Here is a 221,706-nt window from a genome sequence, read left to right on the forward strand (position 1 = left end):
TGAGCATCCCCACCGGCATCAGCGTACCCGGTGCCGAGTTGGTGTTGCGCGCGCGCGAACTGGCGCCCGACCCGGCCACCCGCATCATCGTCAACTGCGCCGGGCGTACCCGCAGCATTATCGGCACCCAGTCGCTGATCAATGCCGGCGTGGCCAACCCGGTGTCTGCACTGCGCAATGGCACCATCGGCTGGACCCTGGCCGGGCAGAAGCTCGCCCACGGCCAGTCGCGGCGCTTTGCCCCGACGTCGGAAGAACACCGCCAGATCGCCGCCGTCGATGCCCGCCGTGTCGCCGACAAGGCCCGCGTCGGCCGCGCCACCCTGGCCGACCTGCAAGCCTGGCAGCAGGACACCACCCGCACCACCTACCTGTTCGATGTGCGCACCCCGGAAGAATTCGAAGCCGGCCACCTGCCCGGCGCACGCTCCACACCGGGCGGCCAGCTGGTACAGGAAACCGACCATGTCGCCAGCGTGCGCGGGGCACGCCTGGTCCTGGTGGACGACGATGGCGTGCGGGCGAATATGTCCGCGTCCTGGCTGGCCCAACTGGGCTGGGAGGTGCATGTGCTGGATGACCTGCAGGCAGCGCATTTCAGCGCGAAAGGCGCCTGGGTCGCCCCGGTGCCCGCGCCGCCCCAGGCCGAACTGATCAGCCCGCACACCCTTGCCGAATGGCTCACCCATGGCGACACCGTGGTGCTGGATTTCACCGCCAGCGCCAACTACGTCAAGCGCCATATACCCGGTGCCTGGTGGGTGTTGCGCGCGCAACTGCCCGAGGCCCTGGCCAAGGTACCCGCCGCCCAGCGTTATGTGCTGACCTGCGGCAGCAGCCAACTGGCGCGCCTGGCGGTGGCTGAAGTCGAAGCGATCACCGGCAAGCAAGTGTTCCTGCTGCAAGACGGCACCGCCGCCTGGATCAACGCGCAACTGCCGCTGGAAGAAGGCGAAACCCACCTGGCCTCGCCACGCATCGACCGCTACCGCCGGCCGTACGAAGGCACCGACAACCCCAGGGAGGCCATGCAGGCTTATCTGGATTGGGAGTTCGGTCTGGTGGAGCAACTGGCCCGCGATGGGACCCATGGGTTCTATGTGATCTGATCACTTTTTTGCAGGTCCAGCACAGATCTCTGTGGGAGGGGGCTTGCCCCCGATTGAGGTGTGTCAGTCAGTACATCTGATACTGATAGACCGCAATCGGGGGCAAGCCCCCTCCCACATGGGCCGCATCTACTTCAACACCAATAAATGAAATTAAAGAATAATTAATTCGAAAATAATCAATTATTTTAATAATTACCATATAACCAAAAAGACCTTCACAGCAGGTTTTTATGGGCATAACGTGAACTCCTCACCGACCCCTTCTCCAGGCGGAGGTAGCCGAACCCTTTATCGATCTGCCTGGAGCCTGCATCCCATGGTCTTTTCCACTCCGTTCAAACGCCTGCTCCTGGGCACCGCCCTGGCCCTTGGCCTGGCCACCGGCGCCCACGCCGCCGACCTGCAACCGCTGCGGGTGGCCAATCAGAAATCGACGATCAAGACGCTGCTGGAAGTCTCCGGCGAAACGAAAAACGTGCCCTATGAAATCCAGTGGTCGGAATTCCCGTCCGCCTCGCCCCTGGGCGAAGCCTTGAATGCCGGTGCCGTGGATATCGGTGCCCTGGGCGATGCGCCCTACGTGTTTGCCCTTGGCGCCGGCGCTTCGCTCAAGGTGGTCAGCATCATCCACGCCGAAGGGCGTAACACCACCGCCCTGCTGGTGCCCAAGGATTCGCCGATCAAGACGGTGGCCGACCTCAAGGGCAAGAAAATCGTCACCGGCCGCGGCTCCATCGGCCACTACCTGGCGATCAAGGCCCTGGCCACGGCCGGCCTGACCACTAAGGATGTGCAGTTCATTTTCCTGCTGCCCAGCGAGTCGCGCCTGGTGCTGGATAACGGTACCGTCGACGCCTGGTCGACCTGGGACCCCTACACCACCGTCGTCACGTCCCAAAGCCAGGCGCGGATCCTGGCCAGCGGCAACACGCTGTTGAGCAACCACCTGTACCTCGCTGCCACGCGCCAGGCAATCGCCGACAAGCGCACGCAGCTGGACGACTTTGTCGCCCGCGTCGACCGCGCCTACGCCTGGGCCAATACCCACCCCGACGAGTACGCCGCCGCCCAGGCCAAAATCACCGGGCTGCCGCTGGCCGTGCATCTGGCCGTGGCCAAGGAAACCCGCCTGAGCCCGGTACTGATTGACGACAGCGTGATCAGTGGCCTTCAGGCCACCGCCGACACCTACCAGCAAGAAGGCCTGCTGCCCCGGCACATCGACGTGTCCCAGGGCTTCGACCAGAGCTTTAACGCCAAGCGCGCCCCCAACAACCAAGCATCACGCTGAAGGAGCAGAACATGAGCACGCCACATCCACTGAAACCCCGCCATTTGAAATTGGGCGCCATGGTCCATGGTGTCGGCCACGGCTGGGGCGAATGGCGCCATCCCCAGGCGCAACCGAATGCCAGCACGAATTTCGGCTTCTACAAGCAGCAGACCGAACTCGCCGAAGCGGCCAAGTTCGACTTCGTGTTCATCGCCGACAGCCTGCACATCCACGCCAAGTCCAGCCCGCATTACCTCAACCGCTTCGAGCCGCTGACCATCCTCTCGGCCCTGGCCGCACTGACCACGCATATCGGCCTGGTGGCCACCGTGACCGTCAGCTACACCGAGCCCTACCAGGTGGCGCGCCAGTTCGCGTCCCTGGACCACATCAGCGGCGGGCGCGCCGGCTGGAACGTGGTGACCTCGTGGCTCAGCGGCACCGCCGACAACTTCGGTAAAGCCGAACACCCACCCCACGCCGTGCGCTACCGCATCGCCAAGGAACACCTGAACACGGTCAAGGGCCTGTGGGATTCCTGGGAAGACGACGCCTTTGCCTACAACAAGCAAAGCGGCGAATTCTTTACCCCGGGCAAGCTGCATGCGCTGAACCACAAAGGCGAGTTTTTCTCGGTCAAAGGCCCGCTGAACATTGCACGCTCGCGCCAGGGCCAGCCGGTGATTTTTCAGGCGGGCACCTCCGAAGACGGGCGTAACTTTGCGGCGCAGAACGCTGACGCCATCTTCGTGCATGTGGAAAGCATCGAAGAAGGCCTGGCTTATACCCAGGACCTCAAGCGCCGCGCCAAGGGCTTTGGCCGCGACGCCGACAGCCTGTCGATCCTGCCGGGCATCCGCCCGATTGTCGGCCGCGACGAGGCCGAAGTGGAAAGCCGCTATCAGCAGGCGGTGGAGCTGGTCACCGTGGAAGACGCCATCGTCGCCCTCGGCCGCCCGTTCAACGACCATGACTTCAGCCAGTACCCGCTGGACGCGCCCTTCCCGGAACTCGGCGACCTGGGCGCCAACAGCCAGAAAGGCGGCTCCGACCGTATCAAGCAACTGGCCAGGGACGAAGGCCTGACCCTGCGCGAAGTGGCGCTGCGTTTCTCGCGGCCCAAGCGTGATTTTGTCGGCACCCCGGAGCAAGTCGCCGACGCGATCCAGACCTGGTTCGAACGCGGTGCCAGCGATGGTTTCATCATCAACTCGGTGCTGCCGGACGGCTTGCAGTACTTCACCGAACTGGTGGTGCCGGTGCTGCAACAGCGTGGCCTGTTCCGTAGCGAATACACGGGGCACACCCTGCGCGACAACCTTGGCCTGGACGTGCCGGCCAACCGTTACAGCGTGATCGAAGCCCGCGAAAAGGCCCAGGCCTGAACACTATCCCCTGTGGGAGGGGGCTTGCTCCCGATTGCGGTAGGCCTGTCACAGATGGATTGACTGACACACCGCAATCGGGAGCAAGCCCCCTCCCACATTCCTGACCGAGCACATACTGATGACTCAATCGTCTCTACGCACTGTGAACGTTGTCGATTTCGACGCCCTGCTCGAATACTTGAGCGCCGAGCTGGCCGGCACCGCGCACCTGTATGACGAGAGCGGCGCCTTCCCCCATGCCAACTTCCAGCGGCTGCACGACCACGGCCTGGTCGCCCTCACCGTGCCCAAGGCCCTCGGCGGCGGTGGAGCCAGCCTGCCCCAGGCGCGCAAGGCGATCAGTGCGATTGCCAAGGGCGAACCGTCCACCGCACTGATCCTGGTGATGCAATACCTGCAACATAACCGCCTGCAAGACAGCAAGACCTGGCCGCCCCACCTGCGTACCCGAGTGGCCGAGGACGCGGTGCGCGACGGTGCATTGATCAATGCCCTGCGCGTCGAACCCGACCTCGGCACCCCGGCCCGTGGCGGGCTGCCGGCGACGACTGCCGTGCGCACTGCCGAGGGCTGGCGCATCAGCGGGCGTAAGATCTACTCCACCGGCAGCCATGGTCTGAGCTGGTTCAGCGTATGGGCGCGCAGCGATGACGCCGACCCGCTGGTGGGCGCCTGGCTGGTGCCCAAGGACAGCCCCGGCGTAAGCATCATCGACACCTGGGACCACCTCGGTATGCGCGCCACCTGCAGCCATGAAGTGGTGCTCGACAATGTGCTGGTGCCACTGGACCACGCCGTCAGCGTCAGCCCCTGGAGCGCGCCGCAACCGGAACTGGATGCCGAGGGTTTCCTGTGGATGTCGGTGCTGCTGTCCTCGGTGTATGACGCTGTGGCCCAGGCTGCGCGGGACTGGCTGGTGAACTGGCTGGAAGAGCGCCAGCCATCCAATCTCGGTGCGGCGTTGTCGACATTACCGCGTTTCCAGGAAACCGTCGGCCATATCGACACCCTGCTCTTCGCCAACCGCAGCCTGCTCGACGCCGCCGCCGACGGCCACACTCCGGCCGCCAACGCCGCGCAGTTGAAGTACCTGGTCACCCACAACGCCATCCGCGCCGTGGAGCTGGCCATCGAGGCCTCCGGCAACCCTGGCCTGTCGCGCCATAGCCCGCTGCAACGCCACTACCGCGATGTGCTGTGCAGTCGCGTGCATACTCCGCAGAACGATGCGGTGCTGCAGGGCGTCGGTAAAGCCGTGTTCGCCCAACGCCAGAAGGAGCGCACATGAGCCAGGTGATCATTGCCAGCCAACTGGGCGAAGACTACAACGAGGTGATCCGAGCGCGCGTCACCGCGATCCACCCCGGAGCACAGGTGATCGGCGTGCCGGAGGGCGTACCCAGCGACCTGCCGCCCCAGGCGAATATCCTGCTGCTGCGCCCGATCAACGTGCGCGGCTACACCGCCCCGGACACCCCGCCACCGGGCTGGCCCTACGGCGCGCAATGGGTGCACCTGGTCTCATCGGGCATCGACTTCTACCCGCAATGGCTGTTCAACGGCCCGCCGGTGACCACCTCCCGAGGCAGCGCCGCCGACAACCTGGCCGAATTCGCCCTGGCAGCGATCTTTGCCGCCTCCAAGCATTTGCCGGACATCTGGGTGAAGGACTCGCAATGGAATTTCACCGCCCTGCGCCCCCTCAAGGGCACCACCCTGGGCATTCTGGGCTTTGGCGCGATTGGTGAAAGCCTGGCGCAAAAAGCCCTGGGCCTGGGCATCAAGGTGGTCGCGCTGCGTCAGAGCCAGGCACCGTTCGGCGCCGGCGTGGACGCCGCCCAGGACATCCACGACCTGTTCGCCCGCGCCGACCACCTGGTGGTGGCCGCGCCACTGACCGACGCCACGCGGCATATCATCAACCGCGATGTTCTGGGCAGCGCCAGGCCGGGCCTGCACCTGATCAACATCGCACGTGGGGGCCTGCTCGATCAGGAGGCGTTGCTGGAGGCCCTGGACAACGGTCAGATCGGCCTGGCATCGCTCGACGTGACCGAACCGGAGCCCTTGCCGGACGGGCACCCGTTGTACAGCCACCCACGGGTACGGTTGTCGCCCCATACGTCGGCGATTTCGACCAATAGCCGCAACGAGATTGCCGATACGTTCTTGGCGAATCTGGAGCGCTACGTTTCAGGGGTTGAACTGGCGAATCTGGCTAACGCCTGACGCTGTTCAAAAATGTCGGAGGGGCGGTGCGACGATTCGACTTGCTCCCGTGGCGGCCTTCGGGCCGACCATGTCGTTGGAGTTGAGCGAGTACATATCCGTTGCTGCGGTAACGGCGGCTTAGGGTTCCGCCCTTACGGCGGGTCACTTTGGAAAAGCCCCAAAGTAACCATGGACTTGTTCCCTCGCAGCGGACGCCAAGAAGCGATATTTTAATCGCAACCTTGGAGGCACCTATGTCACAGCAAACCCGCCGCAGCTACACCGATGACTTCAAAGCTCAAGCAGTGACACTTGCTGAAAGTATTGGTCGAGGAGAAGCTGCCCGACAGTTGGATATCTCGGTCAAAACCCTAGGGAATTGGCTGGACGCCGCACGCAACGGGCGTCCTCTCAGTTCTCCCTCCCGGCATCCGGTTTCTGACCTGGAAAGCGAGCTGGCCCGGCTTCGAGCTGAAAATGCCACGCTTAAAATGGAACGAGAAATCCTAAAAAAAGCGACGGCGTTCTTTGCCAGAGAGTCCAACTGAGATACGCCTTCGTCGCCCGTGAACGGACTCACTTTCCAGTCAGGCTGTTATGTCGAGTGATGGAGGTCTCGGTGTCGGGCTTTCACGACTATTTGAAGCGCCAGGAACGTCCTGATCCAGATGCGGCGATTCGCTTGGAAATTCGTGCGATTCATCGGGCAAGCCGCGGCACTTATGGGCGACCACGTATGGTTAAGGCGCTTCATAACCGGTCGTACGCGATAGGACACAAGCGAGTAGCTCGTCTGATGAGAGAGGAGATGCTGCGAGGAAAAATCAAAGCACGGTTCAAACACTCGACGGATAACCGGTATATCCAACCCATTTCTGAGAACGTGTTGAAACGACGCTTTTCTGTGACAAGCCCGGCGCCCGCCTGGGTGGGGGATATCACGTATATTTCGACTCGCCAGGGTTGGTTGTACCTGGCTGTGGTGTTAAGTGTCCAAACCCGGCAGGTACTGGGTTACAGCCTGTCGGACCGTATGCCCGAGGGCTTGGTACAACAGGCGTTCATGAACGCCTGGACTAAAGCGCCAGTTGATCACGGTGTGATTTTTCACTCTGATCGAGGCCGGCAATACACCGGTAGCGGTTTTCGCAGCATGATCGCGGAAAGAGGCTTCGTGCAAAGCATGAGCCGTAAAGGAAATTGCTGGGATAACGCCGTGGCAGAGAGCTTTTTTGCCACACTCAAGAAGGAAGAAGCCACCGGTGTGTATCCCAGCAAAGCGCAGGCCCATACATCAATCGCAAGCTACATCCATGGGTTTTACAACGCGGCACGGCTGCACTCGGCGCTGGGATACAGCTCACCTAATGACTACGCAAAGCAACTGAAGCAAACTGCTTAACACTCGCTTCATGGCGTACGTTTTGAGGGAACAAGTCCATGCTTACTTTTGGGTCCCTCCAAAAGTGAGCCGCTGTAAGAGCGGAACCATAGGCAGCCGTTACCGCAGCAACGGATATGTACTCGGTCAAAGCCAACGACATGGTCGGCCCGAAGGCCGCCACGGGGGCAAGCCCCACATCTGGTTATGCGGCCAGGCAAGAAATATCATCAGATATGCGCATTATAAATAACTATTAACTGCATATTTTTAATAATTAACATATAACAAAACGGACTTTTACGAACGTCTTTCCTATCCATATTGTTATGTCCAGCACCGACCCCTGACCAGGTGGAGGCCTTGCCTGAACCACCACTTTCTCAGGGACCTACCATGAGCCACATCGCCGCGCCCAATCGCCTCACCCTTGCTGTCTCCCTCGCCCTGTTCGGCGCGTACGCCCACGCCGATGACACCGCGCTGCCGGTGGTCAATGTTACGGCCGAGCACCGCAGTGAAGACTTGCAGAAAACCCCGCTGGCGATTTCCGCCTTCGACGAGAAGAGCCTCGACGACAAGCAGATCCGCAGCGTGCGCGATCTGTCGGGCCAGGTGCCGAACCTGACCCTCAGCCGCCAGTCGATCTCCTACAGCGCCCAGACCTATGGCATTCGCGGCATCGGTGAAACCGACCCGATCCAGGAAGCCGCGGTGGCGGTGTACGCCGACGACTTGTACATCCCACGGGCGATTTCCTCGATGCTCGACTTCAATGACGTCGAGCGCGTCGAAGTGCTGCGCGGCCCCCAGGGCACCCTGTACGGGCGCAACAGCAGCGCCGGGGCGATCCGCGTGATCACCCGCGACCCCAACCAGGAAACCCGTGGTTTCGTCGAGCTCGGTGCGGGCAATTACAATGCGCAGAACGGCCGTTTCCTGATCAGCGGCCCGCTGGTGGACAACGCGTTGTTCGGCAGCTTTTCGGCGATCCGCCTGAGCCGCGACGGCACGGTGTCCAACCCGACCCGGGGCAAGGATGTCAACAACGTCGATATCCAGTCCTACCGCGGCAAGCTGCGCTACAAGCCCGAGGACTCACCCTGGGATGTGCAGTTGACCCTGGCCGGCACCTTTGACCGTGGCGACACCACCAGCTACTCGCCGTTCGACGCCAACGGCCGTTTCGACAAGTTTAAGAGCTACAGCAGCCTCGACCCGAAAAACCGCCTTGACCAGGGCAGTTCGGTGTTGCGCGCGATCTATGCGATCAACGATCACTTGAATGTCAAATCGGTCACGGCCTGGTCGTCCTTCAACCAGCCGGTGGACTACGACAACTCTGGCCAGGCCGCGCTGATCCAGAACAACCTGATCCTCTACAAGCAAAACTACGCCACCCAGGAATTCCAGCTCAACGGTGACTATGACGACTTCAGCTTCAGCACCGGCCTGTACCTGTACCGCGAACGCTTCGATGCCGACCGCGACAACCTCACCTACTCCATCGCACGCAACCGGGTGATCGGCCAGGGCCAGTACAGCACCACCAACACCGAAAGCTACGCGCTGTATGGCCAGGGCACCTACAAGATCACCCCGCAGCTGTCGCTGATCGCCGGCCTGCGCTTTACCCGCGAACACAAGAACTTCGAGTTCACCAATTACGCGATCAATACCGACCGGCAGATTACCGGCACCAACTTCGCGGCCGAGTCGAGCAAATCCTGGCAGTCCACCAGCCCGAAAATCGGCTTCGAATATGCCTGGACGCCGCACCTCAACCAGTACGCCTATGTCGCCAAGGGCTTCAAGGCCGGCGGATACGACAACCGTGCGCCGACTCGCGCCGCCGCCGAGCAGGCGTTTTCGCCGGAAGACGTGACCACCTGGGAAACCGGCTTCAAGGGCGACTTCTTCGACCAGCGCCTGCGGGCCAACGTCGCGCTGTTCTACAACGACTACAAAGACCTGCAGACCAACGCCTACGACCCGGCGCTGGGGGTGAGCCTGCGCACCAACGTCGGCCAGGCCCACACCTACGGCGTCGAGCTGGAAACCCTCACCGCCCTGAGCCGCGACCTGCAACTGAGCGCCAACCTCGGCTACCTGGAGAGCCAGTACGACGACTTCCAGAACGCCAGCGGTGCCGGGGTCGATGCCAATGGCAAGCAACTGGTGTTCTCGCCGCGCTGGAACGCCAGTGTCGGCCTGAACTACACCATTCCCGCAGGCCTGCCGGGCACCTGGCTGGCGGGCACGGATGCGCAGTTCCAGACCAAGTCCTACGCCAACGCGCTGAACGACGACATCCAGGAAGTGCCGCAGCAAACCTTCTGGAACGCCAACACTCGCTACATCAGCGGCGACGGCCACTGGACCACCACCCTGGCGGTGAAAAACCTGCTGGACCGCGCTTACCCGCAATCGGTGGGCTATGTGCCGTCCAGCGGCGCCCGTTATTACTCGGTCAACGATCCGCGCACGCTGTTGCTGTCGGTGCGCTATGACCTCTGAGTGCGTTACTTGATGCGGTAGTGGAAGGTATTGCGCACCGCCGGTACGGCCACGGCCTTGCCGTCAACGATCCTCGGCTGGTAGCGAAAGGTGTTCGCCGCCGCCAGTGAAGGCCGGATAAACAACGGGTGGCAGCCGTCCAGCACCTTGGGATTTTCCACGCGGCCTTGGGTGTTGACGCTGTACTCCAAGGTGCAGTCGCCCTCGATGTTCTTGTCCAGGGCGCGCTCGGGATAGTCCGGTGCCTCCTTGCTCAGGGGTTGGTATTGGCGGCTGTCGAAGGCCGGCGCCGGGGCTGGCGCGGGGGTGGCTGCCCGGGCTTTTTCAGCGGCCAGGCGTTGCTGATCGAGGCGTTGTTGTTCCAGCTCGCGGTGGCGTTGTTCGCTGGCCAGGCGTTCCTGCTGCTGCTCGATCTTCTTGTCTTCGACGCGTTTACGCGCCAAGGCGGCTTTCTCGAGTTTTTGCGCCTGGACCTGCGGGTCGACCGTGGGCTTTGCCGGCACCGGCACTGGTATCACCACCGGCTCCGGCGGTGCGGGGGCAGCCACCACCGGTTCAGGCTCGGGCGCTGGCGCCGGTGGCAGCATGACCAACTGCGTGTGCATCACCCGAGGGGCATCCGCCACGGGCTTCTCCGTCGACCAGCCCAGCATCAACGCGGCCAGCACGCCGACGTGCAGCGCCACCGCCAGGCTGGCGGCGAGGCTGTTTCTCCAAAACCCGAAAGCATCCCGGGGCGCCATCGTCAGGGTGGGACTGTGCATGATCATCGCCGTCATTGCGGGGCCTCGGTCACCAGCCCCAGGTTGCTGACTCCACCCTTCTGTAACACCGCCATGGCCGCGACCACACGGCCGTAACCGGCGTTGTCGTCGGCGCGGATATAGACCTGGGTGTCGCTGCGCGCCGCCACCACCTGCATGACCTTGGCGCCCATTTCATCCAGGCTCACGGCGCTGTCGGTCTGGTGTTGGGTATCGAGTTCGCCGCCGAGGTTCCAGTAGTAGCCGCCGTCGGCCTTTACCGACAGCGTGAGGATCTGCTGGCGGGTGTCGGTGGCCAACGCCTCGGCGGCGACTTTGGGCAGGTCGATCTTCACACCCTGGGTCAGCATCGGCGCGGTGACCATGAAGATCACCAGCAGCACCAGCATCACATCGATATACGGCACCACGTTCATCTCGGCCTTGGGCCCGTGCTTGCGTTGCGGCCTGACTAACATGGGAGTTGCTCCTTTCAGGCGGCGACGGCCAGGTTGATCGACGTACCGCGCAGGGTGCGGTGCAGGCGTACCTGCAACTCATTGCCAAACGCGTAGTAACGGGTGAGCAGGGTCTGGCCGCGCGCCGCGAAGCGGTTATAGGCGATCACCGCCGGGATCGCCGCAAACAGGCCGATGGCCGTGGCGATCAAGGCTTCGGCAATGCCCGGCGCTACGGTGGACAACGTCGCCTGTTGCACCTGGGACAAGCCGATAAAGGAATTCATGATGCCCCACACCGTGCCGAACAGGCCGATGTACGGGCTGACCGAACCCACGGTCGCGAGAAATTGCAGGCCCTTTTCCAGTTCGATTTCCTGCTCGGTGATCGCCACCTGCAAGGCCCGCTCCACGCCTTCGAGCACCGCCGGATCATGGCTGTGCAGGTGCTGGTATTCCTGGACCCCGGCGATAAAGATCGGCGCAATGCCGCCCTCGCCCGCCTGCTGGAGCTCACGGGACAGTGCCTGCAAATCCGACGCGGCGCGAAAGCGCTGCACAAAAGCGTTCAACTGACGCTCCAGGCGGCGCAGCACACTGCCGCGCTGGATAATCAGGTACCAGCTGAGCAAGGACGCCAACAGCAAGGTGACCATGACAGCCTTGACCAACAGGCTGGCGTCGCTGATCAAACCCCAGATCGTCATATGTTCCATCGTCGCGTGCATGGTGAATCTCCCATTCGATTAAAAAGTGATGACCGGTTGATGACGGTTCACGGCAATTTCAATGCGCGGGTGACCTCGGCCCAGGGCACGAACTTGAAGTTCTGGGTCTGCTCGGGCATGCGCTTGCGCCCGTCCTGCACCACCAGCATGCCTTGGCTCCATGGCCCGCCGAGGTTGATGGCGGTGACTTCCAGGCCATCGGTTTCCGATGCGCCATCGATACCGGCAGCGGCGTTCAAGCCGACGCGAAAGCCGCCGTGCACGGCAAACGGCGGTTCGGCATCCACCACCAGGTAGCTGTCATTGCCCTGGCTGGAGATCACCAGGTAGTCATGTTTATCGCTCTGGTACAGCGCCAGGCCCTCGACATCCGCATGCAATTGCGCGCCGACCTTGATCACGCTGGTCAACGTCGCCGGTTGATCGGCGCGCGCATCCACCGCCCACACGCCGACGTCCTCCTCACCGATAAACAGGCGCTGGCGCTGGTCGTCGGCCACACAGCCTTCGGGTTGGCTGTCGACCTTGAACTGACGCACCAGCTCGCCGTGCACACGGCCGTCCGGCGCGCTGAGGCGGTATTGCAGGAAGGTGCCGTCCTTGCCGTTGGCAATCGCGTAGATCTCGCCGCTGACAGGCTGGAACAGGCAGATGCCATAGATTTCCTTGAGCGGCGTGGGCACTTCACCGGCCTCACGCAGCTCGCCGCTCTGACGGTCGATGCTGAACAGGCTCAGGCTGTTGTGATCGCGATTGCTCGCCACGGCCAGGTCCACCGTTTGCGCGCCGAGCTTGAAGTTGGGACGTACATCGACGTTATTCAGGCGGCCCACCGCCAGTTCCTGCAACAGCTTGCCGTCGAGGTCGTAGGCGAGCAGGCCCTGTTTCTTGTTGGTGCCGAGCACACGGCTGTTGGCCGGGGTTTGCGGGTGAATCCAGATCGCTGGATCATCCGCCGCGTCGCCCTGGCGGCCGACCGGGTCGCTCTGGCGCAAGGCCGCGACTTCCGGCAGCACCGCAGCCGCCGCGACGGGCGTGGCCTGCCAGTCGAGCCTGGCCTGGTAGAGCGTGCCGCTGTCATCATCGCGCACCAGCAACTGGCGGCCATTGATCGCCAATTGTTCCGGCTCTTTCAGGCCCGGCAGGCCCAGGCTCGATTGCTCCACCCAGCGCTCGTCGGTGTGCTGGAACAGGTGTAACCGGGCGGTCTTCGGGTCCAGGGCAACCAGGCCACCGGGTACCAGCGCCATGGCCCCGGCTTCGCGCTTGGGAGTGTCGAACAGCGCCACCGGCGTGCGTTTCACCTCGGCTTCCGGGTGAGCCGGGTAGGCCCACCAGCCGACATTCTCTTCATTCACCAGCAACTGCTGGGTGGCATCGTCCACCTGGCAGAACTGTGCCGACGGCGGCAGCGGCAGACCTCGTACACGCTGGGGGTCGGTGAGCAGCGTCGCGCCGTTGCCCACCAGCCATTGCTCGCCCTTGCCCTCTTCGCCCACCAGGAACACAAACAGGTTGGCCGCGGCGTCGCGGTACAGGCACAGGCCATTTACCGGGTAGTCGCGGGTCGGCAGGTACAGCGGTTTGCCCCAGCTTTTGCTGGCGCTGTCCAGGCTGATCAGCAACGCCTGCTGGCGCTCGTTGTCGAGGCTGGCGACCAGCACCTGGGCACCTGCGGCGCGGGTGTCGAGGCTGCTGAAGTTACCCTTGAAACGCGCCAGCTCGGCGCCCTGGCTGTCGAGCAGTTGCAGGCCGTCGCGGCTGCTGGCGGCCACGCGCTCGGTGCCATTGGGCAGGAAGGCCACGGCTTCGGCCTTCAGGCTGGGTGCCCACGGGGTCAGCGCCAGGTCGGCGGCGAACGCATGGCCGCTGGTGACCAGGGCAATCAGCAGGTACAGCTTGGAAATTCTCATGAACAAGCAAATCCTTCAAAAACAATGGAGATCAAATGTGTTGAATTCAAAAATGAGTGAAGGTCAGGCCCACTTTGTAGGTGGGGCCGTACTCTTCGTACTGGCCGTTGTAGCTGCGGTGGCCGGTGTAGACGAAGTACGACTCATCGGTGAGGTTCTGGGCTTCGAAGCTGACTTGCAGGTTCTTGGTCAGCGAGTAGCGCGCGCTGAAGTCGACGAAGGTCTGCGCGTCGACGTGCAGGTCGTGGGCCTTGTCGTTGATCGAGGCCAGTTCATACAGGTAGGCCGACTTGTAGTTGGCCGACAGGCGCAGGCTGAGCTTGTCGTCCTCCCAGCCGAGCATCAGGTTGCCGACGGTGTCCGACTGGTTGGGCAGGCTGATGTTGCGCTTGCGATTCGTGCCGCTGGCGGCGTCGAAGCCTTCGATATCGGCGCTGGAGCGGCTGAAGGTGCTGTTGGCGCCGATCAGCAAACCGTTCCACGGTGCGGGCAGCCAGTCGAACTTCTGTGAGTAGGCCAGTTCCAGGCCGTAGAGCTTGGCGCTGTCGCCGTTGGCGTAGGTGTGGGCCTCGGAGAAATTGGTCCAGGCGCCGGTGCCGGCGAGGTCGGTGTTGTAGACGAAGTTCTTGATGTCCTTGTAGAACACGAATGCCGATACGGTCCCGGCGCGGCCCATGAAGTGCTCGATACCCAGGTCAAGGTTGCTCGACTCCAGGGGCTTGAGGTCCGGGTTGCCGAAGGTGGCTTCGTCATCGTCGATCACAAAACCCGGCGCCAGCTGGCCGAACGTCGGGCGCACCACCGACTTAGTCCAGGCCGCGCGCACCTGGGTGTTCTTGTCGATCTGGTAGCGCGCATGCAGCCCCGGCAACCAATGGTGATAGCGGCGCTTGGTCTCGGTGGGGGTGAACACGCCATCGGTGGCACCGGTGCCTTTGGCTTCGAACTCGGTGCCTTCGTAGCGCAGGCCGGCGATAAAGCGCCAGTCGTCGATATCGAGGGTGTTCATCAGGTAGCCGGCGTTGATGTCCTCGCGAATGGTGAAGTCGTTGACCCGCGATTCGGTCTCGTCATAGAAATCCGCCGGGTTGAGGCTGCCGATCAGCTGCTTGATGGCGCTGGGGCTGATGCCGGGGCCGTAGTTGCCCAGGCGATAGTCGACGCTACCCTTCTGGAAGCGGCTGAGGTTGAGTTGGTCGGCACTGAAGCCGAGGGTGTCGAAGTCTTCGTAGACCCAGGCCTCCAGGTCGTTGTCCTTGTTGCGGCGGCTGACCTTGCCGCCGAACTTGACCTGGGACGCATAGCCGCTCAGGTCATAGTCGCGGGCCAGGTCCAGGCGCAGGTTTTTCTCGGTGTCCGTGGTGTTCTGTTTTTCCCAGTCGACCTTGTCGAGACTGAAGTTGCTGGCGTCGTAGAAGCCGCTGCCGATGATCGGGCGGGGTTTGTCCTTGTCGTAGAAACCGCTGTTGGCAAAGTCACCGCCGTCGAAGGTGGCGCCGGCGATATGCGCCGGGCTGTCTTCGCTGGACTGGCTGTAGCCGGCCTGGCCGCTTAAGGTCCACAGGCCGAGCATGCGTTCGCCGCCGAATACATAGGATTGGATTTCCTGGGTTTCCTCACGGTTTTTCAGCTTGCGCTTGCCCTCGGCATCGCCCAGTTGGCCCGGGGCCTGGGGGTCGGCAAACTCGATGCTGGTGGAGTTGCGGGTTTCGGTGTCGGTGTAGCGGCTGTAGAGGGTGCGCAGGTAGTAGCTGCTGAGGTCGTCGGGCTTGTAGTCGAAGTTCAGGCCACCGCCGGCGCGTTCGCGGCTGATGTCGTAGTCGCGCTGTTCGAACTCGTTGAGCCGGGCGCCGTCGGTGAAGTCCCAGGCGCCGCCGGTTTCGACGTTGTCCGAGCCGAAGTCGCGTTTCTGCCAACTCAGCGCTGCGGCGACGCCGAAGTTGTCGATGCCGTCGCCGAGGCTGAACCGGTTACTGGCGGCGCCGGAGAATTTCGGGCTGGTCTGGCGGGTGTTCTTGTCGTAGCTGGCTTCGCTGCTGCCGGTGTAGAACAAACCTTTATGGTCGAAGGCCGAGAGGCTTTGCACATCGACGGTGCCACCGAGGGAGTTGGCGTCCATGTCCGGGGTGAGGGTCTTGATCACCGACAGCGACTGCACCAGCTCCGAGGGCAGCACATCGAGGGCCACGGCGCGGCGCGCGCTTTCCGGGGCGGGCACCAGGGTGCCGTTGATGGTTACGCTGTTGAGGTCCGGGCCCAGGCCGCGCACGCTGACAAAACGCCCTTCGCCCTGGTCGCGCTCCACACTGATGCCCGGCAGGCGCTGCGCCGCTTCGGCGACGTTCTGATCCGGCAACTGGGCCACACCGTCGGCATGCACCACGCTCTTGATGCTGTCGGCGCTGCGTTGCTCCTTGAGCGCCTGGTCGATGGCGACGGCCTGGCCAACCACCTCAACGTGCTCGGTGGCGCTCGCTTCGGCGGCGCTCAACCGTTCACTGGCCATCGCCAGGGCCAAGGCGGTAAGCGTAAAGCTGACGAGCCCGGTGCGCTTGTACATGCAATCCTCCCCAAGAATCCGTTGGCGCCAGGCAAGGGGCCCGGCAACTGGGAGGGCACGCTAGGGGTGGGGGATGACGGTTCTGTGACAGGGGTCGGCGCGAAGGCCTGTAAACCGGGGTTTAGAGCAGTCCTGCAGGTGCAAATGAGCTGATATGACCTGTATAGGTCCCCTGTGGGAGGGGGCTTGCTGTGGTGAGGGGGCTTGTCCCCCCGACGGGTTCACTGAGGATACGGGGGGCCTGCTTCGCAGACCGGCGCGGGGCAAGCCCGCTCACCACATCAAGCCCGCTCACCACAGCAAGCTCCTCCCACATTTTTTGATCGCCCGTGTGTTTGAGCTGAGCTGATTCGACCCTCATCCACCGTCATCCAACGGTCACATCCATCTGCTGTGCTGGCGCCCACCACTCATTTGCCCAAGGACCTGCGGCCATGTTTTCCGTGCTCAAGCCCCACCGCTGGAAACTCTCGTTGCTGCTGATCGCGGCCAACCTCGGGCTGATCCTGCACCTGGCCTGCGGCGAGTTGAAAAGCGTCAGCGAGTGGGTGTGGCTGGATATCTTTGGCGAAGGCGGTTCCGCCCTGCTCGCCCTGGTGTGGCTGGGCCTGGTGCTCAAGAGCCGCCCCGCCGGGCGCGTCACCAATTACCTGGCGCTGGGCCTGTCGTGCATCTTTTTCTCCTGGTGGATCGACAGCCTCGACGAATTTATCCGCCTGCCCGACAGCATTACCTGGGACCATTGGCTCGAGTCCGGGCCGATGCCGGTGGGCATGATCCTGCTGACCATCGGCATCTACCACTGGCACCGCGAACAACTGGCGATCAGCGCGCAGATGGAAAAGCGCGAGCGCTTGTTCCGTGAACATCGACTGTTCGACAAACTCACACCGCTGGCCGGCGCCGACTACCTCAAGCGCCAACTGGCCGACAGCCTGCAGGACAGCCGCGAGCAGCAACAACCGCTGTCGCTGCTGGCCCTGGACCTGGACAACTTCGCCGCCATCAACCAGGCCTACGGGCATGCTGAGGGCGACGCAGTGTTGCAGGCCCTCAGCCATTTGCTGCTGCTCAACCTGCGCCGCCAGGACCTGGTGTGCCGCCTGGCCGGCGACCGTTTTGTGGTGCTGCTGCCCAACACCGGCGAACGCCAGGCCAAGGAGCTGGCGCTGGAGTTGCAGCAAGCGGTGCGCGGCCTGGCCCACAAGACCCGGCAACAGGGCGAACGCCTGCAACTGGCGGCGACCACCGCCGTGGTCATGGCCCTTGAAGAACCGCCCCAGGATTTGCTCAAGCGCCTGAACCTGGCCTTGGCCAGGGCCAAGCAACCCCTTGCGAAAAGTGCCTGAGATGGCCGTCAAAACCAGCTGGTATGAAGCCGACAGCCGCTTCATTCCAGGGCATTACCAACCCGCCACGCTGATCGACCTGGCCTTGTCCCGGGACATCGACAGCCATCGCCTGCTGCGCGGCACCGGGCTGTTTCACGAGGACATCCTGGCCGGCACCGCGCACTTGAGCCCGCAGCAGTTTTTCGGCTTGATCGGCAACAGCCGTAAGTTACTGGACGCCGACGACAGCAGCTTCCTGTTTGGCCAGCGCCTGCTACCGGGCTATTACGGCGCCGCCAGCCACGCCCTTGGCCATGCGCAGAACCTGCACCAGGCCCTGGAGATCCTGATCCAGCAACAGGTGCTGCTCAGCCCGTTGGCCACCCTGCAACTGGAGCTGGATGAGCACCACGCCTACCTGTACTGGCTGGACAGTTGCGGCGCCGGCGAGCACTGGCGTTTCCTGCTGGAAGCCAGCATGACCTCGCTGGTTGCCATGAGCCAATGGCTCAGCGGCGAGCGCCTGCCGTGGGCGTGCAGTTTCAGCCATGCCGAACCGCGTTATATCGAGCAGTACTGGGTGCACCTGGGCGAGGACACGCGCTTCGAGCGCCCGCTGGACATGATGACGATCCCGCGCGAATACCTCACCAGCACCTGGCCAGGCGCCTCGGCCACCGCCGGCCAGGTGGCGCGCCGCCAAGCCCGCGAGCAGATCGAGCAACTGGGCTTTGCCGGCAGTTTTCTCGACTGCCTCTACGAGTACCTGCGCGACCAGGTGCGCCAGCCGCCCAGCCTGGAACAAGCGGCCCAGGCCTTCGCCATGAGCCCGGCGACCCTCAAGCGCAAGTTGCACAAGCACGACACCGGTTTTCAACAGCAGGTGGACCGGGTGCGCAAGCAGGTGGCGTTGCACCTGTACCAGGTCAAGGGCTACAGCAATGATGAGGTGGCGGCGTACCTGAATTTCAACGATGCGGCGAATTTTCGGCGCTCATTCAAGCGCTGGACCGGCAGCACCCCGAACCTGATCCGCCAGCTGTTCAACAGCCGCTAGCCAGGCGTTCGCGCAGAAACTCCACCAGCGCCTGCACCGGCCGTGAGCTTTGCCGGTGCTGGGGGTACACCGCCGACAGGGTCAGGGCTTCGGGGGCAAAATCATCGAGGAGCGTGACCAGCCGGCCGTCCTTCAAGGCGTCGCCGACGATGAAGGTCGGCAGGTAGGTGACGCCCAGGCCGGCGACGGCGGTATCGCGCAGCAACTCGCCGTTATTCACGCGCATACGGCCGGTGACATTCAGTGCTTGCAGCTTGCCTTTGAAGCGCCATTGCACCTGGCGGCCATGGCCGTAGGGCAGGCAGTCGTGTTCGGCGAGGTCTTCGGGTTTAAGCGGCGTACCGCGCAGTGCCAGGTACTCGGGGCTGGCGCAATACACGCGCTCGATGCTGGCGATACGCCGAGCGATGAGGGTGGAATCTTCCAGGGTGCCGATGCGCAGCACCAGGTCGTAGCCCTCACCGATGAGGTCCACCGGGCGGTCGCTGAGGTCAACTTCCACCGACACCTGGGGATGGCGCTGCAGGAACACCGGCAACAGGCAACCCAGGTGCGCCATGGCGAACGACAACGGCGCACTCAGGCGAATGGTGCCGCGCGGTTCACTGTTCTGGCCGGCGATGCCCTGCTCCACTTGCTCGACTTCGCCGAGCAGGCGCAAGGCGGACTCGTAGTAACTCTGGCCCAGGGGCGTGACATCCAGGCGGCGCGTGGAGCGATTGAGCAGGCGCACGCCGAGGCGATCTTCCAGCTGGATCAGGCGGCGGCTGACGAATTGCTTGGACAGGCCCAGCTGTTCGGCGGCGGCGGTGAAGCTGCCGGATTCCATGACCTGGCAGAACAGGCGCATGTCTTCAAAGGGGTTCATTGTCGCTTCTCGGTGGACGATGGGCTGTTTTATAACTGGAAGGTCGCCACACCACAAATCAAATGTGGGAGGGGGCTTACTGTGGTTCACCACAGCAAGCCCCCTCCCACAGGGAATTACCGACAGCCTTGAAAACAGCTTACTTGGCCGTGAACGCCGAGTAGCTGTTCATCAGGTTGCGGTAGTTGGGAATGCGCGGCGACAGCAGGTTGGCCAGGCCTTCCATGTCGTTGCGCCAGTCCACCTGCAGCTCGCAGGCCACGGCGAACCAGTTCACCAGTTGGGCACCGGCGGCGGTCATACGGGCCCAGGCGGCCTGCTGCACGGTTTCGTTGAAGGTGCCGGAGGCGTCGGTGACCACGAACACCTCGAAGCCTTCGTCGAGGGCGCACAGGGTCGGGAACGCCACGCACACGTCCGTCACCACGCCGGCAATGATGATCTGCTTGCGGCCGGTGGCCTTGACCGCCTTGACGAAATCTTCGTTGTCCCAGGCGTTGATCTGGCCAGGACGGGCGATGTACGGCGCGTCCGGGAACAGCTCCTTGAGTTCCGGCACCAGTGGGCCGTTGGGACCGCCTTCAAAACTGGTGGTGAGGATGGTCGGCAGGTTGAAGAACTTCGCCACGTCGGCCAGGGCCAGTACGTTGTTCTTGAATTCGTTGGGGGAGAAATCCTGCACCAGGGAGATCAGGCCGGTCTGGTGATCCACCAACAGCACCACGGCGTCATCTTTGTTCAAGCGCTTGTAAGTCATGGGTTAACTCCTTTGTGGGTTTAGGTATCAGAACGCAAAGCACGAGCAGCCAAACGCCCCCCAGAAACCCTGGAAGTCGCTGACCGGCACGCTGGAAAGACGCGCCTTTTCGTGGCTGTGGGAATGCACGCCGCACGGGCCGCTGCATTGGTGTACTTGAGCCTGCACAGGCGAACTCGGGCGCCAGTGCCCCGGCACCTTGACCACCGGCGACCAGTCCGGCAGCACCGGTACGCGTGGCGGTGCAAAGTCTTCGAAGTCGCCGGCGCCGTAGACCACCTTGCCGCCGACCACGGTGAGCACCGATTCGATCCACTTGATGGCTTCTTCATCGACGCTGAAAAAATCCGCCGACAGTGCCGCCACGTCCGCCAGTTGGCCGACCTTGATCTGGCCTTTCTTGCCCTGCTCGGACGAGAACCAGGCGCTGCCATGGGTGAACAGTTCCAGCGCGGTCAGGCGCGGCAGGCCTTCGGCGTGCAGCTCCAGGCCACCGACGGTGCGGCCGCTGACCATCCAGTACAGCGAAGTCCACGGGTTGTAGCTCGACACCCGCGTGGCATCGGTGCCCGCCCCCACCGGCACGCCTTCGGCCAGCATGCGCTTGATCGGTGGCGTGGCTTCGGCGGCCTTGGCGCCGTAGCGCTCGACAAAATATTCGCCCTGGAACGCCATGCGGTCCTGGATCGCGATACCGCCACCGAGGGCGCGGACCCGCTCGATATTCTTCGGGGTGATGGTTTCGGCATGGTCGAAGAACCACGGCAAGCCATTGAACGGGATGTCGCGGTTGACCTTCTCGAACACGTCAAGCATGCGCGAGATGGACTCGTCATAGGTGGCATGCAGGCGGAACGGCCAGCGCTGTTCCACCAGGTGACGCACCACCGGTTCCAGCTCCTGCTCCATGGTCAGCGGCAGGTCGGGACGGGGTTCGAGGAAGTCTTCAAAGTCCGCCGCCGAGAACACCAGCATTTCACCGGCACCGTTGTGGCGCAGGTAGTCATCGCCCTGGTGCAGGGTGACGCTGCCGGTCCAGTTCTTGAAGTCGCTGAGTTCTTCCTTGGGCTTCTGGGTGAACAGGTTGTAGGCGATGCGCACCGTCAACTGTTCATCCTTGGCCAGTTGTTCGATCACCGCGTAGTCATCGGGGTAGTTCTGGAAACCACCGCCGGCATCGATGGCGCTGGTCAGGCCGAGACGATTGAGTTCACGCATGAACTGGCGGGTGGAGTTGACCTGGTATTCCAGCGGCAGTTTCGGGCCTTTGGCCAGGGTCGAATAGAGGATCATCGCGTTAGGTCGCGCCACCAGCATGCCGGTGGGGTTGCCGTGGCTGTCGCGCACGATCTCGCCGCCCGGCGGGTTCGGCGTGTCCTTGGTGTAGCCGGCCACGCGCAGGGCGGCGCGGTTGAGCAAGGCACGGTCATACAGGTGCAGCACGAACACCGGGGTGTCCGGTGCGGCCTGGTTGAGTTCTTCCAGGGTCGGCATGCGTTTTTCGGCGAACTGGAATTCGTTCCAGCCACCCACCACCCGCACCCATTGCGGCGTCGGGGTACGGTCGGCCTGCTCCTTGAGCATGCGCAGGGCATCGGCCAGGGACGGCACGCCTTCCCAGCGCAGCTCGAGGTTGTAGTTCAACCCGCCACGGATCAGGTGCAGGTGCGAGTCATTGAGGCCGGGGATCACGGTGCGGCCCTTGAGGTCGATGACCTGGGTGCCGCTGCCACGCAGGGCCATGGCCTCGCCATCGGTGCCGACGGCAACGAAGCGCCCCTCGCGAATGGCGACGGCGGTTGCCCGCGGGTTTTCTCGGTCCACGGTGTGGAACTGGCCATTGAACAGAATCAGATCGGCGTTCATAGGGTTTCCTTTACAGAGGCTTCAAGCCAGGGAGCGAACAGGCGGGTGGCGGCCGGCATCAGCAGGTAGACCACCAGCAGGACGATGGTCACGGTGACCAGGAAGGTCGCGACCACGTAGTTGGAGAGAAACGGGTGCAGGCCGAGGATCGGGGCCCATACGATCGGCACCAGCAGGGTCAGCGGCAGGATCACGCACAGGGTCACCACCGCCTGCTTCCAGCGCGGTGGCTTGGCGGCGCTGTCGGCCAGGGGCGTGAACCAGAATTCGTTGAGCGCACCGATTTCGGTCTTGTCGCCGTCGGCCAGCATCGGCGTGGCTTCGGCGATCAGGGTGTTGCGCTCGGGGGAATTGAGCCAGGTGTCCAGGTCATCGGTGGAGCGGTAGCGCAATACGCAGGTGAACAGCGCCAGGCCGTTCTGTTTGCTGCGCACCACATCGACACCCAGGTGGCCGGGACGCTCGCCGGCGATACGCACGGTGCGGCGCAGCCAGGCTTCGTAGTCGGCTTCGCGGCCTGGCTTGATCAGGTGTTTGACGACCAGGGTGACGACTTCGTCGGGCCCTGTCTGTGGTGCTGGGTCCATGGTATGCCCCTCTGCCTTGAAATGTCAGCGATGAGGGGAGTTTGCCGAGGACAGCGTCAGGAAAATTGCATGTACGTGCTGTTTGAGGGAGATGGCTGGAAAGGGCTCACCAGCCTTCTTTCAGCATGCGCAACTCCAGGTGCTGCAACAGCATGATGGTCTTGCCGTCGGCGATCTCGCCGTTCTGCACCATGGCCAGTGCCTGCTCGAAACCCAGCTCCAGCACCTCGATGTCCTCGCCCTCCTCTTCCAGGCCGCCGCCATGGCCGACCCGGTCCCCCGGCTGGTACTCGCCGAGGAAAAAGTGAATCCGCTCGGTGACCGACCCCGGGCTCATGAACGCCGCATAGATCTTCTCTACATGGCCGACGCGGTAGCCGGTCTCTTCCTCGGCCTCCAGGCGAATGCGCTCTTCGGGGCTGGCGTTGTCCAGCAGCCCCGCCGCCGCTTCAATCAGATAGCCGTGGTAGTCATTGACGAAGGTGGGCATGCGGAACTGGCGAATCAGCAACACCGTGCGTTGCTCGCGGTTGTACAACAGGATGGTCGCGCCATTGCCGCGGTCATACACCTCGCGGGTCTGGGCTTGCCAACTGCCGTCGCGGCGACGCAGGTCGAAGCTGTATTTTTTCAGCAGGTACCAGTTGTCCGAGAGGGTCTCTTCGGCGGTGATGCGAACGGGGCTGTTGTCCATGGTCAGGCCTTTGTTCAAAAGAACACGAGCATGTCGCGCCGGCATCGATGGCGTCAAATGCTGTAACACTTTGCAAGCAATCCCCCTGCGCGGCCGTCGAATTTATACCTGCCTGTGCAGGCCATCTGGTAAAACCCCAGCTTCACCTTTGCCCTGGAATCTCCATGCCCTCTCGTTTTCTATCGCGCCTGAGCCTGCGCTGGTTTCCCCTGCTGTGCATGGCACTGTTGATCGTCGGCCTGCCCGTGGGCTGCGCGGTGCTGCAACACAAGGAGCGCGAGCTGGTGTTTCGCATCGAACCCGGCACCGCCAGTTGGTACAGCGGCTTGCCCAAGGCGGTGCAGGAATTCGAGCTCAAGCCCGCCAGTTTCAAATCGGGGCAGAACATTCATGGCTGGTGGTACCCGGCCGCCAACAAGGACGCACCGGCGATCCTCTACCTGCATGGCGTACGCTGGAACCTCACCGGGCAGCTGTTTCGCATCGAGCAGTTGCACGCCCTGGGTTACTCGGTGCTGGCCATCGACTATCGCGGTTTTGGCCAGAGCCACGGCGAGCTGCCCTCGGAAACCACGGTCTACGAAGACGCGCGCATCGCCTGGGAACGCTTCCAGGTGCTGCAGCCGGACCCCGGCAAGCGCCTGATCTACGGGCACTCCCTCGGCGGCGCGGTAGCCATCGACCTGGCCGCCGAACTGGGCAAGCAAACGCCACCGCCGGTACGTGGGCTGGTCATAGAATCCACCTTCACCTCCCTGGCCGATGTAGCCGCGGCGGTGGCCAATACCTCACTGCCGGTGCGTTGGTTGCTGTCGCAGAAGTTCGACTCCATCGACAAGATCGCCGATATCCATATGCCATTGCTGGTGGTCCATGGACTGGATGATCGCTATGTGCCGCCCCGTTTCAGCGAGCAACTATTTGAAGCGGCCCGGCAACCCAAGCGCCTCTTGTTGGTGCCGGGTGCCAGCCACAACAACAGCATGAGCCTGGCCGGTCGCAGCTATCGCCAGGCACTCGACAACCTGATGCAAGCGAAGATGCCCGCCCAGGTTGTCACCCACGCAACAGGCCGTGACAACGAGTCATAAATCCGTTTTTCGGCACTGGGTTCGCGCTTGGCTGTCAAGCGCAAACCCTGCCCATACTGGCCCTCGCCGGCAGTTGATCAAATATTAACCTTTGGTTAAATCGCCAACCCTGCCGGGCGTTCGCAAAGTTATCCACAGAGATACCCACGGTTTTCGTGGACAACTCTTTTTATTTTTTTACGATTTTTTTGCTGATTAAACGGTTTCTGGAAATGTACCCGGCAGCAGAATCTCGCGATTCACATCGCGTATATCGTTATAGCCACACAGCGCCATCGTCACGTCCAATTCACGGGCGATGATCTCGAGTGCCTTGGTCACCCCCGCTTCGCCCATCGCGCCCAGCCCATATAAATGCGGGCGACCGATCATGGTGCCCTTGGCGCCGAGTGCCATCGCCTTGAGCACGTCCTGGCCGGAGCGAATGCCGCCATCCAGCCACACCTCAATGCGCTCGCCCACCGCGTCGACAATCGCCGGCAACTGGCTGATGCTCGACGGTGCACCATCCAACTGGCGGCCTCCGTGGTTGCTCACCACCAGTGCATCCGCCCCGGAATCGGCAGCCAGGCGCGCGTCTTCCACATCGAGGATGCCCTTGATGATCAGCTTGCCGCCCCAGCACTGCTTGATCCATTCCACATCGTCCCAGCTCAGGCGCGGGTCGAATTGCTGAGCGGTCCACGACGACAGCGACCGCATGTCCGCCACCCCCTTCACATGCCCGACGATATTGCCGAAGCCACGCCGCCGGGTACCGAGCATGCCCATCACCCAGCGCGGCCTGGTGGCCATGTTGAGGAGGTTCGGCAAGGTCAACCTGGGCGGTGCCGACAGGCCGTTGATCAAATCCTTGTGACGCTGCCCGAGGATCTGCAGGTCCAGGGTCAGCACCAGTGCGTCCACGCCGGCCGCCTTGGCACGTTCGATCAATTGCTCGACAAAGCCACGGTCGCGCATCACATACAGCTGGAACCAGAACGGCTTGCCCACGTGTTCGGCGATGTCCTCCAACGAACAGATACTCATGGTCGACAAGGTATAGCGCAGGCCAAACGCGGCGGCGGCGCGGGCGGTAAGAATTTCGCCATCGGCATGCTGCATGCCCGCCAGACCGGTGGGGGCCAAGGCAACGGGCATGGCCATGTCCTGGCCGAGCATGGTGGCGCGGATCGAACGTTCATCGATATTGCGCGCCACGCGCTGGCGGAATTTGATCCGGGCAAAATCGCTTTCATTGGCGCGGTAGGTGCTTTCAGTCCAGGACCCGGAATCGGCGTAATCGTAGAACATCCGTGGCACCCGCTTTTGCGCCAGCTTGCGTAAATCTTCGATGGTTGTAATCAACGACATCTAGGTCACCTCTCCCTGAACTGAGCACAGAGAGTAACCGCCCCACAAGTGGGCAACCAGCCATTGCGTTTATATCGACTGCAGACTAATCTCGCACAAACCCGCAAAAAAGCGCACAAACATGCATAACACCCATCACGCCATGGACCTGCCGTCCCTGCGCAAACAAAAGATCCTGTTACTGCTGGAACGCGACGGCAAAGTCACTGCCTCGGAGCTGGTGGACCACTTCGCCGTGTCCCAGGACACCATCCGCCGCGACCTCGGCGAACTCGCCGCCGCCGGCCTGTTGCAGCGCGTGCACGGTGGCGCCCTGCCCCGGCCCAAGGACACCGGCAAGGACTTCTTCACCCGCGTCGGCGAGACCAATGAAGCCAAGCGTCAACTCGCGCAACTCGCCGCCGACCAGGTGCAAGACGGCCAGATCGTGCTGTTCGATTCCGGCTCCACCACCTTGCAGATCGCCCAATCATTACCGCATTCGATCCGCCTGACGGTGGTCACGCCGTCACCGATGATCGCCATCGCCCTGGCCGACCATCGCGATGTGAAGGTGATACTTGCCGGTGGCCAACTCAACCCGGCCACCTTGTCCACCAGCGGTCACGAGGCTGTGCGCCTGATCCAGGGCATCAAGGCCGACCTGCTGTTTACCGGGGTGTGCGCACTGCATCCGCAAGTGGGCATCAGCTCGCTGCATTTTGATGAAGTCGCGGTCAAGCAGGCCCTGCTCGACAGCGCCTCCCATGTGGTGGCGGTGACCATGGCCGACAAACTCGGTGCGGTGGAACCGTTTGTGGTGGCGCCATGCAACCGTATTCACACGTTGATCACCGAGTGGCATGTGCCCAGTGTGGAGGCGTATGAGCAGTTAGGGTTGGAGGTGTTGCGAGTGGAGGTCGAGTAGGTACAGGGCATCAAATGGCGGTGTGGCTGGCAGGCTTTGTTGTGGCCCGCGGGCTTTTTGTAGTGGGCAAGCTTTTTTTTATGGTGAGCAGGCTTTTTGTGGTGAGCGGGCTTGCTGTGGTGAGCGGGCTTGCCCCGCGCTGGGCTGCGAAGCGGCCCTAAAACCAGTCACCGCGTTCAGCCAGGCAGGATAATGGCGGTGGCCTTATTAGGGGCCGCTACGCGCCCCAGCGCGGGGCAAGCCCGCTCACCACAACAAGCTCACTCACCACAAAAAAAGCCCGCTCACCACAGCAAGCTCACTCACCACAGCAGGCCCGCTCACCACAACAAGCTCACTCACCCCAAAAAAGCTTGCTCACCACAGCAAGCTCACTAGCCACAACAAGCCCGCTCACCACGACAGCACCTTGGCCGCATCGCGCATGAAAATCTCGATGGTCTTGGGCCCCACACCGTCAAATTCACCCAGGCGCTTTTCGAACGCCTGGCGGTTTTCGCTGGCACTGCGAATGTGGCTGATCTTGCCGGCGTACTCGGCGTTCAGCTTGGCACTCAGGTCCAGCAGGCGCTGCGCGGTGCTTTCGTCGTACCGCACGTAATGGGCACGCCCCAACATCACCACCAATTCCTTGGAGGTGCAATGTTGCAGCTTGCGCGCCGTATCGCGCCCCTCTTCTTCAACGATCACCTTGTAGGCCTGGGCCGCAATTGGCGCCTGGATGCGCTTGCCCATCAGGAAGCTGGCGACAAGCCACTTGAACAGGCTGGCGTCATCCCCAGGCTTGAGATCGATGCCCAGTTCAGCCGCTGAAATAGCCTTGGCCATGCTCAGTGCCCCAGCTTGCGCTCGGCCTCATCGGCCCGTTCGTTGATGGCGTCGGCCTGGCGTTCGGTGTCCTTGATCGAGGTGGGTGTCAGCACTTTGTCGACGGTTTCGGTGCTGGGATTCGGGCGTTCCAGCGTCTGGCCCTTGGCGGCTTTATCAGTACCTTTTTGCGCCTGTTCGGAACTGATCGGGTCTGGGGTTTTATCGGCAGTCACAGTGAAATCTCCTGGCAGTTGAAGGCCCGCGAAAGCGGCGGGCACTTACGCAGCAGAGGCCTGTGAATGTCGATAGTTCAAGGAAATTGCCGCGGACAAACAGGAACAAAAAAATTTAAACCTTTTGCCCCGGCCTCGGCTCAACAGTCAGGTAACGGCATCCCGCCACTTTCAAGGAGCTCCATCATGACCACTCTGCTGATGAAACAAATGGGCCTGACTTTCGTACTGGTTGCCGGCGCAATATCCAACGCCATGGCCGCCACCTCCAACAGCTTCGTCGATGACGCAGCCCAAGGCGGTATCACCGAGGTGGAAGCCGGCAAACTGGCCCTCGAGAAAAGCAGCTCGGCCGACGTGAAGACGTTTGCCCAGCACATGGTCACCGACCATACCAAGGCCAATCAGGAACTGATGGCCCTGGCAAAAAAACTCGACATCGAAGTGCCGGATGACGCGGCCCTGACTGACAAGGCCAAGAAAGCCATCCTGGAACTACGCGACGAATCATTTGACAAGGCCTACGCCAACAACCAGGTCGACGCCCATGAAAAAACCGTCGAGCTGTTCAAGAAGGAAGCTGCTTCCTCGGACAATGCCGAGCTGAAAGCCTTCGCCACCAAGACGCTGCCAACCCTTGAAGCCCATTTGAAAATGGCCAAGGAGCTGCAAGCCAAGCACGACCATTAATTCATTCCTGACTCAAGGAGACATTCGATCATGAGTTCGCAACTCAACGGCAAGAAGATTCTGGTCATCACCTCCAACACCGGCATCGAGCGCGACGAATTGCTCAAGCCCCTGGAAGCACTGCGCGGCTATGGCGCCACGGTGACCCACGCCTCCAGCAAAGGCGGCTCCACCCAGACCTTTGTCGGCGACACTGAAAAGGACAAAACCGTGGAATCCGACGTGCAGCTGTCAGACGTAGCCAGCAGCGACTTTGACGCCCTTGTGATCCCTGGCGGTACCGTCAATGCCGATACCCTGCGCCAGGACGCGGCGGCGCTGCGCCTGATCAAGGACTTTGCCCAAGCCGGTAAAACCATCGCGGCGATCTGCCACGGCCCATGGACGCTGATCGACGCCGGCGTGATCAAGGGCAAGACCCTGACCTCGTACAAAAGCGTGCGCATCGACCTGGAAAACGCCGGCGCGGCCGGGTGGGTCGATACCGAAGTCAAGCAATGCCAGGCCAACGGCTGGACCTTGATCACCTCGCGTACACCGGACGATCTGCCTGCTTTCAACGAGGCGATTGCCCAGGCTGTCGCTGGTTGAACCGCCCACGTTGAACGCAAACAGGCGCCTTTCGGCGCCTGTTTTGCGTTACCCCTGCCACTCAGCTTTTACGCTGTTCCGGCATCTCCCGCTTGGGCCCGAACATGGCCCATGCAATCAAGCCCACCAGCGGTACGAAGATCAGGATCACCAGCCATAAGCCCTTGGTCTCCCAGCCACTGGTGCTGCGCAATACGATATTGATCGCCCACAACTCCAACAGCAGCAGAACTACCGCCAACGCAATCCAGACATATTGAATTTCCATGCTTCACCTCCTAGGTCGTATGCGTTAGTTCAAGCATCGGCCGCGAGGGTTCATTTAAATTTTCCTGGGTGGTGGAATGCAACGTGCCCCCAGGCCGACCATGCAACCTGCACGACAGGCGCTCTCTGCAATCCTCTTCAACCAATTGAATTGAAAGGCCAATTTAAAATCCCTCAAGTTGGTACGCCTGATGCACCCCTGTACGGGACGAGGCGTGCATATCGACGCGCCCTGAGTTTCCCGTGAGGTGTCACCGATGAATGCCATTGATCTGCTCAAAGCCGACCACGAACGCGTAAAGGCCCTGTTGACTCAATTGAGTGAGTCCACCGAACGCGGGGTGAAAAAGCGCACGGAGCTGCTGGCCAAGCTGGAAGCGGAAATCAGCCTGCACACCAGGCTGGAAGAAGAAATCCTCTACCCGGCGTTCAGAAAGGCCGGCGGCAAGGAACAGGACATCATGTACCACGAGGCCAAGGAAGAGCACCGCACCGTTGACGCCTTGGTGCTGCCCGACCTGAAGCAGACCGAACCGTCGACCACCGAGTTTTCCGGCCGCGTCAAAGTGGTCAAGGAACTGCTCGAGCACCATATCGAAGAAGAGGAAACCGAGATGTTCCCCCAGGCCAAAAAGCTGCTGGGCAAGGCATTGCTTGAAGAGTTGGGCGCCGAAATGGAAGCCATGAAAGCGGCGCATAAAAAGTCGCAATCGAGCAAGCCGATGGCGGCTTGATCGAGGCAGGACCGGAGCCTGGAATTCATCCAGGCTCCTGATACATCTACACGATAGGGGATAGCGTCATGAAGACCAGATCGTCCCAACGGATTGTGCTTATCGTCGGCCTGTCAGCCCTGCTCACCGGCCCCGCCCTCGCCGCCTTTGGCGATAACCCGGAGCCTGCCGCCAACGCCTTGAGTGGCGACAGCGCCGCCGGTTCCGCCCTGCCACCGGGCACCTATCCGAGCAGCCCTTCCGACAGCGACAAAAAAACCAAGGACACCGCCAAACCGCCGAGCAAACCCGCCAGGCCGGCTGACACTAATAAAGACGGCAAGGAAAAACCCCGCTCAGGCAGCTGACGGCTCATCCGCCACCGGCGGCTCGGGCGCAAGCCCCCAGTCGCCATGCTCGTACCAGTCATCCCCGAGCATCTCGGCCGGGTGCATGGTGCGGTCGGCGCCATTGCCGCAAGCCAGGTCGGCGGCCGCGCAGTAGCGGTCACAGCCCCAACAGATACGTTCTGGATGCTTGGGGTGCAGCGGAAAAGGCTTGGCCATGAGTCGACTCCCTGGCGACGAACACTCCCTGCAACCTACCCCCATCCAGCCTGTACAACCTTGACCGGCATCAAGCCTGGCCAAGATGAAATATTCTCGGAACTTGACAAGAATCATTATTATTTACTGCTGACCTTCCTAGACTCGGGTTCTCTCTCCCCCCTCAGGAAGCCTCCATGCGTACCCCTTATTTGCTGTGCCTTGCCCTGCTGCTGAGCACCTCCGTGGCAGTTGCCAAGGAGTATCCCATCGGCGAACCGCAACACTGCCCCGGCCTGGAAATCGGCGCGGTGTACCTGCAACCGATCGAGATGGCACCCGCCGGCATGATGCGCGCCACGGCCGATTCCGATGTGCACCTGGAAGCCGACGTACGCGCCACGGCGGACAACGCCCAAGGGTTTCAGGAAGGCAGTTTCGTGCCCTACCTCAACCTGTCTTTCACCCTGAAGAAAACAGGCAGCGACACCCCCATCAGCGGCGACTTCCACGCCATGGTCGCCAACGACGGGCCGCACTACGGCGATAACGTCAAGCTGCAAGGCCCCGGCAAATACACCCTCACCTTCAGCGTATTGCCGCCCACCGGCCATCACTCCCTGGGCCGTCATACCGACAAGGAAACCGGGGTCGCCCCGTGGTTTGAACGCTGTGAAGTGCACTACGAATTCGTCTACGCCGGCATCGGCAAAAAAGGCGGCTATTGATGCGCCGCGCCCTGTTGCTGGGCGGCCTGCTGCTGAGCATCGCGGCGGTGGCGGCGCCATTGCCCACCTACGAGCTGAGCCTGGAGGACGGCCATTTCGACCCGCCACAACTGGTGGTCAAGGCCGATGAGCGCTTCAAGATCGTGCTCAAGAACATCGGCCAAGGCCCGGCCGAATTCGAAAGCACACCGTTGCGGGTCGAGAAGGTGTTGTCTGCGGGGGTGACCACCTTTGTGGTGATCCACCCGCTCAAGCCGGGGTTGTACCCGTTCTTCGACGAGTTCAACCCGCAATTGCCCGAAGGCAGCATCCTCGCCCAATAGGAGCCGTTGATGAATCAATCGATGTTTATTGTCTGGCGTGAAAGCGTCGAGGCCCTGCTGGTGATCGGTATCCTGCAGACCTGGATCAGCCGCCAGGCCGGCCATGTGCAACTGGCCCGTTTCCTCTGGGCCGGGGTGTTGCTGGGGTTGCTGTGTTCGGCCGGGCTGGCCGGTTTGATGCTGTGGGCCGGCGACGCCATGACCGGCCCACAGGGCGAGTGGCTGCAAGCGGCGCTGACCCTGTTGGCCAGCGGCTTGATGGTGCAGATGGTGTTCTGGATGCACCGCAACGCGGCCACGCTCAAACACAGCCTGGTACGCGAGGCCGACGCGCGCCTGGCGCGCCAGGGCGGCTGGGGCGTGTTGTTACTGGCGCTGCTGGCGGTCAGTCGCGAAGGCAGTGAAACCGTGGTGTTTTTGTATGGCGCCGGGGCGCGCCTGCACGATGAGGCGCAAGGCCTGTTCGCCGTCGGCGGTGTGCTCGGCCTGGCACTCGCGGGGCTCACCGTGCTGCTGTTGCGCGGCAGTCGGCGCTTTATCTCCTGGTCACTGTTTTTCGCCCTCAGCGAGGCGCTGCTGTTGCTGCTTGGTGGGGCCTTGCTGATCGCGGCCGTGGACCGTATCAGTGGGCAACTGCTGGGCATGGACATGCCCGAGTGGGTCTACGCCGCCTTCGGTGACAGCCGTTGGGACAGCAGCGCACTGCTCAGTGACAGCCATGGCCTCGGCGCACTGCTGGCCGACTTTGCCGGCTACCGCGCGGCCCCCAGCCTTATCACCGTTCTGGTGTTGCTCGGCTACTGGCTATGGGTGGGCAATGGCCTGCGTCGCGCCCGGCACGCGGCATGAGCTGGTTGCAGCAACTGGGCGATGGCATGCGCCGCCATGCCCGGCTGATCCGTGCCATGCAATGGGCGGTGGTGCTGGCGTATGCCATGCTGCTGGTACTGCCCGCCGCGCTGCCGTTGCCGGATAGCCAGGCGCGCATGGTGAACAACCTGACGCTGCTGGCGCAATTTATCTTCTGGGGGATCTGGTGGCCGTTCGTGTTGCTGTCGATGGTGCTGTTCGGGCGCCTGTGGTGTGGCGTGCTGTGCCCGGAGGGTTCGCTGAGCGAGTGGGCCAGCCAGCACGGGCGTGGCCTGGGCATACCGCGCTGGCTGCGTTGGGGCGGCTGGCCGACCCTGGGCTTTTGCCTCACCACGCTCTACGGCCAGTTGATCAGCGTGTACGACTATGCCCAGGCAGCGTTGCTGATCCTGGGCGGCTCGACATTGGCGGCGGTGCTGGTCGGCCTGCTGTTCGTGCGCGGCAAGCGCGTGTGGTGCCGTTACCTGTGCCCGGTCAGCGGCGTGTTCGCCCTGCTCGCCCGCCTGGCGCCGGTGCATTTCGCCGTGGATGAACAACGCTGGAAAGCCAACCACGCCCCGCACCTGCCCCTGCCCAACTGCGCGCCACTCCTGGACATCCGCCGCCTGCAAGGCGCCAGCGACTGCCACGCCTGTGGCCGTTGCAGCGGGCAACGCGGCGCGGTGCAACTGATCGCCCGCTCGAGCAATAAAGAGATTCTCCAGGCGCCGCGTCAACCCGGCTCGGCGTGGGATGCGCGCCTGCTGCTGTTTGGCGTGATCGGCCTGGCCATGGGCGCCTTCCAGTGGACCTTGAGCCCGTGGTTTATCGCGCTCAAACAGACACTCGCCGAGTGGCTGGTAAGCCGCGACTGGCTCTGGCTGCTGCAAGACAACGCGCCCTGGTGGCTGCTCACCCACTACCCGCCACTCAACGACAGCTTCAGCTGGCTCGATGGCCTGTGCATCGTGCTGTACCTGGGGGGCAGCGCACTGCTGCTCGGCGGTGGCTGCTGGCTGCTGCTGCGCCTGGCCGCGTCTGTGGCCGGCGACCGCGCACTGTTTCGGCCCTTGGCACTGACACTCACGCCCCTGGGTGGTGCGGGGTTGTTCCTGGGGCTGTCGGCGACGACGGTGAAGTTATTGCGCTATGAAGGGTTGGCATTGGCATGGGTGCAACCGGCGCGCGCACTGATGCTGAGCGCCGCGATTGGCTGGTGCTTGTGGTTGGGTTGGCGGCAGCTCAAGGGGCTTGGAACCCGACCGCGCTGCCTGGGGTGGTTGTGCGTACTGCTGAGTAATGGGCTGGTGGGGTGTGGCTGGTGGTTGCAGTTCTGGGGGTGGGCTGGCTGATGTGCAGCGATGCACATGGGAGGGGGCAGTGTCAGTTAATGCAGCTGTTACTGACACACCGCCATCGGGAGCAAGCCCCCTCCCACACTTAACCGAGTACACCAGTCACAACTCCGGTCGGCTCCAAGACTGCAAAAGCCAGAGCAAAAGCAGACCGAGGTCTACCTGATATATGCAGATCCAAATGTGGGAGGGGGCTTGCTCCCGATGAGGCAGTATCAGTTAATACATCTGCCACTGCCCCACCGTCATCGGGCGCAAGTCGAATCGTCGCACCGCCCCTCCCACAGGCAAAGTTACACCTTGAACCGCGCCACCGTCTGATGCAGCGTCCCCGCCATTCCGGCCAGGTCATGCCCGGCAGTCTCGGTGTGTATCGCACCCTGCAACACCTGCTGCGACAGGTTGCGAATGCCCACCAGGTTGCGATCCACTTCCCGCGCCACCAGCGCCTGTTCTTCGGTGGCGCTGGCAATCATCATATTGCGTTCGTTGATCTGCGAGATCGACCGGGTGATCTCGTCCAGCGCTTCTCCCGAGCGTTGCGCCACGCTCAAGGTCGCCTGTACCCGCTCGCTGCTGCTGTGCATGGCGGCCACGGCGTGTTCGGTGTCCTGGCGGATATTGCCGATCATCTGCTCGATCTCCTGGGTCGAGACCTGTGTGCGGTGGGCCAACGCGCGCACTTCATCGGCGACCACCGCAAACCCGCGTCCGGCTTCCCCGGCGCGGGCCGCTTCGATGGCCGCGTTCAACGCCAGCAGGTTGGTCTGGTCGGCAATGCTGCGGATCACTTCGAGCACGCTGCTGATGTCTTGCACACGGCCGGCCAGCTGCTGGATACGCTCCGAGGTTTCCACCACACCGGTGGCCAAGGTGTTGATCGACGCCACGGTTTCCTGCACCTGCGCCTGTCCACGCTGGGCGGTCTGCTCCGACAGGCGCGAGGCTTCGCTGGTGCTCACGGCATTGCGTGCCACCTCGTCGACGGCGGCGGTCATTTCATTCACCGCCGTGGCGGCCTGTTCGATTTCCTGGCCCTGCAACTGCAGGCTGCTGCTGGTCTGGCCGCTGACCGCGCTCAACTCTTCCGACGAGCTGGCCACGCCGTCCACCGACGTGGCGATATGGCGGACCATCTCGTTAAGGTTCTGCTGCATCTGGTGCAGGTTGCGCATCACACTGCCGTCGATACTGTTGCCCAACGGCACCTCGAGGGTCAGGTCGCCCTCGGCGATATGACTCAACACCCGCGCCACCTCATCCGGCTCGCCGCCCAGCGGGCGGGTGACGCTGCGCGTGACAATCACCGCCGCCGCCACCACCAGGGCCAGGCACAGCAGGAACAACCCGAGCATGGTGCGTCGCGCCTCGTCATACAGGGTTTGCGCCGCCTGCTGACGCTCGGCGAACAGCCGCCCCTGCATGGCCATCAACGCATCCAGGCTCTTGAACACCTCAAGCTCGGCCGGGATCACCTGCTGTTTGAGCTGGGCCAGGCCCTGCTCGCGCGCCCCTTGCCGGATCAGCGCCTGCACCTGGGTGAAGGCCGCCACGTAGGCTTCGCGGTGGGTTTTCAAGGTGGCATAGGCGGCCTTGCCTTCGGCGGTGTCGAGCAGCGGCTCAAGGGTGGCGAACGCCTGGGTGATGCGCTCGCGCGTGGTGCCGATGGAGGCCTGGGCCTGCTGGTTGTCCTGGTCGATCAGCAGGTCGCGGGTATTGCGCCCGTTATCGCGTACCCCGGTGGCGATCACCATGATCGGCGCAATTCTGGGCCAGTCCTGCTGCACGATCTGCTCGGACTGCTGCTTGAGGGTCGCCAGGTCGTGAAGGGCATAAAACACCAAGCCGACCAGCGCCAGCGGCGCAATCGCGAAACCGATGACAATGCGTTGTGCCGTGGTTAATTGCTTCATTGTGATAGTCCCTGATGAAAACCTGCCCGTCATGGGCAGCATCTATAAAAATCCGCTTGAGGGCGCCGATCACCCTCGCAATACAAAAGCAGGAAACAACTCGCGCAATCGGCTCCATAACTCCGGCAAGGCCGCCTGTGCCGGAGAACTCGACAATTGCGCATCGAGCATGCTGGCCGTGCGCACCATTTGCACCGCAAAGCGTTGCACGCCGTTGGCTTGCAAACGCTGGGCCAGCAACAGCAACCGAGGGGGGTCGATCAAATGCCAATGCACCGTGGTGCGGCACTCGTATTCCACGCCGCTGGCCAACAGGGTGTCGAGGCTGCGCCAGTTGGCGGCACCGCTGTGCTTGACCTGGGTAATCAACTGGCAATCCTCGGCCAGCGCCTTGACGTCAAAGCCGACCCAATCGGCATGCCGCAACGCATTGGCAAACCCTGCCGGCTTGATCCCGGCGCTGTGCAGGCCGACGCGAAAACCCATCGCCCGCACTTCATCCATGGCGGCCGGCAAGCCTTCCTGCAAGGTCGGCTCGCCACCACTGAACACCACGGCGTCGAGCAAGTCCTTGCGCCGCTGCAAAAACAGCAACACCCGGCGCCAATCCACCTCCGTGCTACCGCGCGGCGGGATCAGGTCCGGGTTGTGGCAGTAACGACAGCGCCAGGCACAGCCTTGGCAAAACAGCACACAGGCGAGCATGCCGGGGTAGTCGAGGGTGGTCAGGGGCACCAGGCCCCCGACCCGTAGCGCTCGACTCATTGGCGCCCGGCCACGGCGGCCGTTTCAGTGAAATGCACCCGCTCCTTGTGCTCGGATTGTTTGCCGGGATTGAACGCCGACACGGGCCGGTGATAGCCCATCACCCGGGTCCAGACTTCGCAGCGCTGACGTTTTGGCTGGGATGCTTGCATGGTGAATCTCCTTGCGGGTTGGAAGATCGGTTCAGTGCGCAGCGGCCAGTGCCAGCACTTCATCGCACTTGGGACAGAACTCATGCTCACCGGCGAGGTAACCGTGCACCGGGCAGATCGAGAACGTCGGGGTGATCGTCAGGTACGGCAGGCGGAAACGTCCCAACGCCTTGCGCACCAGCTGCTTGCAGGCCTGGGCCGAGGAAATCTGCTCGGCCATGTACAGGTGCAACACGGTGCCGCCGGTGTACTTGCATTGCAGTTCGTCTTGCAGCTCCAGGGCTTCGAAGGGGTCCTGGGTAAAGCCCACCGGCAGTTGCGAGGAGTTGGTGTAGTACGGCGCGACGTCGCTGCCGGCCTGCAGGATGTCCGGGTAGCGCTTGCGGTCTTCCTTGGCGAAACGGTAGGTAGTGCCTTCCGCCGGCGTGGCTTCGAGGTTGTAGAGGTGGCCGGTGTCTTCCTGGAAGCGCAGCAAGGTGGCGCGCACATGGTCGAGCAGCTTGAGGGCAAATGCGCGGCCTTCCTCGGTATGCATGCCCTGCTCGTCGCCGGTGAAATTGCGCAGCATCTCGTGCATGCCGTTGAGGCCGATGGTGGAGAAGTGATTGCGCAAGGTGCCGAGGTAACGCTTGGTGTAGGGGTACAAGCCGGCGTCCATATGGTGCTGGATCACCTTGCGCTTGACCTCCAGGCTTTCCATGGCCATGTCCATCAGGCTGTCCAGGCGTTGCAACAGGCCCGAGGTGTCGCCCTTGAACAGGTAACCGAGGCGCGCGCAGTTGATCGTCACCACGCCGAGGCTGCCGGTCTGCTCCGCCGAACCGAACAACCCACCGCCGCGCTTGAGCAGCTCGCGCACGTCCAGTTGCAGGCGACAGCACATCGAGCGCACCTGGTTGGGTTGCATATCGGAATTGAGGAAGTTCTGGAAATACGGCAGGCCGTAGCGCGCAGTCATCTCGAACAGGCGGTCGGCGTTCTCGCTGTCCCAGGGGAAATCGTGGGTGATGTTGTAGGTGGGAATCGGGAAGGTGAAGACCCGGCCCTTGGCATCGCCGGCCTGCATCACTTCGATATAGGCGCGGTTGATCAGCGCCATTTCCGCTTGCAGGTCGCCATAGGCAAACGGCATTTCCTCACCGCCGATCACTGGCACCTGCTCGCGCAGATCCTCCGGGCACACCCAGTCGAAGGTCAGGTTGGTAAACGGCGTCTGGGTGCCCCAGCGCGACGGCACGTTGAGGTTGTAGATGAACTCCTGCACCGCCTGGCGCACCTCGGCGTAACTCAGTTGATCCTTGCGCACATAGGGCGCCAGGTAGGTATCGAACGAGCTGAACGCCTGGGCGCCGGCCCATTCGTTTTGCAGGGTGCCGAGGAAATTGACCATCTGCCCCAGGGCGCTGCTCAAGTGCTTGGGCGGCCCGGCTTCGACACGGCCCGGCACGCCATTGAGGCCTTCGTGCAACAGCGAACGCAGCGACCAGCCGGCGCAATACCCGGCGAGCATGTCCAGGTCATGGATATGCAGATCCGCCTCACGGTGCGCACGGCCGATCTGCTGGCTGTAGACCTCGTCGAGCCAATAGTTGGCGGTGACCTTGCCCGACACGTTCAACACCAGCCCACCCAGGGAATAGCCCTGGTTGGCATTGGCTTGCACACGCCAGTCTTCGCGGTCGAGGTATTCGTTCATCGAGGTGGCGACTTCCACCAGGGTCTTGCGGTCGCGACGCAGGCGGCCGTGTTGTTCGCGGTAGACGATATAGGCGCGCATGGAGAGGAAGTAGCCGGCGTCCATCAGCACACGTTCGACGCTGTCCTGGATTTGTTCGACGTCCAGGTGTTCGATGCCCCTCAGGCGAGCCAGGACAGCGCCCAGTAACAGGTCGACGTCGACCTCCTGGTACTCGCCGGTTGCGGTGCCGGCGGCGGTCAGAGCGTGGTGGATTTTTTCGGCGTTGAAGGGGACCAGGCTGCCGTCGCGTTTGTGTAGGCGGGTGCTGACCAACGGGGTGAGCGTGTTTTGCATTTTCCGGGCTCCAGGCACTACATATAGGTGTTTTTAGGCTTCAAGACACAAGATGCAGTGAGGTTACGGAGAATGGGGTGGGGTTCCCTTGATCGGGGTCAAGGTTTTTTGATTGGGTACATATCCGTTATTTAGGTAACGGCGGCCTATGGTTCCGCTCTTACAGCGGGTCACTTTGGAAAAGCCCCAAAGTAACCAAAGGGCTCTTGCCCCAACACTCGGCACCTCGCCTAGGCTCGGTGCCGAGTGTTGGGGCGAGGACCTTTTGGTTACTTTTGGGTCCCTCCAAAAGTGACCCGCTGTAAGAGCGGAACCCTAAGCCGCCGTTACCGAAGAAACGGATATGTACTCAGTACCACACCACCCCACACCGCCCCTCACCCCCCACTCATATTCATAAACCGCACCACCTGCACCTCCCCCTCCCCACTGAAATCATGCCGCAACGGCTTGCCCTTCAACCCCCTGTGCAACGCCTCGACCAACGGCCCATCCTCCAACGGATAGCGCCGTAACAACGCGCGAAAATCCAGCGCATCCTCCTGCCCCAGGCACAACAGCAACTGCCCTTCCACCGTCATCCGTACCCGATTACAACTGCCACAAAAATTATGCGAATTAGGCGAAATAAACCCGACCCGCGTCCCAGGATGCCCCGCCAACCGCACATACCGCGCCGGCCCGCCGCTGTTCTCGCTGCTATCGATCAACCCATATTCACGGGCAATCACCGCGCGTACTTCATCGCTGGAGCAGAACGTCTCGCCCCGCGATCGCCCCACGTCCCCCAGGGGCATTTCCTCGATAAAACTGATGTCGACACCCTGGTCGATGGCGTACCGCACCAACGCCGGGACCTCGTCGAAGTTGCGCCCCTTCATCACCACGCAGTTGAGCTTGACCCGCTCGAACCCCGCCTCCCGCGCGGCCTCGATACCGTCCAGCACCTGGCGCAGATCACCGTTGCGAGTGATCCCGCAAAAGCGTTGCGCATCCAGGCTGTCGAGGCTGATGTTCATGCGCTTGACCCCCGCCTCCACCAACGGCCGCGCCAGTCGCGCCAACTGCGAGCCATTGCTGGTCATCACCAGTTCACGCAAGCCCGGCAGTGCCGCGATGTTACGGCACAGCCCGACAATGCCCGGGCGAATCAGCGGCTCGCCTCCGGTGAGGCGGATCTTGCGCACGCCCTGCCCCACGAAGAGCGCGGCCAGGCGTTGCAGTTCTTCCAGGGTCAACACCTGCTGGCGCGGCAGGAATGTCATGTTTTTCGCCATGCAGTACACACAGCGAAAATCGCAACGGTCGGTCACCGACAAGCGCAGGTAATCGATCGAACGGCCCACCCCATCCACCAGGCTCATGTCACTGCACCAACGGTGAGTCGGCACCCTGCAGCGCGATGCCGCGGATGTCCGCCGCGCCGATCAGGGTTTGCAGGTACTGCACCAATGCCTTCTGCCACACCCCTTGCTGCAACTGGGTGCGAATCGCCACGGCCACCGCTTCGTAGGGCAGCGGCTGGCCTTCGATACGCTGGTCGACGCTGATCACATGCCAGCCGTAACGGCTCTCCAGCGGCTTGGCGGCCAGGCCCGGAGCCAGGGTGAACAACTGGCGCTCCAGCTCGGGCACGGTCTGGCCCTTGCTCACCTGGCCCAGCGAACCGCCCTGGGCCTTGGATGGACAGGCCGAGTATTTGAGCGCCAGTTCGGCAAACTGGCCGGGCTGTTCTTCCAGGCTCAGCAGCAGGACTTCGGCCTGGGTGCGCGCCAGGTGGCGCGCCTCGGCGTCGTCCGGCGCGCACTCAAGCAGAATGTGCCGCGCCGCCAGCAACGGCGCGCTGTGAAAGCGCCCACTGTTGTTCTCGAAGTAGCGCACGCAGGTGGCTTCGTCGCAGTCGGGCACCGTCACCTCACGCTCCAGCAGCAGGCGCGTGGCGGCTTCTTCTTCGTTTTCGCCGGCGGCGATTTCCACCGCCAGGCCCAGCTCGGCGATCCGCTGTTGCAACAGCTCGCGGATCACCAGCGCGCGGGCGGCCAGGTACACCGCCTCCTCGCGGCTGGCGGCCGGGTGGTATTGCAACTCCAGGGCCATGGCCTCGGGCGTGACCGCCACGCCGTTGACGCTGATGATCGGCCATTCCTGTTCACTGCTGGCGATCAACTCCGGCGCCTTGATCTCTTCGAAAGAAGCCTGGGCCACAGCCTCGGCCATCATCGGTTCCTTGGCCGACGAGCCGCACCCACCGCTGCCGCCGTTACCGCCACCACATCCGCATCCTGTAGTCATGACGTTCTCCTCAATACTTCTGCCGCACGATTTGATAACGACGCCCCAGGTACCAGATCGGCGCGCTGACCATGTGCACCAGGCGGGTAAACGGGAACAGCACAAACAGGGTCAAGCCCAGCGCCACGTGGGCCTTGTAGATCAGCGACACCGGTGCAATCGACTCGGCCGCTTCCACCGGCCGCAACAGCACCACGTTCTGCGCCCAGTCGGCGAGCATCACCATCACCGAGCCGTCCATATGCCCGGTGGAGGCGACGATGGTCAGCAGGCCCAGCAGCAACTGCGCCAGCAGCACCAACAGGATCAGGATGTCCGACGGGCTCGAGGTCGCCCGCACGCGCGGGTCCCCCAGGCGACGCTTGACCAGCATCAGCAGGCCCACCAGGCACAGCAGGCCGAAGAAGCCACCCGAGACCATCGCCAGCAACTGCTTGTGCTCAGTGCTGATCACATGGTGGTAGACCGACGCAGGGGTCAGCAGACCGACAAAATGCCCGGCCAGCACGAACAGCACGCCGATGTGGAAAAAGTTGCTCGCCACGCGCATGCCACGGTTGTTGAGCATCTGGCTGGAACCGGCCTTCCAGGTGTACTGCGACAGGTCGAACCGCGCCCAACTGCCCAACAGGCAGATCGCCAGGGCCACATAGGGGTACACCCCGAATACCAGCAAATTCCACTTAGACATTACCCACCTCCCCGGCGGGCGCTGCGGCCCGGCCTTCTTGCTGAAAATCCACCCAGTGCAAAGGCACCGCGCTTTCTTCGCGGGCCTTGCCCGGACTGCTCGGCATCGAGCTGCAGCGGTCCTGTTGCTCAGCCTGCATAAAGTCCACCGCTTCCTCTTCCCAGATTTTGTCCAGGGCTTCGAGGGAGTCGTCCCGCGGTTCGGCGGCGACCTGGGCGCGCAGTTCGGCCACGGCCTGGTGCGGCTCGGCGCCGGCAATCTGCAAAAGCGCACGGAAACAACTGGCATAGCCGCTCTCACGCTCGTCGAGACGCGCAGCGAGCAAGGCCAACAGGTGCGCCACATCCGCCAGGCCCTCGCGGGCCTCGATGTCTTCGCGGGTGGACAGGAACTCCAGGTACAACGGGATGTAGTCCGGCAGCTCCTTGACGCCGATGGCAAACCCGGCTTCTTCGTACTGGGCCATCATGTCGACCATGGCCTGGCCGCGGTCGCGGGACTCGCCGTGCACGTGTTCGAACAACAACAGCGACAGCGAACGGCCCCGACCAAACAGCGCGCCGTAGTGTTCCTGGCCGTCCATCAGGTCATTGGCACAGATCAGTTCCAGCAGCTCGAACAACGCGCCGCGCTGCTTGGGGCTGATTTCCCGGGATTCGAGAATTGCCTGCTCCAGTTCGTCGCGACCGTTCACCAAGGTTTCAGTGGGGTAGTCCAGCAGCAACGAAATCACTTTAAGAATGCGCATGGCTCAGTCCTCCCAGATCTGGACGGTTTTCAGCACGTCACGGCGGTTGGCTTTCTTGGCGCCGAACATGTTGGTGTCGGAGCTGCCGCTGCAACCGCTGCCGAAGCTGAAACCACAGCCGGAGCGTTCGGCGAACGCGTCACTCATGGCGTCTTCACGGTGGGCGCTCGGTACCACGAAGCGATCTTCGTAGTTGGCGATGGCCAGGTAGCGGTACATCTCTTCCACCTGTTCAACGCTCAGGCCGACGTCTTCGAGCACTTGCAGGTCCTGTACGCCATCGACTTGCTGGGAGCGTTTGTAGGCGCGCATCGCCAACAGGCGCTTGAGCGCACGCTTGACCGGTTTTTCATCGCCGGCGGTGAGCATGTTCGCCAGGTAACGCAGCGGAATACGCAGGCTGTCCACATCCGGGATCACCCCGTTCATGCCCACGGTGCCGGCCGCGGCGGCGTTCTGGATCGGCGACAGCGGCGGCACGTACCAGACCATCGGCAAGGTGCGGTATTCCGGGTGCAGCGGCAGGGCCAGCTTCCAGTCGACGGCCATTTTGTACACCGGCGAACGCTGGGCCGAGTCGATCACCGACTGCGGCACGCCATCGGCCAGGGCCTGGCGAATCACCGCCGGGTCATTCGGGTCGAGGAAGATTTCCAGTTGCTTCTCGTACAGGTCCTGCTCGTTAGCGGTGCTGGCCACTTCGCTGATGCGGTCGGCGTCGTACAGCAACACACCGAGGTAACGAATCCGACCCACGCAGGTTTCGGCGCACACGGTCGGCATACCGGCTTCGATACGCGGGTAGCAGAAGATGCACTTCTCGGACTTGCCGCTCTTCCAGTTGAAGTAGATTTTCTTGTACGGGCAGCCGCTGATGCACATGCGCCAGCCCCGGCACTTCTCCTGGTCGATCAGCACGATGCCGTCTTCTTCACGCTTGTAGATCGCACCGCTCGGGCACGATGCCGCGCACGCCGGGTTGAGGCAGTGCTCGCACAGCCGCGGCAGGTACATCATGAAGGTGTTTTCGTACTCGCCATAAATGTCGGCCTGGATCTGGTCGAAGTTCTTGTCCTTGCGGCGCTTGGCGAATTCGGTGCCGAGGATTTCCTCCCAGTTCGGGCCCCACTCGATCTTTTCCATGCGCTTGCCGGACACCAGCGAACGCGGGCGTGCGGTCGGCTGGTGCTCGCCCAATGGTGCGGTGTGCAAGTGCTGATAGTCGAAGTCGAACGGCTCGTAGTAGTCGTCCAGGCTCGGCAGGTCGGGGTTGGCGAAGATGTTCGCCAACACGCGGAACTTGCCGCCGATGCGCGGGTTGATCGAGCCGTTGGCGTTGCGCACCCAGCCGCCCTTCCACTTGTCCTGGTTCTCCCACTCCTTGGGGTAGCCGACGCCGGGCTTGGACTCGACGTTGTTGAACCAGGCGTATTCCATGCCTTCACGGCTGGTCCACACGTTCTTGCAGGTGATGGAACAGGTGTGGCAGCCGATGCATTTGTCCAGGTTGAGGACCATGCCGATCTGTGAGCGAATTTTCATCTCAGTTCTCCTCGATGTCAGTCGGCAATGGGCGCGGCAAATCATCACCGCTGGAGCCATCGAGCCAGTCGACCTTGGCCATCTTGCGCACCACGACAAACTCATCGCGGTTGCAACCGACCGTGCCGTAGTAGTTGAAACCGTAGGCCTGCTGGGCATAGCCGCCGATCATGTGGGTCGGCTTGAGCACCACGCGGGTCACCGAGTTGTGGTGGCCGCCACGGGTCTTGGTGGTCTCCGAACCCGGCACGTTCACGATGCGTTCCTGGGCGTGGTACATCATCACCATGCCTTCCTTGACGCGCTGGCTGACCACCGCACGGGCGGTCAATGCGCCGTTGACGTTGAAGCATTCGATCCAGTCGTTGTCTTCGATGCCGGCGCGCTTGGCGTCGATTTCCGAGAGCCACACGATCGGTCCGCCACGGCTCAGGGTGAGCATCAGCAGGTTGTCGCTGTAGGTGCTGTGGATGCCCCACTTCTGGTGCGGGGTGATCCAGTTCAGCACGATCTCGGTCTCGCCATTGCTGCGCTTGCCCTTCACCCCTTCGATGGTGCGGGTGTTGACCGGTGGCCGGTAGCTCATCAGCTGCTCGCCGAACGCCTGCATCCACGGGTGATCCTGGTAGAACTGCTGGCGGCCGGTGATGGTGCGCCATGGGATGTTTTCATGCACGTTGGTGTAGCCGGCGTTGTAGCTCACGTGCTCGTCTTCCAGGCCGGACCAGGTCGGGCTGGAGATGATCTTGCGCGGCTGCGCCTGGATGTCGCGGAAGCGAATCGCTTCGTGGGCCTTGGAGATCGCCAGGTGGCTATGGTCGATGCCAGTGAATTCCGACAGCGCGGCCCAGGCTTTCAAGGCGACCTTGCCGTTGGTTTCCGGGGCCAGGGACAGGATCACTTCGGCGGCGTCGATGGCCGTGTCGATTTTCGGCCGGCCGTGGCTGATGCCTGCATCGCTTTCGTGATGGTTCAGCTCGCCGAGGAACTCGACTTCTTCATCGGTGTTCCAGTTGATGCCCTTGCCGCCGTTGCCGAGTTTTTCCAGCATCGGGCCCAGGGACGAGAACTGCTTGTAGATGTTCGGGTAGTCGCGTTCCACCACCGCCATGTTCGGCGCGTTCTTGCCCGGAACCGGCGCCACACCGGCGCTTTTCCAGTCGGTGCCGCCAAACGGCTGGGCCAGTTCGCCGACGCTGTCGTGCATCAACGGGACTGTAACCAGGTCTTGCTCCACGCCCAGGTGGCCGACCGACATGGCCGAGAACGCCTTGGCGATGCCCTTGTAGATTTCCCAGTCGGAACGCGACTCCCACGCGGGGTCGATGGCCGCCGACAACGGGTGAATGAACGGGTGCATGTCCGAGGTGTTCATGTCGTCTTTTTCGTACCAGGTGGCAGTCGGCAAGACGATGTCGGAATACACGCAGGTGGAGGACATGCGGAAGTCGAGGGTGGTCACCAGGTCGAGCTTGCCGATGGCGCCGTCTTCGACCCATTCGGCCTCGGTGGGCTTGCATTCGGTGCTGTGGCCGATGTCTTCGTTCATCACGCCGTTCTTGGTGCCCAACAGGTACTTGAGCATGTACTCATGGCCCTTGCCCGAGGAACCGAGCAGGTTGGAGCGCCAGATAAACATGTTGCGCGGGAAGTTCACCGGGCTGTCCGGCTGTTCGCAGGCGAAGCGCAGGCTGCCGTCCTGCCAGGACTTGACCACGTAGTCTTTCGGCGTCATGCCGGCTGCAGCGGCGTCACGGCAAATGTGCAGCGGGTTGGTGTTGAGCTGTGGCGCACTCGGCAACCAGCCGGCGCGTTCGGCGCGGATGTTGTAGTCCAGGGCGTGTTCCGGGAATTGCGACTTGTCGGCCAGGGGCGAGAGCACGTCGTGCATGCTCATCTTCTCGTGGCGCCATTGCGAGCTGTGGCCGTAGAAGAAGCTGGTGCCGTTCATCTGGCGTGGCGGGCGGTTCCAGTCGAGGCCGAAGGCCAGGGGCAGCCAGCCGCATTGGGGGCGCAGTTTTTCCTGGCCGACGTAGTGGGCCCAACCGCCGCCGGTCTGGCCGACGCAACCGCAGAGCATGAGCATATTGATCAGCCCGCGGTAGTTCATGTCCATGTGGTACCAGTGGTTCATCGCCGCGCCGACGATGATCATCGAGCGGCCCTTGGTCTTGTCGGCGTTGTCGGCGAACTCACGGGCGATCTGGATGGCTTTCTCGCGGCTGACGCCGGTGATCGCTTCCTGCCACGCCGGGGTGCCTGGCACGCTGGCGTCGTCGTAGTCCCTGGCCACGTTCTGGCCGCCCAGGCCACGGTCGATGGCCAGGTTGGCGGCGGACAAGTCGAACACCGTCGCCACCTTGGCCACGCTGCCGTCGGCCAGGGTCACGCTGTGCACCGGCACGCGGCGGAACTGCACGGCATCGCCGGCCACGTGCTGGAAGTGCTCGTGGGCTTCGCCGGCAAAATACGGGAAGGCCACTTCGGCGATGTCGTCACCGATCAGGCTGAGTTTCAGGTCGATGGCGCGGCCTTCACCGCCCTCCTTGGCGAGGATGTTCCACTTGCCCTTCTCACCCCAGCGGTAGCCGATGGACCCTTGTGGCGACACCAGTTCACCGCTTTCGTCGAGGGCGATGGTTTTCCATTCCGGGTTGTTGTCCTGGCCGAGGTTGCCGGTGAGGTCCGAGGCACGCAGGAAGCGATCGGGCTGGAAGCCGGCGCCGGGCGCGAACCCGGTCATCGGCTTGAGCATCACCAGCACCGGCAAGTCGGTAAAGCGCTTGGCGTAGTCGGTGAAGTAGGCGCTCGGTTTATCCAGGTGAAATTCCTTGAAGATCACATGGTTGAAGGCCTGGGCCAACGCGGCGTCGGTGCCCTGCTTGGGGTTGAGCCACAGGTCGGTGAGCTTGGCCACTTCCGAATAGTCCGGGGTGATGGCCACGGTCTTGGTGCCCTTGTAGCGCACCTCGGTGAAGAAGTGCGCGTCCGGGGTACGGGTCTGCGGGACGTTGGAACCCCAGGCGATGATGTAGTTGGAGTTGTACCAGTCGGCCGATTCGGGCACGTCGGTCTGCTCGCCCCACACCATCGGCGAGGCCGGTGGCAGGTCGCAGTACCAGTCGTAGAAGCTCAGGCACACGCCGCCGATCAGCGACAGGTAACGCGAACCCGCCGCGTAGCTGACCATGGACATGGCCGGGATCGGCGAGAAGCCGACGATGCGGTCCGGGCCGTATTGCTTGATGGTGTAGACGTTGGAGGCGGCGATGATCTCGTTGACCTCCTCCCAGTTCGAGCGAATGAAACCGCCCATGCCGCGTTTGCTCTTGTAGGAGTCGGCCTTGACCTTGTCCTCGACGATGCTCGCCCACGCCTCCACCGGCGACAGGGTCTGGCGCGCCTCACGCCACAACTTGAGCAGCGGCTTGCGGATCTTCGGGTACTTGAGGCGATTGGCGCTGTAGATGTACCAGCTGTAGCTGGCACCCCGCGGGCAGCCGCGCGGCTCATGGTTGGGCAGGTCGTTGCGGGTGCGCGGGTAGTCGGTCTGCTGGGTTTCCCAGGTGATCAGGCCGTTCTTCACGTAGATCTTCCACGAGCACGAGCCGGTGCAGTTCACGCCGTGGGTGGAGCGCACGATCTTGTCGTACTGCCAGCGCGAGCGGTAGACGTTTTCCCAGTCGCGGGACTCCTTGCGGGTCTCGCCGTGACCGTCGGAGAATTCGTTTTGCTTGCGGTTGAAGAACCGCAGTTGATCCAATAGGTGACTCATGATGCTTTCCTCATCAGGCGTGCCGTGGGGTGCGTTGCCCCGCGAATTCGTGGTCGATCAGCAGGGTGTGGCGCAGCCTTTGCGGGCGTACCACCACCAGGTCACGACGATGCAGCTCAGGTAGAAACCGACAAACATGTAGAAGGCCATCGCCGGGCTGCCAGTGGCGGCCATGGACGTGCCGAAGGACTTGGGAATGAAGAACGCACCGAAGGCGCCCATGGCCGAGCTGAAGCCCAGCACGGCGGCGGATTCCTTGCCGGCATTCTTGATCGCCTGCTCGCGCTCGGCGGCGGATTTACCGGCACTGGCCTTCTCGTGCAGGGTGCGGAAGATCACCGGGATCATGCGGAAGGTGGAGCCGTTGCCGACGCCGGTGGTGATGAACAGCAGCATGAACATGCCGAGGAAACCGTAGAAGCTACCGCCCTGCCCGTTCTGCGGCAAAAAGTGCAGCACGCCGAACACCATCACGATCATCAGCACGAAGTTCCACAAGGTCACCCGTGCGCCGCCCAGCTTGTCCGCCAGCCAGCCGCCGAGTGGGCGTACCAGGGCACCGACCAGCGGGCCGAGGAAGGCGAATTTCAGCGCCACCACATCGGGGAACGAGGTCTTGATCAGCAGCGGGAACGCCGCCGAAAAGCCGATGAATGAGCCGAAAGTCGCCAGGTACAACCAGCACATCAGCCAGTTGTGCTTGCGCTTGAAGATCACCGCCTGCTCGCTGAACGAAGCGCGGGCGCTGGACAGGTCATTCATGCCGAACCAGGCCGCCACGGTGACGGTGAGGATAAACGGCACCCAGATGAAACCGGCGTTCTGCAACCAGAGTTGACTGCCATCCGCCAAGGTCTGCGGTTGGCCGCCCACCAGGCCGAACACGCCGAACGTGATCACCAGCGGCACGCAGAACTGCATCACCGACACCCCCAGGTTGCCGAGGCCGGCGTTCAGGCCCAGGGCCGTGCCTTGCTGCGACTTGGGGTAGAAGAAGCTGATATTGGACATGCTCGAGGCGAAGTTGCCGCCACCGAAACCGCACAGCAGCGCGATCAGTACAAACACGCTGTAGGGGGTGCTGGGGTCTTGCACCGCAAAGCCCATCCACAGCGACGGCAGCAGCAGCGACGCGGTGCTCAGGGCGGTCCAGCGGCGGCCGCCGAAGATCGGCACCATGAACGAGTAGAACACCCGCAAGGTGGCACCGGACAGACCCGGCAACGCCGCCAGCCAGAACAACTGGTCGGTGGTGAACGTAAAGCCGATGGCGTTCAGGCGCACGATCACCGTGCTCCACACCATCCACACGGCGAAGGCCAGCAACAGCGCAGGGATCGAGATCCACAGGTTGCGGGTCGCGGTCTTCTTGCCGCTGGCGCCCCAGAACGCCGGGTCTTCAGGGCGCCAGTCGTGGATCACCGGCCCCGAGCCGGGCTTTTGCGCGATGGACATGTTCATTCTCCTTGGAGAGGTTGGGCGGTTTTGCCCAACAGCGGTTGCTTGCGCATTTCGCTGAAGTACATCCAGGTCAGGGACACCCAGACCACGCCGTACATCAACATGAAGCAGGACGAGCGCACGCCGGTGAGGTCCACCAGGGCGCCAAACAGGATCGGCAGCACAAAGCCGCCCAGGCCACCGGCCAGGCCGACGATGCCGGACACCGCGCCCATGTTCTGTGGGTAGTCATTGGCGATGTACTTGAACACCGAGGCCTTGCCGAACGCGAAGGCGATGCCCATCACGAACAGCAGCACGGTGAACAGGGTGGCGTTGAGGCCGATATGGAAATCCAGGGGACCGTTGACGGTCTGCACCTGCAATTGGGTCTGCGGGTAGCTGAGCAGGAACAGGCAGATCCAGCTCACCCACAGCACCCACCAGGTCACGCTCTGGGCGCTCCAGCGGTCGGACATCCAGCCGCCCACCGCACGCAGCACGCCGCCGGGCAGGGAGAAACACGCGGCCAGCAACGCGGCGCTTTGCAGGCTGAAGCCGTATTCCTGCACGTAGTACTTGGTCATCCACAGCGCCAGGGCCACATAGCCGCCGAACACAATCGAGTAGTACTGGCAGTAGCGCCACACGGCCGGGTCTTTCAGGCACAGCAACTGCTGGCGCAGGGTGGCGCCGCCGGCACTGCGGTGGGCCTTGTTCTCGCTGGTGAGGAACCAGAACAGCAGCGCGGTGATAAACAGGATCGCGCCGAACACCTTGGGCACCAGGTGCCAGGTGCCGAGGGCGATCAGCGCCGGGGCCAGGAACTTGGTGACGGCGGCGCCCGCGTTGCCGGCGCCGAACACGCCCATGGCAAAGCCCTGGTTGTCTTTGTCGAACCACTTGGCCACGTAGGCGATGCCCACCGAAAACGAACCGCCGGCCAGGCCGACGAACAGGCCCAGCACCAGGAACTGCCAATAGGCGGTGGCGTAGGTGATCAGGTACAGCGGCAGCACGCAGGCGAGCATCAACAGGAAGAACACGATGCGCCCGCCGAAGCGGTCAGTCAGCAGGCCCAGGGGCAGGCGCACCAGGGAACCGGTCAACACCGGCGTGGCGGCCAGCAGGCCGAACTGGGTTTCGTTGAGTTGCAACAGCTCTTTGATGGGTACGCCCAGCACGGCGAACATCATCCACACCATAAAGCAGACGGTGAAGGCCAGGGTGCTCATGCCCAGCACCAGGCCTTGTCTCATACGGGGTTGAGTCACGGTATGCGCTCCAGAAAGTGATTCCATGGGCGCAGGTTAGGGGCGACACCCCCGTGGAACTTGACCCAGGTCAACGTCCGCCTGGAGGGTATGGGGCTATGCTGGCCCCACATACCTCTAAGGAGGTAGTCCTAACAACAAGATAAAGTCTTTATTTATCAATGGATTGGTCTCTTGTGCCGGCGTTTTCCCGTGGGAGGGTTTGCCGGCAACTCTTTAGAGGTAGTGCGCCAGGGATTGCGGTTTCTCAGCCCTTTTCCCTTTGCAGGTGCCGCCATGCAGGCTCTCAACCCCCTTCGATCACGCCGCCATGTTTAACTGGCTGCGCAGCTCCCTGCCCGCTCGCGCCGGGCTGGCGGTGATCCTGATCGCCATCCTCGCCCTCGCCAGTTCCTTGAGCGCCGGCCTGATCGCCTGGTTCAGCCAGGGCGACGCGGCCGCCATCAACACCGCCGGCTCGGTGCGCATGGAGACCTACCACCTGAGCTGGAAACTGGCGGCCGGTGCGCCTGCCGACGAGATCGACGCCATCACCCACAGCCTGCAAGGGCGCCTCGACAGCCAATCGCTCAAGGCGGTGCTCGAGGACGGCCCGCGCAGCGCCCTGCTGCAGAGCTACCAACAGATCCAGCAGCGCTGGGACACCGATCTGCGCCCGGCGCTGGCACGCGGCGACGCGGTGCTGTTCCAGGCCAGCGCACCGGGGTTCGTCGAGCAACTGAACCAATTCGTCAGCCTCCTGCAACAACACAGCGAACAGAAACAGGGCTGGCAGCAAGGCATCCAGGGCCTGGCACTGTTCAGCACGCTGATCATCCTGCTGATCGGCCTGTATGAATTGCAGTACGGGGTGGTCAACCCGCTGGAAGAACTGGTGCACGCGACCCGGCGCTTTCGTGACGGCGACTTCAAGACTCGGGTCAATCACCGCTCCGAAGACGAGTTGGGGCAACTCGCCCTGAGCTTCAACACCATGGCCGAAACCATTGAACACTCCCACCGCACCCTCGAGAGCCAGGTGCGGCAGAAAACCCTCAACCTGCAACAAGCCAACGCTGCCCTGGAGCTGCTTTACCAGAGCAGCCGCAGCCTGGCCACGCGCCTGGCGAACGCCGAGGGCCTGGATGAACTGATCCGGCGCTTCCAGAAACGCCTGCCGGGGCTGCGCCTGTCGCTGTGCCTGCAAGGGCACTTCCTGGCGCCGGCCCAGCAGATGCTCTCCTTGAATGGAGGGGATAGCCGCAACGTCTGCGCCATCGGTGATTGCGCAACGTGCCAAAAACAGAAAGTGGCGCTCCCCCAGGTATTCAGCATCAGCAACCAGGGCTCGGAACTGGGCGAACTCAAGGCGCACTTCCTCGACGGCCATGCGCCCCAGGACTGGGAGAAACAGTTGATCCAGGCCCTGGCCAACCTGATCGGCACCTCGCTGTCGCTCAAGCGCCAGCGCGAACAGGACCACCGCCTGCTGCTGCTCGACGAACGCACCATCATCGCCCGGGAACTGCACGATTCCCTGGCCCAGGCGCTGTCCTACATGAAGCTGCAGGTCAGCCGCATGCAAACCCTGATCCGCCGTGGCGAACCGGTGGAAACCCTGGCCACCGTCACCGCCGAACTGCGCGACGGGCTGAACAACGCCTACCGCCAACTGCGCGAATTGCTCACCACCTTCCGCCTGCAAATCCACGATGCCGGGCTGGTGCAGGAGCTGCAGGACACCGCCGAGGAGTTCTCGCGGCGTGGGGAGTTCCAGGTGCATCTGCATGTGGACGCCCTGGCCTTCCAGCTGTCGGCCAGCGAACAGATCCACTTGTTGCAGGTCACCCGCGAGGCCCTGTCCAATTGCCTGCGCCATGCCCATGCGCAAAACGCCTGGCTGCAACTGCGCCAGGAAGGCGAGACCGTGAGCCTGAGCATCGAGGACGACGGCCGGGGCTTCTGCGGTGAGGTCGACACCCGCGAACACCACGGCCTGACCATCATGGACGAGCGCGCCCGCAGTCTGCATGGCCGCCTCGACATCAGCCCCCGCGAGCCCCAGGGCACCCGCGTGCAATTGCGTTTCCAACCGGAATTTCTCGGCCACTCCCTACAAGGCACCGCCTCATGAACACCCTCACCCGCCACCGTATCCTGCTGGTCGACGATCACCCGATGATGCGCCACGGCATGCGCCAGATGCTTGAGCTGGAAGACGACCTGCAAGTGGTCGGCGAAGCCGGCAACGGCCAGGAAGCCCTGGACCAGATCGACGGGCTGCAACCGGACCTGGTGCTGCTGGACAACAACATGCCGCACATGAACGGCCTGGAAACCCTGCGCCGCCTGCGGGCCATGAACTATGCCGGCAAGGTGCTGCTGTTTACCGTGTCCGACGCCGAGGACGACATCCGCGATGCGCTGCGCCTGGATGCCAATGGCTATCTGCTCAAGGACATGGAGCCGGAGTTGTTGATCCAGTACATCCGCGATGCGTTGCATGGCGCGCTGGTCATCAGCCCCGGCCTGACCCGCGTCCTGGCCCAGGCCCTGCGCTCGCCGCAGCCCCATGCAGCGGTGGAGTTGACCGAGCGCGAACGCCAGGTGCTGAGGACGATTGCCAGTGGGCACAGCAACAAGGTAATCGGGCACAAATTGGGGATTACCGAGGGCACGGTGAAGGTGCATGTGAAGAATCTGCTGCATAAGCTGGGGTTGCGGTCGCGGGTGGAGGCGGCGGTCTGGGCGATGGAGCATTTGCGGCAAGCGGGGTGAGGCTGTTTGATGCATATCCCAATGTGGGAGGGGCGGTGCGACGATTCGACTTGCTCCCGATTGAAGAGGGTCAGCCACGGATGCGTCAACTGGCACACCCTTATCGGGGCATGGCTATCTACACAACGCTGGCTCAACGCTGAACGCGCGGCAGATAGGGCTTTTGTGGTGAGCGGGCTTGTCCCGCGCTGGGCTGCGTAGCAGCCCCAAAACCAGTGTCTACAGAGTGTCTGATACACCGCATTGTTCTGGACTGGGGCTGCTACGCAGCCCAGCGCGGGGCAAGCCCGCTCACCACAGGGAGATTTGTCAGGGTCTGAAAAAGTTGTGTAGATACCCTTGCTCATCGGGGGCAAGCCCCCCCACATTGTTTACACAAACCCCGCAAGAGGTACCCCCACAGAGGCATATCAACCCCGCCCCAAGCCCTCTACGCTAGCCCATTGCGGAGGCCCAACCATGCTCACCCATCCCCACATCGTGCTCACCCTGCGTCGCCATCACCTGTTCAGCCAGCTCCCGGAAAAAACCTTCCAGGACGTCTGCACCCTGGCCAACCTCAAGCACCTGCCCGGCCATGCGCCGTTGATGCACCAGGGTGACGCGGCCGAGCGTTTCTTCCTGCTGGTCAGCGGCCAGATCAAGCTGCATCGGGTTACGGGCGAAGGCCAGGAACACCTGGTGGAAATCATCCAGCCCGGCCAGACCTTTGCCGAAGCGCTGCTGTTCACCCAGGCCAAGGCCTATCCGGTGAGTGCCACCGCGCTCAAGGACAGTGTGCTGGTCAGCATCGAAGGCCAGCACTACCGCCGGGCCCTGGAAGACCAGCCGAAAATCTGCCTGGCGATCCTGGCCAGCATGAGCATCCACCTGCATCAGCGCCTCAAGGACATCGACACCCTGACCCTGGCCAACGCCAGCCGCCGGGTGATCAACTTCCTGTTCCAGGAGCGCGATGCACTGAGTGGCGAGGTGGTGCTGCAAGTGCCCAAGCGCCTGGTGGCGTCGAAGCTGGGGATCCAGCCGGAGACCTTTTCAAGGATCCTGCACCGGCTGGTGGAAGGCGGGTTGATCGAGGTGCAGCGGCGCACCATTCGAATCCTCTGCGAAGAACAGTTGATGGGCTATCAGGCCGGCTGATCAGTGCCCGCTATGAACCGCTGACGCCCGCCCCGCCCGCTCCAGATTCCGCCACAACCAGGGCGGCAACACATCCGGGTCCAAACTGTCGATCAGATTCTTCAACCCCAGCCCCAATTCCGTATCCCCCTCAATCACCAACCGGCGGCGAAAGAACAACGTATCCGGATCTTCCTGGCGGCTGGCCAGCAACAGAAACTCCCGCCAATTACCACTGATGCTGACCTGCGCCTCAGCCTTTTGCGCAATCCGCAACCCATCCCGCCCCAGGGTCAGGTACCAGCACAACCCCAGGTCAGGAATACGCAAACACAGCCAACGCCCGCGCAGCAGGTCAAACCCGCCGTCGCCCAGGGGTTCGGCCAGGCAGCGGTTGAGGGCTTGCTGCAAGACCAGGCGCTGTACGCCAAACGGCACACGGCGGATCAACGGCAACAACCGGTCGGCACCCTTGAGCAGCCATGGTTTACGACTCAGCACAGGCCCACCTCCTCAACCCGCAACATACCCGCCTGGCCGTGCCAATAGCCGTTGCAGCCTTCGACATACAGCGGCGGCGTAGCGCCCTGGCGTACCTGGTCGTAGGCACGTACCACCTCGACCATGCCCTCGGCCCGGGGGCTCAGGCGCAACAGGTTGGCGCCGCTGGACACCAGGCCGGGGTAATCGGCCAGCAGGTTGGTAACGTCGGCAGACATGGTCTGGATGCCATTCAAGGTGAACAACGCCTGCCCTTCCTGGCTGGTCAGTGCCATGCCATCGGGGTAGTTGATGCAGCAGAACTGGCAATCGTCCTTCGGGCGGTTTTCCGCGCGGGCGGTGAAGCAACGCGCCGAGTAGGCCAGGGGCAAATGGCCGTAGGCGAAGATCTCCACTTCGGGTAACGGCCGGCCCAATTCGCGCACCTGCTCCAGCACGTCGGCGATCAGGCCCTGGGAGCACTCCACCGGCGGCACCCAGCGCTGCATGCCGGCGTCGAGCAGTTGCACCAGGGCGTGACCGTTGTAGAGGTTGAGCGCCGGGCCGCCGACAAAGGGCAATTTGCGCTCGATCAGCATCTGCACCGCGCCCATGTCATTGGCCTCCACCAGCCACTCGCCGTTGTCGCACAGGCGGCGCAGGCTCGACAGTTCGGAGGCGGCTTCGATCAAGGTCAGGCTCGACAACACGATCTGCGCCGAGCTGCAGGTTTGCAGCTCCCGGCCCAGGCCTAACCAACGGTCCAGGGAAAACGCGCGGCGCTTGGCACACACGGTTTCGCCCAGGTAAATCACGTCCAGGGGCAAGCCGGCCATGTCCGAGTAGAAGCGCCCCAGGTGTTCCTTATCCCAATAAAACAGCACCGGTCCCAGGCTGAGTTTCATCTGTGTCTCCTCACTGCCATGCACGATGGTAGGCGCCGAGTGTGGTCTGGCTGCCTTCGGATAACCCGGCCAGCACCTGGCGCCATTGGTCCTTGACCACAAAGCTGGCCGGTGCGCTGCGGTGGGCGTCGAGCGCGGCGCGCCAGACCCGGGTGACTTGTTCCACATACGCCGGGCTGCGTTGCCGGCCTTCGATCTTGACCGCTTCGACGCCGATGGTGCTGAGCTCCGGCAGCAGGTCGAGGGTGTCGAGGCTGGTGGGTTCTTCGAGGGCATGGAAGCGCTTGCCGCCGACCAGGAAACGGCCCTTGCACAGGGTCGGGTAGCCGGCGGGTTCGTCGGGGGTGTAGCGGTCGATCAGCACGTCGCTCAGGCGCGCGCTCAAGCCCTCGGCGTCTTCGCTCCAGCGCACCGCCTTGGCCGGCGAGCACACGCCGCAAAGGTTGGGCGACTCGCCGGTGATGTAGGAAGACAAGTGGCAACGCCCCTCGGCCATGATGCACAGGCTGCCAAAACCGAACACTTCGATGGGCACCGGGCTGCTAGCCGCCACCTGTTTGACCTGGGCCAGGGACAGCACACGGGGCAACACCGCACGGCGAATGCCATAGCGTTCGGCATAGAACTTCAGCGCCGCCGCGTGGGTGGCCGAGCCCTGTACCGAGAGGTGCAAGGCCATGTGCGGATGCTGACGGCTGGCGTAGTCGAGCACACCGGGGTCGGCGGCGATCAGGGCGTCCACGCCGTGGTCCGCCGCGCGGTCGACGGCGCGTTGCCAACGCGCCCAGATCTTCGGTTGCGGGTAGGTGTTGACCGCCACGTACAGCTTGCGCTGGTGCTGGCGAATAAAGGCGACGGCACCGTCGAACTGTTTGTCGTCCATGTTCAACCCGGCGAAATGCCGGGCATTGGTGTCATCGCGAAAACCGACATACACCGCATCGGCGCCTTGGCGCACCGCGGCTTTAAGCGCAGGCAGGTTGCCTGCCGGGCAGACCAGTTGCATGGGGGCTCCTCAGAGAAATTCAGCGAAAGACACAAACGGCACCGGTTCATCCTTGAGCACCTGATGCTCACGCTCGACGATCACCAGGCCATCGGCCCAACAGGCGGCGGTGAGCATCGCCGAGCTTTGCTGGGGATGCAGCACGGCGCGCAATTGCCCGTCCTCGCCAGGGCTCAGGCGTGCACGCAGGTACTGGCGGCGCTTGTTGGGCGTGAGCCATTCGAATGCGGCCGGCACCTGGATCGGCACCGGCAACACCCGTTCCACTCCTTGGGCGCGCAGCAGGAACGGACGCACCACCACCAACGCGGTGATCAGCGCCGCCGACGGGTTACCGGGCAGGCCCAGCCACGGTTTGCCCGCCACTTCGCCAAACGCCAGGGGCTTGCCGGGCTGAATCGCCAGGCGCCAGAAGTCCACGCGGCCGAGCGCTTCGATGGCCTGCTTGAGATGGTCCTCCTCCCCCACCGACACCCCCGCCGAGGTCAGCAACAGGTCGCATTCGGACGAGGCCAGGGCCAGCGCATCACGGCTGGCGGCCAACTCGTCAGCCATCACGCCGTAGTCGTGCACGTCCACGCCCCAGCTACGCAATAACGCGGCCAGGGCATAGCGGTTGCTGTTGTAGATCTGCCCCGGCACCAGCGCCTCGCCCGGGTCACGCAGCTCGTTGCCGCTGCTGAGCAGGCACACCCGCAACGGGCGATAGACTTTCAACCGAGGGATGCCGGCCGAGGCGAGCAAGCCGATGTCCTGGGCGCGCAGGCGCTTGCCGACGGCGATCAGGGTCTGCCCACGCTGCAGCTCTTCACCCTGCTTGCGCACGTGCTCGCCGAGACGTACCGGCGGGCACCAGATGCGCTGGCCGTACAGGCGGCAACGCTCCTGTGCCACCACCGTGTCAGCGCCAGGCGGTAGCGGCGCACCGGTAAAAATGCGCACGGCCTGCCCGGCCTGCACGCTCACCTTGCTGTGCTGCCCCGCCGCAATGCGCCCGGCGAGCATCAGGTAGCCGCCTTCGGCCGGCACGTCCTCGGCGCGCAGGGCGTAGCCGTCCATGGCGCTGTTGTCGAAACCGGGCAAATCCAGGGGCGAGAACAGCTCTTCGGCGACCACCCGCCCCAGGGCCTGCTCGAGACCAATCACCTCGGTGCTCGGCGGCGGCGGCGCCTGGGCCAGCAGCGTGGCAATGGCCTCGTCCACCGGCATCAGGTGGCCGCTGTCACACACCGAGACACTCATGAACGCGACTCGCAGGCTTGCAGGGTTTGCTCAGGCTGGGGCTTGAGGTGCGGCACGAAGTTGCACGGGCCGGTGCGGCTGTCCAACTGCCCCGCCAGGATCTGGTCCCAGCCGGTGCGACACGCCCCCGGCGAGCCCGGCATGCAGCACACCAGCACGCCGTTGCTGATGCCGGCCAGGGCGCGGGACTGCAAGGTGGAAGTGCCGATCTCGGCCAGGGACACCTGGCGGAACAGCTCACCGAAGCCTTCCACGTGTTTGTCCAGCAACGGCAACACCGCCTGGGGTGTGTTGTCGCGGGCGGTGAAACCGGTACCGCCGGTCATCAGCACCACTTGCACCTCGGGGTCCGCGATCCACAAGGAGACTTGCGCACGAATCTGGTAGATGTCGTCGATCACCAGGCCACGGTCGATGAGCACATGCCCGGCACTTTCGAGGCGGTCCACCAGGGTCTGGCCGGAGGTGTCGGTGTCGAGGGTACGGGTGTCACTGATGGTCAGCACGGCGATGTTCAGGGGCACGAAATTGCGTTGTTTCAAATGGGCCATGATCAAGGCTCCAGGCGTCAAGAAAGTTGCCGTCAGCCTGCGCCGCAACGGGCGCAGGGCCTATTCCTCCAAGGAGGTATCTCGTTCAGGGGGCCAGGCGCGTGCGCTGCCAAATGCCCGCATGCAGGCGGTAGTCGAGACGGTCATGCAGACGGTCGGGCCGGCCCTGCCAGAACTCGATACGCTGCGGCTGCAGGCGGTAACCGCCCCAATGCTCGGGCCGGGGCGGTTGCTGCCCGGCGAAACGCTCGGTGACATCACGCAAGCGACTTTCCAGCTCGCTGCGATGGCCAAGGGGCTGGCTTTGCGGCGACGCCCAGGCGCCCAACTGACTGGCGGCCGGTCGCGCATCGAAATAATCGTCCGACAACTGCGCATCCGCCCGCACCACCGGGCCTTCGATACGCACCTGACGCTCCAGCCCCGGCCAGAAAAACGTCATGGCCGCATGGGGATTGCTCGCCAACTCCTGGCCCTTGGCACTCTGGTAATGGCCGAAAAAGAAAAAACCCTCGGCGCTGAAACCCTTGAGCAGCAGGATGCGACAATGGGCATGCCCGTCATGATCGACCGTAGCCAAGGCCATGCTATTGGCCTCGGCCGGAGGCACTTCGGTTTTACGCGCCTGATCCAGCCACTGGCCGAACAGCACCAAGGGATCGTCCTGCACCAAGTCATCACGCAGGCCATAAAGGGTGTAGTTGCGGCGCAATTGCGCAAGAGACAGGGGCATGGCGCAGTCCTCCAGAAAGTTCGCCACAGTTTGGGAACCTCCGCGCATTTATCCCTTGACCGCGATCAACATTCGCCCGTGGCATGACGCCGCATGTGATTGCTTGAGGTGTCGGGGGCTACACAACGGATCGCGTTGCTGTTGCTGTTGCTGTTGCTCTGGCTCTGGCTCTGGCTCTGGCTCTGGCTCTGGCTCTGGCTCTTGATCTTGATCTTGATCTTGATCTCAGGCGCCCCGTCAAACACGCTGGCCGAACGCAGGCTTGAATCCGTGGGTAACCCGGCAGGACGCCGGGTTAGCCGTCCTGGGCCAGGGATGGCCCATGACGGCGGCCCACGGATTCAAGCCTGCGTTCGGGCATACCGAGCCTAGGCGAGGTACCGAGTGGTGGGGCGAGAGCCTTTTGGTGGACTTGTTCCCTCAAAACGTACGCCATGAAGCGAGTGTTAAGCAGTTTGCTTCAGTTGCTTTGCGTAGTCATTAGGTGAGCTGTATCCCAGCGCCGAGTGCAGCCGTGCCGCGTTGTAAAACCCATGGATGTAGCTTGCGATTGATGTATGGGCCTGCGCTTTGCTGGGATACACACCGGTGGCTTCTTCCTTCTTGAGTGTGGCAAAAAAGCTCTCTGCCACGGCGTTATCCCAGCAATTTCCTTTACGGCTCATGCTTTGCACGAAGCCTCTTTCCGCGATCATGCTGCGAAAACCGCTACCGGTGTATTGCCGGCCTCGATCAGAGTGAAAAATCACACCGTGATCAACTGGCGCTTTAGTCCAGGCGTTCATGAACGCCTGTTGTACCAAGCCCTCGGGCATACGGTCCGACAGGCTGTAACCCAGTACCTGCCGGGTTTGGACACTTAACACCACAGCCAGGTACAACCAACCCTGGCGAGTCGAAATATACGTGATATCCCCCACCCAGGCGGGCGCCGGGCTTGTCACAGAAAAGCGTCGTTTCAACACGTTCTCAGAAATGGGTTGGATATACCGGTTATCCGTCGAGTGTTTGAACCGTGCTTTGATTTTTCCTCGCAGCATCTCCTCTCTCATCAGACGAGCTACTCGCTTGTGTCCTATCGCGTACGACCGGTTATGAAGCGCCTTAACCATACGTGGTCGCCCATAAGTGCCGCGGCTTGCCCGATGAATCGCACGAATTTCCAAGCGAATCGCCGCATCTGGATCAGGACGTTCCTGGCGCTTCAAATAGTCGTGAAAGCCCGACACCGAGACCTCCATCACTCGACATAACAGCCTGACTGGAAAGTGAGTCCGTTCACGGGCGACGAAGGCGTATCTCAGTTGGACTCTCTGGCAAAGAACGCCGTCGCTTTTTTTAGGATTTCTCGTTCCATTTTAAGCGTGGCATTTTCAGCTCGAAGCCGGGCCAGCTCGCTTTCCAGGTCAGAAACCGGATGCCGGGAGGGAGAACTGAGAGGACGCCCGTTGCGTGCGGCGTCCAGCCAATTCCCTAGGGTTTTGACCGAGATATCCAACTGTCGGGCAGCTTCTCCTCGACCAATACTTTCAGCAAGTGTCACTGCTTGAGCTTTGAAGTCATCGGTGTAGCTGCGGCGGGTTTGCTGTGACATAGGTGCCTCCAAGGTTGCGATTAAAATATCGCTTCTTGGCGTCCGCTGCGAGGGAACAAGTCCATGGTTACTTTGGGGCTCTTTTCCAAAGTGACCCGCCGTAAGGGCGGAACCCTAGGTGGCCGTTACCGCAGCAACGGATATGTACCCAGCCCAATCCAAAAAAAATGCTCGGCCCACAGGCCGCCATCGGGAGCAAGTCGAATCGTCGCACTGCCCCTCCCATGTCTGATCTCTATACATCAGGTACCTATCAGCCTGCCTGATCAGCGCAACATCAACTTGGCCAGAATCACGATCACGACCATATGCACCAAGATGCTGCGACGAATCCATGTCGCACGCCTTGGGCTCAAGCGCTGGTGACTCAGCAGGTACGCCAGCCACAGGTAATGGCCGATAATGCTCAGGGCCAGCAGGATTTTCAGGCTCAGCAGCGCGGCGAAATGGCTGGCCCAGGGCACCGCCAACAGCCCGCGATAGTGCCAGGCCAGGCCGATGCCGGCGCCGTACAGCAGCACCACCACGCCGTGCAGTACCTGGCGCGAACGCCGTGCAATGGCGTGGTCGGAGGTGAACTGCGCGGACCAGGCCAGCTCCTCGCGGGCGCTGTGCCAGATCACCACTTCGAAAAACAGCGTGCCGATAAACGCAATCGCCGCCAGCAGATGCACGATCAACAAGGTGGAATAGAGCATGACGTCCTCCTAGCCCGGATGCCCATCGACCCGTGCCTGCCACAGCATCGGGCCATACCGCCACAGGTACAGTCCGAGCCCGAGGGTCCAGCACACCCCCGCCAGCCACAACGCGGCCATCGGCAACAGCAGGACCAGCACCACCCGGCACATACACGCGAGGTTCAGCAGCCCAAAGGCCAGGGTCATCCCTGCGGGCGGCTGTAACGGGCGGCCGGTGTGGCCCAGGCTGACGCGGGCGATCATCGCCAGGATCAGCCCGGCCATGGCGCCGATGGTCAATGCATGCACGGCCAGGCTGGGATTGAGCGGCGCGCCGCAGTGCCACAGCGCCATGCCCAGACAGGCCACGGCCAGCCAGGCATATGCCAGGTGCAATGACCACAGCAACGGCACGCGCCACAGACCGCGATCATGCCAGCGGACCAGGCGCACCAGGTGCCCCAGCCCGAGGACGGCGAACAGCAGGCCGATCCACAGGTTGGCGCCCAACGCGGGCCCTGCGGCATACAGCACGGCGATCAGCAGCGAGCCGCCAAGCAACATAAGGTCCAGCCACGCCCAGGGCTTGACCGCCTCGACCCGGCCCAAACCGCGCTGGGTGAAAAACGGAATCACCCGCCCGCCGATCAAACCCATCATCGCCGCCACCAGCCACAGGCCGGTCAGCACCGCCTGGCGCTGCAGGCCGGGGTCATTGCGCAGCAAGCCATACAGCGACAGCGCATCGGCCACGGTCAGCAGCGCCAGCACCAGCACAATCGGGTAATTACGCTTCTGTCTTACCTGCCAGAGGGTCCAGCCCATCACCGCGGCGACGGCCAGGGGAAAGGTCAGTTCCAGCACCGCCAGCAGCGGCCAGTACAGGTTGAACAACCAACCCAGGCGCGCCGCCAGCCACAGCCCGGCAAGCAGCGCCAGGGCGTTGCCACTGATGCCCGGGCGGCCGGTCCAGGTCTGCACTGCCGTGAGCAGGAACCCGGCGATGATCGCCAGGCCGAAGCCGAACAGCAGCTCATGGCGATGCCAGGCCAGCCAGCCGCCGGCGGGTTGCCAGGTGCCGAGGTGCCCGCCCAGGGCCAGCAGCCACAAGGGGATTGCCAGCGCCGCCAATACACAGGCGCCGAGAAAGAATGGCCGGAAGGCCAGGCGAAACAACGGGGTAATCGACATGGCCTTGCGCCGATCGAGCACTTGCATGACACGGTCTCCCTTCAGGACTGCGGCAATCTTGCGCCGATGGACGTGCGTTGCCCTTGTCGTAGATCAAGTCGCAAACCCACTTCAATGCTTACGCTTGCGCTCACTGTAGGAGCGAGCTTGCTCGCGAAGAACGTTAACGATGACGCGGGCATCCTGATTAAACGCGGTGTCTGTGGTTTTTTCGCGAGCAAGCTCGCTCCTACAACACCTTTAGCATGCTTTGGAGCCATGATGAAAAACGCCTATGTCCCCCTCGCCTGGTTTGTGATCCTCGGCTCCATGCTGGCCGCCGCCAGCGGGCTTTCGCTGGTGCTGGTGTGAACGCCCCGCTGCTGTTCAAGGAACCGGGCATGGTGCTGCATCGCGTGCACCACCAGATCCTGCGCAGCCATCACCTGTTCGAACCGCTGAACGACGAAGAACTCGACGAGTTGATGGGCAACAGCCAATTGCTGAGTATCGACAAAGGCGAGCCGCTGTTCCGCCAGGGCGAATCGGCCGAGGCGTTTTACTTTGTGATCGCCGGTGCGGTGAAGGTCTACCGTTTGACTCCCGACGGCCAGGAGAAAGTCTTCGAAGTAATCGGCGAGCGCCAGACCTTCGCCGAGGCCATGATGCTGATGGACACCCCCAACTACGTGGCCTGCGCCGAAGCGGTGTGCCCCACCCAGTTGTACCGTTTGTCCAACGCCACCTACATGCGCCTGTTGCACAGCAACAGCCGCCTGACCTTCGCCCTGCTCGGTAAGCTGTGCGTGCGCCTGCACCAGCGGGTCAACGAGATCGAGACCCTGTCGCTGAAAAACGCCACCCACCGCGTGGTGCGCTACCTGCTGACCCAACTGATGCGCCTGCACAGCACCGACGCCACCTTCGAACTGCCGATGGCCAAGCAGTTGATTGCCGGGCATCTGTCGATCCAGCCGGAGACCTTCTCGCGGATTATCCGGCGCCTGATCGATGAAAAGATCATCACCCAGGACGGACGCCAGATCGCCATTCTGGACCGGTTGCGCCTGGAGCAATTCGAGTGAAAACCTGCCTGTATTGCCAGCAGCGCAATGCCGACGTGCGCGAGGCGTGCGCCGGCTGCGGAACGTCCCTGCCCGCCGCGGATGCCAGCCTGCAAGCGCGGCAGCTACGGCGTTTCCAGTGGTTCTGCCTGGGCCTGACGCTGTTTTGCATCGCGATGTTCTTCTGGTTGCCGCGCGACTTCTACTGACCCTCGGTCAGTTGCCGGTACAGCTGGGGCAAGCGCAGCGGCAACTGCTCCGGCTGGCGGATCAGGGTGTAGCCATGGGCACCGAACATATAGGGCAAATAGTCCCCGGCCTGTCTGTCGATGGTGATGCAGAACGGAATCAGGCCCTGGCGCCGCGCCTCGACCACTGCCTGGCGGGTGTCTTCGACCCCGTAGCGGCCCTCATACAGGTCCAGGTCATTGGGTTTGCCATCGGTCAGTAGCAACAACAACTTGCGCCGCTGTTTGCACGTGCCCAGCAACTGGGTGGCCTGGCGAATCGCGGCGCCCATGCGCGTGTAGTACCCCGGCTTGAGCGCCTGGATGCAGCCGCGCGTGCGGTCGTCATAGGCTTGCTCGAAGGTCTTGAGCTGGTGCAGGCGCACCTGATGGCGGCGCAGGGACGAGAAGCCATACAACGCAAACGCATCTCCCAGCCCGGCCAGGCTTTCGCCGAACAGCAACAGGCTGTCGCGGATCACGTCGATGACCTTTTGCGTGTCGTTCAAATGCGCGTCGGTGGACATCGACAGGTCCGCCAGCAGCAGGCATGCCAGGTCGCGTCGGGTGTGACGTTGCTCCTGGTACAAGCCGCGTTCGGTGCAGGCGCCGTGTTGGCGTTGCACTTGGAAATCCACCCAGGCTTGCAGGTCCAGCTCCGCGCCCTGGGGTTGCCGGCGCAGCCATTGGCGGTCGGTGCGCAGCTGCTGGAATTGACGGCGCAGGCGCTGGGCCGGGCCGAGTAATCGGGCCGGTAACGGTTGCGGTGCATCGGCACGTGGCTGCATCCGTTGCAGATTGACGAAACCGGGTCGAAGGCATTGTTGGCGGTAGTCCCACTCGGGCAGCTTGATGCCCTCGCCGAGGGGGATGTCATCCACATCGGCGGGCGGCAGGTCGAGGTGCAGCTTCAAGCCGCCACTCCTGCGCACGCGCTGGCGCGACAGGCTCAACTGGTCGAGGTCTTCGGCGACGCGGGCGGCGTCCGGGTCCTCACTGTCGTCGGCCCAGCGATCAAGGTCGACGTGCTCGGTCCAGCTGAACAGGTTTTCCAGGCGCACCACCAGCAGGCCGCCATCACGGCTGTGATCATCCACACGGCCGGCACGTTTGGGCGCGCCCTGCTGCTCGCCGGACGGGGTGGCGAGGTCGTCGGCGTCGTCTTCAAGGTCGAGGGCCTGGGGCGTGTCCAGGTGCAACGGCGGGTACAGCCATAAGGGCAACGGCCAGGCGGCACGTTCGCTGCGGGGTAAATGGCGCACGCTGCCGGGCTCGCGCAGGGCCTTGCGCAGGGCTTTTTCCAGGGCCGCTTCACCTGGTTTGAGGCTGGCCGGGTCCGGGCGCAGCCTCAGATGCGCGTCCACCAGGCGCTGGTAACTGGGCAACAGCGCCGGGTAGCGTTGCAGCAGCAGCCAGGTCCAGCGCTGGTTATCCCGGGCCCAATGGGTCATGGGGCCTGCATGGGCGGCCAGCAGCGCCAGCCAGCGGTACAACTCCCGGTTCAAGGTGACGGAGGGGTACACCGCCAGGCTCGACGGCAGGCGCAGACGATTGCCATCGCAGGAGGCCAGGGGTGCATGCTTGCAGGTGCCGGCGATGCGCATCAACAGGTTGCGGCGCAGCAGCAGGTCGCGTTCGCTGGCGGCTTCGAGGGCGATCCCGCTGGCACCGCCCAGGGCGCGAAACAATACGGCGAGGCTGCGCTGGCGGTCGACCAGCTCGACTCGCGCGTGCGGAAAATCGACGCTGGCGCGGCGGGTGATAAAGCGGTGCCAGGCACTGCCGACCCATTCTTCCAGCTCAAGGGTGAAGGCCATGGGAGGGGCTCCAACTAGTGGGGATTCGACGGGTACACTGCGGTGCAAATGTGGGAGGGGCTTGCTGTGGTGAGTGGGGCTTAGATCCCAGGGGGCTGCTGCGCAGCCCAGCGCGGGGCAAGCCCGCTCACCACAGCAAGCCCACTCACCACAGCAAGCCCGCTCATCACAGCAAGCCGGCTCACCACAGCAAGCCCGCTCATCACAGCAAGCCGGCTCACCACAGCGAGCCCGTTCACCACAGCAGGCCCGTTTGCCACAGTGAGCCCCCTGCCACATTTGGACCGCGTTACTTCAATGGACAATCGGTACCGGTGCTCCAGCCGTCCGGGCGCGTTGCCGGAAGCTGCACAGGTAGCAGGCCAGCCCGAGCAGGAACACCAGTCCACTGACCAACCGCGCCCAGAACAGTCCCTGCAAATGCTCCACCGTGGCCATGAACGGCAAGGCCACCCCGTCCACCTGCCAGCGTTGCAGCCAGACTTGCACGGCCCCGGCAGCGGTGAGGAACAGCGTGATCATCACCATCGACAGCACCATCATCCAGAAGCCCCGGATTTCGAGGGTCTGCGAACGCGCGTCCGGCGCTTCACCGATACCGCGCAGGCGGGGCATGGCGTAGCTGATCAGGGTCATCACGATCATGGCGTAGGCACCGAAGAACGCCAGGTGCCCGTGGGCGGCGGTGAGTTGGGTGCCGTGGGTGTAGAAGTTGACCGGTGCCAGGGTGTGCAGGAAACCCCAGACGCCCGCGCCGAAGAACGCCGTGACCGTGGTGCCCTTGGCCCACAACGTGGCCGCGCGGTTGGGGTGCTGGCGCCGACGTTGCTTCACCATGGTGAAGGCAAACATCACCATCGCCAGGAACGGCAGCGGCTCCAGGGCCGAGAAGATCGAACCGACCCACAGCCACACCTCGGGTGCGCCGATCCAGAAGAAGTGGTGACCAGTACCGATAATCCCGGTGATCAAGGCCATGGCGATGATCACGTACAGCCATTTCTCCACCACTTCACGGTCGACGCCGGTGACCTTGATCAGCACGAAGGCCAGCATCGAGCCCATGATCAGCTCCCACACGCCTTCGACCCACAGATGCACCACCCACCACCAGTAGAACTTGTCCCGCGCCAGGTTGCCGGGGTTGTAGAAGGAGAACAGGAAGAACACCGCGAGGCCGATCAGCCCGGTCATCATCACCATGCTGACGGTGGTCTTGCGGCCCTTGAGCAGGGTCATGCCGATGTTGTACAGAAAGCCCAGGCACACCACGACGATGCCCATTTTGGTGATGGTCGGTTGCTCCAGGAACTCGCGCCCCATGGTCGGCAGCAGTTCGTTGTGGGTCAGCCTGGCCAGCGCCGCATACGGCACCAGCAGGTAGCCGAGGATGGTCAACACCCCGGCGGCGGCGAACACCCAGAACAGGACGATCGCCAGTTTCGGGCTGTGCAGCTCGCGTTCGGCCTCCTCGGGCACCAGGTAGTAGGCCGCGCCCATAAAGCCGAACAGCAGCCAGACGATCAGCAGGTTGGTGTGGACCATCCGCGCCACGTTGAAGGGGATCAACGGGAACAGAAAGTCGCCGATCACGTATTGCAGGCCCATGATCAAACCGAACAGCACCTGACCGAGAAACAGGATCAGGGCGAACACAAAATAGGGTTTGGCCACGGCCTGGGATTGGAATTTCAAGTATGGATTGGCACTGCGCATGGCTCAGCCCTCCTTGTTCGGTGGCCAGTTATTGGTATTGATCTTCGAGCTCCATTTGAGGAACTCGGTCATATCGTCCACCTCCTGGTCGCTGAGATTGAATTGCGGCATGGCCCGCCGCCCCGGTACACCCAGGGGCTGCATCTTCATCCAGGCATGCAGGAACGGCTTGAACCCTTCTTCGCCGCCCCGGCGCTTGAACACATTGCCCAGCTCCGGCGCGAAATAAGCGCCCTCGCCCAGCAAGGTGTGGCAGCCGACGCAGTTGTTGCGCTCCCAGACGCCCTTGCCGCGAACGACGGATTCGGTGAGTTGGTCGACGTTGCTGCGGGCGGGAAAGGTTTGTTCGGTGTGGTAGGTCAGGGCCAGGAAAATCAGGAAGAAGAACACGCTTCCTCCGAAGTAGATATTCCTGGCCATGCCCTTGGTGAAGGTCTCTGACATGGTCGCTTCCTCATTGCTTGGCCAGGGGATGATAGGGAGGTGGGGGGTGGAAACTGCTTGATGGCGATCAAGAAATGTTGATGGTTTTGGTAGGGTATTTTTTTGGTGGGGGTTGGGTTGGGTACATATCCGTTACCGAGGAAACGGATATGTACTCAGCCCAACCAACGCGATCAACACCACCCCCCACCCCACCATCACAATCCGCCACAACCACGGCCCACGCCGCAACGCCATAAACCCATCCACAATCACCCACCCCTTGACCACCGCCAGCAACAACACCCCCCACCACAATCCGGATGCCCCCGTCAGCACAGTGCCAACGCTCAGCACCACCAACATCAGCCAACACAGGATCAGCGTCCGGGAACCCGTCATACACACCTCAGCGAATCACATAGACCAGCGGAAACAACACCACCCACACCAGATCCACCATGTGCCAATACAGCACCCCCGACTCCAGCCCGCCGACCGACAGCCCGCCGCGCCAGCAGCCCAGCGCCAGCCACCCGAGAATCACCATCCCCAGCAGCACATGCAGGAAATGAAACCCCGTGAGTATCCAGTACAAGGTAAAAAACGTGCTGTGCTCCAGGCCCAGTCCGGCAGCGCCCAGGTGGGCGTACTCGCCAAGCTTGATCGCCACATACACCAGCGCCACCAACAACGCCGCGACGAACAAACCGGCGCCGCGTCGCCAGCGCTGCAATCGCACCTGCTGCACCGCCAACGCCGCCAACGCACCTGCGGTCAGCAGGCTCAAGGTCATCGCCAACCCGGTCGAGGTATCCAGCTGTGCGCGCCCGGCGGCAAACAGCTCGGGCTTGAGCGCCTGGGTCACGGCAAACGTGAGGATCAGAATCGCGAACACCGACAGCTCGGCGAGGATGAAGAACCACATCGCCAGGTCGCCTGGCAGGCGGCGCGGTTCAGGCAAAGTGCACATCCACCACGTCCATCAGTGCGGCGACGGTTTGCGGGTCGTCGCTCAGCGGTTCGGCCAGGCAGGCCAGGCAGGCTTCGCGTGGGCTCATGCCGGCGCCGATCAGGCGGGCGGTGAAGATCAGCAGCCGGGTGGAGGCCACCTCCTCCAGGTCATGCTGATCAAGCCGACGCAGCGCCTGGCCCAGGCGCACGACCTGGGCGGCCAGTGCCACATCCACACCGGCCTCGCGGGCGACGATGCGTTCCTCGTCGGCCACCGGCGGGTAACCAAAACGCATCGCCACGAAGCGCTGGCGGGTGCTGGGTTTCATGCCCTTGAGCAAGTTCTGGTAGCCGGGGTTGTACGACACCACCAGCATGAACGACGACGGTGCCTTGAGCACTTCGCCGGTGCGTTCCAGGAACAGTTCACGGCGCTCATCGGCAATCGGATGCAGCACCACGGCGGTGTCCTGGCGCGCTTCCACCACTTCGTCGAGGTAGCAGATCCCGCCTTCGCGCACGGCGCGGGTCAGTGGGCCGTCCTGCCACCAGGTGCCGTCGGTGCCGATCAGGTGGCGGCCGAGCAGGTCGGCGGCGCTGAGGTCGTCGTGGCAGGCCACGGTGTACAGCGGCAGGTTCAGGCGATGCGCCATGTGCTGCACGAAGCGCGTCTTGCCACAGCCCGTGGGGCCTTTGATCAGCACCGGCAGGTGGTGGCGCCAGGCGTGTTCGAACAGCTGCTGTTCGTTGTCCTGCGGTTGGTAGAAGGGCTCGGTCATCACGCGTACTCGCAACGGGTTCGGCCCCCACGCTAAGGGCCCCTGCGACAACCTGGCAAGCACGTACAACGGCAAACTTGATCGCCGTCAAGCGAGCCTTGCGCCACTGCAACATAGTCTTGCCTGGCACTAAGAACCTGCGCTCTACCCCGCCTTCGCCGGGCATCGCAAAGGTCTTGCCTGAGGAGATATGGAATGCTGACTCGCAACAGAAAACCCTGGGTCCTGAGTCTTGCCAGCCTGAGCTGCGCCCTGGCCCTCGCATTGCCCATCAACGCCCATGGCGACGCGCCGACCGGGATGGTGAAAAGCCCCGGCGCGCCGGACATCAGCCAGGCGGAGTTCGACGCCTCCAAGCAGATTTACTTCGAACGCTGCGCCGGCTGCCACGGTGTGTTGCGCAAAGGCGCCACCGGCAAGCCGCTGACCCCGGACATCACCCAGGCCCGCGGCCAGGCTTATCTGGAAGCGCTGATCACCTACGGCTCCCCGGCCGGCATGCCCAACTGGGGCACGTCCAATGCGCTGACCAAGGCGCAGATCACCAGCATGGCCACGTTCATCCAGCACACCGCGCCCACCCCGCCGGAATGGGGCATGGCCGAAACCCTCAAGACCTGGAAAGTGCTGGTCAAGCCCGAAGACCGGCCGAAAAAACAACTGAACACCCTCAACCTGCAAAACCTGTTCTCGGTCACCCTGCGCGACGACGGCAAGATCGCCCTGGTGGACGGCGACACCAAGCAGATCATCAAACTGATCGACACCGGTTACGCCGTGCATATCTCGCGTATCTCCGCCTCGGGCCGCTACCTGCTGGTGATCGGCCGCGATGCCAAGATCGACATGATCGACCTGTGGCCCCTGGAGCCGACCAAAGTCGCCGAGATCAAGGTGGGTATCGAAGCGCGCTCGGTGGAGACGTCGAAGTTCAAGGGCTATGAAGACAAGTACGCGATTGCCGGTTCCTACTGGCCGCCGCAGTTCACCCTCATGGATGGCGAAACCCTGGAGCCCAGGCAGATCGTGTCCACCCGGGGCATGACCGTCGATAAGCAGGAATACCACCCCGAACCCCGCGTGGCGGCGATCATCGCCTCCCACGAGTGGCCGGAGTTCATCGTCAATATCAAGGAAACCGGCAAGGTGATGCTGGTCAATTATCAGGACATCAAGAACCTCACCATCACCACCATCGACGCCGCGCCGTTCCTGCATGACGGCGGCTGGGACAGCACCCACCGCTACTTCATGACTGCCGCGAACAACGCCAACAAGGTCGCGGTGATCGACTCCAGGGAGCGCAAGCTCACCGCGTTGGTAGAGGTCGGCAAGACCCCGCACCCTGGCCGTGGCGCCAACTTCAATCACCCAAAATACGGGCCGGTATGGGCCACCAGCCACCTGGGCGACGGCGGTATTTCGGTGATCGGCACCGACCCGGTCAAGCACCCGCAATACGCCTGGAAGCAGGTGGAATCCCTCAAGGGCCAGGGCGGCGGTTCGCTGTTTATCAAGACCCACCCCAACTCCCATCACCTGTACGTCGACACCACCCTCAACCCCGACGCCAAGCTCAGCCAGTCGGTGGCGGTGTTCGACATCAACCAGCTGGACAAGGGCTACACCGTGCTGCCGATTGCCGAGTATTCGGGCATCAAGCAAGGCGCGCTGCGGGTGGTGCAACCGGAATACAACAAGGCCGGTGACGAGGTGTGGTTCTCGGTGTGGAACGGCCAGACCGAAGAGTCGGCGCTGGTGGTGATCGATGACAAGACCTTGAAGCTCAAGCAGGTGATCCGCGACAAGCGCCTGATCACGCCGACCGGAAAATTCAACGTCTACAACACCCAACACGATATTTATTGAGCCCCATCAACACGAGGTCACCGAATGAAAAATATTCTCCTCGCACTGCTGGCATCCGCCGCGGCGCTCAGCCTGCAACCGGCGTTGGCACAAGACGGCCCGGGGTTGTTCAACAGCAAACCCTGTGTGGGCTGCCACATGATCGACAGCAAACTGGTAGGGCCGGCCTTGAAGGACGTCGCCGCCAAGAATGCCGGTGTGAAAGACGCAGCCACGACCCTGGCCAGCCATATCAAGAACGGTACCCAGGGCAACTGGGGACCGGTGCCGATGCCGCCGAACCAGGTCACCGATGATGAAGCCAAGGTGTTGGCCGATTGGGTCCTGACCTTGAAATAAGCACAAGGAGCACGCCATGCAAGCATCGATGATCGGTACGGCCATGGCGCTGCTCCTGCTGATTCCCGCGCGGGCAGCGGCCACCCCGGACGCTGCCCGCCTTGAACACCTGTTGACCCAGGATTGCGGGGCCTGCCATGGCCTGCACCTCACCGGCGGCCTGGGCCCTGCCCTCACACCGCAAGCCCTGGCCCACCAAAGCCGCGCCAGCCTGATCGCCACCGTGACCTACGGCCGCCCTGCCCGCGCCATGCCCGGTTGGGGCCCGCTGCTGAGTGCCGGCGATATTGCCTGGCTGGTCGACCGCCTTTTGCAAGGAAGCCCCCCACCATGATGCGCCCTACCCTGTTATCCCTGTGCCTGTTGCTGGGTGCCTGTGCCCAACCCGCGTTGCGCGGCAGCGGCGACCTGGGCCTGGTGATCGAACGCGCCAGCGGCAGCGTGCAGATTATCGAGAGCACCGGCATGACCGAACTGGCCCGTATCGAGGGGCTGGGCGACCTGTCCCACGCCTCGGCGGTGTTTTCCCGCGACCAGCGCTATGCCTACGTGTTTGCCCGCGATGGCGGGCTGACCAAGATCGACCTGCTGCGCCAACGCATCGAGCGGCGCATCATCCAGGGCGGCAACAGCATCGGCGGCGCCATCAGCCAGGATGGGCGCCTGATCGCCGTGTCCAATTACGTGCCGGGCGGGGTCAAGGTGTTCGATGCAGAAGACCTGACCCTCATCGCCGACATCCCCGCGACCGCACTGGCCGATGGCAAACGCTCGCGGGTGGTCGGCCTGGTGGATGCGCCCGGGCAGCGCTTCGTGTTCAGCCTGTTCGACACCGGCGAGATCTGGAGCGCCGACTTCAGCCACGGCAACCCGCCGCATATCACCCGCTTCAAGGACGTCGGCGAGCAACCCTATGACGCGCTGATCACCGCCGACGGCCGCTACTACATGGCCGGGCTGTTCGGTGAAGACGGCATGGCCCAGCTCGACCTGTGGCACCCGGAGCGCGGCGTGGTGCGCGTGCTCAAGGACTATGGGCGCGGCCAGGCCAAGCTGCCCGTCTACAAGATGCCCCACCTGGAGGGCTGGGCCGTCGCCGATGACCAGGCGTTCGTGCCGGCGGTGGGACGTCACCAGGTGCTGGTGATGGACGCGCGCACCTGGCGGCAGACGGCGGCGATCCCGGTGGCCGGGCAGCCGATCTTTGTCACTGCACGCCCCGACGGGCGCCAGCTGTGGGTCAACTTCGCCTACCCGGACAACGACCGGGTGCAGGTGCTCGACACCGAAACCCACCAGGTGGTCGCCGACCTGCGTCCCGGCCCCGGCGTGTTGCACATGGAGTTCAGCGGGCGCGGCGAGCAACTGTGGCTGTCGGTGCGCGACGGCGAACAGTTGCAAGTGTGGGACCCGTACCGCCTGACCCTGCTGAAAAGCCTGCCGGCCCAGAGTCCCAGCGGGATTTTCTTCAGCCTGCGCGCGCAAAAGATGGGGTATTGAAATGGACCTTGATTCGCTCAGCCAACAATTGATCGAACGCTTCCAGCACGGCATGCCGCTGTGCGCCGAGCCCTACCGCGAAATGGCCCAAGTGCTGGGTTGCAGCGCGGCCGAGGTGATGGACTGCCTGCAACGCCTGGAACTGGCCGGCGCGTTGTCGCGCATTGGCCCGGTGTTCGAACACACCCGCGCCGGCGCCAGCACCCTGGCCGCCCTGGCAGTGCCGATCGAGCGCCTGGAACAAGTGGCGGCGCGGGTCAGCCAGTACCCGGAGGTCAATCACAACTATGCCCGCGAGCATCATTACAACCTGTGGTTCGTGCTCACCGGGCCCCATCGCCAGCACTTGCAGCAAGTCCTCGATGAGCTGGAGCAAGACACCGGCCTCACGCCCCTGGACCTGCCGATGCTCACCGCCTACCGCATCGACCTTGGATTCTCCCTCGGAGAGCAGCCGTGATCGCGCCACTGAACCACGAGCAGATGCTCGACCTGCGCCAGTGCCTGGAGCGCGGTTTGCCCATCGTGCCACGGCCCTACGACGAGCTCGCCGAGCAGATCGGTGCCCACCACGATCAGGTGCTGCAACAGATGCAGCAATGGCACGACCAGGGCCTGTTCCGTCGCGTCGGCCTGGTGCTCAACCACCGCGCATTGGGCTTTGTGGCCAACGCCATGCTGGTGCTGGATGTGCCGGATGCACTGGTCGATGAAGTCGGTGCGCGCCTGGCCCGCGCGCCCGGCGTGAACCTGTGTTACCAGCGCCCGCGGCGCCTGCCGCAGTGGCGCTACAACCTGTTCTGCATGGTGCATGGGCGCGAGCGCGCGGTGGTCGAGGCGCAGATCCAGGCGTTGCTGGAGCAGCATCTGCTCAGCGACCTGCCCCACCAACTGCTGTTCAGCACCCGCGCCTTCAAGCAATGCGGCGGGCGTTTCGCGCCGCCGCCGTCACAGGTATGGGCCCATGGATGAACTGGATCGACAACTGATCAACCGCCTGCAACGCGGCCTGCCGCTGGTGCGCCAGCCGTGGCAGCAGGTGGCCGAGGAACTGCACTGCCCTCCGAGCGAACTGCTCGACCGCCTGCACGACTTGCTCGAAGACGGCATGCTCACGCGCTTCGGCCCGATGTTCGATATCGAGCGTCTCGGCGGCGCTTTCACCCTCGCGGCGCTCGCCGTACCCGAGGCGCGCTTTGACGCGGTCGCCGAGCAGCTCAACGCCCTGCCCCAGGTGGCCCACAACTACCGCCGCGAACACCGCTGGAACATGTGGTTCGTGCTGGCCTGCGCCACCGCGCAGGAGCTGGCCGATACCCTGTCGTGCATCGAGGCCCTCACCGGGCTGGCGGTGCTCAACCTGCCGAAGGAGCACACCTACCATGTCGGTCTGTATTTCCCGGTCTGACAACACCCTGGCCCTGCAACTGGTCGCCCTCACCCAAAGCGGCCTGCCGCTGGTGGAGGACCCATGGGCCTGGCTCGCCGAGCAACTGGGCATCAGCGTCGAGTCGACCCTCGACCTGCTCAAGCGCCTGCAGGCCGAAGGTGCGATCCGGCGTATCGCCGCGGTGCCCAACCACTACCGCCTGGGCTATCGGCATAACGGCATGACCGTGTGGGACGTGGCCGATGTGCACCTGCCGCGCCTGGGAGAACTGCTCGGCGCCCAGCCGTTTGTCAGCCATTGCTACCGACGCCCCCGACGCCCGGACTGGCCCTACAACCTGTTCGCCATGGTGCATGGCCGCAGCCGCGAAGAAATCGACAGCTACCGCGAGCACCTGCGTTTCCTGCTGGGGGATGCCTGCTGCGCCGACGAGATGCTGGTGAGCAGCCGCATCCTGAAAAAGACCGGCCTGCGCCTGACGCCGGCGCACTCAAAGGAATAGCCCATGCTGCGAATCAGTCAGTACCTGCGCACCCTCGCCGGTCAATGCCCGCCGCCGCGCACCTCGCCCCCTGGCAGTGAGCGGCCGCCGGTGGTGATCTGGAACCTGCTGCGGCGCTGCAATCTCACCTGCAAACACTGTTACGCCACCAGTGCCGACAGCGTGTTTCGCGATGAACTCGACACCCCGGCAGCGCTGCGGGTGATCGACGATTTGCACGACGCCGGGGTTCGCGTGTTGATCCTGTCCGGGGGCGAACCGCTGCTGCGCGAAGACCTCTTCGAGCTGAGCGCCTATGCCCGTGACAAGGGTTTTTTCGTCGCGCTGTCGACCAACGGCACGCTGATCGATGAGCACAACATCCAGCAGATCGCCGACGCCCGTTTCGATTACGTGGGCATCAGCATCGACGGCCTGGAGGCGACCCACGACGCGTTTCGCCAACTGCACGGCAGTTTCCAGCGCTCCATGCACGCCATCCGCCTGTGCCGCGAAGCCGGGATTCGCGTGGGCCTGCGCACCACCCTGACCCAGGACAACCATGGGCAGCTCCCGCAGTTGCTGGCGCTGATGCGCACCTATGACGTGCAGAAGTTCTACCTGTCGCACCTCAACTACAGCGGGCGCGGCAAGCGCAGCCGCCAGCTGGATGCGCACCGGCAGATGAGCCGCGAGGCCATGGCGCTGATTTTCCAGCAGGCCTGGAGCGATATTCAACACGGCGTGGACAGCGATTTCGTCAGCGGCAACAACGACGCCGACGCCGTGCTGTTGCTGCAATGGGTGCACCAGCACCTGCCCGAACACTACCCGCAGCTTGAACACCTGCTGCACGGTTGGGGCGGCAATGCCTCGGGCAGCGGCATCGCCAATATCGACAACACCGGTGAGGTGCACCCGGACACCTACTGGTGGCAGCAATCGGTGGGCAATGTGCGCAACACCACCTTCCGCCAACTCTGGCTGGAACAGCCCGACCCGTTGCTGCTGCGCCTGCGCGAACACCCGCGCAGCATTGGCGGGCGGTGTGCCGAGTGCCGCTGGCTGGCGATCTGCAACGGCAATACCCGCACCCGCGCCTGGGCCGATGGCGACCTGTGGGGCCCGGACCCCGGTTGCTACTTCAGCGACGCCGAGATCGCGCGCCAGCCCCTCAACCTGATCCCTTGCTCGACCACCCGGTGACACAACCGGAGGCCGCCTACCTGATGATGAACCAAGGACGTCCCATGCTCACTTCAACTGCCCACTCCTCCACTGGCCTGCCGGCCAGTTTGCACAGTCCCTTGCACCCCGGCGAAGTCGCGTTGGTGGGCGCCGGTCCCGGTGACCCGCGCCTGCTGACCCTGCGCGCCTGGAGCCTGTTGATGCAGGCCGACGCGGTGGTGTTCGACCGGCTGATCAGTGCCGAACTGCTCGCACTGATCCCGCTGACCTGCGCCCGCCATTACGTGGGCAAGGCCAGCGGTTGCCACAGCCTGCCCCAGGATCAACTCAATGAACTGCTCGCCGAGCTGGCCGACCAGGGCCAGCGGGTGGTGCGCCTCAAGGGCGGCGACCCGTTTATCTTCGGGCGCGGCGCCGAGGAGCTGGAGTACCTGCTCGCGCGCGGTATCCCGTGCCAGGTGGTGCCGGGCATCACCGCCGCCTCCGGCTGCAGCGCCTATGCCGGTATCCCGCTGACCCACCGCGACCTGGTCAATTCGTGCCGCTTCGTCACCGGCCACCTGCAACGCGACGGTGCGTTGAAACTGCCATGGGCCAGCCTGGCCGAGCCGAGCCAGACCCTGGTGTTCTACATGGGCCTGTCGAACCTGGCACTGATCGCCGAGCATTTGGTGGCGGCCGGTTTGCCCGCAGATACACCGGCCGCCCTGATCAGCAACGGTGCGCGCGCCGATCAACAGGTGGCCCGTGGCACCCTGCGCCAGTTGCCCACCCTGGCCGCCGACTGCGAACCCGGCGTACCGACGCTGACGGTGATCGGCCACGTCGTCAACCTGTTTGCCGACGCCGCCCTGCACTTCCCCGCCAGCCTGGCACCGGCCCGTGAAGCGGTGGCGGTATGAAACGCCTGCTGCTGGTGCCGCTGCTGTGGGCGACGGCCGCGCACGCTACGCCAGCGCAGGACTACCGCCAGTATTGCGAAAGCTGCCACGGGCTGAATCGCATCGGCGCCACCGGCCCGGCGCTGCTGCCGGAGAGCCTGGGGCGGATCAAGCCGGATGAAGTGCGCAAGGTCATCGAACAAGGCCGGCCCGCCAGCCAGATGGCGGCGTTCAGTGCGCAACTGAGCGCCGCGCAGATCGATGGGCTGGTGCAGCTTCTGCAACAGCCGCCTGATTCACCGGCGACGTGGAACGAACATGACATCCGCAACAGCCACAGCGTGCTGGCGGACCTGCGCCAATTGCCGAGCACACCGCAGCATCACGCCGACCCGCTCAACCTGTTTGTGGTGGTGGAGTCCGGCGACCATCACATGGATATTCTCGACGGCGACACCTTTGCCGTACTGGACCGTTTCCCCACCCACTTCGCGGTGCACGGCGGGCCGAAATTCTCCCCGGACGGACGCTTTGTGTACTTCGCCTCGCGGGACGGCTGGATCAGCCAGTACGACCTGCACAACCTCAAGTTGATCGCCGAGATCCGTGTGGGCCTCAACACCCGCAACCTGGCGGTGAGCAAGGATGGCCGCTGGGTGCTGGCGGGCAATTACCTGCCGGGCAACCTGGTGCTGCTGGATGCGCGCGACCTGTCGCTGGTCAAGACCCTGGACACCGGTTCACGGGTCAGTGCGGTGTACACCGCGCCACCGCGCAACAGCTTTATCGTCGCGCTCAAGGATGTGAACGAGGTCTGGGAATTGTCCTATGCCGATGCCCGACCCAGTTTCGAGCCCCGGCGCATCCCGGCCCAGGACGTGCTCGATGACTTCTCGTTCTCGCCCGATTACCGCCAACTGATCGCCACCTCACGCAAGGCCGGCGGCGGCCAGGTGATCGACCTGGACAGCGGCCGCGTGGTCACCGACGTCCCGCTGTCCGGCATGCCGCACCTGGGTTCCGGGACGTATTGGCAACGCAACGGGCAATGGGTGTTTGCCACGCCGAATATCAGCAAGGGGCAAATCTCGGTGATCGACCTCAAGACCTGGAGCCTGATCAAACAGATCCCCACCCTCGGGCCGGGCTTTTTCATGCGCAGCCATGTGAACTCGCGCTATGTGTGGAGCGACGTGTTTTTCGGGCCGGACAATGATGCGATTCACCTGATCGACAAGCAGACCCTCGAGATCGCCCACACCCTGAGGCCAGTGCCGGGCAAGACGGCAGCCCATGTGGAATTCACCCGGGATGGGCGGTATGTGTTGCTGAGCATCTGGGCCATGGAGGGGGCGTTGATTGTGTATGACAGCCAGACGCTCGAGGAGGTGAAGCGCATTCCCATGAATAAGCCGTCGGGCAAGTACAACGTGGGCAATAAGGTGGAGTTTGCGGAAGGGACGTCGCATTGAACACGGGTGACAGGCAGGAAGCAGCCAGGTCGTAGAGCGCATGGGCACCGCCGGTCTCCTGTGGGAGATGTCGAGCTTTAGCGAGGCTTCGATGGCGGCGGCGCAGTTGGTAGAGGTGTTGGCTGACACAGCGCTATCGGGAGCAAGCCCCCTCCCACATTTGAATGTTGTTGACAGGTAGAAAACATCCGGCCGTAGGTCTGATGGGCACCGCTATTCCCCTGTGGGAGATGTCGAGCTTTAGCGAGGCTTCGATGGCGATGGCAGGGTTGGTAGAGGTGTTGGCTGACCCACCGCTATCGGGAGCAAGCCCCCTCCCACATTTAAATTCGGTTGGCAGGTGGGAAGTTGCCCGGCTGTAGATCTCGTGGGCACCGCTGATCCCCTGTGGGAGATGTCGAGCTTTAGCGAGGCTTCGATGGCGGTGGCACAGTTGGTAGAGGTGTTGGCTGACACAGCGCTATCGGGAGCAAGCCCCCTCCCACATTTAAATTCGGTTGGCAGGTGGGAAGTTGCCCGGCTGTAGATCTCGTGGGCACCGCTGGTCCCTTGTGGGAGATGTCGAGCTTTAGCGAGGCTTCGATGGCGGTGGCAGGGTTGGTAGAGGTGTTGGCTGACCCACCGCTATCGGGAGCAAGCCCCCTCCCACATTTAAATTCGGTTGGCAGGTGGGAAGTTGCCCGGCTGTAGATCTCGTGGGCACCGCTGGTCCCTTGTGGGAGATGTCGAGCTTTAGCGAGGCTTCGATGGCGGCGGCACAGTTGATAGAGGTGCTGGCTGACCCACCGCTATCGGGAGCAAGTCGAATCGTCGCACCGCCCCTCCCACATTTGATCGTGGTTGGCAGGTAGAAAGTGGCCCGGCTGTAGATCTCGTGGGCACCGCTGATCCCCTGTGGGAGATGTCGAGCTTTAGCGAGGCTTCGATGGCGGCGGCACAGTTGATAGAGGGGCTGGCTGACACACTGCTAACGGGGAGTGTCAGACGGTACGGGAGAATTGGCCTTTGTGGGCGCCGCCCAGGTAGGCGTCGAAGGCCATGGCTACGCTGCGTACCATCAGTTGGCCCTTGGGCAGCAGTTGCAGCGCGTCGTCCCGAACCAGCAATAAGCCGTCCGCCACTTGCTCGTCCAACTGCGTCAACGCTTGGGCAAAATACTCATTGAACCGAATGCCATGGGCCGCTTCCACTTGGGCGACATCGACGCGGCCGTCGCACATCAACCCATTGATCACCTCGCGACGCAGTACGTCATCGGGGTTGAGGCGGTAACCGCGTTGCACCGGCAGCATGCCCGCATCGATGCGCGCGTAGTACTGGGACAGCTCCTTGACGCTCTGGCTGTAGCTGTCACCGACCTTGCCGATGGCCGATACGCCCAGGCCGATCAGGTCGCAATCGGCATGGGTGGAGTAGCCCTGGAAGTTGCGTTGCAGGCTGCCGTTGGCGCGGGCCAAGGCCAGCTCGTCGTCAGGCAGGGCGAAGTGGTCCATGCCGATGTAGATGTAACCGGCCTCGGTGAGGCGGCGAATGGTCAGTTCCAGCAGCTCCAGCTTGCGCGCCGGGGGTGGCATGTCTTCGGGGCGGATCATGCGCTGGGCGCGGATCTGGCTTGGCAGGTGCGCGTAGCTGTAGGCGGCCACGCGGTCGGGGCGCAGGGCGATCAGCTTGCTCAGGGTCACGTCGAAGCTGGCCACGGTTTGCAGGGGCAGGCCGTAGATCAGGTCGACACTCACCGACTTGAAGCGCGCCTCGCGGGCCGCCGCCACCAGTTGCAGGATCTGCGCTTCGCTTTGCACGCGATTGACGGCGGCCTGGACGTCGGGGTCGAAGTCCTGCACGCCGAAGCTCAGGCGATTGAAGCCCAGGCGGCGCAGGGTGTTGATGCGCTCGAGGCTGATGGTGCGCGGGTCGACCTCGATGGAGAACTCATGGGCGTCGCTGTCATCCAGGCTGAAGTTGTCCGCCAGGCAGGCCATCAGTTCGGCCAGTTGCGCGTCGTCCAGATACGTCGGGGTGCCGCCGCCCAGGTGCAATTGGGTCAGGCGCCGGGAGCGCTCGAACAGCGCGCCCTGCATCCGGATCTCGCGCTTGAGGTACGCCACATACTCGACGGCGCGATGGGTCTTGCGGGTGATGATCTTGTGACAGCCGCAGTAGTAGCAAAGGCTCTGGCAGAACGGAATATGGATGTACACCGACAACGCCTTGGGCGCGGCGAGGTGGTGACTGGCGCGCACGGCCTGGTGATAGTCGTCCAGGGCAAACGCGCTGTTGAACTGCGGCGCGGTCGGGTAGGAGGTGTAGCGCGGCCCCGGGCGGTCGTATTTGTGCACCAGGGCACGGTCGAACTCAAACGCCGTCATGGTCGATCACCTCGTCGTTGGCGCTGACGGGGGCGGTCAGGGGCTCGCTGACGTACAGACGCGCCGGGTCGGCGGTTTCGTGAAACCTGCCACAACAGGTGGCGAGTTGGCCATTGCTCAGCTGGGCACAGTACTCACGGGCATCCGGGGTGTTCTGGGCACACAGTGTGTCGATCTGGCTGATGGCGCCCAGGCCAAAGCCGATGTGATCGCAGTAGCCGTGCAGGGTGAAGCCTTCGCAGTTACGGCTCAGGCGTCCGCGTTCCTGGGCCTGCTTGAGGTCATCGTCGGTGCGGGCGAACTGGCCCAGGCCGATGTAGTGGTACCCGGCGGCGGCCAGGTGTTCAAAGCCGAGGCGGCGCATCGCGCGTTTATCCGCCGCGCTGCAAAACGCCTGGGATTGCCGGCCCTGGTAGCGCACCGGTGGCTGGGCGTAATCGAACAGTTGCAGGCGGTCAGGCTCCAGGGCAATCAGGCTGGCCAGTTTCTGCTCGAAACTGGCCGGCGTCTGCCAGGCATGGCCGTAGCCGAGGTCGATGTTCACCGAGCGAAAGCCGAAGGTCCGCGCCGCATCCACCAGCGACTCGATGGGCGCCGGGTCCTGATAGCGTGCCTGGGACAGCGGCCCGTCCCGGTTGGCGTCGGGCACGCCGATGCTGGCGTGGTTGAAACCCTGGTCGCGCAACAGGCCCATGGTTGCCCAGTCGATGTGCCAGGGGTCGAGGTCGATTCGGTAGTCGCCACGGTCGTGGTCGAGAAAGTTGAAGCGGCTGTGCAGGTGTTCCAGCACCGTGCACACCTGCTCGATCGTCGGCGTGGTGCCGCGCAGGTGAAAGTGTTCGACCGGTTGGCGCGGGCCGAGCTGGCAGCCGATCAGCTGGATTTCCTGGCTGAGGCTCTGCAGGTACTCAGCGCCGGCATCGCTTGCCGGCCAGTGCAGGTTCAACGCCAGGGGCCGCTGGCGCTGGCGGCTGTCGCGCAGGGCGCGCAGCAGGTCGAGGGAACCGACGCCGGCATGGAAGCGGCGCGTGTCCGTCTGGCACGCCAGGTCCAACACGCCCTGATCCTGACGAAAGCGGGTGGGATGAAGATGGGTGCGCATGGCGGACTCCGGAACGGGCGGCGGTGGTCCATTGTCCGGTGCGACCGCTGCGCGCACCTTGATATGCATCAAGGTCGTTACCCGCTGAGGTAAAACATGCCCTTGGCCAGCAGCACAATGGCGACCATGTGCACAAACAGGCTCAGGTGAATGAAATGGCTATAGCGCGCACTGACCTTGCCCCAGCGCATCCGCGCCATGGTGACCAGGAAGTGCAGCAGCACACTGGCGGCCAGGATCAACTTGAGGCCCAGCAACGTGCCGAACGAGGACGCCAGCGGGGCCGACAACGCCGGTAGGTAGCGCAGCCAGACCATGCCAAGCCCGGCGCCGAACAGCACCAGCAACACCCACGGCATCAACACCCGGGCACGCCGGGCGACGCCCTGCTCCACCAGCACCATCACCCGAATCGGCAAGTGCTGGTGCAGGTGCCCGAGGATCAGCACTTCGAAGAACACCGTGCCGATAAAGACCAGCGCGGCGAACAGGTGGGCCAATAGCAACAGGAGGTAGAGCATGCAAGCCTCGCAGAGGGACCGGCCGTGGGGAGCCCAGTGTGCGGGCTGGCGCACGGGGCGGCCTTGATGCCGGTCAAGCGTTGCTCCTGCTCGGCTTACAGCAACGGCAGGCTGTAGCTGACGATCAGCCGCGTCTCATCCTTGTCGGCGGTGTCATTGCCGCGCAGCACGGCGCTGCGCCAGGTCAGGCCCAGGCCCTTGAACGTGCCCGTGGGGATCACGTAGTCGACACGCACATCGCGCTCCCACTCGCTGTTGTCGCGACGCGCCGAGCGGATGTTGCTGCCGTGGATATAGGTCACGCTCGACTTCAGGCCCGGAACGCCCAGGCCGGTAAAGTCATAGGTGTAGTTGCCCACCGTGGCCTGTTCGCCGGCGTTGACGAACTTCAACGACTGGGCGTTGGTGATCAGGTACAGCGAACGGCCCTGGCCCTGGTTGATGTGGGGGAAGTCACTGGCGCCGGTGGTTTTCTGATACCCCAGGCCCACGGAATGCCCGTACACGCCATAGGTCAACATCGCGCTCCACAGGCGGTTGTCGACCTTGCCCGAGTTGACGCCCGGCGCGTAATACCCGGAACTCACATAGCCTTCACCGCGCCCGGCGGCGCTGCCGTTCTTGCCGTCGGCGGTGCTGTAGAAGTAACGCAGATCGGTCTTGAGCTGCCCCACCGGCAACTGCCAGTTGTGCACCAGGCCGACAAAATGTTGTTGGTAGAAATTCTCCAGGGTCGCGTAGTAGTACTGCACTTGCAGTTGCCTGCTGACGGCGTAATCGACCCCGCCGTAGTAGAACTGGTTGCTGGACTTGCCCTTGGCCGGGTCATTGGCCCCGGCGATCGACATGCCCTGGCCGTTGCTGGAGTTACGGTCGAGCACCTGCTCCATTTTGCCGGCGATCAGGTTGAAGTCCTTGAGGTCCTTGGAGTCGACCTGATAGCCACGGAACGTCTGCGGCAACAAGCGGCCGTCTTCGGACATCAGCACCGGCATCTTCGGCATCAAGGCGCCGACCTTGAGCTGGGTTTGCGAGATGCGCACCTTGCCGGTGGCGCCGGTCTTGCTGAAGTCATGGGCGGCCTTGCCATCGGACAACGGGAAAACGCTGCCGGGGGTGTTGTCTTCACCGGCCTTGCCGGCGCGCCCAGAGGCATCCAGGCGCAGGCCATACATAGCCTGCAGGTCCAGGCCGAAGCCCACCAGGCCATCGGTGAAACCGGACTGGTAGTTGAACATGAAGGCCTGGCCCCACTCCTTGTCCGACGGCGCCCTGGTGTTGCGGGTGTCCTGGTTGTAATAGAAATTGCGCAGGTCGAGGGTGGCTTTGCTGTCATCGATAAAACCCGATGCAGCCGCCTGCTGCGCGGCGCCGAGGGAGACGGCGAGCGCCAGGCACGTGGTGTGTTTCATGAAGGCTCCGTGAAGTGATTGAGGCGACCCCGTTACAGCCCAACCCTGTTGTTTGTCGGTCGGGTGGTGCTGCATTCAACGGGTGCGCGCACGGTATAGCCTTGGGCCTTGGGGAAACAGCCGCCAAAACCGTCAATCACTGTTGCGGTTTACGTAACAATCCCGCTCGTTCAAGGCACCGGCAACCAGCCCTGGAATACCCCTGGGGAGGCGAGCGGACACCAGGCAAAATCCCATTGCGTGGCGGGGAGTGCCTGTTGTTCGGCGGCGAGGATGCGCACGCCCTTCCAATCGAACACCGTCAAGCCTTGCCAGGCCAGGACCACTCCCTGGGCCTGGCTGTCATCCGTACTGATCCAACGCGCCGCCGCGGCGGCCATGAAGGTTTCGATGGGCTCTTCATCAATCTGCCCGCGATACGGCGACGCCAGCAGCCAACGGCACACGTTCAGGTGCCAGGTCCAGTCCTGGGCCGGCTGGTTGCGATAGGCCCAGGTCATGAAGCTGCGAAACAGGTTCAGGCCTTCGGGCGGGTCGAGCTTGAGCAGCGTCGGGCAGATGTCGAACACGGTGTGCCAATACGGCAACAGGCGTGCATCCAGGTGCACAAAGCAGCGGGCATTGCTCGGGTAGTCCGGCCGTGCCGGTTCCGCGCGCAGGCGACGGGACGCCTGGCTGACCAGACGGCTGGCGCCTGCAGGCAAGTGATGGTTCATAAAGCGCACTCACAGTCGTGACGATAGAACGCCCCCTGTTCACAGGAGGCCCAGGGCACACGTCAGAATACGGGGGATGCGCGGGGGTTGGCCGAGGGCCAGGAATAACGCGGCGGCGCCTTGTTGCGCCGCTCATGGGCCGGGCGTGGGGCCTGCCCCAGGCCCAGCAACCAGGCCAGGCCGATCAGGAACACCAGCGCGACGGTCACGGCGTTGCACACCGGGCAGGCAAAGTAGTTCGAGATGTTGCTGGAAGACGGCGCGCCCAGCCCTTTGTCGGAAAGTGGAGGCTGTTTGCCGTCCACCCCACAGAACGCGCCACCGATCCCGTTGAGTTGCTGGCCGGTCATCTGACCATGGCCCAAACCGCACACGAACAGGTTCATCAGCACGCAGAAGTACAGGGTCCAGACGATCAGGGAACGGTCGGGGCGGCTCGATTTCATGGCGGCGACTCTACCACCAGCGGTGCAAAAGGATGAAATCCAGCGTGCCCCTGTGGCAGAACGTCGCAGATTACGCGGGCTGGCCAGGGTTGGTAGACTTGGCGCCCTCCTCGTTTACTCCTATTCAAAGCCCGCCGAGTTGATTTCGCGCAATGCGGGCGTTTCACAGGATGCACCGTTGATGAGTACGTTATTCACCCGCCGCAAGGTCCTGACCGGCATGGGCCTGTTGGGCCTGGGCCTGCTGGCCGGTTGTGACAACAGCCCCAAGTTGAACTTCAAGTACGGCAAGGACTTGAGCGACAAGATCATGGGCCGCACCTTCAAGCTCAAGAACACCGAGGGCGACACCGTCACCCTCAGTTCCTACCGTGGCCTGATGCCGGTGGTGTTCTTCGGTTTCACCCAGTGCCCGGCCGTGTGCCCGACCACGCTGGCCCGCGCCGCCCAGGCCAAGAAGCTGATGGGCCGCGACGGCGAGATCATGCAGGTGATCTTTATCACCCTGGACCCGGAACGCGACACGCCGGAGATTCTCGACAAGTACGTCAAGGCCTTCGACCCCAGCTTCGAAGCGCTGTACGGCACCCCGGAAGAAATCGCCGTGGCCGCCAAGGAATTCGGGATCTTCTATGAAAAGATCCCCGCCGGCGACACCTACACCCTGTCCCACACGGCCACCAGTTTTGTCTTCGACACCCGTGGCAACCTGCGCCTGGGGTTGCAGGCATCCCTTACCGCTAAAGAGTGCGCAGAAGACCTGCTCACCGTCATGGAGGTCTGCTAATGACTGCCGTTCAACACCTCAAGCGCTTTACCCTTGGCCTGACCCTGCTGGGCCTCGCCGCCCACGCCAGTGCCCAGGTGCAAGTCACCGACGCCTGGGTGCGCGCCTCGGTGCCGGGCCAACCGTCCAGCGGCGCATTCATGACCGTGACCGCCGACAGCGACAGCAAGCTGCTCAGCGTGGCCTCGCCGGTGGCCAAGGACGTGCAGATCCATGAGATGAGCATGAAGGACGACGTGATGCGCATGGGCCCGGTGGACGCGGTGGCCCTGCCGGCGGGCAAGGCGGTCAAGCTCGACCCGGACGGCTACCACGTGATGCTGATGGGCCTGACCGGCCAGATCAAGGAAGGCGACCAGGTGCCGCTGACCCTGACGGTGCAGGACGCCAAGGGCGAGAAGCAGACCGTTGAGGTCCAGGCCACGGCGCGTGGGCTGGATGGCATGGACCATAGCAAGATGCATTGAAGCAGCGGATTTAAGGGGGTGCCTGTTCCTGTGGTGAGTGAGCTTGTTCCCTCACCACAAAGGTCCCCCTTCAATCCACGATAAATAGCTTCGCCCCGACACTCGTCGAGGAACGATGCGCCTCCATGTCATTGCCCACCTGGTAACTCATCCCGGCCGTCAGCGTGAACCGGCGGCCGTCTTCCAGCTCGGTGTGCAACTCGCCTTCCAGGCACAGCAGCACATGCCCGCGCCGGCACCAGTGATCGGCCAGGTAGCCGGGGCTGTAATCCACCCTGCGCACGCGGGTAGTGCCGAAGTGGCAGGTGCGCCATGAAGCACTGCCGCTGATGCCGGGGTGAAACTCGGGTTCGACGGTGGACCAGTCGGTGATGCCAAACGGGACAGCGGTGAGTTCCATGGAGTGCTCGGTCGTGGGTGGTCGTAACGGGAGGCTATCGGGCTGAGGCTGCATGGGGTAGACACAGATCCGGCGGTTTTATGGGATACAGGCGTGCGTGCTTGTTATCCTGTCGACCTTGCTCCCAAGGACGCGCACTGATGCAGATCGACCCCGCCTACATCCTGTTTGAGACCGAGCATTGGTTGCTCAACCATCACCTGGCTTCGAAGCTGCCGGGTTACCTGGTACTGGGCGCCAAGGCGCCGATTGACTCCCTCGCCGATATGCCGGAGGCAGCGTTGGCCGAACTGGGTGGACTGCTGGCGAAAACCCAGCGGGTCATGGAGGCGCAACTCAAGCCCAAGTGGTTGTATATCAGCCGCTATGGGCATCTGCCGGGGTTCCCGCTGCACTTTCATTTCATCCCGGTGTATGACTGGGTGGAAGATGCGTTCTGGCGTGATGAGCGTTATCGGCGGTTGCAGGATTTGGGTTCCCAGGACCTGGCAAAAACCCTCACCGATGGTGCGGAACTGACGCTGTTTGTGTGGCGGGAGTTTGGTGAGCGCCTGATCCCACCGGTGATCCACGGGCCTTCAGTCGCGCAGGTTATCGGCAACTTGCGCGTGCATTTGCGTCACTGATGCAGCTGTTTTTTCATCGGAATACACGCCAACTGCAACCCCGACGGCGAGTGATAAATCGCCTGTTCATCGCCCACGTAGCCGCACGCGCGATAAAAACTCGCGGCATTCAACGTCGCGTCCAGCACCACCTCTTCAATCGCCAGTTCCCGCGCGACCTGCTCAAGGTGATCCAGCATCGCCTTGCCATACCCGCACCCGATAAACGCGGGCAACACGAACAGCGCGCCGACTTCGTTGTTGGCCGGGTCGAGCATGCCAGTGGCGATCGGCTCACCGTTCAACCAGCCCAGGTAGAACGGTTTGTCCATCAGCGCGCTGTAGCCGTCCTCGGCCTTGCCACGGGTCCAGAGCGCCATTTGTTCAGCGGTGTAGGCACCGATGCATTGGCTGCGAATGGCTGCGCGACGGATGTCAAAAGCGGCGTTGGCGTCGGTGGGGGTGGCGCGTTTTATTTCCAGCATGGGTCCTTCCTTCATGGATTTCCGTTGCCCGCCCGGGTGAATGAATAACGGAGGTGAGGGCGCTTGCTCCCGCTTTGGCGGGCTCCACACTGCCTCTTGAATGCCGTGCCCCTGACCAACATACATCGAAAACAGCACCCACCACCAAGCCTGGCGCAGACAAAACTGTGGGAGGGGGCTTGCCCCCGATAGCGGTGGATCAGTTATAGATGGGCTGATTGACACGCCGCCATCGGGGGCAAGCCCCCTCCCACAATTTCGATCTGTGTTCTGCGCAGAGTCCCAGCAAGGCCGTTATGATGTGGCCTTTCGCTCAACGCCCCAGGAAACGCCCATGCCCGCCCTCACCTTACGCAACGCCCTCCCCGCTGACGCCGCCCGTTGCTACGAGATTGAAATCACCGCCTACGAGGGCGACGAAGCCGCGACCCTGGAAAAGATCGCCACGCGCATTGCCCTATACCCGCAAGGCTTCCTGATCCTGGAAGCCGATGGCGAGGTGGTGGGTTTTATCAACGGCGGCTGCGCCCATGAAGTGGTGATGTCGGACGAGGCATTCAAGGAACTGGTGGGGCATTCGGCCGAGGCGCCGAATGTGGTGATCATGTCGGTGGTGGTCGACCCGGCGCATCAGGGCAAGGGTTATTCCAAGGTGCTGATGACCGAGTTCGTGCAGCGCATGCACGCCATGGGCAAGCGCACGATTCACCTGATGTGCAAGGAACAGCATGTGCCGTTGTACACCCGCATGGGCTACACCTATGTCCAGCCGTCACCCTCGGATCATGGCGGCATGGCCTGGCATGAAATGCTGATGACGCTTTAACCCACGGAGGGTTTTGCAATGACCGCAGCGCTTATTGAAGTCAGCGACCAGGCCAATCCCGACGCCGAGCGTATTCTCGGCAACGGCCTGGCGGCGTTCAACGAAGGTATCGCCGGCTACAACGACCGCCTGCCACTGACGGTATTGCTCAAGGATCCCGACACCCGGCAGATCATCGGCGGCATCACCGGCAAAACCACCTTGGGCATGGCCTTCCTCGACCTGTTCCACCTGCCCGAGGCCCTGCGCGGCACAGGCCTGGGCAGCCGGTTGCTGCACGCCTTTGAGCACGAAGCCCGGCGTCGCGGCTGCGCGAACGCGGTGCTCTATACCCTCAGTTTTCAGGCACCGGGCTTTTATGAAAAACATGGGTGGGTGCGGTTCGGGGAGGTCCCGTGTGAACCGGCAGGCAGCAGTCGCGTGTTTCTGTCCAAGCGGCTGTAACGTCCAGGACTTTGCCAGGCAGCCGTTTGCAACCTGGCATCACGCCGAACAACCGCCGATTACCAACTCCCCGACGCCCCGCCACCGCCACTGGAACCACCGCCCCCCGAGGAACTGCTGCTGGAGCTGGAGCCGCTGGAACCCGAACCGGAGCCACCACCCGAGCCGGACCCCGAGCCGGAACTGGCGATGCTCTGCACAAACACGATAAACGCCACAAAGGAGGCCACTGGAATCGCCACGATCCAGCCCTGATACCCGTGCCCCAGCAGCATCCCCGCAGCGACGTAGATGGCCATGACCGCCAGCGCACGCAGGAGGAAAAAGCGCGGGCGCTTTTTCCAGGATGCCCTGATGACGAAGAACAACCCGAGGTACAAGCCCAGCACCAGCGCCGCGCCAAACGGCCACACCAGCCAATGGATATAACTGACTTCCACGAACCGGTTGGCGATCACCACTCCGGCGATGTAGGCCAACAGCCCTATCACGCAGTAGAACGCCGTGCGCGCCAGCCATAAGGCGCCGAAGGTGGCGCCGCCGATCAGGAGGGTCAGCGGCAGTACCAGCAGGTAAATCGGCCATTCCCGGCCACCGGCGAATGCCACCAGCGCCACGGTAACGGCTGCCGTGGCGATCAGCGCCCCACGCCAGCCGAGCTTGCGCGCCGCGACCAGCACGCCGCCGACGGCACCGCACACGAACGCCAGCAACACCGCAAGCGCCTCAAGACTGCCGCCCTGCCCGGCCACTTGCGGCAAGTCACCGCCATCCACCAGGACAACCAGGTCGTTCACGCCCTGCTCGACACCGCCGGCATAGTCGCCCTGGCGAAAGGCCGGGGTGATGTGTTCTTCAATAATCCGGTGGGCCAGCAGGTCGGTGACCGTGCCCTCCAGGCCGTATCCGACTTCGATGCGCACCTTGCGATCATCCTTGGCCACCACCAGCAGGATGCCGTCGTTGACATCCTTGCGTCCCAGTTTCCAGGCGCGGAACAGCTGGTTGGCGTAGTCCTCGATGCTCGCGCCACGGGTGGTGGGCACCAGCAACACCGCGACCTGCGCGCCTTTGCGCTGCTCAAGGGCGGCGAGTTGGTCTTGCAGACGGGTGGTGGTACCGGCGTCGAGGGTGTTGGTGAGGTCGATCACCCGCTGGTCGAGGGCCACGCCGATGGGCGACGTCTCGGCCTGGGCGGTGATAAACAGGCCGGCGGACATCAATACCAGCAGACTCAAGACGGATTGCCGCAACCACCGCATCATGTTTGTTACCTGAAGTTTCTTCCTGAAGGCGCCGACTTTACCCTATCGGCGCTATAACGCGTGACCCAAAGCCATCGACTATCTAAACTGCAGCACACCTAGCAATACGCCATAACTTCGAGATCCCCATGGGCCTACTCCAGCGCAACAACGTCAACGTGATGGGTAACGGGCCCTCGACCCTGGTGTTTTCCCATGGTTTTGGCTGCAACCAGGCCATGTGGAACTACCTCGCGCCGCAGTTCAAAGAGCGTTTTCGCGTGGTGATGTATGACCTGACGGGCGCCGGCCTGTCCGACCTCAACGCCTTTGACAAGGCCAAGTACAGCGCGCTGGACGGCTATGCCCGCGACTTGAACGAGATCATCGAGGCCTTTGCCGAGGGCCCGGTCATCCTGGTGGGGCACTCGGTCAGTGCCATGATCGGCACCCTCGCCGACCGCTTGGCCCCCGGGCGTGTCGCCGCCCATGTGATGATCGGCCCGTCGCCACGCTATATCGATGACGATGGCTACGTGGGCGGTTTCAAGCGCGCCGACATCGACGACCTGCTCGACACCCTCGACAGCAACTACCTCGGCTGGTCCAGCGCCATGGCCCCGGTGATCATGGGTGCCCCCGGCCAACCGGCGCTGAGCGACGAGTTGACCGAGAGTTTCTGCCGCACCGAGCCGGAGATCGCCAGGCAGTTCGCGCGCGTGACCTTTATGTCGGACAACCGCCAGGATGTGATCGGCCTGCCCACCCCGGTGCTGATCCTGCAATCGAGTGACGACCTGATCGCCCCGGTGGCCGTGGGTGAATACCTGCACAGCGTGCTGCCCAACAGCACCTATTGCCTGGTAGACAACGTCGGCCATTGCCCGCACATGAGTGCGCCGCAGGCCTGCGCGGCGGCCATGGATGCCTTCCTGGCGCCGTGGATGGCAGCACGTGCCGGCTGATCTGTTCGACAGCGCCGCCTGCGCCCTGGCTGTCACCACGGAAGAGGGCACGATCCTGCAGGCCAACGCACGCTTCAGCGACTGGCTGGGGTTCAGCATCGCCGAGCTGCAGGGCCGGCGCTTCCAGGACCTGCTGAGCATGGGCGGGAGGATCTTCCACCAGACCCACCTGACGCCCATGCTGCGCATGCACGGCAGCGTTACCGAGGTGAAGCTGGACCTGCTGCACCGCGATGGCCACAAGCTGACCGTGCTGCTCAACGGCAACAAACGCGAACAGGCCGACTCTGTGGTGTACGACCTGGCGCTGTTCGGCACCACCGACCGCGACAAGTACGAGCGCGAGCTGCTCAACGCGCGCCACCTGGCCGAAGCGCTGTTGCAGGAAAAAACCGCCACCGAAATCGCGCTGCAACAAGCCCAGGCCGAACTGAACGAGGCCTACGCCATCGCCCAGCGTCGCGCTCTGTTTGCCGAGCAGATGGTCGCGATTGTCAGCCATGACCTGAAAAATCCGCTCACGGCGATCCGCATGGCCTCGGACTTTCTCAGCCGTGGCGAACGCACGCCCAAGGAGCGCCAACTGCTGGGGCACATCGGCCAGTCCTCCGAGCGCGCGCAACGCATGATCGCCGACCTGCTGGACTTTACCCAGGCACGGGTCGGCCAGGGCATCACCATCAAGGCGGCGCCGCTGGACCTGCACGAGGTGATCCATCGCGCGGTGGACGAACTGCGCGTGGCGTTCCCCAAGGCAACCCTGGAGCATCAAGCACAAGGCAGCGGCGACGCCTGCCTGGATGCCGATCGCGTGCAGCAGATCATCGGCAACCTGGTGGCCAACAGCGTGGCCTATGGCGACCCGCAACGGCCGATCACCATCACCTCGCGCCTGGGTGCCGGCGCTTGCGAAGTGGCGGTGCACAACCACGGCACGGCGATTCCGGCAGGTTTGCTGGCCGGGCTGTTCGAGCCCATGACCCGTGGCACCGACCAGGGCAGCGACGTGCGCAGCGTGGGCCTGGGCCTGTATATCGTGCGGGAGTTGGCCAAGGTCCATGGCGGCGATGTGGCGGTGAGTTCCTGTGCCACGGCCGGCACCACCTTCACGGTGACATTTCAGAACAGGTAGGCGCTGCCCTGCATGATCGGTTCCACACTGCCCGTCAACACCACACCGCCCTGCCCGTCCCAGTGCACCGTGACCGTACCGCCGTCGCACTGCACCTGCACCGTGGCGTCCAGCAAGCCACGACGGATGCCATTGACCACCGCGCCGCAGCAGCACGAACCGGAACCCAACGGCACGCCGCCGCCACGCTCCCAGATGCGCAGGCGGATATGCCCACGGTCGAGCACCTGCACGAAATGCACATTGGTCCTGGCCGGGAACAGCGGGTGAATTTCCAGCGCCGGGCCGACGGCGGCCGGATCGATGGCGTTGATGTCGGCCACAAAAAACGTGCAATGGGGGTTGCCCATGCTGCACGCCGCCGGGTTGCCCGCCAGCGGTAACGTACCCGTATCCATGGCCTCGGCCAGCGGCACGGCCGACCAGTCCAGCGACGGCTCACCCATGTTGACCGACACTTGACGATCCGCTACCCGCACGCAGGTCAGCAGGCCCCGGTCGGTGCGCAGCACAACCGAATCGCTGCGGGTTTCATGCATCAAGCGGTCGGCCACCCCACGCGTGGCGCTGCCACAGGCTTGCAGCGGCGTGCCGTTGGGGTTCCAGAACTTGACGCGCGCGGCGGCGTCTTCGCAGTCGAGCATCACGGCCAATTGATTAAAGCCGATACCGGTGTGGCGATTGCCCAGGCGGCGGGCGACCTCGGGGGTGACAGGGTCGTCCAGGCCACGGCGGTCGATGATGATGAAATCGTCGCCGTGGGCGTGCATTTTTGTGAACGGCAAGGTCATGGGCTGTCCTGGGGTCGACCGGTGGGGGAACTGGAGGATACCCTGAACCGACCCAAGCTTATCGAGAGTCAAGCATGCTTATCGTCTTCAGCGGCCTGCCCGGCACCGGCAAAACCACGATTGCCCGCGAGTTGGCGCGCCAGACCGGTGCGGTTTACCTGCGCATCGATGTGATCGAACAGGCGATTCGCGACGCGGGCGTATTGGCGGGTGATGTCGGTGCCAGCGGTTACGGCGTGGCGAATGCGCTGGCGCTGAGTAACTTGCAGTTGGGTCATAGGGTAGTGGCCGATTGCGTGAACCCGGTACAGGAAAGCCGGGCAGCCTGGACAGCCACGGCCGCGACAGCAGGCGTGGCGCTGTTCAATATTCAGGTGGTGTGTATGGATGCGCAGGAACACCGGCGCCGGGTGGAAACCCGTACGGGCGACATTCCTGGGTTGACGCCGCCGACTTGGCAGTCGGTATCGACGCACGAATACGAGCGCTGGGGCCAACCCGTGTTGACCCTGGACACGGCCTCCGTGACAGCTACCGAGGCCGTCGCGTCAATCGTCGCCCACACGGCAATGCCCTAGAGCACACTCCCCATCGCCTTCATCAACACCAGGTCGCGCCCATAAATATCCGGCGCATACACCAGGTCACCCTGGCCGTCGACCTGCACCGTCCAGTAGCCCAACAACACAGGCACCGGGGTGGCCAGCCGGAATTCATGGGTCACGCCGGTGGCCAGCAGTTCATCGGTGCGCGCGCGTTCGGCCGGGCTGACCAGCAGGTCGCGCAGCAGCAGCGGTTGTTCGACCCTCACGCAACCGGAGCTGAACGCGCGCGGGCCCTTGGTGAACAGCGGTTGGCTGGGGGTGTCGTGCAGGTACACCGAGTACGGGTTGGGGAAGCGCATCACGATCTTGCCCAGAGGGTTGCGCGGGCCCGCTTCCTGGCGCAGCAGGATATTGCCGGGGCGCGCCCAGTCGATATTTTCCGGCGCCAGCGGGTGGCCTTCGGCGTCGAGCACTTGCAGGTTCTGCTGGCGCAGGTATTCGGGGTTGAGGCGGATGGCCGGGAGTTTATCCTCGCGCATGATGGTGGGCGGGATGGTCCAGGTGGGGTTGAGGGTCAGCCGGGTGATGCGAGATTTGAGCAGGGGCGTCTGGCGTTCGGCGCGGCCCACTTGCAGGCGGGTCTGCCACACCGGGATACCGCTCTGGTACACGCTCAGCTGCGCGGCGGCCACATTGACCAGTACGCCTTCGGGCTCCAGGTCCTGGGCCAGCCAGCGGAAACGCTCGAGGTTGATGCGCAATTGTTCGCGGCGCATGGCCGGGCTGATATTGAGTTCGGCCACGGTACCGGCACCGATCACGCCGTCCGATTGCAGGGAGTGGCTGAGCTGGAAGGCCTTCACCGCCGCGACCAGTTCCGGACCGTATTGTTTGCCCGCGCCCTTGGGTTCGACAGACAGGTAGCCACCGCTGTGGAGCCGACGGGCGAGTTCCGGGACGCGCGGGTCGTCCATGCCGGGACGCAATAACGGGCCGCTGCCGACCGGATCCCAATGGGGCAAGGGTTGCAGGCGCACCGTGGAATAGGCGTTGCGCAGGCTGCGGTACAGGTCGGCGCTGGGGCGCGCCTGGTCAAAGGCTTGCGCCATGTTTTGCAGGCCGAGGGCCGCGAGGGCCAGCACTTCGGTGTCGGGGTCGCGGGTGGGCGGCTGCGAATGCCACAGCGGTTCGAAGCGCGATTGCTGCAGGCGCCCGTAATGCAGATCCTGCAGGGCTTGCAGGTAGTGCTGGCTGATGTCGATGTCGCTGCACAGCACATTGGCCATGGCATCCGCCGCAGGCAGACTATAGTGGGTGGGGTCGAGCCCGTCATCGGCGAGCAGCTGCAATTGGGCGTGCAGTGCCTCGCGGCGATCGTTGGCGGACCACAGCGGCCCATTACCCTGCTGCTGGTAGAACGCTTGCAGGCGCAGTTGGGCGGCGGCGTCTATCTGCGCGGCAAGACTGGGGCAGACACCCGGCAGTTGCGCCAGTGCCTGTTGCAGCGGGGCCAGTTCGACCGGCGCCGGCGTGGTGACCGGCAATGGCTCGACCGGCAGTACGTCGGCTGTGGCGACCAATGGTGCAACGAGCAGGCAAATGCTCAAGTAACATGCGTGTTTTTTGAACAATAGCTTTGCTCCAATCCACAGTGGGGGGATGTACTGTAGATGCTGACTTTTATATGCCGCCTCGGTTTGGTCACCGTGGGCCTGGCTTTACTGAGCACTATTACGCTCGCCGCCAATGGCAACCCTCCTTCCTTGTATAGCAGCCTGGCGCGCTCGGCTCCAGAACTCAATCCCACGGTACTGAAAAGCGCCCTGAACGCCGTGCAATGCGCCGTCAATAATGGCGAGGAACGCTCCGAGCGCCTGGCCGTGATTGACTATTCCCAACCTTCAACCGCCCGTCGGCTGTGGATCTTCGACCTGCGCAAGAAAACCCTGGTGCTGCGCGACCTGGTGGCCCACGGCGCAAAGTCCGGGGAAAACTTCGCCACCCAATTCTCCAATCTGGAAGGCAGCCATCAATCCAGCCTGGGCCTGTTCCGCACCCAGGAAAGCTACCTGGGCACCCATGGCTACTCGCTGCGCATGGACGGCCTGGAGCCGGGGTTCAATGACCAGGCCCGCGACCGCGCCATCGTGATTCACGCCGCCGACTACGTCAGCCCGTTGTGGAGCAAGCGCGAAGGCCGCATCGGCCGCAGCCAGGGTTGCCCGGCCGTGCGCCCGCAGGTGGCACGCCAGGTGGTGGACAAGCTCAAGGATGGGCAGTTCATGTTTTCGTGGTACCCCGACCAACGCTGGTTGAAGTCCTCGACGTACCTCAATTGCAAACCCCAGCAGGTGGCGAGTAGTCGTACAATCCGTGGCGGTTAGCCTGTCCCCACAGATAAAAGAGAGCTTCGCATGCTTCTACATCAATCGACCTGGATCGAGATCGGGCAGTTCCTGGAACGCAGCCGCACGGTGGTGATCCCCATCGGCTCCAACGAACAACACGGCCCCACCGGCCTGCTGGGCACCGACTGGATGTGCCCGGAAATCATCGCCCATGAGGCGCAAAAGAACGCCGACATCCTCATCGGCCCGACCTTCAATATCGGCATGGCCCAGCACCACCTGGGTTTCCCTGGCACCATTTCCCTGCGCCCTTCCACCTTTATCGCTGCGATCGGCGACTGGGTGCGCTCGCTGGCCGGGCATGGTTTCGACAAGATCCTGTTTCTGAACGGCCACGGCGGCAATATCGCCACAATTGAAGCGGCGTTTTCCGAGCTGTACGCCGAGGCGAGCTTCGGCCGCCGCCCTGCCGGGTTTGCGTTGAAGCTGGTGAACTGGTGGGACCTGGAAGGCGTCACTGACCTGGCGCACCGCCAATTCCCGGTAGGCCATGGCAGCCATGCGACGCCTTCGGAAATCGCGGTGACGCAGTGGGCGTACCCGGACGCGATCAAATCGGCCGACTACTCCCCGCAGATCGCCAACACCGGGCCGATCCGTGAGGCCCTGGACTTCCGCGCCCGCTTCCCCGACGGGCGCATGGGCTCGGACCCGGCGCTGGCGACGGTGCAGAAAGGTGGGGAATTGGTGGCGCTGGCGGCTCAAGGGCTGGTGAAAACGGTTAACAGCTTCAGCAACGAAGCCAGACCTTAGGCCTTATGCAGATTCAAATGTGGGAGGGGGCTTGCTCCCTCCCACATTGGTTATTTGCAGTCCTGCGCCACCTGTTCAAGCCGCGACGGCGTAATGGTTGACGCCAGCGGCTTGCGCTCGTACAAAAACACCTTGCCGCCGTCCCCCGCCTTGTAGACCTCCAGCACGTCATCGGCGGCAATCTTGCTGGTCAACACCAGCCTGGCGTGGCGCGAGTTCTGGGTCACCGTCGACGTGATCCCGTGCTTTTCCAGCTTGGGAAGCAGACATTGCACATAGGCTTCCGGGCTCTTGCCGGTTTGCAGGGTCAAGGTCGGATTATTGGGGGCGGAAACACAACCGGCCAGCAACAGGGTCGCGACCGGTACGAAAAAAGAGCGCATGAAAAAATCCCGAGTCTAAAAATAAAGGTTCACATCAACCCGCGCGAACCAGCGCCTTGAGCGAGGCATCGAACTGCTTCAACGCATCGAGCTGCACATCCCGCTGCTGCTCGATCCGCGCGGCAATCTCCGGTGCGGCCTTGTCGTGCACCCACACCGAGGGCACCTGCCTGTGCACCGAGCCTTGGGCCTTGGCGATGTATTGCAGGTTCGCGTCATAAAACCGTGCGATAAAACGCGCTTCGACCTGATCGTTGCGCTGGGTCAGCAATTGGTTATGGGTATCGAGCATCACCACCACATCGGGGCGAGCCTGCACCAGGGCATCCAGGTTGTCGTAGACCGTCACCGACAAAAAGGTTCCCTGCAGCGAGCCCATCAACCAATCAATGGCCAGTTCCGGGTCGGAGCTGTTGACGAACGCCTCGCGGATACGTGCGTCAAGGGCATCCCTGGCGCCGTTCAAGGCCATGTCGTGGTAGCGTTCGAGGTAGCTGAGGTTGTCGCGGGTGTTATCGCTTAACAACACACCCACCGATTGCGCATGCTGCAGGGAGTCTACGCTACCGACGATAGGTAGCAAATGGCCTGCACGCAACTCATCAGCGATCGCTGCGTTGTTGACGATCACAGTGCCCAGCATCAGCATCATTAAACCCAGCTGAATCAACGTCCTCATCGCGCATTTCCTTGAACAGCGTCTCGATGCAGGCGATTTTGCGCTTTTCCTGAAAAAACAGAACTTGCGTTGCATGATGGTGACTATTATCTGAACCGATAGTGCTCACATAAAACCTATAAGGACCACGCCATGAAGCCCCACCAGAAAACCTTCGACCGCATCCGCGAAGCCGTCTTGCCGGAGTTTCGCGAACGGGTCGCCGATTACCTGCTCGACTATGAACAGGTACTGCTGGATGAGGCGTCGGAGGCCGACCAGGTGCACGCCAGTGCCCAGCAGTTGCGCGGCTACCTGCGTGGTTTGAACACCACGCGAGTGCTGGGCATGGCCGATTGGGAAGACCTGGACCGGCGCGTCATGCAGATGACGGCCAGCGCTACAGCGCAGGACGTTGCAGGTTGATCCACGCCTGCACGGACGGCCGGCGCCACTGGCGCTGCGCATAGGCCACCAGCTCGGCAGGTACGCTGTCGCCGTTGAGAATCAGGCGATTGAGCATCACCGCCAGGTCCACGTCAGCAATGCACCACTCACCGAACAAGTACGAAGGGTTGCCCGCCAACAGCACCTGTGCAGCACTGATCAAGCGCCGGGCTGCCCCTTGGGCGTTGGCTGACAACGGCGGCATTTTCTGCCCATAAAACACCACCAGGGTCGAACGCTCCTGGCGAATCGGCAGCAAATCACTGCGCAACCACGCCTGCACCTGTCGTGCCCTCGCCCGCTGCTTGGGATCGGCCGGGTACACGGCTGTCTCGGGGTAGGCCTGGTCCAGGTATTCGGTAATCGCGGAGGATTCCGACAGGGCAAAATCGCCTTCCAACAGGGTCGGCACGCGCTGGGTCACGGATAGCTGGGCAAAGTCGGCCGTCTGGTTCTGCGCGGCGTCGAGGTCCAGGGTGACCAGGTCGAAGGCCAGGCCTTTTTCCCGCAGGGTGACGAACACCGACATCGCGTACGGGCTGGTGTAGAGCGAATCAACGTAGAGGCGCAACGGGGGCTGGTTCATAACGGGGCTCCTTGGGTGAAGCCCTACGCTACGAGATGCGCGCCGAGAAAGACAATGCGCGGTTTTTATGGGGGCATTCCCGGGCGGAATAGCGGGTTAACCGGCAAACCCGCCCTTGTCCAGAAAGGCGCGCTCTTCATCCGTGGTGACCCTGGCCAGCACCGCATTGCGATGGGGAAAACGCCCGAAGCGCTCGATGATCTGCGCGTGTTCCTTGGCCCAGCGGTAAGTGTTGGCATCCAGTTGCTGATTGAGGGTCAGGGAGCGTTGCTGGTCCTTTGGGTCTTCCGAGTGTTCGAACGGCAAATAACAGAACGCGCGCAATGCCGGCTCCACCTGCTGGTCGAGCCCGGCGTCCACCATGCGCTGGGCGTACAGGCGCGCCAGCGGGTCGGTGGCGAACATGTGCGCGGTGCCGCGAAAGGCGTTGCGTGGGTATTGGTCGAGCAGGATCAGCAAGGCCAAGGCGCCTTCGGCTGAATCCAGCCAGCTTTCCAGCTCGCGCCGGGCGGCTTGCAGGTGGGTGGCGTGGAAGGTGTCGCGGAAGGTGGCGTCGAACCCATCGTCCTTGGCGAACCAGCGTTTGGGGCCGGCGTGCTGCCAGAAGTCGATGACGGTTTGAGGGGTGCTCATGCTCAGGGTCTCCGGGTGTGAGTTCACTGAAGGTATCAGAAGCGGGATCAACGGAGGGCAACGCGTTGATTAATGTTATAGGATAACGCCAATTTTCCGCCCTGCCCTGTGATTCCGCCCATGACCGATGCCGTTCCCCTGCGCCAACGCCTGCTCTCCATCGACGCCCTGCGCGGCCTGGTGATCCTGTTCATGCTGCTCGACCACGTGCGCGAAACCTTCCTGCTGCATCGGCAAGTCAGCGACCCGATGAGCATCGACAGCACCGAGCCCGCGCTGTTTATCAGCCGCACCCTCGCCCACCTGTGCGCGCCGGTGTTTGTGTTGCTCACGGGGTTATCCGCGTTTTTATACGGCCAGAAATACCAGGGCCGCGGCGATGTGTCGGCGTTCCTGTTCAAGCGCGGGTTGTTCCTGGTGGTGCTGGAGTTCACCCTGGTCAACTTCGCCTGGACCTTCCAGTTGCCGCCCAGCGTGATCTATCTACAGGTGATCTGGGCGATTGGCATCAGCATGCTCGCCCTCGCCGCCCTGGTGTGGTTGCCGCGCCCGCTGTTGATCGTGCTGGCGCTGGCGATCATCGGCGGGCACAACCTGCTGGATGGCCTGCACTTCGACCCAGGCTCGGCGCTGCATATTCCGTGGACGATCCTGCATGAACGCAGTTGGATTGACGTGTCCGATAGCCTGCGCCTGCGCACGACCTACCCGGTACTGCCGTGGATCGGCGTGATTGCCCTGGGTTACGGCCTGGGACCGTGGTTTGCCAATGCCACACTGCCCGCCGTGCGCCAGCGGTATTTGCTGCTCGGCGGCTTGGGTGCGTTGCTGGGGTTTGTGCTGTTGCGTGGGCTCAATGGCTACGGCGAGAAACCCTGGCAGGCATATGACAACGGCGTGCAGACGCTGATGAGCTTTTTCAATGTCACCAAGTACCCGCCTTCGCTGCTGTTCCTGGCGTTGACCCTGGGCATTGGACTGTTGCTGTTGCTGGCATTTGAACGCGCGGGGCATCGACGCTGGATCGGCGTGTTGGCGGTGTTTGGGTCCGTGCCGATGTTCTTTTACCTGCTGCATCTTTATGGGCTGAAAGTGCTGTATGTCGCCTGTGTCGCGCTGCTTGGCCTGAACCAGGGCAACTACTTTGGCTTCGAGAGTATCGGTGCGGTGTGGCTGGTGGCGTTGGTGTTGCCCCTGGCGCTCTACCCGCCGGTACGCTGGTTCGCCGGGCTCAAGGCCCGCCGCCGCGACCTGGCCTGGCTCAAATACCTCTAATCTGACACAGATCCAAATGTGGGAGCTCGCCCATACTCATCGTGGCATAGGTATCTACACAATTTTCAGAGACTGGCGAGTTCCCCTGTGGAGATTTGTCAGAGGCTGAAAAGCTGTGTAGATACCCATGGCTATCGGGGGCAAGCCCCCCCTCCCACGTTTTTTACGATATCAAGCCAACTCAGCGCGTAGCTGGCGAGCCGCGATGACCATATGAATCAACGCCGCCTCCGTCTCCGGCCACCCCCGCGTCTTCAACCCGCAATCCGGGTTCACCCACAAGCGCTGGGCAGGAATCCGTTTCGCCGCCTTGCGCAACAGGTTGGCCATTTCCGAGGCATCCGGCACCCGTGGCGAGTGGATGTCGTAGACGCCCGGGCCGATGTCGTTGGGGTAGGCGAAGGCTTCGAACGCGTCCAGCAACTCCATGTCCGAGCGCGAGGTCTCGATGGTGATCACGTCGGCATCCATGGCCGCGATGGACTCGATCACATCGTTGAATTCGCTGTAGCACATGTGCGTGTGGATCTGGGTTTCATCGCGCACGCCCGAGGCGCACAGGCGGAACACTTCGGTGGCCCAGTCCAGGTAGTGCTGCCACTGTGCCTGGCGCAACGGCAAGCCTTCGCGGAACGCGGCTTCGTCGATCTGCACGATCTGGATGCCAGCAGCTTCCAGGTCGACCACTTCGTCGCGAATCGCCAGGGCCAGTTGCCGCGCCTGCACTTCGCGGCTCACGTCTTCGCGGGGGAACGACCACATCAGCATGGTCACAGGTCCCGTCAGCATGCCCTTCATCACCTTGCGGGTCAGGCCCTGGGCGTAGCGGATCCACTCCACCGTCATCGCCTTCGGGCGGCTCAGGTCGCCGAAGATCACCGCCGGTTTCACGCAACGCGAACCGTAGCTCTGCACCCAGCCGAAGCGGGTAAATACGTAGCCATCCAGTTGCTCGGCGAAGTACTCGACCATGTCGTTACGCTCGGCTTCACCGTGCACCAGCACGTCCAGGCCGAGGTTTTCCTGCACCTCGACGGCGTGACGAATCTCGCTGTGCATGGCTTCGACGTATTCGGCCTGGCTCAACTTGCCCTGTTTGTAGGACTGCCGCGCCAGGCGGATCGAGGCGGTTTGCGGGAAGGAACCGATGGTGGTGGTCGGAAACAGCGGCAGGTTCAGGCCCGCACGTTGTTTCTCGATACGCTGGGTAAACGGCGACTTACGCTGGCTGTCCTGTCGGGTAATCGCCGCCACCCGCGCTTGTACCGCAGGCTTGTGGATACGCGGCGAGGCAGCGCGGGCCGCTTGCGCGGCACGACTTTCGGCCAGGGCAGCGAGGACGTTGGGCGCTTCAGGCTGGTTGACGGCTTGCGCCAGCACCGCCACTTCGGCGCACTTCTGCACAGCGAACGCCAGCCAGCTTTTCAGCTCGGCATCCAACTGGTCTTCACGGCCCAGGTCCACCGGGCTGTGCAGCAAGGAGCAGGACGGCGCCACCCACAGGCGATCGCCCAATTTCTCATGGGCGTGCTGCAAGGTGGCCAGGGCGTTTTCCAGGTCGCAACGCCAGACGTTACGGCCGTTGACCACGCCCAGGGACAGCACTTTATAAGCCGGCAGGCGGTCGAGAATAGTCGGATACTGCTCCGGCGCGCGCACCAGGTCGATGTGCAGGCCATCCACCGGCAGGTTCGCAGCCAGGCCGAGGTTCTCTTCCAGGCCACCGAAGTAGGTCGCCACCAGCTTTTTCAGCGGGTCGCGCTGGATCAGGTTGTAGGCACGCTCGAACGCGTTCTTCCATTCCTGCGGCAGGTCGAGGACCAGGATCGGCTCGTCGATCTGCACCCATTCCACGCCGAGGTCGGCCAGGCGCTGGAAGATCTGGCCGTATAACGGCAGCAGGCGCTCAAGCAGGTCGAGCTTGTCGAAATTAGCCCCCTTGGCCTTGCCCAGCCACAGGTAGGTCAGCGGGCCGATCACCACCGGCTTGACGGTATGGCCCAGGTCGCGAGCTTCCTGCACCTCTTCGAACAACTGCTCCCAACCCAGGTGGAATTGCTGGTCGGCACTGAATTCAGGCACCAGGTAGTGGTAGTTGGTATCGAACCACTTGGTCATTTCCTGGGCATGGGCACCGCCGCAGCAGCTGTCGCTGACGCCACGAGCCATGCCGAACAGGGTGTCGAGGGTGGCCTGGCCATCGGCCGGACGAAAACGCTCGGGGATCACACCGAACATCAGCGAGTGGGTCAGCACCTGGTCGTACCAGGCAAAATCACCGGCGGGCAGCAACTCGATACCGGCCTGCTTTTGCAGGTCCCAATGGGCCTTGCGTAGTTCACGGCCGATGGCACGCAGGCCGGCTTCGTCCAACTCGCCCCTCCAGAACGCTTCCTGCGCTTTTTTCAGTTCACGATCGCGTCCAATGCGCGGAAATCCGAGGGAATGAGCGACTGCCATGACTTACAACTCCACTGTAGGTATTCAATGGCAGCCATTGTCGGCACACGAGAATAGTGAGACAAACTCATTTTATTCCAGATGATCACAAGATCTGCTCATGTTACCAGCAGTGAATAGATCAACCTATTGCTGGTCGCGTCTCCTCTATTACGCATACCATGGCCCCAAACAACCATTCAAATGAGCACCCATGATCAAAGCCAGCCTGCGTAGTCACCTCACCCTGTGGTTTGCCGGGTTGTCGCTGCTCATTTTGTTGAGCGTGGGTTTCTATGTGGGGCATATCGCCACCGAGCAGATGAAACAGGCCAGTGCCAATACGCTGTTGAGCACTGCGCGCTCGACGGCGGCGCTGCTGGCCGTGCAATTGCGCGAACGGCAGTTGGAAGTGTCCTTGCTCAGCAAGGCCCCGCTGTTTCGCCGTGGCGACCTGGATGCGCCGGACATCCTGGCCTTGATGGAACTGCGCACCCAATCGCGCGCCGAGTACGCGTGGATGGGGGTTGCCGACGCCGACGGGCGTGTGCGCCAGGCGGTCAATGGGCTGCTGGTCAATCAATCGGTGCAGCAACGCCCCTGGTTCCAGGCCGGCCTGCGCGGTGAGTACACCGGCGATCCCCACGAGGCAGTGCTGCTGGCCAAACTGCTGCCGGGGGCGACGAATGGCGAGCCGCTGCGCTTTATCGACTTTGCCGCGCCGATTCGCAATGCCAGCGGCGACACGATTGGCGTGCTGGGCGCCCATGCCCACTGGCGCTGGGTGACGCAGATTGTCGCGTCCGCCGTGACGCAAAAAGACGCCCTCCCCGATATCGAGGCCTTGATTGTCGACTTCGATGGCAAGGTGCTTTACCCCGAAGCCCTCGCCGGTGAGCAGATGCCTAAAGACAAGCTGGTCCCGTCAACCGGCTGGTTCACAGACAACGGCTACGTCACCGCCTCCGTCGCCGTCCCAAGCCCATCCAATGCCAGGATGAACTGGTACATCATGGTGCGCCAGCCGTTGGACGTAGCCCTGCAACCGGCGCGCAGCCTGCTGTACAAATTGCTCGTGCTCGGCTTGCTCGCGGCGATCACTTTTGTAGTGGCCGCGTATTACCTCGCCTCCTCCCTCAGCCGTCCCATCGAGCGCCTGGCCAAGTCCGCCAAACAGGTGCAGGACCATCAGCCCGGCGCGGTCTTCCCCCAGGAACACCCGGTGCTGGAGATTGCCCAACTGGGGCAATCGCTCACCGGCATGACGCAATCGCTGCTCGCCAAGGAACGTGAACTGCAAGACGCCAACGCCTCCCTGGAAGCCACCGTGGCGCAACGCACCGCCGACCTCACCCAGGCCAACGCCGACCTGCTCAAGCTGGCCACCCACGACGCCCTCACCGGCGTGTTCAACCGGCGCCGCTTCGATGAAAAACTCGCCGAGAACAGCCTGTTGTTCCAGCGCACCGGCCGCACCTTCGCCCTGCTGCTGATCGACGCCGACTATTTCAAGCGCGTCAACGATACCTACGGCCATGCCGTTGGCGATGATGTGCTGTGCCAACTTGCGGTGCTGATAGAAAGCACTACGCGCGCCACCGACTTCGTTGCCCGTTATGGCGGAGAAGAATTCGCCGTGCTGCTGCCGGAAGTCGAAGAGCCGGACAGCCCTGACGTGGTCGCCGAAAAGATCCGTGTGGCTGTCGAGGCGGCAGTCTTTCCAAGCGTGGGTCGCCTGACCGTGAGTATCGGCGTGGGCGTGGCCGAGCCTTCTGACCGCGACTCCCTGGCATTGCTCAAGCGCGCGGACATGCGCTTGTATGAGGCCAAGGGCGCGGGCAGGAACCGGGTGGCGTGAGCACGCCCCCCCCTGTAGGAGCGAGCTTGCTCGCGAAGAACCCAAGGACACCGCTGGCATTCTGAACAGGCGCGTTATCGTTGACGTTTTTCGCGAGCAAGCTCGCTCCTACAAAGATGAGGGGCTCAGCGGTACTACATCAACGGAATCGAATAACTCACAAACACCCGATTCTGGTCCTGGTCCCGCGCCACTTCACTGCGTGACACGCCGTTACGCCAGCCGAAACCGACGTTCTTGAACGTGCCGCTCTGCACCACGTAATCCAGCGAGATGTCCCGCTCCCACTCGCTGGCGTCGTTGCCGCTGGTGGTGAGGATGTGGTCGCCCTTGAGGTACATGACCGAGGCCTTCAGGCCGGGTACACCCAACGACGCGAAGTCGTACGCGTACTGGGCAAAGGCGGTGCGTTCGCCGGCCTGGATGAAGGTCTGCACGGTACGGTCGGTGTAGAGGTACAGGCTGGCACCACCCTCGCCTTTGTTCACCAGGCCGCCCTGGTTGAGTTGGGCGAAGTTGCTGTCGTCCGAGACTTGCTGGTAGCCGGCGGTGATCGCGTGCGGGCCGAGGGAGTAGATGAACGCGGCGCTCCAGGTGTTGTTGTCGATTTCACCGTTGCCGTTCTTGGTATAGCCGCCCAACTTGTAGCCTTCGGCACGGCCGGCGGCGCTGCTGTTTTTGCCGTCGGAGCGGGTATTGAAGTAGCGCAGGTCGGTTTTCAATGAGCCGTATTCGCCCAGCGGCAGTACGTGGATCAACCCGGCGAAATGCTGTTGGTAATAGTCTTCGAGGTTGGCGTAGTAGTACTGGACCATCAGGTCCTTGGTCAGTTGGTAGTCCGCACCGGCGTAGGTAAATTTATTGCTCTCCCGGGTACCGCCCGCCGCTGCCAGGCCACTGCGGTCGCTGGAGCCGCGACCGGTGGTGTGCTCAAGCTGGCCGCCGACCAGGGTCAGGTTGTCGATGTCCTTGCTGGTGACCTGCCCGCCTTCGAACGACTGCGGCAACAGGCGGCCGTCGTTGCTCACCAGGATCGGCAGGTTCGGGCGCAGGTAGCCGTAGCGCGCTTCGGTCTTGGCAAAGCGCGCCTTGGCGGTCGCGCCACCACGGGCCCAGTTATCCGTGGCCTTGCCGTCTTCGGTGGGGATCATCGAGCTGCCGACATGGCGCGCGGCGCTGCTGTCGAGGGTCACGCCGAGCATGCCGATGGCGTCCAGGCCAAAACCGACGGTGCCGTCGGTAAAGCCCGACTGGTAGTTGAGGATAAAGGCCTGGCCCCACTCTTCGGTCTTCGACGGTGCCGCCGTGCCGTCGCGGTTGTCGTTATTGAAGTAGAAGTTACGCATGCTCAAGTTGGCTTTGCTGTCGCTCAAAAAGTCAGCAGACGCCAAGGGGCTCAGGGCAATGCCCAGGCCGCCGGTCAATACACTTAATACATTCAACGTGGCTTTCATCAGGACGAACTCCGGCGCGGAATCCAGGTTCCGGGCGCAAAAAATGGGCAGCAGGATGCCGTCGGCCAAACGTGACGTTGGCCGGGGCGTTAACGGTTATTCAGTTGCTTAGTTGTTAGCGAGTTGAGTGAAGTGAAACCTCCGTAAAACCTCAGTCAATCAATCCATGAGCGTCATAAAACGGATACGGACCCGGGTAATCCCCGAACACGCCGTTGTGGCTGATCAGGCCCTGTTGCGCATCCCAGCGATGCAACAGATACCCCGCCGGTTCCAGGTTGAAATGCGCGGGCGCGGCGTCCTGCAGGTCCAGCACAATCTGATGGGAAGTACCGGGGCACACACAACTCAGGCTGCCGCCAAAGCGTCGTTGCATCGGTCGGTGCAGGTGCCCGCACAGCAGGCGTTCCACTTGCGGGTGGCGAGACACGACTTTTTCCAATGCGGCGGCATTGATAAAGGGTTCACGGTCCATATGGCCGATGCCGCTGATGAACGGCGGATGGTGCAGGATCAGCAACGTCGGCGCGTCCGGGCGTCGTGCCAGTTGCGCGTCCAACCAGTGCAATTGACTGTCCAGCAGCTGGCCGCCGTGCCCACCCGGGATAGTCGAGTCCAGGCCGATCAAACGCAGCGGATGCTCGTCCACCACCCAGTCCAACGGCCCCTCTGCCGACAAAGGCAAGTAGGCGTGATCACGGAATGCCTCGAGCAACGGACCGCGTGTGTCGTGGTTGCCGGGCACCAGGTAGCACGGCATGTGCAGGCGCGCGAGTTCGGGGTGCAGCACGGCGTATTCATCGGCGCGGCCGAAGTCCACCAGGTCACCGCTGACCACCACGATATCGGGCCGTGGGTGGCTGGCGTTCAAATGGTCGACGGCACGGCGCAGCGCGCCCAGGGTATCCACCACCCCATACGTCAGGCGCTGGCCGGCTTTAAGGTGCAGGTCGCTGATTTGCGCAACAAGAAACGGACGATTCACAAGCAAACTCTCACGCATTCAGGGTGAACAACATGTGCGGCGCAATCGCCAGGGCAATCGGCGCGCCGACGGCGTACAGGTGGTTGTCGCTGCTGTCCACCAGCAGCGGTTGCGGGCCGCCCACGTCCACCAACAGGCGGCTTTGGGCGCCCTGGAAAAACTGCGCCACTAGATGGCCGTGCAAGTGCCCTTCGCTCTCCATCACCCGCAGGTGTTCGGGGCGGCAGTACACCGTGCTGGGCACGTCGGCGGCCTGCCACGGCAACTCGCCGCCGCAGACTTCCAGGCCGTGGGCTGTTCGCGAGGTGACGGCAAAGGCATTGAGGTTGCCGACAAAACCGGCGACGAAGGCATTCGCCGGCTTTTGGTAGATCTCCCGTGGGCTGGCCAATTGCGCGACGCGGCCGTGCTCCATCACCAGGATACGATCGCCCAGGGCCATGGCTTCGCCCTGGTCGTGGGTGACAAATACCGAGGTGATACCGAGGCCGCACAGCAGTTCATTCAGCTCGCTGCGCAGGCGCTCGCGCAATTGCGCGTCCAGGGCTGCCAGCGGTTCGTCCAGCAACAGCACTTTGGGGCGCGGCGCCAGGGCACGGGCCAGGGCCACCCGTTGACGCTGGCCACCGGACAATTCGTGGATGCTGCGCTGGCCATGCTGTTGCAGGCCCACCAGCTCCAGCAATTCGTCGCAGCGCTTATTGCGCTCCACCACCGACATGCCGCGAATCTTCAAGCCGTAGACGATATTGCCGGCCACATCGAGGTTGGGAAACAGCGCGTAGTTCTGGAACACCATGCCCACGTCGCGGCGCTCGATGGGCAGGCGGGTGACGTCGTCGCTGCCGAAAAAAACCTGGCCCACATCCGGGCGTTCCAGGCCGGCAATCAGGCGCAAGGTGGTGGTCTTGCCGCAGCCGGACGGGCCGAGGATCGCCAGGGTTTCACCGCCTTCGACGCTCAGGTTCAGGTCATGCACGGCCACGGTGCCGTCGGCGAACGCCTTGCGACAGCCTTGCAGGCGAATAGTGATAGCGGTCATCGACGCTCTCCACGGGACAAACGAGCGCTGATGGCCTGCAACGCAATCAGCAGCGGCACGATCATCAGCAAAAAGATAAGGGTGTAGGCACTGGCGATTTCCAGGCGCGCCGAGGCGTAGCTGTCGGCCAGGCCCACGGGCAATGTCTTGGTCATCGGCGTGTGGAGCATCCAGGTCAGGTTGAATTCGCCCAACGACAAGGTCACCACCATCAGCACGCCCGCCAGAATCCCCGCCCGGCAGTTGGGCACCACCACGCTGAAAAAGCGCTTGATCGGCCCCGCGCCCAAACTGGCCGCCGCCTCTTCCAGCACCGGCAGTTGCTGGCGTTGCATCACCGCCATCACCGGACGTACCAGGAACGGCAAGGTGAACAACACATGGCCGACCAGGATGAACAGCCAACTGCTGCGAAACGTGCCGAACTGGCCATAGGTGAGCAGCAACGCCAGCGCACTGGCCAGCCCCGGCATCGCCACCGGCAGCACCATCAGCTCTTCGAAGGCACGGCTGAAGCGGTTGTTCATGCGCACCAGCGCATAGGCCGCCGGCACGCCGATCACGCAGACACACACCGCGCACGCCAGGGCCAATTGCAGCGACAGCCATACGGTGGGCGAATAGGCCTGCCAGACCTGGATCAGCCAGTCGAAGGTCAGGCCACTGGACAGGCCGACGAAAAAATTGCGCGTCAACCCGGCCAGCAATGACATCAACACCGGCACCAACATGAAGGCACACACCAGCAAGGTGAACAGCAGTTGCATCACAAACAGCGATGAGCGTTTCACAAGACTGTCCCCGCATTTTTCACCAGGCGTCGCGTGAGCAACAGCACCGCCCAGGTCACCGCGCCGAGCACCACCGACAACGCGGCGGCGACGGCAAAATTGGCGTAGTTGGTAAACACATTGTAGATCGCCACCGGCGTTACATTCAGGCGCGTGCCCAAGGTGAACGCGGTGCCGAAGGCGCCCATGGACGTGGCGAAGCAGATCGCGGCGCAGGACGCCAACGCCGGCGCCAGGCCCGGCACGATCACGTCGCACACCACCCGCCAGTGCCCTGCTCCCAGCGAATGCGCGGCTTCTTCCAGGCTGCGGTCGAGGCTTTCGCACGCGGCCATCACCGTGAGGATCACCCGGGGAATCGAGAAGTACAGGTAGCCGACAAACAGCCCGGCCAGCGAGTAGGCAAAGATCCAGCGCTCACCGGCCAATTGCAGGCCCAGGGAGGCCAGCAGCCCCTGGCGCCCGGCCAACAGAATCACCAGGAAGCCCACCACCACGCCCGGAAACGCCAGGGGAAACGTGAGCAAGGCCACCAGCGCCGAGCGCCCGAAAAACTGCTGGCGCGCGAGGAACACACCACTGATGCCACCGATCAACAACGCGGTGAACGTCACGACGATGGCCAGCACGCAGGTCTGCGCCAGGCTACCCAGGTACTGCGCGCTACTGAGCACCTGCCAATAGCCGCTGCCGTGGCTGTCGCGGCTGTCGGCGCCGAGCACCATCAAGTGCGCCAGCGGCAGCAGCCAGAACGCGAACAGCACTGCAAAGGCCGGGGCCAGCGCCCAGGCCGCCTGTTTTGCCGATGCGGCCACTTACTTGACCTCGTTCAGGTAACGGGCGGCGAAGGCTTCCTGCACAGCGGCCATTTTCTGATAGTCCACCACACCGGCGCGGGCGTAATCGCTGTCGGGCAGGAACTGCGCGGCGACGTCGGCCGGCATGGTCACCGGGCGTACCGGGCGCAAGTACGCTTTGGCCCAGAGTGCCTGGCCTTGGTCCGAGAGTACGAAGTCCAGCACCTTCTCGCCATTGGCGCGGTGCGGCGCGTTGGCCACCAGGCTCATCACATAGGGCACGCTGATGCTGCCTTCCTTGGGGATCACGAAGGCGACGTTGGCGTTGTCTTTGTAGCGGGCGCGGTAGGCGTTGAAGTCGTAGTCCACCAGGATCGGCAACTCCCCGGACAGTACCCGCGCATAGGCGGTCTGCTTGGGCACGATGGGGGCGTTTTTCGCCAGCTTCTGGAAGTAATCGATGGCCGGGGCGAAGTTGTCCAGGTCGCCGCCCATTGCGCGGTTGATCGCCACGGCAGATACGTAACCGACGAAGGCGCTGGACGGGTCCAGGTAGCCGACCATGCCTTTGTATTGCGGCTTGAGCAGGTCGGCCCAGCTTTGCGGCACCGGCAGGCCACCCAATGCATCGACGTTGACCATGATGCCCAGGGTGCCGGAGTGGATCGCAAACCACTGGCCGGCGGGGTCTTTCAACCCGGCGGGGATCTGTTCCCAGCCCTTGGGCTTGTAACCCTCGACCACGCCGGCCTTTTGCGCCTGCAAGCCGAAGGTCACGCCGTAGTAGACCACGTCGGCGACGGGCGCGGCCTTTTCGGCCACAAGTTGCGCCAGGGACTGGCCGGAGTTCTTGTTGTCCAGCGGCACCTGCACACCGGTGCTGGCGGCGATGGCCTTGAGCTGGGTGCCCCAGTCGGCCCAGTCCGGCGGGCAGTTGTAGCAAATCGCGGTGTCGGCGGCCTGGGCCAGGCTGGCCACGCCGCAGAGCAGCACGGCGGCCAGGGTTTTACTGAATGCGCGCATCAAGGGACTCCTCAAAGGGTTGGGTACTTTCGCCCGGCCGGATATGGCAAGGCAGGCAATGGGAAATGGGATCGTTGCCGGCGATCTGCGCCAGCAGTTGGTCAATCACCGTGCTGGCCAGCAGCGCGATGGGCTGCACCACGCTGCACAGGGTCGGGTGCATCTGGGTGCCGAGGGCGATGCCGTCGAAGCCCATCACCGACAGTTGCCCGGGCACATTCCAGGCATTGCGGCGCAGCTCGGCGATCAGGCTGATCGCGAGGAAATCGTTGGAGCACACCAGCGCGCTGGGGGCGTCGGGGCCGTTGAGGTACGGCTGGATGGCAGCAAATTCGGCCTGGGTATGGGCGGGCATTTCGATCACCGCGCGGCTTTTGAGACCGTATGCCTTCATCGCGTCGCAGTAACCGGCATAGCGCAGGCGTGCGCGGTCGGACTGCAAGGCGGGGCCGGCGACCATGCTGATGCGTCGATGGCCGGCCTCCAGCAGGTAGCGCGTGGCCAAGGCCATGCCGGCGCGGTTGTCCACCGACACGGCGCTGTAGTTGGGGTTGCTCGGTTGGTGATAGGCCAGCACGAACGGCGTCCGTTCGGTATTCAGGCTGCTGAGCACGCTGTTGCTTTCGGCATCGGTGACCGTCAGCACCAGGCCATCGACGCGCTGGCGCAGCAGTTCTTCCACTACGATGCACTCGCGCTCGCTGCTGTAGTCGGTGGTCGCCAGCACCAGGCTGTAGCCACGCAAGCGTGCGGCACGCTCCATGGCCTGGAACTGTTCGGCGAACACCGGGTTGAGCAGATTGGGCACCACCACGCCGATCAACTGGGTGGTTTGCAGGCGCAGTTGGCGGCCAAGCAGGTTGGGCCGAAAGCCCAACTCACGGGCGGCGGCGAACACCTGCTCACGGGTGGCCGGGCGCACCTGGTCGGGGGAGGCAAAAGTGCGGGCGGCGGTCGCGCGGGATACGCCGGCCAATCGCGCGACGTCTTTCAAATCAGTCATGGTCACTCGCTTGAGATCGATCTCATTGGCGAGGACAGTAACGGCGGAATGTGGCAGGAAGGTGGTGGGCAGATGACGGTTTGATGGCAGTGCAGCAGAGGTACCTGGGGCCAAATGTGGGAGGGGGCTCGCCCCCGATAGCAGAGGGTCAATAAAGAATAGGCTGGCTGACACACCGCTATCGGGAGCAAGCCCCCTCCCACATTAGAGCGGTGTAAATGCATAGATAGTCATACTCAGTGGTTAGGATCGTAAAGCTGGCGCAGCAAAATCCGCCCACTAACCTTTCGATTCGATCCAAGTGCGGGCACAATGCGTGTCCTTTTTTGGCAGGCACCGCCGCAGGCTCTCAAAAATGATCAAAACGCCGTACTACCTCATCGATAAACAGAAGCTTCTGGTCAACATGCAGAAGATTGCTTACGTGCGCGAGCAGTCCGGCGCCAAGGCCCTGCTGGCGCTCAAGTGCTTTGCCACCTGGTCGGTGTTCGACCTGATGCAGGAATACATGGACGGCACCACCTCGTCGTCGCTGTACGAGTTGAAGCTCGGCCGCCAGAAGTTCGAAGGCGAGGCGCACGCCTACAGCGTGGCCTGGGCCGACGATGAAATCGAAGAGATGCTCGATAACTGCGACAAGATCATCTTCAACTCCATCAGTCAGCTGCAGCGTTTTGCCGAACGCAGCGAAGGCAAGACCCGCGGCCTGCGCGTCAACCCGCAGGTAAGCAGCTCCGACTACCTGCTGGCCGATCCGGCGCGTCCGTTCAGCCGCCTGGGCGAATGGGACCCGGTGAAGATCGAAGGCGTGATCGAACAGATCTCCGGCTTCATGTTCCACAACAACTGCGAGAACGGCGACTTCAACCTGTTCGACCAGATGCTCAATACCATCGAAGAACGCTTCGGCGCGCTGCTGCACAAGGTCAACTGGGTCAGCCTCGGCGGTGGCATCCATTTCACCGGTGAAGGCTATGCCATCGACGCCTTCTGCCAGCGCCTCAAGGCGTTCTCGCAGAAGTACGACGTGCAGGTCTACCTGGAACCCGGCGAAGCGGCGATCACCAACAGCGCGTCCCTGGAAGTCACCGTGCTCGACACCCTCTACAACGGCAAAAACCTCGCCGTCGTCGACAGCTCCATCGAAGCCCACCTGCTGGACCTGCTGATTTATCGCCTCAACGCCAAGCTGGCGCCGAGCGAGGGCGAACACACCTACATGGTGTGCGGCAAATCCTGCCTGGCCGGGGACATCTTCGGCGAGTATCAATTTGATCGTCCGCTGGCCATCGGCGATCGGCTGTCGTTCATCGACACCGCGGGCTACACCATGGTCAAGAAAAATTGGTTCAACGGCCTGAAAATGCCGTCCATCGTAGTGAAACAACTCGACGGTACAGTCGAAGTGGTTCGTGAATTTGGTTACGACGACTACCTGTCCAGCCTTTCGTAAGCTGGCGGATATAGGAGAAATAAAGCAATTGAAAAAGAACGTTCTTATCATTGGTGCAGGAGGTGTCGCCAAGGTGGTGGCCCACAAGTGCGCGCAGCACAACGACGAACTCGGTCGTATTGCTATCGCGTCGCGCAACATCTCCAAATGCCAGGCCATCATCGACAGCGTCAAGGCCAAGGGTAGCCTCAAGGTTCCCGCCGACATCCAGGCCTTCGCGCTGAACGCCCTGGACGTGGAAGCGACCAAGGCCCTGATCCGCGAGACCGAATCGCAGATCGTCATCAACGTGGGTTCCGCGTTCCTCAACATGTCGGTACTGCGTGCCTGTATCGACACGGGCGTAGCGTACCTCGACACCGCCATCCACGAAGAGCCGGGCAAGGTCTGCGAGACCCCGCCGTGGTACGGCAACTACGAATGGAACCACCTGGAAGAGTGCAAACAGAAGAACATCACCGCCATCCTTGGCGTGGGCTTCGACCCGGGTGTCGTCAACGCGTACGCCGCGCTGGCGCAGCAACAGCATTTCGACCGCATTGACTCGATCGACATCCTCGACGTCAATGCCGGCTCCCATGGCAAATACTTCGCCACCAATTTCGATCCGGAAATCAACTTCCGCGAATTCACCGGGCAGGTGTGGAGCTGGCAGAACAGCCAGTGGACCAGCAACACCATGTTCGAAGTCAAACGCACCGACGACCTGCCGGTCGTGGGTTCGCAGAACCTCTACCTCACCGGCCACGATGAAGTGCACTCGCTGTCGAAAAACCTCGACGTGCCCAACGTGCGTTTCTGGATGAGCTTCGGCGAACACTACATCAACGTGTTCACCGTGCTGAAAAACCTCGGCCTGCTCTCCGAGAAGCCGGTCACCACCGCCGAAGGCCTGGAAGTGGTGCCGTTGAAAGTGGTCAAGGCCGTGCTGCCCGACCCGTCTTCCCTGGCCCCGGGCTACACCGGCAAGACCTGCATCGGCGACCTGGTCAAAGGCACCAAGGATGGCCAGCCGCGTGAGATGTTCATCTACAACGTGGCGGATCACGAAGAAGCCTTCGTCGAGACCGACAGCCAGGGCATCTCCTACACCGCAGGCGTTCCACCGGTAGCCGCCGCGCTGCTGGTCGCCCGGGGCGAGTGGGATGTGAAACACATGGCCAACGTCGAGGAACTGCCGGCTGAGCCGTTCCTCAAGGCGCTGGACGTGATGGGCCTGCCGACTCGCATCAAAGACGAGAACGGTGACCGGGCCTGGGATGCGATTGCCTGATAGGTGATCGCTAAAAAGGTGCGCCCTCAAGGGGGCACCTTTACACGTCCTCTCTCGACTCATTTCCAATACGCACTCGGCTCGACTAAACAGTATCGGGGGATACTCGTACTTGCCTGCATCGCCAGGTACCGTAATGTTCGAATACACCGCCCGCGATATTGCAGTTGGCGCAGCAAAATGCTCGAAACTATCCTAACAGACCAAGGAAAGCCTTTTTCTAACTCACCCCTTCGTTAATTATTACGCAGCGCTTTCCTGACCTGCCACATGCCAAACAAAGCCCACTCAAACCTAATGGAACATGGAACCGAATCTGGCTCGACACCACTAAGTAACACCTTCACCAGTCGAGAACTACGGATGCCTTTCGTATCACCATCATCCTCTAATAATTACAAAACCAGCAATATCGCCAATACCGCAGGGTTGCTTCAAACCGCGCCCCCCATCATTAATACATTTGATCAAGCTCGCACCCATGTTGCCTCGCTCAACCTGCGGTACAGAGAGCAAATTGCAGAAGCAATGGGTCAGCTCTCGGAAGCTGCCTATGCACCGAACAGCAACGTCTTGGACAGCACTTACCTGAACCTGTCCAATGCTTTTATGGAAGCCTATCACAGGGCTCCCAAGACGCCCGGACTGCCCTATTCCATCCTTGACGACACGGCCATACTCGATATCAATGAGATGCTAGCGGAAGCAGCACTTGTCACAGGTACCGGGCCACGCCTCAGAGGCGATACCGACATAACCATTCACGACGTACTGCATCAAGTAGGTTTGAATTTTCATACTGCACGACAAAACAACCTCGGCGTTCCGGCCGAACATTATTTCGACGTACTCACGGACATTCTAAGAGGGGATGGTTACCAAGCACTCGCCCAACTTTCAAACAGTGAAAAGCTTCTTAGCATGATCCCCAAGGACGCGTTCATGCAACGAAATTTGAAATCTAGGGACACCCCCATTTTCAGGGACGTACTCGCTATGGCGAAGATGATGGTGGTTCAAGACAATTATCGACTAAGCGATCCCGATTTCCCACGGCTAAACCCGCGTTCCCACGGAAGGTCCACTACTAATGTACCCACCATCAGCACCGGCATCGCTAACCAGGTATTCACTGCCATTAAAAACGGCACACCCATTGCCCACATTGTCGAGCAGTACAACATCCCGGACATAAGCACCTACTGGCAGTTAAATAAAGAGTTGGTCGACGCTGGCAGCTCAAGAGTCCCCCCACAGACACTGGAAGCCGCAAGACGCTTAATCTTTAGTCAGAATGACTAAGCAGTAGGTTGTCTATTATTCCAAATTGCGCACCGAGTTGCTTAACGCACGTGAACACGGCAACAGTGCCACCTAACGCACCGCCGCCACCGACGCGCCGATAGTTATTACGCAAAACCCACTAGGCTTAGCCATGAAATGGCTGACCTGCGGGTTTGCTGCCCATTCATCCTGTGGGAAAGGCATGCTCATGCAACTCGACAACACTCGCACCGCCCATCTCATCGGGCTGGTGTACAGCACCTGCTGCTATTTGGCGTTCCTGTTCACATGCTTATATCTGATCGGCTTCGTCGGCAGCGTGGCGGTGCCCAAGAACATCAACGACGGGCCCCTCCTCGCTTGGCCAGCCGCCGTGGTGATCAACTGCGCGCTGATCCTGCTGTTCGGCGTCCAGCACACGGCCATGGCGCGCAAAGGCTTCAAGCAGTGGCTGGCGGCAGTCATTCCGACGTCCGTGGAACGCTCCACGTATGTGCTGCTCAGCAGCCTGGTGCTGGTGCTGATGTTCTGGCTGTGGCAACCGATGCCGCTCACCGTCTGGAAGGTTGAAACGACGTGGGCCAAGGCCGTGTTGATTGGCTTGTTCTGGCTGGGCTGGTGCATCGCTTTACTGGCAACCTTTTTGATTGACCACTTCGAACTGTTCGGGCTCAAGCAGGCCATCGACCGTTGGCGCAAAACCACACCACAGGCGCCAGTATTCAGGACGCCGCTATTTTACAGGATCGTGCGTCACCCGCTGTATCTCGGCTTCCTGATCGCCTTTTGGGCAACACCGCACATGACGGCCGGGCACCTGTTGTTTGCGACAGGGATGACGGTTTACCTCTTCATTGGCGCCAGCTTTGAAGAAAAGGACCTGGTGGTGTTGTTTGGTGAGCGGTATCGGCGCTACCAGCAAGAGGTGGGCATGATTTTGCCGGGGTCGAAGACGCGCAAAAAAGGGCGCTGAATAGGCGTTTGTGGCGAGGGAGCTCGCTCCCGTTGGACTGCGCAGCAGTCCCATTTTTGGGGCCGCTTCGCGGCCCAGCGGGAGCAAGCTCCCTCGCCACAGGATGTAGCGTCTGGGCATGAGTTCCCTAGGACTTATCCCACGACTGTTTCAGGTTGTCGCTCGGAACTTCGCTGACTAACCTCTGTGCCGTCGCTGCCAATTCAGCGACCGGATTTGACCGTCCGGCCTTGTTAACGAACTGCTACGCCCTGCACCTATCCCAGGCGTTTTTTTTGTGCCTGAGGTATCGTGTCGCGGCAGTTGTGCGCGGGATACTTTCGGGTATGCCGGGTTCGTTGACAACCGGTCGGTCAACCCGCGTACAGCTGCCACCCTCTTCGTTTGACCGCGAACGCTGGCGGCTCCACTTGTCGACGGAGCTTCTTGTTTGTGAAGCGGCTACGTCAACTTATCGATGACGTATTGCTGAAACCACGCAGGCTGGGTGTCCGCAACAATATCGATATCCTCGCCTTCTGTAATCTCGGCAAGTTGCGCAAAACTGGGCTCGCCGTCTTGCGAATTATCAAAGATATAGGCTCGATTGGATAAAAGTATCGCCTCAGACAAGTTTTCCAGAGAGCGCTTATAACGAGATCGAATCTTGTCCGGTGGTACATCATGACCACCTATAGAGGCCCGGTAGGCAACCCGGGCAACGTTAATATCAGCATCCGCGGTAGCAACGTAATAAACGTATACCCTATAACCGGCAGCTTTCGCCTGCCTTAGCAGTTCAATTTTGCTGCCGTCCGACATGACTGTCTCGAATGTAAAACTTACGCGGTCTTCAATCAGAGACACCCGAATAAAATCGGCAAGAGCAGAGCGATATAAGAGTCGATGTTGCGCGAAGCAAAAATGATCCGCTCACCCTTGATGGCCAAGTCGTCCAGTTTGGCGAGGGAGTCGGGAAATTTTGAAAGCAGTGAATGACTGCGCAAGAACGCGATCACGCACTCGGCGGAGCGGTATAGCCCGAAGACAGCAAAGTCAAAAACACCCGTTTCACGAATGCCTAGCTCAATCGCATCGGGATTGATGTAATTGACCAGCAAGTGGGCCGGAACCTTCGAGTTGAATGTGCTCTTTCCGCTCCCGTTCGGCCCGGCGAACATACGGACGCGAGGGGTCGTACTCAAGCCTGAATCTGCGCCTGAGCAGACCGACGGTCCAACAAGGACTTTCTGGTTTTCAAGCGCGTACCAGCCTTGAGTGTGCCGTAGGTTTCCACAGGGCGGATAACTAACGTTTCCGTATTGGAAACTTTAACCAATTGACCAGCACGCACCACAAGCACGGATTCTCCTTTAGAAAGAGCAACCTCGTAGGCATCCCTGAATGCTTTGGCCGCAATGGAGGGAATACTTGATTCCTGGGCAAGAATTTGTGCCTCAGTAATTGGGGGCTTAACTTTTTTACGTGACATGTTGGTCTCCGGCTCAGGACAAGGACTGATCAATGGCAACGAGCATAGATCACCTCAGGCGTCGAACGCTGGCTCGACTTTACCCCAATGTGTGTCCCATGTCCTGCTGTGGGATGTCCAACCCTCCAAGTGGTTTCGCACTCAAAACACCGACCACCCAATCCGCTCACTCAACAACTCCAACGCCTTGATCCCCGCCAGCGAGTTGCCCGCCGCGTTCAATTCCGGCGACCACACGCACACCGTAAACTGCCCCGGCACCACCGCGACAATGCCGCCGCCCACACCGCTCTTGCCCGGCAAGCCCACGCGGTAGGCAAAGTTGCCCGCCTCGTCATACAGCCCGCTGGTGGCCATGATCGAGTTGACTTGCTTGGTCTGCCGCGCGCTCAGGATCTGTTCGCCGCTGTGGGCACTGGTGCCCTCGTTGGCCAGGAAGCTGAACGCCTTGGCCAGGTCCAGGCAGCTCATCTGCAGGGCGCAGTAGTTGAAGTAGCTGTGCAGCACCGCATCCACATCGTTGTGGAAGTTACCGAAGGATTTCATCAGGTAGGCCATGGCGGCGTTGCGTGCGCCGTGCTGGGCTTCGGAGTCGGCGACCACGCTGTTGACCAGGATCTGCGGGTTGCCCGACAGGCGCCGCACGAAGTCGCGCATCGACAGGATCGGCACGGCAAAGCGTGATTGGTTGATGTCGCAGATCACCAGCGCGCCGGCATTGATGAAGGGGTTACGCGGGCGGCCGCGTTCGAATTCCAGTTGCACCAACGAGTTGAACGGCTGCCCCGAAGGCTCGTGGCCCAGGCGCTCCCAGATGGTTTCACCGCCGTGGTCGATGGCCTGCACCAGGCTGAATACCTTGGAAATGCTCTGCACCGAGAACAGCGTATCGGCGTCACCGGCGCGGTAGGCCGAGCCGTCATTGCCGTACACCGCGATGCCCAGTTGGTTAGCCGGCACATCGGCCAGCGCGGGAATGTAGTCGGCGACTTTGCCGAGGCCGATCAGTGGGCGCACTTCGTCGAGGATCGACTCCAGCAGCGCCTGCATGTCTTGTCCTGTCATCTGTCTTTGAATCGGTGGAAAGCGGGGTGCGGAGGATACTTCAATGGGCGCGGAAGCCCCACACAATCTCTACCACCCGCTCGGCCACCACCAGATAAACCAGGATCAGCAACAGTTGCAATGCCAGGTGATAACGCAGCTTGGCCAACCGGCGAATGCCATCGCTGACGTTCAACAGCATCAGCACTGTCGACAGAAGGATCAGCCCCCACCCCGCCACGCTGGAGGCGAACACCCCGATAAACAGGTCCTGCTGCCCCACGAGGGTATTGGTACCCGCCGCAAACAGCAGCGCGCACACCAGCAGGTTTTTGACGTTGTCGAAAACTTGCGTGCTCAGGTCGTTTTCCAGCAGGGCCACATACCGCTTCCATAACGTGCGCATGAGTCATTACCGGTTAGGGATCGCTCGTCAATCAAAGTAGTCCATATGCCCGTACACTGCACCGTTGCGCTTACTCCACGAGGACTTTGCATGAAATTGATGATTGGCCTGGCCGCTTTACTGCTGGTATCGGCCTGTACCACGACCCCACCCGCCCAGGACGCTGCGGCGTCCACCTGCCTGGCAGGCGGCGGTACCATGAAGCAAGTCGGCAAGCTGCAGAGCTGGAAATGCATCACGCCGTACAAGGATGCGGGCAAGGCATGTACCGATTCGAGCCAGTGTGAAGGCGAGTGCCAGACCAGTGTCACCACCCAGTCCGGCAACGGTCCGGTGACCGGCGCGTGCCAGGTGGATAACGGCCACTTCGGCTGCTCGGCGACGGTGGAGAAAGGCAAGCTGGGCCGAGCGATCTGCGTGGACTGAGCCATACCACCAAACCCATGTGGGAGCGGGCCCGCGGCCAGACCCGCTCGCACATTTTTTGCTCCACTCTACCCTTCAAAAATGCGCCACATCCGACACCCGCTCATCCAGCACATCCCGCGCCAGTGCCCAGGCCTGGTCCTTGGATTCCACCACCAGCAACGGGTAGCCCCAGGCCTTACTGAACATCACCGCGAACGGCTTGAGTGCCAGGCGTTTGGCGGCGCTGGGCTCAACTTGGATCATGCCTTTGACGAACATGCGCAGCGCCTGTTTGTTTTTCTTCATCCAGATCGACGCCTGCTTACGCTCTTCGTGGGAGTGCTCATGGTTGTTTTCATCCACGGATTTTTCGTGCAGCAACATAAAGGCCTGCTCCCTCGCCAATAGCCCTTCAAAAGCCAGGAAAGCATCCTCCGGCCCATCCTCGCTAGGCGCATCGAAGACGATTTTCACCACAGGGAACGTTGTACTGTCGAGTCGCATGGCAAAGCTCCTTAATGAGAGTGGATCTCAATATAAAGCTCGAACCCCTGGACGGCATTGCACAGAATAGCCAGACTGTTTCGCAATCCGGCCAACCTGCGATCTCCGCCATGAAGCACCACCGTCTTGATCTGCTCGACCCGTTGATGGCCAAGGACGCCGACCTGTTCCCCCGCGCCGTGGTGGCCGTGGGCGCCACCAGCACGTCGGACACCTGGGAACATGCCCAGCACGCCCACCGCAAGGGCCAGTTGATGTACACCCTGCGCGGGGTCATCCACTGTGAAATCGAAGCGGGAATCTGGATCGTGCCGCCCCAGTGTGCACTGTGGATTCCCGGCGGTACGCCCCATGCGGCGCGCGGGTCTGGCGAGGCCGAGGTGTATTGCCTGCTGATCGACCCCGACGCCGCCCACGCCCTGCCGCCGCAATGCTGCACCCTGGCCGTGTCCGGGTTGCTGCACGAGCTGATCAGCAAGGCCGTCAGCTTCCCGCAATTCTATGACGAGGCCGGCGCCCAAGGCCGCTTGATCAACACCTTGCTGGATGAACTGGCCGCCGCCCCGGTCGAAGCCCTGCACCTGCCCATGCCCCAGGACGCACGCTTGCGCCGCCTGGCCAACAGCCTGCTGGCCGACCCGACCGATAAAGCCACCCTCGGCCAGTGGGCCGTGCGCATCGGCATGAGCGAGCGCAGCATGACGCGCCTGTTGCTGGAGGAATTGGGCCTGAGTTTCGGGCGCTGGCGCCGGCAGTTGCATGTGATCCTGTCCCTGCAACGGCTGGCCAAGGGTGAAAGTGTGCAACGGGTGGCCCTGGACCTGGGTTATGAAAACGCCAGCGGCTTCATCACCATGTTCCGCAAGGCGGTGGGCCAGCCGCCCGCGCGTTACCTGGCGGACCGTGCCGGTGTCTCAAGTGCGACCACCCAGGCCATTGCGCTGAAAGACGCCCACTGACTACCAGTTTTCGCCCAACCCCAGCAGGCCCAGTATCTGCCGCCGCAGGTCCACCAGGTAAGGATCGTCCCGGTGCCGTGGATACGGCCTATCGATGCTCAACTGTGCCTGGATCTTCGCCGGGCGGTCGCTGAACACAATCACCCGGTTGGCCAGCAGCAAGGCTTCTTCCACATCGTGGGTCACCAGCAACGCCGTGTAGCCCTGGCGCTGCCACAGGTCGATCAGCTCTTTTTGCATGGTGATGCGGGTCAGGGAATCGAGTTTGCCCAAAGGTTCGTCGAGGATCAGCAAACGCGGCTGGTTGACCAGGGCACGGGCCAACGCCACCCGCTGGGCCATGCCGCCGGACAACTGCCGGGGATAGGCACGGGCGAACGGACCAAGGCCGACCTTGTGCAGGGCCTCATCGACCTTGGCCGAATGGGTCTTGAGCAGGCCCTGGGCTTCGAGGCCGAGGGCGACGTTGTCCCACACGCGACGCCACGGGTACAGGGTCGGGTCCTGGAACACCACCACGCGGCTTGGGTCCGGGCCGGCGATGGGTTCTCCATCGGCCAACAGCCGTCCGGAGTCCGCCGGCTCCAGCCCCGCCACCAGGCGCAGCAAGGTGGACTTGCCGCAACCCGAAGGCCCGAGCAATGCCACAAATTCTCCCGGCGCCACGTCCAGGGACACCCGCTCCAACACCGGCAAATGCCGGCCGTCCAGCGCAAAACCATGGCTGAGGTTTTCTATGCGCAGCGCCAATCCTTCCGAAGCCGATACCGCGTGGGCCGGGGCTACCATTTCATCGCTCCTTTCTGCCAGGCCAGCAACCGATCACGCACCAGGAACAACCCGGTGATCAACCCCGAACAGGCCAGCGCCATGATCAGCAGTGCGGCGTACATGTTCGCGTAGGCGGCCCAGCCCTGGGCCCATTGCAGGTACCAGCCGATGCCGGATTTGACCCCCATCATTTCCGCCACCACCAAGGTTGAGAATGAGGCACCCAGGCCCATGAACAAGCCGACGAAGACGTGGGGCAGCGCGGCGGGAATCGCCACCTTGAAAATCAGAAAACCCGGCCGGGCGCCGAGGGTGCGCGCCACGTCGTAATAGGCTTTATCGACGCTGGCCACGCCGGACCAGGTGAGCACCGTGACCGGAAACCAGGTGGCCAGGGCGATCAAAAACACGCTCGCACTCCAACTGCTCGGAAACAGGAAAAAACACAGCGGCAACAACGCCGTCGACGGCACCGGGCCGAGGATGCGCAGCACCGGGTGCAGCCAGTAGCCGATACGCGTGGACCAGCCAATGGCAACACCGGCGACAAACCCGGTAGCGGCGCCCAGCGCCACCCCCGAGCCCAGCAGCAGCGCCGAATGCAGCAGGCTGTCGGCCAGGCGTGCGTAGTCTTCGATGTACACCGCGAGCAAGGCTTGGGGCGGCGCGAAGAATGGCACCGGCAACAGCGCAAGCTTGGCGGTGAGCAATTCCCAGAGGCCCAGCAGCACCGGCAAGGCGATCAGCCAGGGCGCGGCCGTGCGCAAGCGCAGCGCGAGTGTCGACAGCCTGTGTCCCAGCAGGCTCAGCACAATAAACAACGCCGCCACGCCCACACAGAGGTTGGCCAGGCCCTGGGTCATCGGCCAGTTGCGCACCGCGTTGGGCCAGTAACTGATCAGCAGCGCGACGGCCACCCAGGCCGTCACCACCGCCGCGCCTTGCCACCCGAGCTTGAGCGCCACAGGCGGGTTGAGGATGCTTGCGTCAGTTGAAGACATCGGCGGTGATCTCCTGGGCAAACGCGATCGGGTCGGTGCCTTTGCTGATCACTTCCACGGTTTTCAGGTCGGTGACGTAGGTGGTGATCTCCTGGGTCAGCGCCGCCCCGACCGCGTGGTGGCCGTGGGTGTGGTCGTGGAGGATCGCCTGGACTTCTTCGGTGGAGGTGTTCAGTGCGTAGGCCTGGAAGCCTTTGGCGACTTCCTCCGGGTGCTGCACGGAATAGTCATGGGCTTCGAGGATCGCCTGGGTCAGCGCCGCGACCACGCGCTTGTCCTCGCGGACCAATTTGCCGGTGACGCCGACCACGCAGCAACTGAGGTTGGCGTATTCCTCCACCAGGTTGGTGGACAGCTCCCGCGCCACGCCGGACTTGATCAGGCGGTACATGAACGGGTCACTGCCGCTCACCGCCTGCACTTCACCACGCTCCAGCGCCGTGCCGAGCAGGTCGGCCGGGTACAGGCGCCACTCCACATCGCGCACCGGGTCGACGCCGTGTTTTTTCAGCAGGATCGAAAAGAAATTGCGGTCCGGGCTGGCCATGTCGGTCACGCCAATGGCCTTGCCCTTGAGGTCTTCCAGCTTGCTCACGCCGCCGTTGGCGGCACTGAGCAACCGCAGGCAACCGCCATGGGTGCCGGCGGTGAGCTTCACGTCGAAGCCCTGCTCCAGGGCCTTGAGCCAGCGCAGCGCCATGCCCACGCCTGCGTCGGCCTTGCCGGTGGCGATGGCTTCCAGCAAGACCTCGGTGGAGTTGCCGAAGTTGACCAACTCCACGTCCAGGTTGTGCTTGCCAAAGAAACCCTGCCCATGGGCGATCACCACCGGCGCCAGGCACACCGCGTTGAGGTTCACCGCCAGCTTGAGTTTGCGCGGCGCGTCGAGGCGGATGAACTCACCGGTGCCGGCAGGCTCCTGGGCGATGTTGTGGCCGGCATGTGCGTCGGCGGCAAAGCCCAGGCGCGGCAGCGACAGGCTCGCCAGGGTCAGGCCGGCCAGGCCCAGGAGGCGGCGACGGGTCAGGAGATCAAAAGCAGCCATGCGAAGTATCCCTATTGAATGGGTCAGCCCGCTCCAGAGAAAGGCCGAAAGCGACAAAAATTCCATTTTGATTATATTAATTACTGACTTTTATGAAAGAACCATATAATTCTATGGTTATGCCTGATGGGCAGGAAGCGGCTGAAAGCGTCCTAAGCTCAGATCGAAAGAGTATTTATCGAATGGTTTTCAGATCATTAAGCTTGGATCTATTTCGCTGAAGATCGAGCCCACCATGCCCCTCCGTCGTCCCCTCGCCGCTGTATTAGGATTGCTGGCCTTTTCCGTCGCTGTCAGTGCGCACGCCCAGGAAACCGTGCGCATCGGTTACCAGAAATCCTCCACGCTGATCACCCTGCTCAAGACCCAGGGCACCCTGGAGAAAGCCCTCAAGGCCGACAACATCGAGGTGAGCTGGCATGAGTTCCCCAGCGGCCTGCCGCTGCTGGAAGCGCTGAACGTCGGCAATGTGGACATCAGCGCCGACGTGGCCGACACCGTGCCGATCTTCGCCCAGGCCGCCCAGGCCAAACTCACCTACTTCGCCCAGGAAGCGCCCTCGCCTTCGGCCCAGGCCATCGTGGTACGCAAGGACTCGCCGATCCAACAGCTGGCGGACTTGAAGGGCAAGAAGATCGCGGTAACCAAGGCCGCCGGTACCCACTATCTGTTGATTGCCGCGCTGGCCAAGGCCGGCCTGGCGTTCTCGGATATCGAGCCGGCTTACCTGTCGCCGGCCGATGGCCGCGCGGCGTTCGAGAACAACAAGGTGGACGCCTGGGTCACCTGGGAACCCTTCCTCACCAGCGTGCAGCGCCAACTGCCGACGCGCACCCTGGCGGACGGTGCCGGGCTGGCCAGCTACAAGCGCTATTACCTGACCGGCACGCCGTACGCCAAGGCGCACCCGGAGGTATTGAAGGTGGTGTATGCGCAGCTGGAAAACGCCGGCCACTGGGTAAAAACCAACCCGCAGGACGCGGCCAAAGTGCTCGGCCCGCTGTGGGGCAACCTGGATGCAGCCACGGTGGAAGCGGCGAATGCGCACCGCAGTTATCAGGTGCAGCCGGTGACGATTGAGCAGTTGGGTGAGCAGCAGAAGATTGCCGATGCGTTCTTCAAGGCGGGGTTGTTGCCCAAGGCGGTGGATGCCAAGGACGTGCAGACCTGGCGGCCTTGAAGGCGGGTGTGATCTCAATGTGGGAGGGGCGGTGCGACGATTCGACTTGCCCTCGATGGCCACGGGTATCTACACAATTTTTCAGACTCTGACAAATATCCCTGTGGTGAACGGGCTTGTCCCGCGTTGGGCTGCGTAGCAGCCCCAGTAAAGAAGAATGCGGTGTATCAGACACTCTGTAGAGGCTGGTTTTGGGGCTGCTACGCAGCCCAACGCGGGCGGTGCGACGATTCGACAAGCCCGCTCACCACAACAGCCCGCGGCAAGCCCTCCCACATTTGGTTTGCATATGCGGTTAGAGGAGTGTGCGGGCTAGAGCCTTTTTCCACTCTGAGTAACGCTCCACCATCGCCGGATCCTCCTGCGGCTCAAAGCGCTCGCGCTGGCGTTCCAACTGCCCCAGTTCCGCATCACTCGCCCACACCCCCAACGCCCGACCCGCCAGGTGCGCGGCGCCCAATGCCGACACCTCCGGCGACAGGCTGCGCACCACCGGGCGTTGCAGCAGGTTGGCGAGGAATTGCATCAGCCAGCGGTTGCGCGTGGCACCGCCATCCACCCACAGCTCCTTGAGCGGGCTGCCGATATCCTGCTGCATGGCTTCGAACACATCGCGAATCTGATAGCCGATGGATTCCAGCGCCGCGCGCAGGATATGCGCGCCGGACGTGGCTTCGCTCAACCCGCAGATGAGTCCACGGGCGTCGGCCTTCCAGTGCGGTGCGCCGAGGCCGGACAGCGCCGGGACAAAATACACGCCGCCGTTGTCCGGCAATTGCGCGGCCTGTTCGGTCAGCGCATCCAGGGATTCTCCCGCCACCAGCTTCGACGCCCACTGCACGGCAGCGCCGGTATGGACGATATTGCCTTCCATGCCGAAGGTGGGTTGGCTGCCGTCATGCCAGGCCAGGGTGGTCGACAGGCCATGGGTGGAGGCAATCGGCCCGCCCATGGGCGTCATCAAGGACGAACCGGTGCCGAGGGTGGCCTTGACCAGCCCCGGCGCAAAACCGCCCTGCCCGTACAGCGCCGCATGGGAATCGCCAATCATCGACATCACCGGGATGCCGGCGGGCAAGCCGCCCACCGCGACGGTTTCGGCGAAGAAACCGGCGCTCGGCCGGATCGGCGCCAGGGCCGCAGCCGGAATGCCGAACAACGCCAACAACTCAGGATCCCAGGCGCAGGTGTGCAGGTTGAACAGTTGGGTGCGCGCGGCGTTGGAATAGTCGGTGGCGAACACCTGGCCGCCGCTGAGTTGCCACAACAGCCAGCTATCGACCGTGCCCAGGCAGATATCGCCTGCAGTAGCGCGCGCATGGCCATCCTCAAGGTGATCGAGAATCCAGCGAAATTTGCCCGCCGAGAACATCGGGTCCAACGCCAGCCCGGTCTTTTCCAGGATCAGCGCTTCATGGCCCTGCTCATGCAGGTGCGTGCACAACGCCGTAGAGCGTCGGCACTGCCAACTGATGCACGGCGACAATGGCTCACCGGTATGCCTATCCCAAGCCACCACCGATTCACGCTGATTGCTGATGGCCAACGCAGTGATCGGACGATCCACCTGGGCCAGGCATTCTTCAATCGCCGCCAACGTGTTTTGCCAGATCAGCAGCGGGTCCTGCTCGGAAAACCCTGCCTGGGGATGGCGGATGCTCAAGGGCCGCGAACCGCGCGCAATCACCTGGCCAAGTTCGTTGACCAGCACCGCCTTGGCGTTGCTGGTGCCTTCATCTATCGCCAGGATCAGCGGGGTGTTGTTATTCATGGGGTTCACCGCAACCGAGTGGCAGCCGCCACAATCCCAGCCGCGTCGATGTTATGCAAGGCGCGGGTCGGTTCGCGGGCACCGGCGGCGGCGTACTCGCCATCGCCGATACCCAGGCGGATCAGGGCAATGCCCAACCCGGCTTCGGCCAGCACTTCGGCGACCAGGCTGCCGACGCCGCCATTGATATTGTGTTCTTCCACACTGATGACCGCGCGGGTGCCGCTCAAGGCGCTGAGCAATACATCACGCTGCAAGGGCCGGATCGACGACAGGTTGATCACCTGGGCCTGAATGCCCTGCTCCGCCAGCAATGCCGCCGCCTCCACCGCTTCATGCACCACCGAGCCCAGGGCCACGATGCTCACATCGGCGCCCTGGCGCAGGATATCTACCTGACCGGGCACAAACTGATAGGCGGCGCCGTGCACGTCGGGCAAGGCTTTGCCGTCGAGGCGGATATACACCGGGCCGTGGTAGCGCAGCGCGTAATCGATGATCTGGCGGCACTCGACGGCATCGGCCGGGGCGAAGATCTGCACATTGCCAAACCCGCGCATCACCGAAATATCGTCGAGGCTGTGGTGGGTGCTGGCGAGCGGGCCATAACTGGTGCCGGCATTCAGGCCGAACATCTTCACGTTGGCCTGGTTGTAGCAAACGTCCACCTTGATCTGCTCATTGGCCCGCGAGATCAGGAACGGCGCCGCATTGCAGGTGGCGGCGATCTTGCCACCCAGGGCCAGGCCCGCCGCGACGCTGACCAGGGATTGCTCGGCAATGCCCACATTGATCAGCCGCTCGGGAAAGCGCTGGGCAAACGGGCCGATCTTCGCCGTGGAGGTGGAGTCGCTGACCACCGGCACTACGTCCAGCCCGGCCTCGACGGCAGCGATAAACGCTTCCACCATGACGCTCGCCAAATGTTCACTCGCCATGGTTCAACTCCTCCAATGCTGCGTTGATTTCATCACCCTTGGGCACGCGGTGGTGCCATTCGGGGCGGGCTTCGATAAACGACACGCCCTTGCCTTTGATGGTGTGGGCGATCAGCACCTGGGGCGCGCCGGTCTTGGTCTGCATGCTTTCCAGGGCTTCGATCAATTGGCCGACATCGTTACCGTCGCACTCGCTGACGCGGAAGCCAAAGGCCGCCCATTTCACGTCCAGTGGGTCCAGCGGCATGATCTCGGCGGTCAAACCGGCAAGCTGCAGCTTGTTCTTGTCGACGATCACAAACAGGTTATCCAAGCCGTACTTGGCCGCTGCCATCGCCGCTTCCCAGTTGGAGCCTTCGGCCAGTTCGCCGTCGCCGGTCAGCACGTAGATGCGCTTGTTGCTGCCGGACATCTTCGCCGCCAGGGCCAGCCCGACCGCCACCGGCAAACCGTGGCCGAGGGCGCCGGTGTTCAGTTCGATGCCGGGGGTTTTCTGGCGTACCGGGTGGCCGGGCAGGTGCGAGTTGAAGTGCTGGTAGGTGGGCAGCCAGTCGGTGGGGATGTAGCCCGCCTGCGCCAGGCAGCAATACAAGCCGCCGACGCCGTGGCCCTTGCTCTGGATATAAATATCGCGCTCGGCGTCTTCGGTGCGTTCCGGGCCGGTGTTGAGGATGCGGAAATACAGGGTGGCGAGGATGTCGGTCTCGGAAAGGTCCGCCCCGGTGTGCCCGCCCGCCGGGGAGTCGGCATTCAGGCGGATCACATGGCGACGGATCAGGCGGGCCTGTTCCTTGATCTGGTGGGCGTCGTACTGGAAGGCATTCATGCAGCGGCTCCTTTGAGGCTGACCACGCGGGGTGAAAGTGTCCAAGGCTGTCTTTGAATATTTATTCAGCAGTGACAATATATTTCTATTTAGACGCCGATCCTCCAGCAGGTCAAGTGAGCGAACCGCCGAAAAATCAAATAAAACTCGGAAATCCCCCTCGGACAAACGGCCAAAATCCCACGCCGGCTTCTCTAGACCGTGGCTTTGCGCCGGGCAAAAACACCGCTTCAGCGGCAGGCAAGAAAAATTAAGCGCTTGACTTTGACACGGTGTCACTGGAATCTGAATTAACAGTCAGGCACGCATAAATATTCACAACGCATGAAGCACTCCAAAAAAAATAACTCAGGAGAACACTGTGGACGCCAAAGCTATTGTCCAGCACCCGGCCGAACTCAAGCCGCCACCCCGCCCACGTATTGTCAAACTGCTGCCCAGTAACATCGGCGGCCCCTTGATCGGGCTGGTGTTGCTGGTGCTGGTCTTCTCCTTCAGTTCCGAATTCTTCTTTTCGTTGCGCAATGGCCTGAACATCCTCGAACAGGTCACGGTGCTGGGCATCCTGGCGATCGGCATGACAGCGGTGATCGTGATCGGCGGCATCGACCTGTCGGTCGGCTCGGTGCTGGCCTTCTCGATGATGATGCTCGGCTGGCTGTATCAGGATCAGGCGGTGCCCCTGGGCTTTGCGATTCCGATCTCGATTGCCAGCGGCATGCTCGCCGGGCTGGTCTCCGGCGCGTTGATCACCTACGCCAAGCTGCCACCCTTTATTGCCACGCTGACCATGATGTCGGTGGCCCGTGGCCTGGCGAATATCCTTACCGAAGGCCGGCAGATCGTCGGCTACCCGGACTGGTTCACCAGCCTGGCGACGGTGCGCCACTTTGGTTTCCTCTCGGCCACCGTGGGCCTGTTCCTGGTGATGCTGGTGTTGGCCTGGGTGTTCCTGCGCTTTCGTGCCGGTGGCCGCAACCTCTATGCCATGGGCGGCAGCCCCGAAGTGGCGCGGTTGTCGGGCATCAAGGTGCGGGCGATTACCCTGTGGGTGTACGCCATCAGCGGTGCGCTGGCCGGCATCGCCGCGGTGACCCTGGCCGCGCGCCTGGACTCCTCGCAACCAAGCGCCGGGCTGAGCCTGGAACTGGACGCCATCGCCGCCGTGGTGATTGGCGGCGCCAGCCTCAGTGGCGGCGTCGGCAGCATCGGCGGCACCCTGGTGGGCGTACTGATCATTGGCGTATTGCGCAATGGCCTCAACTTGCTCGGCGTCTCGCCCTTTATTCAACAAGTGGTGATCGGCGTGGTCATCGCCCTCGCTGTCACCATCGACACCCTGCGACGCCGCTCCAGCACTGCCCGTTAAACCTGTTCGACAGTTGACACCCTCCAACAATAAAACCAGGAGTCACCGACATGTTCAGCCCCAAGAAATTGCTGTTGGCCACCGCTCTCGCCGCCGCCACCCTCACCGCTGCCGGCACCACCTGGGCCAAGGATTTGACCATCGGCCTGGCCGTGGCCAACCTGCAGGCCGACTTCTTCAACCAGATCAAGCAATCAGTGGAAGCCGAGGGCAAAGCCAAGGGGGTCAAGGTGATCACCGTGGACGCCCAGGGCAACTCATCCACCCAGGTCAGCCAGATCGAAGACCTGATCACCCGCCAGATCGATGTGCTGATCTACATCCCGGCCGGCGCCACTGCTGCCGGTGTGCCGGTGAAAGCCGCCAAGGCTGCGGGCATCCCGGTAATCGCCGTGGACCGCAACGCCCCCGACGCACCGGGCGACACCTTTATCGCCAGCGACAGCGTGGCCGGCGCCAAGACCCTGGCCGAGTACGTGGGCAAGATCACCGACGGCAAGGGCCGCATCGCGATCCTGCAAGGCCAGATCGGTACCACCCCCGAGAATGATCGCGCCAAGGGTTTTGAAGAGGGCCTGAAAACCTTCCCGGACCTCAAGGTCGTCGCCCAGCAACCGGCCGAATGGGCCCAGGACAAAGGCTTCGCGGTAGCCCAGGACCTGCTCCAGCGTGACCCGAACATCACCGTGTTCTTCGGCCGTGCCGATGCCATGGCCTTGGGCGCTGCCCAGGCGGTGAAAGTCGGCAACCTCGATCACAAGGTGGTCGTGGTCGGTTTCGACGGCGACGTGGCCGGGCTCAAGGCCGTGCAAAGCGGTGTGCTGAACGCGACCATGACCCAGCAGACGCAGAAAATGGGGCGCCTGGCCGTGGCCTCGGCCATCGACCTCAAAGCCGGCAAGACCCTGCCCAAGGAGCAGTTGTTGCCCACCGTGCTGACCACCAAAGAAAACGTCGCGCCGTTCCTGCAACAGCACCCGTAAGCCTTGGAGGTCGTCATGCAAGCAGCAGCCGTGGACACCGCTCGATCCGACGCGGTGCTGTGCCTGCGCAATATCAGCAAGGCCTACGGGCCGGTGCAGGTGTTGTCGCAGGTCAACGTGGACATTCGCCCCGGTGAAGTACTGGCCCTGCTCGGTGAAAACGGCGCGGGCAAGTCGACCTTGTCGTCGATCATCGCCGGGCTGGTGCAACCGGAAGCCGGGGGCAGCATGACCTGGCTCGGCGCGCCCTACGCACCCGCTTCACCGGGGGCCGCGCTGAGTGCCGGGATCGGCCTGATCCACCAGGAAATCCGCCTGCTGCCGCAACTGTCGATCGCCGAGAACATCTTCGTCGGCCGCCTGCCCATGCGCCGTGGGCGGGTGGACCGCGAGTACATGGAGGCCCAGGCGCAGATCCAACTCGAACGCCTGGGCCTCAAGGTGCCGGCCTCGCGCAAGGTCGAAGGCCTGAGCGTGGCGGCCCAGCAACTGGTGGAAATCGCCAAGGCGCTGACGCTGAAGGCCAGCCTGTTGATCCTCGATGAACCCACCGCTGCATTGGGTGGCGAAGAAACCGAGCTGCTGTTCAAGCAGGTGGAACGGCTCAAGGCCGAGGGTGTGTCGTTTATCTATATCAGCCACCGCCTGGAAGAAATCGCACGCATCGCCGACCGCGTGCTGGTGCTGCGCGACGGTCGCCAGATCGCCTTGCACGCCACGGCCCAGGTGCCGGTGCGGGAGTTGGTGGAGCAGATGGTCGGGCGCAGCCTGGAGCGGATCTTCCCTGCGTTGCAGGCGCCCCAGGAGCAGGTGATGTTGCAGGTCAAGGATTTGACCTGCCGTGAGTTTGCCTTGCACGGCATCGACTTCAGCGTGCGTGCCGGCGAGGTATTCGGTATTGCCGGGGTGGTCGGCGCCGGGCGAACCGAGCTGGTGCGCACCATTGCCGGTGCGGCCCAGGATATTCGCGGCCACATGGTGTTGGATGGCGAGGTCCGCCAATTGCGCTCGCCCTTCGAGGCGATCCAGGCCGGCGTGGTGCTGGTGCCGGAAGACCGCAAGCAGCAAGGCGTGGTGGTGGAGCATCGCATCGAAGACAACCTGATTTATGGCAACACCGACCTGCTGGATAAACGCGGTTGGGTGTTCCCTGCCCCACTGCGCGAATTCGCGCGCACGGCGGTGGCGCGACTGGGGGTGAAAGGTGCGCCGCAGTCGCGGATTTCCAGCCTGTCCGGCGGTAACCAGCAGAAGGTGATCATTGCCAAGTGGCTGGCGCGCAACCCCAAGGTGTTCATCCTCGATGAGCCCACACGCGGCATCGACGTGGGTGCGCGGGCGGCGATTTATGAAGTGATCGCGGACCTGGCGGCCAAGGGCATGGCGGTGATTGTGGTCAGTTCCGACCTGGATGAAGTGCTGGGCTTGTCCCATCGGGTAATGGTGATGAGCCGGGGACGGCAGATGGGGATTCTGCAGCGCGGTGAGGCCACGCCGGTGTCGGTGATGGAGATGGCCACCGCCTAGGCAACCGGTCCTCACAGACAATGGCGATCAACTGTGGGAGGGGGCTTGCCCCGATGAGGGAGTGTCAGCAGATGCATCTGTCACTGAACCACTGCTATCGGGAGCAAGCCCCCTCCCACAGGAGATCTACTGTGATTTCAAGATTGGAGTTATCCAGGCAACTTGTTAGACGGGGATTCTGGATCGCGGCGAGGCCATCCCGGTTTCGGTGATGGAAATGGCTACCGCATAACCAAATACCTACACAGATCCAACTGTGGGAGGGGGCTTGCCCCCGATGAGGGAGTGCCAGTAGATGCATCTGTCACTGAACCACTGCTATCGGGAGCAAGCCCCCTCCCACAGGAGATCTACTGTGATTTCAAGATTGGAGTTATCCAGGCAACTTGTTAGACGGGGATTCTGGAGCGCGGCGAGGCCGTCCCGGTTTCGGTGATGGAAATGGTCGCCGCATAGCCAAATACCTACACAGATCCAACTGTGGGAGGGGGCTTGCCCCCGATGAGGGAGTGTCAGCAGATGCATCTGTCACTGAACCCCTGCTATCGGGAGCAAGCCCCCTCCCACAGGGGTTCACTGTAATTTCAAATAACGGAGTTAGTCATGCAGCTTTTTAGTCTTCAAGGCCAAGTGGCCTTTGTCACCGGCGCCGGCAGCGGCATTGGCCAGGCTATCGCCGTCGGGCTCGCTGAAGCCGGTGCCGATGTAGCCTGCTTTGATCTTCCGGGCAGCCCCGGCATCGCCAGCACGGTAGAACGCATCCAGGCCCTGGGCCGGCGCGCCCTGGCCCTCAGCGGCACGGTCACCGAGCGGGCCGCCCTGGATGCAGCGGTCGCGCGCACCGAGGATGAGCTCGGCCCACTCAGCGTGGCCGTCAACTGCGCCGGCATCGCCAATGCCCAGGCCGCCGAAGACCTGGAGCTGCAACGCTGGCAAACCACCCTGGACATCAACCTCACCGGCATCTTCCTCAGTTGCCAGGCCCAGGCCGCAGTGATGTTGCCGCGTGGCAAGGGCGCTATCGTCAATATCGCCTCCATGTCCGGCAGCATCGTCAACCGCGGCCTGTTGCAGGCGCACTACAACACCTCCAAGGCCGGGGTGATCCACCTGAGTAAAAGCCTGGCGATGGAATGGGCCGACAAAGGCCTTCGGGTCAACTGCATCAGCCCCGGCTACACCGCCACGCCGATGAACTCTCGCCCGGAAGTCGCCGATCAGGTGAAGATCTTTGAACAGACCACGCCCATGGGCCGCATGGCCAGCGTGGACGAAATGGTCGGCCCGGCGATTTTCCTGGTCAGCCAGGCCTCGTCTTTCTGCACCGGTGTCGACCTGCTGGTCGATGGTGGTTTTGTCTGCTGGTAAGGAGTTTTGTCATGTCGCAACGTTTCAGCGGTAAAACCATCGTGATCACCGGCGCCTGCCGTGGCATCGGTGCCGGCATTGCCGAGCGCTTCGCCCAGGAAGGTGCCAACCTGGTGCTGGCCTCCAACGACCTGGAGCGCGTGACATTCACCGCCGACCAACTGGCCCGGGAATATAAGGTCGACACCCTGGCCCTGGGCATCGACGTGACCCGCGAAGAAGACATCGAAACCCTCTACCGCGAGGGTCACGCACGCTTCGGCAGCATCGACGTGTCAGTGCAGAACGCCGGCATCATCACCATCGACCACTACGACAAGATGCCCCGCGCCGACTTCGACAAGGTGCTGCAGGTCAACACCACCGGCGTGTGGCTGGGTTGCCGGGAAGCGGCCAAGTACATGGTCAAGCAAGGCAGCGGGCGCCTGATCAACACCTCGTCCGGCCAGGGCCGCCAGGGGTTTATCTACACGCCGCACTACGCCGCCAGCAAAATGGGCGTGATCGGCATTACCCAGAGCCTGGCGCTGGAACTGGCGCGGCATAACATCACCGTCAACGCGTTCTGCCCCGGCATCATCGAAAGCGAGATGTGGGACTACAACGACCGCGTGTGGGGCGAGATCCTCAGCACCGACGAAAAACGCTACGGCAAGGGTGAACTGATGGCCGAATGGGTCAGGAACATCCCCCTGCGCCGGGCCGGCAAGCCCTCGGATGTCGCCGGCCTGGTGGCGTTCCTGGCCTCGGATGACGCGGCCTACCTGACCGGCCAGGCGATCAATATCGACGGCGGCCTGATCATGTCGTAAGGGTTTGGTATCCTCACCCGCATTGATGTCATCACTGAGGCCTTCATGAGCCAGATCGAAGAACAGCGCCTGATCACCAAGATCGCGAGCCTCTATTACGAAGACGGGCTCAAGCAGTCCGAGATTTCCGCACAGCTGGACCTGTCCCAATCCTTTATCAGCCGCGCCCTGCGCCGGGCGCTGCAGGAAGGCGTGGTGAAGATCAGCGTGATGCGCCTGCAAGGCCTGCACCTGGAGCTGGAAAACCAATTGCAACGCCGCTACGACGTGCGCCAGGTGATCGTGGTGGAAGCCACCGAGCCCGGCAACGATGAAAGCATCAAGCAAGCCATCGGCTCGGCGGCTGCCCACTACCTGGAGACCAGCCTGTCGCCCCAGGACCATATCGGCATTTCGTCGTGGAGCAGCACCATTCGCGCCATGGTCGGCCACTTGCATGCCCAGCCGGGCAAACAAGGCGCCCAGGAAGTGGTACAACTGTTGGGCGGTGTCGGCAACAAGGGCGCGTTTGAAGCCACCCTGCTCACTCAGCGCCTGGCCACCCTGCTCAACTGCCCGGCGTTCCTGCTACCGTCGCAAAGCATCGAGCAATCGGTGGAGAGCAAGCAGCGCATCGTGCAGATGGAAGAGGTCAAGGAAGTGCTGCAACGCTTTGACAGCATCACCCTGGCGATCGTCGGCATCGGCGACCTGGAACCCTCGCAGTTGCTGCGCAACAGTGGCAACTACTACACCGAGGACATGCTGCGCCTGCTGGCCGAGCGCGGTGCCGTCGGCGATATCTGCCTGCGTTACTTCGATGCCCAAGGCAAGCCGGTGCTGGAGGAAGATGAAGAATTCGTGGTCTCGGTGGCGCTGCCCAAGTTGCGCAGTATCCACCGCGTGCTCGGCCTGGCCGGCGGGCTGAACAAGGTCCAGGCCATTCGTGGCGCGCTCAAGGGCGGCTACCTGGACATCCTGATCACCGACCTGGACACCGCACAGGCCCTCAACCAATAACCTTTTTTGGAGATTGCCGCTCATGACGTCCAAGCTCGAACAACTCAAGCAATTCACCACCGTGGTCTGCGACACCGGCGACCTGGAAGCCATCAGCCGCCTGCGTCCGGTGGACGCCACCACCAACCCATCGCTGCTGCTCAAGGCCGCCGCGATCCCGGAATACGCCGAGCTGCTGCGCAATGCCGTCAACCTGGCCAAGGGCGACGTCGGCCTGGCCTGCGACCACTTCGCGGTGTCAGTGGGTGCCGGCATTTTGAAGGTCATTCCCGGACGTATTTCCACCGAAGTCGACGCGCGCCTGTCCTTCGATGAAGACGCGCTGTGGGTCAAGGCCAACCAGTTGATCGCCCTGTACGACAAGGCCGGTATCAGCCGCGACCGCGTGCTGATCAAGCTCGCCTCCACCTGGGAAGGCATCCGCACGGCCGAACGCCTGGAAAAAGCCGGCATCCAGACCAACCTCACCCTGCTGTTCTCGTTCGCCCAGGCCCAGGCCTGCGCCGATGCCGGGGTGTTCCTGATCTCACCGTTCGTGGGCCGCATCTACGACTGGTACCGCAAGAACACCGGCCTGGACTACACCGGCGCTGATGACCCGGGCGTGCAATCGGTGACGCGCATCTACAACTACTACAAGGCCAACCAGATCAACACCGTGGTGATGGGCGCAAGCTTCCGCACCCTCAGCCAGATCGAACAGCTGGCCGGGTGCGATCGTCTGACCATCAGCCCGGAGCTGCTGCAGAAGCTCGACGAAGACCAGGGCACGCTGGCGCGCAAATTGGTGCCGGTGACCGAAGGCGAAGCGCGCCAGCCAATGAACGAAGCGCAGTTCCGCTGGGCGTCGAACGAAGATGCGATGGCCACTGAGAAACTCGCGGAAGGGATTCGACAGTTTGCACGGGACCAGGAAAAACTCGAGGCGGTGTTGTCGGCGCTATGAACCCCGTCCAGCCGCTCGGCCAGTCGCGCACCTTGGTGTTCCTGGCCTACCCGCAAATGGGCCTGCTCGACCTGACCGGTGCCCAGACCGTGTTCTGGGCTGCCACCAAGGCCATGGTCGAGCGTGGCCTGCCAGGCTATGTGGTGCACACCGCCAGCCTGGCGGGCGGCTTGATGCCAACGGCCGAAGGATTGAGCGTCGACACCCTGCCATTGGCGCAATTTGACCCCGCCGCCCTGGACACCTTGATCGTACCCGGCGCCCCCGCCATTCAACAGGCGCTGGCCGCCAACACCGACCTGGTGGACTGGCTGCGTCACGCCTCCACTCGGGCCCGGCGCACGGCCTCGGTGTGCAGCGGCACCTTCCTGCTGGCCCAGGCCGGCTTGCTCCAGGGACGACGTGCTGCCACGCACTGGGCGATGTGCGACATGCTCAAGCGCGGGTTCCCCAGCATCGATGTGGACATGGACGCGATCTTTGTCCAGCAAGGCAATGTGTGGACGTCGGCAGGCGTGAGTGCCGGCATCGACCTTGCGCTGGCGTTGGTAGAGGCCGATTGCGGGCGTCACGTCGCCCTGCAAGTGGCGCGGGAACTGGTGGTGTTTCTCAAAAGGCCCGGCGGCCAGGCCCAGTTCAGCCAACTGCTGCAAGCCCAGACCGACGACACTGCCGGTTTCGACGCCTTGCACCTGTGGATCGCCGACAACCTCAGCGACCGCGAGCTTACGGTGGAGCGCCTGGCGGAACAAAGCCGCATGAGCCCGCGCAACTTCGCCCGGGTCTACAAGCAAAAAACCGGGCGCACCCCGGCCAAGGCCATCGAGTTGTTTCGCGTAGAGGCGGCACGGCGCCTGCTGGAAGACTCCCAGCGCAACATCGACCAGGTGGCGCACCTGTGTGGCTTTGGCGATGAAGAACGCATGCGCTACACCTTCCATCGCCACCTTGCGATTTCCCCTCGCGACTACCGCGCACGCTTTTCCCGCTGACGGCAGGCCGCTTGGCAGTTATTCAGGGTTTTCTGTCCTACCCGCCAAACCGCGGCGCTCTTAGAGTAGGCCGGTAACGCATTGCGCCTTGAGCAATCGTATCGACCTGGTCCCTGGAGCATCCCCATGAAGCAGCACATCCTTATCATCGGCGCCGGGTTCGGCGGTGTCTGGAGCGCCTTGAGCGCCGCGCGCCTGCTGGATAAACATGATCGCCATGACGTGCAGATCAGCGTCCTGGCCCCACAGCCGGCGCTACGCATTCGTCCACGTTTCTACGAGGCCGACGTGCATGCCATGCAGGCACCGCTGGGCCCCTTGCTTGCGGCAGTCGGCGTGGACTTCATCGAGGGCGCCGCCGACCGCATCGATGAACACGGCAAGCAGGTGACCTACCGCAACGCGGCAGGCATCCCCACCACCCTCAAGTACGACCGCCTGGTGCTGGCCGCCGGCAGTCGTCTCAATCGCCCGCAGATGGAAGGTCTCCAGCACGTGTTCGATGTGGACCAGATCGAAGACGCCACGCGCCTCGAAGCCCATATCAAGGGTTTGAAAAACCTGCCCGACAGCCCGGCACGCAACACCGTGGTGGTGGCCGGCGGCGGGTTTACCGGGATCGAGACCGCCACCGAAATGCCGGCACGCCTGCGCGCAGCACTGGGTGACGACGCCACTATCCGTGTGATCGTGGTGGACCGCGGTCCGCAGATCGGGGCATCCATGGGCGATGGCATTCGCCCGTCCATCGTCGAAGCCAGCCAACACCTGGGCCTCGAATGGCGATTGAACACCTCCGTGGCCGCGGTGGATGCCGGCGGCGTGACCCTGGCCGATGGGCAGCGCATCGAGTCCAGCACCGTGATCTGGACCATCGGCTTTCGCGCCAACCCGCTGACCGAACAGTTCAGCGGTACCCATGACCCCCAGGGCCGCCTGCATGTGGACGGCAACCTCAAGGTGAAGGGCCAGGCCGATGTGTTTGCCGCCGGTGATGTGGCCTACGCCGCCACCGACGACCTCGGTCACTTCGCCGGCATGTCCTGCCAGCACGCCATCGCCCTGGGCCGGTACGCCGGCAATAACGTCGCCGCCGACCTGATCGGCGTGGCCCCGATGACCTACAGCCAGCCCAAATACGTCACCTGCCTCGACCTCGGGGCCTGGGGCGCGGTGTACACCGAGGGCTGGGATCGTCAACTCAAGCTGGTGGGCCAGGAAGCCAAGGAGCTCAAGCAGCAGATCAACACGGTGTGGATCTACCCGCCAGCCGCCGAACGGGCCACCGCCCTGGCGGCGGCTGACCCGCTGATTCCGGTGGCCTGATCCCGACGTCAGCCCTGTGGCGCATTCACCGTCAGGCCACGCGCCGCCCAGGCCCCCAGCACCCCGCCCACTATCGGCGCCAGCCAGAACAACCACAACTGCGCAATGTACTCACCGCCGGCAAACAACGCCGGCCCGGTACTGCGCGCAGGGTTGACCGAGGTGTTGGTCACCGGGATCAGGATCAGGTGAATCAGGGTCAGTGCCAGGCCGATGGCAATCGGCGCAAAGCCGGCGGCCGCGCCTGGTGCGGTGACGCGCATGATGATCAGCACAAAGAAGAACGTGGCGATGACTTCAGCCAGCAACGCCGCCTTCATATCGAACAGGCCCGGACTCAGTTCGCCGTAGCCGTTGGCGGCAAAGCCCCCCATGTCGAAACCGGGCTGGCCGTTGGCAATCACGTACAGCGCCGCAGCCGCAGCCAGCGCACCAATGACCTGCGCCGCGATGTAGGGCAACACATCCCCACCGCACATACGGCGCCCTACCCACAGGCCGATGGTGACGGCCGGATTGAAATGCCCTCCGGAGATCCCCCCCACGGCATAGGCCATGGTCAGTACGGTGAGCCCGAATGCCAGGGAAACCCCTGCGAAACCAATGCCCAAACCAGGAAATGCGGCCGCCAGAATGGCACTGCCACATCCCCCGAAGGTCAGCCAGAAGGTACCCAGAAACTCTGCGGTCAAACGTTTTTGCACAGTCGACTCCATTGCTGTTCAAGCGCCGTCACCACAGGCTGTGGGCGGTCCTGGGCGACGGTAGCAATGGGCATTGAGGGGCCCTGTAAGACTTGTCTGGTTCTATTTAATCTGCGGCGCTTCGCACGTCAGTCCTGCACCACTCCGGTCCCAAACTTGCGAATCGCCAGGCAATACCCGATCAACGCCAGCGCCGCCAGCAACCCGCCCGCCACGCCGACCCAGGCGAAGCCGAAGTGGCTGCCGACCCAACTGCCCATCAGGGCGCCACCGCCAATGCCGATGTTGTAGATACCGGAGAACATCGCCATGGCCACGTCGGTGGCGTCCGGGGCCAGCACCAGCACCTTGGACTGCATGGCCAGGCCGAAGCCCATGATCGCCATGCCCCAGAACACACTGAGGATCACCAGGTACGACTCGGCGCCGCTCAAGGGCAGCATCAGCGCCAGGCACGCGGCCAGGATAAACACCGCACCGACCACGAACAGGTGGGGGTTGAGGCGGTGCACCAGGCTGAACAGCAGCGAGCCGATGATGCCCGCGCCGCCGAACACCAGCAGGATCAGGGTCACCGCGCTGCCGCTCATGCCGGCCACGCCTTCGACGAAGGGTTCGATATAGCTGTAGGCGGTGAATTGCGCGGTCACGGTCATCGCCGTGAGCACATACAACGCCACCAGCGCCGGACGCTTGAACAGCAGTGGCAGGCTGCGCAGGGAGCCGGAGTTCTGGCTCGGCAGCAAGGGCAAGGTGCGCGCCAGCCAGAACACCAGGGCGGCGGCGAACGCGCCGATCACCAGGAACGTGGTGCGCCAGCCCATGGCTTCGCCAAGCAGACGCCCCAGGGGGATGCCCAGCACCATCGCCAGGGACGTGCCGGTGGCGAGCAGGCCGAGGGCTTGCACCTGCTTGCCTTCCGGCGCCAGGCGTACCGCCAGGGAGGCGGTGATCGACCAGAACAGCGCATGGGACAAGGCAATGCCGACGCGGCTGACCATCAACAGGCCGAAACTGGTGGCCACGCTGGAAAGGATATGGCTGGCGATAAACAGGCAGAACAGCACGATCAGCAGCTTGCGTCGCTCGACGTTACGCGTCAGCAGCATCACCGGCAGCGAGGTCAGGGACACGATCCAGGCATAGATGGTGAGCATCAGGCCGACGCTGGAAACCGGCATGTCGAAGCTGGCGCCAATGGCGCTGAGCAGGCCGACGGGGACGAATTCGGTGGTGTTGAACACAAAGGCGGCCAACGCGAGGGCGATGACCGGTTGCCAGTTGGCTTGGGGGGTTGCGGCTGAAATGCTCATTTACAGGTCGTCGTACTCGGTTTCCGCGCGGGTCAAGGCGGCCCAATGCCGGCCCTTGAGCAGCGCGGAAAAATAGTAACACGGACCTTCAAGGATCCACCTGTGCCATCAGTTCCGGAATGGACTCCGGCCGCTTGGCATAACGCTGCGCCAACGCCGCACAGACCATCAACTGGATCTGGTGAAACAGCATCAACGGCAAAATCAGCACGCCCATGCTCGCCCCGGCGAACAGCACCTGGGCCATCGGCACACCCGTGGCCAGGCTTTTCTTCGAGCCGCAGAACAGGATGGTGATGCGATCTTCCTGATTAAAGCCAAAAGCCTTGCCCAACAGGGTGGACGCCACCAGCACCAAGGCCAGCAACACGCAGCAGGCCACCACCAGGCCGCCCAGTTCCCACAGCGGGATCTGGTGCCAGATGCCTTCGTTGACCGCTTCGCTGAACGCGCCGTACACCACCAGCAGGATCGAACCCTGGTCGACGAACTTCAGCCAGGCTTTATTGCGCCCCACCCATGCGCCGATCCAGCGGCGGGCGATCTGCCCGGCGATAAACGGCAGCAGCAGTTGCACGCTGATTTTCAGGATCGCATCGACGGTGGAGCTGCCCTCGCCGTGCACATTGAGCAACAGCGTCACCAGCAACGGCGTGAGGAAGATGCCGAACAGGCTGGAGGCCGCCGCGCTGCAGATCGCCGCCGGGATATTGCCCCGCGCCAGCGAAGTAAAGGCAATCGCCGACTGCACCGTGGCCGGCAAGGCGCAGAGATAAAGCATGCCCATGTACAGGTCTTTGCCGATCAGCGGCGACAACACCGGTTTGAGCGCCAGGCCCAGCAGCGGGAACAGTACAAAAGTCAGGCTGAACACCAGCAGGTGCAGGCGCCAATGGCCCGCGCCGGCGACGATGGCCTGGCGCGACAGCTTGGCGCCGTGCAGGAAAAACAGCAGCGCGATGGCCAGGTTGGTGACCCAGCCGAAGGCCACGGCGGTCTGGCCGCTGGCGGGCAGCAGGGAGGCGAGGATCACCGTGGCGATCAAGGTCAGGGTGAAGTTGTCGGGCAGAAAACGGGGGCGAGTCATAAGCGAATCTTCCGGGGGTTGCCAAGAGCGTCATGGCGACTCTAACGTAACGCCTTGTTACCGACTAACGCCAATGAGCCAGTAAATGCCGCCTAAAGGACATGCCAACACCGTACGCCGCAGTGTGCCTGGGCTTTCCAGCCTGCCACGGCCGGTGTATGGGCGCACCGAATCGCTGCCCAACCGCGCCCTGACCCGCCGGCACAGCCACCCGTGGGTGCAATTGTCCTACGCCATTTCCGGGGTGCTGGAGATCCAGACCAGCGCCGGCCGCTTCGTCGCGCCGCCCCAGCGGGCGGTGTGGATCCCCGCGGGCATGCCGCATCGGGTGTACAGCTCGCCCCACACCGAGATGCGCAGCCTGTACCTCGATTGCAGCGTCACCACTTGGGCCGCCGAACGCTGCCAGGTTCTGGAGGTGAGCAGCCTGCTGCGCGAGTTGATCCGCAGCTTCAGCGAGTTGCCGGTGGAATATGCCGAGGACGGGCCGGATGGGCGCCTGGTCCAGGTAGTGCTCGACCAACTCGCCGCAGCGCCCAAGGTCGACTTGATGCTGCCATTGCCCCATGACCCAAGGTTGCGACAGATCTACCGCAGCTTGAGCCTGCGCCCGGAACAGCAAACTACCCTGGGACACTGGAGCGAGAAACTGGGGGTCAGCGAAAAGACGCTGAGCCGCCTGTTTTTGAAGGACACCGGCCTGACATTTCGGGCCTGGCGCCAGCGTTTAAGGTTATTGAGCGCCCTGCCCGCCCTGGAGCAAGGCGAGCGGGTGACGGATGTGGCGTTGAACTGTGGGTATGAGTCGACGTCGGCGTTCATCAGCGCGTTTCGACAGCAGTTCGATGCCACGCCCGGTGAGTTCTTCCGCTGACCTCACCGACGATGAAGAATCACTGTGGGGAGGCCCCCCTACCTCTTCGACGTAGCGCGTCTAGAGGGAGTTTGCCCCCCCACATCAGACCTGTATGTACCGTTAGATCCCGGCCTTGGCCAGGATGGCCTGGAGCAACACATCCGCACCCGCCGTCGACCACTCGGGGGAGATCTCCTCCGCTTCGTTATGGCTCAGCCCGTCCACGCACGGTACGAAGATCATCGCGGTCGGCGCCACCTGGTTCAGGTAGCAGGCGTCGTGCCCGGCGCCGGAAATCATCGGCCGATGGCTGTAGCCCAACGCCTCGGCGGACGCGCGTACCACCTCTACACAATCGCTGTCGAAGGCAATCGGTGCGTACTGGAAGATCTGCTTCACGCTGTGCTGCAAGCCGATGCCTTCGGCGATGTGCGCCACGGCGTCGCGCAATTGCTGGTCCTGGCGTGCCAGCACGGCCTCGTCCGGGTGCCGGAATTCCACGCTGAAAAACACCCGTCCCGGCACCACGTTGCGCGAGTTGGGAAAGATATTCGCCATGCCCACCGTGGCCCGTCCTTCCGCGCCCTGCTCCAGGCCCAGCCCATTCACGGCCTCGACCACACGGGCAAAACCGAGCAGCGCATCCAGGCGATGGTCCATCGGGGTGGTGCCGGCATGGGCGCTGCGCCCGCTCAATTCGACTTCGTACCAACGCTGGCCCTGGGCACCGGTGACCACGCCAATGGTGATGCCCTGGGCTTCGAGGATCGGGCCTTGTTCGATATGCAGTTCAAAGGCGGCATGCACCGCCTGGCCACCCACCGGGTGGGGGCCGGCATAGCCGATCTGCTGCAAGGCCTGGCCGATGGTCACGCCGGCCTTGTCCACACGGGACAACCCGTATTCCAGGTCGAACACGCCAGCGTAGACGCCGGAGGAAATCATCGCCGGGGCAAAGCGCGAGCCCTCTTCGTTGGTCCAGTTGACCACTTCGATGGGCCGGTCGGTTTCAATCCCCAGGTCGTTCAGGGTGCGCAGCACTTCCACTCCGGCGAGTACGCCATAGATGCCGTCGTACTTGCCGCCGAAGGGTTGGGAATCGCCGTGGGAGCCGGTCATCACCGGCGCCAGGTGGTCATGGCGCCCGGCGCGACGCGCAAATATATTGCCCATGGCGTCCACCCGTACCGTGCAACCGGCCGCAGTGCACCAGTGCACGAACAGATCGCGGCCACGCCGGTCCTCGTCGGTCAATGCCAGGCGCGACACACCGCCCTTTTCGGTGGCACCGATCTGCGCCATCTCCATCAACGAAGCCCACAGTCGTTCGCCGTTGACCCGTGCCAGGTTACTCATGGGGTTTGGCCCGATAACGGAAGTCGCAGTGGTGCGCGCCGCCCATGATGGTCTGGGTGCGGGTCAGTTCGATGTTCGGGTTGTAGCCGACGATAAACAGCTCGTCGCGGTTGCACGACAGCAAGTGGCCGATCTCGCCCAGGCCCATCTCGTGGTACATCTCGGCGTAGCGGCAGCGCTTGACGTCGTAGTCATAGTGCTCGGCATCGCTGGCGATGATCTCGACCTTGAGCGCGTCATCCTTCTCCCACAGCACTTGCAACTCCACAAAGCTCTTGAGGTCGGCGCCCTGCTCTTCCAGTGCGGCAAAATGCTTGCCGGCCTGGATCGCCGCATTGCCCACGGCTTCGCCGATCACGGCGGCGGCAAAGTCCTTGCCCTGCTCGCGCTTGAGGATCTCGTAGATGGGCTTGATGATTTCCGCCTCGATCCGGCGCCGGGCAAGGATGCCCAGTTCACCTTCCAGTTTGCTCATCGCATCTCTCCATTGACCCTTGCAGGAGCGAGCCAGCTCGCACCTGCAGAGGGGGTGGGTTTATTGGCCGCCCGCCACACTCACCGGCTGCCATTGATTGGCCTTGACCTGGTAAACGGTGAACGACGGTTGCTTCAAGTTGCCCTCGGCATCGAACGCAATCGTGCCAGTCACGCCCGGATAGCTGATGGCGCGCAGCACCGGCAGGTACTTCTGTGGGTCGGTGGATCCGGCTTTCTCGATGGCCGCCACCAACACACCAACGCCGTCATAGGCAAACGGTGCATGCAGTTCGATCGCGGTTTTGTAGCGTTCTTTATAGGCCTGTTCGAACGCCTTGCCACCCGGCATCTGCGCAATCGCCAGGCCCGGCTCCAAGGCAATCACGCCCTCGCCTTCGTTCTGCGCCAGCTGCAGGAAAGTCTGGCTGACAAACCCACCGGCGCCCATCAGCGGTGCCTTGATCCCCAACTGCTTGATACGCCGGGCCAGCGGTGCAGCCTGGGCGTCGACGCCGCCGAAGAAGATCAGGTCAGGGTTCTGGCTACGAATATTGGTCAACACGGCACTGAAGTCGATGGTCTTGTCGTCCACGTATTCGCGGGCAACCACCTTGGCACCACCGGCCTCGATGGATTTGACGAACTGGTCCGCCAGCCCCTGGCCGAATGCGGTGCGGTCGTCGATCACGGCAATACGCTGGGCTTTCAAGGTGTTCAACGCATAGCGGCCGGCCACCTGGCCGCCATCGTCGTCGTGGCCCATGATGCGAAAGCTGGTGTCGAAGCCCTGCTGGGTGTAGGCATGCCCGGTAGCGACCGGCGCAACCTGGGCGATGCCGGCATCGTGGTAGACCCGCGCCGCCGGGATGCTGGTGCCGGTGTTCCAGTGGCCGACCACGCCGACCACGCCCTCATCCGCCAGGCGTTGGGCAACGGTCACGGCGGTGCGCGGGTCGGACTGGTCGTCTTCGGACACCAGCTTGAAGGTCACCACCTCACCATTGATTGTCGGGTGCTTGGCGTTAGCCTGGTCGATGGCCAGTTGCGCACCGTTTTCCAGGTCTTTACCAATCCGGGCCGAGGGCCCGGTCAAGGGACCGGCCAGGCCGATCAGCACGGTCTGGTCGGCCTGGGCCATGGCGCTCGCCAGGCTGCTCAGGGCCAGGCCAATCAGTGCGGTTTTGTTGAAAGTCTTCATCAGTCGTTCCTGTTTCTTTTCGGGCGGGTCGGAACACGCCGGGCGTCCGGTAGCGTCATGGGTGTTTTTTCATCGAGCCGTTATTCACCGAGGTAGGCGCTGCGCACCTCGGGGTGTTCAAGCAAATCTGCGGAGGGCCCGCTGAGGCTGATGCGGCCGGTGTCCATCACATAGGCGCGGTCGGTCACTTGCAGGGCCAGCCGTGCGTTCTGTTCCACCAACAGCAGGGTCATGCCCTGGCGACACACGTCGTCGATCACCTGGAAGATTTTTTCCACCATGATCGGCGCCAGGCCCATGGACGGCTCATCGAGGATCAGCAAACGCGGGCGTGACAGCAGCGCACGGGCCAGGGCGAGCATCTGTTGCTCACCGCCCGAGAGCAGGCCGGCGGACTGCTGCAGGCGCTCTTCCAGGCGCGGAAAGTGTTCGAACAGCTGGCGCATTTCGCGCTGCACCTGCTCGTTGTCACGGCGCAAAAACGCACCGGACTGAAGGTTCTCCAGCACGCTCATGCGCGCAAAAATTCCGCGCCCTTCCGGGACCATGGCGATGCCCTGGCGCAGCAACTGGTCCGGCGCCTGGCCGAGGATCGAGCGCCCGGCAAAGCGGATTGCACCCTGACTGGCCGGCAGCAGACCCATCAGCGCCTTGAGGCTGGAGGTCTTGCCCGCACCGTTGGCACCGATCAGCGTGACGCGCTCACCCTCGGCAATGTGCAAATCCAGGGATTTGACCGCCTCGATGGCGCCGTAGCGCACCTGCAAACCGTCGACGTTCAACAAGGCTTCAGACATGGGCACTGGCTCCCAGGTAGGCCTGGACCACTGCCGGGTGCTGGCGCATTTCGACGGGCGGCCCTACGGCGATGACTTGGCCGTAATCGAGCACGCTGATGCGGTCGCATACGCCCATCACCAGCTTCACGTCGTGCTCGATCAACAGCAGGGTATGGCCGTCGTCGCGGATCTTTTCCAGCAGGCCGCGCAACTGCACTTTTTCACTAGCATTCATACCCGCCGCCGGCTCATCCAGGGCCAGCAGGCGCGGTTCGGTGGCCAATGCGCGGGCGATTTCCAAGCGACGCTGATGGCCGTAGCTCAAGCTGTCGGCGCGATAATGGGCGAACCCCGCCAGCCCTACATACGCCAGCAGGCGATGGGCGTGGGCACGGGTTTGGGCTTCCTCGTCGCGAGCACGGCGATGCCTGCTCAAGGCAGCCCACAGGCCATTGCGGGTGCGCACATGGCGCCCGACCATGACGTTTTCCAGGGCGCTCATGGCATTGAACAAGCGGATATTCTGAAACGTGCGGGCAATGCCGGCTTCGGCCACCTGATGCACGCTGGTCGGCCGGTACTCCCGGCCATCGAGCTGGAAGCGCCCGGAATCCGGGGTATAGAGGCCGGTCATGACATTGAAGAAGGTGGTCTTGCCCGCGCCGTTGGGGCCGATCAGCCCGTAGATTTCGCCGGCCTGGATACTCAGGCTCACATCGGTCAACGCCGCCACGCCCCCGAAGTGTTTGTTGACCCGGTCAATCTGCAACAGAGGTGCGTTCATCGTGCCACTCCTTTGGGCCACAGCCCGGCGGGTCGATAGAGCATCGCCAGGATCAACGCGAGGCCGTAGAACAGTTGGCGGATGATTTCCGGGTCCACCAGCACTTGGCCGAACAACGCCTGCTGCAACGGGCCCATGCTCGCGCGCAACGCTTCAGGCAACGCCGCCAGCAGTACGCAACCGAGGATCACCCCCGGGATATGGCCCATGCCGCCGAGCACCACCATCGCCAGCACTGCAATGGACTCGTTGAGGGTGAACGATTCCGGCGAGACAAAGCCCTGGAACGAGGCGAACAGCGCGCCGCTCACCCCGCCGAACGCGGCGCCTATTGCAAACGCCAGCAACTTGAGGCGCACGGTGTTCACGCCCATGGCCTCGGCCGCTTCTTCGTCCTCGCGGATCGCCACCCAGGCACGGCCGATGCGCGAGCGCTCCAGGCGAATGCAGGCAAACAGAATCAGCACCACCAGCGCGGCGAACAGGTAGTAATAGAGGTACACCGACGGCAGGCGCAGGCCGAACAGTTCCTGGGTACGGCCCAGGTTCACGCCGAGCAGGTTCACCGGATCGACCTGGGCGATGCCTTTGGGGCCATTGGTGATATTCACCGGGCGGTCGAGGTTGCGCAGCAGGATACGGATGATCTCGCCAAAGCCCAGGGTGACGATGGCCAGGTAGTCGCCGCGCAGGCGCAAGGTCGGCGCACCCAACACCACGCCGCACCCCGCCGCGAGCAAGGCGCCCAGGGGCAGGATCAACCAGATCGAGGTGTGCATGCCCGCCGGCAGCAACGCCGCCAAGGCTGGAAACTGTTGCAGCAAATGGGGCGACGACAGCAACGCGGCCAGGTAGGCGCCCACCGCGTAGAACGCGATGAAACCCATGTCCAGCAGCCCTGCATAACCGACCACAATGTTCAGGCCAAGGGCGAGCATGATGTACAGCAGGGCAAAATCCAGGGTCCGCACCCAGGTGTTGCCACCGGCGTGGCCGACGATCCACGGTGCCAGCACCAGGGCCACGGCAAACAGCAGCAGGCCAAGGCTGGCGCGTTGATTGGCAGTGAGTGGGTTGATCATGCGCGGATCGCCAGACGTTCGCCCAACAGCCCCGAAGGACGGAACACCAGCACCGCGATCAGCACGATAAAGGCAAACACATCCTGATAATTGCTGCCGAACACCCCGTTGGTGGCGGCGCCCAGGTAGCCGGTGCCCAGGGCTTCGATCAGCCCCAGCAACAGGCCGCCGAGCATGGCGCCCTTGAGGTTGCCGATACCGCCCAGCACCGCGGCGGTGAAGGCTTTGATCCCCGGCAGAAAGCCCATGTAGAAATGCGCGCTGCCGTAGTTGCTGGCCATCATTACCCCGGCCAATGCCGCCAGGGCGCCGCCGATGGCGAAGGTGAGCACGATGACCCGATTCGGGTTGATGCCCATCAGGCTCGCGACCTGGGGGTTTTCCGCCACGGCACGCATGGCCCGGCCAAAGCGCGTGCGCTCGACCAGCACCAGCAGCGCGACCATCACTGATAGCGCAATGGCGATGGTGGTGAGGGCCGTGGCGTTGGTGACAGCCGGGTGCGCGGAGACCCCGGGCAGTACTTCGATGGGTTCCAGCGGCAGCAGTTGCGGGAACATTTGCGGGTTACGGGTCCAGACCAGCATCGCAATGGTTTGCAAAAGCAGCGACACCCCGATGCCGCTGATCAACGGCGCCAGGCGCGGCGCGTGACGCAGCCGGCGATAAGCGACGCGCTCGATCACCACCGCCAGCACCGCACAAAATGCCATGGCGACCAAGGTGGCCGTCAGCAACACCAGCAGCGGTTGCAACGCCGGCCAGGTCGCCTGCAACAGGCGAATCATCGACAAGCCCACGAGCGCACCGATCATCAGCACATCGCCGTGGGCGAAGTTGATGATGCGCAGGATGCCGTAGACCATGGTGTACCCCAGGGCCACCAGCGCGTAGAGACTGCCCGTCATCAAGCCGTTGAGCAGTTGTTGGATAAAACCATCCATGAAGACCGTCGACCTCAGTGCGTACAAGGGCGGCACACTAAGCATCTATTCTGTTTTTATCAAATATCAGAAAGTTATAGGGTTATGCCGAAGCAATAACAGGCTATTTATGCCGTAAATACGGCATTTATGGCTCTTTATTTGGACTAAAACTTGGTATTTAATTCAATACATGAATAAATCAGAACAGTTAGCCAATGACCCTCCCCTGCGTGCCGTGCGGACGTTCGAAGCGTTTGCGCGCCATGGCGGGGTGAATGCCGCCGCGCGCGAGCTGGACGTTTCCGCCTCTGCCATCAGCCATCAACTGCACCTGCTGGAAGACTTCCTGCAGCAGCCACTGACCCTGCGCCAGGGCCGCAACCTGGTGCTCACCGATGAAGGGCGCGAGTATTACCGTGCCATCCGCTCGGCCTTTGCCGTGCTGCGCAGCGCCACCGAACATGTGCGCGAGAAAAGCGCCACCCGCCAGGTGACCATCAGCCTGATCCCGCTGTTTGGCATCAACCTGTTTATCCCGCGCCTGGAGAACTTCCTCAAAGACCACCCGGCGCTGGACATCAACGTGACCTACGCCAACCACCGCAGCTACCCCAGCGATGCCGCCGACCTGTCGATTCGCTTCGGCACCGGGCACTGGCCGGGCTATCACAGCGAACCGCTGATCTCCGGCGCGGTGACCCCCTATTGCAGCCGCAGCTTTCTCGCCCAACACGGCCCCATCTACACGCCCCAGGCCTTGAGCGAACTGCCGTTGCTGCATGATGAAGAACGCGGCACCTGGGGCCAATGGTTCGAGGCCGCCGAGGTCGATACCACGGCGCTGAATGGCTTGCTGCTGGAAGACGGCCAACTGGCACTCACCGCCACCCTCACCGGCCTGGGCTGCGCGTTGCTGCGCGCGCCGCTGGTAGCGCCCCATGTGGCCAGTGGCGAGCTGGTGAAGCTGTTTGATCTGGAGGTCAATGATGGCCGCCAGTACTACCTGTGCCGGCGAGCCAACAGTGAGTTGTCGAGCGAGGGGAATGACTTGTATGACTGGATCAAGCGCAGCTTGAATGCGGTATAGGCATTGTGGAGATCCAAATGTGGAGGGGCGGTTTACAGGTCAGCTGCCGTTACCGCCATGGGCCTCTTCAAAGAAGTACTCCTTCCAGCTCGCCGCCTTGTTTTTCAGTACGCCCAATTCCTGCAGTTTCTCGGCGTAGATGAAGGTACGCTGCGGCACGATGGTGAAGTCGATTTCCGGGTCCTGGACGATTTTTTCCACCAGGTCCAACGGCAGCTTTGACTGTTCTACACGGATATACGCCTTGGCCGCTGCGGGCTTGTCGGCCTTGATGATCTGCTCGGCTTCGGCCAGCGCGGCGTAGAACGCCTGGTAGGTCTTGGGGTTTTCGTCGTGGAATTTCTGCGTGGTGTAGAGCACGTTGAACGTCGCCGGACCGCCGAGGATGTCGTAGGAACTGAGCACCTTGTGCACGTTGGGGCTCAACAGTTCCTGGTACTGGAACGGCGGACTGGAGAAGTGCGCGTTGATCTCCGAACCACCGGCAATCAACGCGGCGGTGGCGTCGGGGTGGGCCAGGCTGATGGAGATGTCATCGAACTTCTTGTAGTGGGCATCGCCGAACTGCTTGGCGGTTTCGATCTGCAAGGTGCGCGACTGGAAACCTACCCCGGCGGCAGGCACGGCGATGCGGTCCTTCTCGCTGAAGTCCTTGAGGGTCTTCACGTTGGGGTTGTTGCTCAGCAGGTAGTTGGGCATCGAGCCCAAGGAGGCGATGGCCTTGACGTTCTGTTTGCCCTTGGTACGGTCCCACAGGGTGAGCATCGGCGGTACACCGGCGGACACCACATCCAGGGCGCCGGCCAGCAGCGATTCGTTCATGGCGGTGGCGCCGGAAATGCTGTTCCATTCCACCTGGATGTCCAGGCCCTGGGCCTTGCCGTGTTTTTCGATCAGGTGCTGGTCGCGCACCACATCGAGGATCAGGTAGCCGATGCCGAATTGCTGGGCGATGCTGATCTTGCCTTCGGCCTGGGCACCGGGGCTGAGCAACGCGCTGGCGGCGGCGAGGGACGCGGCCAGGAGGATCAGGGAGGAACGCTTGAACGTCATGGGGAATCTGCCGCGTTTTCGAGAAGGTGATGGAGCGTAGCCGCGGTTTTTTAGACAGCAAAAGAATATCTGGGTCTATTGTTATGCAAATAACCCTAAAACGGCGCGCGGCTGGTATTGTGCCGCGCTTTGAAAAACTGCCGCACACTGCGAGGAACTGCACGTTGAACACTGACGAAAAAATGACCGGGGACCTGTTCGAGGTGGATAAGCGCCTGTCACTCAAACCCGTGGTGGACTTCAACAGCTACCTGCGCAGCGCTTTCGGCGACGGTCCGTGCACCTGCATTCGTTGCACCGCCAGCGGCGGTGACGAAACCGGTTACGCGTTCCAGCACACCTTCAGCTTCGACGGCAAACCGACCCAGCGCCGCTTTGCCTCCACGGCGGGCAGTGACGTGTTGATGGCACTGAAAAAAGCCTGGTTGTCTTTCACCAAGGCTGAGTTGCCTTCGAGTGGCGCGCTGGCGTTGGATACAGTGAAGGAATTTGTCGAACCGCAGTTGCACAAGCGCCTGGTGCCGCTGTTCCTCGCCAGTGGGTTGGTCAAGGAGGTGGACGGCGAGTTGCACCTGCAGCCACAAGCTGCGGCCTGAACATAATCGTCAGCGCAAACGGGTGACGGTGAGCGCCACCACGGCGATCCGCTCCACACGCTCATAGCCGGGCTTTTCCAGCTCTTCGCCGAACACATCGGGGTCGAGTTCGCGGTAGGTCCACCCAAAGGCATCGCTGCCCAGCAACGGCTTGACGGCGGCCAGGAACGGATCCTCCCCGGCGACAATCGCCACGCCGGTGTAGAGCACCAGGCTGCCTCCCAGGGCCAGGCGCCCAACGGCCTCGCCGGCGATGCGCACCGACAGTTGCTCGCCCAGTGCCCCGCCGCCATGCCGGTAGGCCCGCTGGCGGTCGTCATTCATGTAGGGCGGGTTGGCGACGATCAGGTCGAATGTTCCTTCGACGCTGCCCAGCACATCGCCGTGGTACGCCGTGACATTCGCCAACCCGGCCAGCTCGGCATTCACCGCCGTGAGGCGCAGGGCGCGCGGGTTGATGTCCACCGCCAGTACCTCGGCGTCAGGCCGCGCCCGGGCGACCACCAATGCACCTACGCCGGCGCCGCAGCCGATGTCCACGGCGCGCTTGATCGGCTCGAAGCGCTGTTGCATATGGGCTTCGATCAGTTGGGCAAACCGATAGCTGTCAGGCCCGAAAAACACCGCGTCCGCTTGCGTGGTGGGGTACGCCGAATGGGCAAACAGCAGGTCGTCCAGGCTCGACCAACGCACCGCACTGCGCCACAGCGCCTCGTGTTTTTCGACCACATCGGCCTGCTGCAGCTCCTCACGAAACGCCTCGGGCAACAGCTCGTGGTCAAACGGCAGCGACCAGCCGAAGACATCCCGCAGGTCCTTCGCCAGCGGCGCTCCCTGGCGCTGGAAAAACCGTTCATGGGTCAAGGGCGTTGGCGTGATGAAGCGGTAGCCATTTTCCTTCAACCCCCGGCCCAGGTTCAGCAGGGCGCGGTCGGCGAGTTGTTGTGCAGACATGGGTGATTTCCTCAGCGCAGGCGCGCCCGCAATTGGATGAAGCGGCGAGTGGCATACAACCCGGCAGGTGTGCAGTGACGTCGTGCCGACAGCCACGGGATCAGCGCATTGAGCTGCTGTTCATCGGGCAGGTTCCACAGCGAATCCACCAGCGCCTGGGTGTCCGGGTCGGACGGGCGATCCTGCGCGCGCGCGGAACGGCTGCCACGTCCAGGCCGTACCAGGGCCACACGTTGAGCGCTGATCCAGTCACCCGCGATCCAGTCGTGCAGCAGCTGTTTCTCATAGCCGCTGAACACGCCGAACATCGCCGCGCCCGCACCTTCGATCAATTGCCAGAAGCGACTCTCGGCCGGATCCTGGTTGCGCTTGATCCATCCCTTGTCTTCCAGGGCCTGGAGAAAGGCGCCGATCTGCCCCGGCCGCGCCAGCCATTGGTTGACGGTCTTGCCTTCGAAGCGGCAGTAATCCGAATGCATGTGCTGGCCGAACGTGCGCTTGCGTTCAAGCATGGCGACCACTTCGTCATTCAGGTTGAAGTCGTGGATAACGGCGCTGGTCCCCCGGCCGAGGTCATTCAGGCGATACCCCTCGGCCACGCGGCGATAGAAGTCCTCCCTGCCCTCGCCCAATGGCAACAGGTTCAACACCGACTGCGCCGCCTTGCAGGCGTGGCCGCTGCTGGCATTATCGATAGTGACGTGGAGCGTGAAGTAATACGGGTCGATGCCCAGTTCGCTCAACTCATACGCGGTGATCAGCAGGTGCAACGGCAACTGCTCATAGCCGAGGTTGAAACCGATGATCTCCGGCAGGAAGTCGTCGGCGCACAGGCCCAGCGCCAGTTGCAGGGCGCCTTGCAAGTAATGATCGTCGTCCAGGCCGGCGTCGCTGTCGGCATCATGCTCGCTGAGTAATTTGCGGTAGATCACCACATGGTTCTGCGCCGCTTCGCCGTCACCCAACTCTTCCAGGTAAGTGGTGAGCAGGCCGTCGAAGCGCGGGTCCTGCCAGTAGCGCAGCAACCCGTTGAGCCAGGCACCGTCGACCTGTTTGGTCGGCGCCACACGCTGCAGGAAATACAACGCATGGGCCTTGTTCTGAAAATAACGACGTGGCCGGCCTTGCTGGCGTTGCTCCAGGTAATCGGCATAGGCCTGGGCCACGTCGGCGCAGCGCTGTTCGATCCAGGCCGGCAGTCGTTCGGGCATCTGCGGCAACTCACTGGGCGCGTCGCGCACCTGCGCCAAGTGCGTGCGTAGAAACTCCCGCGCAACCTCTTCAGCGCCAGGGGTTTCGCCATACAGGTGTTGGTACAACCACTGGTACTGACCCGGTTGGGTGATGGAGGCCGGCCGGCCCGACAGCGCTGTGAGAAGCGTCATGATGGCAGTTTCCGCAAAGTCCGATCCAACCAGGCCTCCCGACAAGGAGGCCCCGCAAGCGCGCTCAACAGCACACGCGTCTAAAGTGCAGAGCCTGCGGGCATGGGGAAAATTCAATCGGGGTTGTGCGGCTGCGGATCAGTGGTCGTCAGTAGCCCACGCCGCGGATTCTGGCGCAGCGCAAAAGCCGGCGCGCGACGTCACTTATACAAGATCGCCTGATGGATATCCTCCAGCGCCATGATGCGTTGGGCGGCATTCAGCTTGATGGCCTCCTTGGGCATGCCAAACACCACGCAGCTGGCCTCGTCCTGGGCCACCGTGGCGGCTCCGGCCTCGAGCATCTCCTTGAGCCCGCGCGCGCCGTCGTCACCCATGCCGGTCATGATGATGCCGGTGGCGTTCCTGCCGGCGAACTTGGCCACCGAGCGAAACAGCACATCCACGGATGGCCGGTGCCGGTTGACCAAAGGCCCATCAATGACCTGAGCGTGATAATAGGCGCCGCTGCGGGTCACCATCAGGTGCTTGCCACCCGGCGCGATCAGGGCCAGGCCCGGTAGGATGCGGTCGTTGTTGCGCGCTTCGCGCACCTCGATCTCGCATACGCTGTTGAGTCGCTCGGCAAACGAGGCGGTGAATTTTTCTGGCATGTGCTGCACGATCACCATGCCTGGGCACACCCTCGGCAGTGCCGTCAGAACCGCCTCCAACGCTTGGGTACCGCCGGTGGACGTGCCGATGGCAACGATACGCTCGGTGGTCTGTGCCATGGCATGGCCATTGGCGGCAGGCAGGATCGCATCCGCAGTGAGCTTGCTGGCCGGGGCCAGTACCGGCGCCGGGCTGGCGCTGCGCTTGCCCAGGTTCCTGACGTTGGAGTTCGCTGCGGCGCGGATCGCGGCCACCAGCTCGGCCGCCGACTCGATCAGGAAACTCTTCAACCCGGTAGTCGGCTTGGTGATGATTTCCACCGCGCCCGCCGACAGCGCCTGCAGGGAGGTTTCCGCGCCTTTCTGGGTCAGCGAGGAACAGATCACCACCGGCGTCGGCCGTTCGCTCATGATTTTCTTGAGAAAGGTGATGCCGTCCATGCGCGGCATTTCCACGTCCAGCACGATCACATCCGGCCATTCCCGGGCGAGTTTGTCCATGGCGAAAATCGGGTCGGAGGCGGCGCCCATGACGTGGATGTCCGGTGTATCGCTGAGAATCGCCAGCAGTACCTGGCGCACCACGGCCGAATCATCGACGAGCAGCACACTGATTTTTTTGGTAGGCATCTTGTTGAATTGTTCCCATTGGTTGGTGCCGGACCCAGACGTTGCCGTTCCACAGGTCGAACATGATCGTGCGGTAACCGGTACTGCCCATGTCCTGGGCCGTCAGGTGCAGGTGATAGCGCTCGGCCAGGGCCAGCGCCGCGCGAATATTCAGGCTGGCCACGTCCTGCGTCGGCAGGCGGCGCAGCTGGGGAAACATCTTGCCGCCGCCGAACAACTTGACCTGGTAATCCTGTGCATGGGTGCCATTGATCTCGGCGTGGCGCAGCAACAGTTCCAGGGCTTCGTCGGCATATCGGCCGTCCAGGGGCTGATGGTCGCGCACGCGCCCCGGCAGCATGAAGTGACACATGCCGCCGATCAGCCGTTGCGGGTGCCAAAAAGTGATCGCCACGCAAGAGCCGAGCAAGGTGCGCAGGCGCGTCGGCCGCGTCGCAAAGCTGACCTGGCCAGGCGCCAATACCACTTCGGCCGTACCGACGGGCTTTTTCATGGCTTGCGGTAAATCGACGGCGCCACCAGCTTCAAGGTGTCATTGACACCGTGGAGGCTTTCCGAGTGACTGATGATCAGGTAACCGCCCGGCTTGAGCAGCGGCAACAGGCGCGCGACGACCTGGCTCTTGGTCTGCTGGTCGAAATAAATCATCACGTTGCGCAGGAAGATCACCTCGAACTCACCCAGGGCCGGCAGCGCTTCGTTAAGGTTGACCTGGACAAAATTGACGCGGCTACGCAAGGCCTTGTCGATCAGCAAGGTGCCCTCCTGGCGACCAATGCCCTTGAGGCAATACTTGGCCAGCAGCGGTTGGGGCAATGTCTCGGTGCGTTCCAGGGAGTAATGGCCGGTGCGCGCCTTGGCCAGCACCTGGGAGCTGATGTCCGAGCCGACCACTTCCCAGGGCGTGCTGCCGAGGCTTTCGGCCAGGGTCATCGCCAGGCTGTAGGGCTCCTCACCGGAGGAGCTGGCCGCGCTCCACACACGAAACACCTTGCCCGGCGCGGCCCGGGGCAGCACGTGCTGACGCAGGAAGTCGAAGTGCTTGGGCTCGCGAAAAAAATAGGTTTCGTTGGTGGTCAGCAAATCCAGCGCAACCTGCAGTTCGCCCTTGCGCTGGTCATTCATGATCAGCTTGAAATACTCACCATAGCTGTGCAGCTCATAGTGCTTGAGGCGCTTGAACAGGCGCCCGGCCACCAGGGCTTTCTTGGTCGGCGACAGGTTGATGCCGGCCGCGCGGTACAGCCAGGTCTGGAACTGACCGAATTCATGGTCATCGATGGACACGGTGTCTGCCATGGTCGGGTCTCAACGCGGGTCGAAGTCGAGGGCCGGCGCCTGGCCGGCCTCGGCGAGGCTGGACATCTCATCGATGGACAGCACCTTGCCCACCTCCAGCACGATCACGAACTTGCCGTCGACCTTGGCCATGCCGCTGATGAAGTCGGCGCGAATTCGTGCGCCGAAGTTGGGTGGCGGCTCGATCTGCGTCGCCGGGATCTCCCGCACCGCAGACACCGTATCGACCAGCAGCCCGATGTCCTGGGCCAGGCCATCTTCGGTACTCGCCTCGATGATGATCACGCAGGAGCGCCGGGTGATCGCCGAGTTGGCCCGGCCAAAGCGCGCCGACAGGTCGACCACCGGCACCACCGCGCCGCGCAGGTTGATCACCCCGCGTACGAAAGCGGGCATCATCGGCACCACGGTCAGGCTGCCGTATTCGATAATTTCCTTGATCCCCAGGATGCCGATGGCGAACATTTCGCCGCCGAGCATGAAGGTCAGATACTGCGCATCCTCATCGACCGCTGCTGCGGTCTGCCGAGTCGTCATTGCTGCACCCATGTCACTCTCCCTAGTAGGCCCGTATTGATCGTGGGATCAGAAGCGGGTGAAATCCGCTTCGTCCGGGGCACTGGCCATGGTGTAGGCGAACGCCTTGCGCTGCGCCGGTGATTTCGGCTGTGGCGCCTGACGGTTGGGCTTGCTGCCCGGGCTGTCCACGCTGTTGCTTTGAACCGCAACCTTGGGCGCTGAATCCAGCACGAAAAAGCTCATGGCCTGTTGCAGTTGCTCGGCCTGGCTGCTCATTTCTTCCGCCGTGGCCGCCAGTTCCTCGCTGCTCGAGGCATTTTGCTGGGTCACCTGGTTAAGCTGGGTCATCGCGGTATTGATCTGCGCGACACCGGCCGCCTGTTCCTCGGACGCGGCGCTGATTTCCTGCACAAGGTCGGACGTCTTGTTGATGGAGGGCACCATTTCGTCGAGCAACTTGCCGGCCTTCTCGGCCATGTCCACGCTGCTGGAGGACAGTTCACCGATTTCCTGGGCGGCAACCTGGCTGCGTTCGGCCAACTTGCGCACTTCGGCGGCCACCACGGCGAATCCCTTGCCGTGCTCGCCGGCCCGAGCGGCCTCGATGGCGGCGTTGAGCGCGAGCAGATTGGTCTGGTAGGCGATGTCATCGATGATGCTGATGCGCTGGGCGATTTTCTTCATCGCCACCACGGTCTGCTGTACCGATTCGCCGCCCTCGGTGGCTTCCTTGGCGGCCTTGCTGGCCATGCCATCGGTGACCTTGGCGTTTTCGGTGTTCTGGTTGATGCTGGCGCTCATCTGCTCGACCGACGCACTGGTTTCCTCGACGCTGGCGGCCTGTTCACTGGTGGCCTGGCTCATCGATTGCGCGGTGGCGCTGACCTCCTCGGAGGCGCTGGCCAGGTTATCGGCGGCGTTACGCACTTCGCCGATGATATGGGCGAGCTTGCCGACCATGTTGCGCATGGCGTTGAGCACCATGCCGGTTTCATCTTTCCCGCCCGGCTCGATGTGCGCGTTGAGGTTGCCTTCGGCCAATTGCTCGGCGGCGCTCGCGGCCTGGCGCAACGGGCGGGAAATGATCCGCGCGATGAACATCGCCAGGCCCAGGCCGATCAACAGGGCGGCGACCAGTACCGCGATGATCGACACCCGCGCGCTTTCGTACAGTGCGGAACCCTTGTCACCTGCGGCCGTTGCGCCGGCATCATTGAGTTCGACCATTTTCTGCAGGCGGGCCGTCACCTCATCGAAATGCCCCTTGGACTCTCCCCTGAGCAAACCGCGCGCCTGGGCTTCCTGGTTCTGGCGGGAAAACTCAAGCAACAGCTTGCTGGATGCCAGGTAGGCGTCCCAAGCGCTTTTCACACTGGCCAGGAGTTGCCGATCTTCATCGTTCGACAGCAACTGCTCGTAGTTGACCATGCGGGTTTCGAACTGTTGACGCGCATCAGCGGCCTCGCGTTCGGCCTGGGCCTTTTCCTCGGCAATCTCGGTGCCGATGTGGCGGTTCTCTTTCAAGCGATAGTTGGCAGCAAAAAAGCGCATGCCTGCCGCTGCACGCATGGAGGGCATCCAGTTGCCCTTGATGTCCTGGGCGGCCTGGTTGACCGCACCAAGCTGGAGGATGGCGAAGCCGCCCATGGCTCCAGTGAGTGCCAGGACCACCAGGAATGAACAGATCAACTTGGTGGAAATTTTAAGATCGTAGAACCATTTCATCGGGGAACCTCCATGGAATTGCAAATGCGTCAGCGAGCGACGGCCGGTGGCGACTGAGATGCCTGGGCCGTGCGGGCCTCCAGTTGTACGATTTGGTTGAGCAGTACCGGTACGTCCAGGATCAGGGCCACCGCGCCGCTGCCCAATATGGTCGAGCCGCTGATGCCACGCAGTGCACCGAACAGCTTGCCCAGGGGTTTGATCACGGTCTGGAACTCGCCGAGCAGGTCATCCACCACCAGCCCGGCCTTATGCTCGGCGTAACGCACCACCACCACATTCTGGCGTCGGGACGCGGGGCCTTCGTGACTGAAGTGGTCGCGCAGGTGCACCAACGGCAACACCTCGCCACGCAGGTCCAGATAACCCGTGTCGCGACTGGACTGGCGCTGCTGTTCATCCAGTTCGATACACTCCTGGACCATGTCCAGGGGAATCACGTAGGTGGATTGGTCGATGCCGACCAGGAACCCATTGATGATCGCCAGGGTCAGCGGCAAGCGAATGCGCACCACGGTGCCCTGGCCGGGGCGGCTGTCGAGGTCGACGGTGCCGCGCAACAAGGTGATATTGCGCTTGACCACGTCCATGCCGACACCGCGCCCGGACAGGTTGGTCACCGCCTCGGCTGTGGAGAACCCGGCCTCGAAGATCAGGTTGTAGATCTCCTGGTCGGTGAGCACCGCACCGCTGGCCACCAGCCCGCGCTCCTGGGCCTTTTGCAGGATGCGTTCGCGGTTGAGGCCGGCGCCGTCGTCGGCGATCTCGATGACGATGCTCCCCGAGTCGTGGTAGGCATTGAGGCTCAGATGGCCCTTGGCCGACTTGCCGGCCGCCCGCCGCGCATCGGCGCTTTCGATGCCGTGGTCCATGGCGTTGCGCAACAGGTGCATCAGCGGGTCGCCGATCTTCTCGACCACGGTCTTGTCCAGTTCGGTTTCCGCGCCGCTGATGCTCAGTTCGATGTCCTTGCCCAGCTCCTGGCTGATATCGCGCACCACGCGGCGAAAGCGGTTGAACGTGTCGCCGATGGGGATCATGCGCAAATGCAGGGCGCCATCGAGGATCTCTTCCACCAGCCCCGAGACTGTCGAGGAGGCCTCGTGCAACGGGTCGTTGTTACAGGACCGGGCCAGCAGGTTCGCGCCGGCGCTGGCGATGACCAGCTCGCCGACCAGATTGATCAACTCGTCGAGTTTGTCGGCGTTGACGCGCACGTAATTGCCGTCGCGGCTTTTCGCTTCGCCGCTCGCCAGGCGCTGCGGTGCAGCCGTCACAAGACTTGGCTCAGCCTGCGTGCACGGCTCGCCCGCCGGGACCTGGGTGCTGTCGGGCGCTTCATCGACGGCACTGATGTGCACGTCACAGTCGTCACGCACGAAATCGAACACCTCGTTGAGGCTGGCGTGGCTGGCGGTCGAGCGCAGGTCGATCTCGAAACCCAGGTAGCAGCTTTCCGGGTCCCAGCTGTCCATGGGCGGGATGCTATCGGTCAGGGTGGCGACCTGTATCAACTGCCCCAAGGTCTCGAGGTAGCGCAGAAATGACAGCGGGTCCATGCCATTACGGAACACATCCGTGCCGAAGCGCAGGGAAATATGCCAAAGCACTTCGACCGCCACGTCGTCGGTCACCTCAGCGGTTTCGACGCTGGCAACGGCGGTTCGCATCGGCTGGTAGGCACTCAGCGCCTCGCGCAATGCCTCACCGCGCTCCAGAGCGGCAGGGGTCGGCGTTTCACCGCGGTCAGCGACCACTTCGACCAGTTCGAGTATGTGGTCGCCGCACTTGAGCAGCAGCGCGATCAAGGCGGCGTCCACCGCCACACTGCCTTCGCGCAGGCGGTCAAGCACGTCTTCGACGATATGCGTGAACCCCACGATCGACGCCAGGCCGAAAAGGCCCGCCGAACCCTTGATGGTGTGCGCGGCGCGGAAAATCGCGCCGATGGCATCCTGGTCGCCGGGCTCGCTTTCCAATTGCAGCAGGGATTGCTCCATGGCCTGCAACAGCTCGCGTGCCTCAACGATGAATGTCTGTTGTGCCTGATCGAGATTGATGCTCACCGTGACTTTCCTTGTCGATCAAAAAACCTGGGAAGCGCTGACTAAGAAGTCGCGCTGCGACACAGTTGAAGCGCCTGCATGACTACCTGGCTCTGGCCGGTCACGCTCAAGGCGGTACCGGCGATGCCGGCTTCACGCCGGATGACCGCGAGCAACTGCAGGCCGGCGCCATCCATTTCCGTGACCTCTGACAGGTCCAGCTCCAGGCGTGGCGCCGCGCCCATCTGCGGCAGCAGCGCAGCCGCCAATTCCGCTACGGTGTAGATCGTAAGCTCGCCGTCAATGCGTACGTGGGCCGTGTCGTCGAGTGTTTCAGTGGTAATCGGCATGGGAGCCTCCCTGGCGCCGGGGTCAAGGCAGAATCAGTTTAGACACGGCTGCCAACATCTGCGCAGGCTGGAACGGCTTGACCACCCAGGCCTTGGCGCCGGCGGCCTGGCCCTCGGCCTTTTTCGACTCCTGGGACTCGGTGGTCAGCATGATGATCGGGGTGAACTTGTAGTTGGCCAGCTTCTTGACCTCCTTGACGAAGGTGATGCCGTCCATGTTGGGCATGTTCACGTCGCTGATGATCAGGTGCACTTTCTGCCCGGTCAGCTTGCCCAGGGCATCTTTGCCGTCGCTGGCCTCGATGACGTCGTAACCGGCGCTTTTCAAGGCTATGCCGACCACTTGCCGCACGCTGCTGGAGTCGTCGACCACTAATACATTCTTCGCCATGATGTGCTCCTAAAAGAAGGTGATGTCTTGAGAATTCTGCTGCACGGCCGCCTCTCCATGATGGAGGCGCCGTTGCTCGTCGGTGGCATAGGTAGCTTCCATGCGCGCCAGCCATTGGCGGGCGTCGACGGCCACCGGCTGGTCCGGGGCCTGGCTGGCCTGCAGGAGGTGCTCATGCAGGGCGTGCATGTTGTCGCGTACGTGGCTGAGGATCTGGCTGACCCGGTCCTGGAATTGCAGGTTGACCAGTACTTCGGTCATCTCATCCCGGATGCCGTAGCTTTCCTGCTTGAGCAGGTCGGCGGATTCGGCCAGACGGCCGGTGATGTTCTGGAAGCGTTCGAGCACCACTTGAATACTGTTTTCGGACTCGGCCACCGAATGGCTGTCCTGGTCGGCACTGCTGGACGCGGCCTGGACCAATTGCGTAATGGCGTTGTTGATGATGTCGACCTTGGCCGACATCTGCTGGCCGGTTTCACTGGATTTGCTCGACAGGCTGCGCACCGCGTCGGCCACCACCGCAAAACCGCGCCCGGCCTCACCGGCACGCGCCGCCTCGATGGCTGCGTTGAGGGCCAGCAGGTTGGTTTGCGCGGCAATCGCCGCCACATCGGCGGCCATGGTCCGCAGTTCGCCGGTGTAGGCGGTCAAGCTGCGGACCTGGGCCAGGGTCTGGTCACGGCTGGTTTGGGTGGCCTTGAGCGAATTGATCACCTGGCTCAGCTCGCTGTCACTGCGTGCCAGCACCTCAAGCGCGCCGTCAGCGGCCTGCCCGTCCAGTTCGCCGGCCGCGTGCTGCGAGGCTTGTACCGTTTCCTGCAAGCGTGCGGCGATCCCGGTGAAACGGTTGGCCAGACTCACGATCGCTTCTTCGGTCTGATGGCGCGAGCTTTCCACCTGCTTGGCCCAGATGGGCATGGCGCCCAGCAATACCTCGTCGAGCTGGGCACGAGAGGCCATGCCGTCATGCGCCGCGTGCGCATCTGACTGATCCGCCTGTGCAAGTGCTTGCTGCATTGCGTTGCGCTGCGAACCCGCGCTCCACGCACAGGCACCGAGGCCGATCAGCACCAGTACCGTGCAGGCCAGCAGATTGGCCGGCGAGGTTGATTGCACAAGTATCCACAACACGGCGGGCACGACCGGGATCAAAGCGAACCAGCGAAAACGTGGATAAACGGGAAGAGGCAGGCGGCTGGATTGGCGCTGGGGCATGAGTTCGATCCTTGAACGTTGTTGCGGATGTAAGTGACATAGTTGTTATCTGCGCTGTAACTCGCAACTTGAGGTGACTTGAGTGCCTTCCGTCTGGTTTATGACCGCAGGGTGACAGGCCGGGCAATTCTGGGTCCTTGTTCCTGAAGGATCAGCGGTGGTTTACCGAACAGGGGTTTGTCGCAAGCGCTGGCGAGCGAGTCTGTCTTTCAGGCTGAAAAATCTCTTTGTGGTGAGGGCGGTTGGTTCCGTGGCGGCCTTCGGGCCGACCATGTCGTTGGGTTTGACCGAGTACATATCCGTTGCTGCGGTCACGGCCGCCTATGGTTCCGCTCTTACAGCGGGTCACTTTTGGAAAGAGCCCAAAAGTAACCATGGACTTGTTCCCTCGCAGCGGACGCCAAGAAGCGATATTTTAATCGCAACCTTGGAGGCACCTATGTCACAGCAAACCCGCCGCAGCTACACCGATGACTTCAAAGCTCAAGCAGTGACACTTGCTGAAAGTATTGGTCGAGGAGAAGCTGCCCGACAGTTGGATATCTCGGTCAAAACCCTAGGGAATTGGCTGGACGCCGCACGCAACGGGCGTCCTCTCAGTTCTCCCTCCCGGCATCCGGTTTCTGACCTGGAAAGCGAGCTGGCCCGGCTTCGAGCTGAAAATGCCACGCTTAAAATGGAACGAGAAATCCTAAAAAAAGCGACGGCGTTCTTTGCCAGAGAGTCCAACTGAGATACGCCTTCGTCGCCCGTGAACGGACTCACTTTCCAGTCAGGCTGTTATGTCGAGTGATGGAGGTCTCGGTGTCGGGCTTTCACGACTATTTGAAGCGCCAGGAACGTCCTGATCCAGATGCGGCGATTCGCTTGGAAATTCGTGCGATTCATCGGGCAAGCCGCGGCACTTATGGGCGACCACGTATGGTTAAGGCGCTTCATAACCGGTCGTACGCGATAGGACACAAGCGAGTAGCTCGTCTGATGAGAGAGGAGATGCTGCGAGGAAAAATCAAAGCACGGTTCAAACACTCGACGGATAACCGGTATATCCAACCCATTTCTGAGAACGTGTTGAAACGACGCTTTTCTGTGACAAGCCCGGCGCCCGCCTGGGTGGGGGATATCACGTATATTTCGACTCGCCAGGGTTGGTTGTACCTGGCTGTGGTGTTAAGTGTCCAAACCCGGCAGGTACTGGGTTACAGCCTGTCGGACCGTATGCCCGAGGGCTTGGTACAACAGGCGTTCATGAACGCCTGGACTAAAGCGCCAGTTGATCACGGTGTGATTTTTCACTCTGATCGAGGCCGGCAATACACCGGTAGCGGTTTTCGCAGCATGATCGCGGAAAGAGGCTTCGTGCAAAGCATGAGCCGTAAAGGAAATTGCTGGGATAACGCCGTGGCAGAGAGCTTTTTTGCCACACTCAAGAAGGAAGAAGCCACCGGTGTGTATCCCAGCAAAGCGCAGGCCCATACATCAATCGCAAGCTACATCCATGGGTTTTACAACGCGGCACGGCTGCACTCGGCGCTGGGATACAGCTCACCTAATGACTACGCAAAGCAACTGAAGCAAACTGCTTAACACTCGCTTCATGGCGTACGTTTTGAGGGAACAAGTCCACCAAAAGGCTCTCGCCCCACCACTCGGTACCTCGCCTAGGCTCGGTATGCCCGAACGCAGGCTTGAATCCGTGGGCCGCCGTCATGGGCCATCCCTGGCCCAGGACGGCTAACCCGGCGTCCTGCCGGGTTACCCACGGATTCAAGCCTGCGTTCGGCCAGCGTAGTTAACGGGGCGCCTAGGATCAAGATCAAAAGCCAGAGCAAAAGCAGAGCAGAAGCAAACCGAGGTCCATCTGATATATGGAGATCCAAATGTGGGAGGGGGCTTGCCCCCGATGAGGGTGGGTCAGTGATACTTGGGTTGACTGACTCACCGCTATCGGGGGCAAGCCCCCTCCCACATTTTTTACCGAGTACACCAGACCCAACTCCGGTCGGCTCTAAGGCCGCCGCGCTTTGGCTTTTGATCTCAAATCGCCCCGTCAAACACGCTGGCCGAACGCAGGTTTTGGAGCGTGGGTAACCCGGCAGGACGCCGGGTTAGCCGCGCTGGGCCATGGATGGCCCATCGCGGCGGCCCACGCTCCAAAGCCTTCGTTCGGGCACACCGAGCCTAGGCGAGGTGCCGAGTGTTGGGGCGAAGACCTTTTGGTTACTTTTGGGTCTTTCCAAAAGTGACCCGCCGTAAGGGCGGAACCCATAGCGGCCGTTACCGCAGCAACGGATATGTACTCGGTCAAAGCCAACGACATGGTCGGCCCGAAGGCCGCCACGAAAGTAAGCTGCCCATACTCAGGATTGCCTGACCACCGCGCGTCACAGAGCTGCGCCTTCATGTTTGCACCAAAACAAAACGGCACCTGGGTGCCGTTTTGTGTTCCACGCCCGGGCGCGTTTACTTACGCGCTGCCTCCCACTGCTTGAGCAGGTCGCCGTAGGCCACGGTCTCGCCTTTCGGTTTCTCGTTGGCCAGTTTCGGTTTCGGCGCACCCGGTTGGTCGAACCAGTATTGCGCATCACGCTCGGGGTTCATTTTCGGGCCGCACACCGGCTGCACCTTGGAGCGCTCCAGGCGCGTCATGATCGCGTCCTGCTCCTTGGCCAGGTTGTCGAGGGCCTGTTGCGGGGTTTTCTCGCCGCTGGCGGCGGCGGCGATGTTGCTCCACCACAGTTGCGCCAGGCGTGGGTAGTCCGGCACGTTGGTGCCGGTCGGGGTCCACTCGACCCGCGCCGGGCTGCGGTAGAACTCCACCAGGCCACCGAGTTTCGGCGCCATGTCGGTCATGGCCTGGGAGTTGATGTCGGACTCACGAATCGGCGTCAGGCCGACGATGGTTTTCTTCAGGGACACGGTTTTCGAGGTCACGAACTGCGCGTAGAGCCAGGCCGCGAGTTTCTGTTTCTCCGGGGTGGACTTGAGGAAGGTCCAGGAACCCACGTCCTGGTACCCCTTCTTCATGCCTTTTTCCCAATACGGTCCGACCGGCGACGGCGCCATGCGCCATTTCGGCGTGCCGTCGGCGTTCACCACCGGCAGGCCCGGCTTGGTCATGTCGGCGGTAAACGCGGTGTACCAGAAGATCTGCTGGGCGATGTTGCCCTGGGACGGCACCGGGCCGGATTCGGAGAAGGTCATGCCCGCCGCTTCCGGTGGCGCATAGGCTTTCATCCAGTCCACGTATTTCTGCGTGGCGAACACCGCCGCCGGGCCGTTGGTGTCGCCGCCACGGGTGACGCTGGAGCCTACCGGGTGGCAGTCCTCCACGCGGATGCCCCACTCGTCCACCGGCAAACCGTTGGGCAGGCCCTTGTCGCCGCCACCGGCCATGGAGAACCAGGCGTCGGTGAAGCGCCAGCCCAGGGACGGGTCTTTCTTGCCGTAGTCCATGTGCCCATAGATGCGCTTGCCGTCGATTTCCTTGACGTCTTCGCTGAAGAATTTGGCGATGTCTTCATAGGCCGACCAGTTCACCGGCACGCCGAGATCATAGCCGTATTTTTCCTTGAACTTGGCTTTCAGCTCCGGCCGCTCGAACCAGTCGGCGCGGAACCAGTAGAGGTTGGCGAATTGCTGGTCGGGCAGCTGGTAGATCTTGCCGTCCGGCGCGGTGGTGAAGGAGATGCCGATAAAGTCCTTGATATCCAGGGTGGGCGACGTGAAGGCCTTGCCTTCGTTGGCCATCAGGTCGGTGATGGATTCGGTCTTGCCATAGCGAAAGTGCGTACCGATCAAGTCGGAATCGTTGACCCAGCCGTCATAGATATTCTTGTCGGACTGCATCTGGGTTTGCAGTTTCTCCACCACGTCGCCTTCCTGCAGCAGGTCGTGGGTCAGCTTGATGCCGGTGATTTCGCTGAAGGCCTTGGCCAGCACCTTGGATTCGTACTCGTGGGTGGTGAGGGTTTCCGACACCACGTTGATCTTCATCCCACGGAACGGTTCGGCGGCCTTGATAAACCACTTCAACTCCTCAAGCTGCTGGTCGGCCGTGAGGGTCGACGGCTTGAACTCGCTGCCGATCCATTTCTTCGCCGCATCTTCATACGCATCAGCCCAGGCCGAAGCGCTCAAACCGCTGAGGGCCAGTACGGCGGCCAATGAAATGCTATGTCGCAGCTTATTGTTCTTATTCAACATAGAGACCTCCTGGTTAATTTCAAAAAGGACTACAAACGCCACAACCCCCTGTAGGAGCGAGCTTGCTCGCGAAAAACCCGAGGACACCGCGGACATCCAGAATGCCCGCGTTATCGTTGGCGATTTTCGCGAGCAAGCTCGCTCCTACAAGGTGTCGGGGCACTAGCCCCAACGCATCACACTCAACAGCCATACCAGGGAGAGCGCGGACGCTACCCAGATGCTCCAGTCGGTAACGCCGATCACCAGCAAATGCAGGTAGGCGCTGCCGAGAAGACCGATAAACAAGCGATCACCACGGGTGGTGCTGATCGGCAGGACGCCGCGCCGCGGAATGCTCGGCGAGCGCAGCTCCCAAGTGGTCATGCCCGCCAGAATCAGGGCAATGCCGCCAAAGAACAGTGCAGTGGGGGTGGTCCAGGCCATCCATTCCATCATCGACTCCTCAGACCCGGCCCAGGGCAAAGCCCTTGGCCACATGATTGCGAACAAACCAGATCACCAGCATGCCGGGCAGGATGGTCAACACCCCCGCCGCTGCCAGCACGCCCCAATCGATACCCGAGGCCGACACCGTGCGGGTCATCACCGCGGCGATGGGCTTGGCGTTGACCGAGGTCAGGGTGCGCGCCAGCAGCAGCTCGACCCAGGAAAACATGAAGCAGAAAAACGCGGTCACACCGATGCCGGAGCCGATCAGCGGGATAAAAATCTTCACGAAGAACTTGGGAAAACTATAGCCGTCGATGTAGGCGGTTTCGTCGATTTCCTTGGGTACCCCCGACATGAAGCCCTCCAGGATCCACACCGCCAGCGGTACGTTGAACAGGCAGTGGGCCAGGGCCACGGCGATGTGCGTGTCGAACAGGCCGATGGACGAATACAGCTGGAAAAACGGCAGCAGGAACACCGCCGGTGGCGCCATGCGGTTGGTCAGCAGCCAGAAGAACAGGTGCTTGTCGCCCAGGAAGCGGTAGCGCGAGAAGGCATAGGCCGCCGGCAACGCCACGCTCAGGGAAATCACCGTGTTCAGGCTCACGTAGTACAGCGAGTTGAGGTAACCGGTGTACCAGCTCGGGTCGGTGAAGATCACCTTGTAGTTGGCCAGGGTGAAATCTTGCGGAAACAGGGTCAGCCCGCCGAGGATTTCGGTGTTGCTCTTGAAGGACATGTTCAGCAGCCAGTAGATCGGCACCAGCAGGAACAGGATGTAGATCAGCAGCGGAATAACCTTGCGCTTGCTCATGTTGGCGGCCTCAGCGGTTGGCGTCGGAGTGGGTCATGGCGGTGTAGAACAGCCAGGACACCAACAGGATGATCAGGAAGTACACCAGGGAAAACGCCGCCGCCGGGCCCAGGTCGAATTGGCCTACGGCCATCTGGGTCAGCGTCTGACTGAGGAACGTCGTGGCATTCCCCGGCCCGCCCCCCGTGAGGACGAAGGGCTCGGTGTAGATCATGAAACTGTCCATGAAGCGCAGCATCACCGCGATCAGCAGCACGCTTTTCATCTTCGGCAGCTGGATATGCCGGAACACCGCCCACGCCGAAGCCCGATCGATACGTGCGGCCTGGTAGTACACATCCGGGATCGCTCGCAGCCCGGAATAACACAGCAGCGCCACCAGTGAGGTCCAGTGCCACACGTCCATCACCAGCACCGTGACCCAGGCGTCCATGGTGTTGGCCGCGTAGTTGTAGCTGATGCCCAGGGCGTTGAGGCTGTAGCCCAGCAGGCCGATATCGGCGCGGCCGAAGATTTGCCAGATGGTGCCCACCACGTTCCACGGAATCAGCAGCGGAATGGCGAGGATGATCAGCACCAGCGACGACCAGCGGCCCTTGGTCGGCATGGTCAGGGCGATAGCGATGCCCAGGGGGATTTCGATCAGCAGCACGCAGGCCGAATAGATGAACTGGCGCAGCAGCGAGTCATGCAGGCGCGGGTCGAGCAGCACCTGCTTGTACCAGTCGGCGCCGACAAAGTAGCGGCTGGACTGGTCGAAGATGTCCTGCACCGAATAGTTGACCACCGTCATCATCGGGATCACCGCACTGAATGCCACCAGCAGGAACACCGGTAACACCAGCCACCAGGCCTTGTTGTTCTGCACCTTGTTCATGGCTGCACCTCCAGCAGGTAATCGTCGGCATACACCATCAGCCACTGCGCGGGAAAGCTGATAGACGCCCTGCCCTCGGGCACCGGTTTGTCTTCGGCCAGTCGCACCTTGAGGGTGGCGCCGTCGAGGTTGAGGGTCATGATCTTGTAGGTGCCGAGGTCTTCGAGGTGAGTGACATCGGCTTGCAGGGCGTCAGGGTTGTACTCGTCCCATACGTGAATGAATTCCGGGCGGATCCCCACCTGCAGCGTCTTGTAGTCGCTGCCGGCAATGCGTTGCTGCAAGGCCTCGGACAACGGCAGAAGCGTGCCGGCAAAGCGCACACCGCCGACCTCGGCCTGCACGTCGATCAGATTCATCCCAGGGCTGCCGATGAAATAGCCGACAAAGGTGTGGCTGGGCCGCTCGAACAACTCACGGGGCGTGCCGAATTGCACGATCTGCCCGCCGTACATCACCGCGATCTTGTCGGCGAAGGTCGAGGCCTCAAGCTGGTCATGGGTGACGTAGACCATGGTGATATTGAACTGCTCATGGATCTGCTTGAGCTTGCGCCGCAGCTTCCACTTCAGGTGCGGGTCGATCACCGTCAGCGGTTCGTCAAAGAGGATGGCCGACACGTCATCCCGCACCAGGCCACGGCCCATGGAGACTTTCTGTTTTTCGTCGGCGGTGAGGTTGCGGGCTTTTTTGCTCAGCAGGTTTTGCAGGTCGAGGACTTCGGCAATTTCCTGCACCTTGCTGTGAATTTTCGCCTCGGCCATGCCCTGGTTTCGCAGGGGAAAGGCCAGGTTATCGAACACGGTCATGGTGTCGTACACCACCGGGAACTGGAACACCTGGGCGATGTTGCGTTTTTCCGGGGTGAGGTCGTTGACCACTCGGGTATCGAACAACACCTGCCCTTCGGACGGGCTGAGCAGGCCGGAGATGATATTGAGCAACGTCGACTTGCCGCAGCCCGACGGCCCTAGCAAGGCGTAGGCACCGCCCTGCTCCCACACGTGGTTCATTGCCCGGATGGCGTAGTCCTCGGGGCCGCTCGGTGTGGGACTGTAGCTGTGCGCCAGGTTCTGCAAATGGATCTCGGCCATCAGGCAACCCTCGCGACGCGGCGCCCGGGGGCCTGGACCAAGCGGCCCTGGCCATCGAACACAAACAGTTTATGGGTGGGGATGTACACACGGATCGGCGCGTCGACGTCGTACTCATGCACCCCCGGCAGGTGCAGCACCAGCAGGAAGTGCTCGCTGCGCACATGCAGGAAGGTTTCCGAACCGCTGATCTCGGCGACTTCCACGGTCACCGCCAGCTCGAGGTCGTCGTCGTTGCTCGGCACCAGGCTGATATGGCTGGGGCGCACACCAAAGCGGAATTCGCCTTCGCCGATGGGGCGCAGGTCGACGTTCAACGGGAAGTGCACAAAATTGGCGAAGCTCACCTCATTACCGCTGATACGCCCCGGCATCAGGTTGATCGGCGGCTCGGAAAACAGCTCGGCGGCCAACACGGTCTGCGGCTGATGATACACCTCGGCGGCCTTGCCGCTCTGGATCACCCGGCCTTCGTGAAGAATGGTGGTGGTGCCACCCAGGGCCAGGGCCTCGTTGGGTTCGGTGGTGGCGTAAATGGCGATGGTGTGCCGCGCCTTGAACAGCTCGCGCATTTCCTGACGCAGCTCTTCGCGCAGTTTGTAGTCCAGGTTCACCAGAGGCTCATCGAACAGGATCAGTTCGGCGTCTTTCACCAACGCGCGGGCCATGGCCGTGCGTTGCTGCTGGCCACCGGACAACTCCAGCGGGTGGCGTTGCAGGAATTTCTCGATGCGCAGCATCCGCGCGGTTTCCAGCACTTTGCTCTGGATCAGCTCGTTGGACACACCGGCCTGGCGCAACGGCGAGGCGATGTTTTCGAACACGGTCATGGTCGGGTAGTTGATGAACTGCTGATACACCATCGACACGTTGCGCAGGCGCACCGGTTTGTGGGTGACATCCACGCCGTTCATCAGGATGCGCCCGCTGTCGGGCTTGTCCAGGCCCGCCATCAGGCGCATCAGGCTGGTCTTGCCGGACAGGGTGCGGCCAAGCAAGACGTTGAAGGAACCGGCTTCGAAGCGCAGGTTGGCGTCGTCGATCCAGGTTTGGCCTTCGACGACGCGGGAGACATGTTCCAGGGTCAATGACATGACACGACCTTTTTTATTATTGGAATGAATCTGGCCAGTCGTCAGAGCGAGTTTCATGCCAAAAACGGCAGGTGCTTGATCCGCAAGGAAATGGGTGAAAAGGGATGTTCAGGAGCGAACAGAAATGAACAGTTCTGGCTGAACAACTGAACAATCCGGGGGTTGACAATGAACAGTTCTGAACAACACTCTTTGAACCCGATTGACGTGGTTGCATCCGTTGGATTGTGCAAGACCCCAAAACAATAAAAAGAAGGTCGCCCCATGGCCGAACCCCTGGCTCACGACACCCTTATCCAGGAATCCTGGCGCCGTTGCCGCGCCTTCGGCCTGGACCACCAGAGCACGCCCAGCTTCGATCAACTGCCCGCCGAGGGCATCAGCCAATTGCTGGAAAGCCAGCATTCCCTGGTGCAGACCACGCACCAGGAAGTCCTGCCCTACTACGAAAACATCCTGAGCAATTCCAACTGCCTGATCATGCTGGCCGACAACCAGGGCCAGGTGCTGACCAGCTGGGGCACCCAGCGCTTTATCGAGCCCAAGCTGGCCCGGGGATTCAGCGCCGGCGCCAGTTGGATGGAGCGTTCCAGCGGCACCAATGCCATCGGCACCGCACTGGCCTGTGCCCAGGCGGTGCATATCGAACATGACGAACACTTCCTCAAGGCCAACCGCTTCATGACCGGCTCGGCAGCGCCGATCTTCGATGCCCAGCGCGAAATCATCGCGGTGCTGGATGTGTCCAGTGACAGCTACCTGCCGCCCTCCCACACCCTGGGCATGGTCAAGATGATGAGCCAGACCGTGGAAAACCGGCTGATCCTCAACCTGTTTCGCGGCGAACACTTCCAACTGACCTTCAACACCGGCCTGAGCAACCTCGACAGCCAATGGGCGGGCCTGCTGATCTTTGATGAGAGCGGCCAGGTGCTTTCGGCCAACCGCCGGGCAGACAACCTGCTGGGCATCAGTCTGTCGCGGGTGATGATCGACAGTTTGTTCAAGGTGTCGCTGCTGGAGTTGCTCAATCAGCCGGAGGGCCTGCCCTTTTCGTTGCAGGCGGCGGGACGCAATCGCTTCCAGTGCCTGCTGAAGCGACCGAAGCAGATGCCGGTGCAGGCCCGCGTGTTCAGCGAGCCCGTTGCGCCAAAGCCCGCCGCGATTGGCCTGAAGACCTTACACTTTGGTGATGTGCGCGTGGAAAAAGCCGTGCGCCAGGCCGAACGCCTGCTGGAGAAGGACATCCCGCTGCTGATCCACGGGGAAACCGGGGTGGGCAAGGAAGTCTTCGTCAAGGCCCTGCACCAGGCCAGTTCCCGCAGCCAGCAGGCGTTTATCGCGGTGAACTGTGCGGCGATTCCCGCCGAGCTGGTGGAATCGGAACTGTTCGGCTACGAAAAAGGCGCGTTCACCGGCGCCAACCAGAAAGGCAGCATCGGCCTGATCCGCAAGGCCGACAAAGGCACGCTGTTCCTCGATGAAATCGGCGATATGCCGCTGCCGACGCAAGCGCGCCTGTTGCGGGTATTGCAGGAGCGTTGCGTGCAACCGGTGGGCAGCAGCGAGTTGTTCCCGGTGGATTTGCGCATCATCTCGGCCACTAACCGGGCCTTGCGCGAGCAGGTCCAGGCCGGGCGCTTTCGCGAGGATTTGTACTACCGCATCGGCGGCCTGACCCTTGAATTACCACCGCTACGCGAACGCAGCGACAAACGGGCGCTGCTCCAGCAACTGTGGCAGCAACACCGGGAGCCAAGCCAGTGGGCCGGGCTCAGCGCCGAGGTGCTGGCGCTGTTCGAACAGCACCCGTGGCCCGGCAACCTGCGCCAGGTGAGCAGCGTGTTGCAGGTGGCGCTGGCGATGGCGGAGGAACAGCCGATCCGTCCGGAGCATCTGCCGGACGATTTTTTTGTGGATTTGAAAGTGACAGCGCCGCTGCCCGCCAGCGAATACCTGGATGACAGCATCGACCTGACCCAGCGTCTGAAGGCGGCCGGTGGGAATATTTCCCACCTGGCGCGGGAGCTGGGGGTGAGCCGCAACACCTTGTACAAGCGCCTGCGCCAGAACGAACGCTAGCGCGGCTTGACCACCACCAGCAGGTCGGTGAAGTACTCCACCTGGATCGGTAGGTTATCCGCCAGGGTCGACAGCGCCGCCGCCGTGTCATCCAGCTTGAACACCCCCGTCACCCGCAGGTTCTGCAGGGCCTGGGCGTCGAAGCGCACGAGGCCGTGGCGATAGCTGGCCAGGGTTTGTAGCACCTCGCTCAGGGGTTGGTCGTTGACCTTGAGCAGGCCACGGGTCCAGGCGTCCGGGTCGGTGTTGCCGCTGGCCTGGGGCGGCTGGGCGCGGCCATGGTCGAGGATCGAGCGCTGGCCGGCGGCGACCTTGACGCCTTCGCTGCTGTCACCTTTGACTGCCACGGTGGACTCGATCACCGTCACCACCGTGGTGCCGTCTGGCGCACGCTTGACCAGGTAACGCGTGCCCAATGCCGTCGCCGTGCCTTGGTCGGTGCGCACCACGAAGGGTCGTTGCGCGTCCTTGGCCACGTCGACCCAGAGTTCGCCTTGCAGCAGTTCGATCACCCGTTGGTGACCGTCGAATTTCACGTCCACCGCCGAGTTGCTGTTGAGTTGCAACTGGCTGCCGTCTTCGAGGGCGATCTGGCGGCGCTCACCCACGCCGGTGCGCTGGTCGGCCATCCATACGGGCAGATGCTCCAAGCTTAGCCAGCCGCACAGCACGATGCCGAGCACACCCATCACCTGTGCACCGCGCGCGCGTCGCGGCGCAAACGCACGGTTCAGGGCCAGGCGTGCAGGTTGTGCAGGCAAGGTGTCGAGGCTGCCCCACAGCGAGCGCATGCGTTCGATGGCGACCGCGTGACGCGGGTCTGCCTGGCACCAGGCGTTGAAGGCTTGGCGCTCGGCCTCACTGACCTCTTCGTCGTGCAGGCGGGTCAGCCAATTCGCCGCTTGCTGGATGATCTGTTCGGAACTCATGCCAGCGGGTCTGCCGCGTGCAGGCTGTGGTAGCAGTGCACCAGGGCGCTGGAGATGTAGTTTTTGACGGTACTGGGGGACACCTCCAGGCGCGTGGCGATTTCGCTGTAGGTCAGCCCGTCGAGGCGACTCAGCAGGAAGGCTTCGCGGGCCTTGGCGGGTAAGCCGGCAAGCATTTCGGCGATGCGTTCCAGGGCTTGCAGGGCGACATGGATCGCGGCCGGATCGGGCATGCCGGCGTCCTCGCTCTGGATGACCAGGGCTTCCATGTAGGCTTTTTCAATCCGACGCCGCCGGGCGCCATCGATCAGTAAACGCCCTGCCGTGGTGGCCAGGAAGGCCCGCGGTTCCTTGATATTTTGCGGCTCGGCCAGCATCAGCACACGGATGAAGGCATCGTGGGCCAGGTCGGCGGCGTGCTGGGAACACCCCAGTTTTCTGCGCAGCCAGCCCTGCAACCAGCCGTGGTGCTCGCGGTACATCGCCGTAAGGGTCTGCTGACGCACTGAATCGCCCAGCGCGGCCGGAATGTCATGCATGCGCAAAAGAGTCTCAAATGGGAAGAGTTACCAATTGCGCAAACAATGCCAGTAAAACGGTGTAGGAGCAAGGCCCTCCCCGTCGCAGCCCGCTCGCCACAGGGGGCTGGATAGTTGCGGCTTAGCGCCAGCTCCATGAGACACCGGTGTAGATTCCGCGGCCGTCGGCCGGGGTTGAGCGTGCGACATCCAGGCCCTTGTCGTCGTAGCCCGGCGTGACGGTGTTGGCGTAGCGACGGTTGGTGAGGTTGCGCAGGTCGACCCAGGCTTGCCAGTCCTGCTTGGGGGCGTCGTAGCCGAAGGTCGCGCCCAGAAGGGTGTAGGACGCGGCGTAATAGGAATTGGCGTAATCCACCGCCACCCGCGAGGAATGCTCGGTATTGAGGCTGGTGTAGAAGCCCGTCGGGTGGCTGTAGCGCAGTTGCGCCTGATAGTAGTGCTGGGGGATGCCCGGCAAGCGGTTGCCGCCGAAACGGTCGTCGTCGCGGTAGTGGAAGTCGCTGAAGGTATAGGCTTGGCGCAGGTCGAGCTTACCGCTGCGGCCGCCGTCCCACAGCGGGCTGAGCAGGCCCAGCTCCACGCCCTGGTGCACGGTGGGGCTGGCGTTGGATTCGGCGACGATGGCATTGCTGGTCGAGGTCTGGGCCTGGGTTTCCACGGTGAGCAGTTCGTGGCGCACTTCGGAGCGGTACAGCGCCAGGTCCCACTGGCCGAGCCATGCTTCGCCACGGCCACCGATTTCCAGGGTGGTGGCGGTCTGGTTTTTCAGGCTGACGCCTTCGCGCTGTAATCCAGTGGCCGGGCCGCTGCCCGCTGGAAAGTATTTGTTGGAACCCCAGATCATCGACCACGCATGCGGAGGCTCGACCGAGCGGCTCAGGTTGCCGTACACCTGCAGCTGCGGACTGAAGTCATAGCGCAGGCCGAGGCGCGGTGCGTAGTCCCAGTCATGCTGGCTGAGCGGCGCCTGGCCTTCGGGATAGGTGACCTGGGTCTCACGGCGGGTGTAGATCGCGGCCAGGCCGGTGGTCAGCCACAGGTCCTGGGCCAGTTCCAGGTCGTTGCCGATATGCAGCACGGTGTCGGAGCCCAGGTAGCTGTAGTCGCGGGTCTTGGTGCCGGGGGCGTAAGTTGCGGTGTTGCCGGCTGGCGTGCGCACGTATTCCGATGCGCCGTTGTTGGGCATCGCCTGGGTGGTGCGCAAGCCGAGGGTGGTTTTGCTGTCGTGGCCGAACAGCGTGTCCTGGCGGATGTAATTCAGGGTGCTGCTGATATCGGTGTAGGCCACCTTGAGGCGGTTGGTGCCTTCGCGCAGGTCCATCGGGTAATCGTGGTACGCCAGCCCGACTTCCAGGCGCGAACTGTCGTCCAGTTGCAACGTGGTCTTGTTGGCGATCCAGGTGGAGCCCGGTTGCAGGCGCTTGGAGTCACGGGCGGCGTTGAGGCTGTTGGCGGCACGCGGGTCGTGGCTGATCTGGGCGCGGGTGAGTTTGCCGGGGGTGTCGTTGGTGGTTTCGCGGTAGCGGAAATAGAAGCGGGTTTCCAGGTCCGGGTTGAAGCGGTAGCCGAAGTTGGCGGCCACGCCCTTGCCGGTGGCGGCGCTCTGGCGCTGGTAGCCGTCGGATTCCGAGTCGGTGAGGCTGATGTAGTAGTCGGCATCCCCCAGCACCTGGCCCGAACTGATCTCGCGCTGGACATAACCACGGCTGCCGGCTTCATAGCGCACTTGCAGCTTGGGCGCATCGTAGCCGGTATGGGTCACGTAGTTGACCGCGCCGCCCAGGGCCAACGCGCCTTGATCAAAACCGTTGGCGCCACGCAGCACCTCGACGCGGCTTTGCCACAGCGGGTCCTTGAGTTCATAAGGAGTGCCGCCGGGGCCGGTCAGCGGTAAGCCATCGAACATCTCATAGAGCCCGGAGGCGTGGGCGCCTGGGCTGCGGTTCAGGCCCGAACCGCGAATGGACAGCTTCACCCCTTCGTTATTCGCCGCCTTGGCATACACACCCGGCTGGTACTTGAACACGTCTTCGTTGGTGCTCACCCGCCCCTGCTGCACGCTGCTCATGTCGATGTAATTGGTGGCCCCGGGCACGCTCTTGAGCTGCGCCTGGGCCACTTCGCCGGCGCTGGCCTCTGGCGTGGTGACTTCGACCGGCGCCAATTGCAGATCTTCGGCGTGCACCAGGGAGCTAAAGGTCAGGGCGGCAAACAGGAACGGAGATGGGCGCAACAGCATGGGCGGATCCTTGGAATTCGGGGGCGTGAAAGGCTGGGCCGTCACGCGAACAGTGATGGGAAGACAACGATGCCCGCCAAGTCACGCCTTGATAACGGACCAGACGCTTCCCACAACAGCGTCGGACCGGATTTATTTTTTAAGTCCAAAATCGAATTAATACATGCAAACTCAGTATTTAAAGAAATAACCAGTACGCATTACTGTGGAGCCATCGAGTCACTTACGAGATCGCCTCCCATGCCTGCATCCGCCACCGTCATCGACTTTACCCTCCACCGCAAACGCCGCCAGGCACGTGCAGCGGCCGAGTTGATGTGGGCGATGTACGCGGCGTGCGCAGGGTTGGCGGTGTTTACCACCCACGCCGTAACGCCCAGCGATACACGCCGGGCGTAGGCCAATGAATTTCCTGCATGTGATTCCCGAACCGCCCGAACCGCTGCCCAAGCCCAGCACCGATGACGATGTGATCAGCTTGTGCGTGGCGCATAACCTGCAACGCCTGCGCAGCAAACGGCACTTGTCACTGGACGCACTTGCACGCGCCTGCGGCGTGAGCCGGGCAATGCTGGCGCAGATCGAATCCGGGCGCAGCGTGCCGTCGATCAAGGTGTTGTGCAAAATTGCCAAGGGCCTGAAGGTGTCGGTGGCGGCGTTCCTGGAAGATCGCGCGTTCGAAGGGGTGGAAGTGTTGCCGGCGCAGCAGAGCAAGCGCCTGGTGAGTGCCGATGGCGCGTTTATCAGCCGCGCATTGTTTCCCTACGATACGGCACGCCAGTCCGAGTTCTACGAGATTCGCCTGCGTGCGCTTGGGGAGGAAGTGTCCAAAGGCCACGGCCCGGGCATCCAGGAAAACCTGGTGGTGGCCCAAGGCGTACTGGAAGTCAGCGTCAATGACGAGCGCTACCTGCTGTCCACCGGCGATTCAATTCTGTTCTACGCCGACCAGCCCCACCGCTACCGCAACCCGGCGGACAGCGAAGCCGTGGCGTTCCTGGTGATCACCTACCCCGAGCGGCTGGATTAATCCCGGCAAAAAAAACGCCCCGACTTATCGGGGCGTTTTTTCATCGCGCGGGACCTGTCAGCAGGTGCAGCACATCATCGGCATGCCGTTGCAGCTCATCATCATGGGCATGGCGCAGTCGTTCATCATTTTGTTCATGAGCATGCAGCAGTTGTTCATCATGTCCATGCTCATGCCCGGCATCGGCATCATTTTGCACATCATGCCGTCAGCCATCATGGTGCATTCCATGACGCACTTCATCATCGGCATGGGCATGCCCATCATCGGCATCATGTTCATGCCGGTCATCATGGCCATGGCGTCGGCCGACATGCACATCATCGACAGGTTGGCGCACTGCATCATCATCGGCATGCCGCAGTTCATCATCATCGCCATCATTTCGGCATTGGTCTTGAACTGGGCCATGTCCATGCCGGCTGCCGGCTTCATGGTGCACATCATGGCGTCAGCGGCCATTTCGCATTTCATGGTGGCCATCATCATCGGCATGCCCATCATCGGCATCATTGGCATGGAGGTGTTCATCGGCATCTGCATTGCATTCATCATGTTCGAAACTCCGTAATCGACAGGAAATGGCTAGGTTCTGGTGCCGATTCTAGAGAGGCCGGAGGGCTGCACAAGACGCCGGCAGAGCAGCAGGAATGGATGTTCCCAGGGACGCTTTGTCGAACAAGACAGCTGCATCGGGTGCGATGACAATGAATCGGACGCTATTGCGTTACTTGCGTCCGTTACCTGGCGTGAATGGGCGTCATGGATATTCGATTGAGGAATCTCGTCCAACCTTAAGGAAATAAACGATCTAACGGATGACCCTAGCCGTCGGGCTTCTCCAGCGACTGCATCAATTCATCGGCCTCCGACCCCGGTGGCAACCTGAACCCATGCATTTCATCAGCGGCAAGAATTTCATCCAGGGCGGCGAGCAACTGCGCTTCTGTCGGCGAGTCCCGCAGCAGTTTATGCGCGGGGAGCAACAACTCGGAGGGAACGCCCTGAACGCTGGCAGCGTCGATCACAGCGAAGAGGATAAAGCGCAGGCGTATTTCGCGGTCCGTCGGCCAAGCCGTTTTTCGCTTACCCAAGGTAGGGCCTCGTTTTTTCAGAAAAATCCGAGGCTATTGTGCACAGACAGGTGTTTCAAGCATCGGGATGCAAGATAGGCAAATTCCTACAGCAGAAAGAGAAACAGCACTCCCCAAGGCCACACTCAACGCTTAAAAGGCTTGCCGCCGGTAAAATAAGCTCGGCTCATGCCCGGCTGCGTTGCAACTCCAAGGTGGTGCCGATAAGCCGCGTAAATATACTCAGGATTTCGAACATCTGTGGGTTCTCAAGCTGCTTGGGCAACACATCCAGGGCGCACAAAGTGCCGAAGACGGTGCCATCCGAAAACACAATGGGCAACGAGATATAACTCTCAAACCCATGGGCCTTGGGCAACGGATGTTCCCAGAACACCGGATCCTTGCTGGCGTGCTCGATGATGATCGACTTGCGATTGGCGCGTGCCTGGTTGCACAGGGTGGCTTCGACCCGCAACTCGTCGCCCACCTCCAGCCCGAAATGCAACTCATCGTGCACGGCACAGGCCACCCAGTAACTCTCGGTCATCTTGGAAATGGCGGAAAACCGCATTCCAGTCAAACGCGTGGTGAGTCGCAAAATGTTGGACGTGGTTTCAATCTCCGTAATGGCGTCCAACTCTTCAACCGTTAGATGTTTGATAACACTCTCCTCAAGTCACAGGCGTCATCATTGCATCGGCCATCGGTGGTACGGCTTAACTCACTGCCGACGAAATGCATTACTGCACGGGCAGGAAATTCATCAGCAACAGGCTTTGTGCATAGTTAAGGCCAATACGGCGGTAGCGTTCGTCGAGCATCTGGGTCAACAGGTCAAGGCGCGCAACAATCTTGCCGAACTCGACGGCGAAACTCAGGTTGCTGCCCTCCTCCGAGATCTCGTTGGAAAACAGGAGCAGGACGCCATTTGCATCCTGGCGCTTGCTGAGCAACCAGGTGGCCTTCTCGATATTGCGCGCGGCGTTGCTGACGAACTGCGGGTTGATCGAGTCGGTAATGTAGAACTCGGTACGCCCACCGTGGGCGGTCACGATCATGCTGCCGATGGCATAGATAAACGCCCCGACCCGATCACCCTGAAACTCGGGGCTCAACGAGTAACTCAGTGCCGCCAGGTCGCGACGCTCCCCGAGTGCGGGCAATGAGCGGCGCTGCTCAATGGCCAGGCGGATCTCCCGCGCAGCGCTCACCGCATCCGGATAACCCGACTGGCGCCACTGGTTGGGGTTGCGCAGATAGAGCTTGTTCATGAGCAAATACAGGCTTTGCAAGTTGTCGCGCATGCCCAGGGTTGCCATGCGATCGACACTGGTCTGGAAGAATTCATCGGGTTTGCCGTTACTGAACTGCTTGGCGATGTCCCGCCCCTGCTGCTGGGTACAGCCACTGGCGCAGAGCATTAACACCACTGCCAGCCACAGTGGCCGACGCACTCGTCGAGTCTTGAATAAAAGTAACGTGCGAGCCATCGGCACCCGATCTGGTTCTTTTGCCCGCGCGGGAAATCGGCGGGGCTGGGACAAAGATAGATTGGAGAAATGAAAAAAAGTGCGATGGGCAGGGCAGATAGTTGTAAGCAGAGCATGCCGGGCGCTGAATCGGCCCAATCGTGAAAGATTCGTTTCAGGGCCTATACTCAATGGAACAGTTGCGAGTGTTGTTGGCGATCCAGGGAGGATCTACATCGCGTACGGCACTTCTCCCCCGCAGCTGTACAGGAGGGTCGCACAGATGAAACATCCCATTCGAGCTCAGATTTTTGTCCAGGTGATTTGCCTGCTTTCGGTGGCTCAGCTTTTCTGCTGAGCCATGGGTCACTGCCTTTAAAATCAGCTGCGCGTGTGGCTGGGGCAGTTTTCGCCCTGTATTTGGGCCCATCAACTTAAATGCCATTGCTGCCGCAGTAGCGTTCGCGCGGGTTTCAAGCGCGGACGGCCCGACACTACGAGTCTGGTATTAACGCGAATGTTTCATTTATCCAGATTCACCAGCTCATGCATCCGCGCCCCTATCATTCCCCGCAACCATTCAGCGTGGAACGCCATTTCGTCCAGAGAGATACCCTCACCCAACCGATATTCGAAAACCTTGTCCTTGGGCCCCTGACCCACGAGATGGAAATGCCCATAGCGATCAAACCGGGCGAGGACGTAGGGGCAGACGTAAATGATGTTGCTGAATGGCACCCGCACTTCGTAGGGCCCGCGGCCACGACGGATAACCGTGAGGCTGAGCAGTTGCTGGTTTTCATCGAACGTAAAGGCCTCCACATGAGGCGTAGAGGCCATCCAGGCAAACATCGCACCGATGAGCACTGCGGTACCGAGCATGAACAGGATGAGCGTCGACGTCGTAAAACTCGATTCAGCACTGGGCGGCGCGCCCTGCAGCGCTCCGAGCCCGGCCAGGAGCAACATCACCAGCCCGTAGCCCGGCAACAGCATCAGTAGCGCAATGTAGAACCCCAGGATCCCCCGACCACTGCCGCCAACGCTCGGTAGATCCGGGCCGTAATACCAGATGGGTGGGTGCGCGACAGGGCTTCCAGTGCTTGGCGCTCCGGGAAGGGTGGCGACGCGGTGAGGTGGATCTTGACGGTTCATCCAGCAGGCTCCAGGGGTTGCAGCGTTCAATAATGGGCGAAAAGCCAGGAACCTTCGCGTTCCCCTCAAACCGTTAGTTGGACGCCCGCCTACGGGCAGCCTTACTTGAGCAGGGCAATCACCGCGCAGACAATCATGATCGCCAGCGCCGGCCACTGCATGGGCATGAAAAAGAAGTGATGGCGCACGCCATCTTCATGCACCTGCCGATTCAGGACAAAGCCCAGCACGGTGTTGATGGCCGAGCCAATCCCCACCCCCATCAACAGTTGCATCAGTGAGGTATTGCCGGGTTTGACGCTGGGGTCGGGCCACACCCCCATCAGCAACAACACCATGGCCACCGGTGTGAACAGCGTCAGCCAGCCTGCGCCGCGATAGATCATCGTTTAATCCTCATGAATGACACGATTGGCTCAAGCCGGCTCGCGTGCTTGCTCTTCAGCCGCAAACACGGCATCGAGTGTGTTGAGGAACAGGTCATGGCTCAGAATGCCGGTGGCGATGGTCGACAACACGGGTTTGCCGCTCTCGTCCTTGATCACCACCTTTTCGGTCCAGGCGTTGAGGTCGACGGTACGCAGCGACGACATCGGCACCTTGCGCCCTTGGTATTCGAGGAGATCCTGGCTCACCACAATCGGCGTCGTGGTGATTTTGAGGAAGTTGCCGCTGACGCGCTTGCCCCAGACCTGCCCGGAGCTGATGCAATTGAACCTGACCGCCCCACCCGACTCCAGCGTCGCCAGCACCCCCGGCAGACGTGCACGTACGTGCAGCTCACGGACCAACTGCTGGAAATCGTGAAAGCCCTTGAGGCTCTCGATCACTCGATGAAACGGCTCGCTGGCATTACGACGGTAGGCCACGTTGGTGATCATGCCGGTCAGCACGGTTTGCCCGGAGCCAAACAGATACAGGTCATCAATCTCGGCAAAGGCGGTGTATTCGCGCTGATCGTTGATGATGCGCTCGATGCCATGCTCATACACGTCGTAACGCGGCGCACGCAGTTTCCTGTGCCAGGCGTAAGCGGCAAATACACCCAGCCCGAGAACCGCCAGCAAAGCGCTGGTGGCGTAAATCAAGGTATGGGGGCTGCTGAAGTTGAAGGCCATGCCACGGGACGTCTGGAGGCTGACCGGCCCCTCATTGCCCGGTGGCAGGATCGTGCCCAGATACAACACAAACCCGGCGAGACCTAACAACACAACGCCAAATATCAAACTGAAAATCAGAAAACCCTTGCCGTGACGGAAACTGGCGATCAGTTCGCCGGTGGCGGAAGGCGCTTGGGAGGGGGATGACTGCATAAATCTTGCGTCCTTGTAATGGGGTAGCGCGCGCCGCGGTTTACGCGGAGCCGATTGAGCCGTGCCCCCACTGGGCAGGCTTGGCACGGCAGGTTGGAACATGGCCCATTAACATCGTTCACTGTGCATATGGGTTAATGCCAACGGGTTCACAACGTTCGCGACATTGGGGCCGGAAACACGAAAGCCCCGCTAAGGCGGGGCTTTCGTTTAAGTCCTGGCGGGAAACCACGCCTGGGACCCTCGTCATCTTTCGGACAATGCAGCTCTTGTTTCACCAGAGATGGAAGTCTTTTTCAGCGTTTCCCTAGCGGGCAAAAGACGTCCCCGGACGCGGAATATTATCGGGCTTGGCGAAGCACAAGCTCCGACAGACGGGTCTTAACTCGGAAGCAGAACTCACGAATTTGAAATTGATAAGCCGGCATAACCATGTAGTTTAAATCGGGACCCAATGAGTCTTTAATTTCCATGTATTTGGCAGTCTTGGCAGCAATGGCCTGGTATTGCGCCTCGTATTTATCGTAAGACGCTTTGTTGTAGACCTTTAAAACATCCAGTTCTTTACGGCATTGCTCAGCGCGATTTTGGTTCAAGTTTGTTTCTGATTCTGACTGAGCCGCCTCCGGAGAAGCTGCTTTCGGGGCGTCAGCACTGGCGTTCGCAGGTGCAGCCTCATATCGCACAGTCCATTTTTCTGGTGTCGAAGGTGCGACTTCAGGCGGTGCTTCCTGGACGACGGCAGGAGGTGGAGTCACATCAGGTCTTTCTGGAGTTTTCGTAGCGCATCCAGAGAGGGCAAGCCCTACCACTACAACGATGCCACACATTTTATCCATCGGTTCCACCAAGAGGTAATTACGGATGGCTGAGTCGTTAGGTTCTGGGTAAAAGTAATAACTCATTCAATGATCGAGTGTAATTTTTCTACCAGCCTCAAGGCGCTCAGCCTCTCTTCCTTGAGTGCGCAGATGAACGATAGTAGTAAAAAAACAAAAAGATGACGAGCAAAAGCTGACTGGAAAAACCACAAATTCAATGTGCCCGTTGAAGTGGTTTCAGTTCCGTGATTCCAGTCCCGGGCTGCATCGGCAATCATCAGTATTGGCTGCGCAAGTCTGCTACAGGGCACAGTAAGCAGAAGATCGCCAAACCCCAGAAACACAAAAGCCCCGCAATCGCGGGGCTTTCGTTTGAATCTTGGCGGGAAACCAGGGATTCGAACCCTGGGAACGCTATTAACGTTCGCCGGTTTTCAAGACCGGTGCATTCAACCACTCTGCCAATTTCCCTTGTGCATCACAGGATTAGGATAGCCCATCCTGTCTCAGCGGGCGCCATAATACCCGAATGAAACACACTGTCAAACTCTCGCCATCGCTTGTTACAGAGCGTCTGTTATGATCTTTGCGACTGAACGTTTCAAAACCGAAGGAGTGTCGCCATGCGCGAACAGAATTACGCAGTGAATGGTAACGCGCAGGCTGAGCAGCTTGAAGTCAGCCGCGTGTTGCGCAACACCTATGGACTGCTCGCCCTAACCCTCGCATTCAGCGGCTTAATGGCGTTCGTGGCCCAGCAGATGCACGTCGGCTACCCGAATATCTTTGTCGTTCTGATCGGTTTCTATGGCCTGTTCTTCCTGACCAACAAGCTGCGTGACTCGGCCTGGGGCCTGGTGTCGGCGTTTGCCTTGACCGGCTTCATGGGCTTTATCCTCGGCCCGATCCTCAACCGTTACCTCGGTATGGCCGGCGGTGCGGAAGTGGTCAGCTCGGCGTTTGCCATGACCGCCCTGGTGTTTGGTGGTCTGTCGGCCTACGTGCTGGTCACCCGCAAGGACATGAGCTTCCTGGGTGGTTTCATCACCGCAGGCTTCTTCGTGTTGCTGGCGGCGGTGGTGGCGGGCATGTTCTTCCAGATCAGCGGCCTGCAACTGGCGATCAGCGCGGGTTTTGTGCTGTTCTCCTCCGTGTGCATCCTGTTCCAGACCAGCGCCATCATCCACGGCGGTGAGCGCAACTACATCATGGCGACCGTCAGCCTGTATGTGTCGATCTACAACCTGTTTATCAGCCTGTTGCAGATCTTCGGCATCATGAGCCGCGACGACTGATTTACTCGCTGCATAAAAAATGCCCCGTATCGAAAGATACGGGGCATTTTTGTTTTCACGGCATTAATACTGGTTAGGTTCCATTTCCAGCTCGACCTTGAAACGCTGGGCGATATCCCGCTGGATACGTTGGGCCAGGCTGGCAATATCGTGCCCCGTGGCGCCGCCATAGTTGACCAGCACCAGCGCCTGCAGGGCATGCACGCCGGCATCGCCGTCACGAAAGCCCTTCCAGCCGGCCTTGTCGATCAGCCAGCCAGCGGCCAGTTTCATCTGCCCATCCGCCTGCGGGTAAGCCACCAGGTCCGGATACTGCGCCTGTAACTCTTCAGCCAGGGCCTTGGGTACCAGCGGGTTCTTGAAGAAGCTGCCGGCATTGCCCAGCACTGCCGGGTCGGGCAATTTTTCGCTACGGATGCTGCAAATCGCGCGACTGACATCGCTTGGTGTCGCCTCGGTGATCCCCTGCCCCGCCAGGCGCTGCTGCACTGGGCCGTAGTCGAGCTTGAGGTGGCTGGCGCGGCTCAGGGCAAAGCGTACCCGCAGGATCAGCCAGCGCCCGACTTCATGCTTGAACAAGCTGTCACGGTAGGCAAAGTTGCATTCTTCCAGGCTGAAATCGCGCAACTCGCCGGTCTGGCGATCGAGGGCGGTCAAGCCGGCAAAGACGTCCTTGATCTCCACGCCGTAGGCGCCGATGTTCTGCATGGGGGCAGCACCGACGGTGCCGGGGATCAGGCTGAGGTTTTCCAGGCCGCAGAAGCCCTGTTCCAGGGTCCACAGTACAAACGGGTGCCAGGCTTCGCCGGCTTCGGCTTCGACCACCACCTGCACGCCATCATCCTGCAGCACACGAATGCCCTGGGTGGCCATACGCAACACCAGGGCAGGAATGTCCTGGGTCAGCAGCAAGTTGCTGCCACCGCCGATCACCAGCACAGGCAACGCCTGGGTCGACGCATAGGCCAGCGCCTCGCGCACATCGGCGTCACTGCGGGCTTCGGCAAACAGTCGGGCCCGCACATCAATGCCAAAGCTGTTGAATGGCTTGAGCGACACCTGCGCCCGCACTTGCAAGGTCATAACCGTCCCTTCAATTCGATCACCAGTAAATCACACGCCTGCTCGATCAAGTCCAGGACCCGTTCGAAGCCTTGTTCGCCTTCGTAGTAGGGATCCGGCACCTCGTCCACTTCAGCCTCATAGCGCCGCAGGAACAGGTCCAGCTCCGCCTTGCCCTGGCCGGGCTGCATGGCCTTGAGGTTGCGCAGGTTGCTGTGGTCCATGGCCAGGATCAGGTCGTAGCGTGCAAAGTCGGCGCGGGAGACCTGCCGGGCCCGCTGGGCCGACAAATCGTAGCCGCGCACCAGCGCCGCACGTTGGCTGCGCTGGTCCGGCGGGTTGCCGACATGCCACTCGCCGGTGCCGGCGGACGCTACGTCGACCTGCCCCGCCAACCCGGCTTCGCGCAATTTATGGCGCAGTACGCCCTCAGCGGTGGGCGAGCGGCAGATATTGCCCAGGCAGACAAACAGAACCTCCATCAGGCCCCCAGCAGGCGACGGACGCGCTCAAGGTCTTCCTGGGTATCGACACCCGCAGGCGGTGCTTCCAGGGCGTCCCCCACGTGGATACGTACGCCGTGCCAGAGGGCTCGGAGCTGCTCCAGGGATTCGGTATTTTCCAACCAGCACGGGCCCCAACTCACGAAGTCATGCAGAAAACCGGCACGGTAGGCGTAGATGCCGATATGGCGACGGTACGGCACCCCTTCCGGCAACAGGTCAGGGTTCCTGGCGAAGGCATCACGCGCCCAGGGCAAGGTCGAACGGCTGAAGGTCAGCGCCAGGCCGTTGACATCACTGACCACCTTGACCACGTTCGGGTTGAACAGGGTGTCGATGTCTTCAATCGGCTCAGCCAGGGTCGCCATACGCGCTTCACCGTGGGCGGCCAGGTTAGCGGCCACCTGGTCGATCACGCCCGGCGGGATCAACGGCTCGTCACCTTGCACATTGACGACGATGGCATCTGGCGCCAGGCCCAACTGCGTGGCCACTTCGGCCAGGCGGTCAGTGCCGGAGTTGTGATCTTCACGGGTCAGCACCGCTTCGGCGCCGAACCCTTTGCAGGCCTCGATGATGCGCGGGTCATCAGTGGCCACCACGACACGCTCAGCGCTGCTTTTGCAGGCCTGCTCCCACACCAGCTGGATCATCGGCTTGCTGCCGATCAGTTGCAGCGGCTTGCCCGGCAGGCGTGTCGAGGCGTAGCGGGAAGGAATGACAACGGTAAAGGCGGTGGTCATTTATCCAGGCGCTCGTCGGTGGTCAGGGTGCGGGCTTCGCTTTCCAGCATCACCGGGATGCCATCACGGATCGGGTACGCCAGGCCGGCGCCCTTGCTGATCAGCTCGGTTTTATCGGCGCTGAGCTTGAGCGGGCCTTTGCAGATCGGGCAAGCGAGGATGTCGAGCAGTTTGGTGTCCATGAGTGTTTCCTGGATAGCAGCGTTTAAGGCAAAAGACGGGCGGGCAGCAGGCGCATCAGCTGCGTGTCGAACCAGGCGACGAACGCCGGCGACGGCACCGCATCCACCGCAAGGTACCACCAGTCGGGCTGGGCAAAGGCGCGGCACTTCACCGCGTCCTTCTCGGTCATGACCAGTGGCAATGACGGGGTAAAATTCAAGACCTCGGCGCTGTAGGGCGCGTGGTCGGCAAAAACATGGGGAATCGGCTGCCAGTGTAGCGTTTCGAGGGTGTTGAAGAAACGTTGCGGGTTGCCGATACCGGCAACCGCGTGTACCTGCTGCCCCTCAGGAAAGTACGCCACCGACTGGCGCTCGCCGCTGTGCAGGTTGACCAGTGAGGTGGGTTGCAGGCGAAACGCAAAGCCATCGTCGCGATCCGAGCCGGCACCGTTGTAGAGCAGTGCATCCACACTGTGCAAACGCTCAACCGGTTCGCGCAATGGCCCCGCCGGCAGACAACGGCGATTGCCCAGGCCCCGGGCGGCGTCGATCAGCACCAGTTCCAGGTCACGGGCCAGGCGGTAGTGTTGCAGGCCGTCGTCGGAGAGGATCAGGTCGAGGGTCTCGCTGGCAAGCAAGGCCTGCACCGCACGACTGCGATCAGGATCGATCATGAGGGGCACGCCGCAGCGCTGCACGATCAGCAAAGGCTCGTCGCCCGCCACAGTGGCGCTGTGGCTGGCCTCGACGCGCCAGGGCAACTGCGGCGGCTTGGCGCCATAGCCGCGACTGACCACACCCACCCGCAGGCCTCTGCGCCGGCAGTGTTCGATCAACCACAGGATCAATGGCGTCTTGCCGGTGCCGCCCACGGTGATATTACCCACCACCACCACCGGCACCGGCGATTGATAGATCTCGCCCTCTCCCGCCAGGAACCGCGCGCGCTTGCGCTGCACCACCCGGCGATACAACGATTCCAGCGGACGCAACAACGCAAGCGCCGGATGGCCCTCGTACCAGGCCTTGAGCAAACGATCGGACATGGCCATCAGGGTTGGCTCGCCGCCTCGACAGTGCTCATGCGCAGATGGCTGAAACCGAGCTTGCCGGCGGCGTCCATCGCCGTGATCACGGCCTGGTGCTGGGTCTTGCCATCGGCACTGATAGACAACGGCATCTTGGTATCGCCGCCGGACTCTTTCTCCAGGGCCGCCATGAGGCTGGCGAGGTCGTTTTTCTCCAGCACCTGGTTATTCACCGAAAACGCCCCGTCGGCGCTGATGGCGATGTCCAGTTGCTTGACTTCCTGGTCTTCGGCCGGCGAACCACTCACGGCTTCCGGCAGGTCGACACGCAGTTCGGTCTGCCGGGTGAAGGTGGTGGTGACGACAAAAAACAGCAGCAGGATAAACACCACGTCGATCAACGACGCGAGGTTGATGTCGACATTTTCCCGTTGCTTGCGGCGAAATTTCACGCTTTGCCCCCAACCAGGTCCACATCACGGTCACCCTGCACCACTTCCACCAGCTTGATGGCTTCCTGCTCCATACCAACCACCAGTTCATCGATGCGCCGCTGCAGGAAACGGTGGAAGAACACCGACGGAATACCGACCATCAGGCCCGCCGCCGTGGTAATCAGGGCCTTGGAGATGCCGCCGGCCAGTACGGCCGCGTTGGTGGTCATGCCCGAGCCCATGAACGAGCTGAAAATATCGATCATGCCCAGTACCGTACCCAGCAAGCCGAGCAACGGCGCCATGGCGGCGATGGTGCCGAGGGCGTTGATATAGCGCTCCAGTTCATGGATGACCCGGGCGGCGGCCTCTTCTATGCACTCTTTCATGATCTCGCGACCATGCTTGGAATTGGCCAGGCCGGCGGCGAGGATTTCACCCAGGGGCGAGTTGGCGCGCAGTTCCTTGAGTTTGTCCTTGTCCAGCTGCTTGTTCTTGATCCAGCCCCAGACCTGCCCCAGCAGATGCTCGGGGGTGACGCGACTGGCGCGCAGGGTCCACAAACGTTCGGCAACGATGCCGAGTGCGGCGATGGAGCTCAGGATGATGGGCAACATCATCCAGCCGCCAGATTTGACCAATTCCCACACAGTGAATGTCCCCTCGAAAAAGTGCGCCACTTTACCATATAGGTTCGGCGGCGGGGTTCGTCGGCCATGGACCCGTCTGTCCCAGGCGCCGGTCTTTGGCATGGCCGGCTCAGGGTAACGTTTCGCGCCAAAAACGGCGTTGACTACGCGCAACAGTCGGTGGCTGGAAAGCCCCTAATTGCACACGCACCGCGCCCAGCTCGGCACTGTCGTATATCTGGCTGCCCAGTCGCTGGTAGCGCTCCACCACCTGCGGGTGAGGATGGCCGAACGCATTGCCACGCCCACGGGAAATCAGCACCGACGTGGGCGCCAGCCGCTGTAGAAATGGCCACGACGACGAACTGCGGCTGCCATGGTGAGGCGACTGCAGCCAATCGGTGCGCACGGCCAGCGAAGACGCGAGAAATGCTCGTTCGGCAGCCCGATCAATATCCCCCGTGAGCAGCAGCCGCTCGCCATTGGCCTGGACCTGCAGAACACAGGACTTGGGGTTGCCATCAATCGCATCAGGCCACTGCCACAGCTCGAATGCCACACCGTCCCACTCCCACCGTTCGCCGCTGACGCAGGGCTGCGTTGCGAGAAACGCGGGCAACCCCTCGGTTTCACCGCCCACGACACGCCGGATCGGCAACCCTCGGGCAACAGCCGACGCCCCACCGGCATGATCGGCGTCGGCGTGGCTCAGCAGCATCATATCCAGCGTCCCGACGCCGAGCTTTTTCAACGCAGGCACTACCACACGGGCACCGAGGTCAACCGTCCCCGAACGCGGGCCGGCATCGTAGAGCAACGTGTGATGGCGGGTACGCAGGATCAAGGCCTGACCTTGCCCGACATCCAGCTGCACCACCTCCACCCGCCCATGAGGCACGAGCTCGCGGGGTGGAAATACGGCCAACAACAGCAGCGGCAAGCCCAGGGGCCGAAACGGCACGCCGCTGGGCAGCAGTAACAGCACCGCGCCGACCAGGCTGATCAGCCAGTAACCCAGGGGCACCTCGGCCGGTATCCAGGCAGGCATTTGCCCAGCGAGCCATGCCAAGCCCCGGAACAACCCGTCAAGCGCCCCGCCCGCCAGCCACAACACGCCCTCCCCGGCATACGGCAGCGGCAACAATGCGCTCCCCAGCAAGGCCAGGGGCAACACCACCAGGCTGATCCACGGCACGGCAACCAGGTTGGCCAGCGGCGCACTGACGCTGACGGGCAAGCCGAGCACCAGCAACACAGGAAACAGACCAACGGCAATCAAGCACTGGGGACGTGTCCATGCCTGCCAGACACTCCACGGCCCCAACCGCCCACCAAATCCCAGGACCAGCACCGCGACAGCCATGAAGGACAGCCAGAATCCGGGTTGCAGGCTGGCCAGTGGTTCCAGGATCAGCACGCCATTGAGTGCCAGCAACAACGGCCACCAAAACCCCAGATGACGAAAGCGCAGGCGCCACAACAACACCAGCCCCACCATGACGCAGGCCCGTTGCACCGGCACGCCAAACCCTGCCAGCAGGCCGTACCCCAGCGCGGCGGCAAACGCCAGGCCGCACGCCCACGGCAGCCACGGCCAGGTACGGGGCCAGCAGCCGTAGCGTGCAAGTAGCGCGACCAACCCGTAGATCAACCCCGCCAGCAAGCCAATGTGCTGGCCGGAAATCACCAGCAGGTGCACCGTGCCAGTGTCCTGCAACACCTGCCAGTCTTCGGCCGCCAGCCCGGAGCCATCCCCCAGCACCAAAGCCGCCAGGCCCGCCTCGCGGCCGTGGGCGTCCACCGCCATCAGGCGTTGGCGAACAGTGTCACGCCAGGCATGACGCGCCGGCGCCAGGCGCTCACCATCCTTCACCGAGCCGGTGGCGCCAATGCGCTGGGCCAGCAGCCAGGCCTCCTGATCGAAACCATGAAAATTGAGCAGCCCGGCAGGCCGTTTCAGCGTCACGGCCATACGCCAGCGCTCGCCACTGCGTACCGGCGGCCCGCCGTGCCAAAACACCCGGATGCGCTTGGGCAACCGGGCGTTGCGCGCCTGGCTGTCGGCCAGCTCAAAACGCACTCCCGTCTCTGTCTGCTGCGGTAACCCGGTTACACGGCCTTCCAGCCATCGCGTCTGGCCATCCAGCACCGGCCGTAGTCGATCATCCAGCGCCCACTGCGCACTGATGCAGGCCCAGCTCAAGCCCAACAGGAAAAATGCCAGTGGCGACGTACGAAAGGGCAATAGCATCAATGCCAGCACCAGCATGGCTATCAGCCATCCCGTCGGCGGCAGCGCCGGTAGAAAGCGCAAGGCAAGCAACCCCAGCGCGAGCGCGAACATCCCTGTCTTCATGAACACTCCTTTTCAAGTGATCCACTCAGTCTTAGACGAGGGCCCAGCGTGTCCTATGATGTTTTGTCACAAAGTCTGAATTTTCTGTTTATAGAATGCGGGCATACTTGCCCCTCGAACTGACCTGGACCCCCTATGCCTCGGCGCTTATTCAAACGGTACATGCCCGACCCCACCAGTATCAGGGAACACAAGTCATTACAGTTTCTTGGCACGTTGCTGCACGACCCGAACCTCTGGCACCTGAATCGGCACTCCGTGGCACGCGCCATGGCCGTAGGTTTGTTCGCGGCGTTTATCCCGATCCCGTTGCAGATGCTGCTGGCGGCAGTGCTGGCGATCACCGTGCGCGGCAATATGCCCATCGCCATCAGCCTGGTATGGCTGACCAACCCGATCACCATGCCGGTGGTGTTCATCTGCACCTACATGACCGGCGCATGGCTGATGAATGTGCCACCGCGCAGCCTGCCCGACGACCTGACCTGGGAGTGGATCAGCGGCCAGTTGAGCACCCTGTGGCAGCCCTTCCTGCTGGGTTCGGTGGTGTTGGGGCTGGTGCTGGGCGCACTGGCCTACTGCCTGACCATGGGGTATTGGCGCTGGTGGGTCGCGCACCAATGGAAAAAGCGCAGGCAGCGCCGAGGCTGAGACCTATCGCGCCGGCAACCGCAGGTGCACACGCAAGCCCTGGCCGGTATTTTCCGCCCACAGGCTGCCGTCCTGGCGTTGCACGGCATTACGCGCGATGCTCAGGCCCAGCCCGAAGCCACCATCGCCGGGCCTCGAACCGTCCAGCCGCGTAAACGGCGCAAAGATTCGCTCCAGATCCTGCTCATCGATTCCCCCGCCCTGGTCTTCCAACCAAAGGTGCCAATACTCCCCCTCGCGACATCCATCCAGGCACACGACCCCCTCCGCCGGGGAATGGCGTATGGCGTTGCGCAGGATATTCTCCAGGGCCTGGGCCAGGGCATTCAGGTTGCCCCTCACCCAACTGTCGGCGCCCAGAAGGCAGGGCAGCCGCGATGCCGGCCAACCGCTTTCAAAGCACGCGTTCTCGCGCAGCATGTCCCACAGCGCCTGCACCTGAATATCTTCTTTGGGCAGCGGCGCCCGCTCGGTATCCAGCCAGGCCAGTTGCAGGCTGTCTTCCACCAGGCGCTGCATGGCGTCGATCTCCCGACCCAGCCGCTCACGCAGGCGCGCAAGATCCTGCTCACTGTCACAGGCCACCCGCAAACGGCTCAAGGGCGTGCGCAGTTCATGGGACATGTCCCTTAACAGCTGCTGTTGCAGCATCACCGTACCCTGCAAGCGCTCGGACATATGATCAAACGCGCGCCCCAGCTCGCCCAATTCGTCCTGGCGGCTGGTGGCGTCGTGGGACATCCGCGTATTCAACTGATCGGCACGCCATGCGTTGGCCTGCTCGCGCAGTTGATTGAGGGGCATGATCAGCAACCGATAGAGGCCGACGCACAGCAACAAGGTAAAGAGGCCGGGAATCACGCCGTTGGTCACCACCCGCCAGAACAGTTGGTAGCGCCCCGGCATAAAGCGCTGCGGCAGTTCAATCACCAGCGAACCGGCGCCCGGATCCACCACAAACGGGATCTTCAACCACGGCAACCCCTTGACGTGGCGGCTGACCGGCCAGTCCAGGCCCCGAAGGAAGGTCAGGCGCTGGCTTTCCGTATCGGTCAGCGGGTAGCTGCTCAACGACTGCAAGTCATTGCCGATCACCCCGATCCACGTGCTTTCGCGCTTGCCCATTGCCTGCAGCCACGCATCAACGCCGGCATTGCCGCCCTGGTTCCAGGCCTGCTCGGCGCCGACCGCATAACCACTCAAGGTGCTCCTGGCCTCATCGGACAGGTAGGCGTTCTTTTGCTCCATGTACCGGCCCCAGGACCAACTGAGCCAGATCATCAGCAAACAGAAGGCGATCAGCAGGCAGGCAAGTTTCCAGAATAACGAGTGCCTGCCCGGCAGCCGTTTCAGCGATGCCTCAAAGCCCATCGTCGTGACCGCTCAACACATAGCCCTTGCCCCACACCGTGCGCACCTCACGCTCGGTGTAGCCGATGGCCTTGAGCTTGCGGCGGATCTGGCTGATATGCATGTCGAGGCTGCGATCATGGGGCGCATAACCCCGTTGCAACACGTGCTGGTAGAGGAAGGCTTTGCTGAGGACTTCTTCAGCGTTGCGGTGCAGGGTTTCCAGCAGGCGATATTCGCTGCGGGTCAGGCCCGCCCAGTGGCCTTGATGAAAAACATCGCACAGCTCGTCATCGAAACGCAGCGTGCGGGTATCCTCGCGCACGGGCGCAAGCGTCGGCAACGGGCGCCGATCCAGGGCCACCCGCCGCAGGATGGCTTCGATACGCACGCGCAGCTCTACCATGCTGAAGGGTTTGGGCAGGTAATCATCGGCACCCAGGCGAAAACCGCTGACGCGATCGGTTTCAGCGCCCAGGGCCGACATCAGGATCACCGGAATCGAATGGCTCCGGCGCAAATGGGTGAGGATCGACAAGCCATCCAGGCCCGGCAGCAGAATATCCATCAACACCACGTCGAATGCCTGGTCGCGCGCCATCTCCAGGCCCTGCTGACCGTTCTGGCACCAAGTGACCTGGAAGCCACAGCGCCCCAAATGCTCATGCACATAGGCACCCAGCACGGGGTCATCTTCAATTGTAAGGATACGGGGTAGGCCAACTGCCGCGGGATTCATTAGCGTCTGCAAGTCATTCTCAATCACTGATTATTCAAGATAACCCCGCCGCAGGCAATCGCCACACGGCGTCCAACGGCCCGAAGATTGCCCTCTGTCATTAATTTGCAAGATTCCAGGCCGCGCAAATGGCTACACTGCGCAGGTGGCGCGGGCCGGATGCCGGCGCGGAAGATTGATATCAGTGTGGTAGCAGGAGAGTGGCGTGCTTAAAAGAATGGGGATAAAAGGCCGCGTACTGTTGCTGACCTTATTACCGACCAGCCTGATGGCCTTGTTGTTGGGAGGGTACTTCACCTGGATGCAGCTCTCGGAGTTACAGGCCCAGTTGCTGCAACGCGGGGAAATGATCGCCGAGCAGCTGGCGCCCCTGGTGGCTCCGGCCATGGGCAGCAGGAATACCGACCTGCTGGAGCGTATCGCCACCCAATCCCTGGAACAGACGGACGTGCGCACCGTGGCGTTCCTGGCGCCGGACCGCACGCCCCTGGCCCATGCCGGCCCGACCATGCTCAACCAGCCGCCGGTGGGCAACAGCTCCCACCTGCTGCAGCGCACCGGCAACGACGCCACGCGCTACCTGCTGCCGGTGTTTGGTCGCCATCGCAACCTGGCGGGCGATTTGATCCCCGATGAAGCCGATCGCCTGCTCGGTTGGGTCGAGGTGGAGTTGTCCCACAACGGTATGTTGCTGCGCGGCTATCGCAGCCTGTTCGCCAGCCTGCTGCTGATTGCCATCGGCCTGATCTGCACCGCGGCCCTGGCCTTGCGCATCAGCCGTACGATCAACGCGCCGATTGGCCTGATCAAACAAGCGGTGGCCCAACTCAAGGACGGCAATCTGGAAACCCGCCTGCCACCCTTGGGCAGCCAGGAGCTGGATCAACTCGCATCGGGCATCAACCGCATGGCCGAAACCCTGCAAAATGCCCGGGAAGAATTGCAGCACAGCATCGACCAGGCCACCGAAGACGTGCGCCAGAACCTGGAAACCATCGAGATCCAGAACATCGAGCTGGACCTGGCGCGCAAGGAGGCCCTGGAGGCCAGCCGCATCAAGTCCGAGTTCCTGGCGAACATGAGCCATGAAATCCGCACGCCGCTCAACGGCATACTCGGTTTTACCCACCTGCTGCAAAAAAGCGAGCTGACCCCGCGCCAGCTGGACTACCTGGGCACCATCGAAAAATCCGCCGACAACCTGCTGGGCATCATCAACGAAATCCTCGATTTCTCGAAGATCGAGGCCGGCAAGCTGGTGCTCGACAGTATCCCGTTCAACCTGCGGGATTTGCTGCAAGACACCCTCACCATCCTCGCCCCCGCCGCCCATGCCAAGCAGCTGGAACTGGTCAGCCTGGTGTACCGCGACACGCCGCTGGCGCTGGTGGGCGACCCGCTGCGGCTCAAGCAGATCCTCACCAACCTGATCAGCAATGCGATCAAGTTCACCCGCGAAGGCACCATCGTGGCCCGGGCGATGATCGAGGACGAACAGGAAGACAGCGTGCAACTGCGCATAAGCGTGCAGGACACCGGCATCGGCCTGTCCAGCCAGGACGTGCGGGCGTTGTTCCAGGCGTTCAGCCAGGCCGACAATTCACTGTCGCGCCAGCCCGGCGGTACGGGGCTGGGCCTGGTGATTTCCAAGCGCCTGATCGAACAAATGGGCGGTGAAATCGGCGTCGACAGCACGCCGGGCGAAGGCTCTGAATTCTGGATCAGCCTGAACCTGCCCAAGACCCGCGACGACGTCGAAGACCTGCCCTGCGCGCCGTTGCTGGGCCATCGCGTGGCGGTGCTGGAAAACCACGACCTGGCGCGCCAGGCCCTGCAACACCAATTGGAAGACTGTGGCCTGGAAGTAACGCCGTTCAATACCCTGGAAAGCCTGACCAACGGCATCACCAGCGCTCACCAGACCGAGCAGGCTATCGACCTCGCGGTACTCGGCGTGACCGCCAACGATATCCCGCCCGAGCGCCTCAACCAGCACCTGTGGGACCTCGAACACCTGGGCTGCAAAGTGCTGGTGCTGTGCCCCACTACCGAACAGATGCTGTTCAACGAGTCGGTCCCCAACCCCAACAGCCAGTTGCAGGCCAAGCCGGCGTGTACCCGCAAGCTGCGCCGTGCGCTGTCCGACCTGATCAGCCCGCGGCCGTCACGCAGTGAACCGGGCGAGCCGTTGTCCAGCCGTGCGCCGCGTGTGTTGTGTGTCGACGACAACCCGGCAAACCTGCTGTTGGTGCAAACCCTGCTGGAAGACATGGGCGCGCAGGTCCGTGCAGTGGAAAGCGGCTACGCGGCGGTCGACGCGGTGAAACAGGACACCTTCGACCTGGTGCTGATGGACGTGCAGATGCCGGGCATGGACGGACGCCAGAGCACCGAGGCGATCCGCCAGTGGGAAAGCGAGCGCCATGGCACGCCCTTGCCGGTGGTCGCCCTCACCGCCCACGCCATGGCCAATGAAAAGCGCGCCCTGCTGCAAAGCGGTATGGACGACTACCTGACCAAACCCATCAGCGAACGGCAACTGGCCCAGGTGGTGCTGAAATGGACCGGCCTGGCCCTGCGCAACCAAGTGCCGGAGCGCGCCGTCGAAGGCCTGGGCCCCGGGGTGCAATTGCCGGTGCTGGACCACGAGGAAGGCCTGCGCCTGGCCGCCGGCAAGACCGATCTGGCGGCCGACATGCTGGCCATGCTGCTGGCCTCCCTGGAAGCCGACCGCCAGGCCATTCACGTCGCCCGCGAGGCCAAGGACAACCTGGCCCTGATCGAACGCGTCCACCGCCTGCACGGCGCCACCCGCTACTGTGGCGTGCCGCAACTGCGCGCCGCCTGCCAGCGCGCCGAAACCCTGCTCAAGCAGGACGACGCCAAGGCCATGACCGCGCTGGACGAGCTGGACATGGCCATTGCACGGCTGGCCAGTGAAGCGCGGGTCAGCGCCTGAACTCATCAAAAAGGACGCCTTTGATGCGCGTGATTCTTTTCAGCAGCCAGACCTACGACCGCGACAGTTTCCTCGGCGAACCCTTGCCGCGCGGCCTGGAACTGCAATTCCAACCCGCCCGGCTCAACCTCGACACCGTCGCCCTGGCCGAACACCACGAGGTGGTCTGCGCCTTTATCAACGATGACCTCAGCGCCCCGGTGCTGGAACACCTGGCCAAGGGCGGCACGCGGTTGATCGCGTTGCGTTCGGCCGGTTACAACCATGTGGACCTGCCTGCCGCCAAACGCCTGGGCCTGACCATCGTGCGCGTCCCGGCCTATTCGCCCCATGCGATCGCCGAACACGCGGTGGCCCTGATCCTCGCCCTCAACCGCCGCCTGCATCGCGCCTACAACCGCACCCGCGACGGCGATTTCAGCCTCCATGGCCTCACCGGCTTCGACCTGGTGGGCAAGACCGTCGGCGTGGTCGGCACCGGCCAGATCGGCGCCACGTTCGCCAGGATCATGGCGGGCTTCGGTTGCCGGCTGCTCGCCTACGACCCGTTCCCCAACCCGCAGGTCCAGGCCCTCGGCGCTGACTATGTGAGCCTGCCGGAGCTCTTGGCCCAGGCGCAGATCATCAGCCTGCACTGCCCGCTGACCGCCGACAGCAAGCACCTGATCAATGCGCACTCGCTGGCGCGGATGCAACCCGGCGCCATGCTGATCAACACCGGTCGCGGCGGCCTGGTCGACACGCCGGCGCTGATCGAAGCACTCAAGGACGGCCAGCTCGGCTATCTGGGGCTGGATGTCTACGAGGAGGAAGCCCAGCTGTTTTTCGAAGACCGCTCCGACCTGCCCTTGCAGGACGATGTGCTCGCGCGCCTGCTGACCTTCCCCAACGTGATCGTCACCGCACACCAGGCGTTCCTCACCCGCGAAGCCCTGGCGGCGATTGCCGGCACCACCTTGGCCAATATTGCGGCATGGGCCGATGGCCGGGCGCAGAACCTCGTCGAAGGATGATCAGCGGTCACATACCAGGCTCATGATCAGCAGGCACCCGTGATAGGATGCCGCGCCTATTTGGAGGATCCATGGCCGAACACGATTTCCGCTTCAGCTTGCTGAGCCCGCAACACACCCTGATCGAATGCCGTGCCTTGGTGCCGGGCCGCTACCAGGTCACCGGCAACGGTGGTTCGATCAAGCATGACGACGTGCTGATCGTCACTCTGCGCGGCAGTAAAACCTTGTCCATGCGTCTTACCGTCGAAGGTGACGCGCGCTACTCCATCCGCCCTGCCGGCCAGTGGGTCGCCATGGCCCGCGGGCCGAAGTTCGGCGAGCTGGAGATTCACACCTGGAAGGTCAACTGCGACAGCTGCGACACCGTGCTGGAATTTGAATTCGCGGTGGAAACCAAGCTGACCCAGGAGCCGCTGCAACCGGCCGCCAACGCACGCATTGCCGAGTTGGGCTGGTCCAGCGAAGGCGACAAGCACCGTTGCCCGAAATGCCAGAAGGCCGGGCAATGAAAGGCCTGCTTCTGCTCGCCGCCGTCGGCGCGGCCCTGAGTGGCTGCGCCGGTGACGCGGCCAAGCTCAAGCAGGATCACAGCTACGTGGTGGAGTGGATTGGTGAGCGGCCGTTGATGGATTACGCACACCTGACCGTCACCCTCGGCGCCGATGGGCGTGCCTACGGCAACGGCGGTTGCAACCACTGGTTCGCGCCGTACACCCTTGAGGGCGACAAACTCAGCTTCGGCAAGCTCGGCAGCACCCGCAAGCTCTGCGCCGAGGCCCTGATGGAGCAGGAACAGCGCTTCTTCCAGGCGCTGCAAGGCGTACAGCGCTGGGACATCTCGCCGATCGAGCAGACCCGCTTCTGGCCGGCCGAAGGCAAGCCGATTCGCCTGTGGCTCGAAGAGGGCTGACTCCACCGATCTACAGGTTGGTGAGATCCAGATGTGGGAGGGGACAATACTCTAGCCGCGCAAGGCCTTGAGCTTGGCCAACACCCCTTCCGCCGTCTGCTCACCCATCAACTGCTCGCGCACCTTGCCCTTGTCATCGATGATATAGGTCACCGGCAACGCTTCGCTGCGCGGAATCTCGAAGATCCCATCCGGGTTCTGTGCCAGCACGGTGAACTTGATCCCCAGCTTGTCGCTGGCTTCCTTCAACTCTGCACCCTGCACATTGTCGAAGTTGACCCCGAACACCCCCACGCCCTGCCCCTTCAACTGCTCCGCCAGAGCGTTGAGCTCAGGGATTTCCGTACGGCACGGGCCACACCATTCCGCCCAGTAGTTGACCACCAGCCACTGTTTATCCAGGCGCTCGGCCGCAACCTTCTGGCCGTATTGGTCAACGCCGTAGTCATTGCCGCAGCCGCTGAGCAGCAGGGTTGTGATGATCGCCAATGCACCGATCAGTCGCCTTGTCATGGGGTATTCCTTCGCAAAAATGAACGTTGGCTGCGACCTATCGCCTCTTACGGTTTAAGGACAGGACGCCGCGCAGGTAGAATACCCGCCACCTTACGCAAGATGCGACCCGCACATGACCGATCTGACGCTTTATCACAACCCGCGCTGCTCGAAATCCCGCGGTGCGCTCGAACTGCTGGAAGCCCGAGGCCTCGCCCCCACCGTGGTGCGTTACCTGGAAAACCCGCTGAATGCCGCGCAATTGAAGACACTGCTGGCCAAGCTGGGCATCAGCGCCCGCCAACTGCTGCGCACCGGCGAAGACGAATACAAGGCCCTCAACCTGGCCGACGCCAGCCTCAGCGAAGCGCAGTTGATCGCCGCGATCGCCGAACATCCCAAGCTGATGGAACGCCCGATCCTGGAAACCGCCGATAAAGCCATCATTGGCCGTCCGCCAGAGAACGTGCTGGAGATCCTGCCGTGACTGCGCCGTATGTGCTGGTGTTGTATTACAGCCGCAATGGATCGGTGAGCGAAATGGCTCGGCAGATTGCCCGGGGCATCGAGCAAGGCGGCATGGAAGCGCGGCTGCGCACCGTACCGGCGATCTCCACCGAATGCGAAGCCGTGGCGCCGAGCATCCCGGACGAAGGCGCGCTGTACGCCAGCCTCGATGACTTGAAAAACTGCTCGGGCCTGGCCCTGGGCAGCCCGACGCGCTTCGGCAACATGGCCGCGCCGCTCAAGTACTTCCTCGATGGCACCAGCAACCTGTGGCTCACCGGGGCGCTGGTCGGCAAGCCGGCCGGGGTGTTCACCTCCACCGCCAGCCTGCATGGCGGCCAGGAAACCACGCTGATGTCGATGCTGTTGCCGCTGCTGCACCACGGCATGCTGATCACTGGCCTGCCCTACAGCGAACAGGCGCTGCTCGACACCCAGGGCGGCGGCACGCCGTATGGCGCCAGCCACCATGCCGGGCCGGATGGCAAGCGCCTGCTCGACCCGCATGAAATCACCCTGTGCCGGGCCCTGGGCCTGCGCCTGGCCAAGACCGCCACGCTGCTGGAGAACGGCCGTGGCCAGGAAGCCTAAGGTTCTACCGCCGCAAGCGTGGCTGGAGCCACGGGTCAAGGCGGCACGCGCGTTAAGCCTGCTGGCGTTTTTCGCCCTGGTGGGTTTGTTGTGCGGGTACTACCTGTTCATCGCCGACCTGCACGGGGCACGCCCGTGGGTGATCCTGCTGATCGAACTGGTGCCGCTGCTGGTGCTGGCGCCGGGGATGATCATCGGCAGCGCGCGCGGGTATTCGTGGATGTGCTTTGCGGTGAACCTGTATTTCATCAAGGGCGCGCTGGCGGCGTATGACCCGAACCGGCAGTGGTTCGGGGTACTGGAGATGCTGGCCAGCCTGGCGGTGTTTTGCACGGCGCTGCTGTATGTGCGCTGGCGGCACCAGTTGAACCGCCGGTTGGCCACACCCTAGAACCCGGTCAGTGATTCACCGTATAGGCCAGCATCATCGACAGCTGGCACATCGGCCGCCCACTCTCGGCATGCCACTGGTTGAACGCAGCCTGCACCGTGGCCAGGTCGCGCAGGCTGGTGGGTGCCTTGTCGACAATCTTCTGCGCATTCAATGCCGCGACCACGTCATAGCTCGGCACAAAAGTATCCTTGCCCACCATCCGCAAAAAGCGCGGGGCCGACAGCCCGCCCAACTGATGACCGTGCTTGCTCAGGTATTTCCATAACCCGACGATATCGGTCACCGGCCAGTCGGCGATAAATGCGCCGAAGCTGCCTTTTTCCTGCTCGATGTCCAGGATCATCTGCGCATTGCGCGGCACACTCTTGAGCTTGCCCAGGTGACGGATGATGCGCGTGTCCTGCATCAGCCGCTCCAGGTGTTCGGCACCCATCAGCACGACTTTTTCCGGGTCGAAGCCGAAGAACACCTGCTCGAAGGCCGGCCACTTGGCATCCACCACGCTGTGTTTCAAGCCGGCGCGAAACACGCGCAGCGCCAAGGTCGACAGGTAGCGATCATCACTGATCTTGCGTAACTGCGCCGGGGTCTTGGGCACCGGCAGGTGGGCGTCCAGCTCGGCCGCTGAACCGAAGCGGTTCAGACAATATTCGTGCAGCCACTTGTAATCGCGCATGCCCTCTCCTGCTGTTGAATGCTGGCAATGGAATTGAAAACGGCGCCCGCGAGCGCCGTGTGTCAGAGCGTTGAATGAGCTCAGAGGTTCACAACATTGACGAAACGCGGCGCGGCAGTCTCATCGATTTTCAGGCTGGTGAAGTCGAACAGGTTGCGGTCGGCCAATTGCGACGGCTGCACGTTCTGCAGGCTGCGGAAGATACTTTCGGTACGCCCGGGGGTCTTGCGCTCCCAATCCACCAGCATGTCCTTGACCACCTGGCGCTGCAGGTTTTCCTGGGAGCCGCACAGGTTGCACGGGATGATCGGGAATTGCTTGAAGTCGGAATAAGCCTGGATGTCCTTCTCGTTGCAATACGCCAGCGGGCGGATCACCACGTTGCGCCCGTCATCGGCGCGCAACTTGGGCGGCATGGCCTTGAGCGAGCCGTTGAAGAACATATTGAGGAAGAAGGTCTCGACGATATCGTCGCGGTGGTGACCCAGGGCCATCTTGGTCGCCCCGATCTCATCGGCAAAGGTGTAGAGCGTGCCACGGCGCAGGCGCGAGCATAGCGAGCAGGTGGTCTTGCCTTCAGGAATCAGTTCCTTGACCACCGAATAGGTGTCTTTTTCAACGATGTGGTACTCGACGCCCAGCGCCTTGAGGTAGGCCGGCAGCACGTGCTCGGGGAAGCCCGGTTGTTTCTGGTCCATGTTGACGGCAACGATCTCGAACTTGATCGGCGCGACCTTTTGCAGGTGCAGCAGCACGTCGAGCATGGTGTAGCTGTCTTTGCCGCCGGAGAGGCAGACCATGACCTTGTCGCCGTCCTCGATCATGTTGAAATCGGCGACTGCCTCACCGGCCAGGCGGCGCAGGCGTTTTTGCAGTTTGTTCTGGTTGACCGTAAGAGTGCCCATGGCGCTTGGATCCGCTGGAGGTGTGTGACGAAAAGCCGGGTATTTTACGCAAAAAAAACAGCTAAAGGGCTAACAGTAAAAGACCCCGCCGCGATTAGGCCCCTTGTTTACAGCGCAATTTGCTCTAAAGGCCCTACGGTTATTCCGGTCATCCCTTCCTATACTGCGACTTGAGGTCGCACACATATATCCAGACCTTTGTGGCCATTTGGCCCGTGGGCGCTCCGATGGGGGGCGATGGTAATAACGACAGGAGTGACTGGCATGATCCATCACGTCGTGGGGCTGTTTACCCATCCCGACCAGGAATGGCGGGAAATTCGTGGCGATAAAGAAGAAAGCATCGGCCACATGTACCTCACTCACACCCTGATTCTTGCGGCGATCCCCGCCGTATCGGCTTTTATCGGCACCACCCAGGTCGGCTGGGTCATCGGCAACCGCTCCCCGGTCATGCTGACCCAGGAAAGTGCGCTGTGGATGACCCTCATGTCCTACGCGGCCATGCTCGGCGGCGTAGCAGTGATGGGCGCGTTCATTCACTGGATGGCCCGCACCTACGACGCCAACCCCAGCATGGCGCGGTGCGTGGCGTTTGCCACCTATACCGCGACCCCGCTGTTCATCGGCGGGCTGGCGGCGCTCTACCCGCATATGTGGCTGGGCATGGTGGTGGGCACTGCGGCGATCTGCTACACGGTGTACCTGCTGTATGTCGGCGTACCGACCTTCATGAGCATCGACCCGGATGAAGGCTTCCTGTTTTCCAGTTCGATACTGGCCGTAGGGCTGGTGGTGCTGGTGGCGATCATGGCGTTCACCGTGATCGTCTGGGGCCTGGGCGTGGGGCCGATCTACACGAACTGACCCGTTCAATGGCAAAGGCAAGGCCACCGCAAGGTGGCTTTGTACATGATGGATGACCATTCGGCGCCTGACAGATTCGGAAACACCCCGCTTTGCGGCATACTGGACGTCTCTGGAGATATGTACAGCATGCCCGAGCAACTCAATACCCGCGTCGAAGATTGTTTCCTGCAAGCCGAATCCTTTTTCAAACGAAGCTTCAAACGCCCCCAGGTCAGCCTCAAGCTGCGGGGCCAGAAGGCCGGTGTCGCGCATTTGCACGAGAACCTGCTGCGCTTCAACCCACAGTTGTACCGAGAAAACAGCCAACACTTCCTGAAACAGACCGTGGCCCATGAGGTGGCGCACCTGATTGCCCACCAATTGTTTGGCGAGCGCATCCAGCCCCATGGCGAGGAATGGCAACTGATCATGCGTGGGGTCTACGAACTGCCGCCGGACCGCTGCCACACCTATGCCGTTAAGCGTCGCCAGGTGACCCGTTATATCTACCGGTGCCCGTGTGCCGACAGCGACTTCCCGTTTTCGTCGCAACGCCATGGCATGGTGGCTCAGGGGCGGCGGTATTTGTGCAGGCGGTGTCGGCAGACCTTGGTGTTTACCGGCGAAACCAGGGTGGAATAAAGGCCTCATCGGGAGCAAGCCCCCTCCCACATTCAGGCCTGTGAATACGATCAACCTGTGGGAGGGGGCTTGCTCCCGATAGCGTCCGCCCAGCCACTACATAATCACCTTGGAGCTGCGCAGCTCGCTGATGCGCTGCGGGCTCAAGCCCAGCTCCGCCAACACTTCATCACTGTGCGCGCCCACGGCGACGCCAATGTGCCGGGACGCTGGCAACCCTTCCGAAAACTTCAACGGGCAGGCCATCTGCGCCTGGCTCGAGCCGTCGCCCCTGGGCACCTGGCTGACCAGCGCCCGCGCCTTCAGTTGCGGATGGGCCACGGCTTCGCTGAGTGTCAGCACCGGCTCCACGCAGGCATCCACCCCGGCAAACAGCTCGCACAATTGCTCGAAACTGCGCTTCTCGAACTCCACCTGCAAGGCCTGCTTAAGCGCCGGCTGCTGCTCAGGCTTCAAGCCCTGCGCGGCCAACTCCGGGCGGCCCAACGCTTCACACAATTGCTGCATGAAAGCCGGTTCCAGGCTGCCGACCGACATCCAGCGCCCATCTCGCGAGCGATAGTAATCGTAGAAACTCCCGCCATTGAGCACATGGCCCTCCCGCTCAGGCTCCACACCACACGCCAGGTAACCCGCGCCGGCCATGGCATTCAGGCTGAACGAGCAATCGGTCATGCTCACATCCAGGTATTGCCCGACCCCACTTTGCTGACGGGCGATAACGGCCGCCAGCAGCCCCACCACCGCATGCAGCGAACCGCCGCCCACGTCCGCCAACTGCACGCCCAAGGGCAGTGGCCCGCTGTCCCGGCGTCCGGTGTAACTGGCGACCCCGGCCAGCGCCAGGTAGTTGATGTCATGCCCGGCGCGGTCCTTATAGGGCCCGGTCTGGCCGTACCCGGTGATCGACACATAAATCAGCCGCGGGTTGATCGCCTTCAGCGCCTCGTACCCCAGACCCAGGCGTTCCATCACGCCGGGGCGAAATTGTTCGAGGACAATGTCGTAGTCCTTGACCAGTTCGCGCACGATCTCCAGCGCCTGGGCCTGCTTCAAATCCAGCGCCAGGCTGCGTTTGTTGCGATTGAGATAGGCATGGCTGGCCGAAGTCCCCCGGTCATGGGGCGGCAGCACCCGCAGCAGGTCCATGCGCGTGGGGGACTCGATGCGCAGTACCTCGGCGCCCATGTCCGCCAGCATCAAGGAAGCAAACGGGCCGGGCAGCAAGGTGGAAAAATCCAGCACTTTGAGGGACGCCAAGGGACCTGACATGGAGACTCCATTTGGGTTTCGGATTGCCACAGACTAGGCAGCCTGGCGCCTACCGGCAATCGTCAGAACGATCATCGAGGGTGACCGTTTTGATCATGGCGGGCTTTTTCGTGGCAGCGGCTTTATCATTGCCCCACGTTTGCTTGCAGAGTGTTCCATGAAGTTTGCGATTGCAGTGTTTTCCGCCGCCCACGCGCCCTCCTCGCGCCGCGCCCTGCTGTTTGCACAGGCAGCGTTGGCCGGCGGGCATGAGATTGTGCGGCTGTTTTTCTATCAGGACGGGGTCTACAACGCCTCCAACACCCTCGTTGCGCCCCAGGATGAGCAGGACATCGCCCGCCAATGGCGCGAGTTGGTCAATGTGCATCAACTCGACGGCGTGGTCTGCATCGCCGCCGCCTTGCGTCGTGGCGTGCTGAATGCCGAAGAAGCCACGCGCTATCAACGCAGCGCGGCCAACCTGGATGCGCCCTGGGCGTTGTCGGGCCTGGGGCAATTGCACGACGCCACCCAGGCCGCCGACCGCCTGATCTGTTTTGGAGGGCCGTGACATGTCCAAATCCTTGCTAGTGATCAGCCGCCAGGCGCCCTGGTCCGGGCCGAGCGCGCGCGAAGCGCTGGATATCGTGCTGGCCGGGGGCGCGTTTGATCTGCCGATCGGCGTGCTGTTCATGGATGACGGCGTGTTCCAACTGGCGCCGCACCAGGACGCCAAGGCCGTGCAGCAAAAAGACCTCAGCGCCAATCTGCAGGCCTTGGGCCTGTTCGGCATCGATGAGGTATTCGCCTGCCGCCATAGCCTGGGTGAGCGCGGGCTGACGCAGCCGGCCAATGCCCAGTCGCTGGACAGCGAAGCGATCTCCAGGCTGATTGACCGTTACGACCAGGTGATAACCCTCTGATGTCGACTTTACATGTGGTATCTCACTCTCCTTTTACCGATAGCCGCCTCGCCAGTTGCCTGCGTATCTGTGGCGCCGAGGATGCGATCCTGCTCTGCGGCGATGGCGCCTACGGGCTGCACGACCCGGCCCTGCGCACCAAGGGCGTGAAGGTGTTCGTGCTGGCGGAAGACATGCAAGCGCGCAATCTGCCGCTGCCGGACTGGGCCGACAGCGTGGACTACCCGGGTTTCGTGCAGCTGTCGCTCGACTATTGCAAGGTCAACACCTGGCTATGAACACCCTGACCGTAGGCGCGCGTACCCTCGAACTGGACAAGGACGGTTACCTCGTCGACCTGAACGAATGGTCCCCTGAGGTGGCCGAGGCCCTGGCTGCCGCCGAGGCCCTGGAGCTGACCCCGGATCATTGGCAGGTCCTCGAGCTGCTGCGCCAGTTCTATGCCGAATTCCAGCTGTCCCCCGCCACGCGCCCGCTGATCAAGTACACCGCCTTGAAGCTGGGCCCGCAAAAGGGCAACAGCCTGCACCTCAACACACTGTTCAACGGCACTCCCGCCAAACTCGCCGCCAAGTTGGCGGGCCTGCCCCGGCCGACGAATTGCTTATGACCGACTTTGCCCCATTGACCCTTGAAACCCCTGCCGAGCATCCGTTTGCGCAGTTCGTGCGCATCCTGGGCAAAGGCAAGCGCGGCGCGCGCAACCTCACCCGCGAAGAGGCCCGCGAAGCCATGGGCATGCTGCTCGACGAAAAAGTTGAAGACACCCAGCTCGGCGCCTTCCTGATGCTGCTGCGCCACAAGGAAGAAAGCCCGGAAGAACTCGCCGGTTTTACCGAAGCCGTGCGTGAACGCCTGGACGCCCCCGCGCTGAATGTGGACATCGACTGGCCGACCTACGCCGGCAAGAAGCGCCACCTGCCGTGGTTCCTGCTGGCCGCCAAGTGCCTGGCGCAACATGGCGTGCGCATCCTCATGCACGGCGGCGGCGCACACACGGCGGGCCGGCTGTACACCGAACAATTGCTCGAAACCCTGCACATCCCGCTGTGCCGCAATTGGCAGCAGGTCGGGACGGCGTTTGAACAAGGCAACCTGGCGTTTATCCCGCTGGGCGACTGGGCACCGCAACTGCAACGCATGATCGACCTGCGCAACACCCTCGGCCTGCGCTCGCCGATCCACTCCCTGGCGCGCCTGCTCAACCCGCTGAATGCGCGCTGCGGCCTGCAAAGCATTTTCCACCCCGGTTACCAGGGCGTGCACCGCGATGCCAGCGGCCTGCTTGGCGACCATGTGATCGTGGTCAAGGGCGACGGCGGCGAAGTCGAGATCAACCCCGACACGATCAGCCACCTCTATGGCACCACCGGTGGCGAAAGCTGGGATGAAGAATGGCCCGCCCTCTCCGACCAGCGCCACGTCAAGCCGGCAACCCTGGAGCCTGATCACCTGAAGGCCGTGTGGCGCGGCGACGTAGAGGACAGCTACCCGCAACTGGCGCTGATCGCCACCATGGCCCTGGCCTTGCGCGGCCTCGGCCACCCACGGGAACAGGCGTTCGAATTGGCCCGGCAATACTGGGATGCACGGGACAAATCGATTTAATCGATCATTCACGCCCGGTCTTTGCGCTTTTAGTTCGAACTCATCCCTTTAGACTGGGCTCCAACGCTTATTAGCCAAGGAGCCAGTCATGGGTTTGCTGATCGAAGGACACTGGAAAGACCAGTGGTACGAAAGTAGCGCAGATGGCGCTTTCCAGCGCGAACAGGCCCAGCGCCGCCACTGGGTGACCGCCGATGGCCAGCCTGGGCCCAGCGGCGAAGGCGGCTTCAAGGCCGAGGCCGGTCGTTATCACCTCTATGTGTCCCTGGCCTGCCCCTGGGCCCACCGCACCCTGATCCTGCGCAAGCTCAAGGGCCTGGAAAGCGTGATCGACGTGTCCGTGGTCAGCTGGCTGATGCTGGAAAACGGCTGGACCTTCGACAAGGCCCACGGCTCCACCGGCGATAAGCTCGATGGTTTCGAATTCATGCACCAGCGCTATACCGCCGACACCGCCGACTACACCGGCCGCGTCACCGTGCCGGTGCTGTGGGACAAGCAGCTCAACCGCATCGTCAGCAATGAATCGGCGGAGATCATCCGCATGTTCAACAGCGCGTTCAACGGCCTGACCGGCAACACCCTGGACTTCTACCCCAAGCCGCTGCGCGCGACCATCGATGGGCTCAACGAGCGGATCTACCCGGCCGTGAACAATGGCGTGTATCGCGCAGGCTTTGCCACCTCACAAAAAGCCTATGAAAGCGCGTTTGACGATGTATTTGCCGAACTGGACCACCTGGAGCAGCACCTGGGCGATCATCGCTACCTGGCCGGCGAATACCTGACCGAGGCGGATGTGCGCTTGTTCACCACGCTGATTCGTTTTGATGCGGTGTATTACAGCCACTTCAAATGCAATCTGCGGCGGATTGCCGATTATTCGAACCTGTCGAATTGGCTGAGGGAGATGTATCAGTGGCCAGGCGTGGCCGAGACGGTGGATTTCGAGCACATCAAGGGGCATTACTATGGGAGCCACCGCACCATCAACCCGACGGCGATTGTGCCGAAGGGGCCGTTGCAGGCGTTTGATGCCGGGCATGATCGAGTGAAGCTAACCAGCAAAGGCGTTTGGAGCTGATACAAAACCCGTAGGAGCGAGCTTGCTCGCGAAGAACTCAAAAACACCGCGTGCATTCAGGATGGGCGCGTTATCGTTGACGATTTTCGCGAGCAAGCTCACTCCTACAGTTGATGTGTGTGCAAGTACTAGACTTGTGATTGGGCGCCTTCAAACCACTTCAACTTCTCGCGCAGCACCACCACCTCACCGACAATCACCAGCGTCGGCGCATGCACTTCATGCTCCGCCACCATGCGCGGCAAGTCTGCCAGGGTGCCGGTAAACACGCGCTGGTTGGACGTGGTGCCCTGCTGGATCAACGCCGCCGGGGTATCCGCGGCACGCCCATGCTTGATCAGTTGCTCACAGATGATCGGCAAGCCAATCAAGCCCATGTAGAACACCAGGGTCTGCGACGGCCCTACCAGGTCACTCCAAGGCAGGTCCGACGTCCCGTTCTTCAAGTGCCCGGTGATAAAGCGTACCGACTGCGCGTAGTCGCGATGGGTCAGCGGAATCCCGGCGTACGCCGCGCAACCACTGGCTGCGGTGATCCCCGGCACCACCTGGAACGGGATGCCATGGGCCGCCAGTTCCTCGATTTCTTCACCGCCACGACCAAAGATGAACGGATCGCCCCCCTTGAGGCGCAGCACGCGCTTGCCTTGCTTGGCCAGGTCCACCAGTTGCTGGTTGATCTGGTCTTGCGGCACGGCGTGGTCGGCGCGGCGCTTGCCGACGTAGATGCGCTCGGCATCACGACGGCACAGTTCCAGAATCGCCGGCGCCACCAAACGGTCGTACAGCACCACGTCGGCTTGCTGCATCAGGCGCAGGGCACGGAAGGTCAGCAGGTCCGGGTCGCCTGGGCCGGCACCGACCAGATATACCTCGCCCGGCGCATAAGGCGGTGCGCCGTTGACCTTTTCGATCAACAGACGCTCAGCCTCATCGCCCTGCCCGGCCAACTGACGGTCGGCAATCGGGCCCTGGAACACTTCCTCCCAAAATGCCCGACGCTGCTGCACATCCGGGTACAAGCCTTTGACCTGGGCACGAAAGCGCGCCGCCAGCCCGGCCAGTTGGCCGTAGGTGGACGGAATCCAGGTTTCCAGCTTGGCCCGGATCAAGCGCGCCAGCACCGGCGCATCGCCGCCGCTGGACACCGCGATCACCAAGGGCGAACGGTCGACGATCGCGGGGAAGATCACGCTGCACAAGGCCGGCGCGTCCACCACATTGACCGGTACGCAACGACGCTTGGCGTCACTGGACACTTGCGCGTTCAGTGGCTCGTCGTCGGTCGCCGCGATAATCAGGGTGCAGCCTTCCAGGTCGGCCTCCTGGTAACCGCGCAGAATCAATTCCCCGCCACTGCCCTGCACCAACTCGCGCAACTGGTCTTCGATCTGGGGAGCAACCACCCGCAGCACGGCGCCGGCGTCAGCCAGCAGGCGGGATTTGCGCAAGGCAATCTCCCCCCCGCCGACGACCAGCACACGACTGCCGCGCAGGTTATGAAACAGCGGCAGGAATTCCATTTAGCGGATGACCTCGACGCCCGCCATGTAAGGCTTGAGCACTTCAGGTACGCGGATCGAACCGTCAGCCTGCTGGTAGTTTTCCAGCACGGCCACCAGGGTGCGACCTACAGCCAGGCCCGAACCGTTGAGAGTGTGCACCAGCTCCGGCTTGCCGGTTTCCGGGTTACGGAAACGCGCCTGCATGCGCCGGGCCTGGAAATCACCGCAGTTGGAGCACGACGAAATCTCGCGGTATTTGTCCTGGCTGGGTACCCACACTTCGAGGTCGTAGGTCTTCACGGCGCTGAAGCCCATGTCGCCGGTGCACAGCGCCAGGACGCGGTACGGCAGCTCCAGCAGCTGCAGGACGCGTTCGGCGTTGGCGGTCAGGCCTTCCAGGGCGTCCATGGAGGTCGACGGCTCGACCACTTGCACCATCTCGACCTTGTCGAACTGGTGCTGGCGGATCATGCCGCGGGTGTCACGCCCCGACGCACCGGCTTCACTGCGGAAGCACGGGCTGTGGGCGACGAACTTGAGCGGCAGTTGCCTGGCGTCGAGGATCTCGCCGGCAACGATATTGGTCAGCGACACTTCGGCGGTCGGGATCAGGTACAGATCGGCTTCGCCATCGCGGCTGATCTTGAACAGGTCTTCCTCGAACTTCGGCAGTTGGCTGGTGCCCATCAGCGCCGGCGCCTGCACCAGGTACGGCGTGTAAGCCTCTTCGTAACCGTGCTCGCCGGTGTGCAGGTTGATCATGAACTGCGCCAGGGCACGGTGCATGCGTGCAATCGGGCCGCGCAGCAAGGCAAAGCGCGCACCGGACATCTTGGCGGCGGTTTCGAAATCCAGGCCACCGGTCAATTCGCCCAGGGCGACGTGGTCCTTGATCTCGAAATCAAAGGCCGTTGGCGTGCCCCAGCGACGCACTTCGACGTTGCCGTCTTCGTCTTCGCCAATCGGCACGGACTCGTGCGGCAGGTTGGGGATGCCCAGCAGGATCGAATCCAGCTCGGACTGAATGCCTTCCAGCTCGACCTTGCCGTCGGACAGCTCGGTGCCCATGCGCTCGACGTCCGCCATCAACGGCGCGATGTCTTCGCCACGTTGCTTGGCCTGACCGATGGATTTGGAACGCGCATTCCGCTCAGCCTGCAGTGCTTCGGTGCGGGTCTGGACGGTCTTGCGCTGTTCTTCCAGCGCTTCGATGCGCGCAACATCCAAGGCAAAGCCACGGGATGCCAGGCGGTCCGCTACGTCCTGAAGGTTGCTACGTAACAGTTTGGAATCGAGCATGTCGGTCTCTCGTTTATCAAAGTTTGGTCAAGGACAGGCCGGCCCAGGTGGCGAGCAGCCCGCCGAACACGCTGATGCCCAGGTACCCGAAGGCGACCAGGGCCTGCCCGCTTTCCAGCAGGCGCAACGTATCCAGTGAAAAGGATGAAAAGGTCGTCAGACCGCCTACAAAGCCGACAATCAAGCCGGCGCGAATTTCAATCGGTACTTCCGGGCGCAACAGGAACCAGCCGTACAACAACCCGATGATCAGGCAACCCACCAGGTTGACCGCCAGGGTCGCCGCATAAAAATACTTCGGCCAATTGGCGCTCACCCACGTACCGGTGGCGAAACGCAATAATGTACCAGCGATGCCAGCTGCGGACACGGCAAGAATCGTCTTGAACACTACTTTCTCCGCTGTTTGGGGCTGAGGCGGTCGAGTTGGGCGAGGTGATTGAGCTTTTCACCGATCTTCAGCTCCAGGCCACGGGGCACCGGCTGGTAGAACGGCTGCGGCTCAAGCTCATCGGGGAAATAGTCTTCGCCGGCGGCATAGGCGTCCGGCTCATCATGGGCATAGCGGTACTCATCACCGTAGCCCAGTTGTTTCATCAACTTGGTCGGCGCATTACGCAGGTGCAGCGGCACTTCGAGGGAGCCGTGTTCGGCGGCGGCACGCAGGGCGGACTTGAAGCCCATGTACACCGCGTTGCTTTTCGGCGCGCAGGCCAGGTACGTGATGGCCTGGGCCACCGCCAGCTCGCCTTCCGGGCTGCCGAGGCGCTCCTGCACTTCCCAGGCGGCCAGGCACAGGCTCAGGGCGCGCGGGTCGGCGTTGCCGATGTCTTCACTGGCCATGCGCACCACGCGGCGCGCCAGGTACAGCGGGTCGCAGCCGCCGTCGATCATGCGCGCAAACCAATACAGCGCGCCGTCCGGGTTGGAGCCACGCACGGACTTGTGCAGCGCCGAAATCTGGTCGTAGAAGGCTTCGCCGCCCTTGTCGAAACGCCGACGCGTATCGCCGAGCAGGCTTTGCAGCAGGTCGACGCCAATCTCGCTGCCGTCTTCGGCGAGGTCGGAGGCGTTCTCCAGCAGGTTGAGAAAGCGCCGGCCATCACCATCGGCGGCGCTTAGCAGGATCTTGAAGCCTTCATCGCTGAGGCTCAGCTGACGCTTGCCCAGGCCCTTGTCTTCGCTCAAGGCACGGTGCAACAGCTTTTGCATCGCGGCTTCGTCGAGGCTCTTGAGCACATAGACCCGCGCCCGCGAGAGCAACGCGTTGTTCAACTCAAACGAAGGGTTTTCGGTGGTGGCCCCGATAAAAATCAGCGTGCCATCCTCGACGTAGGGCAAAAACGCATCCTGCTGCGACTTGTTGAAGCGATGCACTTCGTCGACAAACAGGATGGTGCGCTTGCCGTACTGCCCGGCCTGCTGCTTGGCCACCTCGACAGCCTGGCGGATCTCCTTGACCCCGGCCAGCACGGCCGAGACCGTTTCGAAGTGCGCATCCGAGACTTTTGCCAGCAGCCGCGCCAGGGTGGTCTTACCCACGCCCGGCGGCCCCCAGAAAATCATCGAGTGCAGCGCACCCTGCTCCAGGGCTTCGCGCAACGGCTTGCCACGAGCGAGCAGGTGTTCCTGACCGACGTACTCATCCAGGTTGGTCGAGCGCAGGCGCGCGGCCAAAGGCTGGGCAATCGGGTCACTTCGAAACAGATCCATGGGCAGCGCTTGAAACCTCTGGGCAGTTTATTCCTGGATCACGTCGGCACCCTTGGGGATGTCGAACTTGAACTTGGACGCCGGTACCGGCTGGTTGGCCTTGACCCCGGAGAACAGGATATCGGTGCGCTGGCCGACGCTGTCGACCAGGCGCATGTTGTTGATCACGCCGTTGCCGAACGACAGGGACAGCGTGTCAAACAACGTGTCCTTGGATTTCGGCTTGAGGGTGAACTCGATCACGTTGCTGGTCTGCTTGGAGGTGATGTCGAAGCTGTCGTTGATTTTCGACACATCGCCCGACAGCAGCAGCGCCGGCGTCTGGTTCAGGCGCGGGTCGAGCTTCTTGATGGTGGCCTGCTCCAGGTCCGGGTCCCACAGGGTGACTTTCTGGCCGTCCGAGACGATGGTCTGCTCGGCCTTGCCTTCGGTGTGCCAGTAGAACAGCCCTGGGCGCTGCACGGCCATCTCGCCGGCGGTTTCCTGCAACTGGGTGCCACCGGCATCCAGGGTGAGCTGGGAGAAGCGCGCGGTCAGGGTCTGGGATTTGTCCAACAGGTTTTTCAGGCTGGCGACGGAGGCCGGGTCAGCGTGGGCCGAAACAGCGGTCAGGGCCAGTGCCGGCAACAACAGCATGCGGATAAGACGCATGGGAGTCCTCATTGAGTCGTAAGGGCGCGCCGCGTGCTGCCACGCGGCACGGAATCAGTCGCGCATCTGCCCGGGGGCGATGACTTCGCGCGAGCCGTTGGTGTTCATTGCAGTGACGACGCCAGCGTTTTCCATCGCCTCGATCATGCGCGCAGCGCGGTTATAGCCGATCTTCAGCTTGCGCTGCACCGCAGAAATCGAGGCGCGGCGGCTTTCCAGCACGAAGGCTACGGCTTCGTCGTACAGCGCGTCGGTTTCGGCATCGTCGTCGCCACCGCTGCTGCCACCGTCGAAGCCGCTGCCGGCCTCTTCGACACCGGCAAGGATGTCGTCGTTGTATTCGGGGGCGCCACGCAGCTTCCAGGCTTCCACCACGCGGTGCACTTCATCGTCGGAGACAAAGGCGCCGTGGACCCGGATCGGCAGGCTGGTGCCGGGCGGCATGTAGAGCATGTCACCGTGGCCCAGCAGTTGCTCGGCACCGCCCTGGTCGATGATGGTCCGTGAGTCGATCTTGCTCGACACCTGGAACGCCATGCGAGTCGGGATGTTGGCCTTGATCAGGCCGGTGATCACGTCCACCGACGGACGCTGGGTGGCGAGGATCAAGTGGATACCCGCCGCCCGCGCCTTCTGGGCGATACGGGCGATCAGTTCCTCGACCTTCTTGCCGACGATCATCATCATGTCGGCGAACTCGTCGACCACCACCACGATGGTCGGCAGCTTGCCCAGCAGCGGAGCCTCGTCGTGGATACTTTCGCGCTTGTACAGCGGGTCGGTCAGCGGCGTGCCGGCGTCCTGGGCTTCCTTGACCTTGGCGTTGAAGCCCGACAGGTTACGCACGCCCATCTTCGCCATCAGCTTGTAGCGGCGCTCCATCTCGGCCACGCTCCAGCGCAGGGCGTTGGCGGCGTCCTTCATGTCAGTGACCACCGGGCAGAGCAGGTGCGGAATGCCTTCGTAGATCGACAGCTCGAGCATCTTCGGGTCGATCATGATCAGCTTGGCGTCTTCCGGGCCGGACTTGAACAGGATCGACAGGATCATCGCGTTCACGCCCACCGATTTACCCGAACCGGTGGTACCGGCCACCAGCAGGTGAGGCATTTTGGCGAGGTCAGTGATCACCGGCTTGCCGCCAATGTCGTGGCCCAGGGCCAGGGTGACCGGCGACTTGAAGTTGTCGTATTCGGGCGTCGACAGCACTTCGGAGAAGCGCACGATCTGGCGATCTTCGTTGGGAATCTCGATACCCACGGTGGTCTTGCCGGGGATCACTTCCACCACGCGCACGCTGGTCACGGCCAGGGAGCGCGCCAGGTCTTTGGCCAGGTTGGAAATGCGACTGACCTTGACGCCGGCAGCCGGCTGGATTTCGTAACGGGTAATCACCGGGCCGGGATGGATCGAGTCCACCGACACCTCGACGCCGAACTCCTTGAGCTTGATTTCCAGCAGATGGCCGACGGCCGCCAGGGACTCAGGTGAATAGTTGAGCTGTTTCTTTTCGGCCGGGTCGAGGATCGAGATCGGCGGCAAGGTGCCTTCCACGGCGCTGTCGACAAACAACGGCGCCTGTTTCTCTTTCTGCACGCGGTGGCTCGGCTCGGCCGGCTTGGGCGGCGCCGGGGCGATCACCGGCGGTACCTGCTTCTCGCGGTCCGACATGTGCTTGCTCAGGGCCTGCTCGCGTTCGATCAGGCGTTCCTTGACCTTGGCCTGCTCACGGCGGTCCGGTGTGCTTGGGGCCACCACTTCGTTGACACGGGTGTCCACCTCGCGCAACTGGGCCACCATGCGCTTGCGTTCGACCCGGGCGGCCCACCAGCGGTTGGCAGCGCCCTGGAACAGCTCCAGCAGGTCGAGGGTGATCTTGCCGGTCACGTCCATCACCTTGAACCACGAGAGGTCGGTGAACACGGTGAGGCCAAACAGGAACAGCGCAATAAACATCAGGGTGCTTCCCTGGATATTCAGGGTCTTGCGCGCCAGGTCACCGAGGCTCTCGCCCAGCGCCCCACCCGCGCCCGCCGGCAGGCCGGTAGGTGCGTGGAAATGAATATGCGCCAGGGCGGCACCGGACAGCACCAGGAATACCAGGCCGATCAGGCGCCACGAAAACAGCCAGCCGCTCCACTGCCACGGCTCATGACGCTGGCGGAAGATCTGCCAGGTCTTGATCGCCAGCAGCAAAGGGAAAATGTAAGCGAAGTAACCCAGCACCATGAACAGGATATCGGCGCTGTAGGAACCGGCAGGCCCACCGAAGTTCTGCACGTCTTCGATCTTGCTGTTATGGCTCCAGCCCGGATCGTCCTTGCCATAGGTGAGCAAGGCCATCATCAGGAACAGGCACAGGGCGCCGATAGCGATCAGCGCGCCTTCCTTGAGTCGATAGTGCAGGTGCTGGCGCCAGGCCGGCACGACGGCTGCTTTAGGTGTTGCGGCGGATTTCTTCAAAACGGGTCTTTTCCTGCGCCTGTTAGCGCGTCCATCTGTTGAATAAGTGCAAATACTGCCCAATCCGAGCAGCTGAAAAATGAACGAACGTCGTGGAATCTACTTTTAACACTGGGCGATTGCTGGATGAAATGGCGATAACGCCACAATGACCGCATTGTACGGGTTTGTGTTGCGGTTGCCACGCCACTTGGCTTTCTTCAGGCAGCATAGCCAATTGTGTGTCACAACATGTTCAATTTGAGCATGCATTGTCTTTGCTGACAAAGGCTTATGAGCTGTTTTTACCAATCCAGGCAAGCTTGGCAAATGGCCTGCATGGGCCAGACCCGATTACGACCACGCCTCACGCAGAGAGTTGCAGAAACACCCGCTCACGCTTATGCACGCCAACAGCCGATTCAGGCTGGCCCCACAGCGCTGCGTCGACAATAATCACACCCCTTGGGGCACGCGATCCGCCTGCCACTCCCCTCCCCTTCCGCAAGCCTGGATGCCATGCTGACCTGGTTACAACGCGACTCACTGACATTTCCCCCGCTGGCCAAGGCCATGCGCGAACCCAATGGCCTGCTCGCCGCCGGCGGCGACCTGTCGGCCGAGCGACTGGTGCAAGCCTACCGCCACGGTTGCTTTCCCTGGTTCTCGGAGGGCCAGCCGATCCTCTGGTGGTCGCCGGACCCGCGCACCGTGATATTCCCCGACGAGCTGCACGTCTCCCGCAGCCTGGGCAAACTATTGCGCCAGCAGCGCTATACCGTGACCTTCGACCAGGACTTTGCCGCCGTCATCCAGGCGTGCGCCGCGCCGCGTGCGTATGCCGATGGCACCTGGATCACCGAAGGCATACAGAGCGCCTACCTGACGCTGCACCAGCGCGGTTACGCCCATTCGGTAGAGGTATGGGACAACGGCGAGCTGGTCGGCGGCCTGTATGGCCTGGCGATGGGCCAGCTGTTCTTCGGCGAGTCGATGTTCAGCCGCGCCGATAACGCCTCGAAATTCGGCTTTGCCACATTGACCCGGCAATTGCAGGCCTGGGGCTTTGTACTGATCGACTGCCAGATGCCCAACGACCACCTGCACAGCCTGGGTGCCCGCGCCATATCCCGCAGCGACTTTGCAGGTTTCCTGCGTGACCATCTGGACCAACCCAACGCAGGACCGTGGGTTTCTTAGGCGACTTGCGCGCTCCTGGCTTACACTTATTTCAAAGCTTATCCGAGGGTTGATCATGACCGAGTTGGCGCGTTTGAAGTTTTATGCCACTCAACCCCACTCTTGCAGCTATCTGCCCGACGAGCAGGCCACCACGCTGTTCCTCGACCCCAGCCAGCCGATGGATGTGCACGTGTATGCCGATCTCTCGGAAATGGGTTTTCGGCGCAGCGGCGATCATCTGTACCGGCCCCACTGCCAGAACTGCAATGCCTGCGTGCCGGCACGCATCCCTGTGGCGCAGTTTCTGCCGGACCGCAATCAGAAGCGCATCCTCAAGCGCAATGCCGACCTGACGGTGGCAGCTGCCAAGCCACGATTCACCGAAGAGTATTTCGACCTGTACCAGCGCTATATCGAGCAGCGCCACGCCGACGGCGATATGTTCCCACCCAGCCGCGACCAGTTTTCCACCTTCCTGGTGCGTGACCTGCCGTTCTCGCGCTTTTACGAATTTCGCGCGGACGGCCGCCTGGTGGCCGTCGCCGTGACCGATTTGCTGCCTAACGGCCTGTCAGCGGTCTACACCTTCTACGAGCCGGCCGAAGAGCGGCGCAGCCTCGGGCGTTTCGCGATCCTCTGGCAAATCGGTGAAGCACTGCGCCTGGAACTCGAGGCGGTGTACCTCGGATACTGGATCAAGAACTGCAAAAAGATGAACTACAAGACCCAATATCGCCCCATAGAACTGCTGATTAATCAAAGATGGGTCACGCTTAACTAGAACCCCTTGGCTTAAACACCCTTTTTCGGGCACAATGCACGCCGCTTTTGCCTGGCGCAGTTGCACCGGGCCATTCACTGGATACCGAGGGCTTTACTGCATGTCGAAAGAAGACAGCTTCGAAATGGAAGGCACTGTCGTCGACACCCTGCCCAACACCATGTTTCGTGTGGAGTTGGAAAATGGGCACGTCGTAACCGCGCATATCTCCGGCAAGATGCGCAAGAACTACATTCGTATTCTTACCGGTGACAAAGTGCGCGTCGAGCTGACGCCCTATGACTTGAGCAAAGGGCGTATCACTTACCGCGCTCGCTAAGCAAGTCAATACAAGACGCCCGGTTATGCCGGGCGTTTTTGTGTGCATGGGATTTCTCAAACACCGAGGGATCCTGCGGGAGGGGCAAGCCCCATTCTGAGAATTGCATTTCAAGACAGCAAAAAGGCGCCTTTC

Annotated in this window: 232 protein-coding genes and 1 tRNA gene (1 of these 233 running past the window's edge); 95 read left to right on the forward strand and 138 right to left on the reverse strand. The window is 62.4% G+C overall.

Translation table 11 applies throughout. The annotated features are described in order from the left end of the window. Positions 1-1,109: the 3' portion of a rhodanese-related sulfurtransferase gene (locus J3D60_RS08245; protein WP_253490844.1), read on the forward strand. 475 nt of this gene lie to the left of the window's left edge; the window shows 1,109 of its 1,584 coding nt (coding positions 476-1,584); its start codon lies off the left edge, out of view; it ends in the stop codon at positions 1,107-1,109. A gap of 67 nt (positions 1,110-1,176) precedes the next feature. On the opposite strand, the gene J3D60_RS08250 is transcribed toward J3D60_RS08245, so the two are convergent. Continuing rightward, on the reverse strand, positions 1,177-1,350 hold the full coding sequence (locus J3D60_RS08250) for a hypothetical protein (RefSeq protein ID WP_168166849.1): 174 nt from the start codon (positions 1,348-1,350) through the stop codon (positions 1,177-1,179). Positions 1,351-1,428: 78 nt separating this feature from the next. Between J3D60_RS08250 and J3D60_RS08255 the strand changes: the two genes are divergently transcribed. From J3D60_RS08255 to J3D60_RS08285, 7 genes are all read left to right on the forward strand, one after another. After that, entirely contained in the window at positions 1,429-2,403 is a 975-nt protein-coding gene (locus J3D60_RS08255) for an ABC transporter substrate-binding protein (RefSeq protein ID WP_253490846.1), read from the forward strand. An 11-nt stretch (positions 2,404-2,414) separates the two neighbouring features. Continuing rightward, the gene (locus J3D60_RS08260) at positions 2,415-3,770 is read left to right on the forward strand and encodes an LLM class flavin-dependent oxidoreductase (RefSeq protein ID WP_065941926.1); all 1,356 of its coding nucleotides are present in this window, start codon (positions 2,415-2,417) and stop codon (positions 3,768-3,770) included. Between the two features lie 121 nt (positions 3,771-3,891). Further along, positions 3,892-5,061: an acyl-CoA dehydrogenase family protein gene (locus tag J3D60_RS08265; protein WP_065941925.1), complete on the forward strand. Its 1,170-nt coding sequence runs from the start codon at positions 3,892-3,894 to the stop codon at positions 5,059-5,061. Beyond that, the gene (locus J3D60_RS08270) at positions 5,058-6,002 is read left to right on the forward strand and encodes a D-isomer specific 2-hydroxyacid dehydrogenase family protein (protein ID WP_253490848.1); all 945 of its coding nucleotides are present in this window, start codon (positions 5,058-5,060) and stop codon (positions 6,000-6,002) included. Before J3D60_RS08265 ends, J3D60_RS08270 begins: the two co-directional genes overlap by 4 nt. Before the next feature lie 236 nt (positions 6,003-6,238). Beyond that, the gene (locus J3D60_RS08275; RefSeq protein ID WP_078833403.1) at positions 6,239-6,532 is read left to right on the forward strand and encodes a transposase; all 294 of its coding nucleotides are present in this window, start codon (positions 6,239-6,241) and stop codon (positions 6,530-6,532) included. Beyond that, positions 6,529-7,386 carry an IS3 family transposase gene (locus tag J3D60_RS08280; protein WP_078833402.1) on the forward strand — a complete coding sequence of 286 codons (858 nt, stop codon included), beginning with the start codon at positions 6,529-6,531 and terminating at the stop codon, positions 7,384-7,386. The genes J3D60_RS08275 and J3D60_RS08280 overlap by 4 nt, the downstream gene beginning before the upstream one ends. Before the next feature lie 375 nt (positions 7,387-7,761). Then, positions 7,762-9,882, forward strand: a complete 2,121-nt coding sequence (locus tag J3D60_RS08285; protein ID WP_253490850.1) for a TonB-dependent receptor — start codon at positions 7,762-7,764, stop codon at positions 9,880-9,882. 5 nt (positions 9,883-9,887) lie between these two features. On the opposite strand, the gene J3D60_RS08290 is transcribed toward J3D60_RS08285, so the two are convergent. The 5 genes from J3D60_RS08290 to J3D60_RS08310 are packed head-to-tail and all read right to left on the reverse strand — an operon-like array spanning position 9,888 to position 16,284. After that, positions 9,888-10,661: an energy transducer TonB gene (locus tag J3D60_RS08290; protein ID WP_253490852.1), complete on the reverse strand. Its 774-nt coding sequence runs from the start codon at positions 10,659-10,661 to the stop codon at positions 9,888-9,890. Then, positions 10,658-11,104 carry a protein TolR gene (gene tolR / locus J3D60_RS08295; protein ID WP_027607142.1) on the reverse strand — a complete coding sequence of 149 codons (447 nt, stop codon included), beginning with the start codon at positions 11,102-11,104 and terminating at the stop codon, positions 10,658-10,660. The genes J3D60_RS08290 and tolR overlap by 4 nt, the downstream gene beginning before the upstream one ends. A 14-nt stretch (positions 11,105-11,118) precedes the next feature. Beyond that, positions 11,119-11,811: a protein TolQ gene (gene tolQ / locus J3D60_RS08300; RefSeq protein ID WP_253490854.1), complete on the reverse strand. Its 693-nt coding sequence runs from the start codon at positions 11,809-11,811 to the stop codon at positions 11,119-11,121. A 47-nt stretch (positions 11,812-11,858) separates the two neighbouring features. Next, complete coding sequence (locus J3D60_RS08305; RefSeq protein WP_253490856.1) at positions 11,859-13,724, reverse strand: phytase; 1,866 nt, start codon at positions 13,722-13,724, stop codon at positions 11,859-11,861. A 46-nt stretch (positions 13,725-13,770) separates the two neighbouring features. Beyond that, entirely contained in the window at positions 13,771-16,284 is a 2,514-nt protein-coding gene (locus J3D60_RS08310; RefSeq protein ID WP_253490858.1) for a TonB-dependent receptor, read from the reverse strand. 434 nt (positions 16,285-16,718) lie between these two features. Between J3D60_RS08310 and J3D60_RS08315 the strand changes: the two genes are divergently transcribed. Together J3D60_RS08315 and J3D60_RS08320 are read left to right on the forward strand one after the other, a co-directional pair. Next, positions 16,719-17,633 carry a GGDEF domain-containing protein gene (locus J3D60_RS08315; RefSeq protein WP_065941920.1) on the forward strand — a complete coding sequence of 305 codons (915 nt, stop codon included), beginning with the start codon at positions 16,719-16,721 and terminating at the stop codon, positions 17,631-17,633. A gap of 1 nt (position 17,634) precedes the next feature. Continuing rightward, positions 17,635-18,672 carry an AraC family transcriptional regulator gene (locus tag J3D60_RS08320; protein ID WP_253490860.1) on the forward strand — a complete coding sequence of 346 codons (1,038 nt, stop codon included), beginning with the start codon at positions 17,635-17,637 and terminating at the stop codon, positions 18,670-18,672. On the opposite strand, the gene J3D60_RS08325 is transcribed toward J3D60_RS08320, so the two are convergent. The 5 genes from J3D60_RS08325 to J3D60_RS08345 form a co-directional block, all read right to left on the reverse strand. Beyond that, complete coding sequence (locus J3D60_RS08325) at positions 18,659-19,540, reverse strand: LysR family transcriptional regulator (protein WP_065927198.1); 882 nt, start codon at positions 19,538-19,540, stop codon at positions 18,659-18,661. The genes J3D60_RS08320 and J3D60_RS08325 overlap by 14 nt on opposite strands. A 139-nt stretch (positions 19,541-19,679) precedes the next feature. Continuing rightward, the gene (gene ycaC / locus J3D60_RS08330; RefSeq protein WP_065941918.1) at positions 19,680-20,297 is read right to left on the reverse strand and encodes an isochorismate family cysteine hydrolase YcaC; all 618 of its coding nucleotides are present in this window, start codon (positions 20,295-20,297) and stop codon (positions 19,680-19,682) included. A gap of 27 nt (positions 20,298-20,324) precedes the next feature. Next, positions 20,325-22,163, reverse strand: a complete 1,839-nt coding sequence (locus J3D60_RS08335; protein WP_027607150.1) for an amidohydrolase — start codon at positions 22,161-22,163, stop codon at positions 20,325-20,327. Beyond that, positions 22,160-22,750, reverse strand: coding sequence for an antibiotic biosynthesis monooxygenase (locus tag J3D60_RS08340; protein ID WP_253490862.1), 591 nt, complete (start codon positions 22,748-22,750; stop codon positions 22,160-22,162). Before J3D60_RS08340 ends, J3D60_RS08335 begins: the two co-directional genes overlap by 4 nt. A gap of 106 nt (positions 22,751-22,856) precedes the next feature. Further along, positions 22,857-23,444 (reverse strand): NUDIX domain-containing protein, encoded by a 588-nt coding sequence (locus J3D60_RS08345; RefSeq protein WP_253490864.1) that lies wholly within the window; start codon positions 23,442-23,444, stop codon positions 22,857-22,859. Positions 23,445-23,608: 164 nt separating this feature from the next. Here J3D60_RS08345 and J3D60_RS08350 point away from each other — a divergent pair, with 164 nt between their 5' ends. Continuing rightward, positions 23,609-24,535: an alpha/beta hydrolase gene (locus J3D60_RS08350; RefSeq protein WP_253490866.1), complete on the forward strand. Its 927-nt coding sequence runs from the start codon at positions 23,609-23,611 to the stop codon at positions 24,533-24,535. 195 nt (positions 24,536-24,730) lie between these two features. On the opposite strand, the gene J3D60_RS08355 is transcribed toward J3D60_RS08350, so the two are convergent. Beyond that, a complete protein-coding gene (locus tag J3D60_RS08355) occupies positions 24,731-25,888 on the reverse strand; it encodes an alpha-hydroxy acid oxidase (protein ID WP_253490868.1) in 1,158 nt (385 codons plus the stop codon). Between the two features lie 121 nt (positions 25,889-26,009). On the opposite strand from J3D60_RS08355, the gene J3D60_RS08360 reads away from it, so the two are divergent. Continuing rightward, entirely contained in the window at positions 26,010-26,795 is a 786-nt protein-coding gene (locus J3D60_RS08360) for a DeoR/GlpR family DNA-binding transcription regulator (RefSeq protein ID WP_065941914.1), read from the forward strand. A gap of 393 nt (positions 26,796-27,188) precedes the next feature. On the opposite strand, the gene J3D60_RS08365 is transcribed toward J3D60_RS08360, so the two are convergent. Both J3D60_RS08365 and J3D60_RS08370 read right to left on the reverse strand, forming a co-directional pair. Beyond that, a complete protein-coding gene (locus J3D60_RS08365; RefSeq protein WP_253490870.1) occupies positions 27,189-27,623 on the reverse strand; it encodes a DNA methylase in 435 nt (144 codons plus the stop codon). A gap of 2 nt (positions 27,624-27,625) precedes the next feature. Next, a complete protein-coding gene (locus J3D60_RS08370) occupies positions 27,626-27,838 on the reverse strand; it encodes a hypothetical protein (protein WP_253490872.1) in 213 nt (70 codons plus the stop codon). 186 nt (positions 27,839-28,024) lie between these two features. Here J3D60_RS08370 and J3D60_RS08375 point away from each other — a divergent pair, with 186 nt between their 5' ends. Then, the gene (locus J3D60_RS08375) at positions 28,025-28,528 is read left to right on the forward strand and encodes a DUF4142 domain-containing protein (protein WP_065927205.1); all 504 of its coding nucleotides are present in this window, start codon (positions 28,025-28,027) and stop codon (positions 28,526-28,528) included. A 30-nt stretch (positions 28,529-28,558) separates the two neighbouring features. Beyond that, positions 28,559-29,119 carry a type 1 glutamine amidotransferase domain-containing protein gene (locus tag J3D60_RS08380; protein WP_065927206.1) on the forward strand — a complete coding sequence of 187 codons (561 nt, stop codon included), beginning with the start codon at positions 28,559-28,561 and terminating at the stop codon, positions 29,117-29,119. A 61-nt stretch (positions 29,120-29,180) separates the two neighbouring features. Here J3D60_RS08380 and J3D60_RS08385 read toward each other — a convergent pair whose 3' ends face one another. Further along, on the reverse strand, positions 29,181-29,387 hold the full coding sequence (locus J3D60_RS08385) for a PLD nuclease N-terminal domain-containing protein (protein WP_253490874.1): 207 nt from the start codon (positions 29,385-29,387) through the stop codon (positions 29,181-29,183). Between the two features lie 256 nt (positions 29,388-29,643). Here J3D60_RS08385 and J3D60_RS08390 point away from each other — a divergent pair, with 256 nt between their 5' ends. Both J3D60_RS08390 and J3D60_RS08395 read left to right on the forward strand, forming a co-directional pair. Then, positions 29,644-30,120 carry a hemerythrin domain-containing protein gene (locus J3D60_RS08390; RefSeq protein WP_027607159.1) on the forward strand — a complete coding sequence of 159 codons (477 nt, stop codon included), beginning with the start codon at positions 29,644-29,646 and terminating at the stop codon, positions 30,118-30,120. A gap of 68 nt (positions 30,121-30,188) precedes the next feature. Then, entirely contained in the window at positions 30,189-30,467 is a 279-nt protein-coding gene (locus J3D60_RS08395) for a hypothetical protein (protein WP_065941910.1), read from the forward strand. Here the strand turns inward: J3D60_RS08395 and J3D60_RS08400 are convergent. Continuing rightward, positions 30,456-30,665, reverse strand: a complete 210-nt coding sequence (locus tag J3D60_RS08400) for a DUF3079 domain-containing protein (RefSeq protein ID WP_027607161.1) — start codon at positions 30,663-30,665, stop codon at positions 30,456-30,458. The two genes, J3D60_RS08395 and J3D60_RS08400, sit on opposite strands and share 12 nt — an antisense overlap. A 176-nt stretch (positions 30,666-30,841) precedes the next feature. Here J3D60_RS08400 and J3D60_RS08405 point away from each other — a divergent pair, with 176 nt between their 5' ends. Genes J3D60_RS08405 through J3D60_RS08420 form a run of 4 tightly spaced genes read left to right on the forward strand, consistent with a single transcriptional unit; the run spans position 30,842 to position 33,896 of the window. Then, complete coding sequence (locus tag J3D60_RS08405; RefSeq protein WP_253490876.1) at positions 30,842-31,372, forward strand: iron transporter; 531 nt, start codon at positions 30,842-30,844, stop codon at positions 31,370-31,372. After that, entirely contained in the window at positions 31,372-31,695 is a 324-nt protein-coding gene (locus tag J3D60_RS08410) for a cupredoxin domain-containing protein (protein ID WP_141155267.1), read from the forward strand. Before J3D60_RS08405 ends, J3D60_RS08410 begins: the two co-directional genes overlap by 1 nt. Positions 31,696-31,704: 9 nt before the next feature. Continuing rightward, positions 31,705-32,544 (forward strand): FTR1 family protein, encoded by an 840-nt coding sequence (locus tag J3D60_RS08415; RefSeq protein WP_253490878.1) that lies wholly within the window; start codon positions 31,705-31,707, stop codon positions 32,542-32,544. Then, positions 32,541-33,896, forward strand: a complete 1,356-nt coding sequence (locus J3D60_RS08420; protein WP_253490880.1) for a 4Fe-4S binding protein — start codon at positions 32,541-32,543, stop codon at positions 33,894-33,896. The genes J3D60_RS08415 and J3D60_RS08420 overlap by 4 nt, the downstream gene beginning before the upstream one ends. Positions 33,897-34,192: 296 nt before the next feature. Here the strand turns inward: J3D60_RS08420 and J3D60_RS08425 are convergent, their stop codons facing one another. From J3D60_RS08425 to J3D60_RS08480, 12 genes are all read right to left on the reverse strand, one after another. Further along, complete coding sequence (locus J3D60_RS08425) at positions 34,193-35,812, reverse strand: methyl-accepting chemotaxis protein (RefSeq protein ID WP_253490882.1); 1,620 nt, start codon at positions 35,810-35,812, stop codon at positions 34,193-34,195. A gap of 69 nt (positions 35,813-35,881) precedes the next feature. Then, a complete protein-coding gene (locus tag J3D60_RS08430; protein ID WP_065927214.1) occupies positions 35,882-36,577 on the reverse strand; it encodes an anaerobic ribonucleoside-triphosphate reductase activating protein in 696 nt (231 codons plus the stop codon). Further along, positions 36,574-36,729 carry an anaerobic ribonucleoside-triphosphate reductase gene (nrdD, locus tag J3D60_RS08435; protein ID WP_253490884.1) on the reverse strand — a complete coding sequence of 52 codons (156 nt, stop codon included), beginning with the start codon at positions 36,727-36,729 and terminating at the stop codon, positions 36,574-36,576. The genes J3D60_RS08430 and nrdD overlap by 4 nt, the downstream gene beginning before the upstream one ends. Positions 36,730-36,760: 31 nt before the next feature. Next, on the reverse strand, positions 36,761-38,761 hold the full coding sequence (locus J3D60_RS08440) for a ribonucleoside triphosphate reductase (RefSeq protein WP_253490886.1): 2,001 nt from the start codon (positions 38,759-38,761) through the stop codon (positions 36,761-36,763). A 377-nt stretch (positions 38,762-39,138) separates the two neighbouring features. Then, on the reverse strand, positions 39,139-40,125 hold the full coding sequence (gene moaA / locus J3D60_RS08445; protein WP_253490889.1) for a GTP 3',8-cyclase MoaA: 987 nt from the start codon (positions 40,123-40,125) through the stop codon (positions 39,139-39,141). 1 nt (position 40,126) lies between these two features. After that, on the reverse strand, positions 40,127-41,053 hold the full coding sequence (locus tag J3D60_RS08450; protein WP_253490891.1) for a peptidylprolyl isomerase: 927 nt from the start codon (positions 41,051-41,053) through the stop codon (positions 40,127-40,129). Between the two features lie 10 nt (positions 41,054-41,063). Beyond that, positions 41,064-41,744, reverse strand: coding sequence for a respiratory nitrate reductase subunit gamma (gene narI, locus J3D60_RS08455; protein ID WP_027607172.1), 681 nt, complete (start codon positions 41,742-41,744; stop codon positions 41,064-41,066). Further along, on the reverse strand, positions 41,737-42,492 hold the full coding sequence (gene narJ, locus J3D60_RS08460) for a nitrate reductase molybdenum cofactor assembly chaperone (RefSeq protein WP_027607173.1): 756 nt from the start codon (positions 42,490-42,492) through the stop codon (positions 41,737-41,739). Before narJ ends, narI begins: the two co-directional genes overlap by 8 nt. Positions 42,493-42,495: 3 nt before the next feature. Continuing rightward, positions 42,496-44,034 (reverse strand): nitrate reductase subunit beta, encoded by a 1,539-nt coding sequence (narH, locus tag J3D60_RS08465; RefSeq protein ID WP_065941894.1) that lies wholly within the window; start codon positions 44,032-44,034, stop codon positions 42,496-42,498. 1 nt (position 44,035) lies between these two features. Continuing rightward, positions 44,036-47,809 carry a nitrate reductase subunit alpha gene (locus J3D60_RS08470; protein WP_253490893.1) on the reverse strand — a complete coding sequence of 1,258 codons (3,774 nt, stop codon included), beginning with the start codon at positions 47,807-47,809 and terminating at the stop codon, positions 44,036-44,038. Between the two features lie 57 nt (positions 47,810-47,866). Then, positions 47,867-49,264: a NarK family nitrate/nitrite MFS transporter gene (locus J3D60_RS08475; protein ID WP_065941892.1), complete on the reverse strand. Its 1,398-nt coding sequence runs from the start codon at positions 49,262-49,264 to the stop codon at positions 47,867-47,869. Positions 49,265-49,266: 2 nt separating this feature from the next. Continuing rightward, positions 49,267-50,523, reverse strand: a complete 1,257-nt coding sequence (locus J3D60_RS08480; protein ID WP_253490895.1) for a nitrate/nitrite transporter — start codon at positions 50,521-50,523, stop codon at positions 49,267-49,269. Positions 50,524-50,833: 310 nt separating this feature from the next. On the opposite strand from J3D60_RS08480, the gene J3D60_RS08485 reads away from it, so the two are divergent. From J3D60_RS08485 to J3D60_RS08495, 3 genes are all read left to right on the forward strand, one after another. Then, positions 50,834-52,636 (forward strand): HAMP domain-containing protein, encoded by a 1,803-nt coding sequence (locus J3D60_RS08485; protein WP_065941891.1) that lies wholly within the window; start codon positions 50,834-50,836, stop codon positions 52,634-52,636. Next, positions 52,633-53,280, forward strand: a complete 648-nt coding sequence (gene narL, locus J3D60_RS08490) for a two-component system response regulator NarL (protein WP_027607179.1) — start codon at positions 52,633-52,635, stop codon at positions 53,278-53,280. Before J3D60_RS08485 ends, narL begins: the two co-directional genes overlap by 4 nt. A 459-nt stretch (positions 53,281-53,739) precedes the next feature. Further along, a complete protein-coding gene (locus tag J3D60_RS08495) occupies positions 53,740-54,420 on the forward strand; it encodes a Crp/Fnr family transcriptional regulator (RefSeq protein ID WP_253490898.1) in 681 nt (226 codons plus the stop codon). Here J3D60_RS08495 and J3D60_RS08500 read toward each other — a convergent pair whose 3' ends face one another. The 10 genes from J3D60_RS08500 to J3D60_RS08545 all read right to left on the reverse strand — a co-directional run bounded on the left by J3D60_RS08500 (position 54,421) and on the right by J3D60_RS08545 (position 62,808). After that, positions 54,421-54,900: an SCP2 domain-containing protein gene (locus tag J3D60_RS08500; RefSeq protein ID WP_065941890.1), complete on the reverse strand. Its 480-nt coding sequence runs from the start codon at positions 54,898-54,900 to the stop codon at positions 54,421-54,423. Further along, a complete protein-coding gene (locus tag J3D60_RS08505; protein WP_253490900.1) occupies positions 54,894-55,784 on the reverse strand; it encodes a U32 family peptidase in 891 nt (296 codons plus the stop codon). Before J3D60_RS08505 ends, J3D60_RS08500 begins: the two co-directional genes overlap by 7 nt. Before the next feature lie 10 nt (positions 55,785-55,794). After that, positions 55,795-56,790, reverse strand: coding sequence for a peptidase U32 family protein (locus J3D60_RS08510; RefSeq protein ID WP_253490902.1), 996 nt, complete (start codon positions 56,788-56,790; stop codon positions 55,795-55,797). Between the two features lie 9 nt (positions 56,791-56,799). Then, positions 56,800-58,032 (reverse strand): gephyrin-like molybdotransferase Glp, encoded by a 1,233-nt coding sequence (gene glp, locus J3D60_RS08515; RefSeq protein WP_253490904.1) that lies wholly within the window; start codon positions 58,030-58,032, stop codon positions 56,800-56,802. Next, positions 58,029-58,583, reverse strand: a complete 555-nt coding sequence (gene moaB / locus J3D60_RS08520) for a molybdenum cofactor biosynthesis protein B (RefSeq protein WP_065941886.1) — start codon at positions 58,581-58,583, stop codon at positions 58,029-58,031. Before moaB ends, glp begins: the two co-directional genes overlap by 4 nt. An 85-nt stretch (positions 58,584-58,668) precedes the next feature. Then, positions 58,669-59,316, reverse strand: a complete 648-nt coding sequence (pdxH, locus tag J3D60_RS08525) for a pyridoxamine 5'-phosphate oxidase (protein ID WP_043293719.1) — start codon at positions 59,314-59,316, stop codon at positions 58,669-58,671. Positions 59,317-59,762: 446 nt separating this feature from the next. Next, positions 59,763-60,620 (reverse strand): IS3 family transposase, encoded by an 858-nt coding sequence (locus tag J3D60_RS08530; RefSeq protein WP_078833402.1) that lies wholly within the window; start codon positions 60,618-60,620, stop codon positions 59,763-59,765. Beyond that, a complete protein-coding gene (locus J3D60_RS08535) occupies positions 60,617-60,910 on the reverse strand; it encodes a transposase (protein ID WP_078833403.1) in 294 nt (97 codons plus the stop codon). The genes J3D60_RS08530 and J3D60_RS08535 overlap by 4 nt, the downstream gene beginning before the upstream one ends. A 266-nt stretch (positions 60,911-61,176) precedes the next feature. Then, positions 61,177-61,608, reverse strand: coding sequence for a hypothetical protein (locus tag J3D60_RS08540; protein ID WP_065941885.1), 432 nt, complete (start codon positions 61,606-61,608; stop codon positions 61,177-61,179). A gap of 9 nt (positions 61,609-61,617) precedes the next feature. Beyond that, on the reverse strand, positions 61,618-62,808 hold the full coding sequence (locus J3D60_RS08545; protein ID WP_253490907.1) for an NnrS family protein: 1,191 nt from the start codon (positions 62,806-62,808) through the stop codon (positions 61,618-61,620). Between the two features lie 120 nt (positions 62,809-62,928). Between J3D60_RS08545 and J3D60_RS08550 the strand changes: the two genes are divergently transcribed. From J3D60_RS08550 to J3D60_RS08560, 3 genes are read left to right on the forward strand one after another with little or no spacing between them, the layout of a single operon-like run. After that, a complete protein-coding gene (locus tag J3D60_RS08550; RefSeq protein ID WP_137212229.1) occupies positions 62,929-63,132 on the forward strand; it encodes a hypothetical protein in 204 nt (67 codons plus the stop codon). 29 nt (positions 63,133-63,161) lie between these two features. Further along, positions 63,162-63,845: a Crp/Fnr family transcriptional regulator gene (locus J3D60_RS08555; protein ID WP_141157817.1), complete on the forward strand. Its 684-nt coding sequence runs from the start codon at positions 63,162-63,164 to the stop codon at positions 63,843-63,845. After that, positions 63,842-64,033, forward strand: a complete 192-nt coding sequence (locus tag J3D60_RS08560; protein ID WP_253490909.1) for a protein DnrP — start codon at positions 63,842-63,844, stop codon at positions 64,031-64,033. The genes J3D60_RS08555 and J3D60_RS08560 overlap by 4 nt, the downstream gene beginning before the upstream one ends. On the opposite strand, the gene J3D60_RS08565 is transcribed toward J3D60_RS08560, so the two are convergent. The 6 genes from J3D60_RS08565 to J3D60_RS08590 form a co-directional block, all read right to left on the reverse strand. Beyond that, positions 64,027-65,868, reverse strand: coding sequence for a nitric oxide reductase activation protein NorD (locus tag J3D60_RS08565; RefSeq protein ID WP_253490911.1), 1,842 nt, complete (start codon positions 65,866-65,868; stop codon positions 64,027-64,029). The two genes, J3D60_RS08560 and J3D60_RS08565, sit on opposite strands and share 7 nt — an antisense overlap. 294 nt (positions 65,869-66,162) lie before the next feature. Then, entirely contained in the window at positions 66,163-67,584 is a 1,422-nt protein-coding gene (locus J3D60_RS08570) for a cbb3-type cytochrome c oxidase subunit I (RefSeq protein ID WP_253490913.1), read from the reverse strand. Between the two features lie 3 nt (positions 67,585-67,587). Then, positions 67,588-68,028: a cytochrome c gene (locus J3D60_RS08575; protein WP_253490916.1), complete on the reverse strand. Its 441-nt coding sequence runs from the start codon at positions 68,026-68,028 to the stop codon at positions 67,588-67,590. Between the two features lie 132 nt (positions 68,029-68,160). Further along, on the reverse strand, positions 68,161-68,409 hold the full coding sequence (locus J3D60_RS08580; RefSeq protein WP_253490918.1) for a cytochrome C oxidase subunit IV family protein: 249 nt from the start codon (positions 68,407-68,409) through the stop codon (positions 68,161-68,163). Positions 68,410-68,416: 7 nt separating this feature from the next. Further along, a complete protein-coding gene (locus J3D60_RS08585; RefSeq protein ID WP_253490920.1) occupies positions 68,417-68,980 on the reverse strand; it encodes a cytochrome c oxidase subunit 3 in 564 nt (187 codons plus the stop codon). Further along, positions 68,964-69,740 (reverse strand): CbbQ/NirQ/NorQ/GpvN family protein, encoded by a 777-nt coding sequence (locus J3D60_RS08590; protein WP_065941877.1) that lies wholly within the window; start codon positions 69,738-69,740, stop codon positions 68,964-68,966. The genes J3D60_RS08585 and J3D60_RS08590 overlap by 17 nt, the downstream gene beginning before the upstream one ends. Before the next feature lie 300 nt (positions 69,741-70,040). Here J3D60_RS08590 and J3D60_RS08595 point away from each other — a divergent pair, with 300 nt between their 5' ends. From J3D60_RS08595 to J3D60_RS08645, 11 genes are read left to right on the forward strand one after another with little or no spacing between them, the layout of a single operon-like run. Further along, entirely contained in the window at positions 70,041-71,609 is a 1,569-nt protein-coding gene (locus J3D60_RS08595; protein ID WP_253493979.1) for a cytochrome D1 domain-containing protein, read from the forward strand. Positions 71,610-71,633: 24 nt separating this feature from the next. Next, a complete protein-coding gene (locus tag J3D60_RS08600; RefSeq protein WP_253490922.1) occupies positions 71,634-71,948 on the forward strand; it encodes a c-type cytochrome in 315 nt (104 codons plus the stop codon). A 16-nt stretch (positions 71,949-71,964) separates the two neighbouring features. Further along, positions 71,965-72,282 (forward strand): cytochrome c, encoded by a 318-nt coding sequence (locus tag J3D60_RS08605; RefSeq protein WP_301294473.1) that lies wholly within the window; start codon positions 71,965-71,967, stop codon positions 72,280-72,282. Further along, positions 72,279-73,448 (forward strand): cytochrome D1 domain-containing protein, encoded by a 1,170-nt coding sequence (locus tag J3D60_RS08610; RefSeq protein WP_253490924.1) that lies wholly within the window; start codon positions 72,279-72,281, stop codon positions 73,446-73,448. Before J3D60_RS08605 ends, J3D60_RS08610 begins: the two co-directional genes overlap by 4 nt. Before the next feature lies 1 nt (position 73,449). Then, positions 73,450-73,908, forward strand: a complete 459-nt coding sequence (locus J3D60_RS08615; protein WP_253490926.1) for an Lrp/AsnC family transcriptional regulator — start codon at positions 73,450-73,452, stop codon at positions 73,906-73,908. Next, positions 73,905-74,420 carry an AsnC family protein gene (locus J3D60_RS08620; RefSeq protein WP_253490928.1) on the forward strand — a complete coding sequence of 172 codons (516 nt, stop codon included), beginning with the start codon at positions 73,905-73,907 and terminating at the stop codon, positions 74,418-74,420. Before J3D60_RS08615 ends, J3D60_RS08620 begins: the two co-directional genes overlap by 4 nt. Then, positions 74,413-74,856, forward strand: a complete 444-nt coding sequence (locus J3D60_RS08625; RefSeq protein ID WP_065941873.1) for an Lrp/AsnC family transcriptional regulator — start codon at positions 74,413-74,415, stop codon at positions 74,854-74,856. The genes J3D60_RS08620 and J3D60_RS08625 overlap by 8 nt, the downstream gene beginning before the upstream one ends. After that, a complete protein-coding gene (locus J3D60_RS08630; protein WP_253490930.1) occupies positions 74,831-75,340 on the forward strand; it encodes a nitrite reductase in 510 nt (169 codons plus the stop codon). The genes J3D60_RS08625 and J3D60_RS08630 overlap by 26 nt, the downstream gene beginning before the upstream one ends. A gap of 3 nt (positions 75,341-75,343) precedes the next feature. After that, positions 75,344-76,525, forward strand: coding sequence for a heme d1 biosynthesis radical SAM protein NirJ (nirJ, locus tag J3D60_RS08635; RefSeq protein ID WP_141155297.1), 1,182 nt, complete (start codon positions 75,344-75,346; stop codon positions 76,523-76,525). A gap of 44 nt (positions 76,526-76,569) precedes the next feature. Further along, a complete protein-coding gene (gene cobA / locus J3D60_RS08640) occupies positions 76,570-77,409 on the forward strand; it encodes a uroporphyrinogen-III C-methyltransferase (RefSeq protein ID WP_253490931.1) in 840 nt (279 codons plus the stop codon). Further along, positions 77,406-78,860 (forward strand): nitrite reductase, encoded by a 1,455-nt coding sequence (locus tag J3D60_RS08645; RefSeq protein WP_253490933.1) that lies wholly within the window; start codon positions 77,406-77,408, stop codon positions 78,858-78,860. Before cobA ends, J3D60_RS08645 begins: the two co-directional genes overlap by 4 nt. 980 nt (positions 78,861-79,840) lie before the next feature. On the opposite strand, the gene hemN is transcribed toward J3D60_RS08645, so the two are convergent. From hemN to J3D60_RS08675, 6 genes are all read right to left on the reverse strand, one after another. Next, complete coding sequence (gene hemN, locus J3D60_RS08650; RefSeq protein ID WP_253490935.1) at positions 79,841-81,226, reverse strand: oxygen-independent coproporphyrinogen III oxidase; 1,386 nt, start codon at positions 81,224-81,226, stop codon at positions 79,841-79,843. Beyond that, entirely contained in the window at positions 81,213-82,328 is a 1,116-nt protein-coding gene (locus J3D60_RS08655; protein ID WP_253490937.1) for a coproporphyrinogen III oxidase, read from the reverse strand. The genes hemN and J3D60_RS08655 overlap by 14 nt, the downstream gene beginning before the upstream one ends. 77 nt (positions 82,329-82,405) lie before the next feature. Next, positions 82,406-82,849 (reverse strand): hypothetical protein, encoded by a 444-nt coding sequence (locus tag J3D60_RS08660; protein ID WP_253490939.1) that lies wholly within the window; start codon positions 82,847-82,849, stop codon positions 82,406-82,408. Between the two features lie 95 nt (positions 82,850-82,944). Then, positions 82,945-84,261 (reverse strand): OprD family outer membrane porin, encoded by a 1,317-nt coding sequence (locus tag J3D60_RS08665; RefSeq protein ID WP_253490941.1) that lies wholly within the window; start codon positions 84,259-84,261, stop codon positions 82,945-82,947. A 170-nt stretch (positions 84,262-84,431) separates the two neighbouring features. Continuing rightward, positions 84,432-84,977 carry a putative natural product biosynthesis protein gene (locus J3D60_RS08670; protein WP_065941866.1) on the reverse strand — a complete coding sequence of 182 codons (546 nt, stop codon included), beginning with the start codon at positions 84,975-84,977 and terminating at the stop codon, positions 84,432-84,434. Positions 84,978-85,039: 62 nt separating this feature from the next. Then, complete coding sequence (locus J3D60_RS08675) at positions 85,040-85,423, reverse strand: DUF2946 domain-containing protein (RefSeq protein ID WP_253490943.1); 384 nt, start codon at positions 85,421-85,423, stop codon at positions 85,040-85,042. 181 nt (positions 85,424-85,604) lie between these two features. Between J3D60_RS08675 and J3D60_RS08680 the strand changes: the two genes are divergently transcribed. Beyond that, positions 85,605-86,210 carry an SCO family protein gene (locus J3D60_RS08680; protein ID WP_024074981.1) on the forward strand — a complete coding sequence of 202 codons (606 nt, stop codon included), beginning with the start codon at positions 85,605-85,607 and terminating at the stop codon, positions 86,208-86,210. After that, the gene (locus J3D60_RS08685) at positions 86,210-86,677 is read left to right on the forward strand and encodes a copper chaperone PCu(A)C (protein WP_065941864.1); all 468 of its coding nucleotides are present in this window, start codon (positions 86,210-86,212) and stop codon (positions 86,675-86,677) included. The genes J3D60_RS08680 and J3D60_RS08685 overlap by 1 nt, the downstream gene beginning before the upstream one ends. A 70-nt stretch (positions 86,678-86,747) precedes the next feature. Here the strand turns inward: J3D60_RS08685 and J3D60_RS08690 are convergent, their stop codons facing one another. Beyond that, a complete protein-coding gene (locus J3D60_RS08690) occupies positions 86,748-87,077 on the reverse strand; it encodes a DHCW motif cupin fold protein (protein ID WP_065941863.1) in 330 nt (109 codons plus the stop codon). A gap of 140 nt (positions 87,078-87,217) precedes the next feature. On the opposite strand from J3D60_RS08690, the gene J3D60_RS08695 reads away from it, so the two are divergent. After that, positions 87,218-87,703 carry an HIT family protein gene (locus tag J3D60_RS08695; protein WP_253490945.1) on the forward strand — a complete coding sequence of 162 codons (486 nt, stop codon included), beginning with the start codon at positions 87,218-87,220 and terminating at the stop codon, positions 87,701-87,703. Here J3D60_RS08695 and J3D60_RS08700 read toward each other — a convergent pair. After that, the gene (locus J3D60_RS08700) at positions 87,697-88,167 is read right to left on the reverse strand and encodes a GNAT family N-acetyltransferase (RefSeq protein WP_253490947.1); all 471 of its coding nucleotides are present in this window, start codon (positions 88,165-88,167) and stop codon (positions 87,697-87,699) included. The genes J3D60_RS08695 and J3D60_RS08700 overlap by 7 nt on opposite strands. A 334-nt stretch (positions 88,168-88,501) precedes the next feature. Between J3D60_RS08700 and J3D60_RS08705 the strand changes: the two genes are divergently transcribed. Further along, entirely contained in the window at positions 88,502-88,993 is a 492-nt protein-coding gene (locus J3D60_RS08705) for a GNAT family N-acetyltransferase (RefSeq protein ID WP_141155308.1), read from the forward strand. Between the two features lie 18 nt (positions 88,994-89,011). Further along, complete coding sequence (locus tag J3D60_RS08710; protein ID WP_253490949.1) at positions 89,012-89,437, forward strand: N-acetyltransferase; 426 nt, start codon at positions 89,012-89,014, stop codon at positions 89,435-89,437. Positions 89,438-89,496: 59 nt separating this feature from the next. Here J3D60_RS08710 and J3D60_RS08715 read toward each other — a convergent pair whose 3' ends face one another. Next, the gene (locus tag J3D60_RS08715) at positions 89,497-90,702 is read right to left on the reverse strand and encodes a YgcG family protein (RefSeq protein ID WP_253490951.1); all 1,206 of its coding nucleotides are present in this window, start codon (positions 90,700-90,702) and stop codon (positions 89,497-89,499) included. 128 nt (positions 90,703-90,830) lie between these two features. Between J3D60_RS08715 and J3D60_RS08720 the strand changes: the two genes are divergently transcribed. Both J3D60_RS08720 and J3D60_RS08725 read left to right on the forward strand, forming a co-directional pair. Further along, a complete protein-coding gene (locus J3D60_RS08720; protein WP_253490953.1) occupies positions 90,831-91,646 on the forward strand; it encodes an alpha/beta fold hydrolase in 816 nt (271 codons plus the stop codon). Next, on the forward strand, positions 91,636-92,778 hold the full coding sequence (locus J3D60_RS08725; RefSeq protein WP_253490954.1) for a PAS domain-containing sensor histidine kinase: 1,143 nt from the start codon (positions 91,636-91,638) through the stop codon (positions 92,776-92,778). Before J3D60_RS08720 ends, J3D60_RS08725 begins: the two co-directional genes overlap by 11 nt. Here J3D60_RS08725 and dapF read toward each other — a convergent pair. Further along, complete coding sequence (gene dapF, locus J3D60_RS08730) at positions 92,766-93,569, reverse strand: diaminopimelate epimerase (RefSeq protein WP_253490956.1); 804 nt, start codon at positions 93,567-93,569, stop codon at positions 92,766-92,768. The two genes, J3D60_RS08725 and dapF, sit on opposite strands and share 13 nt — an antisense overlap. Before the next feature lie 74 nt (positions 93,570-93,643). Between dapF and J3D60_RS08735 the strand changes: the two genes are divergently transcribed. After that, positions 93,644-94,147: an AAA family ATPase gene (locus tag J3D60_RS08735; protein ID WP_253490958.1), complete on the forward strand. Its 504-nt coding sequence runs from the start codon at positions 93,644-93,646 to the stop codon at positions 94,145-94,147. On the opposite strand, the gene J3D60_RS08740 is transcribed toward J3D60_RS08735, so the two are convergent. Beyond that, a complete protein-coding gene (locus J3D60_RS08740) occupies positions 94,144-95,745 on the reverse strand; it encodes a murein L,D-transpeptidase (RefSeq protein ID WP_253490960.1) in 1,602 nt (533 codons plus the stop codon). The two genes, J3D60_RS08735 and J3D60_RS08740, sit on opposite strands and share 4 nt — an antisense overlap. 39 nt (positions 95,746-95,784) lie before the next feature. Here J3D60_RS08740 and J3D60_RS08745 point away from each other — a divergent pair, with 39 nt between their 5' ends. Together J3D60_RS08745 and J3D60_RS08750 are read left to right on the forward strand one after the other, a co-directional pair. After that, positions 95,785-96,498 (forward strand): murein L,D-transpeptidase catalytic domain family protein, encoded by a 714-nt coding sequence (locus J3D60_RS08745; RefSeq protein ID WP_092490136.1) that lies wholly within the window; start codon positions 95,785-95,787, stop codon positions 96,496-96,498. 30 nt (positions 96,499-96,528) lie between these two features. Next, positions 96,529-97,275, forward strand: a complete 747-nt coding sequence (locus J3D60_RS08750) for a creatininase family protein (RefSeq protein WP_253490962.1) — start codon at positions 96,529-96,531, stop codon at positions 97,273-97,275. A gap of 50 nt (positions 97,276-97,325) precedes the next feature. On the opposite strand, the gene J3D60_RS08755 is transcribed toward J3D60_RS08750, so the two are convergent. Beyond that, the gene (locus J3D60_RS08755; RefSeq protein ID WP_253490965.1) at positions 97,326-97,658 is read right to left on the reverse strand and encodes a hypothetical protein; all 333 of its coding nucleotides are present in this window, start codon (positions 97,656-97,658) and stop codon (positions 97,326-97,328) included. A 34-nt stretch (positions 97,659-97,692) separates the two neighbouring features. Beyond that, positions 97,693-98,337, reverse strand: coding sequence for an ATPase (locus tag J3D60_RS08760; RefSeq protein ID WP_253490967.1), 645 nt, complete (start codon positions 98,335-98,337; stop codon positions 97,693-97,695). A gap of 132 nt (positions 98,338-98,469) precedes the next feature. Here J3D60_RS08760 and J3D60_RS08765 point away from each other — a divergent pair, with 132 nt between their 5' ends. Further along, positions 98,470-98,742: a hypothetical protein gene (locus tag J3D60_RS08765; RefSeq protein ID WP_065941850.1), complete on the forward strand. Its 273-nt coding sequence runs from the start codon at positions 98,470-98,472 to the stop codon at positions 98,740-98,742. Here J3D60_RS08765 and yfcF read toward each other — a convergent pair. Next, positions 98,717-99,349: a glutathione transferase gene (yfcF, locus tag J3D60_RS08770; RefSeq protein WP_065941849.1), complete on the reverse strand. Its 633-nt coding sequence runs from the start codon at positions 99,347-99,349 to the stop codon at positions 98,717-98,719. The two genes, J3D60_RS08765 and yfcF, sit on opposite strands and share 26 nt — an antisense overlap. Before the next feature lie 96 nt (positions 99,350-99,445). Further along, positions 99,446-99,982, reverse strand: coding sequence for a DUF924 family protein (locus J3D60_RS08775; protein WP_108572762.1), 537 nt, complete (start codon positions 99,980-99,982; stop codon positions 99,446-99,448). Positions 99,983-100,102: 120 nt separating this feature from the next. On the opposite strand from J3D60_RS08775, the gene J3D60_RS08780 reads away from it, so the two are divergent. Continuing rightward, the gene (locus J3D60_RS08780) at positions 100,103-101,257 is read left to right on the forward strand and encodes a DUF1624 domain-containing protein (RefSeq protein WP_253490969.1); all 1,155 of its coding nucleotides are present in this window, start codon (positions 100,103-100,105) and stop codon (positions 101,255-101,257) included. A 171-nt stretch (positions 101,258-101,428) separates the two neighbouring features. On the opposite strand, the gene metE is transcribed toward J3D60_RS08780, so the two are convergent. Further along, positions 101,429-103,717: a 5-methyltetrahydropteroyltriglutamate--homocysteine S-methyltransferase gene (gene metE / locus J3D60_RS08785; RefSeq protein ID WP_253490971.1), complete on the reverse strand. Its 2,289-nt coding sequence runs from the start codon at positions 103,715-103,717 to the stop codon at positions 101,429-101,431. A 193-nt stretch (positions 103,718-103,910) separates the two neighbouring features. On the opposite strand from metE, the gene J3D60_RS08790 reads away from it, so the two are divergent. Continuing rightward, complete coding sequence (locus tag J3D60_RS08790) at positions 103,911-105,554, forward strand: sensor domain-containing diguanylate cyclase (protein WP_253490973.1); 1,644 nt, start codon at positions 103,911-103,913, stop codon at positions 105,552-105,554. A 134-nt stretch (positions 105,555-105,688) separates the two neighbouring features. Here the strand turns inward: J3D60_RS08790 and J3D60_RS08795 are convergent, their stop codons facing one another. From J3D60_RS08795 to J3D60_RS08825, 7 genes are all read right to left on the reverse strand, one after another. Beyond that, positions 105,689-107,008: an OprD family porin gene (locus tag J3D60_RS08795; protein WP_253490975.1), complete on the reverse strand. Its 1,320-nt coding sequence runs from the start codon at positions 107,006-107,008 to the stop codon at positions 105,689-105,691. A 151-nt stretch (positions 107,009-107,159) separates the two neighbouring features. Continuing rightward, positions 107,160-107,993, reverse strand: coding sequence for a phosphodiesterase (locus J3D60_RS08800; RefSeq protein ID WP_253490976.1), 834 nt, complete (start codon positions 107,991-107,993; stop codon positions 107,160-107,162). 10 nt (positions 107,994-108,003) lie between these two features. Beyond that, entirely contained in the window at positions 108,004-109,035 is a 1,032-nt protein-coding gene (locus tag J3D60_RS08805; RefSeq protein ID WP_253490978.1) for an ABC transporter ATP-binding protein, read from the reverse strand. Further along, entirely contained in the window at positions 109,032-109,826 is a 795-nt protein-coding gene (locus J3D60_RS08810) for an ABC transporter permease (protein WP_065924597.1), read from the reverse strand. The genes J3D60_RS08805 and J3D60_RS08810 overlap by 4 nt, the downstream gene beginning before the upstream one ends. After that, positions 109,823-110,641: an iron ABC transporter permease gene (locus J3D60_RS08815; RefSeq protein ID WP_065941843.1), complete on the reverse strand. Its 819-nt coding sequence runs from the start codon at positions 110,639-110,641 to the stop codon at positions 109,823-109,825. The genes J3D60_RS08810 and J3D60_RS08815 overlap by 4 nt, the downstream gene beginning before the upstream one ends. Continuing rightward, positions 110,642-111,646: an ABC transporter substrate-binding protein gene (locus J3D60_RS08820; protein ID WP_065941842.1), complete on the reverse strand. Its 1,005-nt coding sequence runs from the start codon at positions 111,644-111,646 to the stop codon at positions 110,642-110,644. It lies immediately after the preceding gene. After that, the gene (locus J3D60_RS08825) at positions 111,630-112,649 is read right to left on the reverse strand and encodes a LacI family DNA-binding transcriptional regulator (protein WP_027607242.1); all 1,020 of its coding nucleotides are present in this window, start codon (positions 112,647-112,649) and stop codon (positions 111,630-111,632) included. Before J3D60_RS08825 ends, J3D60_RS08820 begins: the two co-directional genes overlap by 17 nt. Before the next feature lie 355 nt (positions 112,650-113,004). On the opposite strand from J3D60_RS08825, the gene J3D60_RS08830 reads away from it, so the two are divergent. The 4 genes from J3D60_RS08830 (at position 113,005) to mddA (ending at position 117,632) form a co-directional block, all read left to right on the forward strand. After that, the gene (locus tag J3D60_RS08830; RefSeq protein WP_027607243.1) at positions 113,005-114,102 is read left to right on the forward strand and encodes a carboxynorspermidine decarboxylase; all 1,098 of its coding nucleotides are present in this window, start codon (positions 113,005-113,007) and stop codon (positions 114,100-114,102) included. Between the two features lie 28 nt (positions 114,103-114,130). Beyond that, complete coding sequence (locus tag J3D60_RS08835; protein WP_253490980.1) at positions 114,131-115,375, forward strand: saccharopine dehydrogenase family protein; 1,245 nt, start codon at positions 114,131-114,133, stop codon at positions 115,373-115,375. 363 nt (positions 115,376-115,738) lie between these two features. Beyond that, positions 115,739-116,677 (forward strand): hypothetical protein, encoded by a 939-nt coding sequence (locus J3D60_RS08840; protein WP_253490982.1) that lies wholly within the window; start codon positions 115,739-115,741, stop codon positions 116,675-116,677. Positions 116,678-116,861: 184 nt separating this feature from the next. Further along, entirely contained in the window at positions 116,862-117,632 is a 771-nt protein-coding gene (gene mddA, locus J3D60_RS08845) for a methanethiol S-methyltransferase (protein WP_253493981.1), read from the forward strand. A 441-nt stretch (positions 117,633-118,073) separates the two neighbouring features. Here the strand turns inward: mddA and J3D60_RS08850 are convergent, their stop codons facing one another. From J3D60_RS08850 to J3D60_RS08870, 5 genes are all read right to left on the reverse strand, one after another. Further along, complete coding sequence (locus J3D60_RS08850) at positions 118,074-118,433, reverse strand: hypothetical protein (protein WP_253490984.1); 360 nt, start codon at positions 118,431-118,433, stop codon at positions 118,074-118,076. A gap of 35 nt (positions 118,434-118,468) precedes the next feature. Continuing rightward, positions 118,469-118,732, reverse strand: coding sequence for a hypothetical protein (locus tag J3D60_RS08855; RefSeq protein WP_253490986.1), 264 nt, complete (start codon positions 118,730-118,732; stop codon positions 118,469-118,471). Positions 118,733-118,812: 80 nt separating this feature from the next. Further along, complete coding sequence (locus tag J3D60_RS08860; protein ID WP_065941838.1) at positions 118,813-119,103, reverse strand: hypothetical protein; 291 nt, start codon at positions 119,101-119,103, stop codon at positions 118,813-118,815. A gap of 141 nt (positions 119,104-119,244) precedes the next feature. Then, positions 119,245-120,153: a glutaminase B gene (glsB, locus tag J3D60_RS08865; protein ID WP_090402994.1), complete on the reverse strand. Its 909-nt coding sequence runs from the start codon at positions 120,151-120,153 to the stop codon at positions 119,245-119,247. Between the two features lie 55 nt (positions 120,154-120,208). Then, complete coding sequence (locus J3D60_RS08870) at positions 120,209-120,553, reverse strand: hypothetical protein (RefSeq protein ID WP_065948097.1); 345 nt, start codon at positions 120,551-120,553, stop codon at positions 120,209-120,211. Positions 120,554-120,643: 90 nt separating this feature from the next. On the opposite strand from J3D60_RS08870, the gene J3D60_RS08875 reads away from it, so the two are divergent. After that, positions 120,644-120,979, forward strand: coding sequence for a hypothetical protein (locus J3D60_RS08875; RefSeq protein ID WP_032889532.1), 336 nt, complete (start codon positions 120,644-120,646; stop codon positions 120,977-120,979). Positions 120,980-121,054: 75 nt separating this feature from the next. Here J3D60_RS08875 and J3D60_RS08880 read toward each other — a convergent pair whose 3' ends face one another. Continuing rightward, on the reverse strand, positions 121,055-121,465 hold the full coding sequence (locus J3D60_RS08880) for a hypothetical protein (protein WP_098479205.1): 411 nt from the start codon (positions 121,463-121,465) through the stop codon (positions 121,055-121,057). A 110-nt stretch (positions 121,466-121,575) separates the two neighbouring features. Between J3D60_RS08880 and J3D60_RS08885 the strand changes: the two genes are divergently transcribed. After that, on the forward strand, positions 121,576-122,424 hold the full coding sequence (locus J3D60_RS08885; protein ID WP_115488616.1) for a helix-turn-helix domain-containing protein: 849 nt from the start codon (positions 121,576-121,578) through the stop codon (positions 122,422-122,424). Here J3D60_RS08885 and J3D60_RS08890 read toward each other — a convergent pair whose 3' ends face one another. Genes J3D60_RS08890 through J3D60_RS08900 form a run of 3 tightly spaced genes read right to left on the reverse strand, consistent with a single transcriptional unit; the run spans position 122,425 to position 125,241 of the window. Further along, entirely contained in the window at positions 122,425-123,213 is a 789-nt protein-coding gene (locus J3D60_RS08890; RefSeq protein WP_065941835.1) for an ABC transporter ATP-binding protein, read from the reverse strand. Then, a complete protein-coding gene (locus tag J3D60_RS08895) occupies positions 123,207-124,196 on the reverse strand; it encodes an ABC transporter permease (protein WP_253490989.1) in 990 nt (329 codons plus the stop codon). Before J3D60_RS08895 ends, J3D60_RS08890 begins: the two co-directional genes overlap by 7 nt. Continuing rightward, a complete protein-coding gene (locus tag J3D60_RS08900; protein ID WP_253490991.1) occupies positions 124,183-125,241 on the reverse strand; it encodes an ABC transporter substrate-binding protein in 1,059 nt (352 codons plus the stop codon). The genes J3D60_RS08895 and J3D60_RS08900 overlap by 14 nt, the downstream gene beginning before the upstream one ends. Positions 125,242-125,476: 235 nt before the next feature. On the opposite strand from J3D60_RS08900, the gene J3D60_RS08905 reads away from it, so the two are divergent. Then, the gene (locus J3D60_RS08905; RefSeq protein ID WP_137212199.1) at positions 125,477-126,421 is read left to right on the forward strand and encodes an aliphatic sulfonate ABC transporter substrate-binding protein; all 945 of its coding nucleotides are present in this window, start codon (positions 125,477-125,479) and stop codon (positions 126,419-126,421) included. A gap of 295 nt (positions 126,422-126,716) precedes the next feature. On the opposite strand, the gene J3D60_RS08910 is transcribed toward J3D60_RS08905, so the two are convergent. Genes J3D60_RS08910 through J3D60_RS08920 form a run of 3 tightly spaced genes read right to left on the reverse strand, consistent with a single transcriptional unit; the run spans position 126,717 to position 129,956 of the window. Next, on the reverse strand, positions 126,717-128,192 hold the full coding sequence (locus J3D60_RS08910; protein ID WP_253490993.1) for a glycerol kinase GlpK: 1,476 nt from the start codon (positions 128,190-128,192) through the stop codon (positions 126,717-126,719). 5 nt (positions 128,193-128,197) lie between these two features. Then, complete coding sequence (locus tag J3D60_RS08915) at positions 128,198-129,130, reverse strand: transketolase family protein (protein WP_253490996.1); 933 nt, start codon at positions 129,128-129,130, stop codon at positions 128,198-128,200. Continuing rightward, entirely contained in the window at positions 129,120-129,956 is an 837-nt protein-coding gene (locus J3D60_RS08920; RefSeq protein ID WP_253490998.1) for a transketolase, read from the reverse strand. Before J3D60_RS08920 ends, J3D60_RS08915 begins: the two co-directional genes overlap by 11 nt. A gap of 361 nt (positions 129,957-130,317) precedes the next feature. Here J3D60_RS08920 and J3D60_RS08925 point away from each other — a divergent pair, with 361 nt between their 5' ends. From J3D60_RS08925 to J3D60_RS08965, 9 genes are all read left to right on the forward strand, one after another. Next, positions 130,318-131,325: an ABC transporter permease gene (locus tag J3D60_RS08925; RefSeq protein ID WP_253491000.1), complete on the forward strand. Its 1,008-nt coding sequence runs from the start codon at positions 130,318-130,320 to the stop codon at positions 131,323-131,325. Positions 131,326-131,375: 50 nt separating this feature from the next. Continuing rightward, positions 131,376-132,308 carry a sugar ABC transporter substrate-binding protein gene (locus J3D60_RS08930; RefSeq protein ID WP_253491001.1) on the forward strand — a complete coding sequence of 311 codons (933 nt, stop codon included), beginning with the start codon at positions 131,376-131,378 and terminating at the stop codon, positions 132,306-132,308. A gap of 15 nt (positions 132,309-132,323) precedes the next feature. After that, a complete protein-coding gene (locus J3D60_RS08935) occupies positions 132,324-133,835 on the forward strand; it encodes a sugar ABC transporter ATP-binding protein (RefSeq protein WP_253491003.1) in 1,512 nt (503 codons plus the stop codon). Between the two features lie 588 nt (positions 133,836-134,423). Next, on the forward strand, positions 134,424-135,203 hold the full coding sequence (locus J3D60_RS08940; RefSeq protein WP_367399679.1) for an SDR family oxidoreductase: 780 nt from the start codon (positions 134,424-134,426) through the stop codon (positions 135,201-135,203). 11 nt (positions 135,204-135,214) lie between these two features. Beyond that, on the forward strand, positions 135,215-136,015 hold the full coding sequence (locus J3D60_RS08945; protein ID WP_027607266.1) for an SDR family oxidoreductase: 801 nt from the start codon (positions 135,215-135,217) through the stop codon (positions 136,013-136,015). Between the two features lie 45 nt (positions 136,016-136,060). After that, positions 136,061-137,014, forward strand: a complete 954-nt coding sequence (locus J3D60_RS08950; protein WP_027607267.1) for a sugar-binding transcriptional regulator — start codon at positions 136,061-136,063, stop codon at positions 137,012-137,014. A 22-nt stretch (positions 137,015-137,036) separates the two neighbouring features. Next, positions 137,037-137,960, forward strand: coding sequence for a transaldolase (tal, locus tag J3D60_RS08955; RefSeq protein ID WP_253491005.1), 924 nt, complete (start codon positions 137,037-137,039; stop codon positions 137,958-137,960). Beyond that, positions 137,957-138,952: a GlxA family transcriptional regulator gene (locus J3D60_RS08960; protein WP_065924575.1), complete on the forward strand. Its 996-nt coding sequence runs from the start codon at positions 137,957-137,959 to the stop codon at positions 138,950-138,952. The genes tal and J3D60_RS08960 overlap by 4 nt, the downstream gene beginning before the upstream one ends. A gap of 126 nt (positions 138,953-139,078) precedes the next feature. Next, entirely contained in the window at positions 139,079-140,278 is a 1,200-nt protein-coding gene (locus J3D60_RS08965) for an NAD(P)/FAD-dependent oxidoreductase (protein ID WP_253491007.1), read from the forward strand. Positions 140,279-140,286: 8 nt separating this feature from the next. On the opposite strand, the gene aqpZ is transcribed toward J3D60_RS08965, so the two are convergent. The 3 genes from aqpZ to J3D60_RS08980 form a co-directional block, all read right to left on the reverse strand. Next, positions 140,287-140,994 carry an aquaporin Z gene (gene aqpZ, locus J3D60_RS08970; RefSeq protein ID WP_253491009.1) on the reverse strand — a complete coding sequence of 236 codons (708 nt, stop codon included), beginning with the start codon at positions 140,992-140,994 and terminating at the stop codon, positions 140,287-140,289. A 116-nt stretch (positions 140,995-141,110) separates the two neighbouring features. Further along, on the reverse strand, positions 141,111-142,295 hold the full coding sequence (locus J3D60_RS08975; RefSeq protein ID WP_253491011.1) for a sugar transporter: 1,185 nt from the start codon (positions 142,293-142,295) through the stop codon (positions 141,111-141,113). Positions 142,296-142,383: 88 nt separating this feature from the next. Beyond that, positions 142,384-143,382: a bile acid:sodium symporter family protein gene (locus J3D60_RS08980; RefSeq protein ID WP_027607273.1), complete on the reverse strand. Its 999-nt coding sequence runs from the start codon at positions 143,380-143,382 to the stop codon at positions 142,384-142,386. 85 nt (positions 143,383-143,467) lie between these two features. Between J3D60_RS08980 and J3D60_RS08985 the strand changes: the two genes are divergently transcribed. Further along, positions 143,468-144,256, forward strand: a complete 789-nt coding sequence (locus J3D60_RS08985; protein ID WP_253491013.1) for a helix-turn-helix transcriptional regulator — start codon at positions 143,468-143,470, stop codon at positions 144,254-144,256. Between the two features lie 102 nt (positions 144,257-144,358). Here J3D60_RS08985 and J3D60_RS08990 read toward each other — a convergent pair whose 3' ends face one another. The 7 genes from J3D60_RS08990 to J3D60_RS09020 form a co-directional block, all read right to left on the reverse strand. Next, complete coding sequence (locus tag J3D60_RS08990) at positions 144,359-145,594, reverse strand: Zn-dependent hydrolase (protein WP_027607275.1); 1,236 nt, start codon at positions 145,592-145,594, stop codon at positions 144,359-144,361. Continuing rightward, entirely contained in the window at positions 145,587-146,069 is a 483-nt protein-coding gene (locus tag J3D60_RS08995) for an L-2-amino-thiazoline-4-carboxylic acid hydrolase (protein WP_027607276.1), read from the reverse strand. The genes J3D60_RS08990 and J3D60_RS08995 overlap by 8 nt, the downstream gene beginning before the upstream one ends. A gap of 60 nt (positions 146,070-146,129) precedes the next feature. Beyond that, the gene (locus J3D60_RS09000) at positions 146,130-147,269 is read right to left on the reverse strand and encodes a branched-chain amino acid ABC transporter substrate-binding protein (protein WP_253491016.1); all 1,140 of its coding nucleotides are present in this window, start codon (positions 147,267-147,269) and stop codon (positions 146,130-146,132) included. A gap of 80 nt (positions 147,270-147,349) precedes the next feature. Further along, positions 147,350-148,066, reverse strand: coding sequence for an ABC transporter ATP-binding protein (locus tag J3D60_RS09005; protein WP_065941816.1), 717 nt, complete (start codon positions 148,064-148,066; stop codon positions 147,350-147,352). Then, positions 148,059-148,832, reverse strand: coding sequence for an ABC transporter ATP-binding protein (locus J3D60_RS09010; protein WP_065941815.1), 774 nt, complete (start codon positions 148,830-148,832; stop codon positions 148,059-148,061). Before J3D60_RS09010 ends, J3D60_RS09005 begins: the two co-directional genes overlap by 8 nt. Beyond that, positions 148,829-149,914, reverse strand: coding sequence for an ABC transporter ATP-binding protein (locus J3D60_RS09015; protein WP_065941814.1), 1,086 nt, complete (start codon positions 149,912-149,914; stop codon positions 148,829-148,831). Before J3D60_RS09015 ends, J3D60_RS09010 begins: the two co-directional genes overlap by 4 nt. Continuing rightward, on the reverse strand, positions 149,911-150,858 hold the full coding sequence (locus tag J3D60_RS09020) for a branched-chain amino acid ABC transporter permease (protein WP_253491018.1): 948 nt from the start codon (positions 150,856-150,858) through the stop codon (positions 149,911-149,913). Before J3D60_RS09020 ends, J3D60_RS09015 begins: the two co-directional genes overlap by 4 nt. A 172-nt stretch (positions 150,859-151,030) precedes the next feature. Between J3D60_RS09020 and J3D60_RS09025 the strand changes: the two genes are divergently transcribed. Continuing rightward, positions 151,031-151,927: a LysR substrate-binding domain-containing protein gene (locus tag J3D60_RS09025; RefSeq protein ID WP_065941812.1), complete on the forward strand. Its 897-nt coding sequence runs from the start codon at positions 151,031-151,033 to the stop codon at positions 151,925-151,927. A 39-nt stretch (positions 151,928-151,966) separates the two neighbouring features. Here the strand turns inward: J3D60_RS09025 and J3D60_RS09030 are convergent, their stop codons facing one another. After that, positions 151,967-152,980 (reverse strand): ABC transporter substrate-binding protein, encoded by a 1,014-nt coding sequence (locus tag J3D60_RS09030; protein ID WP_253491020.1) that lies wholly within the window; start codon positions 152,978-152,980, stop codon positions 151,967-151,969. 164 nt (positions 152,981-153,144) lie between these two features. Here J3D60_RS09030 and J3D60_RS09035 point away from each other — a divergent pair, with 164 nt between their 5' ends. Next, positions 153,145-153,576 (forward strand): hypothetical protein, encoded by a 432-nt coding sequence (locus J3D60_RS09035; protein WP_065941810.1) that lies wholly within the window; start codon positions 153,145-153,147, stop codon positions 153,574-153,576. A gap of 9 nt (positions 153,577-153,585) precedes the next feature. Here the strand turns inward: J3D60_RS09035 and J3D60_RS09040 are convergent, their stop codons facing one another. From J3D60_RS09040 to J3D60_RS09090, 11 genes are all read right to left on the reverse strand, one after another. Further along, the gene (locus J3D60_RS09040) at positions 153,586-154,530 is read right to left on the reverse strand and encodes a class I SAM-dependent methyltransferase (RefSeq protein ID WP_065941809.1); all 945 of its coding nucleotides are present in this window, start codon (positions 154,528-154,530) and stop codon (positions 153,586-153,588) included. 11 nt (positions 154,531-154,541) lie between these two features. Beyond that, entirely contained in the window at positions 154,542-155,915 is a 1,374-nt protein-coding gene (locus J3D60_RS09045; RefSeq protein WP_253491022.1) for an iron-containing redox enzyme family protein, read from the reverse strand. 200 nt (positions 155,916-156,115) lie between these two features. Then, positions 156,116-157,198, reverse strand: coding sequence for a chemotaxis response regulator protein-glutamate methylesterase (locus J3D60_RS09050; protein WP_065941807.1), 1,083 nt, complete (start codon positions 157,196-157,198; stop codon positions 156,116-156,118). After that, positions 157,161-157,691 (reverse strand): chemoreceptor glutamine deamidase CheD, encoded by a 531-nt coding sequence (gene cheD, locus J3D60_RS09055; protein WP_027607288.1) that lies wholly within the window; start codon positions 157,689-157,691, stop codon positions 157,161-157,163. The genes J3D60_RS09050 and cheD overlap by 38 nt, the downstream gene beginning before the upstream one ends. Beyond that, on the reverse strand, positions 157,688-158,497 hold the full coding sequence (locus J3D60_RS09060) for a protein-glutamate O-methyltransferase CheR (RefSeq protein WP_065924564.1): 810 nt from the start codon (positions 158,495-158,497) through the stop codon (positions 157,688-157,690). The genes cheD and J3D60_RS09060 overlap by 4 nt, the downstream gene beginning before the upstream one ends. Before the next feature lie 9 nt (positions 158,498-158,506). Further along, a complete protein-coding gene (locus J3D60_RS09065; RefSeq protein ID WP_253491024.1) occupies positions 158,507-159,046 on the reverse strand; it encodes a chemotaxis protein CheW in 540 nt (179 codons plus the stop codon). 36 nt (positions 159,047-159,082) lie between these two features. Continuing rightward, positions 159,083-160,741, reverse strand: a complete 1,659-nt coding sequence (locus tag J3D60_RS09070) for a methyl-accepting chemotaxis protein (protein ID WP_253491026.1) — start codon at positions 160,739-160,741, stop codon at positions 159,083-159,085. Between the two features lie 29 nt (positions 160,742-160,770). Beyond that, the gene (locus tag J3D60_RS09075; protein WP_253491028.1) at positions 160,771-162,807 is read right to left on the reverse strand and encodes a chemotaxis protein CheA; all 2,037 of its coding nucleotides are present in this window, start codon (positions 162,805-162,807) and stop codon (positions 160,771-160,773) included. A 41-nt stretch (positions 162,808-162,848) separates the two neighbouring features. Then, positions 162,849-163,136, reverse strand: coding sequence for a lipid asymmetry maintenance protein MlaB (locus tag J3D60_RS09080; RefSeq protein ID WP_065941802.1), 288 nt, complete (start codon positions 163,134-163,136; stop codon positions 162,849-162,851). A gap of 22 nt (positions 163,137-163,158) precedes the next feature. Then, positions 163,159-163,527 (reverse strand): response regulator, encoded by a 369-nt coding sequence (locus J3D60_RS09085; protein ID WP_065873103.1) that lies wholly within the window; start codon positions 163,525-163,527, stop codon positions 163,159-163,161. 9 nt (positions 163,528-163,536) lie between these two features. Further along, a complete protein-coding gene (locus tag J3D60_RS09090; protein ID WP_253491030.1) occupies positions 163,537-164,745 on the reverse strand; it encodes a methyl-accepting chemotaxis protein in 1,209 nt (402 codons plus the stop codon). Positions 164,746-165,184: 439 nt separating this feature from the next. Here J3D60_RS09090 and J3D60_RS09095 point away from each other — a divergent pair, with 439 nt between their 5' ends. Together J3D60_RS09095 and J3D60_RS09100 are read left to right on the forward strand one after the other, a co-directional pair. Further along, the gene (locus tag J3D60_RS09095; protein WP_078833403.1) at positions 165,185-165,478 is read left to right on the forward strand and encodes a transposase; all 294 of its coding nucleotides are present in this window, start codon (positions 165,185-165,187) and stop codon (positions 165,476-165,478) included. Beyond that, positions 165,475-166,332, forward strand: coding sequence for an IS3 family transposase (locus tag J3D60_RS09100; RefSeq protein ID WP_078833402.1), 858 nt, complete (start codon positions 165,475-165,477; stop codon positions 166,330-166,332). Before J3D60_RS09095 ends, J3D60_RS09100 begins: the two co-directional genes overlap by 4 nt. 876 nt (positions 166,333-167,208) lie before the next feature. On the opposite strand, the gene J3D60_RS09105 is transcribed toward J3D60_RS09100, so the two are convergent. From J3D60_RS09105 to J3D60_RS09130, 6 genes are all read right to left on the reverse strand, one after another. Continuing rightward, positions 167,209-168,951: an ABC transporter substrate-binding protein gene (locus J3D60_RS09105; protein WP_027607296.1), complete on the reverse strand. Its 1,743-nt coding sequence runs from the start codon at positions 168,949-168,951 to the stop codon at positions 167,209-167,211. Between the two features lie 162 nt (positions 168,952-169,113). Beyond that, positions 169,114-169,386: a DUF2160 domain-containing protein gene (locus J3D60_RS09110; protein WP_027607297.1), complete on the reverse strand. Its 273-nt coding sequence runs from the start codon at positions 169,384-169,386 to the stop codon at positions 169,114-169,116. Positions 169,387-169,396: 10 nt separating this feature from the next. After that, a complete protein-coding gene (locus tag J3D60_RS09115) occupies positions 169,397-170,197 on the reverse strand; it encodes a carbohydrate ABC transporter permease (RefSeq protein WP_003174634.1) in 801 nt (266 codons plus the stop codon). A 10-nt stretch (positions 170,198-170,207) separates the two neighbouring features. Then, positions 170,208-171,074: a carbohydrate ABC transporter permease gene (locus J3D60_RS09120; RefSeq protein WP_025858174.1), complete on the reverse strand. Its 867-nt coding sequence runs from the start codon at positions 171,072-171,074 to the stop codon at positions 170,208-170,210. Further along, complete coding sequence (locus J3D60_RS09125; RefSeq protein ID WP_253491031.1) at positions 171,071-172,168, reverse strand: ABC transporter ATP-binding protein; 1,098 nt, start codon at positions 172,166-172,168, stop codon at positions 171,071-171,073. Before J3D60_RS09125 ends, J3D60_RS09120 begins: the two co-directional genes overlap by 4 nt. Further along, entirely contained in the window at positions 172,168-173,262 is a 1,095-nt protein-coding gene (locus tag J3D60_RS09130) for an ABC transporter ATP-binding protein (protein ID WP_027607299.1), read from the reverse strand. The genes J3D60_RS09125 and J3D60_RS09130 overlap by 1 nt, the downstream gene beginning before the upstream one ends. Positions 173,263-173,526: 264 nt before the next feature. Between J3D60_RS09130 and J3D60_RS09135 the strand changes: the two genes are divergently transcribed. After that, complete coding sequence (locus J3D60_RS09135) at positions 173,527-175,344, forward strand: sigma-54-dependent Fis family transcriptional regulator (RefSeq protein ID WP_253491035.1); 1,818 nt, start codon at positions 173,527-173,529, stop codon at positions 175,342-175,344. Here J3D60_RS09135 and J3D60_RS09140 read toward each other — a convergent pair. From J3D60_RS09140 to J3D60_RS09150, 3 genes are all read right to left on the reverse strand, one after another. Next, the gene (locus J3D60_RS09140; protein WP_253491038.1) at positions 175,341-176,273 is read right to left on the reverse strand and encodes a FecR family protein; all 933 of its coding nucleotides are present in this window, start codon (positions 176,271-176,273) and stop codon (positions 175,341-175,343) included. The genes J3D60_RS09135 and J3D60_RS09140 overlap by 4 nt on opposite strands. Next, on the reverse strand, positions 176,270-176,812 hold the full coding sequence (locus J3D60_RS09145; RefSeq protein ID WP_253491041.1) for a sigma-70 family RNA polymerase sigma factor: 543 nt from the start codon (positions 176,810-176,812) through the stop codon (positions 176,270-176,272). The genes J3D60_RS09140 and J3D60_RS09145 overlap by 4 nt, the downstream gene beginning before the upstream one ends. A 121-nt stretch (positions 176,813-176,933) precedes the next feature. Continuing rightward, positions 176,934-179,051, reverse strand: a complete 2,118-nt coding sequence (locus J3D60_RS09150) for a TonB-dependent receptor (RefSeq protein ID WP_253491045.1) — start codon at positions 179,049-179,051, stop codon at positions 176,934-176,936. Positions 179,052-179,291: 240 nt separating this feature from the next. Here J3D60_RS09150 and J3D60_RS09155 point away from each other — a divergent pair, with 240 nt between their 5' ends. The 3 genes from J3D60_RS09155 to J3D60_RS09165 all read left to right on the forward strand — a co-directional run bounded on the left by J3D60_RS09155 (position 179,292) and on the right by J3D60_RS09165 (position 180,652). Continuing rightward, the gene (locus J3D60_RS09155) at positions 179,292-179,450 is read left to right on the forward strand and encodes a hypothetical protein (RefSeq protein WP_253491048.1); all 159 of its coding nucleotides are present in this window, start codon (positions 179,292-179,294) and stop codon (positions 179,448-179,450) included. Between the two features lie 4 nt (positions 179,451-179,454). After that, positions 179,455-180,081, forward strand: a complete 627-nt coding sequence (locus J3D60_RS09160; protein WP_065941794.1) for a helix-turn-helix domain-containing protein — start codon at positions 179,455-179,457, stop codon at positions 180,079-180,081. A gap of 64 nt (positions 180,082-180,145) precedes the next feature. Then, entirely contained in the window at positions 180,146-180,652 is a 507-nt protein-coding gene (locus tag J3D60_RS09165) for a hypothetical protein (protein ID WP_065941793.1), read from the forward strand. A gap of 253 nt (positions 180,653-180,905) precedes the next feature. Here the strand turns inward: J3D60_RS09165 and J3D60_RS09170 are convergent, their stop codons facing one another. The 8 genes from J3D60_RS09170 to J3D60_RS09205 all read right to left on the reverse strand — a co-directional run bounded on the left by J3D60_RS09170 (position 180,906) and on the right by J3D60_RS09205 (position 186,386). Continuing rightward, positions 180,906-181,175 (reverse strand): hypothetical protein, encoded by a 270-nt coding sequence (locus J3D60_RS09170; RefSeq protein ID WP_065941792.1) that lies wholly within the window; start codon positions 181,173-181,175, stop codon positions 180,906-180,908. Positions 181,176-181,341: 166 nt separating this feature from the next. Further along, on the reverse strand, positions 181,342-181,818 hold the full coding sequence (locus J3D60_RS09175) for a GAF domain-containing protein (protein ID WP_253493982.1): 477 nt from the start codon (positions 181,816-181,818) through the stop codon (positions 181,342-181,344). Positions 181,819-181,897: 79 nt separating this feature from the next. After that, the gene (locus J3D60_RS09180) at positions 181,898-182,647 is read right to left on the reverse strand and encodes a hypothetical protein (protein WP_065941790.1); all 750 of its coding nucleotides are present in this window, start codon (positions 182,645-182,647) and stop codon (positions 181,898-181,900) included. Between the two features lie 501 nt (positions 182,648-183,148). Then, entirely contained in the window at positions 183,149-183,781 is a 633-nt protein-coding gene (locus J3D60_RS09185; protein ID WP_253491050.1) for a hypothetical protein, read from the reverse strand. A 101-nt stretch (positions 183,782-183,882) separates the two neighbouring features. After that, the gene (locus J3D60_RS09190; protein WP_027607310.1) at positions 183,883-184,167 is read right to left on the reverse strand and encodes a hypothetical protein; all 285 of its coding nucleotides are present in this window, start codon (positions 184,165-184,167) and stop codon (positions 183,883-183,885) included. A gap of 30 nt (positions 184,168-184,197) precedes the next feature. Next, on the reverse strand, positions 184,198-185,094 hold the full coding sequence (locus tag J3D60_RS09195) for a hypothetical protein (RefSeq protein WP_253491051.1): 897 nt from the start codon (positions 185,092-185,094) through the stop codon (positions 184,198-184,200). A gap of 341 nt (positions 185,095-185,435) precedes the next feature. Continuing rightward, positions 185,436-185,999 (reverse strand): hypothetical protein, encoded by a 564-nt coding sequence (locus J3D60_RS09200; protein WP_253491053.1) that lies wholly within the window; start codon positions 185,997-185,999, stop codon positions 185,436-185,438. Positions 186,000-186,295: 296 nt separating this feature from the next. Beyond that, positions 186,296-186,386, reverse strand: a tRNA-Ser gene (locus J3D60_RS09205). 152 nt (positions 186,387-186,538) lie between these two features. Between J3D60_RS09205 and J3D60_RS09210 the strand changes: the two genes are divergently transcribed. Further along, on the forward strand, positions 186,539-187,210 hold the full coding sequence (locus J3D60_RS09210) for a Bax inhibitor-1/YccA family protein (RefSeq protein ID WP_027607314.1): 672 nt from the start codon (positions 186,539-186,541) through the stop codon (positions 187,208-187,210). Between the two features lie 63 nt (positions 187,211-187,273). Here the strand turns inward: J3D60_RS09210 and murB are convergent, their stop codons facing one another. The 8 genes from murB to J3D60_RS09250 form a co-directional block, all read right to left on the reverse strand. After that, the gene (murB, locus tag J3D60_RS09215) at positions 187,274-188,293 is read right to left on the reverse strand and encodes a UDP-N-acetylmuramate dehydrogenase (protein WP_065940043.1); all 1,020 of its coding nucleotides are present in this window, start codon (positions 188,291-188,293) and stop codon (positions 187,274-187,276) included. Next, complete coding sequence (locus J3D60_RS09220) at positions 188,290-188,754, reverse strand: low molecular weight protein-tyrosine-phosphatase (protein WP_065940044.1); 465 nt, start codon at positions 188,752-188,754, stop codon at positions 188,290-188,292. The genes murB and J3D60_RS09220 overlap by 4 nt, the downstream gene beginning before the upstream one ends. Continuing rightward, positions 188,754-189,518, reverse strand: a complete 765-nt coding sequence (kdsB, locus tag J3D60_RS09225; protein ID WP_253491055.1) for a 3-deoxy-manno-octulosonate cytidylyltransferase — start codon at positions 189,516-189,518, stop codon at positions 188,754-188,756. Before kdsB ends, J3D60_RS09220 begins: the two co-directional genes overlap by 1 nt. Beyond that, positions 189,515-189,700 carry a Trm112 family protein gene (locus J3D60_RS09230; RefSeq protein ID WP_003174668.1) on the reverse strand — a complete coding sequence of 62 codons (186 nt, stop codon included), beginning with the start codon at positions 189,698-189,700 and terminating at the stop codon, positions 189,515-189,517. The genes kdsB and J3D60_RS09230 overlap by 4 nt, the downstream gene beginning before the upstream one ends. A 23-nt stretch (positions 189,701-189,723) precedes the next feature. Beyond that, the gene (lpxK, locus tag J3D60_RS09235; protein WP_253491058.1) at positions 189,724-190,734 is read right to left on the reverse strand and encodes a tetraacyldisaccharide 4'-kinase; all 1,011 of its coding nucleotides are present in this window, start codon (positions 190,732-190,734) and stop codon (positions 189,724-189,726) included. Further along, the gene (locus J3D60_RS09240; protein WP_027607319.1) at positions 190,734-191,162 is read right to left on the reverse strand and encodes a biopolymer transporter ExbD; all 429 of its coding nucleotides are present in this window, start codon (positions 191,160-191,162) and stop codon (positions 190,734-190,736) included. The genes lpxK and J3D60_RS09240 overlap by 1 nt, the downstream gene beginning before the upstream one ends. Next, positions 191,159-191,794: a MotA/TolQ/ExbB proton channel family protein gene (locus J3D60_RS09245; protein ID WP_065940046.1), complete on the reverse strand. Its 636-nt coding sequence runs from the start codon at positions 191,792-191,794 to the stop codon at positions 191,159-191,161. Before J3D60_RS09245 ends, J3D60_RS09240 begins: the two co-directional genes overlap by 4 nt. Before the next feature lie 109 nt (positions 191,795-191,903). Beyond that, positions 191,904-194,129, reverse strand: a complete 2,226-nt coding sequence (locus J3D60_RS09250; protein WP_253491061.1) for a ComEC/Rec2 family competence protein — start codon at positions 194,127-194,129, stop codon at positions 191,904-191,906. Positions 194,130-194,264: 135 nt separating this feature from the next. Between J3D60_RS09250 and J3D60_RS09255 the strand changes: the two genes are divergently transcribed. Continuing rightward, the gene (locus tag J3D60_RS09255) at positions 194,265-194,780 is read left to right on the forward strand and encodes a DUF2062 domain-containing protein (RefSeq protein WP_065940048.1); all 516 of its coding nucleotides are present in this window, start codon (positions 194,265-194,267) and stop codon (positions 194,778-194,780) included. 3 nt (positions 194,781-194,783) lie between these two features. On the opposite strand, the gene J3D60_RS09260 is transcribed toward J3D60_RS09255, so the two are convergent. After that, the gene (locus J3D60_RS09260) at positions 194,784-196,151 is read right to left on the reverse strand and encodes a sensor histidine kinase (protein WP_065940049.1); all 1,368 of its coding nucleotides are present in this window, start codon (positions 196,149-196,151) and stop codon (positions 194,784-194,786) included. Beyond that, positions 196,141-196,869, reverse strand: coding sequence for a response regulator transcription factor (locus J3D60_RS09265; RefSeq protein ID WP_065940050.1), 729 nt, complete (start codon positions 196,867-196,869; stop codon positions 196,141-196,143). The genes J3D60_RS09260 and J3D60_RS09265 overlap by 11 nt, the downstream gene beginning before the upstream one ends. Positions 196,870-197,074: 205 nt before the next feature. Between J3D60_RS09265 and J3D60_RS09270 the strand changes: the two genes are divergently transcribed. The 4 genes from J3D60_RS09270 (at position 197,075) to J3D60_RS09285 (ending at position 201,754) form a co-directional block, all read left to right on the forward strand. Further along, positions 197,075-199,828, forward strand: coding sequence for a response regulator (locus tag J3D60_RS09270; RefSeq protein WP_065940051.1), 2,754 nt, complete (start codon positions 197,075-197,077; stop codon positions 199,826-199,828). 23 nt (positions 199,829-199,851) lie between these two features. Beyond that, positions 199,852-200,841 carry a 2-hydroxyacid dehydrogenase gene (locus J3D60_RS09275; RefSeq protein WP_065940052.1) on the forward strand — a complete coding sequence of 330 codons (990 nt, stop codon included), beginning with the start codon at positions 199,852-199,854 and terminating at the stop codon, positions 200,839-200,841. Positions 200,842-200,912: 71 nt separating this feature from the next. Next, entirely contained in the window at positions 200,913-201,353 is a 441-nt protein-coding gene (locus J3D60_RS09280) for a hypothetical protein (RefSeq protein ID WP_253491064.1), read from the forward strand. Further along, positions 201,350-201,754, forward strand: coding sequence for an META domain-containing protein (locus J3D60_RS09285; protein WP_027607328.1), 405 nt, complete (start codon positions 201,350-201,352; stop codon positions 201,752-201,754). Before J3D60_RS09280 ends, J3D60_RS09285 begins: the two co-directional genes overlap by 4 nt. A gap of 51 nt (positions 201,755-201,805) precedes the next feature. On the opposite strand, the gene J3D60_RS09290 is transcribed toward J3D60_RS09285, so the two are convergent. After that, a complete protein-coding gene (locus J3D60_RS09290) occupies positions 201,806-202,267 on the reverse strand; it encodes a TlpA disulfide reductase family protein (protein ID WP_032889653.1) in 462 nt (153 codons plus the stop codon). A gap of 115 nt (positions 202,268-202,382) precedes the next feature. Between J3D60_RS09290 and arsC the strand changes: the two genes are divergently transcribed. Genes arsC through J3D60_RS09305 form a run of 3 tightly spaced genes read left to right on the forward strand, consistent with a single transcriptional unit; the run spans position 202,383 to position 203,738 of the window. Next, positions 202,383-202,736, forward strand: coding sequence for an arsenate reductase (glutaredoxin) (arsC, locus tag J3D60_RS09295; protein WP_065940055.1), 354 nt, complete (start codon positions 202,383-202,385; stop codon positions 202,734-202,736). Next, positions 202,733-203,347 carry an NAD(P)H:quinone oxidoreductase gene (wrbA, locus tag J3D60_RS09300; RefSeq protein ID WP_027606360.1) on the forward strand — a complete coding sequence of 205 codons (615 nt, stop codon included), beginning with the start codon at positions 202,733-202,735 and terminating at the stop codon, positions 203,345-203,347. The genes arsC and wrbA overlap by 4 nt, the downstream gene beginning before the upstream one ends. Beyond that, positions 203,331-203,738 carry a DUF2069 domain-containing protein gene (locus J3D60_RS09305; RefSeq protein ID WP_253491066.1) on the forward strand — a complete coding sequence of 136 codons (408 nt, stop codon included), beginning with the start codon at positions 203,331-203,333 and terminating at the stop codon, positions 203,736-203,738. Before wrbA ends, J3D60_RS09305 begins: the two co-directional genes overlap by 17 nt. 7 nt (positions 203,739-203,745) lie before the next feature. Here the strand turns inward: J3D60_RS09305 and J3D60_RS09310 are convergent, their stop codons facing one another. Both J3D60_RS09310 and ttcA read right to left on the reverse strand, forming a co-directional pair. Beyond that, positions 203,746-204,417: a DNA-3-methyladenine glycosylase I gene (locus tag J3D60_RS09310; RefSeq protein WP_053128532.1), complete on the reverse strand. Its 672-nt coding sequence runs from the start codon at positions 204,415-204,417 to the stop codon at positions 203,746-203,748. 80 nt (positions 204,418-204,497) lie between these two features. After that, positions 204,498-205,322 (reverse strand): tRNA 2-thiocytidine(32) synthetase TtcA, encoded by an 825-nt coding sequence (gene ttcA / locus J3D60_RS09315; RefSeq protein WP_065940057.1) that lies wholly within the window; start codon positions 205,320-205,322, stop codon positions 204,498-204,500. A gap of 264 nt (positions 205,323-205,586) precedes the next feature. On the opposite strand from ttcA, the gene J3D60_RS09320 reads away from it, so the two are divergent. Both J3D60_RS09320 and J3D60_RS09325 read left to right on the forward strand, forming a co-directional pair. Continuing rightward, positions 205,587-206,189, forward strand: a complete 603-nt coding sequence (locus tag J3D60_RS09320) for a Yip1 family protein (protein ID WP_027606356.1) — start codon at positions 205,587-205,589, stop codon at positions 206,187-206,189. Positions 206,190-206,318: 129 nt separating this feature from the next. Then, on the forward strand, positions 206,319-206,813 hold the full coding sequence (locus tag J3D60_RS09325; RefSeq protein WP_027606355.1) for a SprT family zinc-dependent metalloprotease: 495 nt from the start codon (positions 206,319-206,321) through the stop codon (positions 206,811-206,813). 96 nt (positions 206,814-206,909) lie between these two features. Here J3D60_RS09325 and J3D60_RS09330 read toward each other — a convergent pair whose 3' ends face one another. Next, the gene (locus J3D60_RS09330) at positions 206,910-208,085 is read right to left on the reverse strand and encodes a CaiB/BaiF CoA-transferase family protein (RefSeq protein ID WP_065940058.1); all 1,176 of its coding nucleotides are present in this window, start codon (positions 208,083-208,085) and stop codon (positions 206,910-206,912) included. 157 nt (positions 208,086-208,242) lie between these two features. On the opposite strand from J3D60_RS09330, the gene tusD reads away from it, so the two are divergent. The 6 genes from tusD (at position 208,243) to J3D60_RS09360 (ending at position 211,679) form a co-directional block, all read left to right on the forward strand. Beyond that, positions 208,243-208,635, forward strand: coding sequence for a sulfurtransferase complex subunit TusD (gene tusD, locus J3D60_RS09335; protein WP_253491068.1), 393 nt, complete (start codon positions 208,243-208,245; stop codon positions 208,633-208,635). Position 208,636: 1 nt separating this feature from the next. Beyond that, complete coding sequence (gene tusC / locus J3D60_RS09340; protein ID WP_027606352.1) at positions 208,637-208,987, forward strand: sulfurtransferase complex subunit TusC; 351 nt, start codon at positions 208,637-208,639, stop codon at positions 208,985-208,987. Then, positions 208,987-209,265, forward strand: coding sequence for a sulfurtransferase complex subunit TusB (tusB, locus tag J3D60_RS09345; protein WP_253491070.1), 279 nt, complete (start codon positions 208,987-208,989; stop codon positions 209,263-209,265). Before tusC ends, tusB begins: the two co-directional genes overlap by 1 nt. Further along, positions 209,262-209,597 carry a TusE/DsrC/DsvC family sulfur relay protein gene (locus tag J3D60_RS09350; RefSeq protein WP_065940061.1) on the forward strand — a complete coding sequence of 112 codons (336 nt, stop codon included), beginning with the start codon at positions 209,262-209,264 and terminating at the stop codon, positions 209,595-209,597. The genes tusB and J3D60_RS09350 overlap by 4 nt, the downstream gene beginning before the upstream one ends. Next, positions 209,594-210,595 carry a glycosyl transferase family protein gene (locus J3D60_RS09355; RefSeq protein WP_253491072.1) on the forward strand — a complete coding sequence of 334 codons (1,002 nt, stop codon included), beginning with the start codon at positions 209,594-209,596 and terminating at the stop codon, positions 210,593-210,595. Before J3D60_RS09350 ends, J3D60_RS09355 begins: the two co-directional genes overlap by 4 nt. 88 nt (positions 210,596-210,683) lie before the next feature. After that, positions 210,684-211,679 (forward strand): glutathione S-transferase family protein, encoded by a 996-nt coding sequence (locus tag J3D60_RS09360; RefSeq protein ID WP_065940063.1) that lies wholly within the window; start codon positions 210,684-210,686, stop codon positions 211,677-211,679. 128 nt (positions 211,680-211,807) lie between these two features. On the opposite strand, the gene cysG is transcribed toward J3D60_RS09360, so the two are convergent. Genes cysG through J3D60_RS09390 form a run of 6 tightly spaced genes read right to left on the reverse strand, consistent with a single transcriptional unit; the run spans position 211,808 to position 219,310 of the window. Next, entirely contained in the window at positions 211,808-213,202 is a 1,395-nt protein-coding gene (gene cysG, locus J3D60_RS09365) for a siroheme synthase CysG (protein ID WP_253491074.1), read from the reverse strand. Beyond that, positions 213,203-214,483 carry a serine--tRNA ligase gene (serS, locus tag J3D60_RS09370; RefSeq protein WP_065940065.1) on the reverse strand — a complete coding sequence of 427 codons (1,281 nt, stop codon included), beginning with the start codon at positions 214,481-214,483 and terminating at the stop codon, positions 213,203-213,205. Positions 214,484-214,499: 16 nt separating this feature from the next. After that, positions 214,500-214,874: a fluoride efflux transporter CrcB gene (gene crcB / locus J3D60_RS09375; RefSeq protein WP_253491076.1), complete on the reverse strand. Its 375-nt coding sequence runs from the start codon at positions 214,872-214,874 to the stop codon at positions 214,500-214,502. Further along, positions 214,874-216,196 (reverse strand): replication-associated recombination protein A, encoded by a 1,323-nt coding sequence (locus tag J3D60_RS09380; protein ID WP_027606344.1) that lies wholly within the window; start codon positions 216,194-216,196, stop codon positions 214,874-214,876. Before J3D60_RS09380 ends, crcB begins: the two co-directional genes overlap by 1 nt. Positions 216,197-216,223: 27 nt before the next feature. Then, positions 216,224-216,847: an outer membrane lipoprotein chaperone LolA gene (gene lolA / locus J3D60_RS09385; protein ID WP_016975527.1), complete on the reverse strand. Its 624-nt coding sequence runs from the start codon at positions 216,845-216,847 to the stop codon at positions 216,224-216,226. A 54-nt stretch (positions 216,848-216,901) separates the two neighbouring features. Then, a complete protein-coding gene (locus J3D60_RS09390; protein ID WP_027606342.1) occupies positions 216,902-219,310 on the reverse strand; it encodes a DNA translocase FtsK in 2,409 nt (802 codons plus the stop codon). 498 nt (positions 219,311-219,808) lie between these two features. Here J3D60_RS09390 and aat point away from each other — a divergent pair, with 498 nt between their 5' ends. The 3 genes from aat to infA all read left to right on the forward strand — a co-directional run bounded on the left by aat (position 219,809) and on the right by infA (position 221,571). Beyond that, positions 219,809-220,489, forward strand: coding sequence for a leucyl/phenylalanyl-tRNA--protein transferase (gene aat, locus J3D60_RS09395; protein ID WP_065940066.1), 681 nt, complete (start codon positions 219,809-219,811; stop codon positions 220,487-220,489). A gap of 55 nt (positions 220,490-220,544) precedes the next feature. Continuing rightward, complete coding sequence (locus J3D60_RS09400) at positions 220,545-221,252, forward strand: arginyltransferase (protein ID WP_027606340.1); 708 nt, start codon at positions 220,545-220,547, stop codon at positions 221,250-221,252. Positions 221,253-221,352: 100 nt separating this feature from the next. Further along, entirely contained in the window at positions 221,353-221,571 is a 219-nt protein-coding gene (infA, locus tag J3D60_RS09405) for a translation initiation factor IF-1 (RefSeq protein WP_002553999.1), read from the forward strand. Positions 221,572-221,706 lie beyond the last annotated feature (135 nt).

It is taken from the genome of Pseudomonas sp. S3E17 (assembly GCF_024168685.1).
In the GTDB taxonomy this organism is placed as follows: Bacteria; Pseudomonadota; Gammaproteobacteria; order Pseudomonadales; family Pseudomonadaceae; genus Aquipseudomonas; species Aquipseudomonas marginalis.

Coding starts and splice junctions, on each gene's coding strand:
- J3D60_RS08535 (WP_078833403.1), bottom strand. CDS start 60,910: ATGTCACAGCAAACCCGCCGCAGCTACACCGATGACTTCAAAGCTCAA.
- J3D60_RS09025 (WP_065941812.1), top strand. CDS start 151,031: ATGAATAAATCAGAACAGTTAGCCAATGACCCTCCCCTGCGTGCCGTG.
- J3D60_RS08320 (WP_253490860.1), top strand. CDS start 17,635: ATGGCCGTCAAAACCAGCTGGTATGAAGCCGACAGCCGCTTCATTCCA.
- metE (WP_253490971.1), bottom strand. CDS start 103,717: ATGGCAGTCGCTCATTCCCTCGGATTTCCGCGCATTGGACGCGATCGT.
- J3D60_RS08575 (WP_253490916.1), bottom strand. CDS start 68,028: ATGTCAGAGACCTTCACCAAGGGCATGGCCAGGAATATCTACTTCGGA.
- J3D60_RS08545 (WP_253490907.1), bottom strand. CDS start 62,808: ATGCAAGTGCTCGATCGGCGCAAGGCCATGTCGATTACCCCGTTGTTT.
- J3D60_RS09275 (WP_065940052.1), top strand. CDS start 199,852: ATGCGCGTGATTCTTTTCAGCAGCCAGACCTACGACCGCGACAGTTTC.
- J3D60_RS08390 (WP_027607159.1), top strand. CDS start 29,644: ATGAATGCCATTGATCTGCTCAAAGCCGACCACGAACGCGTAAAGGCC.
- J3D60_RS08335 (WP_027607150.1), bottom strand. CDS start 22,163: ATGAACGCCGATCTGATTCTGTTCAATGGCCAGTTCCACACCGTGGAC.
- J3D60_RS08540 (WP_065941885.1), bottom strand. CDS start 61,608: ATGCTCTATTCCACCTTGTTGATCGTGCATCTGCTGGCGGCGATTGCG.
- lpxK (WP_253491058.1), bottom strand. CDS start 190,734: ATGGCCATGTCCGATCGTTTGCTCAAGGCCTGGTACGAGGGCCATCCG.
- cysG (WP_253491074.1), bottom strand. CDS start 213,202: ATGGAATTCCTGCCGCTGTTTCATAACCTGCGCGGCAGTCGTGTGCTG.
- J3D60_RS08395 (WP_065941910.1), top strand. CDS start 30,189: ATGAAGACCAGATCGTCCCAACGGATTGTGCTTATCGTCGGCCTGTCA.
- aat (WP_065940066.1), top strand. CDS start 219,809: ATGCTGACCTGGTTACAACGCGACTCACTGACATTTCCCCCGCTGGCC.
- yfcF (WP_065941849.1), bottom strand. CDS start 99,349: ATGAACCAGCCCCCGTTGCGCCTCTACGTTGATTCGCTCTACACCAGC.
- J3D60_RS08745 (WP_092490136.1), top strand. CDS start 95,785: ATGCTGACTTTTATATGCCGCCTCGGTTTGGTCACCGTGGGCCTGGCT.
- J3D60_RS09355 (WP_253491072.1), top strand. CDS start 209,594: ATGACCGACTTTGCCCCATTGACCCTTGAAACCCCTGCCGAGCATCCG.
- J3D60_RS08570 (WP_253490913.1), bottom strand. CDS start 67,584: ATGCGCAGTGCCAATCCATACTTGAAATTCCAATCCCAGGCCGTGGCC.
- J3D60_RS09005 (WP_065941816.1), bottom strand. CDS start 148,066: ATGTCTGAAGCCTTGTTGAACGTCGACGGTTTGCAGGTGCGCTACGGC.
- J3D60_RS08965 (WP_253491007.1), top strand. CDS start 139,079: ATGAAGCAGCACATCCTTATCATCGGCGCCGGGTTCGGCGGTGTCTGG.
- J3D60_RS08315 (WP_065941920.1), top strand. CDS start 16,719: ATGTTTTCCGTGCTCAAGCCCCACCGCTGGAAACTCTCGTTGCTGCTG.
- J3D60_RS09180 (WP_065941790.1), bottom strand. CDS start 182,647: ATGGCTCGCACGTTACTTTTATTCAAGACTCGACGAGTGCGTCGGCCA.
- J3D60_RS08880 (WP_098479205.1), bottom strand. CDS start 121,465: ATGCGACTCGACAGTACAACGTTCCCTGTGGTGAAAATCGTCTTCGAT.
- moaA (WP_253490889.1), bottom strand. CDS start 40,125: ATGAGCCTGGTGGATGGGGTGGGCCGTTCGATCGATTACCTGCGCTTG.
- J3D60_RS09185 (WP_253491050.1), bottom strand. CDS start 183,781: ATGAACCGTCAAGATCCACCTCACCGCGTCGCCACCCTTCCCGGAGCG.
- J3D60_RS08510 (WP_253490902.1), bottom strand. CDS start 56,790: ATGCAACTGGTCTGCCCGGCAGGCAACCTGCCTGCGCTTAAAGCCGCG.
- J3D60_RS08705 (WP_141155308.1), top strand. CDS start 88,502: ATGCCCGCCCTCACCTTACGCAACGCCCTCCCCGCTGACGCCGCCCGT.
- J3D60_RS09065 (WP_253491024.1), bottom strand. CDS start 159,046: ATGGGTGCAGCAATGACGACTCGGCAGACCGCAGCAGCGGTCGATGAG.
- nrdD (WP_253490884.1), bottom strand. CDS start 36,729: ATGCAAGCATCCCAGCCAAAACGTCAGCGCTGCGAAGTCTGGACCCGG.
- J3D60_RS08790 (WP_253490973.1), top strand. CDS start 103,911: ATGATCAAAGCCAGCCTGCGTAGTCACCTCACCCTGTGGTTTGCCGGG.
- glp (WP_253490904.1), bottom strand. CDS start 58,032: ATGAGTGTCTCGGTGTGTGACAGCGGCCACCTGATGCCGGTGGACGAG.
- tusB (WP_253491070.1), top strand. CDS start 208,987: ATGTCGACTTTACATGTGGTATCTCACTCTCCTTTTACCGATAGCCGC.
- J3D60_RS09200 (WP_253491053.1), bottom strand. CDS start 185,999: ATGAGTTATTACTTTTACCCAGAACCTAACGACTCAGCCATCCGTAAT.
- J3D60_RS08275 (WP_078833403.1), top strand. CDS start 6,239: ATGTCACAGCAAACCCGCCGCAGCTACACCGATGACTTCAAAGCTCAA.
- arsC (WP_065940055.1), top strand. CDS start 202,383: ATGACCGATCTGACGCTTTATCACAACCCGCGCTGCTCGAAATCCCGC.
- J3D60_RS08695 (WP_253490945.1), top strand. CDS start 87,218: ATGCAGATCGACCCCGCCTACATCCTGTTTGAGACCGAGCATTGGTTG.
- J3D60_RS09230 (WP_003174668.1), bottom strand. CDS start 189,700: ATGGACACCAAACTGCTCGACATCCTCGCTTGCCCGATCTGCAAAGGC.
- J3D60_RS08400 (WP_027607161.1), bottom strand. CDS start 30,665: ATGGCCAAGCCTTTTCCGCTGCACCCCAAGCATCCAGAACGTATCTGT.
- J3D60_RS08885 (WP_115488616.1), top strand. CDS start 121,576: ATGAAGCACCACCGTCTTGATCTGCTCGACCCGTTGATGGCCAAGGAC.
- tusD (WP_253491068.1), top strand. CDS start 208,243: ATGAAGTTTGCGATTGCAGTGTTTTCCGCCGCCCACGCGCCCTCCTCG.
- J3D60_RS09000 (WP_253491016.1), bottom strand. CDS start 147,269: ATGAAGACTTTCAACAAAACCGCACTGATTGGCCTGGCCCTGAGCAGC.
- J3D60_RS08945 (WP_027607266.1), top strand. CDS start 135,215: ATGTCGCAACGTTTCAGCGGTAAAACCATCGTGATCACCGGCGCCTGC.
- J3D60_RS08665 (WP_253490941.1), bottom strand. CDS start 84,261: ATGAAACACACCACGTGCCTGGCGCTCGCCGTCTCCCTCGGCGCCGCG.
- J3D60_RS08805 (WP_253490978.1), bottom strand. CDS start 109,035: ATGACCGCTATCACTATTCGCCTGCAAGGCTGTCGCAAGGCGTTCGCC.
- J3D60_RS08850 (WP_253490984.1), bottom strand. CDS start 118,433: ATGTCGGACGGCAGCAAAATTGAACTGCTAAGGCAGGCGAAAGCTGCC.
- J3D60_RS09160 (WP_065941794.1), top strand. CDS start 179,455: ATGAATTTCCTGCATGTGATTCCCGAACCGCCCGAACCGCTGCCCAAG.
- narI (WP_027607172.1), bottom strand. CDS start 41,744: ATGTCTAAGTGGAATTTGCTGGTATTCGGGGTGTACCCCTATGTGGCC.
- J3D60_RS08265 (WP_065941925.1), top strand. CDS start 3,892: ATGACTCAATCGTCTCTACGCACTGTGAACGTTGTCGATTTCGACGCC.
- J3D60_RS08325 (WP_065927198.1), bottom strand. CDS start 19,540: ATGAACCCCTTTGAAGACATGCGCCTGTTCTGCCAGGTCATGGAATCC.
- J3D60_RS08415 (WP_253490878.1), top strand. CDS start 31,705: ATGAATCAATCGATGTTTATTGTCTGGCGTGAAAGCGTCGAGGCCCTG.
- narH (WP_065941894.1), bottom strand. CDS start 44,034: ATGAAAATTCGCTCACAGATCGGCATGGTCCTCAACCTGGACAAATGC.
- J3D60_RS09080 (WP_065941802.1), bottom strand. CDS start 163,136: ATGCCGATTACCACTGAAACACTCGACGACACGGCCCACGTACGCATT.
- J3D60_RS09210 (WP_027607314.1), top strand. CDS start 186,539: ATGCGCGAACAGAATTACGCAGTGAATGGTAACGCGCAGGCTGAGCAG.
- J3D60_RS08735 (WP_253490958.1), top strand. CDS start 93,644: ATGCTTATCGTCTTCAGCGGCCTGCCCGGCACCGGCAAAACCACGATT.
- J3D60_RS08700 (WP_253490947.1), bottom strand. CDS start 88,167: ATGCTGGAAATAAAACGCGCCACCCCCACCGACGCCAACGCCGCTTTT.
- J3D60_RS08830 (WP_027607243.1), top strand. CDS start 113,005: ATGATCAAAACGCCGTACTACCTCATCGATAAACAGAAGCTTCTGGTC.
- lolA (WP_016975527.1), bottom strand. CDS start 216,847: ATGCGTCTTATCCGCATGCTGTTGTTGCCGGCACTGGCCCTGACCGCT.
- J3D60_RS08565 (WP_253490911.1), bottom strand. CDS start 65,868: ATGGCCTTCACCCTTGAGCTGGAAGAATGGGTCGGCAGTGCCTGGCAC.
- moaB (WP_065941886.1), bottom strand. CDS start 58,583: ATGGCCCATTTGAAACAACGCAATTTCGTGCCCCTGAACATCGCCGTG.
- J3D60_RS09030 (WP_253491020.1), bottom strand. CDS start 152,980: ATGACGTTCAAGCGTTCCTCCCTGATCCTCCTGGCCGCGTCCCTCGCC.
- J3D60_RS08405 (WP_253490876.1), top strand. CDS start 30,842: ATGCGTACCCCTTATTTGCTGTGCCTTGCCCTGCTGCTGAGCACCTCC.
- J3D60_RS08860 (WP_065941838.1), bottom strand. CDS start 119,103: ATGTCACGTAAAAAAGTTAAGCCCCCAATTACTGAGGCACAAATTCTT.
- J3D60_RS08980 (WP_027607273.1), bottom strand. CDS start 143,382: ATGACTCGCCCCCGTTTTCTGCCCGACAACTTCACCCTGACCTTGATC.
- J3D60_RS08495 (WP_253490898.1), top strand. CDS start 53,740: ATGCTCACCCATCCCCACATCGTGCTCACCCTGCGTCGCCATCACCTG.
- J3D60_RS08660 (WP_253490939.1), bottom strand. CDS start 82,849: ATGCTCTACCTCCTGTTGCTATTGGCCCACCTGTTCGCCGCGCTGGTC.
- J3D60_RS09250 (WP_253491061.1), bottom strand. CDS start 194,129: ATGAAGACAGGGATGTTCGCGCTCGCGCTGGGGTTGCTTGCCTTGCGC.
- J3D60_RS08410 (WP_141155267.1), top strand. CDS start 31,372: ATGCGCCGCGCCCTGTTGCTGGGCGGCCTGCTGCTGAGCATCGCGGCG.
- cheD (WP_027607288.1), bottom strand. CDS start 157,691: ATGAAAAAGCCCGTCGGTACGGCCGAAGTGGTATTGGCGCCTGGCCAG.
- J3D60_RS09195 (WP_253491051.1), bottom strand. CDS start 185,094: ATGCAGTCATCCCCCTCCCAAGCGCCTTCCGCCACCGGCGAACTGATC.
- J3D60_RS09380 (WP_027606344.1), bottom strand. CDS start 216,196: ATGGATCTGTTTCGAAGTGACCCGATTGCCCAGCCTTTGGCCGCGCGC.
- J3D60_RS08825 (WP_027607242.1), bottom strand. CDS start 112,649: ATGACTGATTTGAAAGACGTCGCGCGATTGGCCGGCGTATCCCGCGCG.
- hemN (WP_253490935.1), bottom strand. CDS start 81,226: ATGACGGCGTTTGAGTTCGACCGTGCCCTGGTGCACAAATACGACCGC.
- J3D60_RS08610 (WP_253490924.1), top strand. CDS start 72,279: ATGATGCGCCCTACCCTGTTATCCCTGTGCCTGTTGCTGGGTGCCTGT.
- cobA (WP_253490931.1), top strand. CDS start 76,570: ATGCTCACTTCAACTGCCCACTCCTCCACTGGCCTGCCGGCCAGTTTG.
- J3D60_RS08470 (WP_253490893.1), bottom strand. CDS start 47,809: ATGAGTCACCTATTGGATCAACTGCGGTTCTTCAACCGCAAGCAAAAC.
- J3D60_RS08950 (WP_027607267.1), top strand. CDS start 136,061: ATGAGCCAGATCGAAGAACAGCGCCTGATCACCAAGATCGCGAGCCTC.
- ttcA (WP_065940057.1), bottom strand. CDS start 205,322: ATGGGCACTCTTACGGTCAACCAGAACAAACTGCAAAAACGCCTGCGC.
- J3D60_RS09135 (WP_253491035.1), top strand. CDS start 173,527: ATGGCCGAACCCCTGGCTCACGACACCCTTATCCAGGAATCCTGGCGC.
- J3D60_RS09010 (WP_065941815.1), bottom strand. CDS start 148,832: ATGAACGCACCTCTGTTGCAGATTGACCGGGTCAACAAACACTTCGGG.
- J3D60_RS08890 (WP_065941835.1), bottom strand. CDS start 123,213: ATGGTAGCCCCGGCCCACGCGGTATCGGCTTCGGAAGGATTGGCGCTG.
- J3D60_RS09310 (WP_053128532.1), bottom strand. CDS start 204,417: ATGCGCGATTACAAGTGGCTGCACGAATATTGTCTGAACCGCTTCGGT.
- J3D60_RS09325 (WP_027606355.1), top strand. CDS start 206,319: ATGCCCGAGCAACTCAATACCCGCGTCGAAGATTGTTTCCTGCAAGCC.
- J3D60_RS08485 (WP_065941891.1), top strand. CDS start 50,834: ATGTTTAACTGGCTGCGCAGCTCCCTGCCCGCTCGCGCCGGGCTGGCG.
- J3D60_RS09050 (WP_065941807.1), bottom strand. CDS start 157,198: ATGCCTACCAAAAAAATCAGTGTGCTGCTCGTCGATGATTCGGCCGTG.
- J3D60_RS09155 (WP_253491048.1), top strand. CDS start 179,292: ATGCCTGCATCCGCCACCGTCATCGACTTTACCCTCCACCGCAAACGC.
- J3D60_RS09130 (WP_027607299.1), bottom strand. CDS start 173,262: ATGTCATTGACCCTGGAACATGTCTCCCGCGTCGTCGAAGGCCAAACC.
- J3D60_RS08655 (WP_253490937.1), bottom strand. CDS start 82,328: ATGCGCACCCATCTTCATCCCACCCGCTTTCGTCAGGATCAGGGCGTG.
- J3D60_RS08765 (WP_065941850.1), top strand. CDS start 98,470: ATGAAGCCCCACCAGAAAACCTTCGACCGCATCCGCGAAGCCGTCTTG.
- J3D60_RS08900 (WP_253490991.1), bottom strand. CDS start 125,241: ATGGCTGCTTTTGATCTCCTGACCCGTCGCCGCCTCCTGGGCCTGGCC.
- dapF (WP_253490956.1), bottom strand. CDS start 93,569: ATGACCTTGCCGTTCACAAAAATGCACGCCCACGGCGACGATTTCATC.
- J3D60_RS08975 (WP_253491011.1), bottom strand. CDS start 142,295: ATGAGCATTTCAGCCGCAACCCCCCAAGCCAACTGGCAACCGGTCATC.
- J3D60_RS08430 (WP_065927214.1), bottom strand. CDS start 36,577: ATGAGTCGAGCGCTACGGGTCGGGGGCCTGGTGCCCCTGACCACCCTC.
- J3D60_RS08425 (WP_253490882.1), bottom strand. CDS start 35,812: ATGAAGCAATTAACCACGGCACAACGCATTGTCATCGGTTTCGCGATT.
- J3D60_RS09285 (WP_027607328.1), top strand. CDS start 201,350: ATGAAAGGCCTGCTTCTGCTCGCCGCCGTCGGCGCGGCCCTGAGTGGC.
- J3D60_RS08505 (WP_253490900.1), bottom strand. CDS start 55,784: ATGAAACTCAGCCTGGGACCGGTGCTGTTTTATTGGGATAAGGAACAC.
- J3D60_RS09110 (WP_027607297.1), bottom strand. CDS start 169,386: ATGGAATGGATGGCCTGGACCACCCCCACTGCACTGTTCTTTGGCGGC.
- J3D60_RS08365 (WP_253490870.1), bottom strand. CDS start 27,623: ATGGCCAAGGCTATTTCAGCGGCTGAACTGGGCATCGATCTCAAGCCT.
- J3D60_RS09280 (WP_253491064.1), top strand. CDS start 200,913: ATGGCCGAACACGATTTCCGCTTCAGCTTGCTGAGCCCGCAACACACC.
- J3D60_RS09085 (WP_065873103.1), bottom strand. CDS start 163,527: ATGGCGAAGAATGTATTAGTGGTCGACGACTCCAGCAGCGTGCGGCAA.
- J3D60_RS08775 (WP_108572762.1), bottom strand. CDS start 99,982: ATGAGCACCCCTCAAACCGTCATCGACTTCTGGCAGCACGCCGGCCCC.
- J3D60_RS08905 (WP_137212199.1), top strand. CDS start 125,477: ATGCCCCTCCGTCGTCCCCTCGCCGCTGTATTAGGATTGCTGGCCTTT.
- J3D60_RS09260 (WP_065940049.1), bottom strand. CDS start 196,151: ATGGGCTTTGAGGCATCGCTGAAACGGCTGCCGGGCAGGCACTCGTTA.
- tusC (WP_027606352.1), top strand. CDS start 208,637: ATGTCCAAATCCTTGCTAGTGATCAGCCGCCAGGCGCCCTGGTCCGGG.
- J3D60_RS08710 (WP_253490949.1), top strand. CDS start 89,012: ATGACCGCAGCGCTTATTGAAGTCAGCGACCAGGCCAATCCCGACGCC.
- J3D60_RS09220 (WP_065940044.1), bottom strand. CDS start 188,754: ATGGAGGTTCTGTTTGTCTGCCTGGGCAATATCTGCCGCTCGCCCACC.
- J3D60_RS09140 (WP_253491038.1), bottom strand. CDS start 176,273: ATGAGTTCCGAACAGATCATCCAGCAAGCGGCGAATTGGCTGACCCGC.
- J3D60_RS09040 (WP_065941809.1), bottom strand. CDS start 154,530: ATGTCTGCACAACAACTCGCCGACCGCGCCCTGCTGAACCTGGGCCGG.
- J3D60_RS08875 (WP_032889532.1), top strand. CDS start 120,644: ATGAAATTGATGATTGGCCTGGCCGCTTTACTGCTGGTATCGGCCTGT.
- J3D60_RS08340 (WP_253490862.1), bottom strand. CDS start 22,750: ATGGACCCAGCACCACAGACAGGGCCCGACGAAGTCGTCACCCTGGTC.
- J3D60_RS09265 (WP_065940050.1), bottom strand. CDS start 196,869: ATGAATCCCGCGGCAGTTGGCCTACCCCGTATCCTTACAATTGAAGAT.
- J3D60_RS08310 (WP_253490858.1), bottom strand. CDS start 16,284: ATGTACAAGCGCACCGGGCTCGTCAGCTTTACGCTTACCGCCTTGGCC.
- J3D60_RS08440 (WP_253490886.1), bottom strand. CDS start 38,761: ATGCAAAACACGCTCACCCCGTTGGTCAGCACCCGCCTACACAAACGC.
- J3D60_RS08585 (WP_253490920.1), bottom strand. CDS start 68,980: ATGTGCACTTTGCCTGAACCGCGCCGCCTGCCAGGCGACCTGGCGATG.
- J3D60_RS08935 (WP_253491003.1), top strand. CDS start 132,324: ATGCAAGCAGCAGCCGTGGACACCGCTCGATCCGACGCGGTGCTGTGC.
- J3D60_RS09045 (WP_253491022.1), bottom strand. CDS start 155,915: ATGACGCTTCTCACAGCGCTGTCGGGCCGGCCGGCCTCCATCACCCAA.
- J3D60_RS08870 (WP_065948097.1), bottom strand. CDS start 120,553: ATGCGCACGTTATGGAAGCGGTATGTGGCCCTGCTGGAAAACGACCTG.
- nirJ (WP_141155297.1), top strand. CDS start 75,344: ATGCTGCGAATCAGTCAGTACCTGCGCACCCTCGCCGGTCAATGCCCG.
- J3D60_RS08615 (WP_253490926.1), top strand. CDS start 73,450: ATGGACCTTGATTCGCTCAGCCAACAATTGATCGAACGCTTCCAGCAC.
- J3D60_RS08375 (WP_065927205.1), top strand. CDS start 28,025: ATGACCACTCTGCTGATGAAACAAATGGGCCTGACTTTCGTACTGGTT.
- J3D60_RS09090 (WP_253491030.1), bottom strand. CDS start 164,745: ATGCCCCAGCGCCAATCCAGCCGCCTGCCTCTTCCCGTTTATCCACGT.
- J3D60_RS09290 (WP_032889653.1), bottom strand. CDS start 202,267: ATGACAAGGCGACTGATCGGTGCATTGGCGATCATCACAACCCTGCTG.
- J3D60_RS08670 (WP_065941866.1), bottom strand. CDS start 84,977: ATGAACCATCACTTGCCTGCAGGCGCCAGCCGTCTGGTCAGCCAGGCG.
- J3D60_RS09120 (WP_025858174.1), bottom strand. CDS start 171,074: ATGAACAAGGTGCAGAACAACAAGGCCTGGTGGCTGGTGTTACCGGTG.
- J3D60_RS09320 (WP_027606356.1), top strand. CDS start 205,587: ATGATCCATCACGTCGTGGGGCTGTTTACCCATCCCGACCAGGAATGG.
- J3D60_RS08920 (WP_253490998.1), bottom strand. CDS start 129,956: ATGAATGCCTTCCAGTACGACGCCCACCAGATCAAGGAACAGGCCCGC.
- J3D60_RS08645 (WP_253490933.1), top strand. CDS start 77,406: ATGAAACGCCTGCTGCTGGTGCCGCTGCTGTGGGCGACGGCCGCGCAC.
- J3D60_RS08475 (WP_065941892.1), bottom strand. CDS start 49,264: ATGTCCATCGCGCAAAAGCCCGGCTCGGGGCCGGTGATCCACGACTGG.
- J3D60_RS08840 (WP_253490982.1), top strand. CDS start 115,739: ATGCCTTTCGTATCACCATCATCCTCTAATAATTACAAAACCAGCAAT.
- J3D60_RS08680 (WP_024074981.1), top strand. CDS start 85,605: ATGAGTACGTTATTCACCCGCCGCAAGGTCCTGACCGGCATGGGCCTG.
- J3D60_RS08590 (WP_065941877.1), bottom strand. CDS start 69,740: ATGACCGAGCCCTTCTACCAACCGCAGGACAACGAACAGCAGCTGTTC.
- J3D60_RS09360 (WP_065940063.1), top strand. CDS start 210,684: ATGGGTTTGCTGATCGAAGGACACTGGAAAGACCAGTGGTACGAAAGT.
- J3D60_RS08625 (WP_065941873.1), top strand. CDS start 74,413: ATGGATGAACTGGATCGACAACTGATCAACCGCCTGCAACGCGGCCTG.
- J3D60_RS08760 (WP_253490967.1), bottom strand. CDS start 98,337: ATGAGGACGTTGATTCAGCTGGGTTTAATGATGCTGATGCTGGGCACT.
- J3D60_RS08385 (WP_253490874.1), bottom strand. CDS start 29,387: ATGGAAATTCAATATGTCTGGATTGCGTTGGCGGTAGTTCTGCTGCTG.
- J3D60_RS09015 (WP_065941814.1), bottom strand. CDS start 149,914: ATGATCAACCCACTCACTGCCAATCAACGCGCCAGCCTTGGCCTGCTG.
- J3D60_RS09150 (WP_253491045.1), bottom strand. CDS start 179,051: ATGCTGTTGCGCCCATCTCCGTTCCTGTTTGCCGCCCTGACCTTTAGC.
- J3D60_RS08750 (WP_253490962.1), top strand. CDS start 96,529: ATGCTTCTACATCAATCGACCTGGATCGAGATCGGGCAGTTCCTGGAA.
- J3D60_RS08250 (WP_168166849.1), bottom strand. CDS start 1,350: ATGCCCATAAAAACCTGCTGTGAAGGTCTTTTTGGTTATATGGTAATT.
- tolR (WP_027607142.1), bottom strand. CDS start 11,104: ATGTTAGTCAGGCCGCAACGCAAGCACGGGCCCAAGGCCGAGATGAAC.
- aqpZ (WP_253491009.1), bottom strand. CDS start 140,994: ATGGAGTCGACTGTGCAAAAACGTTTGACCGCAGAGTTTCTGGGTACC.
- J3D60_RS08270 (WP_253490848.1), top strand. CDS start 5,058: ATGAGCCAGGTGATCATTGCCAGCCAACTGGGCGAAGACTACAACGAG.
- J3D60_RS09350 (WP_065940061.1), top strand. CDS start 209,262: ATGAACACCCTGACCGTAGGCGCGCGTACCCTCGAACTGGACAAGGAC.
- J3D60_RS09330 (WP_065940058.1), bottom strand. CDS start 208,085: ATGTCAGGTCCCTTGGCGTCCCTCAAAGTGCTGGATTTTTCCACCTTG.
- J3D60_RS08450 (WP_253490891.1), bottom strand. CDS start 41,053: ATGACTACAGGATGCGGATGTGGTGGCGGTAACGGCGGCAGCGGTGGG.
- murB (WP_065940043.1), bottom strand. CDS start 188,293: ATGACCTTGCAAGTGCGGGCGCAGGTGTCGCTCAAGCCATTCAACAGC.
- J3D60_RS08795 (WP_253490975.1), bottom strand. CDS start 107,008: ATGAAAGCCACGTTGAATGTATTAAGTGTATTGACCGGCGGCCTGGGC.
- ycaC (WP_065941918.1), bottom strand. CDS start 20,297: ATGACTTACAAGCGCTTGAACAAAGATGACGCCGTGGTGCTGTTGGTG.
- J3D60_RS08305 (WP_253490856.1), bottom strand. CDS start 13,724: ATGAGAATTTCCAAGCTGTACCTGCTGATTGCCCTGGTCACCAGCGGC.
- tal (WP_253491005.1), top strand. CDS start 137,037: ATGACGTCCAAGCTCGAACAACTCAAGCAATTCACCACCGTGGTCTGC.
- J3D60_RS08350 (WP_253490866.1), top strand. CDS start 23,609: ATGCCCTCTCGTTTTCTATCGCGCCTGAGCCTGCGCTGGTTTCCCCTG.
- J3D60_RS08930 (WP_253491001.1), top strand. CDS start 131,376: ATGTTCAGCCCCAAGAAATTGCTGTTGGCCACCGCTCTCGCCGCCGCC.
- J3D60_RS09255 (WP_065940048.1), top strand. CDS start 194,265: ATGCCTCGGCGCTTATTCAAACGGTACATGCCCGACCCCACCAGTATC.
- mddA (WP_253493981.1), top strand. CDS start 116,862: ATGCTCATGCAACTCGACAACACTCGCACCGCCCATCTCATCGGGCTG.
- J3D60_RS08720 (WP_253490953.1), top strand. CDS start 90,831: ATGGGCCTACTCCAGCGCAACAACGTCAACGTGATGGGTAACGGGCCC.
- narJ (WP_027607173.1), bottom strand. CDS start 42,492: ATGCGCATTCTTAAAGTGATTTCGTTGCTGCTGGACTACCCCACTGAA.
- J3D60_RS09060 (WP_065924564.1), bottom strand. CDS start 158,497: ATGGCAGACACCGTGTCCATCGATGACCATGAATTCGGTCAGTTCCAG.
- J3D60_RS09190 (WP_027607310.1), bottom strand. CDS start 184,167: ATGATCTATCGCGGCGCAGGCTGGCTGACGCTGTTCACACCGGTGGCC.
- J3D60_RS08690 (WP_065941863.1), bottom strand. CDS start 87,077: ATGGAACTCACCGCTGTCCCGTTTGGCATCACCGACTGGTCCACCGTC.
- infA (WP_002553999.1), top strand. CDS start 221,353: ATGTCGAAAGAAGACAGCTTCGAAATGGAAGGCACTGTCGTCGACACC.
- J3D60_RS08960 (WP_065924575.1), top strand. CDS start 137,957: ATGAACCCCGTCCAGCCGCTCGGCCAGTCGCGCACCTTGGTGTTCCTG.
- J3D60_RS09145 (WP_253491041.1), bottom strand. CDS start 176,812: ATGCATGACATTCCGGCCGCGCTGGGCGATTCAGTGCGTCAGCAGACC.
- J3D60_RS09400 (WP_027606340.1), top strand. CDS start 220,545: ATGACCGAGTTGGCGCGTTTGAAGTTTTATGCCACTCAACCCCACTCT.
- J3D60_RS08255 (WP_253490846.1), top strand. CDS start 1,429: ATGGTCTTTTCCACTCCGTTCAAACGCCTGCTCCTGGGCACCGCCCTG.
- J3D60_RS08605 (WP_301294473.1), top strand. CDS start 71,965: ATGCAAGCATCGATGATCGGTACGGCCATGGCGCTGCTCCTGCTGATT.
- J3D60_RS08895 (WP_253490989.1), bottom strand. CDS start 124,196: ATGTCTTCAACTGACGCAAGCATCCTCAACCCGCCTGTGGCGCTCAAG.
- J3D60_RS08715 (WP_253490951.1), bottom strand. CDS start 90,702: ATGATGCGGTGGTTGCGGCAATCCGTCTTGAGTCTGCTGGTATTGATG.
- J3D60_RS08685 (WP_065941864.1), top strand. CDS start 86,210: ATGACTGCCGTTCAACACCTCAAGCGCTTTACCCTTGGCCTGACCCTG.
- narL (WP_027607179.1), top strand. CDS start 52,633: ATGAACACCCTCACCCGCCACCGTATCCTGCTGGTCGACGATCACCCG.
- J3D60_RS08675 (WP_253490943.1), bottom strand. CDS start 85,423: ATGAAATCGAGCCGCCCCGACCGTTCCCTGATCGTCTGGACCCTGTAC.
- J3D60_RS08555 (WP_141157817.1), top strand. CDS start 63,162: ATGGTGCTGCATCGCGTGCACCACCAGATCCTGCGCAGCCATCACCTG.
- J3D60_RS08910 (WP_253490993.1), bottom strand. CDS start 128,192: ATGAATAACAACACCCCGCTGATCCTGGCGATAGATGAAGGCACCAGC.
- J3D60_RS09095 (WP_078833403.1), top strand. CDS start 165,185: ATGTCACAGCAAACCCGCCGCAGCTACACCGATGACTTCAAAGCTCAA.
- J3D60_RS09115 (WP_003174634.1), bottom strand. CDS start 170,197: ATGAGCAAGCGCAAGGTTATTCCGCTGCTGATCTACATCCTGTTCCTG.
- J3D60_RS08755 (WP_253490965.1), bottom strand. CDS start 97,658: ATGCGCTCTTTTTTCGTACCGGTCGCGACCCTGTTGCTGGCCGGTTGT.
- J3D60_RS08915 (WP_253490996.1), bottom strand. CDS start 129,130: ATGGCGAGTGAACATTTGGCGAGCGTCATGGTGGAAGCGTTTATCGCT.
- J3D60_RS08780 (WP_253490969.1), top strand. CDS start 100,103: ATGACCGATGCCGTTCCCCTGCGCCAACGCCTGCTCTCCATCGACGCC.
- J3D60_RS08630 (WP_253490930.1), top strand. CDS start 74,831: ATGTCGGTCTGTATTTCCCGGTCTGACAACACCCTGGCCCTGCAACTG.
- J3D60_RS08580 (WP_253490918.1), bottom strand. CDS start 68,409: ATGACGGGTTCCCGGACGCTGATCCTGTGTTGGCTGATGTTGGTGGTG.
- J3D60_RS08595 (WP_253493979.1), top strand. CDS start 70,041: ATGGTGAAAAGCCCCGGCGCGCCGGACATCAGCCAGGCGGAGTTCGAC.
- J3D60_RS08355 (WP_253490868.1), bottom strand. CDS start 25,888: ATGTCGTTGATTACAACCATCGAAGATTTACGCAAGCTGGCGCAAAAG.
- serS (WP_065940065.1), bottom strand. CDS start 214,483: ATGCTCGATTCCAAACTGTTACGTAGCAACCTTCAGGACGTAGCGGAC.
- J3D60_RS08285 (WP_253490850.1), top strand. CDS start 7,762: ATGAGCCACATCGCCGCGCCCAATCGCCTCACCCTTGCTGTCTCCCTC.
- J3D60_RS08420 (WP_253490880.1), top strand. CDS start 32,541: ATGAGCTGGTTGCAGCAACTGGGCGATGGCATGCGCCGCCATGCCCGG.
- J3D60_RS09105 (WP_027607296.1), bottom strand. CDS start 168,951: ATGTTGAATAAGAACAATAAGCTGCGACATAGCATTTCATTGGCCGCC.
- J3D60_RS08345 (WP_253490864.1), bottom strand. CDS start 23,444: ATGGACAACAGCCCCGTTCGCATCACCGCCGAAGAGACCCTCTCGGAC.
- J3D60_RS08995 (WP_027607276.1), bottom strand. CDS start 146,069: ATGAGCAAACTGGAAGGTGAACTGGGCATCCTTGCCCGGCGCCGGATC.
- J3D60_RS09070 (WP_253491026.1), bottom strand. CDS start 160,741: ATGAAATGGTTCTACGATCTTAAAATTTCCACCAAGTTGATCTGTTCA.
- J3D60_RS08290 (WP_253490852.1), bottom strand. CDS start 10,661: ATGACGGCGATGATCATGCACAGTCCCACCCTGACGATGGCGCCCCGG.
- J3D60_RS09125 (WP_253491031.1), bottom strand. CDS start 172,168: ATGGCCGAGATCCATTTGCAGAACCTGGCGCACAGCTACAGTCCCACA.
- glsB (WP_090402994.1), bottom strand. CDS start 120,153: ATGCAGGCGCTGCTGGAGTCGATCCTCGACGAAGTGCGCCCACTGATC.
- J3D60_RS08820 (WP_065941842.1), bottom strand. CDS start 111,646: ATGCGCGCATTCAGTAAAACCCTGGCCGCCGTGCTGCTCTGCGGCGTG.
- J3D60_RS08260 (WP_065941926.1), top strand. CDS start 2,415: ATGAGCACGCCACATCCACTGAAACCCCGCCATTTGAAATTGGGCGCC.
- J3D60_RS08990 (WP_027607275.1), bottom strand. CDS start 145,594: ATGAGTAACCTGGCACGGGTCAACGGCGAACGACTGTGGGCTTCGTTG.
- J3D60_RS08380 (WP_065927206.1), top strand. CDS start 28,559: ATGAGTTCGCAACTCAACGGCAAGAAGATTCTGGTCATCACCTCCAAC.
- kdsB (WP_253491055.1), bottom strand. CDS start 189,518: ATGACCACCGCCTTTACCGTTGTCATTCCTTCCCGCTACGCCTCGACA.
- tolQ (WP_253490854.1), bottom strand. CDS start 11,811: ATGCACGCGACGATGGAACATATGACGATCTGGGGTTTGATCAGCGAC.
- pdxH (WP_043293719.1), bottom strand. CDS start 59,316: ATGCCCCTGTCTCTTGCGCAATTGCGCCGCAACTACACCCTTTATGGC.
- J3D60_RS09020 (WP_253491018.1), bottom strand. CDS start 150,858: ATGGATGGTTTTATCCAACAACTGCTCAACGGCTTGATGACGGGCAGT.
- J3D60_RS08600 (WP_253490922.1), top strand. CDS start 71,634: ATGAAAAATATTCTCCTCGCACTGCTGGCATCCGCCGCGGCGCTCAGC.
- J3D60_RS08360 (WP_065941914.1), top strand. CDS start 26,010: ATGCATAACACCCATCACGCCATGGACCTGCCGTCCCTGCGCAAACAA.
- J3D60_RS08985 (WP_253491013.1), top strand. CDS start 143,468: ATGCCGCCTAAAGGACATGCCAACACCGTACGCCGCAGTGTGCCTGGG.